The sequence below is a fragment of the Sphingomonas sp. PAMC 26617 genome (assembly GCF_000242835.1).
Taxonomy (GTDB): Bacteria; Pseudomonadota; Alphaproteobacteria; order Sphingomonadales; family Sphingomonadaceae; genus Sphingomonas.
On record NZ_JH594425.1, the window covers coordinates 884,869 to 1,075,389 of the forward strand.

A 190,521-nucleotide genomic window follows, 5' to 3' on the forward strand; every position below is an offset into this window, starting at 1 on the left:
GGGAAGCGGTCGTGCGCTATGCGTCAATGGCATAAAGCTCGCGGAGCATCGCGGCGATGTCCTCATGCGCTTTTAGATTGGGACGAAGCTCCATCCGATCACGGGTAACGCCGGTCAGGTAATCCGCGATGTGCTGGTCGGATGCGCCAGATTCCAACAATTCGAGGACCGCTGGCGCGTAACTGTCATATTCATCGACGGCTTCGGGGATGCCCCGCACACCAATGGGGTCCCAAGCCCAGAGCAGGACAACTTGGACCATTCGCAGTTTCGCCAGTGCGCTCATGGCACTGGTTTAGATGGGTCGGCGGATGTCCGCTACTGGGCGAAAGAGGCCCGGCTCCTTTTCACGATGGAGCCGGGCCAACGTTAGATTTCTGTCGCCTCAGCCAAGGCGAGCGCATCCTCCACATCTACGCCCAGATAGCGGACCGTGTTTTCGATTTTGGTGTGTCCGAGCAGAATTTGCACCGCGCGCAAATTTCCCGTCGCCTTGTAAATAATTGACGCCTTTGTCCGGCGAAGCGAGTGGGTTCCATACTCCTCGCGGCGCAGTCCGGTGCCAACGACCCATTCGTCAACCAACCGGGCATATTGTCGCGTGCTTAGGTGGCTCGCTTGGTCGATGCGGCTGGGGAAAACATAATCGTCCACAGTGCCGCCGCGGCGATCCAGCCAAGCCAGCAAACTAGCTCGAGCGTCACCCATCAGTTCGAATTGCACTGGTTTGCCCGTCTTTCGCTGAACGACAATTGCACGGTGCCGGATCTGGCCACCAATGACCAAATCGCCAATTTTGACTGCGACGACGTCGCAGCCCCGCAATTTGCTATCAACCGCCAGATCAAACAAAGCGCGATCACGCATACGGCGGTGTTGATCGAGAAAGAAGCGGACGGCCCACACCTGCCTTGGCTTTAGGGCGCGCTTTGCACCGACCTTCCGACCAGCGTTCCATGCACGGCGGTCGGCAGCACCTGGGTCAAATTCTGACATTCCCATAATCGTTCTCCTGCGGCCATTATAGCCGATCAGAAAACGCGGGGGGCATGCCATATCGGCAGCCTGGAGCGGCCCTTCCACTTCCGCCCATTTAGAGACGTTGCCTCGAGCTTCCCCCAAAGGCAAAAGCGATTATGCATATCGAATTAGATGACGGGTGGAACGCAGAAGCAGTCAACGTAAATGTGACCGTGGGGCAGACGCCGTTCCCGATGCGCGGATGCTTTAGGGACCGTTTGCCTGACGAACTACGAGAGTTCGCGGATGGGCTCGTGCGGGGCCTACAGTTCGCTCCGGAGCTTGGTTATGAGCCAGCGTTTAATGTTGATTTTATCGGAAATGATTACTTCCTCTGGCGATACCGCCTCAGGTTCCAGCACCGTTGGCTTTGCTGGGCAGGTTATTTGAAGGTACGCTCTGAACCTGAGCCAGTAGCCAACGCAGTTCTCTATCTGAGGGCGTTTGCGGATCGGCTGGACGGCAGCTATCGAGCGCGAAAGCGGACGGACTGAAACCGCCCAATCTCGGCCGTTCCGCAGCTTGCGCACCGACGCTAGAAGCAGCCGTTCGTAGCAGGAGCGAATATATGCCTGAAGACCCTTGGCTGAGCGCATATGGCGAGCCGTATGACCCGCGGCCCGCAATACAAGCTTGGCGAGCCGGGCAGGTCAAAGCTGCCTCGCAGGAATTATGGGAACAGCTCTACCATCAAGGAACCGTCAATTCGGCCTCATATGCGGCGGTCGGAGAGATTGTCCGGATGATGGCGGAACAGGTCGGGCCTGATTGGAACGCCTACTCGTTGGTTGCGTCGATTGAAGAAGGGCGCTTAGCGGTAGCCAGCCCATCGATTCCTCCCGAACTCGAACACGACTACGAACAGGCTTGGGTTGCCATCCTGCCAATGGCGTTACGTGATCTCGGGCAAGCAACGGACGATCTTGTCGTGAGGAGTACCTTAGCCGTCGTCGCGCATTCCAAGGGGCAGCATACGCTGGCGACAATGGCGCTTTGCACAGAGGACGAACGGGCGGAAATGCTGGGCGCATAGTGTCCGCTTCGCCCTACTCTGTCTCGAAAGCTGCCATTCCGCTTCCCACCAAACCCGGACATTCGTGCTTACTGCGCCGCAAGGCACGACGACAAATAACGCGATCAGAACGCCGCCAGAAAGCATGAACGTTTGCAGTGCACCGCCTTATGCCGATATTTCGTCTCCTTGACTGACTGCCGCCGGCCAATAGCTCGCCCACCAGCACAAGCAGGCTCGCAGGCAACGATCTTTCGACTGTTCAACACTACAGCCAACGATCAGTGCCCACGGGTAAGCAATCTGGAAACAAGCTGGTCTAAGTACGGCTCGAAATAGCAAACGATTACCGCCACGAGAACAGCACCGATTGTAACAATCATAGGCCATGGCGCAGCGCGGAGTAGCGCGTCGTGCCCGCAGTCGCGGAGGCCGCCGAACCTATGGCCTAACGCTTTGTTTTCGGGTCGAGGAAATCACCTCGACCGCATGACCACCCTGCCCCGTCCCCTGATTTAAGAAATTGCCCACTTCGCAGCACGCCGGAAGCCGAAAATTCTATTACAGCACGCGCTTCTTGCCTTCGAACCCGTCCTTCACGGTGTCGATCCACGCGACGATCTCGCGTTCGCTCCACCGCGACGCAAACTGTGAAATCTTGTAGGGCGCCGGGAAGCGTTGCTGCTGGATCAAACGATAGATCATCGTCTTGCCCAGGCCCACCCGACGCTTCACCTCGTCGAGCCGGATCAGACGATCGGCCGGTTCATTTGTCATCGACGGAATAGAACATCGGATTGCGCATCCAGTCTTCGACTGCAGATTCCCGCCAGCCGGCCGAGCGTTCGCTGATCTTGATGTTTCTGGGAAACGTCCCCTGCCCCATCTTGCGATACATGCTCGAACGGCTGAGCCCGGTGCGGTCGAGCACCGTCTTGAGACGAAGAATCCGATCCGGGCTTTCGGTCTGCATGGCGTACCCTTGGCTTAGCTGTGGTGGCGTGATGCTGCGTTGGTTAGGATGAGACGGCTGGATGCGCTCGGCAAGGCTGCTGCGGGGTCGGTATGGTGCCTTGCGTACCCCGCCGCAGGAATAGAAGCCTTGGCGTAAGTGCTTGGTCTGGGAACGTGGATTCTTGGATCGTTTCGAGCCTTCAGCGTCACCGCGCTCTAGGCCGCATCGCGGTGCCGAGCCGCGCTGTGGGCTTTTGGTCCAATCCGGATTGCGATCGCTGACGCAAGTGGGCGGCCGGTGGCCGCCAAGCGGAACGCGGTAGGTTTGAGCGCGCTTTGGCGGACATCTGCGAAGCCGCCAGGGGTCGCCATGCCTTTGATTGCCGCGTGGCACACTCGATCCGGCCGGAGGGCGCGGCGGCGGCTGGCGCACACGCCCGCGCGCAGGCCGCCGCGCCGGCCGACCGGATTCGAGAGTGCGTTGTGTTGGCTCCTGCCGGGAGCCGGACAGCGCTGCGCGCTTGGATGCGGCGGACATCGCGCTGGCGCGATGGCGTTTGGCCTCCGGCTGTCGAACTGGCGGAGGTGGGCGTCGCTACCCTGTAGTCCCGCCGCGGCGGGTCGCAAGCTGCGCTGCGCGCAGCTCCTCCTCTTCGTTTCGGCCCTAGGGCCCAATCCCCATCGCCAAGGCGATGGGGGCCCCTTCGGGTGCAGCCCGCCGCTCTTGCGGGACTGCCGGTTCGCTCCTGCCGCCCACCCCCGCCACTCCGGCGCCGGTTGCGGTGGTTTTGGAGTGAGGAAGATGCAGGACAAGACCGATCGGACGAGCCTTTATGCCGAAGTGACGTCGCGCGTAATTGCCGAACTAGAAGCGGGGCGGTTGCCTTGGGTTCAGCCGTGGGATGCCGCTTCGTGCGGTTGCACCATGCCGCACAATGCCGGGACTGGGCGGCGCTATTCGGGAATCAACGTGCTCATCCTGTGGGCAGCGGTGATCGATGGACGCTATACCTCGCAACGCTGGCTAACCTACCGACAGGCGCAGGCGGCGGGTGGCAACGTCCGCAAGGGCGAGCGGGGCACCACCGTTTGCTATGCCGATAGCTTCACGCCGAAAGACGAGCAGGCGCGCGCACGCGATGAGGATCGCGACGCGCGGCAGATTGCGTTTCTCAAGCGCTTTACCGTTTTCAATATCGATCAGTGCGAGGGGTTGCCCGACGCGATGACGTCGGTCGCGCAAGCGCCGGTTACTGCGAATATCCTGCCGAAGGTTCGGGCGTTGATTGACGCGAGTGGTGCGGACTTCCGAATCGGTGGCGGTGAAGCCTATTATTCTCCCGGTGGCGACTTCGTAGCGGTGCCGCCGCAGGCCGCGTTCGGGGAGCCGATCAACTGGTATCGGACAGCGTTGCATGAGCTTGGACATTGGACCGGACATCGCAGCCGGTTGGATCGCGATCAGCGCGGCGGGTTCGGTAGTGCCGATTATGCGCGTGAGGAACTGGTCGCGGAGATGGCGAGCGCGTTCGCCTGTGCGTCGCTGTCGATCCAGCCGACTGTACGCCACGCCGATTATATCGGCAGCTGGCTGGCTGTGCTGCGCGAGGATGACAAGGCGATCTTCCGCGCGGCGAGCGGCGCCAGCAAGGCCGCCGACTATCTCCTCGCGTTTGGCGGAGCCGCCGTTGACGAGATCGATCGGGAGACGGCGGCATGAGCGAGAATCGCAAAGAGCTGGAGGCGCGCAACCGTCGCGCCTCCAAGCGATTGATCGAGAGCGCTTCGCGCGAGCAGGACGGGCCTGTCGATCCCGCACAACTCGCTGCAATAGAGCGGGCGCTGCGGGCATTGCCGAAAATGACGCGGGAGGTGTTTCTAGCGCACCGGCTTGATGGCCTCGACTATATCGAAATCGGGAAGGCCGCAGGATTGAGTCCGCAGCAAGTCGAGCGCCACATGGTGAAAGCCTTGTGTCAGCTGTCACGCTTCATGGACGGCGATGAACGCACGCCGTGGCAACGGCGCTGGAACTCTTTCGTTTCGCGATGGCGTTGACCGGCCGCAGCCTCGCCGGCCGTCCCGGCGAGGCTGTCCGAACCGATAGCAAAGCGTTAGGATGATGCGGGATGCAGACCAGCCTCGATCATTTGCCGCCGGCCAAGCAACGCGAGCTCGAACGGGTCGTGCGGATCCTGTTCGAACAGTTTGCCGACGCCACCGCGATCGCTACGTCCGACTGGAAGAAGCAGGCGCGCATCCTCAAGGTCATCCTCTACGGCAGCTATGCGCGCGGCGGCTGGGTTGACGAGCCGCACACTGCCAAGGGCTATCAGTCCGACTTCGATCTGCTGGTCATCGTCAATCATGAGAAGCTGATCGACCGCGTCGAATTCTGGTCGACCGCCGAGGACACGCTGAACCGCGAGCTCGCGATCACCAAGACGCTGCGCACGCCGGTCAATTTCATCGTGCATACGTGGCGCGACGTGACCGCCGGATTGTCCGACGGACGCTATTTTTTCATCGATATCGCTCGAGACGGGATCGCGCTCTACCAGAGCGACGACACCGATCTTCCCGAGCCTCAGCCCAAGACAACGTCTCAGGCGCTGGCAATGGCGCGGGAGTATTTTGAAGAATGGCTCCCGAGCGCCGGCGAATTTCTCGGTTCGGCCAAACATTCAGTTTCGCAGGGTTGGCTGAAGAAGGCCGCATTTGACTATCATCAAGCCACTGAGCGCTATTACCACTGCGTTCTGTTGGTCTGTACCTTCTACACGCCGCACGTGCACAATCTCGGTTTCCTGCGCACCCAAGCCGAGAGAATCGATCCGCAGTTGATTGAAGTCTGGCCGCGCGAAACCAAGGGCGACCGCGCGCGCTTCGAGAAACTCAAAGAGGCCTATGTGAAGGCTCGCTACTCCAAGCATTACCGGATCAGCGAAAACGAGCTTGCGTGGCTTGGCGAGCGTGTCGAGGCGCTCGGTCATGTCGTACAGGTGATTTGCGAAGAGCACATTGCTGTGCTCGAACACAGCGCCGCAGCCTGATCTGATCAAGACCCGCTGGAACTAGACCCGGTCGATTCGCTGTACATGCCGGCCGGGGTTGAGAACGCCGTTGGGCCGACGCACCGATACCTTTAATCATGCGATCTGGACATACGTATCGGTCACCCGGGGGCGGCCGACAGCATAGCATTTCTCCAAACTAGGCTCCATTATGGGGGGCGGAGATTTTGCTCCAGTTCTTGGTTCGGAGTCCTAGTTTGCCGCTCAAGGCGGAGCTCTAAAATCGTTGCGGGTAGGGCTCAAACGTCTTGTCGGCTTTCCACATGCTCAGCATGGCCATTGCAAGCTTTCGCGCGACCGCCATTCTCGCTTTCGGATAGCCTACTTTCTCTGCCAGCGTTACACCCCAGTCGCTAATCGCGCAGCGCTGTTTTGCTCTGGACATCATCACTCCTGCAGCCATCACAAGATGACTTCTCGTCATGGCGCTCCCTGCCTTTGTCACTCTCGATCGGTAGGTTGTAGAACCGGATTGGCTGATTTTAGGTATCATGCCGAGATAAGCACCCACATCAGCCGTGCGACGAAATCGTGAGGGCTCATCAATTGCGGAGTAAAACGAAACCGCACAGATTGGGCCTACGCCTGGAATTTGTAGAAATCGGCTAGTGACAGGATTTGAGGCCGCGGTGCGCTGCATCTGGCGATCGAGCGCCGAGACGTAGCTCGCCAATGAAACGCATACGGCAAGCAACGGTTCTATCTGCATTACCGCAGACGATCCAACGCTGCGCGAAATCAAATCCAGTTCTGTCTCTATCTGCGGGCGGAGTGCGGTCCCTAGGCTTAGCTGGCGGATCTCGCTTCCATAGTTGCGGAGGGTAGAACGTAACGTGGCCCGGGCCGCAACGCGTGCCGAGACAAGCCTATTCCGAATTATCAGCTGATTGCGAAGTTCCTGAGATGCCGAACTTCGGGTGTGAATCGCCAGCGTGGATAGATTGCCGAGACGGGCGATCTCGGCAAGCCCTCTCGCGTCATTGGCGTCCGTCTTATGGTGACGAATGGACAGAAAACGATGTACGGTTCTGGCGTGAAGCACACTTACGGGGAAACCAATCTTTCGAAGCTTTTCTGGCAACGCAACTGACCCCGTTTCCATGACCATTGCTTGAATTTCTGATTTCTTCAGGCCGCCGAGCCCGGCCGCTATCGCATCGGGAGACGATCCGGTTGAGCATTCCAGAACTGGACTGTCGCTCCGGTCTAGGACGCATATGTTGGTGAACTCCTCTCCCACGTCCAACCCAACCCAGTGCTTTTGCATCTTCATGCTCCAAGCTGACTATGATGGTCGGCGAGCTTCATTTTGGAAGCTAGGTTCGGTGCCTGACGACGACAGACCTAAAACGAGGTTTCGAAGAATCGCCTCCTGTCCCGAAGGACCTTAGATTTATATCGGCATCCAAAATTGCAGACAAGGCTTCTCGGCCGATATAAAAACGACAGATCGCAACACATAGCGAATACTTTTATGTTTTATTCGGTTGATCTGTTTCAGCTAGCTTATCTAAGTCGGCGTTAGGACTGATTCATTTCTCCTACGCATCTCTGCGTGAACGGGGATCCAGCGGCATCGGTCAAACCACGCCATAGTTGCTCTTATAGGCATTGGCTGAGGTCTGTCGATCGTCTGTCGTTCACGTTCATGCGTCGTCTAAATTGGCAGGTGCGAACGCCCGTTTGCCGCGCCTTCGCCAAAGTGTCAGCGCCTCGTCGCGACGTTCGCTTCGCAACGTCGCGGCACCCTCCAGCATGAGGCCGAACAGGACCGTACGATCGTCCTCGGTGAGTTCGACCAGCCCGGCCTTGACGACGAGCCCGCCGAGCTCGATTAGGTGGCGCGTTCGCTCGCGGCGCTTCACGACCCAGCGTCTCGTGTCGTCACGCGCGATTTGCGCTTGTAGCCGGTAGCGCGCCGCCCTCGCTCGCCGGATTGCTGCGCGTGTCGTTGTCAGTGCCGCCGCCAGCTTTGGCCGTTCGGTGAAATAAGGCGCTGCCGCGTTTGCGCCACGACTCTTTTGCGCTCGCGTCCTTGTTCTCGGTTCCCGCCAGCAGCAGTCCGGCCAGCTGCTCGATCGTGAGCGCGTCGGCTCCGGTCGCAATCACCAGTTCGCCGAGCTGGCGAACCTTCTGGTCTTTCAGCTGTTGAGCCTTGTCGCTCAGCGTCTTCAGTTCGGCATCGAAGTCGCGCGGTTTGCGCATGGTCACGTCCCCATTTGAAAGGTGAGGACGAACCAACTATCGCTTCAGTCGATCAGGCACAATCTTCTGAAATGCCTTGGGATTGTGCAGTCCCGAAACAGATGAAATCTTTTGAGGGCGCGCTTATACGTCGTGCCGACATCCGCTTTGAAGTGTAAGTGGATGGCCGTCATGGCGATCTACCATTTCTCGGCAAAGATGATCTCAAGGGCGAGCGGCTCGAGCGTGCTGGCATCTGCGGCGTATCGCTCGGCATCCCGACTGCACGATCGGCGGCTCGACCGGCACCATGATTTCTCGAACAAGACCGGCGTCGTGCACTCGGAAGTAATGCTGCCGGAAGGCGCACCCGAGCATCTGTCCGACCGCGAACGTCTGTGGAATGAAGTCGAGGCGATCGAGAAGCGGATCGATGCGCAACTTGCCCGCGAGATCGAGTTTGCGATCCCGCGCGAGCTGACGAAAGAACAGGGCATCGAGCTGGCGCGCGCGTTCGTGCGCGACGAGTTTGTCAGCCGCGGCATGATCGCCGATCTCAATGTGCACTGGGACATGGGCGCGGACGGTCTGGCAAAGCCGCACGCGCATGTGATGTTGACCACACGGCAAGTCGGCGAGGAAGGGTTTAGTCAGAAGAACCGCGACTGGAACCGCACAGACCTTCTGGAGAAATGGCGCGAGCGCTGGGCCGAACACGTCAACACCCGGCTTGCCGAACTCGACATCGATGCGCGCGTCGATCATCGATCGCTCGAGGCGCAGGGGATCGACCTCGAGCCACAGAACAAGGTTGGGCCTGCCGCGGCGCGCATGGCCGAGCAAGGGCTGGAGTCCGAGCGGCTGGCCGAGCACGCCGAGATCGCGCGCGCCAACGGCAAAAAGCTGCTCGCAAACCCGGCGCTCGCGCTGGATGCCATCACGCACAACCAGGCGACGTTCACGGCGCGCGATCTGGCGATGTTTGTGCATCGACACAGCGACGGCAAGGAGCAGTTCGACCAGGTGATGGCGGCGGTGAAATCCGCGCCAGAGCTTGTGCCGGTGGGCAAAGACGGTCGCGGCGAACCGCGCTTTACCAGTCGGGATATGATCGAGACCGAACACCAGCTCGAACGCGCCACCGACATCATGGCGAACCGCTACCAGCATGCCGTTCCCGATCGTCACCGCGACGCCGCGCTGGCGCGTGCGGAGGACCGTGGTTTGGTGCTGTCCGCCGAACAGCGCAGCGCGCTCGAACACGTTACCGCCGCCAAAGATCTCGGCGTCGTCATCGGCTATGCCGGCACAGGTAAGTCGGCGATGCTCGGTGTCGCGCGTGAGGCGTGGGAGGGTGCTGGCTACCGCGTTCACGGCGTTGCCCTGTCGGGTATCGCTGCCGAGAATCTGGAAAGCGGATCCGGCATCGCATCGCGCACGATCGCGAGCATGGAACACCAATGGGGTCAGGGCCGCGAGTTGCTCGATCAGCGCTCCGTGCTGGTGATTGATGAGGCCGGCATGATCGGAACGCGTCAGATGGAACGTGTCGTGGCAGAAGCCGAGAAGCGCGGTGCCAAGCTCGTGCTGGTCGGCGATCCCGAGCAGCTTCAGGCGATCGAGGCAGGTGCTGCGTTCCGCGCTACCGCGGAACGCCACGGCAGCGTCGAAATCACGCAGATCCGCCGCCAGCGCGAAGACTGGCAGCGCGACGCGACACGCGAACTCGCGACCGGCCGCACGGCTGATGCGGTCGCAGCGTATGACGCGCACGGCAGCGTGCATGTCGCCGATACCCGTGAGCAGGCACGTGAGGCGTTGATCGATCGCTGGGATCGCGACCGCGGCGCCGCGACTGACGCGACGCGGATCATTCTGACCCATACCAATGACGAGGTGCACGCGCTCAACCTCGCCGCGCGTGATCGACTGCGTTCGAGCGAGCAGCTTGGTGACGATATCGTGATCCAGACCGAACGCGGCGGCCGGGAGTTCGCGACCGGCGACCGGATCATGTTCTTAAAGAACGAACGCGAGCTGGGCGTGAAGAACGGTACGCTCGGGAGCCTGCAATCGGTCACGCAAAGCCGGATGGCGGTGATGCTCGACGACGGTCGTTCGATCGCGTTCGACGTGAAGGACTATAATCAGATTGATCATGGCTACGCCGCGACGGTGCACAAGTCGCAGGGCGTGACCGTCGACCGTGTCCATGTCTTGGCGACGCCGGGTCTCGATCGTCATGCCGCCTATGTCGCCCTGTCGCGCCACCGTGACAGCGTGGATCTACATTATGGCCGCGACGACTTCAGCGATCAGGGTAAGCTGGTGCGTGCGCTGTCACGCGAGCGCGGCAAGGATATGGCCTCGGATTATGGTCAGGCGCCCGAGCAAGACCGCGCCGCGCCGCCCGCACCATCGCGTAATCCGTTTGCGGGCTTGCGCCTCAATGTCGATGCCCCGCAGCCAGCGCCAGAACGACAGCGCAGCATGTTTGATGGCCTCGAGCTGGCGGTGCCCAAGGAGCCGGCGGTAATAATTGATCAGTCGCGCGATGTCGGCGCAGCCGTTCGCCGATACGCTGTGGCGTTCGCCGAGGTCGATGCCGCCGACCGCGCCGGTCGCGCGCCGTTGCCGCACCAGCTAGCTGCACTCGCCAAAGCGCAAACGGCACTCGATCAGGTTCAGCCGGATGGCGCGCGCGATCTGCGCGCTGTGCTGGGCCGCAACCCCGAGCTCGCGCAGGACTTACGACAGGGTCGTCCCGGCAGGGCGCTCCAGGCAATGGCGCTTGAACGCGAAATCCGCACGAATCCGAGGCGCCGAGCCGACCGGTTCGTCGATGACTGGAAGAAGCTCGACACGCAGCGCACCGAACTCGAGCGGGCGGGCGATGCTGCCGGTGCGCGCCATGTCGGGCAGCGGATGGGTGCCATGGCAAAGGGTCTCGAGCGCGACGCGCAGGTCGAGTCGCTGCTGCGTCAGCGCGGTCACGAGCTCGGAATAAGCATGCCCCAATATGAATCGATGTCCCACGAGCTCCAGCGCAATCTCGGCATCTCGCGCGGTCTTGGCATTGGGATGTAGCATTCCGGGCATGGACCAGGACGCTAGCATCGATGACCCCGTTCGCGCTTTCGACTCGCTTCGTCGTGAGGTGAGCCTCGCGCTCCGGGCAACCCAAGGGTTGACCGCAGAGCACCGCGAGCAACCCGATTATACCGAAACGCTCAAGGTCATGGATGACCGCCTTGAAACGATTTCGGCAAGCTTGGAGGTGATCAAGGACAGCCCGGCGATGCGGTTGACCCCGGGCAATCTTGGCGTCGCGATCGTAAGGGCAAGCGAACAGGTGCGTGCCCAAGACAGTGAAATGCTGCGGACCGCACACGACACGTCCACGACCTTGATCCAGCAGCTTCGGCTAGCGATCCAGCAGGTCGAAGCAGCAAGGGTGCAAAAGCAGCGCCTGATGCTCGCAGCTGCCGCCGGGTTGTTCCTAGGCATCCTGCTTTGGTCGATCCTGCCAGGGATTGTGACGCGCGCGTTGCCGGAGAGCTGGGCTGCGCCGCAATGGATGGCCATGCGCACGATGCGGATGGATCGTTGGCAGGCAGGTATGCGCTTATTAGCTGTCGACAAACTTGAGCCAACACCGAGCCCGAGTGCGTCATCTAGCCCGGTGGCGGAGACCCAAAAGCCTCATCGTCGCAAGCGGCGTTAGCCGGTGCGGGATGGACCGAGTGCTTTCAGGGTCATTTGGGTGGAGAGCGGAATGGCCGCTTTTGGGGAGCGATCGCAGTAAACTGCCGTTCGTTAAGCTGGCGGGGCAGGAGGGCTATACCGGGACGCGCCAGCTCGGCGCGGATCAGCTGAATTGCAGCGACGTGGTCCGCTTCCTCTTGCGCGGTTGCCGCATCGAAGGCGGCGCGGATGGCGTCGTCAGGCATGGCCAGCGCCATCGCGAGGTTGCGGCCTAGGTGCCGCAGGGAATGAGCCCGCAGGGTCCGCAGGGTTTCCGTGAGGATGCTGCGGATGCCCTGCCGGGCGATGATGCGAAGGGGCAGGGCCATTTTAGTATCCCGCCCAATCGCGGAGACCGAGCGGTGTGCGGGCGAAGGCCGGCGAGGGTGCGCCACCCGTTCACCTCGTCGTGTTCGTATTGTTCGAGCCCCCGCAGGGTGCAGTCGCCGTCGAAATGCGCGTCCTGCCCCCAATCGTGGCTACGGGCCCAATCGAGCCACCCGGCGCGCTTGCCTAGAGTCAGGTCAGTGAAGGGCGTTCCCCTATCCGGACCGGCACGGCGTGCGTGTTCACCCCCAGCGGCAGGGCCGTATTGTGCTGTGCGCTATGCCGCTTGGGTCATTCCAGAGCCGCCAGACGACGTAAGCTGCAGTGAGGAAGGTCTTACAGACGCCTCGAAATTCCTGAATAAAGCGACGCTTGCCACCTCCGACCAGGAGGCGGGCAATGTCGAGCTGTACGCGGGTCGGCTGCGGCAGGAGCAGCAACCTCGTCCACACGTACCAGAGGAACTTGAGGAAGTTCCCCCGGAGAATATCTTGGAAGTTCATTGGCCCTTTCGAAGTGAGCAAGGATTAGCTACCGTGGATGTCCGACTGGCGCGAACTAAGGAATCGCCATGCCACTGACTATGAACGAATCTTTGATCTACTCGGCGGTCAAAATTACGAAGTTTGTTGGCGGAAAGGCAGTCGAGACCGGAACAGGTTTCTTTTGGAATGCCTCTACCGAGCCAGGCCAGATGGCTCTGAGTATAGTCACCAACAAGCATGTAATGGCTAACGCTGAAGCAGTAGTCATACGTTTTCACCTAGCGACGGACGCAACGGCAACCGAGCCAAGCGGCCGGTTTAGCAACTATCAGATTGACGTCCCTCTGAAAGAAGTAGTGGGTCATCCTGACCCAAGCGTTGACTTGTGCGCTTTCGGAATCGCGGGGATAATTCCTGATCTTCAGAGTAAGGGCCAAACCCTTTTCTACAAAAATCTGTCTGCAGAAAATATCCCAAAGCCTGCAGACTGGTTAAACTTTGATGCTATCGAAGATGTTTTAATGATCGGTTGCCCGAACGGCATAGTAGACGAGTTCAATAATCGCCCAATAGTTAGACGGGGGATTACCGCGACTTCTATGGACCGGCGTTATAACGATAAGCCGGAGTTCATGGTAGACATGGCGTGCTTCCCAGGATCTTCCGGTTCTCCTGTTTTTATTAATCAGCTCGGATACCTTGACCGAGCAACAGACACCTACAAATTAGACGCTCGGCGTTTTTTTCTCGTTGGCGTTTTGTATGCCGGGCCTCTTATTAATAACCTAGGAACGATAACATTCGGAAAGGCTCCGACCGTTCAAGTTGCATCGATGATGCATCTTGGGAATGTAATACAAGGCGCGGAACTTCTGATATTGAATCAAGCAATATCAGACCATATTCGTGGTGTGACGTTACGGGCTTGATTCTCATATTCAGGTAATCTCCTACTATGCTTAACCGGAGGTAAGTCCCCTCAATCGCTGAGGCGCACTGCCTGATCGTCAAGATTGAGATCGCCCAACGTTTATGCGAGATCAGCCACGACCCGGTTCCCGTGCGGTGCATCCACCCCGTCATGGAGCTGATGGCCCAACTCGAAGACAAGGCCATTGAAGATCTCTACATGCCGGGCAGCATCGTTCGAGTGACGAAGCAAGAGGGCAAGTATCACGCCGCGATCGACGTTCCGATATACAATTCGGTTCTATCGTCCGCCACGCGCTGACATTGCTGCGCTTGCCGCCCAGGGTTGGTAGCCCTAGCCGACCGCCGATGCAGCGCTGCTTGCGGCCAGCACGCCGGCAGCCATTGGCGCAATCTCGAGCAACGAAACAACGTCGGCACTGCCCTTGTCTCCGGTATCGATCGCCACGCGGCGACCGGGCTGTGCCCCAGTGCTAAGTAAACGTCGACAAATCAGGTCCGCCAGGGCCTCGTCCTCGACGGCGCAAATCACCTGTCGACCACTCTGGCGCAGCGCGGAGAGGACTTCGACGAGATGCAGCGCTCTGAAATCGTCGATGTGCTGGACAGGATCATCAAGGACCAGCGTGGTCCAGCGCGCCCAGGAACGCGCCAAATGCACCGATAGTAGAAAGGCGAGTCCCGCCGCACGTCGTTGGCCACTGCTGAAGACGAATTGGGGGTTAAGGTCGTTGCCTACCTTCAGACTGAGAAAGCGTCGAACATCGCCACGGATGCTATATTCGATGCTGCGCCAGTCCGAATGCGGTCGGAGCCGCTGATAAAGCTCGTTGAGCAGCGGACTAATCAGCGCGAGGCGCTCGTCGACAATCTCGCTTGCGGAGCGTCGCACGCTTTTCTCAAGAGACTTCGCCGCTGCGAGCGCGGCTTGCGCCCGGGCAAGATCATCTGCCGCGTCGTCGACCTGCTTGCGAATTAGCGATACTCTGGAATCTACCGAGGCTAGCCGGCTAACAGCTTGCGAGCCCTCTAGAGCGTTGAGCGAACGTTCAAAGTCGATCAGCCGATTGCGCTCGGTCGATGCCTCGCGATCCAATGCTTCGGGATCGGCGATGAGGTCGAGCCTAAGGCCATGCATCTCGAAACTTTCCACGAGGGCCTTTTCCCGGGCGGTCAACCTGGCCAGCGCCTGGGCATCTGCGGAACAAGCTGCCTCTGCCTGAGAGAATGATGCCTCTGCGGACACGACCGCCGCACGCGCGATCCCCAAAGCGTTACGTGCAACAGTGATACCATGGGCGAGACTATAAATTCGCTTCCGTGCATGGGCCACGCCTTCGGTGAATTCCGCCACTGTCCTTTCAGCCTCACAAAGGGGGCAATGCCCTTCATGCAGCCCGACCTTCTCGCCGTGCTCAACAAGTATCGAAAGTGAGGCGGCGATGTCGCTGGCGCGTGCCTCGACCTCATATGCTCGCTCTGCGGTTTCAAGGCGCGTGCGCGCCGTTCCAAGTTCATGATGGGCAGATTCGCGCGCCAATGCTCTCGCCAAGCGGCTTTGGACGGCATCTGGTCTGTCATAATCCGCCCGCAATGCAACGAGCTCGCGACCGTCAAACACTGCCTGGTTTAGACTTTCAAGCCGCCGACGTCTCTCGGGAAGCAATCGCCGCGCCCGGTCGACGCGTGAGGCAAGGTCTTCATTCTGGCCGGGACTCACCAGCGCGTCCAACACCGCAATCGCGGCCGAGACATCGGCATTTTTCGACGCCGCCTCCGTTGCTTCGGACAACTGAACGAGTCCACTCGATAGCTGGGAGCGCATTTGCTCATACGTCGCATCGATACGTTGGAAGGTCGCCTCCGCCGCCGAGACGACAGCCTTTGCTTTGTTCGCCAGGTCTGCACCTTCGACTGAGCCAAGTGCCGCTCGCACCAGATCGAACCGCTGCGTTTCGGTAAGGTCGAGACTGAGCGCCGCAATCCATTCATCGCGGATGATGCTGGTCTTGCAGAGCTGGTGAAGCGGGTCTTCCGGCACGGCGCCTTGGCACAGCGCTTCTGCAAGCTCTTCATTTGATTTGTCGGCCCCCCCCTCACGGCTCCTAGTCACGATAAACTGTTTGCCCGTGGCGTCGCTAAAGGCGGCCGTCACGTAATGAGCGAGCGGGGTTCCCTCTCCGCGCCACCAGATATAGTCCCGGACCGTTTCCTTGCCGGAACTCTCGACATTGTATTTGCCGATTTCCCCCAAGACAGCGAATTCAATCGCATCGCAAAGCGTGCTCTTGCCGACGCCGTTGCGTCCAGTGATAACGGTAAAGCCAGCGCCGAAATCGACGCGGACTCTATCGCGGAATCCGCGGAATCCGCACACCTCAACATAATCCAGCTTCACGACCGGCTGCCCAGTATTTCAGCGACCTCGGCGGGATTGGCTGCTCCAAGAAACGCCTGAAGCGCCAGAGGCGGCAAATCCTTGGCCCTGGCGCGCAGCCGACCCTCGACACTGGCATTTTCCAATATCGGCTGCGCCTTAATTGGCGCGAGCGGCATCAAGGCGTGCCCCAGGTCTTCGATTATCTGAACTCCAGCGCGCGCGATTTTCCGCGTCAGGCTGAAATCCTCCTCCAGCCGTTCAACATCGCGACGCAGCAGGGGGGCTTGCTCGCTTGTCAAGAATACCGAATAGACGTTCCAGGCCTTGGCACCCGCCGCACGTAACGCAGCAGCGTGACGCGCCAGGACGCGCGCCTGAGCATCCTCCCAGTTCGCCAGAAGGTCTTCGGCCGTGCCGAATACGTGGAGAAATCCGACGATCGTCGAATTCTCGAAACAAGTCACCGCAGGTAACGCACCAGTCCAGACCCACGTCTGGTAGCCCGCTTCGCGCAGAAAAACCTCAGCCTGTGTCGGTATGTCCATCAAATCCCGAGCTCCGCACGCGCGTCGTTGAGGTCGAACCAGACCGCGCTCGATACCGGCCTTATAAAATTTCCAACTTTGCCAACCCGAATAACGTTTGCCGGACCGGGCAGATTGATCGCTCCCGGCGCAACCACGATATCGGCTGAATCGACAACTGGCGCTTCTGCAAAATTGGCCTTTAGCTTGCTGAGCGCGGCGCCGGCTCCGTTCACGACCCGCACCGATCTTCCGCCCATCATGTATCCCTGAGGTGTTTGAACCGCACCTGCTTGCCTCAGCATGAGGTGGAAGACTCCGAGGATTTCGCATTGGGCCGGCTGAGACCGGGTGGCCGGTTTACCCGGCGGAACACCTTCCGCATCGCGCCGCAATCCGTACAGGGTGGACGTGTCGAAATCTTCGATCTCCAGCCAGTCCTGCTGGCATCGTACGCCGGCCGAGTCCTCAAAAGCAGAACGCCCCGCAGCGAGAATCATCTTCAGATAGTTGGTCGAGAAGGCCTTTCGCAGTTCATCAAGAGCCACTGCGCCAGACTCCTGCACATGGGTAAAGGTAACGCCGTCGCCATGCGCGAGAGCCCATAGGTCGGGTGCCTTCTGCTGAAGTGCGTCTGCATCTGCTAGATCGACGACGGTCACCGACAATGGGGAAAGCCCGTCGAGCACAGTGCCGAGAAGGCCATTCAGATAAACCCAGTCACTCCAGAAACCGACCACAAGTAGGTCTTTCTGCCTGAGATTGGCTGCCATCCACACTTTGCTCCGCGCGATCCGCTCGGCAATCGGGGCCGCGTCCAACTGCGATGCTGTCCAGACCGTTGCCGAGCGGTCGCGCATCGCGCAGCCATGAAATTTCAGGAGCGGACCTTGGGTGCGAGCCCGAACCGTTGCCTCGTCTCCGTCGAGCGCGTTCTGGAAATCGAACCCGTTTTCAATTGCGCACCGCTCGATCAAAGTATCGTAATTTGCTGACAGGCTTGCGGCGGCTGCCTTCGTTATCAGGAAATCCGCAACTGCGGCGTGCCCTAGATTTGGTGGCCGCACAAAATCAGTCCAGGGTACCAGGCTCTCGATGAAGACCGATTGCAGCGTCTGCAGATCTGCGAAATGCTGCGCTAGCGCCTCAAGATCGTAACGCATCACTTCGTCAGCGTTAGGTTCGATCGTCAGCCGGTATTGATCGAAGCAAGCTTCGGCCACCTGCCAAGCCGCTGGCAGATTGCTGGGCTCCGCCATCGAAAGACCCGCGCCGCAGACGATCACCAGCCGGCCAGCGTGCATCGATGCGAGGAGCCGGGCTTTCGTCTCTGGATTCAAGCCTGCTTCCTCACATTGGTCCGACCTGATTCGGCGCAAAGCCACAAGCGACCTTTCGTCGGTAGCACGACCGGCAACTGAATGAGTAGTTGTGAAGTCTTGAATATGCGTCGCTGCGCCTCCGCGCTGGACACGATCCCCGTGTCGCTCGAAAAGCCGAAGCTGACAAGATTCGCGCCTGATGCGGCTCTCGGAGCCGTCGTGGGCGCTTTAGGTACCGAAGATGTCGGAGGGGCTGAAGCTTCGGTTGTACAGTTTCGGGAATCACCTCTTTGACATTTTGGCGGCAAGTGCCGACCTTGAGATTATGCCCAACGCGTTCATCCGTCATGAAAACCTCGCTGAACGATTTGTCGATCACGACCTTGTCGGCGGGTGGTACGACGAGCAGGACGCGATCAAGGCGGCCGGGCCGGCAGAGCTAGGTTAGATGTGGCAGGCTAGATTGCGAGAGCCTGGCGTTCCCCGCCCATTGATTTGAAGGACTGATGTTTTCGTGCCGGCAGCAGCACCGACCATAGCTATAAATGTCGATGCGGAGACAGCCGGCAGGCGCGCCCTCGCGGGTTTTTTGATTCAGATCCTGCGCAGCATCAAATTGGGCCTAGACATGAGCCTGACGCTGGTGCCGATCGATCAAGGCTCGCAGATGGTCCTTCATCTTGAACCTGCCGAAGGAAGCGATGTTCAGGTCGGCGGAGGTCCCCGCGCCATCATCGAGCAGGTGAAGATGCGCAACACCGCCGGAAAGTGGGATAGCGGCGAGGTGGCCTCCAAGGTCTTTCCCGACCTGCTAAAGGCAGTTCGGCTGACAGATGAACAGGAGTTTCGCTTCGTCACAAACAACGGGGCCGGCCTTGGCCGTCTTCAGGACTATGTCGCCGCGCTCGCCGAGGGTTCCGAGCGCCGGCACAAATGGGGTAATTCGAACCTCACTCGCACGCAATTCGAGCTTCGGTTGGCACAGGCGGCCGGACTAAGCTCGGTCGGCCTAGAATTTCGCCATCTGCTCGATCACTTCCGGATCGAGGTAATCGATGTCGAAGGTACGGAAGATGATATCGATAAGACGCTGAAGCCGCTTCTAAAGCCCGGTGAATCCCAGAGCGACAAACGCTACCAGCTGCTTGGCCAACTGATGCCGTTGGCAACGCACGGTGCGAAGCTGAGCCCGGAGGACCTGCTCGCGCTCATAAGCCCGCACGCTCACCGCCGCCTTGCGCATATCCAGTCGCTGCCCGAATTGCTCGCGCGTCACATTGACGAGGACACGCAGCTAGTCGGCTACTCGCCAGAGCAGCAAGCGCGCCGCGGCCTGCCCGATGTGCTTTCCAGCTTCTCGATTCTCTCGGAAGAGTCTGGTCAGGGCAAGACCTACACGCTTGCCCAGCTCGCCTTCGATCAGATCGAGCGTGGCGAGCTGGCCATCGTGATGCGGTCCCCGACGAAGATCGAAGATGTCATCGCCTGCATCAGCGAGCGGATATGGGAGCCCGCATACGAAGAGCGCGGAACGGTCGCGATTATGGCGAAGAGCCTCAGGGACGCCTTCGATGGCGGCAATGGAACCTGGCTGACCCTTTACATTGACGACGTCCAGGACCGCGAGTTCGCACAGAGGCTCGCTCGATCGAAGTGGCACGAATATGGCGTGAGAGTCATCGTCTCCGCCCAGCCGCGGATTACCAGCGTTGTTCGGTCGATCCGGCAGGATGTCGGGATTATCGAGATCGGTAACTTCCGCAGCGCCGACCTCTTCCGCTTCCTTACGCACCATGGCCGAGCCGAGGCGCTGGAAACGATGCCTGACGATGTCTTCGAGCTCCTCCTGAAGCCCGTGCACGCAAGCATCTTCGTCAAACTTCCGAAGCGGGCGTCCTGGGCTGGCGTTTCCGAGTACGAACTCTTCAGGGCCTATTGGGAATATGCCAGCCTGGAGGCGCGCGAGCAGGCGGATCATCCCAGCGACAAATATGCGCTGCGAACGCTCGCTGCGCAGCTATTGAATGGCCAGAGCCACTATCCGTGGCGGATCGCCGACCTCCAGGCCGTTGACCTCAACGACCAAGCTATACTGCGGCTCGAACAGGTCGGGCTCCTGCGTCGTCCTGTGCCGGATCGAATCCAGTTTGCGGCCGACCGGATGCTCAACTGGGCGATTGCGGAGTCCATGGCCGAGAAGATTCAGGAAGATGGCCTTACCGCCCCGCAGGCGGATGCGCTCTTTGCATCGATCGAGGGCCTGCAGACCAAGAAGAAGGAGCGGATCGGAACGCGTCTCGTCTATGTGTATTTCGACGCGCTTTCGCTGTTGGCCTCACAATGCGAGCCGCAATTTATCGCCGATCTCATCTGGGAACAAGTTGTGCGGCTTCCCCAGGAGGCGCGCTCGGAGGATCAGTGGCGGAACGGCTTCGGTAGTCTCGGTGTGGATATTGTGCCTGCCCTTGAACTGTTGAGCCGGCGGGCGTTCGATGAGGAACGCGACTGGGACATTCCGCGAAACATTCCGTTCGCGCTCGCTGCCGTCGCCGCATCCGACCCCGATCCGGTTCAGAATTTGATCGCGCGCCAGGTCGCGTCCGACAATGAGCATGAAGTCGTGATCGGCCTACGCGCCGCGCGCCTGATTCAGGCACCGGCGGCGCTCGACGCGATCTGGGAGGTGCATCTTGCGCGCTCGATCGCCTTGGAAGAGGCCAAGGGCAATACCGATATCGATATACGCTCGCGCGCATTCTTCCCATACCAGCTGAGCTCGGAGGCTTTCCACGTTGCGGTTAGCGCCGACAATGGGTGGGTGGACGCGAAACTGGCTTCCGAGACCAATCCCGTTGGGATCGACCAGTTGGTTTGGGTGCTCAAGGACCCGAAGTCAGTCAATAGCGAAACCGCAATCGATATTTGGGCGCGGCACCGGGACAGGATTGTCGCGATCAATCCGATGCCGAGCCCCGCCTTGATCTCGGCGATTGGCCATTTTCGCGAAACATCGCTCCTACCTATTCTCGACGCTGCGGCGGAAGACGAAGACGGGACGCGCGACAGCGTCCTGCGAAGTCTCGCGCGGCTCGCTCCGCAAGACGCGATTCGGCAGATCGCTGAGGGCAGCGATGTATATGGTTGGAGTGCCGCGAACTGGTGGTTCGATGAGCTCAGGGCGGCGGATCCTTCAGGTCTCGCCAACGCGATCCGGACGCGCTCGCATGCCGGGAACGACCCGGTCACGGACATCGCTCTCTACTACCGCTTCAACCCAGAGGCTATGGATCTACAGACGCTCAATGAGATGCTCGACGCATTTGCCGAGGATCTCCGAAACTTTAATACGGGCAACGGCGATGCCGACAGGCACGAGGGCAGGCTTGGCCATCCTTTGCGTTTCTTGCCTCGGCTGAGCGAGCCGTGGCAATATGAGGCGATGCGACGCCGGGCAGGCACCGGTCTCGAGACACAGCTCGTCCGGTTCGCCTCGGCCCGGCGGGGGCGCATGTCGATGACGCGTGACACGACCGGCAACGAGTGTGAGCGAATTCTCGCGATGATTGGCGGCAACGGATTTGACCAACTCATTCAGGCCGAACTCGGCAGGCCGAATGTCTTCGGTCGCCAGGACGGGTACGTCTTGGCCCGATGGTCGAGCTCCAGCGAGGTCACATCTGCGCTCGCACAGACGCCGGAAGAGGCGGATGCCCAACCCTATGGCCAAAGCGTGCGCATGGAGGCGCTCGCGGTCCATGGTTGCGATGAGCAGCTTGAAGCTATGGTCCGCGGCGGGGTGGCAGTCTATGTGAACGCAGCCCAGATGCGCAGCACGGATAGTCGCGACCTGTTGGGGCTGCGCGCGCGGATTACCGAGCTCATCAACCTCAGCGACCCTAAGTCCCTCGAGATCGCTGTGGCGCTGACGGGATTTCTTGGGGACGCAACTGACGCGGTGCCACTGGTCGCAATCTACCTGGCGCCGGAAACGCCGGTGGCGGTTCGGAGAATGATCCTCGGGTCGTTTCGCGCGCTACATTTTTATGCCCCAGAGTTGCTTCCACTTGCCAGCGACTTGCTTAAAGGCCAATTCGACGATGAGGCCCAATTCATTGCAACCTATCTGGCCGAGAGAGGCGACAAGGACGCGACGCAAGTCGTGATCGACTGGCTAGCGGGCCAGGATGTGGGCAACAACTCCACCTCGCGGCGAAGTTATCTCAACGCGCTACTCGATAGTGCCGCGGGTAAGGCGGCGGTGGTCAAATTTCTCCGACGTTCCCGGGAGAAAGGGCACTTGGTCGTGGACGGAAACCAGCTGCAGCTGCTGGCCGAGGCCGGCGACGAATGGGCGCAGCGGGAACTTGTGCGGGCGAGCTACCGGTACTCAGGTTTCGACCGAGGGAACGCGATCATTGCGATCGACTATCTGCGTGGAGACGATCCCGACGAAGCCTATTTCTCCGCTCGGCGCCTCTTGGTTCGCCATGGACTCGCAGTTGCAGCCGATCTCATGCTAGAGATCGACAGCGAACGTGCCGGCCAAGAGCTGATCGATCTGTACCGAACCGCAAAGTCCTCGCTCCGCCTCGAGCTTGAGCGCCGGCTGCGCGTCCAACTCGGGGTTAAAGGACTGGCCACGCTGATCGCACCATTGGCGGCAGTTCCACGGGCAAGGGACCGTACCGTTGCCGCTCGTCTAGCCGCAGTCATTCCCCCGGCGGTATCACTCCCTTGGCTAAAGACGCTCGCCGAAGATGTTTCTCCGGGGGTTCAGGAGGCGGCCCGCGATGCCGTTCGGCGGCGCGGCTTGGAAGCAGCGGCGATGGTGCATCGGGAGCTTCTGATGTCTTCGCCGAAGCCGCTCCAATGGGCGAGGCTGTCGACGATCATCGAGCTGGTGGATCCATTTTTTCTTTGGTCACGCGAGGACCCAACGAATCTCAAAGAGATATTTGACACCTTGCCGTACGAGTTCTTGGACGAAGCGCGCGACATGCGGAAGCGGCAGCTCAAGGCGCGTGAAGATGCGGCGTTGAAGGCGGACAAGGACCATTGATGGGTCGGTTGCCTCGTTCTCTTGCCGCCCCATCGCGGACCGACTCCGCCTCCAAGCCCGTTGCGCCCACACTTCGAGGCATCAGGTGAGTTTCAGGGTTTCGATCGTACGCTGCGGCACGCCAGCGTACGCTGCCAGCTGCGTCCCATGCGTGCCCATTTCCCAAACGACACGGGCGCCGCCAAAAGGCGGTGCTCTAAATCATTGGATTTTTTTGAGGAGGATGGTGCTGCCGGTGAGGATTGGGCTCACGACCTCAGCCTTACCAGTATGCGCTTCGTTTGGTCAGCTTCTCGGAAGAACAGGCAATAAGCTGCCACTCAGGCGAACACTGAATGTTTGGTAAAGACAAAAGCTGACGGTCCGCCCGTCGCTGTCGAACGGCAAGACGGTCCCACTTCTCGCCATTCCACGCGGTGCCGTTGGCACGGATGGCCTACATTAACAAACGACCGAAGTTGGGAATAAAAAAGCTGCTGGTGATTGGCGGAAAATGGGTCGTCGTATCGAAAGGTGCTCCGACCCGGCCTTTAAAAGGCAGGTTGACCGCATGTAAGGGCCGGATGGGCGTCGGCACGGCGCGCCGGTGAGCCAGATGGGCGGCGCATCCCGACCGCGATCCGACACATCACATATCGCCCTCCTCGCGATTCCGATACCACTTTAGCAGTTCGACACGCTCACGCGTAAGCTTCTCAACCTCGGAGCTGTAGAGCAGCGGTGCAATGCTGCCGTGGCCGGGGTGATTTATTCCAGAGCGGTATTCAGCCTGCCTATCACGATAGGCTTCCCACGCCGCCTGACTAGCGCGAAGGTCCAAATCTTCTCCGCTCGGATCGAAATCCCCCAGGATCACGATGAGTTCGTCGTTCACCCTCGCCGCATCCGCCGCTGCTGCGGCGTTCATCTCGACTTGAGTGATGGGGTATTCGCCGTACAGCAGAGTATTAAATGCTTCGTCAGCCGCATTCACGAATTGCGAAGTCGAGAGGATATATTCGTCCAGAATCCCGCCCTCGACGTCCTGTTGCTCTGGCAGCTCATGCACGAAGATGTGCCGTTGCTCGAACAGTCCGGCCAGATCCGTGCGAACTTTGTCGGGATTGGGCATGATCGGTGTCGACTGCCTACCCTCGATTCCCACCGCCCAGCGGTCTACGACACCCTGAAGATGGCTGAAAAGCGGTGTGTCCATCAGCCTAGAAAAAACGCGCTCGATGTCACCGACGCCGTTGATCGGAACCTCGTGCGACACGAGTTCGCCAAGAGATACTTCTTTGCCGACGAGTGCCCGCGCGAGCGCAAAGTCGATCTTGAGCGTGCCCTTGACCAAGTCCGCGCCGCGCGTCGCATAGGGATCACCGGCGTCAATTATGTTGGCGGCCCACTCCCTCGTGAAGACCTCGAGGATCGTCACCAGCCTGATGACGATAAACTGATGCGGAGCTCGGAAAGCGGCGCCGTTCCAGCCGTCCACAAGCGCCGTGATCTCGCTCATGCCTCGCGAGTGGCCAAGCCCTTTTCCGCGCATCCGCACGCCCGCGATTTCGGCCAGCTTGTCCCGTGCCATGCCCTCAGGGTAGGGCCCGTTTGCCAGGGCACCAACAAGTTCTTTTTTTCCGATGCGTCGGCTGACGAAGAGCGCCCAGCTACCGCCGGGACCCATTCTGAATGAGTGTCCGGTTTGTAAGCGACCAACCAAGGCGGTGAACGTCCGGCATTGGGTCACCGCTGTCGTAGTCCTCGAGAGGTCGACCACGACAGAGGTCTCCGCTACCTTTATCCGCATGCTTGCGAGATTTGATCAGACCGTCGAACTCGATTTGTACCGGGACGGGGCCGAACTCTTTGCCCAAGCGCTGGATGAAGCCGTGCTTATCCGCCTTGAGGCGGCCTTGGCCGCCCTTCCAACCAACGTTCCCGGCGTGCGGATCGTAGAGGGACGGCATCTAAAGACGTTTCTCGAATCTGCTGGACCGATCGGTGCGATAGCAGCCGCTGCGCTAGGACCCGAGGCTCTTCCGGTTCGAGCGATCCTGTTCGACAAGACGTCGGAGCGGAACTGGGCGCTCGGCTGGCATCAGGACCGCACAATCGTGGTAAGGGAGCGGACTGACGCTGACGGGTTCGGGCCGTGGACGGTGAAATCGGGCTTGATTCAAGTCGAGCCGCCTTTTGATATCCTCGAGCGCATGGTGACTTTGCGCGTGCACCTAGATCAAGTGGATGCGAACAACGCTCCGTTGCGCATCGTTCCTGGTTCGCACCGGCTCGGTCGCTTGAGTGAAGCCGAAGTGCAGGGCGTGGTGGCTACATCCGGCGAGCGGCTCTGTCTAGCCGAACGCGGCGACGTTTGGCTCTACGCTACCCCGATCGTACACGCCTCTCTGGCTGCCGATCCCCCACGCCGCCGTCGTGTGCTCCAGGTCGATTATTCGGCTGATGCCGCGCCACACCCACTCGCCTGGCACGGCATATAGGTGGGAGATTGAGCGCGCGCGTCCGAACGGTCCTGTTCGTTTGTAGCCAGAACAAGCTGCGAAGCCCTACCGCCGAGCAGGTGTTCTCGCGTCGGGAAGATCTCGAGGTAGACTCCGCCGGGACCAACCATGATGCCGAGAACCCGCTCACGGCTGAACTGGTCAGCTGGGCCGACCTGATCTTCGTTATGGAGAAGGCGCATCGGAGCAAGCTGCAGCGTCATTTTCGGGCAGCTCTGACAGGCAAGCGCGTGATTTTCCTCGATGTGCCGGACAATTTTGCGTTCATGCAGCCGGAGCTGGTCCGGCTGCTCGAGACGAAGGTGAGCAGGCACCTACCCGCCCGCCCGATGGCAACCGAGAAGCGGTCAAAATTGGAACATTAATGAGCGGCGGTTTTCGGGAAGCAAGTAGGCCGGTCTGAGTGTCGCCTATTAGGTCGAGATAGGTTCTATCGGTGTCCGCGCCGCATCGGAAGACGTGCCTCGACCAAACCGGTAATACACACACTGCTCGTAAGTATTTTCTTAAAATAAAATGTATGTTGTTAGACTTACAGCGGCGAGCTTCCGGCCGTGGCCTCACGCGGCCTTGAAGTTGCGAAAGAGCTTCTCGAACGAACCGCGTAGCCGGACCTCGAGCGCGGGTGTCATTGGCGACAGACCAATCTCGTACTCCTTGTTATGCCGAGATAAAAGCCGGTCGACCGATCCCGTGTTCTGGGTTGAAACGAAGAACCGTCCCTTAGTATATATATCATCGATAAGCCCCAAGAACGAGCGACCGAGATTTACACCCAGGCTGCTACTTAGATAATATTTACATTCTATCGCAAGCAGGACCTTACTGGATCTCGGATGTACGCTCTCACGGCGGCAGGTGTCAGCCTCGTCCTTGAACACGATGGCAACGTCACATTCGTGATTTACCCTTGATTTGCCCGATACGTAGATTCCTATGTGAGCCTCGAGCGTTGGGCGCCCTGGGAAATGGAGCTCCGCGTGGCAGTAGTCGTGCGCCACCGAAAAGATCGAGGACGGTGACGTTCGAAACCAAAAGCTTCTTGCTGATCGACCTTGACGATCGAGCAGGCGGATCGTTGCCCCCTCCTGACGGGCTGCTTCGAGCACCAGCGACCAGACATAGCACTCGTAAAGGTCGGCGCCGTCGGATGACGCCGACAGATTCGCGCTAGTCGCAAAACCAAGGGCGTTGGCAATCTCGGTCCATAAACCGGGACGGAGCGGCATTAGGCCTTCTCCTCGACGTCGGTAAGACGATCGCGAATGCCGGTCTCGCGCGAGAGCTCGTCAAGCACCCGTGAAAGCGGGATGACCGCCTCAGTGGCTTGATCGATCGTTGCACGATCCAGTTGCAACGCCGGATTCCCGACCTCCCCCGTTGGCGCCAAGGAGATCGTCGCAGGGTTTTCGTTCGCCTCGTCGACGCGATACCGTTCTACCGTCTCCAAGAAACGAGCCGCCATCATCGGTGGCGCGACGAAGGACAATCCAAGTGCTTCAAGCAAGAGGTCGAGCCGTTCGGTGGGACGATAATCCTTCTTGCCGACGAACTCCCCCGTCGAGCTAGCGCGCGCGCGCGGCACGCCCGCGAGCTCGTCCAGCCCAGGACTTTCAGCGACCTTGAGTTTGCGGTCGATCGGACGGCCGGCCTCGATCTCAGCGTGCCATTGCTGCAGGAAGTCGGCGATCGCGTCGCGGCCAGGTTCCAGAGACTCCTGCGGAAGCGCTTGCTCGATCGCGGCGATCACTTGGTTCGCCTCTTCGTCACTGATTGCCATGAAGCTCCCCCCTTTCTCTCGTTGTGCATCATCCAACATCTTGTAGGTAGCGTAATCAAGAGCCTGGGGAGCTGAATTGTCATGAAGCGTTGCGTTATTCAGGCTAGGTTTGTAAGCTCATTACGGCCGCGATGGCTCCAATCGGCGGCGAACAGCCACCAGCCCGAGGTCACTCTCCACGGCCGCAATCTTGGCGGGCATGAAACTGCGGAGCTGCAAGCCAGCTGTGAATAACCGCAAATGGGTCATGCTGGAACGATGAATGAACGCGGAGGTCGGGGGATATCTGCCCTGCGTGTTAGGCCCTGCACCGGCGATACGATGCCGAAAATCTTTGGTCAGCAGTCTGCCCCTAATCAGGTCTCCCTAATTGGCCCAGACGAATTCGGATGCTTCATGAACTGACTTAAGTCTCTCATGCTTGGATAGTGGCCCGACAGGGGGGCGAGGTCTACTCCGAGGTCGCGTAAAGTGAGGAGTGTCAGCATGGCAGTGGCCGAGGAGGCCTCCTCGTAGAAGGCCTGCACGTCGCCCCCGTCGATCAACGGAGACGAGTGAAACATGCTAGCGCGACGCTTGTTGATCCGCTTCGGAAGGTCAGCGCCGAACTCAAAGCCCGCATCATTCAGAACTTTGATCGCGCGCGTGATCAACGTCGGGAGCCCCGGCGACTTTTTGTTTTTTACCTCAAGGTGCTTGCGGGCGAACTCGCCTACCGCCGGATCCTCGGCAGCGTCCACATAGTCAAAGAACGCCTGCTCCGACGCAAGGTAGCTCGTTTCCTCGCCGGACTTGAACCGGGCTTTCAAGAGCTCCTCAAGAACCGGCATCACGGAGGCGAATCTCTCGTTCAGGGTGCCGCCGAACCAACGTCCAATCTGGACAGCGGCGATCCGGGTTGGAATGTCAAATTGGTTGGCGGCGTAAACCTCCAACACCTCTTTCAGACCGGCGGCATCCCGACCCTTCATGTGCATGCGTTCCAGAAAGTGCGGTAGCTTGTCGGGCCGGAAGCTGACTCCTCCCAGTTCGAGCTCGGCGTCCTGCGGTACGCGTTCATTGCCTTCTGTTCCCGCCCCCCACAGATGGAACATCGGGAACTTCGGTCTGAAGCCGGTCAGGAAGCCGAACAGGAGCTCAACGCCAAGGCAGAGGTCGAGAGCCTCGCTCAGGGACCTGGGCTGATCGAAGGTGATACGTAGGACCGTTCTCGTCCGAACTTCGCTCGACGCATGGCCGCGCTGAACGAAGGGACTCCGGACGGCAGTAACTTTACCCAAGCCCGGAACGACGACTAACTCTTCCTCCGGTTTGCGGATCTCGATCGAGGTCGTGCGATGGTCCTCGCCGACCGTGTCATCGAACGACCGGCCGCCATACCAAGCGGCAAAGGTTTCCGATTCCATACCCATGCCGACGAATATTGGTTCGTTCTCATCCGCGACGGCCCGGCCCGTAAGCAGCGCTTGGAATGAGCCGGTCAGTCTCGTCCGGAGGTAGGGATGCTTCGTTCCCGACTTACCAGGATCGACAAGGAAAGCGATTGGGCGAACGAGCGTGGCAGGGCGCTGATGGTCAACAAGCACTGACACAGGAAGCGCGCCCTGAAACACACCCTGGTCATAGATGGTCCGAGGCTCCGTGAGGCGGATCACCTCGAACTGCCAGCGTACCGTCTGCTCCCCTTCAGACCAGATCCGTCCGGTCCAGTCGGCGCGCTCGCTATCGTCGCTCGCTCCCTTCTCGGGAACGTAGATCCAAGTCTGCTCTCCCATCTCGACCTCCAGCAGCAGCTGCGTTATACTCCTACGCTGTAGGGACAACGTGGACACACGTCTGCATCTATCCACCTTGCAAGCGACATGAACGAATGGCGGGTTCTGGGGAGCGCCCGAGGCGGGTGAATTTCGTTTTTCGGTCATCCATACGTCGTCAGTCGACCAACATGTGACCTTCCGCGACCTTGGCATCAACGACCGCGCGTTCTGAAACCCAACATTCGGCGCTTAGCTGATTTGGCTAGCTCAGTCAGTCTTGGGGCCACCTTGCAGCAGCTGCTGGAACACAGGAACAAGCGCAGCGACAAAGAGGGCTAGCACCAAGTAGCCGTTGAGCGCCTCCGCCGCGGCGAAGAAACGGGCGATGGGTGCCGTAGCAGTGATGTCGCCATACCCCACGGTCGTCCATGTTATGACAGAGAAGAAGACTCCGGTGCCAAGATTTTGCGTCTGGCACGCGCAACTACCACTATCGTGTAGTCCAATCTGTGAGAAAATGTATCCGTAGGCTGCTATCAGAATGCAGAGGAACACTCCGAAATAGAAGAGGCCAATCCACCTCCCTGCCGCCGTCTTCCTCATTCCACTTCGAGCGACCTCACCAACAAAGACTTGATGGGCAACCAGTATGACAAGCAGGCTTGGCATCAGCGTTAGGTAGTCGCCGAACTGGAAAACAGTGTGGAGCAAGGCCGAGATAGCTGCCGCCACGATCGTGATCGTACCCAAGGACACGAGCCTACATGCCATTGGGCTGTTTTTTCGCTTTATCACCCCCGTTACATTCCGTCTCGGTCGAGGTCTTCGAGTCTTTGACTGATAGCGCGCTCGACCGTCTCCAGGGTTTCGGCGGGTCTGGGAGCGTCGTCCTCGTCCCTCTCGGTGATGAGCTTCACCTCGACGATGAACTTCAAGGTCTTCTCTTTAACGCGGACGCGGTCGGCGACGACGTGGCTGCCGAGCTCACTCCCCTCCAACTGATCGGCCAAGGCCTGCGCGAGATCTGGGGCCCAGTCGCGCTTAACGTAGCGCTTTAAGTTCTTTAGCAAGGTCCTTCGGCGAGCCTCGTCATCGACTAAGTCGATGGCCGGCTCGCGCACGAGTGCCGCGAGTATGACCGCACCCACCGTAAACACGGCAGTCAGCGATCCTTTCTCGATTTTCTCAACGTAGAAAGCTGGGGCGTCCCGGCTCGCATTTTTAAGACGATCGGCGATTGATCGTTTGACCGAATAGTCGACATCTTGTGCGAAGATGAAACTGTTAAGCTGTCGCAGTTGGGCGTGCCGGACGGCGGTAGCGACCTTACGCATGAATTGCCGGATCGAACGATCGGAAAGATCTTCAAATTCTTTGTGGTGGAAGTCTAGGACGACCTTCTTCATACAATCCCCGCATTGCGGCGACTGGCCGGGCCACCTTCTGTCCGTCCGGTTCTAAGCGGACCCGTTAAGTGTTGTGGAGCTGCCGCTGCGCGCGAGGCCGGCGGGGACCTCCCGGTCAGTGCCGCAGAGAGCATATCCGCCGGGGACGGTATGTTCAAGTCCGACGCGGTCAGCCTTTCCAGCCGGCCATGGATCCATTTGGCTGGAAACCGCCTCTTCAGTGGTCCTTTGCCACGACAGGCCCAGACACAGACAGTTGCGTCATGGTCGGTGGCCGTCCAGTTTCAGTCTGAAAGCCGACCGGCTGACGCCGGCCTAGGCATGACAGCTTTGTCACAGTTCAAGTCGTTCTTAAGGGTAAAATACTCGTCCCCGGAACAAGGCCAAAACCCACGTGAACGAATGACTGCTTTCGGGAAGCGCTAACTTGCTCCTGAATATCCACAACTGGGTCTTCGCCACCGCGAGCAGCCCGTCGGCTTGCCTCCAGTCATTGTCGTTCTGGGCTAGCGCAACGCAGCCCGAGAGTACCGCTCACGCCAATCATGTTAAACGAACACAAGCAGGTGATTGTATCATGCCGTTGATCCGGTATCCATCGGCTCATAAAAATCGTAGGGGATGAAATTGAGGTTTGAAATCAAAGCTTTGGCTGTCGCATTGAGTCTGCTGATGACCATAGCGACACCAGCTGGATCTCAGTCGATCGACTTTCCGAAGTACGCGGTGCCAGTTTACGTTGGCGTGAGAGCACAGCCGAACTTCGCAGGCGACGGCGCTAGATTCGCTAAGATGCGGACACGAATCCGGGAGGGCTTCGCCGCAAATGCTATTGCCGCGGGTCATTACACCGTAATTCAAATTGGCTGCGGGTCGAGTTGCACATTGAATTTAATTGGTGATGTTCGTAGCGGCCATATCGTCGAATTTCCGGTAGGCCGCGAGGAGTATCCGGGTGTTCAGATCATCACAGATCCCAAAAGTCGGCTCTTCACCGCTAAATGGGGCAACATCGCATTCACTACGTGCAGGACACGGCTGTACTCGTTTGACGGGCTTCGGTTCACACAAATTGGTAAAGACGAATTTCAGAACAAATCGTGTTTTGACTGACATGACAGTGTCGGCTGGACTGCCCTCATCGGCGGAGATTGACCTAAACTCGCACGGCCTTTACTCGCGCGTGATGAAAATCCGACGCACATGATGAGGATTGTATTAGGCCCTTTTCATCCACTGACGACGACCACGTTGCGCCCATTCTGCTGGATGCAGGAGCAGATCCTCTCACGAAAGGCGAAAACGGCACGGTTTGGGCGCAAGCCGTGAAAGGCCATATGCCCGCAACGCTCGCCTGGTTGGACGCACACGGCGTGTCATAAGTGTTAAAGCGGCGTGTTGATGAATGAGCGGCAGGTTTAGGACAGCGCAGGAGCGGCGCGAATGACCGGTTGTGGGGCGTCGTAGCGAACGAGCCGCTTGCCTTTGATGCCAGGTAGCGCTTCTTTCAAAACCGTTTGGTCAAAACCATCGTAACGGAATATTTAAGGCAGGCTGACGGCGCCCGGAGCATCACATGTTTCGTAGGTGAAGTCTGAGGAACTTCCGCAGCATTTGACGCGTCGCGTCTGCCGGCAGATCCGCCGGCGAACTAGTCAAGGTATGGAAGAACACGTCGCGCACCTTCTTTAGGTTATTGAACGCTTCCACATCCTCGTCAGCCATCTCCGGATCGAGCACACTCGCCATGATGGAAAACTTGTCGGCAAGGCGATACTTGTCCTTCATCACGTCCCGCATCCGTTCCGCAACGCCTGCCGCGGCTGGGGACAAAGCCTCATTCAATGCAGTCGAGAACATCGACTCATATCCTGAGAAGCTCGACACAATGAGAATCTCGAGACCGGCCCAAGCGGAAATGAAGGAGTTGAGCGGATTCAGCCGCTGCCCGTCCGATTGGGCCAGTAGCCGAGGCACATGCCGCAGCCCCTTCGCCGCCCCATCAAGTGCTGAACTTAATTGTACCGCCTCCGCCGCCTGCTCCGGCAGGAGCGCCGACTTCGACGTCATAGTGAACCCGCCTTTGACCTCCACCACGTAGAATGGCCGCTGGTCCTCGACGTGATAGATCATGTCGACAGACCCCAGCGACCGTCCGTCGTCGGTTACACCTCGGAATGCTGACAGAGAGAGGGCCGCCAATGCCGTATTCCTAGCTGAAACTACCGCTTCACGTAGCGGAGAGTCGCTCGGCCCCACGGAGATAGCGAATTCGCCTAGGTCGATCACGTTCTGCGGATCGCGATCCGGCTCGTCCGCCTCACAATCTATCACCAGCAGGATGCCGTCGCCCATCGGCGCGAGTCTTGCGCCCGGACTGCTGGCCACCTCGTCAAAACGCTCGCGCGGGCTACGGCCGGGAGTACTGCCCATAAGCGAGGACGCTAGCATGACGCCGCATGCCGCGCGGCGCGCCACATGAATCCTAGCTTCGCCGCCATCCTTCGCCAGGAAGGCGCGCCGCCCAGGCGCGTCGATCAGAACTAACGGTTCGCCGCCGAGTACCTCGGTCAGTGACGGCAAGAGATAGAGTTCGATCGACCTGACGCGCATTCCACCAGGATAGGCGCACCGTGATCGGCAAGCTACCCATTGCCAGCAGAGCGCCCATTAGGTGAACCAATGTCCGGTTCCGGGTAGCGCTGAGACGGCGCTTAGTGACCGCAATTGGGTCTTGCCGAAGGAGGGCATCGCGGCAGTTCGCGACCAACTCAGGTCGTTCCCCGACAAGCGCGGGAATGGCCGCTCCTGCCGAAACCCGACATTTCCGTTCGTCGAGCGGTCCGGCAGCAGTGCGCCCTCTTCTCGTCGTTCTTCGCTGTCGAGAGCAGTCCGAAAAGCGGCGGAGCATATACCGTCGGCGATCTGCTATGAATCAACACCTGCCGCAGATGGGCCAATTGTCGACCCGTCGATACATTGGTGATATGAGCGCTAACTCCGATGCGGATAGTTGAACCGCGCGAACGGGTCTGTCTCCGTGCCGCTGGCAAAGATCACGGTGTCGGTAGGATGGATTTCCTGCTGGGCCCAGCGATCCCAGCCCGGATGAATAAAGTCCGGCATGCCCCAGATGCGCACGGCCGAGAGAAACTCGTCACCTCGAAATCCGACGAAGTGCAGTGCAGGTTTCACCGTCATTTCCCACTCCACAGTGGCATTCTCAAAGCCCGACTACCCGAATGATCCGGTAGCAATCGGCTGCTTCGCACTCATCACAGATCAGCCCAGGAAAGATCGAAGCGCGCCAGATATTTGCGCAATCGATCCGCGTCATTGGAGGATGCCCTGCGCGTGCGGGAGGCCGCGAACAAGGTACGTCCCGCCTCGGAAAGCGACCTGCTCTTCCGACACGTATCGAGAACATGGGCCAGCTGTACGCGATCGAACGGATCGAGCGCGTCACGCTGTTCGGCCGAAAGGACAGCGGCAAGGTCATCGTCGGTCGCCTCACCCTGCGCCCATGCGCGCTTCAGCCGCGCGATCTCCGCCTCGACGCCGTCGAGATCGATCCGGCCTTTCGGGCTGAACGTCGCCATCCGCGTCACGCTCGACGCGAGATCGCGAAAATTGCCACGCCACTCGGCATCCGGCGCGCAGGCGAAGGCGAGAAAGCGGTCACGCGCCTCCTTGTTGAAGGTCACGCGCGTGCCTTCTCGCTCGGCGAAGCGGTCGAGTTCGTAGTCGAGATTGGGTGCGATATCCTCGCGACGGTCGCGCAGGCCGGGAAGGGTGAAGGTCCATAGATTGAGCCGCGCGTAAAGATCATCGCGGAACGTGCCTTGTCGAACGCAATGGCCAAGATCGCGGTTGGTGCCGGCGATCAGTTGGAAATCGCTCACTGCCTCCTTGTCGGCACCGACGGGCAGGAAGCGCTTGTCCTCAATCGCGCGCAGGATCATCGCCTGCTCGTCGAGCCCGAGTTCGCCGATCTCGTCCAGGAAGAGCGTGCCGGTATCGGCGGTGCGCAGCAGGCCCGGCCGGTCGGCCGCCGCGCCGGTGAACGCGCCCTTTTTATGGCCGAACAGAGCGGACATCGCACCGTCGCCCTTGAGAGTAGCGCAATTCACTTCGACGAACGGTCCGCGCACCTGATGCTTGAGGCGCTTGAGTTCGTAGATCCGTCGCGCCAGCTGACTCTTGCCCGCGCCGGTCGGCCCCATCAGCAACACCGGTGCCTTGGAGCGCACCGCAACCTGCTCGATATCGTCGATCATCCGGTTGAAGGCAGGGTTGCGCGTATCGATCCCGGATTTCAGGAAAGAGGTACTCTCGGCGGCAACCGCGGCGAAGCGCGTCGCGATGCTGTCATAGCGCGACAGATCGAGGTCGATGATATCCCAGCTGCCAGGCGCGCTCGACGGGAATCCGCGCTGCGGCTGGGTCTGGATCAACCGGCCCGGCAGGTAATGCGCTTCGGTCAGCAGGAAGAGACAAATCTGCGCGACGTGCGTGCCGGTGGTGATGTGCACGAGATAATCCTCGGCATCGGGATCGAACGGATAGGCGCGCGCGAAGTCGAGCAGCTTGCCGTACACTTCCTCGAAATCCCAGGCATTGGCGAAGTCAATCACGCGCCGATCGACATGTGTCTCCGGTGATATCGAGGTGATGTCGTCCGCGACATATTCCGCCAGCCGCCCGTGGGACGTGCCGTGCAGCAGCACGAAGCGGTCGATCCGCAGATCCTCATGCATGCATAGGCCGACCGACGGCCGCCACTTGTTCCAGCGCGATGGACCAAATTTCCCCGAGTCTAACGTGGATCCGAGAAATCCGATCGCGACGAGTGGCTTCATGATGATCCTATGGGATAAAATGCTATCCCATCCGATACGATCTCAATGCCTCTCCTGCAACCGATCTGTTTGTGCCCGGCTGATGATTGCAAAAATAGATCAGCAAATACAAGTGCTTGTTTGGAATGTAGTTCTGGCCAGACTCAACTGGCACGCAGGTTGCGTAGCATGACACGTCCCGCTGGTGCTCGAACATGGCCAGCGGGACGGCGCGGCAGGGGTGATCGGAATGGGCCGATCACCCCGGAACCGCAAAGGATTTGAGATGGCAAACAAGAGCCTCTTCGCATCGGCGATCGCCAAGCTGCTGCCGGCAACCGACAGCGTGAACCGCGAATTCGCGCCGGCCTATGCGTATGGCCCGCAGGCCCGGCTTGCGCAGCTGGCGGCAACGGGAACGCTGTCGGACAGCGTCTACGCATCGGCCGAGACGCATCTGGCCGAGACGATCGAAGCTGCGAAGGCGGTCGATCCGCTCTTCGTCGCCAAGGCGGCAATCTATGCCCGCGAGGCCGGAACGATGAAGGACATGCCGGCCTTGCTCTGCGCCTATCTGACGCTGGCCGACCCAGACCTCGCGGTCGTGGTGTTCGGGCGCGTAATCGATACCGGGCGGATGCTGCGCACGTTCGTGCAGATCATGCGATCGGGGCAGGTCGGGCGGACGTCGCTCGGCACGCGGCCGAAGCGGCTGGTGCAGACCTGGCTCGAGACGGCCTCGATGCGCGACCTGATGGCGGCTGCAACGGGCAACGACCCATCGCTCGCCGACATCGTGCGGATGGTGCGCCCAAAGCCGGCAACGGACGAGCGGCGCGCTTTCTACGGTTGGCTGATCGGGAAGCCGTACGATGTTGCGGCGCTTCCGGTCGCGATCGCGGCGTTCGAGGCGTGGAAGCGGGACCCTTCGGGCGTCCTGCCGCCGGTGCCGTTCGAATGGCTCACCGCGTTTCCGTTGACGGCGGAACAGTGGGGCGAGCTGGCGCGCAGCATGGGCTGGCAGGCGCTGCGGATGAACCTCAACACGCTGGCTCGCAACGGCGCGTTCGGTGTGTCGGGAGTTACAGATGCGGTGGCCGCGCGGCTGTCGGACTCGGCGGCGATCGGCAAGGCGCGTGTGCTGCCGTACCAGTTGATGGTGGCGCTGGGGTCGGCAGGTGAGGGCGTGCCGCTCAAGGTACAGGCGGCGCTCGAGACTGCGCTCGAGGCCTCGGTCTCGACCGTGCCGAGCGTGGCGGGGCGAGTGGTCGTCTGCCCCGACGTGTCGGGGTCGATGGCCTCGCCGGCGACGGGGTTCCGCAAGGGCGCCACGTCGAAGGTCAGTTGCAACGATGTCGCGGCCCTGGTCGCGGCGGCGATGCTGCGGACCAACCGCGAGGCGCGCGTCCTGCCGTTCGAGGAGAAGGTCGTGGGCATCACGCTCGATCCGCATGCCCGGCTCGCGGTGAACACCGCAAAGCTGGCGGCGGTCGGCGGTGGCGGGACGAATGTCTCGGCGCCGCTGGCCAAGTTGAATGCGGAACGGGCCGCGGTCGACCTGGTCGTGATCGTCTCGGACAACCAGTCTTGGATGGATGCGGTGCAGGGCGGCGCGACGCAGACGATGCGCGAGTGGAACAGGATCGTCCGGCGTAACCCGGCGGCGAAGCTGGTCTGCATCGACATCCAACCGCACGGCACGACGCAAGCGTCGGGCCGGGCAGAGATCCTCAATGTCGGAGGTTTTTCCGACGCGGTGTTCGACACGATCGCGAAGTTCGCCCGCGGCGAAACGCGCGACTGGGTCGGCATCATCGAGCACACGGAGGTATGAAAAATTGGCCGTGGCGAATGCCGGTGGGACTACATCCTCCACCTGAGGTCCGACGAGTAAAGCGCCCGAGTGCCAGTGATGGTGCGAAGGAGATGCGGGTTCGAATCCCGCCGCTGGAACGTAGCTTAAGGACCGCGTCTCGCCACCACTCGTCGCCACGGCCAGAAATCAACACGGCGAATGCCGGCACGGACTACATGGTGTCGCGGGTTCGAATCCCGCCCCGCGCAAGCGGGTAGCTCAGCCTGGTAGAGCGCAACGTCCGCCACCTTTTCGTCGCCGTGACCACATACGAAGCTGGCAAATGCCGACGGGACTACACGGTACAGGAGGTTCGAATCCTCCCCGGAGCGATCCGGAAACGTCTCGTCATTCCTCGTTGCCAGCACCGATCATCGGCGAATGCTGGTGGGACTACAGGGAGAGCGCCTGCTTCATGCAGGAGGTCGATGGTTCAAATCCATCCCCGGGCGACCGGGTAGCTCAGCAAAAAATGTCTCGCCAATCCTCGTCGCCGATACCGATACCGACACCGCCGACCCGTCGCGAATGCCGGTGGGACTACACGGACCTTGGGGGTCGCCGGTTCGAATCCGGCCGGGCTTCGGCCCGTAGCTCAGCGGTTAGAGCATCAGGCAAGTCTCACCAATCTCTCGTCGCCACGACCACGGCGTGCAACAGTTCAACAGGAGGTCAGGATGACCGAAGCCAATTTCGAATTCCAGCCCGTCGAGGGCGGCGTACCGATCAAGATGTGGACTCGCGGCGTCGCCGTGGACGACAAGGCGCGCGCGCAACTGATGCGCGCGGCGCAGATGCCGTTCGTGTTCAAGCACGTCGCGGTGATGCCCGACGTCCATGTCGGCATCGGCGCGACGATCGGCTCGGTCATTCCGACCAAGGGTGCGGTGATTCCGGCGGCGGTTGGCGTCGATATCGGCTGCGGCATGATGGCGGCGCGTACCTCGCTCACTGCTAGCGATCTTCCCGACAACCTGGAAGGCGTCCGCGCTGCGATCGAGCGCGCGGTGCCGGTCGGCCGTTCGGTTGGCCGCGGCAACCCGACACTGGCTCGTGGGGTGATCCGCCGGCGGCGATCGTCGACGTATGGGCGACGCTGGCGACGCGCTTCGGACAGATCGTCGCGAAATATCCCAAGCTCGCCAAGTCGAACAACCTGGTTCACCTCGGCACGCTCGGCACCGGCAACCACTTCATCGAAGTGTGCCTCGATACCGAGCAGCGGGTGTGGGTGATGCTGCATTCGGGCTCGCGCGGGGTGGGCAACGCGATCGGCACCTTCTTCATCGAACTGGCCAAGCAGGACATGCGCAAGTGGTTCGTCAACCTGCCCGACGAGGACCTCGCCTATTTCCCGGAAGGGACCGAGCATTTCGACGATTATGTCGAAGCGGTCGGCTGGGCGCAGGATTATGCAGCGCTCAACCGGCGGATGATGATGACCAACGTCATCGCAGCCATGCGCCGGGTGATCACCAAGCCGTTCGAGGCGGAGTTGGAGGCGATCAACTGCCACCACAACTACGTTACGCGCGAGAACCATTTCGGCCAGAACGTACTCGTCACCCGCAAGGGCGCGGTGCGCGCGGCGAAGGGCGTGATGGGGATCATCCCCGGCTCGATGGGGGCCAAGTCGTATCTCGTGCGCGGCCTCGGCAATGCGGAGTCGTTCGACAGCTGCAGCCATGGTGCCGGGCGTGTGATGTCGCGCACCGAGGCGAAGCGCGAGGTCACGGTGGCAGAACACGTCGCCGCGACTGAGGGCGTCGCCTGCCGCAAGGACGAAGGCGTCATCGACGAGAGTCCGCGCGCCTACAAGCCGATCGAAGCCGTGATGGCGGCACAGGCCGATCTCGTCGAGATCGTGCATACGTTGAAGCAGGTGGTGTGCGTGAAGGGGTAGCCCTTCACGCCACCATTCCCGAGAAAGAAGACCATGATCATCATCGACGGATCCGAAGGCGAAGGCGGCGGACAGGTCGTGCGCAACGCGTGCGCGCTGTCGCTCGTCACCGGCCAGCCGTTCCGCATCACGAATGTCCGCGGCAAGCGCGAGAAGCCGGGGCTGATGCGGCAGCACGTCACCGCGGTCGAAGCCGCGTGCGCGATCGGCGGCGCGACGTGCGAAGGCCTGAGCGTTGGGTCGACCGATCTGACCTTCCGTCCAGGCAAGGTGACGCCGGGCGAGTATCGCTTCGCAGTCGGCACCGCGGGATCGACCGGTCTGGTCTTACAGACCGTGTTGATGCCCCTGATCCTCGCCGGCGCGCCGTCCCGGCTCGTCCTCGAAGGTGGCACGCACAACATGCTCGCGCCGCCCTTCGACTTCATCGCGAAAAGCTTCCTGCCGGTCATCAACCGGATGGGGCCGAAGGTCACTGCGCGTCTGGCGCGGCACGGCTTCTATCCACGCGGCGGCGGCCGGATCGAGATCGATATCGAGCCCGCTCCGCTGACCGCGATCAGTTGTGTCGATCGCGGCGCATTGATCGGCCGCTCGGCCACCGCGCTGTTCGCCAGCCTGCCGCTCGACGTGGCTGAACGCGAGATCAAGACGGCGCGCGGACTCTTGGACTGGCCGGAGGATGCGTTCTCGATCCGTGAGCTGCCCGAAGAGCAAGGCCCTGGCAACATCGTGTTGCTCGAGGCAGTCTACGAGCATGTCACTGAAGTGGTGAGCGGCTTTGGCAAGCTCGGCGTTTCCGCCGAGCATGTCGCAAAGACCGCCGCCGCGCGGATGGCTGGCTATCTCGCTTCGGATGCTTTTGCGGGCCCGTATCTCGCCGACCAGTTGCTGTTGCCGTTCGCGCTCGCGGGCGGTGGCAGCTTCACTACCGTCAAACCAAGCCAGCATAGCCTGACCGCCAGGGTGATCATCGAAATGTTTCTCGGGCGGCGCTGCACCTTCCTGCAGCTGCCAACCGGCACACATCGCATGGAGGTCCGCTGAACCCAGTTGTAGATTATTTGATTCCGTGCGCGTCGAGCCAGGCGAGCGTTGCGGGCATATGGCCCTTTGCGGCCTGCGCTCGGACCGTGCCGTTTTCATCTTTCGCCCGTGGATCTGCCCCGGCGCGCAGTAATATCACAGCAACGCGATCATCGTCGGTCGACAACAGGGGCGTGGTGCCGTCCTTGTCGTGGGCATTAGGATTCGCACCGTGTTTAAGCAAAAGTTGCGCGAGCTGCGGAGACTCGCAACCCATCAGTGCTGTCCAACCAAGGCTATCGCGGGCTTCCAATGGCACACCCAAATCGATGAACGTCTGGCCCATCTCCAGTTCCTTAGCGGGATGCTCGTCACAGGTAGGTGCGCTGCCGCGAAGCGCCGTTAAAGCAGTCCCGTCATCGCCCGCAATAAGAGGGTCAGCACCAGCCTTCACGAGCGCGCGAGCGATCTTCGCGCTGCAACCGACGTTTCTAAAGGCTGCAGTCAGGGCTGGACGTGGGATGGCGGTGAGCGCGCCGCGGTTGGCGAGCGTCTCGAACAGAGCATCGCTTCCGCTCCTCGCGGCTGCGTGGACGAGCATCGTTCCCAGCACCTGGTCACCGATCTTTGCGTCGAGCGGCACGCCGCGCTTGACCAGCTCTAGCAACAGCTTCTCGAGGCCTTCCGCCGGACGATAGCCACTCAGTTTCGCCGCCGCGGCGGCCGCGAGCATCCCGGCCGAACGTGACCGATATTCGAAATGCGCTCCGTCGAGTTCATCGAGAGTCTGGAGGTTGCCGTCTACCCAGCGACCCGTGCCGGCGACCGCGTCGACCGCCTCTTCAAGATCGCGAACAGCCTGAGGCATGCCGGCCATCGTACCGATATAGTCGGTCACGGTCTTGCTTGCTTTGCCAACCCGGACAGTAAGCACTTGCGTGGAAGCATCGGTCGCGCCGTAGGCATATTCCTTCTTGAGTCCATAGAAGTGCGCTGCTCGAAACTCGTCGAGTAGTCGGGCGACCGCCGCGGGATCGACACGTGCAGCATGATGCCCAGACAGCAAAACGTTGTTGCCGTTATATTCGAGATGGACCTGAGCCGCCGTACCCCTGAAATGGTTGTCGCCGGTGTCGAACTCGACAAGTCCGTCACCGTGCACTGTCACGCGATAATCGGGGCAGCTCCCGAAGCAGGCGCTGCGATGGAGTGTGATCTCGAAGTCCGTTGTGTCGGCCGCCGGAAAAACAATAGCCGCGTTCGGCGGATCGGGTTGCTTCTGATAGCTAATGCTGACCCGGCCAACTGCGTTTACCGGCTTGCCGTCGAACATCTGCGGGCGGAACGTCCACGCCCGAAGCGCAGACAGCGCCGGGGCAGGATCGAGCTTCTGATAATTGTCGATAGGCTCCGCCGCGATAACCTTGCCGGCGGTATCAACGGTTACAAGCAAGGTAAGGCCTGCAAACCCGCTATCTTGCGGGATCACGGTCGTTTCGCCCGTAAGACGCTGATCGTCGAGCTTATAGAAGCCGATCGTCGGCACCGGTTCGGAAGCGCGACATGCGCCCCCGGTGACAATCCACGGCAAAAAACAATACCCTAGCGCACGACCGAATCTCATACCCATCTCCCCGTAGAGAGAGCATGACAATCGCGGAGGACAGTGGCAACGCGGCCCGACTTACCGCATCAGCCTCATCGGCAGCATTGCGCACTAATTGCAGCCGTTCAGCAGTAAACCGAGTTCGCCCGAACGCTGGCGCAGGTCCGACTGGCTGCGTCGGATGGAGTTGATGTTGCAAGACCATTCATTGCTCTAGAAGCTCCGCGAATGACCGCTCCCAGGGGAAGGCGTCGTTCGCCGTGGGGCCTGCGATCGACGGCTAAGTCCCAAACCAAGCCGTTTCGACCCGTGCTCAGAGACATGAACCAACGGCCGAAATTAGGAAGGCGGAAAGAGCCCGCGAAGTACGAAGCTGGTCAATTGCGCCATCTCAGGCGCCCTTTTTCGATAGATAGCCCGTCGGCCCGCTTGTTAAATCACCTGCGCGACAATTGTGGTTTCACGCGGCACCGTTGATCCGTTCAACCCGAAACGAAAGCACTCCTGAGCAGTATAACGGACCTTTAATTAGAAGATATTTTGAATTGAAAGTAACTTTGTCTGCGAAAAGTGGTTAAGCCTCTTATCCAGTTAATATCCAAGACCCTGATTCATACTTTCCGTATTTTTTTGGAACCGGTGACGTTGAGGGCGAGTTTACGGAGTTCTGGTTAAATTGCCGTTTTGAAGGAAACCTCATTGTCTCAAGAAACTACAAACACCGTTGAACTTGCTACTGAATTGACGATGGCTTGGCTGTCGAACCCAAATACGCGGACATCGGCAGAGGATGTCCCGGCATTTTTGAAAATGATGCATGACGCAGTGATCGGTCTATCGACTGCACCGACCGAAGCCGCCACCGAGGAAGCCGCTGCTGAATTTACTGGGGCGGTTACAGCGAGGAAGTCGCTATCAAATCCCGACGTGATTATCTCGATGATCGACGGCAAGCCCTACAAGACGCTAACGCGGCATCTCTCCACTAACGGTTTGACGGCTGCCGAATATCGTGCCCGCTATGGTCTGAAGCCCGATTATCCCATGACTGCACCGTCTTATTCAGCAATGCGTCGTGATATGGCGAAGAAGATCGGTCTTGGCCGAAAGCCGGGCCAGAAAGCCGCTGCCAAGGCGGCCGTTCCCGTATCGGCGCCAAAGCGCGGTCGCCCTGCAAAAGTAGTCGAGGCTGCTTGATGTGACAGGCGGCGGGCATGCTGGTCGTGTTCGCCGCCGTTCAGTCCATCGCTCGAAAGAAGATACTGTCCGGTATTGCACGGCAAATCGCCTTGGCAGGAAGGCTCCATCTACGCCCTCGTTGAAAACGGCCTTAAGTCCGCTTCCCTTCATCCTGCTTCTTACCGGCAGTTGAGCTGGTCGGTGAAAATTGCGCCCCCTTTTGTGAACGAACGGGATGGGCGTTCAAACGACGGGCTTTAAGTGGGAACTGACAGGCGTCGCTGCCGCGGCGGCAGACCTGCTATTAAAAGCTTTCAGTCTAAGAAACTTCGGTTCGATGAACGCTTCTTGGGAATACGGGGTGGCAAGTTCTGGGCCGCATGACCTCGCCGTTTCAGATGCATTGTACGCTCAATAATTTGCTGTTGATTGCGCACGATTCCCACATGCTGTCTGCCGCGCATCGCGTTGGCGAACTCATACGCTGCAACGCATCGACGGCATTGGGAACGTCAGAGGCAGCCAAGTGCCCGTTCACGCGTTGCTGCGCCGCACCATCTGGATGTTACCTTATGCCTATCTCTACGCCCGACCGGCCTGCATCGGTCGGGCTGATTCACTTTGCGCTGGCGCTCGGCGGCTTTGCGATCGGTGTAACCGAGTTCGCAACCATGAGCTTGCTGCCGTACATGTCGCATGGGTTGCACATCGACGAGCCGACAGCCGGGAACGTCATTAATGTCTATGCGCTCGGCGTCGTCGTGGGCGCGCCGTTGCTGACCGTGTTCGGCGCTCGCCTCAGCCGCCGCACGTTGCTGATCGTGCTGATGTCGCTTTTTGCCGTCGCCAACGGTCTGAGCGCGCTGGCACCATCCTATCATGCAATGCTCGTGTTCCGCTTCCTCAGCGGATTGCCGCATGGTGCCTATTTCGGCATCGCGTCGCTGGTCGCCGCGTCGCTCGTCCCCCCGGAGCAGCGCACGCAAGCCGTGGGACGCGTGATGCTAGGGCTGACGACCGCCACCATCATCGGCGTGCCGTTCGCCAACTGGCTCGGGCAGGCGGCCGGATGGCGCTGGGGGTTCAGCGTCGTGACCCTCTGCGCGCTCGCGACCGTGGTGCTGGTGCTGGCGATCGTCCCGCGCGACCGGCCCGACGCCGACGCCAGTCCGCTCCGCGAACTGGGCGCGTTGCGCCGTCCGCAAGTGTGGCTGACGCTCGGCATCGGTGCGATCGGCTTTGGCGGATTGTTCGCGGTCTATACCTATCTCGCGTCCACGCTGGTCGAGGTGACGGGCGTGCGATCGACGGTGGTGCCGCTGGTGCTCGCGGTGTTCGGGATCGGCATGACCGCAGGCAATCTGATCATCCCGCGCTTCGCTGACCGCGCGTTGATGCCGACCGCGGGCGCGTTGCTGGTGTGGAGTGCCGCGTCGCTCGCGGTCTACACCGTGGCGGCTCATCATTTGTGGTCGATCATCCTTGCGGTGTTCGCGATCGGGCTCGGCGGTGCGCTCGGCACCGTGTTGCAGACTCGGTTAATGGATGTGGCGGAGGACGCGCAGGGGTTGGCGGCGGCGCTCAATCATTCCGCGTTCAACACCGCCAACGCGCTCGGCCCTTGGCTCGCCGGAATGGTCGTAGCGGCCGGCTATGGCTGGACTACGACCGGGTGGGTGCGATGTGCGTTGGCACTGGGCGGTCTCGCCGTCTGGGCGGTCGCCGTGCTCTGGACGGTCGCGGATCGCCGCCAGCGGCCTGTGAGCGGATCGAGCGAGGCGGTGGCGTGAGCGAGGTTCCCACGCCACCCGAGGTCCGCCGCGGCTTGGTCCTCGCGGCCGTGATGGCGGCGTCGTTCATGATCGCGATCGAAGCGACGATCGTGTCCACCGCGATGCCGCAAATTGCCGGGCAGCTCGGCGACCTGCAATATTATGCGTGGGTATTCTCCTCCTTCCTGCTCGCGCAAACTGCGACGACGGTGGTGTTCGGCAAGCTTGCCGACCTCTACGGTCGGCGATCGGTGCTCCTGGTGGGCATCGGCATCTTTCTGCTCGGCTCGGTGCTGTGCGGCTTCGCTTGGTCGATGCCATCGCTGATAGTTTTTCGTCTTGTCCAAGGGCTGGGTGCCGGCGCGATCCAGCCGGTGTCGATCACCGTCATCGGCGACCTCTACGCGACGCACGAGCGCGGCAAGGTTCAGGGCTGGCTGGCAAGCGTGTGGGGCGTCTCGTCGGTGACCGGACCACTGGCCGGTGGTCTCATCATCCAGCATCTTAGCTGGGCGTGGATATTCTGGATCAACGTACCGATCGGGCTAGCGGCGGCGGCTGGCTTCTACCTGTTCCTGCGCGAGACCGTGGCTACGCACGAGCGCAGCGTCGACGGTATCGGGGCAGGGTTGTTCACGGTTGCGATCGCGGCGCTGATGGTGGCGCTCACCGAAGTCGGGACCGATGGCGGCCGCACCGCCGCGATCGCCACTGTGGTCTGCATCGTCGCCGTAGCGTTGTTCGTTGTGCAGGAGCGCCGCGCGCGCGACCCGATGATCGCGTTTACGCTTTGGGCACGCCGCACGATTGCCGCCACCAATGCGGTGACGCTGTTCAGCGGCATGGCGGTCATCGGGCTCACTACCTTCCTGCCGATGTACGTCCAGGCGGTGATGGGCCGTTCGCCGCTCGAGGCGGGCTTCATGCTCACCGCGATGGTGCTTGGCTGGCCGATCGCGGCGACGCTCGGTGCGCGCAACTTCGGGCGCTTCGGCCTGCGACCGATCCTGATTTTCGGCGCGGCCTTGCTGCCGGCGGGCGCGATACCGTTCGTGCTGCTGTCTCCGCTGAGCTCGCCGCTCGTGGCGGGGTTCGGCTCGTTGGTGATGGGGTTCGGAATGGGGTTCCTGAGCACGGCCGCGATCGTTCTGATCCAGGGCAGCGTGGGATGGGCAGAGCGTGGCGCCGCGACAGCCTCCAACCTGTTTGCCCGCAATTTGGGCAGCACGCTTGGGGCAGCGGTCCTTGGCACCGTGCTCAATGCCAGCCTCGCCCGCGGGCACGCGGGGTCGCTGCAGCAGATCCAGCAGCTGCTCGTGGGCCAGGGTTCAGCGGCAGGCGCGGTGGCGAGCCGAGCAGGACTGGCGAACGGCCTCCACCTGACGTTTTGGGGCGTCCTGCTGATCGCGGCCGTGACATTGGCGCTCTCAGTCTTCGTGCCACAGGCGACAACGGAGAATGGTGCAACGACATGAACCGATATCGGATGGCGGGCAGCGGAAGGAGCGCCAGGAACGTCTGCGGTTGGATCGTGTCTGCCGAGGTCATAGTGGATATCGACTAAGGACCGAGGCCTACAGCTGGAGAGAGGTTATACCAGGCGTGTTTGCGACAACCTTAGCGCCCCAAGCGGGGCAGGAATGACGGGAAAGTTAACAGCCGGCATTTGCACAACATCTGAAGTCTTCTGTTGTCTTTCGGACAGAGGGATATTGTTATGTCCGAAATATGTAGGCAAGTTTTTGGGCATGGCCACGCCCGTTTTCTATCTCACGACCTGAAGTCTCAGCTCCTGCTTCTGCTGAGCAAGGTGCGTAGTCCCCTTGAACGGGCTTCCTTTGCTTGGGAGAGCGACCAGCGTCGCAGGCTCTGCCAGTCCCGGCATCAACATTCCTGCCCATAGGACGGCTAACTCGCGCCTCCGGGGCATGTACGCCGCACGGTTATATGCACCCTCGACCTTGTTTGTCGGAATATGGGCGAGCATCAGATCGATAACCGCTCGATCATCGGAACGGCCATGCGACTTCACCCACTCGTTCATAATGGTCGAGAACGCCGCTCGAAAACCGTGAGGCACGTGACGGCCGTGATATCCCGCGCGATTGAGTAGATATCCAAGTGCGTTTTCGCTCATCGGTTGATGAACGTGGCGATTGCTCGGAAAAACGAGCTTGCCCCGCCCTGTGACCTTCCAGGCCGCTTCCAATACGGCCACGCTTTCCGGCGCAAGGGGAACAAGGTGATCACCGTCCATCTCGTCTTTGCGATCCCGATCCCCTTTCATACGGCTCGCAGGAATTCTCCAAAGAGGTGCCTTCCCGTCCAGGTCTTCGAATTCTTCCCATTGCGCCCCGCGCAACTCGCCTGGCCGAACCGCCGTCAGTGCGATCAGCCTCAGCGCCAGTCGGGTGATCGGCCTTGCAAAATCGGCATCTACGGTCGCCAACATCCTGCGTAATTCGCCTACGTCGGTAATGGCTGGCTGGCGCCCTCTCTTTGGTAGCGGCTTCAACGCAGCTCCGACCTTCTCGGCGGGGTCTGACGTGGCGAGCCCGCTGGCGATAGCATAGGTATAAATCGCAGAGATTCGTTGGCGCAGACGCTTCGCCGTTTCGATCGCTGACCGAGATTCGATCAAACGCAGGCACTCAAGGATCTTGGGTGGAGTGAGCGCTCCGATTGGGAACGCGCCGATCACCGGAAACACGTCGCGCTCGAGGGTGCGGATGACCTCGGCAGCATGTACCTTCGCCCACTGCGGCGCGTTCGCTTGATGCCATTCGCGGGCGATCTTCTCAAAAGTGTTGCGGCTCGCCTCGATATTTGCCTGGATCTTAAGCTTCTTCGCTACGGCGGGGTCTGTGCCCTCGGCCAAAAGCTTCCGCGCCTCATCGCGCTTCTCACGTGCTGCGGCGAGACCGATGAGCGGATAAGGCCCAAAAGACAGGCTCTTGCTCTTCCCGTCATATTGGTAATTCATCCGCCAGAGCTTCCCGCCCGTGGTCGACACGAACAGAAAGAGCTGGTGCGCATCAAACAGCTTGTAAGGCTTTTCCCGTGCCTGAGCCGCGCGCAGTTTTGCATCGTTCAGCATGACAATCCCGATACCTCATTTTCGCTGCCCGATACCCCATTCGCTGCCCACGATGGTTGTGGAGGCATGCGAACGGATAAGACCGAGCCGACGCGACAAACGACGGTTTTCCGGGGGTTTTGTCAAGATATGTGGACTGTTGCGGAGGGCTCTGAACGAGGCCCTGGCGGAGACGGAGAGATTCGAACTCTCGGTACGGTTTCCCGTACGACGCTTTAGCAAAGCGTTGGTTTCAGCCACTCACCCACGTCTCCAGGTCACGGCGAGGTGGCTCTATAGCCGTGCTGTTCGCTGTGATCAACAGCCGGTTTGCGCATCAACCACCGTGAATTCGACTCGGACTGGCGCGGCGTTCATTGGCGCGTCATATGATCCGGCGCTAGAGATGCGGGACGTTGGGGAGAATGACGATGCGCGTGGGTTGGTTTGCGGTCCCGAAGGCAGGGGCCATGCTCGCTGTCATGCTGGCAACAGCCCCGCTCGCGGCGCAGGTGCGAACGATCGATCCGAACCAGTCGATCGATTCGGATCTCGCACCGGCACAGCCCGCGCGGTCGACCTCGCAGAACCCATCACCACGAGCCCAGTCCCGGCCCGCTCCCGTCCAGCGCGCAACGGAGCCGGTCCAAAACGCCTATCCGCCCAGTTCGGATTCACCCCCGCCCTACCCGCAGGATACGGAATCGCCAGCCCCGGCTGCAGCGCCGACAGGCTCGCCCCGCTATCCCGATCCCCCTGCGAACGATCCCGCGACGCCGCCCCAGCAAAGCCCCGCCGACATCGCCGCGCAGGATGGCGCGCGCGCCGGTGCAGATGCCGCCGCGGCACAGGGCGAGACCTTCAAGCAAAGCGAAATCCTCGTCGCCGCCGAGGGCACGTTCGGCAAGGGCGCATCCGGGCTCGCGGGGATCCTCGAGCGCACGCTCAAGGAACAGGGCCAGCCGAACGCCTATATCTCGGGCCGCGAAGCCTCGGGCGCGATCGTCGTCGGGTTGCGCTACGGCAAGGGCACGATGTTCCACAAGGTCGAGGGCCAGCAGCCGGTCTATTGGACCGGCCCGTCGGTCGGCTTCGATCTTGGCGGGGATGCCAACAAGGTCTTCGTGCTGGTCTACAACCTGTATGACTCGGCCGAACTGTTCCACCGTTTCCCGGCAGCCGAAGGCCGCGTCTATTTCGTCGGCGGATTTGCCGCGACCTATCTACGCCGCGGCAACACCGTGCTGATCCCGATCCGGCTGGGCGTCGGCTGGCGGCAGGGGGTCAATCTCGGCTACATGAAGTTCAACAAGACCTCGAAGTGGTTCCCGTTCTGACGGCGGACCAGGGTCCGTCCAGCGCGCCGCTAACCCGGCAGGTCCTGCGCGCGATCCTGGCGGTGGCGTATCTTGCGGCGGGTGTGCTGCACGTTGCGATCCCCGCGCCGTTCCTGGGAATCACCCCCGCGTGGGTCCCCTTCGCGCCACAGGTGATTCAGGCGACCGGCCTGTGCGAAATCGCGGGTGCGATCGCGTTGTTCGTACCGCGGCTGCGCTGGTGGGCGGGGGTTATGCTCGCGCTGTATGCGGTGTGCGTCTACCCCGCGAACATCAAGCACGCTGCCGATTACATCGCGCACGGCACCGGCGGGCTCAGCCTGTGGTACCATATCCCGCGTCTGGCGTTTCAACCGGTGATCGTCTGGTGGGCATTGTTCGCCGGGCGAGTGATCGACTGGCCCTTTACCGCTCGAAAGCCCCGCGCATGACCGAACCGACCGACGAGATCCTGATCGACACCCCAGATGGCCCGATGACTTTCGCGGAGTGGAAGAAGAAGCACCCGGTCCAGGTCCCCTCGCGCCGCACCAAGGGCAAGGACCTGCCGGTCAAGGTCAAGCGTTTCACCGACAAGTAGTACGCGCGATCGTTTTTTTGATGGCACCAGCGCGCGTTTCAACCGTTGCGCTTCCGAACCATGCCCTGACGGTGTGGCCATGGATGAAAGGAACACTGCGATGAACGAGACCTCCCTCAAGGGCGATGCCCAGAATGTCACCGGTTCGCTCAAGGAAGCAGCGGGCAATCTGACCGGCAGCTCGAAGCTGCAGGGCGAAGGCATCGCGGATCAGGTTACCGGCACGGTCAACAAGGCCATCGGCGGCGTCCAGGATGCGATCGCGACCGGCCCGGGCCCGCTCGTCCAGCAGGCGCGCGATTTCGCCCGTGCCAAGCCATGGGCGACTGCAGCCCTCGTCGGCACGATCGGCCTCGCGCTGATCAACACGCTGCGCGGCAAGAAGTAAGTCGATACGGGTGGACCGGTTCGCCGGTCCACCCGCTTCCCTCGATCAACCGAACTCGATCGCCTCGAACCGGATCGGTTCGCCGATCGCAGCCTCGGCCAGCGTATTCTCCCACATCACCCGGTGACCGCGCACGATCGTGCCGACCGGCTTCCCCGTCACGGTCATTCCGGTAAACGGCGACCAGCCGCAGCGCGACGCGAGCCACTCCTGCTCGATCGTCCAGCGCGCCTTCAGATCGACCACGGTGAAATCGGCGTCGTAGCCGACCGCGATCCGCCCCTTACCGACAAGTCCGAACACCCGCTGCGGCCCTGCGCTGGTCAGATCGATCACGCGCTGCAACGTCGTGCGCCCCTCCGCGACATGGTTCAGCATCAGCGGCAGCAGCGTCTGCACCCCCGGCATTCCGCTTGGGCTGTCGGGATAGGGCTTGCCCTTTTCCTCGAGCGTATGCGGCGCATGGTCCGACCCGAGGATGTCGACGACACCTTGCTGCAACCAGTGCCACAAGCCGTCGCGGTGCGCGCCCGAGCGGATCGGCGGGTTCATCTGCGCGAGCGTGCCCAGCCGCGGATACGCCTCTTCCCCAGCCAGCGTGAGATGCTGCGGCGTGACTTCGCAACTCGCGATGTCCTTGTTCTGCCCGAGCAATTCGAGCTCGGCCGGGGTCGTCACGTGCAACACGTGGATCCGCCGCCGCGCGGCGCGCGCGAGCCCCAGAATCCGGCGGGTCGCCAGCAGCGCGCTCTCATCGTCGCGCCACACCGGATGCGACGACGCGTCCCCGGGAATTCGCTCCCCCGCGCGCGCGTTCATTCGTGCCTCGTCCTCGGCGTGGATCGCGACGCGGCGGTGCCCCGATGCCAGCACCTCGGCGAGCCGCGCGTCCTCTGACACGAGGAGGTCGCCGGTCGAGGCACCCATGAAGATCTTAACCCCCGCGGTCCCCGGCAAGCGCTCCAGCTCGGCCAGATCGGCGGCATTATGGTTGGTTGCGCCGACGTAGAACGCATGGTCGCACCACATCCGGTGATGCGCGCGCGCGAGCTTGTCGCCGATCGCTTCCGCCGAATCGGTGTTCGGCTTGGTGTTGGGCATCTCGAACACCGCGGTCACCCCGCCAAGCACCGCCGCGCGCGCCCCGCTCTCGAGGTCTTCCTTGTGGACGAGCCCGGGTTCGCGGAAATGGACCTGCGTGTCGATCACGCCCGGCATCACGTCGAGCCCGGTACAGTCGATCGTCTCGCCCGCCTCGCTTGGCGCAAAGCTGCCGAGTGCGACGATCCGTCCGCCGGTTACCGCCACGTCGGTGCGCGCCGGGCCACTCGGCAAATGCACCGTGCCATTCTTCAGGATCAGATCGTACGCTGCCATCACTGCCTCTTATGCAAAGCCTCACGGCGTCCTATCTCGTCGGGATGACCGAAACCACCCTTCCCGCGTCCACCGGCACGATGCTCGCGGATCGCGCGCTGCTCCGCGTTGCCGGCGACGATCCCCGCGGCTTCCTCCAGGGGCTGATCACGCAGGATGTCGCGACGCTCGACGCCGCCGCACCACGCTGGGCGGGATTGCTCACGCCGCAGGGCAAGGCGCTGTTCGATTTCCTGCTGTGGGCGGACGATACCGCGATCCTGGTCGATTGCGAGGCAAGCGCGGCAGAGGCGCTCGCCAAGCGCCTGTCGATGTACCGGCTGCGACGCGCGATCACGATCGAACCGGTCGCGGGCGTGGTCCATTGGTCGCGCGAGTCGGGCCAGGGTGTCGCGGACCCTCGACTTGCGGATCTCGGACACCGCTGGCTCGGCGAACCCGCCGAACCGACGGACGGCTGGCACGCGCACCGCCTGTCGCTCGGCGTCACCGAGGGCCAGCGAGAGCTCGGCACCGACCAGACCCTGTGGCTCGAGGCGAACGCGCGCGAGCTCAACGGCGTCAGCTTTACCAAGGGCTGCTACACCGGCCAGGAAAACACCGCGCGGATGCACCACCGCGCCAAGGTCAACCGGCGGCTCGTCGTCGCGCCGCTGGCCGAACCCGGCGAGCGCACCCGCGCGACCTATCCGGACCTCGGTCTGATGGTCGAGCTCAGGCGCGTCGAGGCGCTGGGCGATGCGCACGTCCCGGCATGGCTCGCGACCGCGCTCGCCACGCCCGAACCCGTCTGACCCGTCAGCGACCGATCGAGCTGTAGGCGAACCCCGCCTTTTCGACGTCGACAGCGGGATAGACGTTGCGCAGGTCGACCATCACCTTGTCCGCCATGATCGTCCCCAACCGCTTGATGTCGAGCGCGCGGTAGGTATCCCATTCGGTCACGATCACGACGACATCCGCCCCCGTCGCCGCCTCATAGGCATCACGGCAATAAGTGATCGCGGGCATCATCGCCTTTGCGCTGTCCATCCCCTCGGGGTCGTGCGCACGGACCGTCGCGCCCGCGTCGAGCAGGCTCTGCACGATCGCAAGGCTCGGCGCGTCGCGCATGTCGTCGGTGTTGGGCTTGAACGTTAGCCCGAGGATCGCGACGGTCTTGCCCTTGGCGTCGCCGCCGAGCGCCTTGATGACCTTGCGCCCCATCGCGCGCTTCCGGTTGTCGTTCACCTGCACGACCGCCTCAACGATCCGGACGGGCGTCTCGTAATCCTCGGCGGTCTTGAGCAGCGCGAGCGTGTCCTTGGGGAAGCACGAACCACCATAGCCCGGCCCTGCATGCAGAAACTTCGACCCGATCCGGTTGTCGAGCCCGATCCCGCGCGACACGTCCTGGACGTTCGCCCCGACCGCTTCGCACAGATCGGCGATTTCGTTGATGAACGTGATCTTGGTCGCGAGAAACGCATTCGCGGCATATTTGATCAGCTCGGACGTCCGCCGCCCGGTGAACAGGATCGGGCTCTCGTTGAGGTAGAGCGGGCGATACACTTCGCGCATCACGCCCTTGGCGCGCTCGTCCTCGGTGCCGATCACGATCCGGTCGGGGCGCTTGAAGTCGCCGATCGCGGCGCCCTCGCGCAGGAATTCGGGGTTGGAGACGACCGCGATCGGGAAGTCGCCCGCCAGCTCGTGCAGGATCTCCTCGACCTTGTCGCCGGTGCCTACGGGAACGGTCGACTTGGTCACGACGACGACCGGACCGTCGATCGCCTCGGCGATCTCGCGCGTCGCGGCGAAGACATAGGTCAGGTCGGCATGGCCGTCGCCCCGCCGCGATGGGGTGCCGACCGCGATGAAGACCGCGTCCGCGCCGCGAACCGCGGCCTGCAGGTCGGTCGTGAAGCGGAGCCGGCCCGCCGCAACGTTGGTCGCGACCAGCGTATCGAGCCCGGGCTCGAAGATCGGCATCCGCCCCGCCTCGAGCGCGGCGATCTTGGTTTCGTCCTTGTCGACGCAAATCACTTCATGGCCGAAATCCGAGAAGCATGCCCCGGATACCAGGCCGACATAGCCCGACCCGATCATCGTAATCCGCATCACAAATCCCCTGAACCCATCGCGCCGGCATGGCGGCATCCGTGATGCCACCTATCCGCGGGCATCGCGCAAACCATCGTTTAGCCGATGCAAGCATAATTGCCAGCCACCGGGCGATGAAGCGACGTGGTTGGACCGCTCATCTTCAGCAGACAAAGAAAAAGGGAGACCGGCCGTGGCCGATCTCCCCAATTTCCGTGCCCAAAGGCCTCGAGCTTAGTTGCCCGAACCCGGACCGTACGTGACTTCCACGCGACGGTTCTGGACTTCGCGAACGCCATCGGCGGTCTCGACGCGCGGACGGCTCTCGCCGAACGCTTCCGAGGTGATCACGCCAGCCGGGATCGAATGCGCGGTCAGGTAAGCCTGGACCGAGTCATCGCGACGCTGCGACAGACCAACGTTGTACGATGCCGCGCCCGAACGGTCGGTGTGACCTGCGAGCATGACACGTGCGTTACCGCAGTTCTGGTACTGGGCGATCGCGTTGTCGAGAATGCCGGCTGCCTCGGGCGTAACGTCCGACTTGTCCCATTCGAAGAACACGATGAACGGACCAGGCGAGCAAACCGGTGCCGGCGGGGGCGGCGGAGCTGCGGGTTCCGGCGGCGGCGGCGGAGCAGCAGGCTCCGGCGGCGGCGGGGGAGCTGCAGGCTCACCGAAGTTGTACGTCAGACCTGCGAGCAGGCTGTGCGTACGGAACTTGCTCTCGAACTGACGACCCGAGATGTCGACCAGCTTGACCTTGTCGGCGGTGAAGAAGCGATACTTCAGCGACGCGTCGATATGGCTGGTGATCGGCGCACGAACGCCGGCCAGACCCTGGTAAGCGAAGACCGTGTCGCTGTCGTTGAGGAACTGCGAGTTGTTCGCAATCTCGTAGCGACCCTTCACGCGTGCTGCGCCGACACCGCCGCCGACGAAGCCCTGGATGCCGTCATCGTCACCGAAGTCGAGCAGGCCGTTGACCATGAAGCTGAGCGCCGAGGTACGGCCGGTTGCGCCGTTGTAGTTGCCCGGAGCAAAGCTGCCGTTGGCAACGCCCGACGGGGTGCGGACCGACGTACGGTACGCATCGACTGCTGCCGACTTGTAGCCGACTTCTGCTTCGACACGGAACATGCCGAGGTCGTAGCCGATCGTGCCATCGACGTCATAGCCGTAATGGTGATCAACCGTGCCGGCGTTGTTCGCGCCAGCGATATCAAACTTAACGTCTTCCACGATCATGCCGCCACCCTCGACGCCGACGTACCACGAATTATCGCGGGCGAGGGCAGGTGTGGCGAGAGCAGTGGTCGCAAGCGCCATGGCAACGGCTAGCTTCCGCATAAAAAAACCCCTTCTTCTGGTTGTCACTCGGACAGCGCAAACTCCCTACCCAACAGAAGGTTTCCGCGCAAGCGAACAAATCGCCGGATCTGTTGCCGATATGCCACAGAAAGGGCCTCATCGTATCACGTTTCAATCAGGCCATGCTGTTGCAAAGTCGTGATTATATTGGCGATAGCGCGGCGCGCCAGAATGTCGATCACAGTGCCGCCGAACACCGGTGCGATCGCCGGCTGACGCGCCGCGACGACCCGTATCCCGTTGATAAGCACCTGCTGCGCACGGACTGAGCCGACTTCCCAATGCCCCTGAAGATAGCGCGCAACCGTCGTATCGGCGCGGGACCACACAGCCATTCCCTCGATCGCCGCCAGAAACCGCCAGCCGCTGGTTGTCCATGCCGCAAGTGCGTTGTCGCGACCGGTCCACGCGCCCGTCGCGGCAGTCCCGACAACCCAGCACTGCCCGGGCGTGGCAGCAGCGGGGGGTGCCGTCAGCCCTATCGTCTCGACGATTGGTTGCACTGCAACATCAAGCAGCGCCAAGGCCTCGTTGTGCGTCAGCTCTTTCTGCGCCTGGCCCGTTTGCAAAAACGGCAGCGCCAGGCGCGGGGTGGTATCGTCGCTCATCGTGATGCTCCTTCAGGCGGTCCAGGCAGGGACGTGGATCTCGGCGGCGCGCGACTCTCCGTTGGCACCCGTTTGCCGCACCGCAACATTCGATCCCCCCCGCCGGTCATCGGGGGCGAGCACGACGCCGGGTTCGAAAACCACGATGTCGCGTGGGGCATTGCCCCCCGCCCCGAGCGTGACGCGATACGCCTCGCGCTCCTCGGCGAGCGGCGCATCGACAGCGTCGACCCAGTGCCATCCCGTACGGCTGCGGCGCACCCAGGTCAGCGTCACCGACCCATCGCCGGTCTCGCGCGACCGCAGCAAGACCGGAGACGGCGGCACGACCGACGTCCCGCTGACCAGCACGGCCGCGGTCGCCGGTCCGGCGACGTCGCCCGGGCCCGTCGCAAGGATCTGGACGGTGGTGCCAAGCGCCGACGGCGGCAGGTCGATCGTGCTCGCGGTGTCGGGGGTCAGCAGCGCGAAGCGGTCCCCCGGTCGCTGCGTGCTGATCGCCGCTTCGGTTGCCCGCCGCCCCCGCCACAAACGCGAAAGCCGCCAGCGCGTCGCCCCGATCTGGTCCGCGCTGCCAAACTGCAGAAGCTCGTCGCCGACCAGCGCGAGGTTCACCCCGCCCCCCAGCGCGGCTGCATCCGCCCCCGACAGCACCATTTCGGCATGCGCAAGATCGACCTCGAACCCGTCGCCGCGATCGAGGAGCGCGGCGTTCGCCGCTGCGGGAAGCGTCACCACCCGACCGATCACGCCCGGCAGCGCGGTCGTCCCCGCAGCCTGCCAGCGCGCGCCGCCATCGGTGCTGTACAACAGCGCCGCACGCCGCCAGCCCGGCGCGGTCCCCGCCGCGACGACCGTCAGGCGTGGCGCGGCCAGGAGCGTATCGTCGAACGGCAGCGCTTCGAACACGCTCAGCAGCGTGGTCCCCACCGCCATGTCGGGGGCCGGAAGCACGCGTCCGGGGCTCGCGGTCGCCGCGGCGGTGCGCGCGGCAAGCCGCACGCATTCCAGCGTCACCACCTCGCGCTCGAACGCCCAGCGCGTGACTCGCCATACGCCGGCCACGTCCTGGATCGTCACGCGCGTCCCCGGCAGGATGCCCAGCGCGGCGCGCCCGAACGTCACGGTCCGTCGCTCCCGGCCCGCCTCCGCCTGCGCCAACACCTGTTCCGCGACCGTTTTCGCAGGTCCGGCGGCAATCGTCGCGGCGAGTTCGAGCTGGTCGTCGCGCGTGCCCGGCCCGGGCCGGCGTGCACGCTGCATGCCGATCTGGAAATCGCGCGCCGGATCGTAATGCGACACGCTGACCTGCCGCGCGACCGTTTCGAGCGCAGCGATGCTCCGTCCGCTCGTCCCCTGCGTGGCCCCGGGGGCGACGGTGTCGCCCTGCGCGACGACCCGCTCGGGAACGCTCCCGCCGCGCAGGATCAAGCCGTCGTCCGACAGTCCAGGTGCCGGCGCGAACCACCCCCCGCTTGCCTGCGCCAGCGGCTCGATCACGCTGCGGACGCTGTCACCGTACGCCGCAAAACCGGTCAGCAGGAGCGTATCGCCTTCGGGCATGACCACGCCGTCCGAGAGTTCCGTCGCGATTCTCCCGACCGTTACCGGTGCCGCATCCGCGATCACCTCGAAGGTCAGCTGGGGAATGCGGTTGCCGTAATCCGCGAGCTGGAAATGTTCGAACACCACATAGGCAAGGCCACGATGCGCCGGAGTCAGCGCGACGCCCTCAGCCGCCGCGAGCAACGGATCCACCGGCTGGTCCTCGCTTCCGTCATGCAGGCGGAAGCCGGTCGCACTCTTGAACACGCCGTCCGCACCGCGCAGCAGCTTGCCGTCCGCCCAGATCCGCCCCACCCCGCCGATTCGCCGCGCCGACAGCGCCACCGCGAACGATACCGAATAGCTGTAGGTGGTCGTGCTTGGCTGCCCCTTGCCGCCGCCGCTCTTGCCGGTGCTCTCGATCAGCTCGGTCGACCAGATCACGCAGCCGCCGATCCGCATCGTCCCGAACACGCGCTGCAGGGGCGTGCCATAGCTCGACGTCTGCACCTGCAACGCGGACAGCCGCGGTCCGCTGCGCCCCTTCGCCGGGAACAACACGGTGTGGTCGATCGCATTGCCGATCACCGCGCCGATCGCGCCGCCGACCGGGCCGCCGATCGCCGTCCCGACCGCCGAGAGTATGAGCGTCGCCATCGATCATTCCTCCTGAACACCAGGCAGATGCCAGCATCCCAGCATCGGCCACGGCACCGCCCCCGGCCATTCGACCACGCGCCGCAGCATCGCATCGGCATGGACGATCCCGCCCGGCACGATCACCGCGAGATGAACCTGCCCGACCCCGCTATCGAACAGCGCGATTCCACCCGGCTGCGCCCCCGCGCCACGGACGAACCCCGCCGCCGCGAACTGCGCGTCGATCCGCGCGACATCGCCCCCGCGCAGCGCGTAATCGCCGGGAACCGCGCCCGAATAGCCCGCCCCGCGCGCCGCCACCGCCGCCAGCCCGACACAATCCAGCCCATAGGCCGGGTCGCGCCCATGCAACCGGAACCGCGCACCGATCGCCCCGCGCGCCGCCGCGACCACGGCACGGTCCTCGCGCGTCATGCGCCGGGGTAGCGCGTGAGCAGGTCGATCCCCGGCAGATACGGTTCCCCGCGGAAGTTCACGGCATTGCCAAACCGAGCCGCGCAAGTGGCGAGACTCTTGTCGCATCCCTCGATCAGCTCGACCAGATCGCCGAGCTGCACCGGCAAGGCCGGCTCGCGTCGCAACGTCACCCGCGCGCCGTCCGACGCCGCGATCGCCCCCTGCAACCCGCTGTTCGCGCCGCCGATCCAGCGTAGCAGGCCACCGCCATACGCATTGCCGGTCGGCTCGAGCGCATCCACCGTAATATCCTGCCCCTCCGCCGCCGCCACCCGCGCCATCCGCCGCCGCCCCGCCAGCGCGACGCGACACCGCGCGTCGCCGAGGTCCGCGCGACATTCCGCCGACGTCAGCTCGACCACCGGCCGATCGAGCCCGGCGCTCGCCCCGCGCAATTCGGCGGTGAAGCCGTCTTGGCGCGTCTCGACCGCACCGATCGTCCCCGCGCCCAATGGCACCAGGGTCGGATCCGCCCCGCTCCAGTCCGCCGCGAACAGCACGACCCGCGCGCCGTCCCAGCGCCCCGCCTCCAGGTCCGCCGCGGTGATCGCGCTGCTCGTCAGCGCACCCGCGATGTCCATCGTATCGACGTCGAGCCCGTCGCTCCGCCGGATCGCCGACGGCCGCATGCCCGGCGCGGCGCGGTGGACGAGGCCGTCGATCAGCAGATCGCGATCATGGTCGGTCAACCCGATCGCGATCCCGTCGCATCGCTCGATCCTCCAGCAGAGCGCCATCGTCGTCAGCGTGCCCTCGAGGAAACTCACGCCGCGTCCTCGCGCACTTCGATCAGCGGCACGCTCGCCGCCGTGCCCGCGAGGAAGGTCGCGCGCGACACGCTCAACCGGTCCTCGGCGAAGCGCACCGGCACGTCGAACTGGAACCCCGCGCTCACCACCACGCCCGCCGCCGGCGCGGTGTCGAGCGTCACCCATCCCCCCGCCTGGACCGAGAACGCCGCCGTCTCGGCCGTGCCGACCGCGACCCGGACGCTGCCAGCCACCGGCCGCGTGATCCGCCGCAGCGCATCGCCATAGCGCTTGGTCAGCGCGAACCGCACCGTTACTCCGTCCCCTATTCCGATCTGCTGGTCGAGCGGGGTCGGCGTGGCCGCACCCGACGTCGCATCGAACGGATCGCGCATCCGGAACCCGCGCGCCGGGCCCATCCGCGCGCGGAAAAACCCGAGCAGCACCGCGATATCCGCTTCGGAGCGCACGCCGGGCCCGACATCGTAGCGAGTCCGCGCCTCCGCCCAACTCGCGTTGCGCGATTCAAACCCGCCCCCGCTCGTCACGATCGCGGTCGAGAATTCGGGGCTGACCTCCGCCTCCTGCCCGAGCGCGAGCGGGAACAGCACGTCGTCGAACGCGTCCATATCGTCTTCCCCCTGGTCGACCCCCTGGTCGAACTGCACGAACCCGTCGCGCAACACCTGCGGCAGCGCCCAGACGAAGGTCCGCGCAGTCCCCCGCGCGCGTGCCGCCGCCGCTGCCGCGGCGATCTCGCGCCAGTCCGCCGCCTGGTCCGGGCGCAGCACGAAGCCCGCGAAATAGTGCGTTTCGCCCGTCGCATAGCCGAGCCGTGCCTGCATCGCGGCCACCCCGCGTGTGGTCGCCGCGACGTTGCCCGCGACGACGAAATCATAATCCTCGAGCTGGAGCACATCGAACGCGGGCCGCGCCCAGCCGGGCGGCACGTTCGCGCGCTTCGCCTCGGGCATCGCGCTCGCGAGCACGGTCGGCAGATATACCAGCAGATGCGTCTGCACCGCGGGCGCGACGCCCCGCACCGCCGCGACCAGCGCCGCGGTCGACGCCGCCAGCAATACCCCCGCGGCATCGAGCAACGCGCGCTCCGCCGGCAACGTCACATTCGCCAGGGTCGCGATCTGCACCGGGGCACCACCGAGCGCGGCCTTCGCCGCCGCATCGTACAGGCACGGGCGACCATCCGGCATGACCCACCACCACGGCTCGCCGACCTGAAACCTGGGGGCCAGCCCGGCGTCCAGCGCGATCTGGACGAACGCCCCCGCCACCGCGCGGAGATACGCCATCGCGCCGGCATGCGCGGGCGACAACAGGGTCGATGGCGGCGACCATCCGGTCAGCGCGGGCGACCCGTCCCACGCGCGCTGCTTCCAATCGCCCCAGCAATAAGCGTCGAACAGTTCGTAACTGAGCGACCAGATCACGTCATAACCGAGCGCCCTGGCCCTGGCCGCGAAATCCCGGTGCCACGCCGCCGCCGCGACGTTGAGCACCCCGCCCGACAGGCTGGCATAATAGCCGCCGCCATTCGCCTCGAGCCGCATGTAATGGCTCATCCCGACATAATGGACGATGCTCCCGCGATACCCGAGCAGCAGCGCGTTGCGGAGCAGTCGCGCGGGCGTGAGATTATAGCTGTCGTCATACCCGCTCGCGATCCCGAGGCCATGCTCGGGGACGATCGCATCGCCGATCGCGAGCACCGCGCCCGACCCGTCGCAGCGGACGTCGCTCAACGCGACCCACGCCTCGACCGGGGCCGCCAGGGCACCGCCGCCTGCGACATAGCCCGGCGGGACGAGCGAGACGAACATCCGGTCGACATCCCCCGCCCACACCGGGTCCGCCTCCCCCGGCAGCACGAACCCGCCATCGAGCGCCGCGAAGTCGAGCGTGACGGTCGCATCGTCCGGCGACCCTTCCGCATAATTCCACAGCCGCACATACCACGCCCGCGCCACGCCGCTCGCGTCGCGCCCCTCGATCGTCAGTACCGGGCCGTTGATCGCGTCGAGCGCGATGACGCCGGCCGACTGCCACCGAAACGACAGCTGGCACCCGCGAAAATCGCGCGCGGTCGCGTAGCGCAGCAGCGGATGGTCGTGCGTATCCTCCGCCTCCCAGATCAGCCCCGCCAGATCGCCGCGCGTATGGAACACCGCATCGACGCGCAGCGCATCGGGCGCGGTGGTCGTCACCGCCGCCATCATCGGGCGCGGGAAATTGACGGTCCAGAAGCGCGGATCGAACCGCGCGATCACCCCGCTATCCTGCACCGTTCGCTCGGTCGCGAGCCAATAGGCCATTGTGGTCCTCCCTGGGCCTCTCCGTGCGCTTCGAGCGAGGAGGCCGGTCATCCGCAAATTCGCTTGAGCGCCGTCACCCTGAACGCGTTTCAGGGTCCACCGCGCCGCAAATCCGGTCCGAGCCCGCCGCGCGCTGGATGCTGAAACAAGTTCAGCATGACGGGTCCGGGAGGGCGAGCGGCGGCCCTTCCCACAATCAGCGTCACCCTGAACGCGTTTCAGGGTCCACCGCGCCGCAAATCCGGTCCGAGCCCGTTACGCGGTGGATGCTGAAACAAGTTCAGCATGACGGCAGGAGGGGGTGGGCGGTGCTCCTAAACACCCCCCTCACTCCGCGCTCAACGCCGCCTTCACCGCCCGCGCCACCTGTCGGCTCGACGCAGCCAGCGTTTGCGGCGCATCGCTTCCGCCCTGCACGGTGATCGACACGCGAACATCGCGCGCCCCGCCCCCGCCGCCCGCCGCGACGATGCTCCCGCTCGCGGTCGGCACGAACAGTTCCGGCCCACGCTCGCCGACCCAATAGGGCCGCGTCGGCGAGACCGGCCCACCCGTGGCACGCCCGGGCGCCCCGCCGAACAGACTGCCGAGTGCAGACAACAGCCCGACCGGATCGGTGCCACCTCCCCCACTGCAGCCGCAGCCCCCCGAATTGGTTCGCGGCAGCAGCGACGTTCCGGCGCTTCCCCCGCCGAACACCGCGTTCAACCCGCTCCGCAGCGCCGCCGCGGCGATGTCGTCGAGCACCGACAGCGCGACCTTGCGCAGATCCTCGAACCCGAGCGACCCCGACCGCACCGCCTTGACCAGCGCGGTCTCGATCCCGCGACCGGCGCGCTCCGCCCCGCTCACCAGCGACCCGTCGAGCGACGCACGCATCGCCTCCACGTCGCGCGAAAACCCCGCGGTATCCGCGCGCACGCCCACCACCAGCCGTTCGATTTCATCCGCCATCGGGAAACGCCTCCTGCATCCGCGCGATCGTCGCCGCATCGGGCGGCGCAATCACTCCATCCTCGCCCGTCAGCACCGCCACCACCGCCCCCAGTTCGGCGGGAGTCGCGTGCCAGAACACCTCCGGACCCCACCCCAGCACCGCCCCCGCCAGCCCGGCGAGCCGCACGCTCGCCTCGGCAAACCGCTCCATCACCGCCCCGCCAGGATCTGCCCGAGCAGCACCCGCAACACCGGAGTCGCCGCCGAAAGCCCCGCGCGCACGACGCTGTCCCCCAGCCGCTCGCGCGTGATCGCCTCGGGCGGATCGACGCGGCAATGCCAGAACAGCGCGACCATCTCGCTGAGCGCGAGCGACCCCGCCGCGGCGCGTTCCACCAGCGCGAACAGAGGCCCGAGTTCGCGCTCCGCCGCGCACAAAGCGGTGAAGCTCGGGCGCAACACCAGCCGCTCGCCCGCGACGCGGAGTTCCGCCTCGCCGCGCTCCGGGTTGGCGCTCACGCCGCGACCACTGCGCCCGAACTTTCCAGGCTGATCGTGTAGCTCCGCTCCCCGTTGTAATCCCCGGCATAATCGAGCCGCGCGACGAGGAACTTGCCGCTCAGCGTATCCCCGCCCTCGAAGCTCAGCCGATAATCGTCGAGCACCCCCGACAGCGCGCTCGCCTTGATCCGCAGTTCCGCCGCCGACCCGACGAACACCCCCGCCGCCGAAACGGAGACGCTGCGTACGCCTGCCCCCGACAACAGGTCGCGCCACCCGCCCGAATCCTTCGACGTCACCGCGACCAAAGCGCCGTTGACGCTGAGCTGCGTCGTGCGCAGCCCCGCGACCGTCTGATAGACGAGCGGCGACGCCCCATTCCCCACCTTCAGCAAGAAGGCACTGCCCCGTTCCACGCTCATAAAGCCTCCATCATGCGAATCCGGTAATCCATGCTCGCGCTCCACTGACCGGGGCTGGTGCCCCAGATCCGGCTGCGCACGAGCAGCAGGCTTGCGACCCGTCAGCCGGTCAGGTCGCGCGGCAAAGCCTCGATCGCCGCGCCGACGCTTGCCGCGAGCGCCGCCAGTCGTACCGCCGTCTCGCCGGCGTCGCGCAGCGTCACCAGCACGCGCAGCTCGCGCCCGGCACGATCCTTCGCGCCCCAGTCGACCGCGATCAGTTCGCCCAGCTCGGCAAAGGGCGGCGTTGCGCGCACCGGGGGACCGACATAGACGCCGTTCAGCCCGGCTACCGCGCGCAGGTTCGCCAGCACCGCCGCCTGCAGCACGCTCTCCGCGCTCATCGCAGCAAGCTCCCGATCCAGCGCAGCCGTGGGTCATCGGGCGCGATCCGCCCGGTCAGCACGACGTCCTCGCCGGCCACATCCACCGCCACCTCGGGCAGCGTCTCACGCAAGGTGGCGGCGACCCGCCCCCGCGCGCGCGCCGCCGCCGCCTCGCCGATCAGGCGCGCGCGTTCCTCCAGCGCGTCCATCATGGATGCTCTCCCGCCAGCAGCGCGATCCGCCGGAACGGTCGCCACAGCGCCGTCACCGCGAGCGGCGGCGGCGTGTCCTGTGCGCGCGCGTCGAACAGATGCGCGGCGAGCAGCACGACGCCCTGGCGGATCGGCCCCGGCACCGCCGTCCAGTCGCTCGCCATCCCGCTGTCGAACACGACGACGCGGATGCCGCTCCCGCCATCGCTCACGCGGACCCAGCCTTCGCCGTGCGCATCGATGTCGATCGCATAGGCCGTCGTCGCCAGCGCAACCCCCGCGGTCGTCTCGACCCGCGTGATCGCGCGGACCGGTGCCGCACCGATCCGCTGCCACCCGCCCGTCACCGCGACGCTCTCGCGCATCGTCCGGATGAGCGTCACCCGCCCCAGGAACCGCTCGGCCAGCCCCAGTGCCGTCTCGACGAACGCGGCGATCAAATCGTCCTCGTCCGCGCTCGCCACGCGCAGCACCGCCTTGACCGCCGCCACCGCCAGCGCACGATCCGCCGTGCCGAGCGTCACCACGCCCGGTCCATTACCCTCGATCATGTCGATCCCTCCGCCAGACAATCGCGGCGGCCGGTGCGCGATCCATTCCAACCCTGCCCCGGCCGCCGCCCCCGACTGCTGCTGGCGTTCAGGACACCGCGAACTTCATCAGCTTGATCGCCTCGCTGTTCGACACGCAGCCGCCGATCCGCTTGGTTGCGTAGAAATTGACGAACGGCTTGTTGGTGTAGGGATCGCGCAGGATCACGGTCTCGCGCCGTTCCGCGATCAGATAGCCCGCCTTGAAGTTGCCGAACGCGATCGACAGGCTGTTCGCGGCGATATCGGGCATGTCCTCGCTTTCGATCACCGGATAGCCGAGCAGCGTCCCCGGCGTCGCACCGCTCAGGCTCGGGCTCCACAGGAACTGCCCGTCGCTGGTCTTGAACTTGCGGATCCGCGCGAGCGTCGTCGCGTTCATCAGGAACACCGCGCCCTGCCGATACGGCCCGCGCAAGGCCTGCACCAGATCGATCAGCCGGTCCTGCGGCGTCGTCGGGAAATCGCCCGCCACCCCGCTCGCCAGATATTGCAGCGTCCCGAACGCGCGCGTCGCGTCGGTGGTCGCGGCGGTCGTCGCCTGGAGGAACCCCTTGGGGCGGCTGACCCCGGTGCCGTTGATGAACGCGCTCCCCTCGGCCTTGGCGAATTCGAGCGCGATCTCGTTCGCGAGCCACGCCTCGACGTCGAACGCGGCATCGTCGAGCATCGCCTGGCTCGCGCTCGGGTTGGCGTAGAGTTCGCCCATCGGCGGCGCGATCTCGGTGAACACCGGGGTCGCGGTGGTGGGTCGCGTATCGGTCTCCGCCGCCCAGCCCGAGGGCGTGCCCCCGGTCGTCACCAGCTTGCGATAGCCCGCAGTGCCGACCTGCACGACGTTGGCGACCGCGCGCATCGGCGAGATCGCCTTCAGCGTCGCGTCGATCACGCTGTCGATCTCCTTGGGGATCGCATAGCCGCCCGCATCACCGGTCACCCCGGTGAACGCCTTCATCTCCACGCTCGCCCCACTGCGCAGGAACCCCTCGAACCCGCCGCCCGCCGAAGCACCACCCCCGCCCGCAAGCACCGGCCGGACCACCGGCCCGCCGAGCGGCTGCGTCTCGAAACTCGCTTCCAGTGCATCCATCGTCTGATCGCTCATGTCATTCTCCCACGCCAAGACACCCGGACGACACCGCCGCCGGGCAAAGAAACCTGTGATTTTTTTGGAAAGTCCCGTGTTCCTGCGAAGGCAGGAACCCAGGGCACGCGCGATAACGCCTGAAGGCGTGCGCGACTCCCGGCCTCCCGCCTTCGCGCGCGTTCTGCAAAACCGTCCGTCATCCTGAACTTGTTTCAGGATCCAGCCCTCAGCGAGTCCGGACCGTTGTTGTCGCCCGGTGGATGCTGAAACGAGTTCAGCATGACGGCAGCTTGCAGTTCTCGCGCTTCCGGGACCCTCGCCTTCGCGAAAGTTCTGCAAAACCCGCCGTCATCCTGAACTTGTTTCAGGATCCAGCCCTCAGCGAGTCCGGACCGTCCTTGTCGCCCGGTGGATGCTGAAACGAGTTCAGCATGACGGCAGCCTTTGGGGCGAGCGGTGACGGCCCGCTGCTGAAACCTCAGCCCGAAATCGCGTGAACCCGCGCCAACGGCTGCATCGGCTGCGCCACCAGGCTCACCTCGACCAGATCGAGCGACGTCAGCTCCCGCACCGCCGCACTAGTGCGAGACCCGGCCCGCACGCGATACCCGATCGACAGCCCCGAAACGCCCCCGCCGCGCACCATCCCGGCCAGCGCCGCATCGTCGATCCGCCCGATCACCCGCAGCCCGCGCGCATCGGGCACGACTCGCTCGACTACCCCGACCGGTGCCCCCCGGTGATGCCACAACAACGGCACGGAACCGGAAACATCGAACGCCCCCGCCCGGATCACGTCGCCCCCGCGATCCACCCGGTCGAACACCGCGGCATAGCCCGCGAACCGCAGGCTCATTTGACCCAGTCCCAGAACCCCGTCTTCACCGCGATCCCCGTCAGCACCAAGGCCCCCAGGATCCGCACGACCCACCCGAGCGCGGCCTTCCACACGCGCTTCTTCGCGTCGCGCCAGGCACCGAGCAGTTCGCGCAGCTCCGCCATGTCCTTGGGCGCCGCGCCGTCGTCGAGCCCCAGCCGCGCCAAAGCGCGCGTCGCCGCGACCTCGCCCGCTTCCTCCGCGATCGCGCGCAGCGTCGCCAGATCCGCGCCCTCGCTCGATCCTTGCGCCATCAACTGCGCCAGCAAAGCACCACTCATTACGCATCTCCCACACCAACCGGCGCGATGCCGAGCATCGCGCGCTTTTCCGCCGCACTCAGGAAGTCCGCCGCCCCGACCTGCGCCCACACCCGCTCGCGATCCTCCGCCAGCGCGGTGATGCGATCGAGATCGACGCTGAGGGTCGCACCCTCGAACCACCCGCCAAGCGCCTGCGTCAGCGACGCCAGAATCGACCCCGCCAGCGGCAGGATCGCGAGCCGCCACAAGGCGCGGTTCGCTTCGCGGTAATTGGCGTAGGTCGCGTCGCCGGGGAGCCCGAGCAGCATCGGCGGCACCCCGAATGCGGTCGCGATCTCGCGCGCCGCGGTCGCCTTCATCTGCGTGAAATCCATGTCGGCGGGCGTCAGGCTGAGCGGCTGCCACTTCAACCCGCCCTCGAGCAACATCGGTCGCCCGGCATTGCGCGCGCCGGCAAAGCCTGCGTCCATCTCGCCGCGCAACCGCTCGAACTGTTCGCGCGACAGGCTCGACCCGTCGCCCGGATCGTACACCAGCGCCCCCGAGGGCCGCGCGGCATTGTCGAGCAGCGCGGTGTTCCACGCCGACGCCGCATTGTGCAGCGCCATCGCCCCTGCGGCAGTCGCCAGGCTGCCCAGCCCGTAATGATCGTCGAGCGGATGGAACGCCTTGATATGCACGACCTGCGGCCGCCCCGCCGGGTCCTCCGCAACCAGCCGCACCGACCGCTCGCCCACGCCGTAGCGATAGGCGATCGGCCACCCCGCCGCATCGGGCTCGACCGTCACCCGTTCCGGCCGCAGCGCGAACAGCTCGACCACGTCGCCGCGCGCATCGGTCAGCAATTGCACATACGCATTGCCGTGGAGCAGCAGATGCGCCGCGACGCTCGCGCACAACGCCTGTCCGCCCGAGCGCGCCTGCACCAGCGCGACGATCTCGGGCGGCCCCAGCAACGGCGCATCGCCGATCCCGTCCGCGATCAACCGCACCGCCCGCTGCGCGATCGCATTGCCCAGATACAGCGCGCGCACCTGCGCCTCGTATGAGCGCGGAACCTCCCCCACGCCGAACCCGCTCGCAAAGCGCGAACGCGCACGATCGAGCGCCGGCCGCGACTCTTCGCGACCGGCGGCTTTCCAGCCGAACCATTTAATGATGTTCTCCTGTGAGGAGGCGGGCGTTTGCCCGCGCGTATCCGCTCGAAGGGAAGCGTTAGCGTCCCCGCCATCCCGTCATTTCCGCGAAGGCGGGATGACCCCCGCCCCACTCGTCATTCCCGCGAACGCGGGAATCCATTAGCGCAGCGCGAGAGCATCAAACGTCCCGCCGTATGGATCTCCGCCTCCGCTGGGATGACGACGGGAGGGGTACCCCCCTCACCCCCGTGTCGCGAACCAGATCACGTGCCGCGGTCCCTTGCCGTTCTGGCGCGCCTTAACCGCGACCTCGTCGACCAGGAACCCCGCCGCCTTCAGCCGCGTGACGAAGCGCGCGTCGGGCGCCGCCGACCAGATCGCCAGCACGCCCCCCGGCCGCAACGCCATCCGCGCCGCCGAAAGCCCGCGCGGCGCATAGAGGCGGTTGTTCTCCGCGCGCACCAGCCCGTCCGGCCCATTGTCGACATCGAGCAGGATCGCATCATAGCCGCCCTCGGGCGCCAGGATCGCCTCGGCGACATCGCCCTCGAAAACGCGCACGCGGGGATCATCGAGACACCCGTCCGCCACCGCCGCCATCGGTCCGCGCGCCCAGGCGAGGATCTGCGGCACCAGTTCCGCCACCACCACGTCCGCGCGCGACCCGACGACACCCAGCACCGCACGGAGCGTAAACCCCATGCCATAGCCGCCGATCAGCACACGCGGCGCCGCGACGCCCGAAACACGCGCGCACGCGAGCGTGCCCAGCGCCTCTTCGGAGCCGTTCATCCGCGTGCTCATCAATTCATTGCGATCGACCACGATCATGAAATCGGCACCGCGCCGGTACAGCGTCATTGCGTCCCCGCCGGGGATCTGCGCCGTGTCGATCAATTCGCGCGGTACCATCGGACGCTCCAACCCTGCCGTCATCCGCAGACCGGGACGGCGGCGGAGGGTTGCGTCCCTACCGACCGGCGCGACGAAAAGCCACGCCGGTCGGCGGTGAGGATCAGCGTGCGGCGAGCACCGGCGCACCCGCCAGCATGTGCCGCGCGACCTGGTGCGACCAGATCGAATCGCCGGTCCGCGTCTCGAGCATCACGTTGTCGAGCGTCAGCGCACGGCGATACGCCGTCGCGGCATCCCCGGTCCGTCCGGCACGGACATAGGCGTTCGCCAGTTCGATCTGCGCGCCACCGTCGCGCGGATCGACCTGCGCGCTTGCCTCGGTCGCGTGCACCGCATCGGCCGATTGCGGCGCGGCAATCGCTACGCTCGAAAAGCTCGCCACTGCAACCAATCCCAAAGCCAAGGTCCTGATCATCGCTCCGTCTCCATTTTCTTCTGTTGCAGTTTGATGACACATATACGGCACTTTTGTGAAATGGTTTTTGCACGCCAGACCTAGACAATTAGACGTGCTCGAAACGAAGGAGCGAATTGACGAGACCAAGCGTTGTGGCAGTATCGGTTCAGTCGAGGCCAAGACTCGGATATTAAAGGAGAATGTCATGCTTGCTATGCTGCTCGCCGCCGCCGCTGCCGCGACCACGCCGACAGTCCTGCCAAGTCGCGGAATCGACGCGCCCTACCCCAATGTCGCCGAAGGCATCGTCTACGTCCCGACTCCGACGAGCATCTCGGCGGACATCACGCATCACAACCGCATGGTCGCGCTCCGCACCGAAGCGCTCGACCTGCAGGCGCGCGACGGCGGCATGCTGACCGCCGAACACAAGGCGTTGCTCCAGCACAAGCTCGATCGGATCCAGTTCCGCTTCGCCGAGATGCGCCGCCGCGCGGACATCTTCTCGGTCGATGCCACCGGGCAGGCGATGTACACCGCCTATACGCGCCCGAAGGTCGTCTATCCGCCCAACACCGGCCGAACCGGCGTTGCGAATTAGGTCGCATTCTCAGCGAGCGGACTGACCGCTAACGCTCAACTTGAGACATTCACGCCCTTTTGCATGATTGGCCTGTATGGCGGTACGAGGCTTGGACGCAGCGATTTCAGTTAACAAGCAGGGTAAAGAGGATGGCAGGTTTCGACTGGCACGGTGACGTTATCCAAGCGACCACCCCGGTGGATAAAAACTACCGTAACACCCAGAATGCCCGACGGTTTTTCGCAACTGTCTGCGGAGCCTCTTTCACCTTCGACCGCGACTTCATGGCCTATCTCAAGGACGGACAAACGAAGACGATGGGTGACGCGGCAAGGGAACGGATGAGCCGTCGAAACCCATCGCGATAAGCGACCGCTTCCAATCAATTTTCGCCGTTCCGCCTGATGCGTCGGGGCCGACATTTGAGGGGTCACGGCCACCCCCTTTCCGTCACCCCCGCGAAGGCGGGGGTCCATACTGGCTGACGGCGCAGGACTGGACGGACTGCGCTAATGGATTCCCGCGTCCGCGGGAATGACGAACGGTTTGAGGAAAACTCCGCTCTCCCACCGTGATCCCCGCAACGACCGCTCTCCACCAACTTTCGCCGTCAAGCCTGACGTCGCAGCCGATTTTTAAAGCGTCACCGCCGCCCCCTTCCCTCATCCCCGCGACGGCGGGGATCCATACTGACTGACCGCGCGGGACTGGACGAACGGTACTAATGGTTTCCCGCCCACGCGGGAATGACGGACCGGTGGCAGGACATTCCGCTCCCCGCCGTCACCCCCGCGACGGTCCGCTGCCCACCGCTCCCCGCCGCTCAGCCGTCGCGCGCAAAACAATAGGTCATAGGCTCGTGACCCAACTCACGTCGCTCTGACCCGTGCCGTCCGACGTTTCGCAATCATCAGCTCCCCCAGCGCCCACACCAGCGCATCCGCGCGATCGGGCGAGCGCCCCGGCCCCTGATAGCCGCCCCCGACGACCAGCCCGCACAGCTCGGTCTCGAGGTCGGCAAGCACCCCGACATGCGAGACCCGCCCGCGCTCGTACAGGATCGACACCGGCTCGGCGCGCGCAACTTTCCCGTCGGCGGCGTGGACCAGCCGCAGCGGCAACCCCGCATCCGCCGCGAGCAACACGCTCTCGACCATCTTGCCGCCCTGGTTCTTTTCCGCGATCACCCGGTCCGCGCGATGCCGTGCTGCGCACGCCGCCACCGCCTGCGCCCAGCCTTCCGGCGACAGTCCCGATACGCTCGCATCCTCCAGCACATACCCCCGCCCGTCGCGCCCCAGCGCGACCGCGACGATCCCGCACGCATCGCCCTGCCCCGAGTCGGTCCCGGCGGGCGGATCGACCGCGACGATCGTCCGCACCAGCGCAGGCGCCGCCACCACCCGGCACGCGTCGAACTGCGCGCGCCGCCAGAGCGCCCCCTCGGCTTCCGCGATCAGCTCGCCCGCGATCTCCTGCCGCGCGAGCCGAGTCCCGCCATACGCCTCCTCCAGCGCCGCGAGGAACGTGTCGGGCAAATGCGGATTGTCCTGCGTCCGCCCGACCGTCTCGACCAGCCCCTTGAGCGCCATCACCCGCCGCATCAGCGGGATCGGCCTGGGCGTCGTCGTCACCAGCACGCGCGGGGTGTCGCCCAGCCGCATCCCCAGCATCAGATTGTCCCACGCCGCGTCGCCGTAGCGCCACTTGGCGAGCTCGTCGCACCACGCCGCATGATGTTCCGGCCCGCGCAGCGTCTCGGGGCTCGCCGCCGAGAAGATCGCCGCGCGCGCGCCCGAGGCGAACACGATCTCGCCCGCGTCGCGCCGGTAATCGACCGGCTCGTCGAACCGCGCGACCGATACCAGTCCGCTTTCCCCCTCGATCATCACGCGCCGCACGTCCTCGATCGTCGCGCCGACCAGCGCGATCCGCGCCCCCGGCATCGACCGCGCGATCTCGCTGACCCATTCCGCGCCCGCGCGCGTCTTGCCGAACCCGCGCCCCGCCCGGATCAGCCACACGCGCCAGTCGCCGGGCGGCATCCGCTGTCCGGAATGCGCCCATGTCTGCCAGTCGTCGTTGAGCGTCCGGCGCTGCGGTTTGGTGAGGCCCCGCAACAGTTCGGCACGCTCCTCGACCGACAGCGCCAGAATCCGGTCGAGATATCCGACCGGCAGTTCCAGCGAGCCGGGCATCGGCTTTCCCGAACGGCGCTGGCGACGCGGACGTCCACTCACGCGCCACCCCGGCGTTTCTCGATCGCGCTCAGCTTCTTGAGGATCGCGGCGGCGGTGTCCGCCAGCTCGGCGCGTTCCAGGGGACGGCCGATCTTGCTCGACGGCTTTCCGACCGAACCGCGATGCGCGGTCAGCAGCCGCAGGGCGGTTTCGACATCGAGTTTCGGTGCGTCATGGGCGGTTTCGATCGCATCGGTCCGCGATCCGCCGGACAGGACGTGCCCCAGCAACATCGTCTCGAGCAGTTGATAGCCGCTCTCCAGCGCCCCTTGCCATTCGCGGGCGAATTCGGGGTCGCGGCGTCGCAACCCGTACAGCGACAGGGGACCGACCCCGATCGCAGCAGCCGACGCGGTGACATTGCAGCTCGCGGCGAGATGATCGAGAAACTCGGCCTTCATCTGCAAATTCCACCGCACGCGCTTGCCGCGCACGATCGTGGTGGCGCTGGTTGCCGTCAGCGCCGTTGCTGCGCCTGCGGCGCGCGGTCGGTAGTCCATACCAGCCCTCCTGTTCGGTGCGCGCCAACGCAAACGGGCCGGAAAGCGTCTCCGCCCCGGCCCGTCCCCATCGCCGCCGTTTCAACCCGCGGCGGCGGTGCGCAATTCTTCATCGTTCCTGATATGTACCTGATGAGCGTGACGATGTCAAGCGTTTTGTACCAGGTGGGTTCGTCGCCGCGTTTCGCCGATCCCTCGGTGGCGTAAAATCTCCTCCCTCTGGAGGGAGCGTTCCTGCGGTCCGGGCGTTCGGCGGCTGGTATCTCAGGAGACGGATCATGGCGAAGACACTGGCGGGATTCACGGTCAGCCGTTCAGGCGAAGACTATGTCATTACGATCGAGGAAGAAGGCGGCGAGACGCAGGAATATACGGCGACGTACGACCAGCTCGACCTGATCGCCGACACCGTCGGCGAGACGCTCGACTCGGACGAGGAAGACATGCTCGCGGTCGACGACGAGGGTGAAGCCAAGGACTGACGCCCACCCCACTGGGACGGCAGCGTCACGACTCGAAAAGGCCGCGCGGAGCAATCCGCGCGGCCTGTTTGTGTTCTGGAGAACACGCCTCCGCCCCTCCCCACCGCCGTCATGCTGAACTGGTTTCAGCATCCACCGGGCAACAAACCCGGACCGGACTCGCCTCGCAGTGGACCCTGAAACAAGTTCAGGGTGACGCCGGTACTGCGAGTACCGTCCCCCACCCCCCGCACGAAAAAGGCCGCGCAGGTCCCCCCGCGCGGCCTCCCTACTTTAGCCCCAACCGGAGTTCAGCGGCAGCGGACCTGCGCGTTGTTCTGGTCGACCGACTTGCCGACCACGCCGCCCGCGATCGCGCCGAGGATCGTGCCGACCCCGCGCGAATGGCCGCCGTCGATCACGTTGCCGAGCACGCCGCCGCCGACCGCGCCCGCGATCAGCCCGGTCGTCCCGTCGTTGCGCTTGCAATAATAGCGACCGTCATTGCCCGCATAGACCCGGTCGTCCGGCCCAAGGACCCGCTCCTGGTACCGCGAGTCGTTGCGGTAATAGCGTGCCGGGTCGTAATTGCCCTCGTCGCGATTGTCATATCCGGGGTCGGCATAGCGCTGGTCGTCGTAACCGCGCGGCGGCGCGGGGCGATAGCCGCGTGCGCGCGCCTGCTGGTAGCGGTCGTATTCGGCGCGGAAGGTGCGCCACTCGCCGTCGAAGCGCTGCTGCGCCTGCTGGAAGCGCGCCTCGTCCGCCTGGCTTTGCGCCAGCACGGGAGTCGCGATGGCCAGGCTCGAGCCGGCCAGCAGCATCGCGACACGAACAAACCGATTCATAGAAATCTTCTCCGCTCCACCTTTGGAAACCCCCATACGCGCCCACACCGATTAACGGGACATTTCCGCCTCAGCGCAAACCCGATCGCACCGCATCCCACGCCGCGATTTCGTCGTCATAGCGACGGGTGACCGTCACCGGTCCCGCGGTCGCGCTGACCAGGTCGACATCGACCGTCCCCGCCCATTCGAACGTCGCATTGCCCGACAGCCGCACCATCCCCGCTTCGCTCGCCTCGGCGCGCACCAGCCCGCCACGGTTGCGCACGACGATTTCGGTATCATAGCCGCAGCGCCCGGTCAGGCACGCGGCGAAGGTCGACGCCGCCATCGCGCTGCCGCAGCTGTCGGTCAGCCCGATCCCGCGCTCGAACGTGCGGACGAACAGCGTATCTGCGCCCCGCACCTCGACGAAGGAGACGTTGGCGCGGTTGGGCAGCCAGTCGGGCGCCGCCTCGCACGCCGCCCCGAGCGCGACCAGCTCGGCTTCGTCGATCCCCTCGACGAAGCTGACGAGATGCGGATTGGGCATCGCGACCGCGGTGAACCGCCGGTCGCTCGCCAGCGGGGGCACCGGCGCCTCGACGATCCGCGCCACACCCGCGTGGAGCGGCCACTGCGTCACGTCGAGCCCGGCCGGCCCCGCGACCTCGCGCACCGTATACACCCCCGCCGCCAGATCCGGGTCGCGCGACACGTCCGCCGCGGATTGCTTGAGCCCGACCCGCGCCGACTCGATCCCGAGCGCCGCGAACCCCGCGCGCGCGACGCAGCGCAACCCGTTCAGGCACGTCTCCGATTCGCTACCATCCGAATTAAGCATCCGCATTTCAAAGGGATAGCCCTCCTGCCGATTGGTCAGCAGCAGGATTCCGTCGCCCCCGACGGTCCCCGCCCGGTCCGCCAGCGCGATCGCGACACGCGCCCAGTCAGCATCGGAGAGATCGATCGCGCGCGCGTCGATCAGCGGGAAATCATTGCCCGAGCCGTGGCATTTGAGAATATCGAAGTGCATCGCACTGCCATAGCGCCTTCCCCCCGTCCAAGCGAGCGCTCACCCAAGCCCATAATGGTCCGCGAGCCGGTCGAGCGCGAGCGTCAGCACCACGCGCCCGCTCCGCTGCGGCCAGCCGAGCGCGCGTTCGGCGTCGGGCAGCCCCTCGCCCGCGCACACCACCCGCCACAGCACGTCGCGCAACCCCCGCCCGGCGCCGTCGAGCGCGGCATCGAACCGGCGCTTCGCCGCGATCTGCGCGAGCGTCGGGTCGAGCGCGTCGCCACCCCCACCATCGACCCGCGCCACCCAGCGCATCGTTACCGAGGGCGCCAGCGCCGCGCGCTCGTAATCCGCGCGCAGCCGCTCCCCCGCCTCGACCTGCCGCGCGTCAACCAGCCCGCGCGAGCGCAACCACCCCAGCGGCGATTCGCCGAGATTGACCGTCACCCGCCGCCCGCGCCCGCCCGGTGCGTCCGACAGCACCCCGTGCGAATCGATCCCGCGTTCCACCAGTTCGCGCATCCCGTCTCTCCCGTTCGAGTCGCCGGCGGGATTGCCACGAAGGCGCGATTGTAGGACAGTGGCAAACCGATTTGGTTTTATCATCGGCAGGAAAACCACGTGATCACCGCGATTCGCGAAGTCCGCCGCGCCAAGGGCATGACGCTCGAGGATGTCGCGCGCGCGTGCGTCCCGCCCACCACCGCGCAGACGATCGGCCGGCTCGAGACGGGGACGCGGACCGTGTCGGTCGGCTGGCTCAACCGGATCGCCGACGCGCTGGGGGTGCAGGGCGCGGATCTCGTCCGCCTCCCCGACCGGCCCGACATCGCGGTCGCGGCGCTGCTCGATTCGACCGGCGCGCACGCTCCCAAGCGCCCCGCCACGGTCGCGCCGCCGGTCGCCACCCCCGATCATCTTGCGATTCGCGTCGTCGCGAGCATCGGGGACTATCGCGCGGGCGACGAGATCTGGTGCGACCGGCTCGCCCCCGCTGCCTTCGCCCGCGCGCTCAACCGCGACGTGCTCGCCCCCCGCCCCGCCGGGCGGTTCCTGTTCGGGCGGCTGATCGGCCGCGAGGACACCAGGCTTCTCCTGCTTCCGCTCGGCCCCGGCACGCGGCAGCAGGTCGTCACCGATCCGCCATGGATCGCAACCGCCGTTCGATTGGTTCGCACCTTATGATCCTGTCCCTGCTCCTAGCTGCTCTTTCGGCACAAGCCGTGTCCGCTACGCCACCCGCGCCCGCGTCGCTGCCGGTCACCCAGGCCGAAATCGTCGCGACCTATCCGCATGATCCGCGCGCCTTTACCGAAGGGCTGCTGATCGATCGCGGGACCTTGTACGAAAGCACCGGGCGCGAGGGACAGTCCGACATCCGCCGCGTCGACCTCAAGACCGGACGCGTGGTCGCGCGCGTCAAGCTCGCGCCGCAGCTGTTCGGCGAGGGGATCGTCGCGTGGCGCAACCAGCTGCTCAGCGTGACGTGGCACGGCGGGCAGGGGTTCAAGTGGAGCCTGCCCGCGCTGAAGCGCATCGGTGCCTTCAGCTACACCGGCGAAGGCTGGGCGATGACCGACGACGGGCGCAACATCATCCTGTCGGACGGCACGCCGGTGCTCCGCTTCCTCGATCCGGTCACGCAGAAAGTCGTGCGGCGGCTGACGGTTACCGCCAACGGACGCCCGGTCGAGCAGCTCAACGAGCTGGAATATGTCGACGGCCAGATCTACGCCAACATCTGGATGACGCCCTATATCGCGCGGATCGACCCGGCGAACGGGCGTGTCGTCGGGGTGATCGACGTCTCGCCGCTGATCGCCAAGGTGGCTTTGAGCGACCGCGATTCGGTGCCGAACGGGATCGCGTATGACCGCGTGGCGCACCGGCTGTACGTCACGGGGAAGAACTGGCCGAGCCTGTTCGAGATCAAGCGCCCGCGATAAGGACTCGGAGCCGTTCGCCTGGAGCCCGTTCCCCGGCGAAGGCCGGGGCCCAAGAGTAGCGGCCAATGTACCGCCGCGCTGTCCCCAGCACTCTTCTGTTCCGCGATTGGGCCCCGGCCTTCGCCGGGGAGGTGTCAAAATCTGGAAGTGGCGAGCTGCGAAATGCCCCCCCCCCCAGACGCAAAAAACCCCGGTGGTCGCGCGACGCGACCACCGGGGCAATTCGAGACCGCCCGTCGCGCAGGGGCTGTCCAGAGTGGAATGCGCGAGGGGAGGCCCGGTCGGCCCCGCCGCCCTGGATAGGGGGGCGGGCGACGGGACCGGTCGGTTTAGCCGAGCAGCTTCAGCACGCCCTGCTGCGACTGGTTCGCCTGCGCGAGCAGCGCGGTCGACGCCTGGCTGAGGATCTGCGCCTTGGCGAGGCTGGTCGTCTCGGTCGAGAAGTCGACGTCTTCGATACGGCTGCGCGCGTCGGTCAGGTTAGCAACGCTCGAGGTCAGCGTGTTAACGACCGAATTGAGGCGGCTCTGGCCCGCGCCGAGCGAAGCGCGTGCGGTGTTGACGGCCTTGAGCGCGGTATCGAGCGTCGTGAGTGCGGTGGTAGCATCCCCTGCCGTCGCAACCGAAACGCCGCCAGTGACCGAATCGCCAGGCTGGGCGGGAACGAAAATCTTGTCCTTATCCGCCAAGGTCTTCGTCGTACCGATATCGTCCGTCGTTGCTGCCGCTCCGCCGAACGTTGCTTTGTATGCGACGTCCTCGATCGTGACCGTGTGGCTCTTGCCGATACGGGCGTCCGGGGGGGTGGTTGACGCGTCGATGGTCGACAGACCCGCCGTAACGGCACCGCCGCTGGTTCCGCTCACGCCCGACAGGTCAAGCGCGCTGAGGGTCAGCTTCACGGTGTCGCTGGAACCCGAACCGGTCTGGATGTTGATCGACTTGGCCGCCGTATCGAACAACTTCACGTTGTTGAACGTGCTGCCGGCGATGGTCGTCAGCTGCTTCTGCAATTCGGTGACTTCGGTCTGCAGGTTCTGGCGATCGGTGTCCTGATACGTTCCCGATGCGGACTGCACGGCGAGCTCGCGGACACGCTGCAGGATATTTGCGGCTTCGCCGAGCGCGCTGTCGGCGGTCTGGGCGAGCGCGATGCCGTCGTTGGCGTTGCGGATGCCCTGGTTCTGGCCCTTGATCTGCGACGTGAACGACGTAGCGATCGCGAGACCGGCGGCATCATCCTTGGCCGAGTTGATGCGCTTGCCGGTCGACAGGCGCTCGATGCTGGTCTGCAGCGCGGTGTTCGCGGCGTTCGACGAGTTGCTCGCTTTCAGCGCGGCGACGTTGGTTCCGATAACGGTCATTGATGGTCTCCGAAAAGGTCCGGCAATCCCGCCGCCCCCTATCGGAGAGCCGAGCCGCCAAGCATGGTAACGACCGTTTCGACCGGGCATTAAGCGTCCGCCCGCACTTTTTCGCCATTGTGTCGGTGCCGCCAACTTGCGGGCGGCAAAGCGGAAAATAATTGCCGGTTTCACGCCCGGTTTAACGCAGAATTTACTACGCGAGGCGCAATCCCCGAATCGACAAGGGGGTTTCCATGCGATCCATCGTTCCATCAGCGGCCATTCTGCGCCAGCATTACGCGCTGGTTTCGTGCCTGCGCGCGCAGGGCTTCGCGATCGGCTCGTATGAAGACGGCAAGCGCACGCCCGGCGAGTTCTACCTCGTCGCCGCGGGCGAGACCCCGCCGGTTTCGGCACGCACCGTCGTCCTCGGTCACGAGGGCCGTACCATCGTGCCATCGCGTGACGGCAGCCCGGCCTATGTCTCCTATGACGAGACCGACGCCGCGGTCGGCGCGGGCTTCGTCCGCGCGCTGCTCGCAGAGCCCGAGATGCCGACCGCCGCCGACCCCGAGAGCCTCGCGCTCCACACGCTCGCCGAGCGCGTGGCGACCGCCGACATCACGGTGCTGATCAACGGCCCGACCGGCACCGGCAAGGAAGTGCTTGCGCGCTCGATCCACTTGAAATCCAACCGCGCCGCCAAGCCGTTCATCGCAATCAACTGCGCCGCGCTCCCTGAGACGATGCTCGAGGCGCTGCTGTTCGGCCACCAGAAGGGCGCCTTCACCGGCGCGTCGTCGGGCGGCGAAGGCTTCTTCCGCGCGGCCGACGGCGGCACGTTGCTGCTCGACGAGATCGCCGAGATGCCGCTGCTGCTCCAGTCGAAGCTGCTCCGCGCCCTGCAGGAGCGCGAGATCATCCCGATCGGCGCGACCACGCCGCAGCCGATCGACGTCCGCATCATCGCCAGCGCCAACCGCGACCTGCAGGACGAAGTCGCCGCAGGCCGTTTCCGCGCGGATCTCTATTATCGCCTGTCGGTCTTCCCGCTGACGACCAAGCCGCTCGCCGATCGCGTGCAGGACATTCCCGCACTCGTCGCGACGCTGATCCTGCGGCACGCGGGCAACCGCACGACGATTCCGTGGCCGTGCGCCGAGGCGATCGACCTGCTGTCGCAGCACGACTGGCCCGGCAACGTCCGCGAGCTCGAGAACGTCCTCCAGCGCGCGCTGCTGTTCGCCGGCGGCGACACGATCCTGCCCGAGCACATCGTGTTCGACCGCCCGAGCGCGCGCGCCGTGATCGACGTGAACCCCGCGCCCGCCCCGGCGACGCTCGGCAACATCGTCCAGATGCACGAATTCCAGGCGATCCGCGAAACGCTCGCGGCGTGCAACGGCAGCCGGATCGAGACCGCCAGACGGCTCGGCATCTCGGAACGCACCTTGCGCTACCGTCTCGCCAAGGCACGCGAGCAGGGCGACGACATCATCCGCGCGCATGACCGCACGGCGGTGTCGGCATGAGCGGCATCGGCGGCATTGGCGGCGCGGGCGGGATCGACCGCGTCATGGCGCTCCGCGCGCAGATTCTCGAGCGCAACCAGGCGCTCGCTCGCGCAAGCGCGACGCCCGCCGCGGCCCCGGTCGCCGAGACGAAGCCCGCGACCCCCGCAAGCTTCGCCACGACGATGCAAACCGCGCTGGAAAACGTCAACCAGGGCCAGGCGCAGGCGGCAAAGCTCAGCGAAAGCTATGAGCGCGGCGAGACCGTCGACATCGCCAAGGTGATGCTCGCGCGCCAGCAGGCGTCGGTCGGGTTCGAGGCGACGCTGCAGGTCCGCAACAAGTTACTGTCCGCCTACAAGGACATCATGAGCATGCCGGTCTGACATGAGCAACGCCCTCACCCCCTCGCCCCAGCCGCAGCTCCCGAACGGCGTCGCATCGCTCGTTCCCGAGCGCTTCGCCAACCCGATCGCACAGGTCCAGGGCCTGCTCGCGCAACCTGCGGTGCGGCGCAGCCTGCCGATGGTGCTGCTGGTCGGCCTGCTCGCCACCGCGGCGATCGCGTGGATGATGCTCGCCACCCCGACTCAGAAGACGCTGTTCTCCGGGCTGTCCGATGCCGACAAGGGCTCGGTCACCGCCGCGCTGACGACCGCCAACATCAAGTCGCACATCGACGATTCGACCGGCGCGGTGACCGTCAACGAAGAAGACTTCTCGCGCGCGCGCATCCTGCTGGCGGGCCAGGGCCTCCCCAAGGCGGCGCCCGGCGGCTACCAGATCCTCGACAATCTCCCGATGGGCGTCTCGCGCGCGGTCGAGGGCGAACGCCTGCGCCAGGCGCGCGAAACCGAACTCGCGCGCTCGATCCAGGAGATCGACGCGATCGCGGAGGCGCGGGTCCACCTCGCCACGCCCGAAGCCTCGGTGTTCGTCCGCGACAATGCCGCGCCGTCCGCGTCGGTGATCGTCAAGCTCCAGCCCGGGCGCAGCCTTGGCGACGCGCAGGTCGCGTCGATCGTCAACCTCGTCGCCTCGTCGGTCCCGGGGATGAAGCCCGAGAACGTCACGATCGTCGACCAGATGGGCGGCCTGCTCACCAAGGGCGCGAACGAAAGCGCGACGAGTGCGGCGAGCGACGAGCGCATCGCGCTCCAGCGTCGCGTCGAGGAAAAGTATCGCGCGCAGATCGTCCAGTTGCTCACCCCGTTGATCGGCGCGGGCAATTTCACCACCGAAGTCCAGGCCGACGTCGATCTCAACGAGACGCAGGCGACCAAGGAAAGCTACGACAAGGCGGGCGCGCTGCGTGTCGAGCAGGGCCAGTGGACCAGCAACGGCAAGGACGGCGGGCAGGCCCCCGGCGGCATCCCCGGCGCGCTGTCCAACACCCCGCCGCCCGCCTCGACGCTGAGCGCACCCCAACCCGCGCCCACCCCCGGTGCGCCCGGTGCGCCCGGTGCGCCCGGTGCGCCCGGTGCTCCGGCAGCGGCTGCCCCCGGCGCGGCGACCGGTCCCGCCGCCGCAGCGGCTGGCGCGGTCAGCGATGCGCTCAAGGCCAGCGACCAATATTCGCGCGCCTACGATCTCGGCAAGGAAGTGTCGGTCAGCCGCACCGCCCCCGGCGCGATCACGCATCTCTCGGTCGCGGTGCTGTTGCGCGATCCCGAAACCGGCAAGCCGCGCGGCACGGTCGAGATCCAGCAGATCACCCAGCTCGTCCAGAGCGCGGTCGGCTATAACCAGCAGCGGGGCGACGTCGTCACCGTCATCAGCCGCAAGTTCGCGGGGGCCGCCGCGCTCGACGACAAGCAGCCGTGGTATGAGGCGGGCTGGCTCCCGGTCGTCGCGCGCAATCTCACCGCGATCGTCGTCGCGCTGCTGGTGCTGTTCCTCGGCGTCCGCCCGCTGGTCAAGGCGATCTCGAAGAAGAAGGGCGACACCCCCGCAGATGCGACCGGCCTGCCGCGCGACCTGCTCGGCGAAGCGCAGGGCGGCGGTCTCGCCGCGCCCCGAACCGGCGAGCCGGTCACGATCGACGCGCTCGAAGGCGCGCGCAGCTATGACGAGCGGATCGGGATGGTCCGGGGCTTCACCCGCGACAATCCCGCGCGCGCCGCGCTCGCGGTCCGCGACATGATCAAGTCATGAACGCGGTCGTCCGCAGCTATACCGGGGTCGAGCGTGCCGCGGTGCTGATGATGCTCGTCGGCGAGGAAGAGGCCGCGGCGATCCTGCAGAAGCTCGATCCCGAGGAAGTCCGCCAGCTCGGCAAGGCGATGTTCGCGGTCGCGGACGTGAGCGAGGCCGAAGTCGCCGACGTGCTCGACGATTTCGTCGGCCACGCGCGCGAGCGCACCGCGATCGGCTTCGACCCGCGCCCGCGGATCGAGGCGGTGATGACGCGCGCGCTGGGGCAGGAAAAGGCCGACAGCGTCCTCGCGCGGATCGTGCCCGCGGAAGACGCGTGCCAGCTCGACCTGCTCGACTGGCTCGACGCAGGAGAGATCGCATCGATGATCGACAAGGAACACCCCCAGATCGCCGCCGTCCTGATCGCCAATCTCGACCCGACGATCGGTGCGCAAGTCCTTGAGATGATGCCCGATGCGGTCCAGCCCGACATCCTCCACCGGCTCGCGCGACTGGGGCCGATCACGCCCGAGGCGGTCGAGACGCTCAAGACCATGCTCGCCAACCGCACCGGCAGCGGCAAGGCGCAGGCGGGCGTCACGCTCGGCGGGACGAAGGACGCCGCCAAGATCCTGTCCAGCGGGCGCAAGGCGACCGAGCTGCGCGTCATGCCCAAATTGTTCAAGATCGACCGCGACGTCGCCAAGGCGATCGAGGAAGCGATGTTCGTCTTCGACAATCTGCTCGAGCTCGACGACAAGAATCTGGGCACGCTGATCCGGAACATCGACAGCGACGTGCTGACGCGCGCCTTGAAGGGCGTCGACGAAAGCATTCGCGCGCGCTTCCTCGGCTGCATGTCGAGCCGCGCCGCCGACGGCATTCGCGACGAAATGGAATCGCGCGGACCGATGAAGCTCTCCGAAGTCCTCGATGCGCAGAAGATCATCATCCAGATCGCGCGCAACCTCGCCAAGGACGGCACGATCCAGATGGGTGGCGGGGAGGACGATTATGTCTGAGTTCGTCGCCGGTTTCTCGCCGCGCAGCCAGGGGATCGCCGACGCCCTGAAAGCCGCCTTCGCCCCGCGCGTCGGGGGCTTCGCCGCCGCCGACCTGCGTGAACGCGCAGGCGGGCGTGCTGGCCCGGTCGTCTTCGCCCCCAAGCCCGAGGGGCCGCGCCACTTCTCCCCCGCCGACCGTGATGCCAACCCGACCGAGGGCTGGGACCCGTTCGATGCGGAGGCCGCACCGACGGCGCCGTTCGTCGACCCGGTCGTCGCGGCGCACGCCGCCGGTTACGCCGAGGGCATGGACGCCGCACTCGCCGAAGTCGCCGCCAACGTCGAGCGCGACCACCGCCTGCTCACCGAGCTCGCCGCCGCGCTCCAGGCAGGCGAGCGCTTCGACCGCGAGGCGACTGCGCGCCGGTTGCGCCAGACCGTGATGTTCCTCGTCACGCAGATCGTCGGCGACGTCGGCATTTCGCCCGAGCTGCTCGCACGCCGGATCGATTCCGCCGCGGACTTGCTCAGCGACGGCACCGAATCGGCGATGCTGCGCGTCAACCCGGCGGACGTCGCGCTGCTCGAGGGCAAGTTGCCCAAGCAGGTCTTCGCGATCGGCGATGCCGCGGTCACGCGCGGGTCGTTCATCCTCGAAAGCGCGTCGACGATCGTCGAGGATGGCCCGGAACTGTGGATCGAACAGCTCGGCGCGGCGATCGACCGCGTCGCGGTGCCGACGCACTGATGGCGCACGCCTTTTACTCGTCACCCCGGGCTCGTCCCGGGGACCACCGTGCCGGACATCCTGCCGCCGTACGGCAAGCCCCTCGGTGGATCCCGGGACAGGCCCGGGATGACGGAGGGAATAGCGTCCCATGCTGAACCGTTTCACCGGCGATTATCTCGACGCGCTCGTCGTGCCTGATTTCACGCCCCGCCCCAAGGTCTCCGGCCGCCTCGCCTCGTTCGACGGGCTCCTCATGGAAGCGGTCGGGCTCACCGTGCCCGTCGGCACCGTCTGCCAGGTCGGTGACCGCACCGCAGCGGTCGAGGCCGAGGTGATCGGCTTTCGCAACGGGCGCACGCTGTTGATGAACCTCGGCGGCCCTGCCGCGCTCCTCCCGCAGGCCCCGGTCCGCCCGCTCGGCGCGCCGGGCGAGGCGGAGGTCGGCGCGGCGCTGCTCGGGCGCGTGGTCGATGGCACCGGCAAGCCGATCGACGGGCTCGGCCCGATCCGCGGTGCCGGGCGCTGGCCGCTCGCGGGGAAGATGCAGTCGCCGCTCGATCGCGGGCGCGTGCTCGAGCCGCTCGACGTCGGCGTCCGCGCGATCAACGGGTTGCTCACCGTCGGCCAGGGCCAGCGGATCGGGATCATGGCGGGCTCGGGCGTCGGCAAGTCGGTTCTGCTCGGGATGATCGTCCGCGCGGCGCAAGCCGATGTCGTCGTCATCGGGCTGATCGGCGAGCGCAGCCGCGAAGTCGCCGACTTCCTCGAAACCAAGGTGGCGGGCGCTGCCCGCGCGCGTTCGGTCGTCGTCGCCGTGCCCGCCAACCATTCGCCGGTGCTCCGCATCCGCGGTGCCTTGCGTACCCACGCGATTGCCGAGGCGTTCCGCGCGGAGGGCAAGAAGGTGCTGCTGATCATGGATTCGCTCACCCGCGTCGCGCACGCCGGGCGCGAGATCGGACTTGCGCTCGGCGAGCCCGCCTCGGCGCGCGGCTATCCGCCGTCCGCGATCGCGATGCTCCCCAATCTGATCGAACGCGCGGGCGTCGACGTCCACAGCGGCGGGTCGATCACCGCGATCTACACCGTGCTGGCGGATGGCGACGACGGCAACGATCCGGTCGTCGACAGCGCGCGCTCGATCCTCGACGGGCATATCGTGCTGTCGCGGCAACTGGCGGAACGCGGCGTCTATCCCGCGATCGACCTCGGCCCCTCGGTCAGCCGCGTGATGACCGACATCGTCGACAAGCCGCACCAGCGCGCCGCGCGCGTGCTGCGCCGCCACCTCGCGACCTATGAGGAGAATCGCGATCTCGTGCTGATGGGCGCCTATCGCTCGGGCGCGGACCCGGCGATCGACGCCGCCATCGCGTGCCATCCGGCGGTGCTCGAATATATCAAGCAGGATCCGGACGAGACCGTCTCGCTCGGCGATTCCGCGATCGAGCTGATCGGCGTGTTCGGCGATGCCTAAGTCCAAGCTCGACCGGCTGCTGCGCGTCCGCACACTGCAACTCGGGCTCGTCCAGGCCGACGAAGCGCGCGCGCGCGACAAGGCGCACGCCGAGACGACGCTCCACGGCCGCATCGTTCAGCTGTCCGAGAATGTCGCGCCGACGGTCGCGCCCATCGGTGCGTCCGCGATGGGGGCTGCCGCGCATTTCCGCGAACGCCTCCACCGCTCCGCCGAAGCCGCCGAGGGTCGCCTCCGCGCGGCGCAAGCGGTCGCCACCCGCGCCGCCGAAGCCACGCGCGAGGCGCGCCGCGACCAGAGCGCGATCGAGAAACTGATCGCGCGCGCGGATGCCGAGGCGGCGCTCAAGGAATTGCGCGAGATGGAGGCAATGCCGCCCGCGCGCGTGATCCGGCACGATCCTTGCTGAACCGCTGACGGGTGCCGCTTCCGGCCCCGCTGGATGCCTGCATGACCGACCTGACCACCCTGCTGTCCCCGACTGCTACCACTGCATCGTCGCCAGCGCCTGCCGCGCCCGCATCGGTGACGGGCGTGCCCGGTATGGCGGCGCAGTTCGCGCAGACGCTCGGGGACATGCTGGCAGGCACGCCAGCGGTCGCCGCGCCCGCCCCCACGCCGGTCGCCCCCACGCCGGTTTCCGTCGCGCCGCCCGACGCCGCGCAACCGCTCCCCATCCTGGGCCTGGTCGGACCGCTGCCAGACGGCAAGCTGCTGGCAACCGGCATCATCGACCGGCAAGCGCTTGCCGACGACGGCAACGCGGTGCCTGCCGACCCCGCGATCCAGTTCCTCGCCAACCCGGCGTGGCGCGCGAGCGTCGTCGTGCCAGCGCCGCCCCGCACGCCCGTACCCTTGCGCGCCGCGCTCGAGCGTGCCGCCGCGCAACTGGCGACACCTGCGCTGGCCAAGGCCGCTCGCGGAACGAGCGCGACCGCAGACGCCCCCGCCGACGATGCGGACCCGGTATCGGTCCTGTCCGACACGCCGAGCAACGATCCGGCGGCCCCGACCCCCGACCTACCCGCCAGCGCACCCGCGGCACAGCCTGCGCTGGTGCCGATCTCCCCCTTCGAACCCAACCACCCGACCGATGCGGACGCGGCGGAAGGCTCGCCCGGTCCGGTCGTGACGACGTCGGTCGAGCCTGCGCCCGGCAACCCGGTCGCCGTCGCGGGACCCGTGGCGACGCCAGCAGCACCGACGCGCACGAACCTGCCAGCGGTCGCCACCGCGGAGCCGGACTCTGTGGTACCCACGCTCGCGCGCCCGATCCGTGCTCTGGCAACGGTCGGTGCGACGCCGCCTGTGCTGCAGGCGGAGACCACCGCCATCGCTGGTCCCGCCCCGGCCCCCGCGCGCACGGGGCGTGCGCTGCCGTCCGACCGAGCGATCCTCGCCGCACTCGGGGCGCTGCCGATTGCGGGTCGCGACGCCGGCATCGTCCAGAACGCGGCCCCTGCCGCACTGACGACGCCGGTGCAGAGCGCGCCACCAATCCCCACCGCGACCCCGCCAGCGCCGTTCGACGGGTCCCAATCGCGCGCCACCGACGTACCGCCGCCCTCGCGACCTGAGGTGCCCACCGGCGTCCCGGCGGCAACCGCCGCGCTGCCGCTTGCGACCGCGACGACGTCCGCCGCCTTGGCCGGGCGGACCGCCGCCACCGCGCCCGACGCGACCGGCCGCGGCGAAACCATGCCGGTCCGCGCCGACCGAAGCGTCGTCCCGCCGGTCGCGGTTTCCACCACCCCGCAACCCGCCGGGCAGGTTTTCGCCGCCGCGCTCGCCACTGCGGCCAACTGGCGCGACCGCCCGCGCCCTGACCCTCTAGCGTCCGAGCGCCCCGATCCCGCCGCCCCTACCCCTCCGCTCGGCTTCGCCACCGCCGTCGCCCCCGGCAGCACCACGCCGGTCCAGCCGACCGGCGACGCGCAGCGCGCACCGCTCGACCTGACGCAGGACAGCGGCGTGCAGCGGATGATCGACCATATCGAGGTGCTCCGCGACGACGCCGATTCGCGCGACACGCGGATCCGGCTGGTCCCCGATGCGCTCGGCAGCGTCGACGTCGCGGTGCGGCAGGTCGGCGAGCGGATCCACGTCAGCTTCACCGCCGAGCATGAGGCCACCCGCGCACTGATCGCCGACGCGCAACCGCGCCTGACCGAACTCGCTGCCGAGCGCGGCGTGCGGATCGTCGGGACCAGCGTCGCGACCGACGCCAATCCGGGCGCATCGCAGTCTCCTGCACAGGGACAGGCGCAAACCCAAGGCCAGGCCCAGTCCCAGTCGCAAACCCAGTCCCAGTCGCGCCCCAACGCCCCGCAGCAGCCGCCCCGCGCGTCCGCGCGGGCGCAGCGCGACACCGAGACCCCCGAGGACCAGCGCCTCGCCTAACCCCCAAGGAAGCAGAGTATGAGTGAGATCGTCGAAGAGAAGGCCAAGAAGAAAAAGGGCGGGATGATGAAGATCATCCTGATCGTCGTCGGGTTGCTGGCGCTGGTCGGCGGCGGCATCGGCGGCACGCTGTTCGCGGTCAACGCCGGGTTTATCGGCGGTGGCGGCAAGCATGCCGAGCCCGAAGGCCCGCGCCTCGTTCCCAAGAGCGAGCAGAAGCGGATCGGCGAGGGTGGCGAAGGCGGCGAGGGCCATGCGACCGCGGGCAACAAGCCGCCGATCGGCACCGGCGGCGACAAATATGCTTCCAATTACTATGCGATGGACAAGGAATTCACCTCCAACCTGCAGGACAGCGTCCATTTCGTCCAGGTCGGGGTGGCGGTGTCGACGCCGTATGACGATTCGGTGATCCAGAACATCAAGACCAACGAGATCGCGGTTCGCTCGTCGATCCTGATGGCGCTGGGCGACACCACCGAGGAACAGGTCTTCACCAGCGAGGGCAAGCGCCAGCTCGAGCGCCGGGTCGCCAAGGCGATCAACGATACGCTCAAGGAAAAAGAAGGGTTTGGGGGGGTCGGTAACGTTTACTTTACCAGTTTCGTTGTTCAGTGACGCATGGTTAACGAGGCATCAGCAACGGCGGACGAACGCCGCGGACGGGCACGCGGCGCAGCCAAGGACCGGAGCGCGCAGCACGTCGCGATGGGGGCGACGAACCTCAACCCGTTCGGCGACCTGCACACCGTCCAGCATCTCTCCGCGCGGCTCGCGCGCGGGGTGCGTGGCGTGTTCGAGCCGTTGCTGCGCCGCGAATGCCGCACCTGGGCGGAGCCGCTCGTCGTCCAGCGGCTCGCCGATTACCGGATGGAACGCCCCGAAGGGCTGACCGCATGGCTGCCGATGACGATGACGCTCGGCAGCGCCCCCGCAGGCCAGGCGCTGGCCGTCCTCGACGGGCGGTTCGTGCTCGAACTGCTCGACCTGTTCTTCGGCGGGACCGGCCACGCCCCCGCCGAGCTCCCCGCCGAATTCACCCCCGCCGCGGAGGTGATGGTGACCCAGCTCGGCAAGCTGCTCGCCGAACCGATGCGCGCGGCATGGGAGCCGCTCGCGCGCCTGTCGTTCACCCCCGGCCATGTCGAACTCAACCCCGCGATGCTCGCGAACCTCGATGCGGACGATGCGCTCGTCATCACGCGCTTCGGGATCGCGGTCGGCACCGCCAAGCCGGTGTTCCTCGACCTGCTCTACCCGGTCTCCGCGCTCAAGCCGCACGGCCCGTCGCTGACCGGCAAGGTCCACGGCAAGACCGCCGAGCCCGACCCGAGCTGGCGCAACGGCCTCACCCGCGCGGTGATGGACGTACGCTTCCCGATCCGCTCGGTCCTCGCCGAGCCGATGGTCTCGCTCAGCCTGCTGATGGGGCTGAAGGAAGGCGACGTGATCCCGATCAACGTCGGTTCGGACGTGCCCGTCATGGTCGGCGGCGACCGGCTCGCGCTCGGCACCGTCGGCACGTCGAACGGCAAGGCCGCGATCAAGCTCAACACGATTTGTTACGACATCGACAGCGACTTCAGGGGCGATTTGCAATGAGCGACATGAGTTCAACCCCGTCGAGCGGCTTCCCGCTCGATGCCAGCCTGGCCGCGAACTTCCGCCTGTTGCAGGACGTCGACGTCAAGCTGACGGTCGAGATCGGCTCGACTTCGCTGACGCTGCGCGAATTGCTCGCGCTCGGCGAAACCAGCGTGATCGAGCTCGACCGCCAGGCGAACGAACTGCTCGACGTGCTCGTCAACGGTACGCTGATCGGCCGCGGCGAAGTGGTGATGGTCGGCGATCGCTTCGGCGTCCGCATGACCGAGCTGGTCAGCCCTGAGAAGCGGGCCTGATCCGCGATGATGTGGTCCTATGTCCTGAAACTCGTCATCCTGCTCCCGCTGGTCTGCGGGTTGATGATCGGCTGCCTGTATCTCTGGCGTCGGCTCGAGGCGCGGATGCCGGGCCAGCCCGCCAACCGGCTGCTCAAGGTCACCGAGACGATGATGATCTCGCCGACCGTACGGCTCGCGGTGCTCGATTTCGAGGGACGGCGGCTGCTCGTTTCGGTCAGCCGCACCGGCGTCGCGCTGGTCGATCGCGGGGGGCCGTCGGCATGACCTTCGGTCTTCGTTTCGACTGGCGGAAAGTCTTTCTGTTCACGATCGCGATCCTCATCGCGCTCGTGGCGGTCCACCCGGCACTCGCGCAGACGGCTGCAGCGGCGACCCCCGCCGCGCCGGCCCCGGGCGTCGGTGACGCGGCGGACCGCGCTTTGAAGGATCTGGGCGGCGGCAATGCCCCGCTGTCGCTCAGCCTTCAGTTGCTCATCGTCATGGGGCTGCTGACGATCCTGCCCGGCATCCTGCTGATGATGACGAGCTTCACGCGGATCATCATCGTGCTGTCGATCCTGCGCCAGGCGCTCGGGCTTCAGCAGACCCCGCCCAACCAGGTGCTGGTCGGCCTGTCGCTGTTCCTGTCGTTCTTCATCATGTCCCCCGTCATCAGCCAGATCAACACGGTCGCGATCCAGCCCTATTCCGAGAACCGGATCGGCGCGACCGACATGATCAAGGCAGGCGGCGTTCCCCTGCACGCCTTCATGGCGAAGCAGACGCGCAAGAAGGACATCACGATGTTCGCCGGGATCGCCAAGAGCGGGCCGTACCAGAACGCCGCGGACATTCCTTTTTCGGTGCTGCTCCCGGCCTATGTGACGAGCGAGCTCAAGACCGCGTTCCAGATCGGCTTCCTCGTCTTCCTCCCCTTCATCGTGATCGATCTCGTCGTCGCGACCGTGCTGATGTCACTCGGCATGATGATGCTGTCGCCGACGATCATCTCGCTCCCGTTCAAGCTGCTGTTGTTCGTCCTCGTCGACGGCTGGGCGCTGACGATGGGGTCGCTCGCCAATTCGTTCGTGAGCTGAGCGCATGGACGCAGAATATTTCCTGACGGTCGCCAACCAGACGATGTGGGTGCTTGCGCTTGCGTCGGCGCCGATCCTGATCCCCGCGCTGCTCGCGGGGTTGCTGACGGGCATGATCCAGGCGGCGACGTCGATCAACGAGCAGACGCTGTCGTTCGTGCCCAAGCTGATCGTTGTCGGCATCTCGCTGCTGGTGTTCGGCGGGCTAATCATCGGGCTGCTGAGCGACTTCACGATCGGCATCTTCGAGCGGATCCCGGATTTGGTGCGATGATCGCACGCGCCCGCCCTCCGTTCGCCCTGAGCGAAGTCGAAGGGCCTGCGCAGCGCCTGGGGCTTCGACTTTGCTCAGCCCGAACGGCGGTTGGGGCAACCCTCGCCAGCTCGGAGCGTCAATGGGCCCGCTAGGCCTCGGCCTCTCAATCGAGCCGCAGATGTGGGCGCTGATCTTCGTCATGGTCCGGATCAGCGCCGCGTTCATCGCCGCGCCCGTGTTCAGCGCGGTGTCGATCCCGCTGGTGGTGCGCATCTCGCTGTCGGGCGCGATCGGCGTGCTCGTGCTCGGCGCGCATCCGATCACCCCGCCCGACCATATCTTCGCGCTCGCGACGATCCTCGCGGTCGCCGCCGAGGCGCTGGTCGGCCTCGCGATCGGCTTTGTCCTCCAGATCGCGTTCGCCGCGCCTGCGCTCGCGAGCGAATTGATCGGCACGTCGATGGGGATCGGCTTCGCGTCGGCGATCGACCCGCAGAACGGCAAGTCGACCCCTGCGCTCGGCCAGTTCTTCACGATGATGCTCACGCTGCTGTTCCTCAGCGTCAACGGGCACCTCGTGCTCGTCGAGATGATCGTCAAATCCTATGACGTGATGCCCCCGGGTGCTGCATGGCTGAAACCCGCGCAGCTCGAGAACATCGCGCTGTTCGGCGGCTACACCTTCCTTGCAGGACTCCTGCTCGCCTTGCCGGTCGGCTTCCTGTTGCTGTGCCTCAACCTGATAGTCGGCATGATCTCGCGCTCGGCCCCCTCACTCAACCTGTTCGCGGTCGGCTTGCCCGCCAGCCTCGCGGTCGGCGTGATCGCGCTCGCGATGGCGTTCCCGACTATGGGCGACTACATGCTCGTGATCGTCCAGGAAGGCCTTGCCGCCGCACAGAAACTGGTGCTCGGCTGATGTCGGAGGAGTCCGGCGAACGGACCGAAGCCCCAACCGCAAAGCGCAAGCGCGATGCGGTCGAGAAGGGCGACATCCTCAAATCGCGCGAATTCGCGACCGCACTGGTGATGCTCGCGGGGATGGCGTGGCTCGCCCTGATGGGGCCGTCGCTGGTGGGGGCGTGCAAGGAGATCATGGCGACGAGCTTCTCGTTCGATCACCGCGACATCGAGGATTTCGAGCCGTTCCGTCCGCTGGCGCAAAGCGGCTGGAAGATTGCCCCCGCGCTCATCTCGCTGCTCGCGATCAGCTTCGTCGCGGCGATCCTCAGCCAGGCCGGGCTCGGGCATCTCGGGTTCAACGGCAGCCTGCTCGCGCCCAAGGCGTCGCGGATCAACCCGGCGTCGGGAGTGAAGCGGATCTTCGGGCCGCAGGGGTGGATCGAGCTCGGCAAGGCGTTGCTCAAGGTCGGGCTGCTCGGCAGCATCGGCTGGTATCTGCTCGGCCAGGTCGCGCACGTGTCGATGGGGCTGTCGTCGAGCAGCTTCACCACCGCGGTGGCTGCACTGACGGGAACGTTCCTCACCGTGCTGTTCACGATGGCGTTCGGCATGGTCGCGATCGCGGGGATCGACGTCCCGCTCCAGCTCTTCCAGCGCCTCAGCAAGCTGCGCATGTCGAAGCAGGCGATCCGCGACGAGAACAAGGAAACCGAAGGCTCGCCCGAGGCCAAGGGCGCGATGCGGCAGCGCCAGCGCGACATGTCGATGCGCAGCATGCGCAAGAGCGTTGCGGAAGCGCATGTCATCCTCACCAACCCGACGCATTTCGCGGTCGCGCTGCGCTACGATCGCGAGAACGATCAGGTCCCGGTCGTCGTCGCCAAGGGGCGCGGCGTGGTCGCGCTCGCAATTCGCGAACTCGGCGCGGAGACGCAAATCCCGGTGCTCGAATATCCCGCGCTGGCGCGTGCGGTCTATTACACCAGCCGCGAGGGGCAGGAAGTCCGCGACGACCTGTATGTCGCGCTCGCGACGGTGCTGGCGTTCGTGTTCGGGCTCAACGCCGAGGCGGGTGGCCTGCCGCCGCCGGTCTTCGTCCCCGAAACCGCGCGCTATGACGAGAATGGCGTACAGGCGTGACCGGAAAGGCCGGAAAACCCCTAAAGGTTTCCGCGTCCTCGCCGTTCTACGTTGAGAGCAGAGCGACGGGACCGACCGCATGACGACCACCACCAGCGCCACCAGCGCGACGCCAACGCCCACGCCGACACCGACCGCCTCGACCACGATCGGCCAGTCGCTGATCAACTCGCTCAACGCGGGGTCGGGCGTCGATACCGCAAGCCTCGTCGCATCGCTCGTTCAGGCGCAGTTCGCGTCCAAGAATCTCCAGCTGACCAGGCAGGACACCACCCTCACCGCGCAGATTTCCTCGGTCGCCAAGGTCCAGAGCGCGATCACCAGCTTCGCCTCTGGGCTCACCACGCTGGTCAAGAGCGGCAGCCTCCAGACCCAGCCGACCAGCAACGATACCGGCGTCCTCACTGCCAGCGCGCTGCCGGGTGCCAAGCTCTCGGGCCTGTCCGCGTTCGTCGAGGTGACGCAGCTCGCCACCGGCCAGACGACGACCAGCACCACCAAGTTCGACAGCCGCAGCGCGACCGTCGACACCGGCACGCTGACGCTCACGCTCGGCACCGCCAAGGACGCCGCGGTTTCCGGCTTCACCAGCAACGCCACGCCGATCAAGATCAAGATCGATTCGACCAACAACACGCTCGATGGCATCGCCAAGGCAATCAACGCGGCGAACAGCGGCGTTTCCGCGACGATCATCACCGATGTCGACGGCAAAGCCCGCCTCTCGCTGAAAGGCCCCACCGGCACCGACAAGGCGTTCACGCTCAGTGGCGATTCGACCGGGCTCGCCAAACTCAACGTCGGCGGCAGCGCCCCGGCGAGCACGATCGGCGCCGCCGCCGGCAACGCCAAGCTCTCGCTCAACGGCACGACGGTCGAGCGGTCGAGCAACACGATTTCCGACCTGGTCGACGGCGTGAAGCTGACGCTTTCCAGCGTCACCACCGCGGGCAAGCCGGTCGTCCTCGGCAGTTCGACCCCGACCGACGGGCTCACCCAGGCGGTCACCGATTTCGTCGATACCTACAATCAGCTGCTGGCCGAGCTGAAGACCGAAACCGACGTCTCCTCCGGACCGCTGAAGAACGATTACAACGCGACCAACCTGCTCCGCTCGCTGCGCGGCCTCACGCTGACCAGCCTGACCACCGGCGGCGCGGCCGGTGCCCCCGACACGCTCGCCGCGATCGGCGTCAAGACCAACAAGGACGGGACGCTCAGCGTCGACCAGACCCAGCTGACGGCGGCGCTCAACAAGACCCCCGAAGCGGTCGAGGCGCTGTTCGCGGATGGCACCGGCGCGACCGGTGGCGGGATCGCGGCCGCGCTCAACGCGATCTCGACCGCCGCGGTCAGCAACAAGGTCACCGTCAACGGACAGACCGAAACGACCGGCCTCGTCGCGAGCACCGCGCTCTATACCGCCGCCAAGGCCAAGGTGACCGACGCCGAGACGAAGGTGACCAGCGATACCGCCGCGTACCAGGAGCGGTTGACCAAGCAATATGCCGCCTCGGACGCGAAGGTCGCCGCGTACAAGGCGACCCAGACGCAGCTCCAGAACCAGATCGACCAGTGGAACAAGTCGGGCCAATGACCGTCGCCTACGCCTCTCCGTTCGGCCGCAACCCCGAAGCGACCTATCGCCAGATCGAAGTCGCGGGCCAGACCGCCGAGGCCGACGGCCCGGCGTTGGTCCAGTTGCTCTACGACCAGGCGATCCGCGCGTTGCGCGGTGCCGCCTGGGCCGCGGAGAACAACAATTACAAGATGAAGAGCGACAAGGTCACGCGCGCCACCGCGATCCTGTTCGCGCTGGAAGCCGGGCTCGATTTCGACAATGGCGGCACGGTCGCGCCTGCGCTCGCCCGGCTGTATGCGGGCACGCGAATGACGGTCGTCAACGCGGCGGTCCATAACGATCCGACCCCGTTCCGCGACGTGGCGGATACGCTCGACGAGATCGGCCAGGCCTGGCGCACGGTGCGCGCGGCGTAGGGCAAAAGCTGCCGTCATGCTGAACTCGTTTCAGCATCCACCGCGCATCAGGCATCGTCCGGACTCGCGGAGGGCTAGATCCTGAAACGAGTTCAGGATGACGCAGGAAGGCAGCCCGCTACCCGAACCACCGTTTCGCGCTGAAATAGCCGATGATCCCGACCGTGATCGTGATGCACACCCCGCCGATCAGGTCGAACGCCCAAGGCTCCTTGGCGAACGGCAGCCCCTCGACGTTCATCCCGTAAAGCCCGGTCAGGAACGTCAGCGGCAGGAAGATCAGCGCCACGATCGAGATCAGCAGCGAGCGCGAATCGATCTGTTCCGCGCGCAGGTCGGTCAGCGCCTCGTGCATCAGCGCGGAGCGTTCGCGGATCGCCTCGAGCTCCTCCGCCATCCGCGCGGCGCGGTCGGCGGCGGAATTGAGGTGGAGCCGGTCGTCGTCGTGCAGCCAGTCGCACGGCAGCGCGGCCAGCTTCTCGAGCGCGGCGCGCTGCGGCTGGACGAACCGGCGATAGCCGATCGCGGTGCTCCGCACCTTGGTCACCTTGCGGCGCAGCTCGAACACCTTGTCCGCGTCGAGATCCGCCTCGCAATCGTCGAGCTCGTCGCCGAGCTCGCCGACTTCGGGGTCGAGCTCCTCGGTGATCGCGCTCGCGAACGCCGCGATCAGGTCGCCCGGGTCCGCGATCGTGCCCTTTTCGACCGCCTTGGTTACCGCCTCGACCGCGGTCAGCGAGCGGCGCGTGACCGAGATCACCCGGCCCGCCACCGCCCAGATCCGCACCGATGCAAGCGGATCCGACGCGGTCAGTTCCTCGTCCGATCGCCCGCGCAGGTTGAGGAACGCGCCATCGCCGAGCGCATCGCAGCGCGGGCGCGACTCGGTCGTGGTCAGCGCATCGACGACATAGTCGGGAACCTTGGCGACATCCGTCAGCCAGTCCTGCGCGTGCGCGTTGTTGGTCGTCAGATGGACCCACACCAGATCGCCCGGCGTATCCAGCGCGGCCTTAACGTCGATCCGCGTCGCCTTGCCCCCGGCGACGCAATAGGCAAATCCGCTCATTGCAGCTCCATCCAGATCGTCAGACCCGCCTCGCCTTCGACCGGCGGCCGCTCCGAAACGATCCGCACCGCATCCGCGCGCGACCGGTCGAGGATCGCGGGCGGGGTCGCGGCGGGCGCGTAGATCCGGTCGGCGAGCGCCAGCGCGCGCGCCTGCCCCAGCGTCAGGTCGTCGGGGTCGTCCGAGGTCAGCCGGATCGTGACCAGCCGGTCGGGCGAGGCGGTCGCGTTCGCGAGCCATCCCGGCACCGCCTCGGGCGCCGCCGTCAGCGGGTCGAGCGCCCCGCCCTGCGCGAACGCCCGCCCGAGTGCGCGACGTCGATCGTCGAGCGCGGGCAGTACCAGCCGGATCGCGCCGCGCATCGCATTCAGCCGGTCGGCGAGCGGCCCGAGCGTGGCCGGGAGCATCGCCTCGAGCCGTTGCCGGAGCGCCGCCGCCAGCCCCGCAGACGCGCCGCCCGTCCCGATCGCGATCAACACCGGACTGCGGTCGATGATCGCGGGGAGCGTGAAGTCGCAATCGTCGGGGCGGTCGACCGCATTGACCAGCACGCCCCGTGCCGTCAGCCGGTCGATCGCACCGCGCGCCTCGGCATCGTCCTCGATCGCCACGATCGCGAGCGACGCGGTCGCCGCCTCGCCGACGATCACCGCACCCGCACGCTCGAGCAACCGCCGCTTGGCATCCGCGGGTTCGCCCTCGCCGAGCAGCATGACCGGCCGCCCTGCGAGCCGGACGAACAGCGGAAGACTGTGGAGCGTCATGCCTCGGGCTTGAGCCATTCGGGCAGGCGTTCGGCGGCAAGGATCGTCTCGGGGTTGATCCGGTCCGCGACGACCGCGAAGCGATCGCCGTCGACCAGCACCTCGGGCACCAGCGCGCGACTGTTGTACGTGCTCGCCATCGTCGCGCCGTAAGCGCCCGCGGTACGGAACACCGCGAGATCGCCGCTCACCACTTCGTCGATGTCGCGCCCCATCGCGAAGGTGTCGCCGCTTTCGCACACCGGCCCCGCGATATTGGCGGTCATCCGCCGCCCGTTCGGGCGGACCGCCGCGAAGTCATGCCACGCATCGTACAGGGCAGGCCGCGCGAGATCGTTCATCGCAGCGTCGACGATGACATAGGGGTTGGTCACCCCCGGCTTGACCCAGATGACCTTGGTCAGCAGCACGCCCGCATTGCCCGCGATCACGCGCCCGGGCTCGAACATCAGCGTGACGCCCCAGTCGCGCGTCACCCGCGCGACCATCGCGCCGAACTCGGCGGGGCTCGGGAACACCTCGCCCGCGCGGTACGGCACGCCGAGTCCGCCACCGAGATCGATCCGGTCGATCGTGTGCCCCGCACCGCGCAACTCGGCCATCAATGCGCCGACCCGGCGGTAGGCCGCTTCCATCGGCGCGAGATCACCCAGCTGGCTGCCGATATGCACCGCGACCCCGCGCAGGTTGAGCCCCGGCAAGCTCGCCAGCCGCGCGAAGATCGCAGGCGCCTGGTCGATCGGCACGCCGAACTTGTTCTCGCGCTTGCCCGTCGAGATCTTGGCGTGCGTGCCCGCATCGACGTCCGGATTGACGCGAAGCGTCGCGTGCGCGGTCACACCGCGCTCGGTCGCGAGCTGCGCGAGGACGACGCCCTCTTCCTCGAGCTCGAGGTTGAACTGGCCGAGCCCGCAATCGAGCGCGCGGACCAGCTCCTCGCGCGTCTTGCCGACGCCCGAGAACACCACGTCCGCCGCCGGGATCCCCGCCGCCAGCGCACGCGCGAGTTCCCCGCCCGAGACGACATCCGCGCCATAGCCCGCATTGGCGAGCAGGCGGAGCACCGCGAGATTGGGGTTCGCCTTGATCGCATAGGCCAAATGGACGTCGCCCGCCGCCGCCAGCCCCTCGCAAAACACGCGCGCATGCCGCTGGAACGTCGCGGACGAATAGACATAGACGGGCGAGCCCACTGCCTCGGCGATCGCCGGCAACGGCACGCCCTCGCAGTGCATCACGCCGTCGACGAGAGCAAAATGGTCCATGGGAAATCAGCCGATCAATTGGGCGGGGGCAGGTCGAATTCGTCGCCGCGACGTTCCTGCGATTGCTTGAGCAGTTCGTCGCTCCGCTCGGGGCGCGCCTGGTTGCTCGGGGTCAGCAGATCCTCCGGGGTCGGGGTCGCCTTGGCGCCATAAGGCGCGACCGGGAGCGACCGGCCTTCCGCGGGTTTGAGCGCGGACGATGCGCCGCACCCGGCGAGCAGCAACGCCGTACCCAGAGCGAGGGGAACCAGCAGAGGCTTCATCGTTGCGATCCTTCCCGCGCCGCCGCGACGGCCGCGCGCACATTGTCGGGCGCGGTCCCGCCGAAACTGGTCCGGCTCGCGACCGACGCGTCGATGCTCAGAACGCCGTAGACCCGTTCGTCGATCCGCGCATCGATCGCGCGCAGATCGTCGAGCGAGAGCGCATCGAGCATTACGCCCAGCGTCTCGGCGCGCCTGACCGCCTGCCCGGTGATATGATGCGCCTCGCGGAACGGCACGCCCGCCTCGCGCACCAGCCAGTCGGCGAGATCGGTCGCGGTCGCGAACCCCGATTCCGCGACCTGCCGCATCCGCTCGGTCCGGAAAGTGGCGCTCGCGACCATCCCCGTCATCGCCGCGATCGACAGGTCGAGCAGGTCATGCGCCTCGAACACGGGTGGTTTGTCGTCCTGCATGTCCTTGGAATACGCCAGCGGCAGGCCCTTCATCGTCACCATCAGCGCGGTCATGCAGCCGAGGATGCGGCCCGCGTGCCCACGCACGAGTTCGGCGGCGTCCGGGTTGCGCTTCTGCGGCATGATCGAGCTGCCGGTCGACCATTGGTCCGACAGCGAGACGAAGCCGAACGGCTGAGACGCCCATAGCACGAATTCCTCGGCCAGCCGGCTGAGATGCAGCGAACATTGCGTCGCCGCCGTCAGATAATCGAGCGCGAAGTCACGGTCCGACACGCCGTCGAGCGAATTGCGCGTCGGCCCGTCGAACCCGAGCGCCTGCGCGGTCATGGTCCGGTCGATCGGGAAGCCCGTCCCCGCCAGCGCCGCCGACCCGAGCGGGCACAGGTTGCCCCGCGCGCGCGCATCGGCGAAGCGGCTGCGATCGCGCGCGATCATCTCGTGATACGCCATCAGGTGATGGCCGAGCGTCACCGGCTGCGCGCTTTGCAGATGCGTGAAGCCGGGCATCACGCTCGCGGCATGTTCCTCGGCGCGGGTCAGCAGCGCATCCTGGAACTGGCCGAGCGCCGCATCGATCTGATCGATCGCGTCGCGCACCCACAGTTTGAAATCGGTCGCGACCTGGTCGTTGCGCGAGCGCGCGGTGTGGAGCCGCCCCGCGACCGGCCCGATCGCGTCGGCGAGCCGCGCCTCGGTCTGCATGTGGATGTCCTCGAGGACCATGTCCTCGGTCACGCCGTGTTCGGCATAATGCGCGGCGACCGTGTCGAGCCCTGCCGATATCGTCGCGGCGTCGTCCGCGGAGACGATGCCCTGTTGCCCGAGCATCGCGACATGCGCCTTGGATCCCGCGACATCCTGCCGCCACAGCCGCTTGTCGAACGGGATCGAGGCATTTATCGATCGCATGACCGCAGCCGGACCCTCGGCAAAGCGCCCGCCCCACATCGCATTGGATGTTTCGTTCATGTCAGTCTCGACCATTTTGGTGTTCCGCTCGGCGATCGTCCCGGTCCTGCTGCTGGGCCTTGTCGCGGGTTGCGATAAGCAAGTCTCGGGCAACCGGCAAGCCGAGGCGACTCCGGTCGCGTCCGCCCCTGCCAGCGCCGCGCCCAAGGCGGAGAAGATCGACCGCACGCACAAGGGCGACCCCGCGCCGTCGGTGAGCTTCGAGGGGCCGGACGGCAAGCCGATGACGCTCGCGCGGTTCAAGGGCAAGCCGGTGCTCGTCAACCTGTGGGCGACGTGGTGCGGCCCGTGCGTCAAGGAAATGCCGACGCTGGATGCGGCCGCCGAGTCCTTCACCGTCGCCGCGATCAGCCAGGACAAGGACCGCCCGACGATCGAGGCCTATTTCGCGAAGAACGGGTTCAAGCGGCTCAAGCCCTATCTCGACAAGAACGTCGCTTTGAGCGTCACCTATGAAGCCAGCCTGCCGATGAGCATCCTGTTCGATTCGACCGGCCACGAAGTCTGGCGCTCGACCGGGGGGATGGACTGGACGAGTGCCGAAGCGAAGGCACTGCTGGCGGAGGCGAAGTAACCTCTCCCCCCTACTTCCCCGGCGAAGGCCGGGGCCCAGTAGAGATGTCAGTGGTAACGGACGCAGCGCTTCAGCAATCAGCGTTCCGCACCTGGGCCCCGGCCTTAGCCGGGGAAGAAGGTATCAAAGGCAGCGCGAGTCCCGCTCGGGAGCCCCCGCCCCGCGCGTCTTCCACGCGCCGCCCGGCGCGCGATACTTGTCGCCCGGCGACGTCTTCGCGATCAGGTTGCACCCCGAGGTGAACGCGAAATCCTCGACCGTCGCGTTGTTCGCCGCCGCCTCGCGCGTGTAGACCGCCTTGCGCTGGATGTTGACGTGCGCGACCAGCGCCGACAGCGCGGGCGTCGACGCCCCCACCACGCCGAGATAGCCGTCGGGCTGCTCGCCGATCTGCCCGGCGGCGCGCGCCGCCTTCCAGTCGTCCTGCGCCAGCGCGACGCCCGCGGTCCCGAGCAACACTGCCGCGGCGAGCATCGCCGCCATTTTCCACGTACGCATTCAGAAGATTCCCGGGTTGGACTGGATCACCGTCTTGGCCTGATTGTCGAGCCGGTAGACGACTTCCTGCTTCACATTGATGTTGAGATTGATCTCGATCGGCTTGTCGGGCGCATTGATGCTGACGCAGCCCGCCAGCGCCATCGCGGCACCCAAACTCGCGGTCGATACGATATGTTTCATGCGTGCCGTGCTCGGTATTCCCATGGCCGTCGTCAATCCTGTTTCGCTCATGGCACGATTCTGCTTTCCGGGGGCTGAATAACGGGGGGTTTTGACTGCTTGTCCTGCTCCTGCAGCAGGCTCGGCAGATTGCGTTCGATCAGCCGCTTGGGGTCGTAGAAGCTCTGCGCCGAATCGATCAGCTGGCGGAACGGCGCGCGCACGCGGATATTGAACACCAGCGGCAGCTTCTGGAGGCGGTCGAACAGGAAATTGCGCTTGGCCCCCGCGCCCTGGCTGATCCCGGCGAACTTGACCTCGGTGATCATCTCGCCCGCGAGCGGCCCGTTCATCACCAGCGACAGGTTGCGGTAGCGCAGCGATTTCAGCGCCTGGAACGCGTAATTCGCCCAGAAACCGACGTCCTTCTGCGTGATCTCGCCGACATAGGCGATCGTCCCGCCGCCCGGCCGCACGACCAGCGTGCCGTCGGTGATCCGCCCCCCGGTCGAATCGAACACCATCGGCAACACCCCGTCGAACACCCCGGTCGCATCGAGGTTCTTGAAATCGAACTGCTGGAGGAATTGCGCCGCCTCCATGCCCGTCACGCGGAACGTCATCCGCCGTTCCTGCGGCGATCCGAAGTCGAGCAGCGTCGGCTCGAGCCGCAGCGTGCCCCCCGCGAACGGCCAGCGCCCCTCCTCGACCGCGATCCGCGTGCCCGGCAGCAATTGATACCGGATCGTCCCGTCGGTCACCGCGATCCCCGGGTTGATGCTCTTGACCGTCGCCACCTGCCCCGGCGCGGTGGCAAGCCCGAGCAGATCGGTAAAGCGGATCTCGCCCGCGATTCCCGTCACCGGGCCGAACGCGGCGGCGAGATCGGTGTTGGCGGTGCGGAACACGCCGTCGCTCGTCAGCCCTTGCGGGGTCCAGCGGATATGCCCCGCGCCCGAGACCGTGCCGACGACATCGGCGACCACGCCGAGCGTCAGCGGGGTCAGCAGCTCGGGCTGGACCTTCGGCCCGAAGACGATCCCCGGGACGCTCAGATCGGCATGGCCCGTTCCGGCGCTGAGATCATGGACGATCCTGACGTCCGCCACCCGGACGGTCCTGCTGGGTTCGACCAGCGTACCCGCCGCCGTGATCCGCCCCGCCTGCAACGCCAGCGTCACGCCCTGCGCGGCAAGCGGCCGGAAGCGCGAGACCGCCGCCGCATCCGCGACCGTCATCGTCCCGTCGAGCCCCAGCACCCCTTGGGCGAACCGCCACCCGCCGGTCGCGCCCGACAATACCAGCGGCACCGCGCCGATCTGCCCGCCTGCGCCGGCAAAGCGCCCCGCCGCGCCGCCGCCCGCCAGCGCGCCGCCAAGATCAGCGATGTCGAGCCGGGTCACGCGGTCCGGCGCGCCAAGCCGCAGGGCGACTCCTCCTGCGGCAAAGCGCCCGTCCGCCAGCGTCCAGGCGGCACGCTGCAATGCCAGCGTCAGCGGAGACGACCCGAGCGCCCCCGCCAGCCGCGCGCCGCCGATCCGCCCGCCGCCGCCGAGCTTGCCGTTCACCAGCCGCAGCATCGCGCCATCCTGCGGACACACCGTCACCGCCGAGCGCGGCAGGTCGACGCCGTTGGTCCGCAACCGCGCGAACCCCACCGCCGCGCACATGGGATTGACCACCAGCCCGCCACGCCCCCAGGTCGCGTCCAGCGGCACCGCGAGATCATCGACCCGCCCGTCGCCAAACGGTCCGCTGAGGACAACCCGCGTCGTGATCCGGCTGGCACCGCCGCCGCCCGCGCTTAACCGGACCGGTGCCAGCGCCAGCCGCGCGCCCGACGCGTCATACGGTGCGATCACCGCGGTCCCGACGATCGCCGCGCCGGGAGCCGCCTGCGCGAGCGTTGCGCGAATCGAGGGAAGCCCGCCGCCGTGTACTTCGGCATCGCCTTCGACCCGCAGCCCGCCCGGCCAGCGCCAGACGATCCCGCTCCCGCCCGAAACGCTCGCGCGCGCCCCCGACGCGCTGGCGAGATCGAGCCGCGACACCACGACCTGCCCGCGCGCGCCATCGACGATCGCCGACACCGCCGCCCCGCCGCCGATCGACCGCGCGGCGGCCTGCAACGCGGTTGAAAGCCGCGCGGCAAGCGGAGCGATCGGCGTCCCCGCGCCCGCCGTCCGCAACGGCGCCAGCCGCGCGAGCAGCGCGGGCGGGACGACACCGCGTTCCGCGCGCACCTGCCCGTCGAAGGCGAAACCGTCATCGGCATAGCGGTAGCGCCCCGAAACCCCGGTGCCACCCGCCGCCGCGCGCTGGCCCGATGCGGCATTGGTCATCGTCATCGGGCCCGAATTGAGTTCGAGCGTCCCCGAAACGTCGCTCGCCGACCCGACGAACGTCACCGGCCCCGCAACCTGCCGCGCCACCACGCCAGCGCCCGCGACCTCCCCGACCGCCAGCAACGCCTTGCCCTTGAAGTGATCGAGCGTCAGCCCGAGCGCGACCGACAGGTCGGCGCGCGCGCGCGTGACCGAGGTTCCGCCGCACGCACCGCGATCGATCGCGACCGGCCCTGCGAGACTCGGGCGCGCGGCATCGATCCGCACCGCAACGTCGGCATCCAGCGAAGCGATTCGGCACGCGCCGATCTGCAGCAGCGCCGATTTCGCCGCCAGCGTGCCGCGGAACCCGTCGTCGAGCCGCCCCTTCCCCGCCACCACGAGCGCGACCGGCCCGTAAGGCGTGCCGAGCGCAATTCTCGCGTCGCCGATCTCGGCGTGGATCGCGGGCAGCGCGAACGGCTTGCCCGACGGTGCCGGCAGCAACCGATCGATCGCGCCGAACGACACCGTGCCCTTCGCCAGCGTCGCACGCATCGCGACGTGTCCGGCGCGGATCGCGGTCACGCCGACGCCGGAGAACCACAGGCTGGTATCGACCTCGACCCAGTCCGCCACCAGATCGGGCCGCGCCGGATCGCCGATCCGCACGTTGGTCAGCCGCTGCGTGCGCAGCCCGATCCGCGAGATTTCGTACCGCGCGGGCACGTGCGCGGCGCGGAGCGCGTCATCGATGAAATGCTCCGCCACCGGTTTGCGCGCGAGCCACACCGCAGCAAGCACGACGATGACCGCCAGCACGATGCCGGGCACGATCCATCGCCACAGCGCGCGACCCCGCTCGGTTGGCCCGGGCGAAACCGATTCCTCGGAAATATCGTCCGTCACGCCGTCTTCGTCACCCGCATTGCCTTGCGCTACGACCTTAGACGGACAAACGCCCCCCCGTCACCCTCGCGCAAGCCCGCCCTCTGCGAAACCTCCATTCAGCGTCCCCCTGAACGCGTTTCAGGGTCCACCGCGCCACAATGGCTGACTGTCCGGGCGGAGGGCTGGAGGCTGAAACACGTTCAGCATGACGACGATTGGGGGCGGCGCGGACGAGCATCACCGCAACAGAGCCTTCCGCGGAGGTCTCGCCTTCGTCCGAAGACACGAAGCGTGATGTCCATCGGCAACGTCCGCAGACGGCGCGCCGCCACGGTGACGACGCCAATCCCGTCCCCTCTACTTCGACCAGCGCACGAAGATCGCGGTCGGCAGCAGCAACCCGCGCGCTTCCTCGCGCACCGCCATCTCGCCGACCTCGACCGTCCCGCCCAGATCGCCTAGCGCCTGCCGCACCAGCTCGCCGATCGCGAGCGCCGACATCCGCACGGCATAGACCGTCAGCACCAGGAACTTGCTCTCCGCATCGAGCAGCGCGCGGCAATCCGCGATCAGCGCCGGCAGATTTTCCTCCAGCCGCCACACCTCGCCCTCCGGCCCGCGCCCGAACTTGGGCGGATCGAGGAAGATCCCGTCGTAGCGCCGCCCGCGCCGCACCTCGCGCGCGGCGAACTTGGCGGCATCGTCGACCATCCAGCGGATCGGGCGATCCGCCATGTCGGACAGGAACGCGTTGGACTTGCCCGCCTCGACCGACTTTTTCGACGCATCGACATGCGTCATCCGCGCGCCCTTCGCGGCGAGCGCGAGCGTGCCGACCCCGGTATAGCCGAACAGGTTGAGCACCTCGTCGCCCTCGGCCACGCGCCCGCGCATCCACGCCCATTGCGCGGCCATGTCGGGGAAGAAGGCTAGATGCCGGAACGGGGTGTTCTGCGCGAGGAACAGCAGTTCCTCCCAGCGCACGTGCCAGCCCCCGCGTGGCACGTCCTTCGACAGATGCCACTTGCCGCCACCATCCTCGTCGGACGCGCCGATGAAGTCGCCGTCGGCTTCCCAACGGTCGGACGCGGGGGCCCACATCGCCTGCGGTTCGGGCCGGATGAAGCGGAAGCGGCCGTAGCGCTCGAGCTTGCGGCCATGGCCGGAGTCGACCAGCCCGTAATCGGCCCAGGGTTCGGTGATCAGAGTCGTCAGGGTCATCGTTCAGGCCTTCGCCACCGCCCGCTCGGCGATATACGCTGTCACCGCCGCGAACGTGCCCGGCAAACTGTCATAGCGTTCCTCGCGGTCGAACAGGTCGCCGATCCGCGGCGGCAGGCTCGGCCGCTTGCCGGTCGCGCGCTCGACCGCGTCGCGGAACTTGGCAGCGTGCGCGGTCGCCAGCGTCACCACCGGCACGTCGGCGGGAAGCCCGGCACGATGCGCTGCCGCCAGCCCGATCGCGGTATGCGGGTCGATCACCTGCCCGCTGCGCTCGCTCGTCCGCCGCATCGCAAGCGCCATGTCGTCGAGATCGACGCTGTCGCTCGCAAACAGCGCGGACGCGCCGTCGCGCTGCGTATTGGTCAGCTGCATCGCGCGCGTCGCCTCGAACCCCTGCATCTGCGCCGCCAGCGCATGGCCGTCGCGCCCGCCGAGATCGAACAGCAGCCGCTCGAAATTGCTCGACACCTGGATGTCCATCGACGGGCTTGGCGTCGGGATGACGCTCCGGCTCGAATAATCCCCGGTCGACAGCGCGCGCGCGAGGATGTCGTTGACGTTGGTCGCGACAATCAGCTTGGCGACCGGCAACCCCATCTTGGCGGCGACATAGCCCGCGAACACATCGCCGAAATTGCCCGTCGGGACCGAAAAGGCGACCGGCCGCTCGGGCGCCCCCAGCCGGACTGCGGCGTAGAAATAATAGACCACCTGCGCCATCAGCCGCGCCCAGTTGATCGAATTGACCGCCGACAGCGCGAACTTCCCCGAGAAGGCGTCGTCGTTGAACATCGCCTTCACCAGCGCCTGCGCATCGTCGAAGCTCGAATCCTCGAGCGCGATGTTGTGGATGTTCGGCGCGATCACCGTCGTCATCTGCCGCCGCTGGACGTCCGACACGCGCCCCTTGGGGTGGAGCATGAACACGTCGACCCCGGCGCGCCCCGCAAGCGCATCGATTGCCGCCGACCCGGTATCGCCCGATGTCGCGCCGATCACGGTCAGTTGCTGGCTGGTGCCCGTGAGGAAGCGTTCGAACAGCAGACCGAGCAGTTGCAGCGCGACGTCCTTGAACGCGAGCGTCGGCCCGTGGAACAGTTCGAGCAACCAGTGCTGCGCATCGAGCTGCACCAGCGGGACGACCGCGGCATGCGCGAACCGGCCATAGGCCTCGGTGCACAAGCCGCGCAGCTCTTCCTCGGTCAGCGCATCGCCGACGAACGGCAGCATCACCTGCACCGCGGTCTCGACATAGGAGAGGCCGCGCATCCCGGCGATCTGCTCCGGCGTGAACTGCGGCCAGCTTTCGGGGAGGTACAATCCGCCGTCGCTCGCCAGCCCGGCGAGGGTCACGTCACGGAAATCGAGGGTCGGCGCGGAGCCGCGCGTGCTGATATAGCGCATGGAGACTTCGGTTAGCGGGCCGCGGGCGACTCGGCAACCGCGCGCCGCCTGAGCGCAAGCGCATAGATTATTGCGGCGATCGCGGCGAAGATGAACCATTGTACCGCATACGCGAGGTGGTTGTTGGGCACCGCCGACAGATCGGGCTGCGGATTCGGGTCGAGCCCGGCGAGCGGCGGGTCGGCCACCAGCATCAACGTCTTGGGCGCGGCGCTGCCGAACAGACCGGCGATCAGCGGCTGATGGTCCGGCGCGTGGCTGATATAGCCGCGGACCGGCCCGCCTTTCCACGATGGCCTGGCGTGCGGATCCTTGCCGAATCCGAGCTGCACCGTGAAGCCCGGCCCTTCCGCGCCCGTGCGGCACTGAGCGATCTGGCGCCAGCCCGTGCCACCGCGCGCATTGCGCCCGCCCTCGATCGCAAAGCTCACGGGCTCAAGGCATAAGGCACTGGAACGGCGGAACAAAAGCCCGTCATCCATAGGGATTGCCGGGAACGCGACCGGCGGCAAAGTGACGTTCCGCGCGTAATGCGCGAGCAGCGCGGCCTTGTCCGCCCGCCGCCCGAGCTGCCACACGCCAAGTGCAACCATCGCGATGATTGCGAGCGTAACCAGGATCGTCGCGAAGACCGGAACGCGCTTCATGGCGGGGTGATTCGTCCCTCATGCGCGGCGTTGCGATACTCCGCGCCCAGCAACGCCGCCTTGGCGACGCGCAGCGACCCGACCACGCCGAACACCGTGATCGGCAACCAGATGATCAGTTGAAGCCAGATCGGCGGCCCCCACGCGAGCTGGATCGTGATCGCGAGCCCGACGATCAGCGCGCCCAGCACCAACGTCAGGATCGCCGCCGGCCCGTCGCCCACGTTGAACGCGCTATAATCCAGCCCACAGCGCGGGCATTTGGCAGCGAAGTCGAGCCACCCGCGGAACAGCCCCGGCGCGCCGCAGCGCGGACAAAGCCCCTTCACCGCGGCGGCGACCGGGTCCGGCGCGACGAAGGTCTCGGCCCGCTCGGGCGGCATCACCCGCTATGGACCGGCGCGCCCCAGCCGCCCCAGACATAGACGGTGACGAACAGGAACAGCCAGACCACGTCGACGAAGTGCCAGTACCACGCCGCCGCCTCGAAGCCGAAATGCTGCTTGGGCGTGAAGTCGCCGCGATAGGTGCGGATCAGGCAGACGATCAGGAAGACCGTCCCGATCATCACGTGGAAGCCGTGGAACCCGGTCGACATGAAGAACGCCGCGCCATAGTTGAGCCCCTTGAACGGGAACGGCGCTTCCGAATATTCGAACGCCTGGATCGAGCTGAAGATCAGCCCCAGGATGATCGTCGCCCACAGCCCCTTCTTGAGCCCCTCGCGATCGCCATGGATCAGCGCGTGGTGCGCCCAGGTGACGGTGGTGCCGCTGGTCAGTAGGATCAGCGTGTTGAGCAGCGGGAACTTGAACGCATCGATCACTTCGAGGCCCTTGGGCGGCCACTGCCCCGCGCCGCGCGCGACGTCGGCGATCAGGCTGACCTTGCCGTCGAGCACCTGGATCCCCGCCGGAAACAGCGAGAAATCAAAGAACGCCCAGAACCATCCGACGAAGAACATCACTTCCGATGCGATGAACAGGATCATGCCGTAGCGCAGATGCAACTGGACGACCGGGGTATGATCCCCCGCATTGGCCTCGAGCACGATTTGCCGCCACCAGCCGTACATCACCGCGAGAACGCCCGCGAGCCCGGCGTAGAAGATCAGCCCGCCGCCAACCGCGGAGTGCATCCACATGATCCCGCCCGACGCCATCGCCAGCGCCGCCATCGAACCGGCCAGCGGCCAGATGCTGGGCGGCAGGATATGGTAATCGTGGTTCTTGGCACCGGCCATGTTGCATCCCCGTCGTATGATCGTTGGATCGATCGGTTTTTCGTACCCTAGCTTTTGGCTTTCGCCGAATCCACCGGGTAAAACGTGTAGCTTAGCGTAATCGTCTCGACGTCGTTCGCGTCCGGATCTGCGAGGATCTTCGGGTCGACGAAGAAGATGACCGGCATCCGCGCGGTCTCACCCGGTTGCAGCGTCTGCTGGGTGAAGCAGAAACACTGGATCTTGGTGAAATATTTGCCCGCCTGTGCGGGCGTCACGTTGAACGTCGCGGTGCCGGTGATCGGCTTGTTCGACGTGTTGGTCGCGGTGAAGAACGCCATGTCGCGCGCGCCGACGTCGACCGTGTCGTACGGGTTTTCCGGGGAAAACTTCCACGGCATGTGCGGCGCGACGTTGGTGTCGAAATCGATCCGGATCTGGTGGTTCTTGACCGCTCCCGGCGCGACCGTCCCACGTTGCGTCGTGCCGTTGAGGCCGGTCGCCTGGCAGAACATCCGGTACAGCGGGATGCTCGCCCAGCCGAGGCCGGACATGAAGCAGATCCCCAGCACCGCGAGCAACGCGGTGCGCAGCTTGCGATCCATCCGGGCGATCCGGCCGGTCATTGGTGCGGCATCCCCGCCTTGATCTTGGCGATGCTGATCGCGAACACGAGGATCACGAACGCGAACAGGATGATCGCGAGTGCAGTTGCCCGCGCGCGCTGCCGCTTGCGGACCAGCGCCGCCTGGATGGTCGGGTCTGGAAGCTCGTTCATGCGAGGCACCGATCAGTCGCGAGGGTCGCGAAGATCGCGAGGATATAGCCGATCGAATAGACGAACAGCCAGCGTTCGGCCTTCATCGTCGCGGGCGTCTCCGCGCGCTGGATGACGACCCAGATGGTCAGCCCGAGGAAGATCGCCGACAGCACTGAAGCGACGATGCCGTAGAGCGACCCCGCGAGGCCCAGCGGCCAGGGCGAGATCGCCGCCGCGGTCATCAGCACCGCATAGAACAGCATCTGCGCGCGCGTCGTCTTCGCGCTTGCCACGACCGGGAGCATCGGCACGCCGCCCTTGGCGTAATCATCGCGGATCAACAGCGCGAGCGCCCAGCTGTGCGGCGGGGTCCACAGGAAGATGATCGCGAACATAAGCAGCGGCAGCGCGGAGACCGACCCGGTCGCCGCGACCCAGCCGATCAGCGGCGGGAAGGCACCGGCCGCGCCGCCGATCACGATGTTCTGCGGGGTCAGACGCTTGAGGCCCACGGTATAGACGAGCACGTAGAACAGGATCGATACGGCCAACAGCGCGGCCGCCGGGATGTTGATCGCCAGCCCCATCAGCAGCACCGAGAACACCCCGAGCGCGACGCCGAACTGGAGCGCAGTCTCGCGCTCCATCTTGCCGGCCGGGAGCGGGCGCTTGGCGGTGCGCTTCATCAGCGCATCGATGTCCGATTCATACCATTGGTTCAGCGCGCCCGCCGCACCCGCCGCAAGCGCGATCGCGAGGATCGCGGTGAAAGCGAGGACTGGGGGCAGCGATACCGGCGCGGCGAGCATCCCGCACAGCGCGGTGAACACGACCGAGCGCATCACGCGGGGCTTGGTCAGCGCAAAGAAGTCGCGCCAGTCGGCGGGAAGGCTCGGATTGGAAACGGTCACAACGGTCATTTACAAAATCCTCCCCTCCCGCTCGCGGGAGGGGCTGGGGGTGGGCTCGCGCTATCCCCTCGCGGAATCGGTCGGAGCGGAGCGCAGGGCCACCCCTACCCCTCCCGCAGGCAGGAGGGGAGTTAAAACGTCAGTCGATCCGCGGGAGCGTCTCGAACTGGTGATACGGCGGTGGGCTCGACAGCGTCCATTCGAGCGTCGTCGCGCCTTCGCCCCACGGGCTGTCGCCAGCCTTCTTGCCGGACATCAGCGAGATGATGACGTTGACGAAGAACACCACCATCGATGCCGCCATGATCATGTAGCCGATGCTGGCGACCCAGTTCCACTGCGCAAGCGCGTCAGCATAGTCGGGCACGCGGCGCTGCATGTTCTGGAGGCCGAGGAAATGCATCGGGAAGAACATCACGTTCACGCCCAGGAAGAACACCCAATAGTGCACCTGGCCGAGGAACTCGTTGTACATCTTCCCCGACATCTTCGGGAACCAGTAATAGAAGCCGCAGAACAGCGAGAACACCGCCCCCAGCGACAGCACGTAGTGGAAATGCGCCACCACATAATAGCTGTCCTGCATGTAATCGTCGATGCCGCCGTTGGCGAGCACGACGCCGGTCACGCCACCGACGGTGAACATGAAGATGAACCCGATCGCCCACAGCATCGGCGTCTTGAAGGTGAGCGAGCCACCCCACATCGTCGCGATCCAGGAGAAGATCTTGATGCCGGTCGGCACCGCGATCACCATCGTCGCCGCGGTGAAGTACATCTTGGTGTTCACCGAAAGACCGGTCGTGAACATGTGGTGCGCCCACACGACGAAGCCGACCACGCCGATCGCGACCATCGCGTACGCCATGCCGAGATAGCCGAAGACGGGCTTCTTCGAGAAGGTCGAGATCACCTGGCTGACGATGCCGAAGCCCGGCAGAATCATGATGTAGACCTCGGGGTGGCCGAAGAACCAGAACAGATGCTGGTACAGCACCGGATCGCCGCCGCCGGCCGGATCGAAGAAGGTCGTGCCGAAGTTGCGATCGGTCAACAGCATCGTGATCGCCGCAGCGAGCACCGGAAGGGCCAGCAGCAACAGGAAGGCGGTGACCAGCACCGACCACACGAACAGCGGCATCTTGTGCAGCGTCATGCCCGGCGCGCGCATGTTGAAGATCGTGGTGATGAAGTTGATCGCGCCGAGGATCGACGATGCGCCCGCAAGGTGGAGCGCGAGGATCGCCATGTCGGTCGACGGCCCCGGCTCGCCATAGGTCGAGAGCGGCGCGTACAGCGTCCAGCCGTTCCCCGCGCCGCCGAAGAAGGGCGAGGCCAGCAGCAGCGTGAAGGCGGGGATGAGCAGCCAGAACGACACGTTGTTCATCCGCGGGAACGCCATGTCGGGCGCGCCGATCATGATCGGCACGAACCAGTTGCCGAACCCGCCGATCATCGCGGGCATCACCATGAAGAACACCATGATGAGCCCGTGCGCGGTAATCAGCACGTTCCACAGGTGGAGCGAGTGATCGAGCCCCTGTTCGCCACCGGGCAGGAAGCTTGCCCAATAGCCCAGATACTGGATCCCGGGATGCGCCAGCTCTGCGCGCATCAGGCCCGAGATACCGCCACCGATGATCCCCGCGACGATCGCGAAGATCAGGTACAGCGTCCCGATGTCCTTGTGGTTGGTCGACATGAACCAGCGCGCGAAGAACGACATCTGGTGCGTATCATGCGCATGGGCATCGTCATGATGTGCCTCGAAGGCGCTCGGGGTCAAAGCGGTGTCGGTCATGACTCAGTTCCCTGCGGAAGCGTTGGCAGCGACGGGGCTGGCACCGGGGACGGGGGCCTCTGCCGGCAGCGCCGCGGCGGCGGCATTGCCGATCGCGGTCGGCTCGCCGGTGGCGACGGCGGCGGGCGTTGCGGCGACCGGCGCGGCGGCTGCGCCGTTACCCGGCATCGTGCCACCCTTCGCCTTGACCCAGGCAGCGAACACCGCTGGCTTCACCGCCTGTACCGTGATCGGCATATAGCCATGCCGCGCCCCGCACAGTTCGGAACAGACGCCGAAATAGACGCCTTCCTTTTCGATCGTGAAACTGGTCTCGTTGAGACGACCCGGGATCGCATCGAGCTTGATCCAGAACGCCGGAATTTCCCAACTGTGGATCACGTCGTTCGAGGTGGTGATCAGCCGGACCGGCACGCCGACCGGAAGCACGACGCGATTGTCGGTCGCGAGCAGGCGCGGTCCGTCGATCGCCGTGCGGGCGCGCTCGCCCTTGCCGACTTCACTGGCTTCTTTCAGCATGTTCGACGTGATCGAAAAACCGCCGTTGCCGGGATATTCGTAACTCCAATACCATTGGTTGCCGATCGCCTTGAGCACGACCGCATTCTTGGGCGCAGGCTTGTACTGCGCCTGGAGCAGCCCGATCGACGGCAGCGCGAGCCCCAGCAGGATCAGCACCGGGATGCCGGTCCACGCGACTTCGAGGATGGTGTTGTGCGAGGTCTTGGACGCGACCGGGTTGGCGGCACGACGGAACTTCACGATCACGAGGCCGAGCAAAGCAAGCACGAACAGCGAGATGACGGTGATGACGGGCATCAGCAACGCATTGTGGAACCACGCCGCCTGACGGCCGGTCTTGGTCACCTGCGGCTGGAGCGTAATGCGGCCCGGAACGGGCTGGCCGATCGCCGGGTCGATCGCCATCGCGGGCGCGCCGTCGACCGCGAGCATCGGGTCGGTCGGTTGTGCGGCGGCGGGCGCGCCAGGCGCAGCGGTCTCGGGTTTGGTGACAGTCACGACCGGAGCAGCTTGCGGCGCGGCCTGGAGAGCGCCCGTACCGATCATCGCGAGGCCCGCTGCCATCACGATCGATTTCATGCCGATCATACGCATCCTCTGCATCTACCCTTTGCGACTCTGCCGGCTTTTTGGACGACGACCAGGCGGGGATACGCCCTTTTCTTTTAGGGCTATAAGCGGAAGGGACGGATGCCTCAACCCGCGCCAGTCCTTTTTCTAGCACGATCGTTGCGTCGCTGCGCCCTCGCCCGTAATCAGGCCCAGAAATCCCCGGCGCAATCACTGGACGCAAGCAATGACCGAAGACGACGTTCTCGCCGAATTCCGCGCTGCCGAGGCATTGCTCGAAGGGCATTTCATCTTGTCGTCGGGCCTTCGATCGTCGCGCTACCTGCAGTGCGCGCGCGTCCTGATGGACCCGGCGCGCGGCGCGCGGCTGGCGGAGGCGCTGGTCGCGCGGCTCCCGGCGGACGTTCGCGCCAGCATCGCCGCGGTCGTGTCGCCCGCGATGGGCGGGGTGATCGCGGGGCATGAGATAGGCCGCGCGCTCGGCGTGCCCGCGATGTTCCTCGAACGGCCCGACGGCACGTTCGAGCTGCGCCGCGGTTTCCGGCTGGAACCTGGCACCCGGGTGTTCATGATGGAGGACGTCGTCACCACCGGCCTGTCGTCGCGCGAGGCGATCGCCGCGATCGCGCGGGCGGGCGGCGAGACGGTCGCGGCAGGCGCGCTGGTCGACCGGTCGAACGGCACCGCCGATCTCGGCGTGCCCTTCTACCCGCTGATCCGGCTCGACGTACCGACCTACAAAGCCGATGCGCTTCCGCCCGAACTTGCGGCGATCCCCGCGATCAAGCCCGGCAGCCGCGCGGCATGACCGACACGCTCCGCCTCGGCGACGAGAGTCGGCTCCGCCTCGGGGTCAACATCGATCACGTCGCGACCGTCCGCAACGCGCGCGGCAGCGGCTATCCCGATCCGGTCCGCGCCGCGTTGCTCGCGGCCGAATCGGGTGCGGACGGCATTACCGCGCATCTGCGCGAAGACCGCCGGCACATCACCGACGACGATATCGCGCGCCTCTCCTCCGAATTGACGATTCCGCTCAATTTCGAAATGGCCGCGACCGCAGAGATGCTCGCGATCGCGCTGCGGCATCGCCCGCACGCGGCGTGCATCGTCCCCGAGAAGCGCGAGGAACGCACCACCGAGGGCGGGCTAGACGCGGCGGGGCAGTTCGCGATGCTGCAACCGCTGGTCGCGCAACTGGGCGCTGCCGGGATCCGCGTCTCGCTGTTCGTCGAACCAAGCGCAGCGCAGATCGACGCAGCGCTCCGGCTCGGCGCGCCGGTCGTGGAACTCCACACCGGCCGCTATTGCGACCTGGAGGGCGAGGCGCAGGCCGTCGAACTGCGTCGCATCGCCGAAGCCGCGGCGCTCGCGGTCAAGAACGGGATCGAGGTCCATGCCGGCCACGGCCTGACCCTCGCCAACGTCGCGCCGATCGCCGCGATTCCGCAGATCCGCGAACTCAACATCGGGCACAGCCTGATCGCCGACGCGATCTTCGTCGGGCTCGGCAACGCGGTCCGCGCGATGCGGGACGCGATGGACGCGGCGCGATGAAGCGCGCCACATTCTCCCTCTTCCCCCGGGGAGAAGGAGTAAGATGATCATCGGTCTAGGCTCGGACCTGTGCAACATCGAGCGGATCCAGGCGTCGCTCGATCGCTTCGGCGAGCGCTTCGAACAGCGCGTGTTCACCCCGGTCGAGCGTGCCAAGGGCGATCGCCGACCGTTCACCAAGGCGGGCACGCTCGCCAAGCGCTTCGCGGCGAAGGAAGCCTTTTCCAAGGCGGTCGGAACCGGCTTCAAGCGCGGGGTGTTCATGAAGGATATCGGCGTCGTCAACGCTTCCTCCGGCGCGCCGACCTTGCACTTGCAGGGCGGGGCGCAGGCGAGGCTTGACGCGCTGACGCCCGACGGCCACGTCGCGCGCGTACATTTGACGATGACCGACGATCATCCCTGGGCGCAGGCGTTCGTGATTATCGAAGCGGTGCCAAGGGACGAAACATGAGCGAGGAACTGGCCCTGAGCGCCGACGAAACCAAGCCACGCGCAGGCGCCGAGGATCTCCGCGCCACTCCCGGCGGCAAGCAGACCAAGAAGCCCGGCACCGACTGGGCATCGGAAATCCGCGGCATCTTCTGGCTGATCCTCGCGGTGCTGGGCTTCCACAGCTTCATCGCCAAGCCGTTCTACATTCCGTCCGAATCGATGCTCCCAGGGTTGCTCGTCGGCGATCAGCTTGTCGTCAGCAAGTTTCCCTACGGCTGGTCGTTCGTCTCGCCGACCTTCCACCTGTTGCCGTTCATTCCCGGCCGTCTGCTCGGTCAACTGCCCGAGCGCGGCGACGTCGTCATCGTCACGCCGCCGGGGACCAAGACCGATTACATCAAGCGACTGATCGGGCTCCCAGGCGACCGGCTCGAAGTGCGCGACGGCACCGTCATCCTCAACGGCGTGCCGGTGAAGCGCGGCCCGCTGCATTATGTCGATATCCCCAATTACGGCAATGCGCCGCTTCCCTCCCCCGAAGCGGGCGTGACGTGCGACCCGAGCCAGTATGACAACGCGCTCCACACTGCCGCAAACGGCAAGAGCGTCTGCCGCCTGCCGCTGGTGACCGAGACGCTTCCGAACGGCCGGCATTACGATACGGTCGACCTCGGCAGCTATCCGGGCGACAATTATCCTGCGGTCACGATCCCCGCGAACCACGTGTTCCTGATGGGCGACAATCGCGATCGCAGCGCCGACAGCCGTTTCCCGCTGTCCGAACAGGGCCTCGGTGGTCCCGTGCCGTGGGAATATCTCGGCGGGCGCGCGGAGTTCATCACTTTCTCGAAGACCGGGCTTGGTTCCTGGAATCCCCTGACCTGGGGTCAGTCGTTCCGTGGTGGACGCGCTGGCACCTCCTTGCATGCGAGCCGTAGTAAATGAGTGAGTCCCAAAGCGCCGAACTGGTCCGCGAACCCGCCCCCAACGAGCTCCGCGACCCGTTCGTCCGCAAGGAACTGACTCGCGCGACGGTGTGGCTGGGGCTGGCCAGCGCAATCGCGCTGCTGGTGTTGCTGATCCATCCGCTGCTGATCATCTTCGGTGGGCTGGTGTTCGCCTCGATGCTCGACGGTGGCGTCCGGCTGCTCGGCCGCGTGCTGCCGATCGGGCGATCGTGGCGGCTGCTGATCGTGGTTTTGCTGACCGTGCTGTTCCTCGTCGGTCTGGTGTGGTTGACCGGCGTTCAGGTCACCGCGCAGTTCGCGCAACTGCAGCAGACGCTGATCAGCCAGGCGTCGCGCCTTGCGGCCTGGGCCACGAATAAGGGAATCATGCCGCAACAGCCCGACATCAACGGCATGTTGCAGCAGGCCCTCGGGTCGTTCGGCAAGCTGACGGGGTATGTCGGGATCGCGTTCAGCGCGTTCGCCAGCCTCGTCATGGTGCTGGTCATCGGCCTGTTCGTCGCGATGGAGCCGCGCCTTTACGGTCGCGGTCTCGAGTGGATGATCCCGCGCGAGGCGCGTCCGCGGTTCGCCGGGACGATCGACGAGATGGCAAAGACGATGCGCCGCCTGCTCGCCGGTCGCCTGTTCGGTATGGCGCTGGAAGGCGCGATGACCGGCGTCGCACTGGCGTTCGCCGGCGTGCCGATGGCGCTGGTGCTGGGCATCATCACCGGCCTGCTCGCGTTCATCCCCAACATCGGCGCGATCACCAGCGGCGTCCTGATGATCGCGGTCGGGTTCAGCGCCGGGACGCAGACCGGCTTCTGGGCGATCGGCATCTATATCTTCATCCAGGCGGTCGACGGTTATGTCGTGATCCCGATGGTTGCCAAGAAGACGGTCGACTTGCCACCCGCGCTGACCTTGTCGTCGCAGATCCTCGCGGGCACGCTGTTCGGGCTGCTCGGGCTGACCCTCGCCGATCCGCTTACCGCGATGATCAAGGTCGCGCTCGAGCGCAGCTCGGAGGCGGAAGAGCAAGCGGACGCGGCATGACGCCGGTCCTGTACGATTACTGGCGCTCGTCGGCGGCGTATCCCGTCAGGATCGTGCTGAATCTCAAGCGGATCGCCTATCACAGCGTCGCGATCGACCTGACCAGCGGCGCGCAAAGGTCCGCCGAGCATCTCGCCCGCAATCCGCAGGGGCTCGTTCCCGCGCTCGATATCGGCGGGGTCGTGCTGACGCAAAGCCTTGCCATCATCGACTATCTCGACGCCGCCTATCCGACACCCGCGATGCTGCCCGCCGATCCGCTGTCCCGTGCGCAAATATTGGCGACGGCGCTGTCGGTCGTCGCGGACCTCCATCCGATCACCAATCTGCGGGTCCTCAACCGGCTAACCGACCAATTCGGTGCCGATCCCGCCGCGCGAGAAGCATGGTATCGTCATTGGGTCGAAACGGGCCTCACCGCGCTCGAGGCAATGCGCGCTACGGCCGCGGGACCGTTTCTGGGCGGCGAGTCGCCCAATCTGGCCGACGTCTGCCTCGTTCCGCAACTCTACAACGCGCGCCGCTTCGCGGTTCCGCTGGATCGCTTTCCCCGGCTGGTGGCGGCGAATGCCGCAGCGGCAGCGCTTCCGGCCTTCGCGGACGCGCACCCCGACCGGGTCAGGCCGTCGGCCTGAACCCGCGCTTGAAGCGGTGTTCCAGCACCGTTTCGTCGAACAGATCGAGATAGGCGGTCGCGGCATCCTCCCCCGGTTGCGGGATCGGGTTCGGACGGGAACGTCCGGGCGCAAGCCAATGCTCGAGGGCTGCGACCAGTCCGGCCGCATCCCCCGGAGCGACCACGCTGCCGACCGCCGCGCTCGTCACGATCTCGCGCACCGCGACGCTGGAGTCGGTTGCGACCACCGGCGTCCCGACCGCGAGCGACTCGCGCAGCACGCCGGGAACGCCCTCGAAATCGGACACGAGTGCGAGCGCGGTCGCCCGCGCGATCGTCGGAGTCGGGTCATCGACGTGCCCGGGCAACCGCACCCGGTCTCCCAGACCATAAGCCGCGACTTGCGATTCGATCGTCGCGCGTTCGGCGCCCTCGCCCAGGATCATCAGCGAAACATCGCGGGCGTCGATGTCCGCAAAGGCGTCGATCAAGCGATCCCAGCGCTTCTGCGGCGCGAGCCGCCCAACCCCGACCAGGAAACGGCCGTTGGGCACGAGCGGCGAAGCCGTCCCGGGGGCCGGGCGCGGCGGCGGGTTGGGAATGACGCTCACCATCGCCTGGGGCACCCCCATCATCCGGCATGCTTCCTCCGCCATCGCCGGACTCATTGCGACCAACCGGTCGACGAATCGCGGATGCCAGCGCAACCATTCGCGGTACGTCGCGGCCACCGCGGCGTTCTGGTCGCGCCGGACCAGCGCATTCGAGATCTTCGCGACGATCGGCGGGCAGCGGAACCCGAGCCGCAGCCGCGTCCAGGCGGCAAGCGCGGTGTAATGATTCCCCGGGCAGAACAGGACGTCGGGCGCAACCGCTTCGGTTTGGGCGGCGATCGCGCTCATCCCCAACATCGTCTTGGTCCCGACCTGGCGGACCTCGACGCCGTCCGGAAGGTCCCGCGCGAGCGGCCCCGCGACATCGCCGACGATCAGCGTCACCCGCCGTCCCAACTGCGCCCAGCTTCCCGCCAGCCGCAGCAACGTCTTCTCCACGCCCCCGCCGTCCAGCGTCTGCGCATAAGCGAGGATATGGGCGGCGGGTGGACGTGGGCTGAGCATGATCGACGTGTGTAACTAAGCTATGTCGCGAATGTGTCCCAGCCGTTCCATTCGCCGCGTCATTTTACGGTCGCCGTACCATGTGACCTGCGCGACGCACGACATTTGCCGCGCCGACCGGTTCGGGGTAAGGCGCGCCATTCGATCGCCCCCGATCGGCGTATAAGCGGACACTCTCGCCACGTGAACAAACTGACGACCGGGCCGGGAATCGGGACTGCGGCGCAAGCGTCGCCCACGCCTCTCCCCGCGCCATCGCTCCCCGGACTTTCCGGCACGCAGGATCTTGCCGGTCTCGAACCGATGGCCCCGCGCCGCCGCCGTTGGCCAGCCTATCTCGGGGCCGCCGTGACCTTGCTGATGATCGGCTGGCTCGGGCTCAAGCTGCGCGCGATGGGGGTCAACACCCTCTGGTCGGCGCTGCCGACCAATCCGTTGTTCTATCTCTTCTTCGCGCTCCTCTATCTGGCACCAGTAACCGGCGACTTCATCATTTTCCGGCGGCTGTGGGGCATACCGGCGGCGGGCTATGTCGCGCTCGCCAAGAAGCGAATCGCCAACGACATGCTCAACTATTCGGGCGAGACATATTTCTACGCCTGGGCGCGGCAGCGCGCGTCGATGGTGGCAGCACCGTTCGGCGCGGTGAAGGACGTCAGCATCCTGTCCGCCGTCGCCGGGAACATGATGACGCTCGCGATGATCGCGGTGGCCATGCCGCTCGGGATCGGCCTGCTGACCCCGCGGGGGTTGCAGAACGCGATCTGGTCGGTGGTGATCGTGTTCGGCATGTCGTTGCCTTTCCTCATCTTTTCCAAACGGGTTTTCTCGCTGCCGCGGCGTTCGCTGTGGTGGATCTTCGGCGTGCACTGCCTGCGGCTGATCGCCGGGTCGGTGTTGCTCGCGTTCGCATGGCATTATGCGCTGCCGACCGTATCGCTTGGCATGTGGCTGTTGCTCTCGGCAGCGCGGATGATCGTCGGGCGGTTGCCGCTTGTGCCGAACAAGGACCTTCTTTTCGCCACCTTCGCCACCCTATTGATCGGGCAGGACGCGCAGCTGTCCGTGTTGCTCGCGATGACGGCAGCCTTGCCGTTGCTCGTCCACGTCGTGCTGGTCGCGCTGTTCGGACTGGTCGACCTGATTAGGAAAGCGTGACGATGGTGCGGAAGCTGGTGATGACGACGGTACTCGCGGGCATAATGGTCGCGGCGGGCCCGGCGTTCGCGGCACAGGCGGCGATCGGTAGCGACGCGGCCGCGTGCAGCAGCGGCGGCCCCGCAATCCGCGTCACGGTCGACGGGCTCAAGGACCGGACCGGCGAGCTCAAGCTCGAGCTGTATCCCGCCAACGAAGCGGACTTCCTCAAGGACGACCGCGACCTCATCAAGGAAGGCAAGTTCTTCCGCCGCGTCCGCCTGCCGACGCCCCCCTCGGGTCCGGTGGTGCTGTGCATCCGGGTGCCGGCACCCGGCCCCTATGCGCTGTTGTTCACGCACAATCGCGACGGCCGCAACAAGTTCAACTTCTGGGCGGACGGCGCCGGCTTCCCCAGCAACACCAAACTCGGGCGTTCGCGCCCCAAGGTGTCGCAGGGACGGATCGTCGTGCCAGAGGGTGTTGTCTCGGTCGACATTCACGCCCAATATCTCCGTGGCCTGAGCGGTTTTGGTCCTATTCAAGGCGGTTGATCGGCATGCGGATCGTCGACGTCAACGAATTCTACTCGCCGACCGGCGGTGGCGTGCGGACGTATATCGACCGCAAGATGGGGATCATGGCCGATCTCGGGCATGAGCTGATCGTCATCGCGCCGGGGCGCGAACCGGGCATCGAGGAACGCCCCGGTGGCGGGCGCGTGATCACCGTCCAGACCGGGCATCTCCCGCTCGACGCCAATTACGGAATCTTCTGGGATGGCGCGCCGGTGCTCCGGTTGCTCGACCAGCTGCAGCCCGACGTGGTCGAGACGTCATCGCCGTGGCGGCTGCCGTGGGTCGTCGGCAAATGGCAGGGGAATGCGGTCAAGGCGTTCTTCATGCACAATGACAATATGGCGGCCTATGCGCTCCGCTGGCTCGAGGGACTCGCGCCGCAGGAGCGGATCGAGCGCGCGTTCAACTGGTACAGCCGCTACATGGACAGCTTCCTCGTCCATTTCGACGCGGTCGTCACCAATGGTCCGGCACTCGAGAAGCGGTTGAAGAACCGGGGCGTGCGAATCGACGTATCGATGCCGCTGGGGATCGAGCGCGGACATTTCTCCCCCGAACTGCGCGACGAACGGCTGCGCGCGGCATTGCTCGCGCAGTGCGGCCTGCCGGCGACCGGGCATCTGCTGCTCGGGCTCGGGCGACACCATCCCGAGAAACGCTGGCGGCTGGTGATCGACGCGGTCGAGCGCGCCGGGTCGGAGCTTCCGGTCGGGCTGATGCTGCTCGGCAATGGCGTCGAAAGCGCCAAGATCGAGGCGCGGATCGCGGGATCGCCGCACATCCGCATGTTCCGCCCGGTCTATGACCGCGAACGCCTCGCGCGGATCGTCGCGAGTTGCGACGCGCTGATCCACGGGTCGGAAGCCGAGCCGTTCGGGCTGGTCGCGTCCGAGGCGATGGCGGGCGGCTTGCCGCTGATCGTCCCCGATACCGGCGGGTGCATGGAAGTCGCCGATCCGCTGTCGTCCGAATTCTACACCGCGCGCGACGCGCAGAGCGCGGCGAGCGCGATCCACCGGCTGTTCGCGCGCGACCCGCGCGTGCTGCGCCGCGCCGCGCTGGTTGCGGCAACGAAAGTTCGCAGCGACCGCGAGCATACGATCGAGCTGATGGACTATTACCAGGGTCTGGTCGACGCCAAGCGCGCGGGGCGGCTGCTCAGGGCTGCCTGACATAGAGGCGGAAGCGCGGCGACGCGACCGGCTCCAGCCGATAGTGATGCGCGATCGCCCAATGCTCGAGCCGGGCATCGAGCGCGGGGTTTCCGCTGGTCCACTTGGCCTCGCCGCCGATGAGGATGGCGGCAGGCATCACCGTATCGCTCCGTTTCACCGTCCCCGGCGAAGCGCGCGAGGGAAGCCTGCCCAGGGCATCCAACCGATCCCCCGAGACGAGGTGCAACCCCGCCTCCGCCCCCGGCGCGACGAGCGCATGGCTGCGAAAATAGAACGGCCCCGTCGCAAAGCGCCGATCCGGCAACCGCCCGGTCGCAGCCAGAAACTGTGGCGACAGCGTGGCAACCGGTCCCGCCACCCCCGCGCGGTCAAGCGCTGCCCGCACGGCCCGCCCGTCGCGCAACGCGGCCAGCACCGGCAATCGCCCGGTTCCGCCATCCTCACCGACGATCAACCCGGCAACCGTCGGCGCAAGCCCTGCACATCCGAACACCACCGCCACGGACCGCACCCAGCGTGCCGGCGGCCGCTGCTGCCACGCCAGCGCGAGCAATACGAACAGCGGCGGCAGCATCGGCAGCAGATATTGTCGCCAGGTTGGAAACGGCAGCACCGCTGCGACAAGCCCCGCCGCCGCCATCACGGCGATGACCGGCAATCGCCGCCATCCCCCGCGCGCCGCAAGCACCAGCGCGATCAGCGCCGGCCCGAGTGCGAGGAACTTCAACGCATCGACCGCCTTGGCCAACCATGACAATTTCCACGGCGCCGTGCGGTAATATTCGGCCGGCGCGCGCGCGGGAAAGGTGAGCGTGCCGAACACGAAACCGGCGGGTGCCTGCGCCCAGGTCCAGCCGACCAGCGCCACGATCGGCAACGCCCCGGCAAGGACGGCAAGGGGACGATGCCGCCGATCGAACAGCGCATAGATTCCATAACCAACCGCCGGCAGCGCATAGGAAATCTTCGCCGCCGTCGCCCCGGCCAGCAGCGCCCCCGTCAGCACCCCGCCCAACGTGCCACCACGTCCCGCAGCCGCGCGGACGATCAGCACCAGCGCGCCCCCGAGCAGTGCGGCGGGCAAGGCGTCGTTACGTGCGGTCGAGATGCTGAACAGGAAGGCGTCGCACGTCGCGAACAGCGCCGCCGCCCAGAGCGCGATCCGCGGCCCCGCCCCCGCCTCGCGGCTCGCCCGCCAGACGCACCCGACCAGGGCAGCCCCCAGCACCACATTGGTCAGCCGCAACACCGGCCACGCCCATGCCCCCGCGACCCAGGCGAGCGGCGCGAACAGCAACGGCTGGAGCGGGGTCTGCAGATAGGCGTAATCGCGATACGGCAGATACCCGTGCGCGCTCAGCACCGCGGCGGCGACATACTGGCTTTCGTCGTGATCGATCGGTCGCAGCAGCGCAAGCAGCGCGAACACCACGAACACGGCGGCTAGAAGCCGGAGCGGCAGACCGATACGCACGGGAACGGTTGGCTCCATCCCGCAGGCGCTAGCATGCGGTTTCGGTACTGTCACGAACACGCCATATCCGCGCGGCAAGAGAGGCGTTGTATCAGCAGGAGCCTCAAGATGACCGCCCAGATCGACCGCCGCTCGCTCCTTCTGACGGGGTCGCTCGGCCTCGGCGCGTTCGCGGTGCCCGGCTTCGCGCAGAGCCCCAACGTCACGCAGACACGCGGCTTCACCCATTCGGTCGCGAGCGGCGAGCCCGGCAGCGACACGATGCTGCTGTGGACCCGCTATGTCCCCGCGACCGGCGACACCGCCGAACTGCGCGCCGAAATTGCGGAAACGCCCGATTTCGCCCGCATCGTTTCGGGCGGCGCGCAGATCACCGGGGCGTGGCGCGATTTCACCGCCAAGATCACGGTCGACAATCTCAAGCCCGGCACGCGCTATCATTACCGCTTCGTCGCGCCCGATGGCACATTCTCGCCGGTCGGAACGACCAAGACGCTCCCGGTCGGCCCGGTCGAGCGCTTCCGCACCGTCACCTTCTCCTGCTCCAACATGCCGTACGGCTATTTCAACGCCTATGCGCACGCCGCCGCGCGCGACGACATCGATCTCGCGATTCATCTCGGCGACTATTTCTACGAATATGAAACGGGCGATTATCCCGCGGTGAAGGACCAGGTCGCCGGGCGCGTGCCCCTCCCCACGACCGAGCTGCTGCATCTCGCGGATTACCGACTGCGCTATGGCAGCTACCGCAGCGACCCGGACCTGATGGCGCTCCACGCCAGGCATCCGATGATCGTCCAGTGGGACGATCACGAATCGTCGAACGACAGCTGGGAAGGCGGGGCGCAGAACCACCAGCCGAACGAAGGCGACTGGAATGCCCGGCGGGCCGCGTCGATCACGGCGTATCGCGAGTGGATGCCGGTCTCCGACGAGCCGTGGAAGGCGTATGAGATCGGCACGCTCGCCACGCTGTTCCGCACCGAGACGCGGCTGCTTGCGCGGACGAAACAGCCCGACGTCGCACTCTTGTTTGCATCCACCGACCCGACCGCCGCGCTGAAGGCGTTCCGCGACGGCGCGTGGATGGACCCCGGTGTCACGATGATGGGGTCGCAACAGGAGAGCTGGCTCGCGCATGCGATGGCCGGGTCGGTGAAGCAGGGGCAGCAATGGCAGGTGGTCGGCTTCGGAACGATCATGGGGCAGACGGTGATGCCGGCCGAGGCGATGAGCTGGCTCTCCCCCGATTCGCCGGAGCGCGCGCGCGGCTATCTGCTCGCAGGGGTGGCAGCGGCGAAGGTCGGGCTGCCGTTCAATTACGACAATTGGGGCGGCTATCCCGCAGCGCGCGCACGCTTCCTGCGCAAGGCGCAGGGCCTCGGTGCGAACCTCGTCGTGCTGTCGGGCGACAGCCACAATGCCTGGGCCTATGATCTCGGGCAGGACGGTAAGCCCGTCGGCGTCGAGTTTGCCGGGCATGCGGTCACGTCGCCGGGCTATGAAGCGGCGAGCCGGACCGACCCCAAGATCGTCGCAGCGGCGCTGGTCCGGGCCAACCCGGAGCTCAAATGGTGCGACACCAGTCGCCGCGGATACATGGCGATGACGCTGACGCCTGCAACCGTCAGCAACGACTGGATCATGGTCGACACGATCAAGGCGAAGTCTTCCGCCGGTCGCGTCGGACATAGCGCGACGGTCCACCGCGGGCGCAATATCATGGCGTGAAGGTTGCCGTTCCGCGCCCGCTGCGGCACACCGGGCGCAGGCCCGGGGGTGGCCGCGGGGGGCACAGGAATTGCGCGTAACGATCAAGGACGTGTCGCGGGTGTCGGGCGTGTCGATCAAGACCGTCTCGCGCGTGCTCAACAACGAACGGTATGTCGGCGCGGAAACCCGCGCGCGGGTCCAGGCGGCGGTGGCAGACCTCAAGTTCCGCCCGAGCACCGCCGCGCGCTCGCTCGCCGGGCGGCGCAGCTTCCAGATCGCGCTGATCTGCGACAACCCCAGCCCCTATTACGTCTATGAAATGCAGTCGGGAATCCGCGACCGCTGCGTGCAGGACGGGGTGCGGATGATCGCGCAGCCGTATGACCGCAACGCCACCACCCTGCTCGACGAACTCGAAAGCCTGGTCGACGCAACCCATGTCGACGGGCTGATCCTCACGCCCCCGGTGTCGGACAATCCCGACGTGCTAGACCTGCTCGCGCGGCGCGGGGTGCGGTTCGTGCGGGTCTCGCCCGGGAGCGGCCCCGAGCTTGGTCCCGCGACCTTCATCGACAATGAGGCCGCCGCCGCAGTCATGACCGCGCATCTCCTCTTGCTCGGGCATCGCCGGATCGGGTTCATCGCGGGGCATCCGAGCTATGCGACCAGCGCGCAGCGGCTGCGGGGCTATGCGCGCGCGCTGAGCACGCAAGACGTTGCGTTCGACCCCGCGCTGGTCCGGGACGGAAGCTACGACTTCGCCTCGGGCGCAGCGGCGGCGGCGGTGCTGCTCGACCTGCCCGAGCCACCGACCGCGATCTTCGCGTCGAGCGACGACATGGCGGCGGGGGCGTTGACCACCGCGCATCGGCGCGGACTGAAGGTCCCCGAGCAGCTCTCGATCGCTGGGTTCGACGATACCGAGATGGCGGGGTTCGTCTGGCCGCCCCTCACCACGATCCGCCAGCCGACGCGCGACATGGCGTATCAGGCGGCGGACCTGCTGCTTGCGCCGGTTGAAGCGGACGCGCCGGCGGAGCAACGCGAGCTGCCGTTCGAGCTGGTGGTGCGGGAATCGACCGGCCCCGTCGCGGGTTCGCGCTGAACCGCCACCGCGGACCGTTCGGTTGACTGCGGCGGGCGGCGACGGAAGGTCGCGGCCGCGATCGGCATCCGAACCGCCATCATTCCTGCTTTCGCCAATTCCGCCAGACGCCTAAAGCGCGGTTCATGACCAGTATCCGTCGCGTTCGCCCAGCGCTTGTCGCTGCCGCCACCCTGTTCGCCGCGAGCAGCGCAGCGCCTGCCGCTGCCTATTGGGAATATGGCCATCAGACGATCGCGCAGATCGCAGAGGCCAACATCCGCCCGCAGACCCGCATCGCGATCCGCCGCTTGCTCAAGCAACAGGCGCTGCTCGATACGCCGACCTGCAAGGCGGGGACGATGACGGAGGCAAGCACCTGGGCGGATTGCGTCAAGCCGATCAAGGGCGCGGACGGCAAGCCAGGCTTCGGCTATGCCTACACATGGCATTTCCAGGACGTCAGCATCTGCCGCCCCTTCTCGCTCACCGACGCGTGCAAGGACGGCAATTGCGTCTCCGCGCAGATCACGCGCGATGTCGCAACGCTCAAGGACCGTCGTGCCCCGGCGAAGGACCGCGTCGAGGCGCTGGTGTTCCTGATCCACTTCGTCGGCGACCTGCACCAGCCGCTCCATGCGGGGGAAAAGGACGACAAGGGCGGCAACGACGTCAAGGCGTCGTACGACCATTATGCCCCGCCGCGGCTCAACCTCCATTCGGTGTGGGACGGGCTGCTCGCCGAGCGCGCGATCACGTCGGGGCCGGGGCTGGTGCACCGCTACGCGCCCGCGGTGCGCGCGAGGATCACGGCGGGCAACGTCACCGACTGGAGCCGCGAAAGCTGGCAGGTCGCGCATGACTCGACCTACGCCAGCGTAATGGCGGACCCGTGTGCGCCGACCCCCGAACGCGTGACGCTCGACGAGGCGACGATCGAGACGCTGGTTCCGGTCGCGCGGCTCGAGGTCGAGCGCGGCGGACTGCGGCTGGCGAAGCTGCTGGATGCGGCGCTGGGGTAAATCGCACGAGGCTCGCCTCCGAACGGTTGGGATGGTCCCCCTACCCTCGCCCGCCCCAATGCCAGCTCCAGCCGCCACGCGTCTTGCGGATCGCCACCAGCGCGAACAGCAGCAACAGCGCGACCAGCACACCGATCCGCGCGACGCGGTTCGGCATCCGGGTCATGTCGAGCACCGCAAGCGCCACGAATCCGAGCGTCAGCGCCCAGCCCTGCCATGTCACCGGGGTCGCGCCGATCCCGAACGCCTTGGGCGCAAACCAATAGCCATCGTCTGAATCAGCCATCGTCATCCTCCTTGGGTGGCCGCCCGCGACGGGGCGGATTCGGCACGTCCAGCTTTACCCCCCGCCGCGCGAGCGCCTCGCGCAGCAGGCACTCGACCTGCGCATTGACGCTCCGCAATTCGCCCGCCGCCAGCCGTTCGACCGCCGCATGGAGCGCGGGGTCGAGCCGGAGCGCGAACGCCTTCCTGGGCGGAGCCGTCACGGACCCGCGCCTACTGGTACAACGAGCCGGTGTTGACGACCGGCTGCGTATCGCGCTCGCCGCACAACACGACCATCAGGTTGGACACCATCGCCGCGCGGCGCTCGTCATCGAGTTCGACCACGCCCTTTGCGGACAACAGGTCGAGCGCCATCTCGACCATCCCGACCGCGCCCTCGACCAGCGTCTTGCGGGCGGCGACCACTGCCTGCGCCTGCTGCCGCCGCAGCATCGCGCCCGCGATCTCCGGGGCATAGGCCAGATGCGTGAAACCGCATTCGTCGACCGTGATCCCCGCCGTCACCAGCCGCGCGATCAGCTCGGTGCGGAGTTCCTGTGCGACCTGGTCGTGGTTCCCGCGCAGCGTGACTTCCTGATGCTCGTAATCGTCATACGGATAGCGCGCGCCGATCGTGCGCACCGCCGCCTCGATCTGGACGATCACGAACGCCTTGTAATCGTCGATGTCGAACAGCGCCTGCGCGGTGTCGGTGACGCGCCAGACGACCTGCGCGGCGATCTCGATCGGGTTGCCGCGCAGGTCGTTGACCTTGAGCCGCTCCGAAATCATGTTGTTCGCGCGCAGGGAGACGCGTTTGCGCCCGAGCCACGGGAGCACCCAACGCAGCCCGGTCTTCCGATCGGTCCCCTTGTACGCGCCGAACAGCGTGATCGCGGTCGCCTGATTGGGTTGCTGCATGTAGAAACCGCCTGCAACGAACACGCAGACCAGCGCGGCGCCGGTGATCAGGACACCGCCGAAATCGGAGTCCGGGCTGAGTCCGCTCACGCCGAACGCCGCCAGCCCGATTGCGGCAACCATCACCAGCAGCATCGCATATCCGCCCGACGTCGTCGCCGAATGTTCGGCGGACAAGGTAAGCGCGGTGTTGCGTGCGATCGACTCGGACATGCGGACCTCCCGTTTATTATGATATCATATTTATATCATTGTGGGGTGTGACGCAACCGGGCGGCGTCGGCGGCCGTGCCCACCCCCACCCGTCATCCTGAACGTGTTTCAGGACCCACTGTCGCCCGCGCCCAACGCCTGCAGAGGTCGCGGCGCGGTGGATGCCGAAACGCGTTCGGCATGACGGCGGTGTGGAGTCAGAGAGTGCCCCCCACCGCCGTTCGGGCTGGGCGTAGTCGAAGCCCCCTGCGCAGCGCATGCCCTTCGACTGCGCTCAGGGCGAACGGGAGGTGACGCAAAAAGGGCGGCGTCCTCCCGGACACCGCCCTTTCCCAACCGATCCGCAAACGGATCAGTTCAGGACGATCGTCACCGCGCGACGGTTCTGCGCGAGGCTCTGCTCGTCCGAGCCGAGCGCGATCGGGCGCTCCTTGCCGTAGCTGATCGTCGAGATCCGCCCCGCCGCGACACCGCGCGCAGCAAGATAGTTCTTCGCCGAATTGGCGCGACGGTCGCCGAGCGCAAGGTTGTACTCGCGGGTGCCGCGCTCGTCACAATGGCCTTCGAGGCTGACCGTCACGTTCGGATATTTGGCGAGCCACGCCGCCTGACTGTCGAGGATCGCGCGGGCAGGCGAGTCGATGTCATAGCTGTCGAGCGCGAAGTTGACGGTGTTGCTCGTGACCGAGCGTTCGAAATCAGCGCGCGAACCGGGCGTGATCGCGCCGTTGGCACCGGCATTGGGATCGACCGGCGCGGTATCGCTCGGCGCGGGCGGAATGACGGCGGGGCGCTTCTTGCTGCACGCAGCAGTGGCGAGCAGCGCGGTCGCGATCAGGATAGAGGTCGTTACTTTTGCCATCGGGATTCTCCTTGGGGAATGGAAACGAACACATCCGGTTACACGACAGGATTACACATCGTCCGGCGCATGCATGAAAATCGCTATCAGGGGCGTAACGGTCCCCACGCCGGATCGGATCCATCGAGCACTGTCGGCACGCGCCGCACGTTGACCCCGGTGAGATCGACCGACCACAGATCCGCCTTGCCGCTGCCGCCGCCGGTCGAGCGGAAGAACATCAGCACGCGGCCGTTGGGCGACCAGCTCGGGCCCTCGTCCTGCGATCCGTCGGTCAGCAACTTCTCGTTGCCGCCCGCCGGGCTCATCACGCCGATGCGGAACGATCCACCGATCTTGGTATAGGCGATCAGGTCGCCGCGCGGGCTCCACACCGGGGTCGCGTACCGCCCGCTGCCGAAGCTGATCCGCTGCTGCTGCGATCCGTCCGCGTTCATCACATAGAGCTGCTGCGTTCCAGAGCGATCGCTCTCGAACGCGATCCGGCTGCCGTCGGGCGAATAGGTGCCGCCGGTGTCGATCGCGGTGGACTGGGTCAGCCGCTGCGGCGTGCCGCCGCTCAGGGGCACGCGGTAGATGTCGGTATTGCCCGCGCGCGCCATCGAGAACAGCACCCAGCGGCTGTCGGGCGAGACGCGCGGCGCGAACGTCAGGTCGGTATTGCCGACCAGCAGCCGCTGCCGCCCCGACGCCAGATCATAGACATAGATCGCCGGACGATCGTTGAGATAGCTCATGTAGACGATCGAGCGCTGGTCGGGCGACAGCCGCGGGGTCAGCGCAATCGCCTGGCCGTTGGTCAGGAAGCGGTGGTTCTCGCCATCCTGGTCCATGATCGCGAGCCGCTTGATCCGGTGCCCCTTGGGGCCGGTCTCGGAGACATAGACGACGCGGCTGTCGAAATAGGGGCCTTCGCCGGTCAGCTTGGAATAGACCATGTCCGCGCACTTGTGCCCCGCACGCCGCCAGTCGCTCGGTGGGACGACATAGCCGGCGCGTGCAATCTCGTTGCGCGAGGTGACGTCGTACAGATAGCAGCCGACCGTCAGCGTCCCGTCGCCGGTCGCGCGGACATAGCCCTGCACAAGCGCGGACGCCCCCGCCCCGGTCCAGTATTCGAACGTCGGCGCGGTCACTTCGGAGAAGGCGACCGGCTTCACGCCCGCCTCGAGCGGCTTGAACAGGCCGGAATTGCGCAGGTCGGTCGAGATGATCTTCGACAGCTGGACGCCGAGCGCATCGGTGCGCCCCGCGGGCGTATCGACCGGCTCGGTCGTCGGCATCGTCGGCACCGCGATCCCGAGCGGCGCGGCGATCCCGCCGACGACGTCGACGACGAGTTCACCCTGTTGCTGCGGGTTGGCAGCGCCGGACGGAGCGACGGGCGCGGGTTGCGGCGCGGGCGCGTCCTGCGCCGCCGCGGTCCCCGCGATCAGCGCGGCACCGGACACCGCCAGAAGGGTCTTGAGCATCATCTTGGGAAGCATCGGCAATTCCTCAGCCCGGAAGTTTGTAGCGCAGGATAAACGTCTTCCACCCGCGCGGCACGTCATAAAGCTCGGGCGGGAGACCGCGCAGCGGCGCACACCCGGTAAAGGTGGCGATCGCGTTGCGGTCGACCACGTCGACATAGCGGCGATTCTCGTCATCGACCCCGCCATGATCCGCCGCGACCGTGGGCCGGCCCGCGAGCGACCCGTCACGGTTGAGCTGCAATCGGATCGTCACGACGATCCGCGACGCGCCCGGCCCCGGGTTGGGCTGGCGATCCGCGCACGGCTGGACCTGCCGCCGGATCGCGGAGCCGATGTCGGCGGCTGCCTGCGCGTTCATCGTCGCGCCGGGCGCGGCTTCGGACGCCTTGGCCTTGCTCGGGCTTTGCGTCAGGCCCTTGCGGAAATCGTCGTCGAGCAGCGATCCGGTCGCGCGCACCTTGGTCGACTTCGCGTTCGCGCCATTGCCCTTCGCCGCCGCGCTCTTGCTGGCAGCGGCCTTCGCGGCGGCGGCGGCGGCGGCGGCTTTGGCAGCCTTCGCGTCCGCCACTGCCTTTGCATCTGCTGCCGCCTTTGCCTGAGCAGCCTTGGCTTGTGCGGCCTTCTCCTGCGCCGCCTTGGCGAGGTCGGCCTTGCTCGGCTTGGCTTCGGCCTTCGGTTCGGGCCTTGGCTTGGGCTGCGGCTTGGGCACCGGAACGGGTTTCGGGACCGGCTTGGGCTCGGGCTTCGGCTGGGGAACCGGCTTCGGCACCGGCTTCGGCTGGGGTTTCGGCTCCGCCTTGGGCTGCGGCTGCGGCTTTGGCTGGGGTTGCGGCACCGGCACCGGCTCAGGCTCGGGCGCAGCCGCCGCTTCCTCCGCAGGCGGCGCGGCATCCTCGGGCGGGCCCGCATCGGGCGCGGCGGATTGCGCAGGCGGTTCCGCGGCGGGCGGCGCGGTCTGCTCGAGCGCGACAGTGTCGACCAGCGATACGTCGATCGGCTTGGTTGCGGGCGGCGGCAGCTTGGCCGCGCTCCAACTCAGCGACAGGATCGCGAACAGGAAAACGTGCCCCAGCGCGGCAACGCCGAGCGCGATTCCCTCGCTGCGGGTCATCCGCCCGTCCATCTCAGTTGCCGTCCTGGCTGACCGTCACCAGCGCCACGCGGTTGAGCCCGGCGCGATTGAGTTCGCCCATCACGCGCATCACCTTGCCGTAATCGAGCTTGGTGTCCGCGCGCAGAAACACCTGCGGCGGCTTCGACGGATCGGCCTTGGCGGCAAGCTGCGACAGGATGTCGGGGAGCATCGCGTCGCTCGCCAGATCCTTGCCGACGAACACCTTGCCTTCGTTATCGATCGAGATCTCGATCGGCTTCTGGTCCTGGTCGAGCGCCTTGGCGCGGCTGTCGGGCAGATTGACCGGTACGCCCGCGGTCAGCAGCGGCGCGGTCACCATGAAGATGATCAGCAGCACCAGCATCACGTCGACCATCGGGGTCACGTTGATGTCCGCCATCGGCGCGCGTCGACCGCGCCCGCGCTGCGAGGGGAGGTTCATCGCCATCGCTTAGCGCCGACCCTCGCTCTCGAGCTGCCGGCTGAGCGTCGCGTGGAAGCCGTCGGCAAAGCGGTTGAGCCGCGCCTCGATCCGGTTGATGCCGTGGCTGAAGCGGTTGTACGCGATGACCGCAGGAATAGCCGCGAACAGGCCGATCGCGGTCGCGAACAACGCTTCCGCAATCCCCGGCGCGACCACCGCGAGCGACGTGTTGTTAGCGCTGGCGATTCCCGTGAAGCTGCGCATGATCCCCCACACCGTGCCGAACAGCCCGACGAACGGCGCGACCGAGCCGATCGTCGCGAGAATGTTGAGCCGGTCGGCCAGGATGTCGATTTCGTTCGCGACCGAAGCGCCCATTGCGGTTGCAAGCCGTTCGCGCGTCGCGCCGCGATCGACCTGACCGCCGACGGTCGAGCGCCGCCATTCCGCAACGCCCGCGACGAACACCCGCGCGATCGGCAGCTTGCTGTCGACATGCTCCTTGTAGAAGGCGTCGATATCCTCCGCCTTCCAGAACGCCTTTTCGAACGCCCCGATCTTGCGGCGGATTCCGCCGAGCTTGACCACGAACCCGATGATGATCGCCCAGGTCCACACGCTGGCAAGCAACAGCCCGATCATGATCGCCTTCACGACCACATCGGCCTGGAGGAACAAGGCGATCGGCGACATGCTCGCCGCGTCGGTATTCAGCATCATCTCGTTCACGACGTCTTTTCCCCTGATGGCATCTGCTTCGCACCCATCACTTGCTCGCCCATGACCTGCTCGCCCATGACCTGCTCGCCCATGACCTGCTCGAACGCGGCGATCCATGCGCGCGGCTGGCGCACCGGTCGCCCGGCGGGCGAGACCAACGCCGCGGTCACTTCGGCCTCGGTGAGTATCTGGGCACCCAACATGACCTGTTGATGAATATCGACCGAAGCGGCGCGGATCTGGCGCAATCGCGTCACCACCACCAGCGCATCGTCAAGCCGTGCGGGCGCGCGGTAGCGGATCGACAGCGCGGTCACTGCATAGGCCCCGCCGCCCGCTTCCTGATGCGCGCGCTGGTCGATCCCGGCGCGCACCAGCATGTCCGAGCGCGCGCGCTCCATGTAGCGCAGGTAATTGGCGTGATAGACGATACCCGAAAGATCGGTGTCCTCGAAATAGACACGTAGCGGAAAGCGATGTTCGCCCCCGACGATCCGCCCGTTTGCGGGCGCGTCGAGCCCCTGCGTCGCGGGCACGACCGGGTCGCGCGGGGGCTCGGCGCGGGCGGACCCCATCGGAACAGGCGTATCGAGATCGGGCTGCGGCATTCCGTGTCGCTCTAGCGGCAAGCCGTCGGTACGAAAACCCCGCATGGCCCCGGCGATCCGGCTGGACGGGCGCAGGGTACCGCTTAAACAGAACAGATGACCGATTCAGCGCTGCGCATCCGGGGGCTTGCGAAGAGCTTCGACAAGCCCGTAATCCGGGATCTCGACCTCGATATTGCGGCGGGGCAACTTTATGCGCTGCTTGGCCCCAATGGCGCGGGCAAGACGACGACCTTGCGGATGGTCGCGGGTCTGGCCGTACCCGATGCCGGGACGATCGAGATCTTCGGGATCGACACCGCGCGCGATCCGCTGGGGGCGAAGGCGATCACCGCCTGGTTGCCCGACGAGGCGATGCTCTACGACAAGCTCACCCCGCTCGAATATCTCGCGTTCGTCGCCGGGCTGTGGCGAATGGACCCTGCCCGCGCCGCCGCCGAGGCGGACCGGCTGCTGCAATGGCTCGACCTGTGGGACCAGCGCGACACGCGCTGCGAGGGGTTCTCCCGGGGCATGAAGCAGAAGGTCGCGCTCGCGGGCGCGCTGATCCACGATCCGCGGCTGCTGATCCTCGACGAACCGCTGACCGGGCTCGACGCGACGATGGCGCGGCTGGTAAAAGATGCGCTCCGCGCGCAGGTCTCCGCGGGCAAGACCGTGATCATCACCACGCACATTCTCGAGGTCGCCGAGCGGATGGCGGACCGGATCGGGATCATCGCGGGCGGGCGGCTGCTCGCCGAGGGCACGCTGCAGGACCTGCGCGACCGCGCGGGGACCGAGGGGATGACGCTCGAGGACACGTTCATCCGCCTGACCAGCACGCCCGCGGTCGCCGCATGAGCCTGGCGCGTCCGGGAAGCTTTGCCTGGCTTGCGCTGCACGAATTGCGGCTCGCCTTCCGCGCACGGCCGACCAAGGGGAAGACGCGCTGGATCGGCTATCTGCTGGTCGGCGGGTGGCTCGTGATCGGGTGCCTGGCGGGCTGGGCCCTTCGTAACAAAGCGATCCCCGTCCCGCCGGACGCGCTGATCGGCGTGCTCGCGGTCAGCACGCTCGCGCTCAGCTTCATGACCGCACAGGCGATGATCGGCAGCCAGCGGACTTTGTACGAACGCGGCGACCTGCCGCTACTGCTGTCCGCGCCGATTCCGGGGCGGAGCGTGTTGCTCGCGAAGCTGCTCGGGATCGCCGCGACGATCGCGCTGACCTATGCGGTGCTGTTGCTGCCGATCGTGCTGCCGGTCGCGATCCTCGGGCATCCGCGTCTGTTCGGACTGGTCGCGCTGCTGATTGCACTCGCGCTGGTCGCGGCATCGCTCGGGCTCGCGTTGACGCTCGTCATCGCGGCGCTGGTCGGCCCGCGCGCGGCGCGCACCATCGGGCAGGTCGCGGCGGCGGTGCTGGGGGGGGCGCTGTTCCTGTTCACCCAGGTCCTGCCGCACAGCGAAGGGCGCACCAGCACCTTCACCGTGGTGTTCGAACGGCTGCGCGACGCCGGGATCGGCACGTCGGGGGTCAGCGGCCTGCCCGGTCACGCCGCGTTCGGCGATCCGCTTGCGATCGCGGTTCTGCTCGGCGTGGGGCTGGCGGCGTTCGCAGGGGCCGGCATCACGCTCGAACGGTCGTTCCTGTCGGGCTATTTCGACGGCGGCGCCAAACTCTCGCGCAGCCGCCCGACCGGTCGTGCGAGCGCGCGGCTGTTCCACGCCGGGCTGACCCGCACCGTATTCGCCAAGAAATGGCGGTTGCTCGCGCGCGACCCGGCGCTCGCGTTCCAGATCGTGCTCCGGCTGATCTACCTCGCGCCGCTGGTGCTCGGGCTGCTCGGTGGGCGGCATGCCGTCCCCATCCCCGCCGCGCTCGCCTTCGCCAGCGTATTGATCGCCAGCCAGCTCGTCGGCAGCTTCGCGTGGCTGACCGTCTCGGCGGAGGATGCGCCCGACCTGCTCCAGGTCGCCCCCGTCGCGCGCGCCACGATCGACCGTGCCAAGCTGCTCGCCGCGTTTGCGATGGCGGCGCCGTTCGCGCTGATCCTGCCGATCATGATTGCGCTGCAGACACCGCTCGGGGCGGCGATCACGCTGGTGATGACGGTGCTTGGCGGCGCGGCGGCGGGTTATGTCGAACTCAAGCTCGGCAAGCCCGGCAAGCGCGGTGCGTTCAACCGGCGGCGCTCGGGGTCGATCGTCGCGGGGATCCTGTCGCTCCTGATCGCGCTTGTGTTCGGCGGCGGTGCGGCGGCGCTGGTGTTTCTGGTGGGCGGGGGGTTAGCGGGGATCGGGTAAGACGATGCACAACGCGCCCGCCATTTGAAAAGGCCCGAACTTAGAAGTCTTCGAGCAGACGCACTTGAGGGTAGTCGGAACGGACCCGTTGGTGAAACTTGATGTCGCAGGTCGCAAGGTCGGCACCGAGTTCCAGCGCCAGGGCCATATACAGGCAGTCCGCGACCGGATGGCCAAGCGTGATTGCAAGCGTACTCGCAGCTTCAAGCCGATCCGGCGTCAGCCGATACAGGAACACCAGCCTGTCCCGGATCGCCGCAGTCCACTCGCGGATTACGATGAGCCCTTCGTCCTGCCGCATCGACCGGCTGTTCACGGCGCGAACGATCGCGCCGCAAACTTCAGTCAGGAGCAGATCCGGGGCAACGAGTTGATCGGCATTCCGCTCCAGGAAACGGAGCGCCTGATCGGTATCGGGCTCGCGCAGCAGCGCCCTCACGGCGAGGCTTGCATCGACGACGATCACGCCTCGTCGCGCAGCGCCCGAACAATTCCGACGCTATCCGGCGAAAGGCCGTGTTCGGCGACACGTCGTTGAAAGGAAGCACGAAGATCGCGCACGATCTCAGCGCCCGACCGGGACCGTTCGCTCAGCATATGCGCAACCTCGTCCTCGAGCGAACGGTGGTTCTCCGCCGCGCGCAGCTTCAGCCGTTCAAAGACGGCGTCGTCCAGGTCCCGGATCGTCAGAGTCGCCATGCCCGCAACGTAGCAAATCGCACGCCGCTCGCAAACGCCCCGCTTTACGCCGCCCGCTGCGCCAGCGCCGCCGCCGCCTCGTCCATCAGGCTCGCGATGATCTCGGCGGCAGGTTCTTCCTTCGTCACCATCCCGACCGACTGACCCGCCATCACGCTGCCATGCTCGACATCGCCGTCGATCACCGCGCGGCGCAGCGCGCCCGCCCAATAATGCTCGATCTGCAACTGCGCCTCGAGCATCGCGACCTTGCCCTCGTCGAGCGAGAGCGCGACTTCGCGCTGCTTGGCGGTGAACAGCTCCGCCCCCGCATTCTTGAGCGCGCGCACCGGTATCACGGGGAGCCGCGAGTCGAGCTGGACGCTTGCCACCGCATCGCGGGCCGAGGCGCGGAGGAACGCCTTCTTGAAATTGGCGTGCGCGATGCTCTCGGTCGCGCAGACGAAGCGCGTGCCGAGCTGGACGCCCGCCGCGCCCATGTCGAGATACGCCGCGATCGCCTCGCCCCGGCCGATCCCGCCCGCGACGAACACCGGAACCTTGTCCGCGACTTCGGGGAGAATCTCCTGCGCGAGCACGCTGGTCGAGACCGGGCCGATATGCCCGCCCGCTTCCATCCCCTCGACGACGAGCGCGTCGACGCCCGAGCGGATCAGCTTCTTGGCGAGGCTCAGCGCAGGCGCGAAGCAGATCAGTTTCGCGCCGTCCGCCTTGATCTTGTCGATCGACCCGGTCGGCGGCAGCCCGCCCGCGAGCACGACATGCCCGACGGCATGCCGCGTACACACGTCGATCAGGTCGAACAGCGCGGGGTGCATGGTGATGAGGTTCACGCCGAACGGCTTGTCGGTCAACAACTTGGTCGCGGCAATCTCACGGTCGAGCAGCTCGGGCGTCATCGCGCCGCACGCGATCAGCCCGAAGCCGCCCGCGTTCGAGATTGCGGCGACGAGGTTGCTCTCGGACACCCACGACATCGCGCCGCAGACGATCGCGACCTCGCTGCCGAGGAACGCCGCGCCACGCGCCATGCGGCGCTGAAGGCGCTCGGCGCCGATCGAGGATGTCTGGTTCATGGGACCGGCCTAGCCTTGAGCGGGGGTTTCGGGCAAGTGCCGCGGCATGCGACAGGAAATTGGTGAACTCACCTTCGATACGCCCGGCCAGGGCCTGCACGACTGTACCCGCGCGGTGAACCGCTGGGTCGAGGCGACCGGGATCCAGACCGGGTTGTTGACGGTGTTCGTCCGGCACACCTCCGCTTCCCTGCTGATCCAGGAGAATGCCGCCCCGGCCGCGCGCCGCGACGTGGAGCGCTATTTCGCGAAGATCGCGCCGGAAGGCGCAGGCTACGAGCATGACGACGAAGGTGCCGACGACATGCCCGCGCATCTGCGCGCAGCGCTGACCGCGACGAGCCTGTCGATCCCGGTTGCCAGCGGCGAACCGGTACTCGGAACGTGGCAGGGCATTTACCTGTTCGAACACCGCCGCGCCCCGCACCGACGGCTGATCGCGGTCCACCTGATCGGAGAATGATCGGTACCGCCCCCGCTGGCGGGCGCGGAACTTAACCCCGTGCGAGACGCTACGCCCCCGACTTTCGGCATCTGGAGCAGCACCATGGAAATCGGTTTCGTCGGCCTCGGCCTGATGGGCAGCGCGATGGCGGCCAATCTCGCCAAGGCGGGGCACCGCGTCGTCGCGTGGAACCGCTCGCCGGTAAAGCCCGAGGATGCCCCCGGCGTGACGATCGGGACGCTCGACGACGTGCTCCGCAGCGAAGTCGTCTTCACGATGCTGTCGGAAGATGCGGTGATCCGCAGCGTCCTGCTCGATTCGGGCGCGCTCGACAGCGTGAAGCATGACCTGATCCACGTCGTCGCGTCGACGATCTCGGTCGCCTTCTCGAAGGAGCTCGCCGCCGACCATGCGCAGCGCGGGATCGGCTATGTCGCCGCCCCCGTGTTCGGCCGCCCCGATGCCGCCGCCGCTGCGCAGCTCAACGTCGTCGTCGCGGGCGACGAAGCCGCGGTCGCGCGGGTTCATCCGCTGCTCGAGGTGTTGTCGAGCAAGGTCTGGCCGCTCGGCACCGACCCGAGCAGCGCCAACGCCGCCAAGATCGCGGGCAACATGATGATCACCATGGCGATCGAGGCGATGGGCGAAGCCTTCGCGCTGGCCGGCGACAATGGCGTCGACAAGGCCGCGTTCCTCGAGCTGATGACCGGCACGCTGTTCGGCGCGAAGGCGTATCAGAATTACGGGCCCAAGATCGTGTCGGAGGATTTCACCCCCGGCTTCCGCATGAAGCTCGGGCTCAAGGACCTGCGCCTCGCGACCGAGCTTGCGGACGCGGCGAATGTGACGCTCCCCGTGCTCAACGCGATTCGCACGCGGATGCACGACGCGGTCGAGGACGGCATGGCGGACAAGGACTGGTCGGGAATCGCGGCACGGCCGTTTGCTGCGAAGCGATAGACCTGTTGTAGCCCGCCGACGGCAGCGCCTGCGGGCTGAGACGAAAGCTTAGGTTCGCCGTCTTCGATCCGACTTTCCGCCGAGGTGACGGTCGGCGGCGATACGGTGGATGGGGCGGGCTCGACTCGATACCAGGGTGATCGACCCCGACACGATTTGATCGGGGAGAAATGTCGCCGGAACGGCGCAAAGCCGCGCGCTCCGCCGTGCTGATCGCGTCGTTTCGGTCGCGCTTGAGTGCGCTTGCGGGCGCAAAGACGGTAAGATGCCATCACGGATCTCGCGCAGGCTCGAACCGTTTGTCGCGTCCCCCTCATCCCCCCGGGATCACCCCAAGGACGATACCGCACACCCGATCCCGGGGCACGACGATCGCATGCCGTCATCGCGCAATCCGCGCGATGCGAAACGGTCCGCCCAGTCCGGGCGGGCGACGGCCAGTTCCGCGTCTTCCAACATCTCGGAGGATACCATGGCAACGAACTACACGATCTACCTCGTCAATCAGTCGTCGACGACCCAGACTTTCTGGTGCTTCCTGACCCCTCCAGCGGAATTGGCAGGCGACCCGAATGTCTTCGCCAACTCCAGCGCCTCGCTGGCGATCCCGTCGAATTATCCCGGCACGAACTCCTTCACCATTCCCGTCCAATACAGCGTCGGTGCCGGTGCGAGCAATCAAGCGGTCGGACTGGATGTCGAGATCAATTCGACGATCTCGCAACAAAGTAGCCTTACCCAGGTATGGGACGCGACCTACGGCACGGTTCCGCCGAAAATGGGCCCCAACCTGACCCTCTCCAGCAGCAAGGTCGGTGCCAACAGCCTTAAGATCGTAACGAACGCTTTCCCCCAGGATAATAACGAATCGAAAGGCTGGTACGCCAACCAGTCGTTCGGCATCGAAAGCGCATCCGGTTTCATGGGAATGACCTGGTCTCCGTCGCCCAGCCAGAGTCGCACCCTCACGCCAAAGCTCAGTTTCTATGTCAGCATCGGCTCTTTCGGCGATTCGACGCTGGCCGACTGGACGCAAGTCAGCAACGAAGCCGCGCTGCTCACGGTACCCAATTCGTTTAAGGCCGGGGCAGCCACGGTGACCCTGCTCAACGATGGCACCTGGTCCGTGACGCCCGGCAAACCGGCCAGCCTCACGCTGCTCGACAATCTGTCCCTCGTGAGGTCGGCGGCATTCCAGCAACTCACGGCGCTGGCCTATCTGTCGGATGGCACCTTGCAGCAGGACGTCGTCAAATCCGTCTTCTGGCCGACGCAGTTGGACGGCGTTGAATTGGTGGACGACGGATCAGGCGAAACGATCCTGTCCGGAAAGATGACGGTGGCCACGGCCCTGACCGCGGCCTTTGCGTTTTTCGTGATTGCGAGCATCAAATTCACCGTCAACAGCATCGTGGGCGGCACGACCGTCAACTTCACCTATGATGGCCCGCAGACGGCCACGACCATCGAGGAAACGGTGGTTGCGGGCGCGACCGCCGTCTTTGGCAAGGATGCCTGACCCTACCCTAACGATGTCCGACGCGGTCGGCGCGCGATGAACGAGCCGTTTGCGGTCACCCCCGCACAGCGGATTCGGGCCGACCCGCGTTTCCCACCGGTGGCTGCGACGCAACCCGTTGCAGCCACCGTCACTGTCCCCAGGACCAGCGTCCAGATCGTCGCAACCGCCGATTACGCGATCGAACTGGTCGCAACGTTCGCCGCCGCCGACCCGGCCGGCGGGCAGGCTCTGGTTGCCGGGCTGCAAACCGTCGACACGACCGTCACCATCGACTTCACCTCCGCCCTGCCCCTGTGGTGGTTTGCAGCAGTACAGAAAGCGGGTGAGATTGCCGCCAATACGACGGCTTGCGCGTATTCCAGCAATTCCGACATTTTCCAGATGCAGCTGAACAAGAGCATCACGCTGACCCATGACGGTACCGGCTGGCACATTCCCACGTACGATGGGACGCTGTATACCGTTTCGGTCGGCTTCGGGCTCGGCGCCGAGATCGTGTATTTCGCGTACGCCGCCGTCGTTTCCCCGATGACGTCGGTCCTGATCAACGCCGGTGGCTATGAACTGGCGCGGTCGAGCGGCGCGCAGACGATCGGCTCGACCATTACCGCCGATCAGGAGTCGTGGATCATGCCACTCGGCGGCGCGTATCGGCTGACGTTCGATTCGTCCGGGGACGGAACGTTGAGCAACCGGTGACCCGATCGGTACTCAATCAAAACCAGTCCGAACCACGCGGGTCAGGCGGCATCCTCGGCATCCAGCCCATAAGCGGTATGCAGCACGCGCACCGCGAGCTCGGTGTAATCCTCCTCGATCAGCACCGAGACCTTGATCTCGCTGGTCGAGATCGCCTGGATGTTGATCCCACGCTCGCCGAGCGTCGAGAACATCGTCGAGGCGACGCCCGCATGGCTGCGCATCCCCACGCCGACGACCGAGATCTTGGCGACGCGCGTGTCGTGGACCAGCTCGCTGAAGCCGATTTCGCCACGCCCCTGGTTGAGCACCTCGATCGAGCGCGCAAGGTCGGCGGCGGGGACGGTGAAGGTCACGTCGGTCGATCCCGCCGCATGCGCGATGTTCTGGATGATCATGTCGACGTTGATGTTGCCCTTGGCGAGCGGCGCGAAGATCGCCGCCACCGCGCCGGGCTTGTCGGGCACCGCGATCAGCGTGATCTTGGCCTCGTTCTTGTCATGCGCGATGCCGGTGATGAGCTGGCGTTCCATATCGTCGATCTCCTCTTCGCCCACGATCATCGTGCCGGGTAATGTGTCCGCCATCGGCGCGTCCTCGCCCGTGAAGGACGACAGCACCTGGACGCGGACGCCTTCCTTCATCGCAAGGCCGACCGAGCGGGTCTGCAACACCTTCGCGCCGACGCTGGCGAGTTCCAGCATCTCCTCGTAGGTGACCTTCTTGAGCTTGCGCGCGCGGGGAACGATCCGCGGGTCGGTGGTATAGACGCCATCGACGTCGGTGTAGATGTCACAGCGGTCCGCCTGCATCGCCGCCGCCATTGCGACGGCTGACGTATCCGAACCGCCCCGCCCGAGCGTGGTGACGCGGCCGTCGTCGTCGACGCCCTGGAACCCCGGGATCACCGCGACCTCGCCCGCGGCAAGGCTGGTTTCAAGTGCGGCCATGTCGATATGCTCGATCCGCGCAGACGCATGCGCGTCCGACGTCGCGATCGGCAGTTGCCAGCCGAGCCAGCTCCGCGCGGGCACGCCCGCCGCCTGAAGCGCGATCGCGAGCAAACCGCTGGTGATCTGCTCGCCCGCCGAGACGACAACGTCATATTCGCGCGCGTCGTACAGCGACGACGCCTCGCGGCAGAAGCCGACCAGCCGGTCGGTCTCGCCCGCCATCGCCGAAACGACGACCGCGACCTGGTTGCCCGCCGCGACTTCGCGTTTCACCCGCGCGGCGACCGAGCGGATCCGCTCGATCCCGGCCATCGAGGTGCCGCCGAATTTCATCACGATACGTGCCATGGTCCGGGTCACGAAGTCCTTGGGGTGGGGCTTGGGGTATTGGGGTGGTCCTGATAGAAAGCGGGTATGAATAGCGCAACCGTAACGTCTGTAACCACTATCGACCCGGCCGAGGCCAGGCACTTCGGCACGATGGCCGCCGAGTGGTGGGATCCCAAGGGGTCATCCGCGATGCTCCACCGGCTCAACCCGGTGCGGCTGGGGTATCTGCGCGCGCAGATCGACACGCAGTGGCATGGCGACGAAACCGGCTTCACGCCGCTCGCCGGCAAGCGCGCGCTCGATGTCGGGTGCGGTGCCGGGCTGTTGTGCGAACCGCTCGCGCGGCTGGGGGCGGAGGTCACCGGGCTCGATGCGGCGGCGGAGAACATCGCGGCGGCGCAGGCGCATGCCACCCTTTCGGGCCTCGCGATCGACTATCGCACCGGGAGCGTCGAGGATTTGCGGGACGCGACGTTCGATCTCGTCACCAGCCTCGAGGTGATCGAGCATGTCACCGATCCGGCGGGCTTCGTCGCCGGGCTGGCGCGCGCGCTTGCGCCGGGCGGGCTGCTGGTGCTGTCGACACCCAATCGCACCGCCTTGTCCCGCCTCGCGCTCATCACGCTGGCCGAAGGAACCGGGACGATTCCGCGCGGGACGCATGACTGGAACAAGTTCCTCACCCCCGACGCGTTGACCCCGCTGGTCGAGGCCGCCGGGCTGCGCGTCATCGACGTGCGCGGACTCGCGTTTTCGGTGGCCAAGGGGTTCGTGCTGAGCGACGACACCAGCCTCGATTATTTCGTGACGGCGGTGCGGGCCTGACGGGGCAAGCGCCGACCGCCGGCATCGGTCGGGTGCGGGTCAGCCGTCGCCGACGCGCTCGATATCCGCGCCGACCGCGCTTAATTTTTCCTCGAGCCGCTCATAGCCGCGATCGAGGTGGTACACGCGACTGACCTGCGTCTCGCCCTCGGCGACCAGCCCCGCGATGATCAGGCTCATCGATGCGCGCAGGTCGGTTGCCATCACCGGCGCGCCGACAAGCCGGTCGACGCCGCGGACGACCGCAGTGCGCCCCTGGACATGAATGTCCGCACCCATCCGCGCCAGTTCGGGCACGTGCATGTAGCGATTCTCGAAGATCGTCTCGGTCAGCGTGCTTTCGCCCGGCGCCATGCACAGCATCGCCATCAGCTGCGCCTGCATGTCGGTCGCAAAGCCCGGGAACGGCGCGGTCGATAGCGTCACCGGCTGCAGCGGGCCGTTCGCTTCGACGAACAGGTTGTCGCCGCGCTCCTCGACGGTGACGCCCGCTGCACGCAGCGCGTCGATCGTCGCAATCATGTCGTCGGCCTTGACCCCGACCAGCTCGAGCGACCCGCCGGTGATCGCCGCGGCGCAGGCATAGCTGCCCGCCTCGATCCGGTCGGGCATCACGCGGTAGGTCGCGCCGTGGAGCCGGTCGACGCCCTCGATCTCGAGCGTGCTCGTACCGATGCCGGAAATTTTCGCCCCCATCGCGACGAGCAGGTTGCACAGGTCGACGATCTCGGGCTCGCGTGCCGCATTCTCGATCCGGCTGCCGCCCTTCGCCAGCGACGCCGCCATCACGACATTCTCGGTCGCGCCGACCGACACGACCGGGAACGTATAGCTGCCGCCCGACAGCCGCCCGCCCGGCGCGATCGCCTTGACGTAGCCCGCCGCCATTTCGAGCTGCGCGCCGATCGCTTCGAGCGCCTTCAGGTGCAGATCGATCGGGCGATTGCCGATCGCGCAGCCGCCCGGGAGCGACACCGTCGCCTCGCCCGCGCGCCCGAGCAGCGGGCCAAGCACGAGGATCGACGCGCGCATCTTGCGGACGATGTCGTAAGGCGCCTCGGTCGCGGTCAATTTCCCCGCGCGGATCGTCATCACCCGCCCGAAATCCTCGGGCCGCGCGCCTTCGATCCGGGTCGAGCAGCCGAGCTGGTTGAGCAGATGCCCGAAGCTGTCGACATCGGCGAGCCGCGGCAGGTTGCGCAGCGTCACCGGCTCCTCGGTCAGCAGCGCGCACGGCATCAGCGTGAGCGCGGCGTTCTTCGCGCCGGAGATGGGGAGACGGCCAGAAAGGCGGTTACCGCCCCGAATGAGAATACGGTCCATCGACCTCGTTTATCGTCTTGCCCCGCGCGCGCAAGCTGGCGTGCGCGGAATCACCCGATCGGTCGTCTCGTGGACACGCTTGATCGACTTTAATGCAAGGATACTGCCACACTGCTTTGTGGCCGGAGAACAAGGGGTGATCACCGCGTGCCACAAAGTTGTTTCGCCGAGCGTCTCGGCGATATGGTGGAGCTTACGACGCAGGAACGCGCCGCGCTCGACCGTCTGGAGGAGCGCGAGCGCGCCCTCAAGCGCAGCATGACGCTGCAGCGGGAAAACGACCGCGCCAACGAAATCTATATCCTGCGGCGCGGCACGATGATGAGCTCGGTGCTGCTCCACGACGGCAGCCGGCAGATCCTGCGCTTCCACTTCGCGGGCGATCTGCTCGCCGTGTCGAACATCATCTACGGCGACGCTACCGAGACGATCACCGCGCTGACCGATTGCGTCGTCTGCCCGTTCGAGCGGACTGCGCTCAGCACGGTGATGCTCGAACACCCGCGGATCGCCGCGCTGATCCTCGTCTACAACCAGATCGAGCGTGCCGCGCTGACCGATCGCCTCGCGGCGCTCGGGCGGACTTCGGCAAAAGCGCGGGTCGCGGCGATGCTGATCGAGATCCGCAACCGGATGCGGACGCTCGACCGGAGCGTCAGCACCAGTTTCGTGCTCGGGTTGACGCAGGAAGAGATTGGCGACGCGACCGGGCTGACCGCGGTCCATGTAAACCGCATGCTCCGCCAGCTCGAGGACGAGGGGCTGATCGCACGCGAAGCGGGCCGCGTCGAGTTTCTCAACGAGCGCGGACTGACCCGCTCGGCCAATTTCGTCGATCGCTATGCCGGGCTCGATCTCGGGTGGCTACCCGCGCGACTCTGAAGCGCGGTGGCGCTCAGGCCTTCTCCAGCATGCACTGGAGCGGATGCTGGTTCTGCCGCGCGAAATCCAGCACTTGCGCGACTTTGGTTTCCGCGACTTCGTAGCTGAAGATCCCGCACACCCCGACGCCCTTCTGGTGGACGTGGAGCATCACGCGGGTGGCGGCTTCCATGTCCATGCGGAAGAACCGTTGCAACACGAGGACGACGAATTCCATCGGCGTATAATCGTCGTTGAGCAGCAGGACGCGGTACGGCGTCGGCTGCTTGGTCTTGGAGCGCGTGCGGGTGGCGACGCCAGTGCCCCCATCGCCATCGGAGCCATCGGTTCCGTCGTCGCGGCGTTCCGCCATGGAGATGTGAAGGTGGTCGGTCATGCAGCCCTAAAATATGGCATTGTACCCCGTGAGGGCAAGGGGTCCGCGCAAACGAAAAGGGCGGCTCCCGTCGGGAACCGCCCTTCGTGGTCACAAAGCAGGATCGCTCAGGCGGCGACCTTGACCTTTTCGACCGCAACCGCGACCCGGTTCGAGATCGGCTGCGCGATCTCGCCGAGGAGCTTGACGTACCCCTCGGTGAACTTGGCGGTTTCCGCCATCATCGAATCTATCGCCTGCTTGGTCAGCTCGCTCTGGAGCTTGAAGAACTCGGTCGGCGACTTGATCGACGCGAACTGGCTGGCGGTGGCGTTGGCCTTTTCGACCGTGGTGCGGACATAGTCGCTGGTGTAGCGCGCGATATCCTCGGCGCCCTTGGCCGCGATCTTGCTCGACTCGACGACCGCCTCGAGGTTGCCCTTCGAGAATTCGTTGAGGTCGGCGATCATCTTCGAGCCCTTCTCCATCGCGGTCTTCGCCCGGTCGTTGACGTCGGCGAAGACGGTCTTGGCTTCGGCCTGCGCGGTATCGGCAGCGGTGTTGATCGTGGCGGTAGCGTCCATGGTGCTGAAGTCCTTCTGCATGACGGCCGTCGCGGGTGCGATGGCGGGGGTTGGTGTCTGGGCTGGAGAAACGGAGACAACGGGAACCTGCGCCGGCACCGGTGCTGGCACGGATTCGGTACTTTCCACGGGAGCCAGCGGCACGGGTGCCGGCTTCGCCGTCGGTGCACGCGGAGTCGCGGGCTTAGAGACGGATTTCGGCGCAGGCTGCGCGACGAACGGAACGGGCGGGGCCTCGGTCACCGCCGCCGGAAGGGGCGGGGTCGAGTCGATCGGCTTGGCAATCCCCTTGGGGGGGACGGACTTAGGGCCTTTGCTGGCCATGACCGGACTTCTCCTGAGCTACTTTTGCTGCAGCGCAATATAGCAGCAAAAGTAGCTTGGAACAACACCTATGTTGCACCGCAACATCAAAATCCAGTTTAGCGAAATTATTGATAAATCGCCGTTATCTCGCGCGTACGTAGAGTCCCGGAGCATCCTCCAAAGCGGACAGAGCGCCCTCCCCGGGAAGCCGCGCGCCTGTCGCGGCGACCTGTTCTTCCCCCATCGCCCGGAGCCACTCGCGCCAGTCCGGCCACCAGCTCCCCTTGGTCTCGGTCGCGCCCGCGACGAAATCTTCGAACCGCTCGGTCTCGCCCGGGTTGAGCCAATATTGGTATTTCTGCGCGGACGGCGGGTTGACCACCCCCGCGATATGTCCCGAGCCCGCGAGCACGAACCGCTTCGGCCCGATGAAGTGGTGCATCATCGCCCACACGCTCTCCGCGGGCGCGATATGATCCTCGCGCCCCGCCTGGATATAGGCCGGGGTCGCCACGGTCGACAGGTCGATCGGCGTCCCCAGCGCCTGCATCTCGCCCGGCCTGGCGAGGCGATTGTCGCGGTACAGGTCGGTCAGATAGGCGATGTGCCACGCCGCGGGCAGGTTGGTCGTATCGCCGTTCCAGTGGAGCAGGTCGAACGGCGCATAATCCTTGCCGAGCAGATAGTTGTTGGTGACGTAGTTCCAGATCAGGTCACGCCCGCGCAGCTGGTTGAACACCGCCGCCATATACCGCCCGTCGAGGAACCCGTCGGGCGTCAGCGAGCGGATCAGCGCAAGCTGGTCGTCCGCGACGAAATGGAGCAGCTCGCCTGCCTTCTCGAAATCGACCTGCGCGGTGAAGAAGGTCGCGCTCGCCACCTTGTCCGCCTCGCCGCGCGCGGTGAGGATCGCGAGCGTCGCCGCCAGCGTCGTCCCCGCGACGCAATAGCCGATCGTGTGGACCGCCGGCACGTCGAGCACCGCGCGGATCGTGTCGACCGCATCGATCTGCGCGGCAATGTAATCGTCCCACACGACATGTTTCATCGTCTTGTCGGCCGAGCGCCACGAGACCATGAACACCGTGATCCCCTGCTCCACCGCCCAGCGGATGAAGCTCTTTTCGGGGCTGAGATCCAGGATGTAGAAGCGGTTGATCCACGGCGGGAAGATCACCAGCGGGGTGGCCAGCACGGTCTCCGTCGTCGGGCTGTACTGGATCAGCTCGTACAAATCCGTGCGGTGGACGACCTTGCCCGGTGTCATCGCGATGTTGCGGCCGAGCTCGAACGCGCTCTGGTCGGTATGCGTCAACTGCCCCTTGCCGAGATCGGCGAGCATGTTGTGCAGGCCCTTGAGCAGATTCTCGCCACGAGTCTCGATCGTCCGCACGATCACCTCGGGGTTGGTGCCGGGGAAATTGGTCGGGCTCATCGCATCGAGGAACCCGCGCGCGGTAAAGCGCATCTGCTCGCGCTGCTTGTCGTCGATGCCCTCGACCGCCTCGACCTGTGCGAGCATCGTGTCCGCGACGAGGAAATAGCTTTGCCGGATGAAGTCGAACACCGGGTCGTCGTGCCAGCGCGGGTCCTTGAACCGCTTGTCGCGCGCATGGTCGGGCGATTCGGCGCGGGGCGCGGGCTTCGCCGGGTCGAGCATCCGCTGCCACAGCGACAGGCTCTCGCTCCAAAAATCGCGCGTCCGTGCAAGCGTCGCCGGGTCGGTGAAACCGGGGATGGCAGGGAACAATGCGGTGTTCGCGGTCATCGTCGCCATGCCCTGTTCGAGCAGCATCTGCTGCGCGCGCCCGAGCACCCAGGTCCAGTGCTGCATGTCGGCAAGGCTGGGTGCGGGAGGGGGCGGCGCGGTGCCGGCCGGCGTGGTGGTATCCGAATCGGCCATGGCATCCTCGATCCTGTTTGCGCTCTTCTATCGTGCGGGCGCGGCGGCGTCATGCCGGATTGCACGGACGATCAACCGCTTGGGCGCATTGGGAAGTTCCCGCGCCGCTCCCCCGGCGCGCGACAGCCCACACAGGGGGAGGAATTCGGCCACGCAACCAGCCACGACAGCTCTGGGGTGACGAAGCGCGTGCGATTGGCGTAAGGATCGGTCTCCTCAAGCCGGGTTTCGCGCAATGTCCGACGATTTCTATCGCATCAAACGCCTGCCACCGTACGTCATCGCGGAAGTGAACGCGATGCGCGCGGCGGCGCGGGCGAGCGGCGAGGACATCATCGATCTCGGCATGGGCAACCCCGACCTGCCCCCGCCGCCGCACGTCATCGAGAAACTGATCGAGGTCGCGCGCAAGCCCGACGCGCACGGCTACTCTCAGTCCAAGGGCATTCCCGGGCTGCGCAAGGCACAAGCCAATTACTACGGCCGCCGCTTCGGCGTCGATCTCGATCCCGAGACCGAGGTGGTCGTGACGATGGGCTCGAAGGAAGGGCTCGCCAGCCTGGCGACCGCGATCACCGCGCCGGGCGACGTCGTGCTCGCGCCCAACCCGTCCTATCCGATTCATACCTTCGGCTTCATCATCGCAGGGGCCACTATCCGTGCGGTCCCGACCACGCCCGACGAAGCCTATTTCGAATCGCTCGAACGCGCGATGGCGTTCACCGTCCCGCGCCCGTCGGTGCTGGTGGTCAACTATCCGTCGAACCCGACCGCCGAAGCAGTCGACCTCGCCTTCTACGAGCGGCTCGTCGCGTGGGCGAAGGAGAACCAGGTCTGGATCCTTTCCGACCTCGCGTATTCGGAGCTTTATTACGACGGCAACCCGACGCCCTCGATCCTGCAGGTGCCCGGCGCCAAGGATATCGCGGTCGAATTCACCTCGCTCAGCAAGACCTATTCGATGGCGGGCTGGCGGATCGGCTTCGCGGTTGGCAACGCGAAACTGATCGCCGCCATGTCGCGGGTGAAGTCGTATCTCGATTATGGCGCATTCACCCCGATCCAGGCGGCGGCGTGCGCCGCGCTCAATGGGCCGCAGGATATCGTCGAGGCGAACCGCATCCTCTACCACAAGCGCCGCGACGTGCTGGTCGAGAGCTTCGGCCGCGCCGGATGGGAGATCCCCGCCCCGCGCGCGTCGATGTTCGCCTGGGCGCCCCTCCCGCCCGCGCTCGCGCACCTAGGTAGCCTTGAGTTCTCCAAACAATTGCTGACAAGCGCCAACGTCGCGGTTGCGCCAGGGGTGGGCTATGGCGAGAACGGAGAAGGCTTTGTGCGCATCGCGATGGTCGAGAACGAACAGCGATTGCGGCAGGCCGCGCGCAACGTGAAGAAGTATCTCCAGTCGATGGGCGTCAACACGCCAAGCGCCAAGGCCGGTTGACCCAAGCCGGATGATCAATCCCCTGTATTCGATGGCCGGCGTGCTCGTCGGCCTCGTCGTCGGCTTGACCGGGGTCGGCGGCGGCTCGCTAATGACCCCGCTGCTGGTGCTTGCCTTCGGCTTCCACCCGGCGACCGCGGTCGGCACCGACCTGCTCTATGCCTCCGCGACCAAGACGGTCGGGACGACCGTCCATGGCTGGCGCGGAACGGTCGACTGGCGCGTGGTCGGGCGGCTCGCGGCCGGCAGCGTGCCCGCCGCGCTGCTGACGCTCGTCGCGCTGCATTACGAAGGCGAGCGGTCCGCCAATACCGGGCACGTCATTTCGGTCGTGCTCGGCATCACGCTGCTGCTGTCGGGAATCGCGACGCTGTTGCGCAAACGGATCGTCGCGGCGCTGGGGCAGCGGCTCGGCGCGGTGTCGCCCGGTCGCCAGGCGCGGCTGACCGTGCTGCTCGGCGCGGTGCTGGGGGTGCTGGTGTCGTTGACGTCGGTCGGCGCGGGTGCGCTCGGGATGACCGCGCTGCTGATCCTCTACCCGACGCTGCCGATCAACCGGCTGGTCGGATCGGACATCGCGCACGCGGTGCCGCTGACGCTGCTCGGCGGGATCGGGCACTGGATCCTCGGTTCGGTCGACGGGGCGTTGCTCGTCTCGCTGCTGATCGGGTCGATCCCCGGAATCATCGTCGGCAGCCTGATCGCGACACGCGTGTCGGACCGCGTGCTGAGCCCGATCCTCGCGGTCGTGCTGGCGATCGTCGGCATCAAGTTGCTGTTCTGAAGATGCGCGACGGGTTCGCCTTTTCGACGCGGTTCCGCGTGCGCTATGCCGAGATCGACGGGCAGAAGGTCGTCTTCAACTCGCGCTATCTCGAATATGCCGATGTCGCGGTCACCGAATTCTGGGAATGGACCGGGATCGGCGATGCGCTGGGGGCGGCGTGGCACGAGACCGAATTCCACGTGCGGCATACCGCGATCGATTATCTCAAACCGTTCGTGCTCGGCGATACGGTCGAGGCGTTCGTGCGGATCGACCGGATCGGCGGGTCGAGCCTGACCCAGACGTTCGAGCTGTGCCACGCGGAGACGGGCGAATTGCACACCGTGATCGCGATGACAGTGGTCAACGTCCACCTGCCGACGGGCAAGGCGGTGAGGATCGCCGACGACGTGCGCGGGTTCCTGGAGCGGATCCCGGGGTAGGATCGGTTCTCCTGCGAACGCAGGAGCACGAGACCTCAGTTGTCCTTCACCCCGACCGTCAGGTCGAAGCGGATCCTGACCCACGCCCCGATCATCGGTTTCCCCCCGATCCGCGGCGGGCGCACACGGAACTGCCACGCGGCCAGCCGCAACGCGCGCGACAGGCCCGATCCCGGGGGCGATTCGCCCAGCGAGCGGCAATTCTCGACGTGATAATCCTCGATCGTCTTGCACGCGATCAACCCGTAGCCGCTCTGCACCCCGGCGGGCAGATACGTCGCCAGTTCGGCGCGGGTCGGCTCGCGATACCATTCGGCGTTGTAGAGTGCCGCCCCGCCCGGTCCCTGCCCGGGACCATATGCCGCTACGCTGTCCTTGCCGGTTCCCTCGGAATCGCCCGACCCCTTGCTCGACGGGATCTTGCCGATGTCGGACGCGGCGAATTCGTCGTGGCTCAGCTCGATGAACTTCGGGCGCACCGGCGTGACGACGGGCGGCGGCGCGACCGGCGGCGGGGGCGCGGGCGAGGTCGTGCTGGTCGCCTGTTTCTGCTTGGTCGGGGTGCGCGTGCGCTGCGTCGGCTTGGGGCCGATCGCGGGGGCATCGGGCGGGACCTCGAAGGTCTTGAGCTCGCGTTGCGGCTTGGGCGGCGTGAAGACGCCGGTCCCGAGCTGCAACAGCAACAACGCGACCAGACCCTCGACGACCAGCGCAAGGATGATCCCGCGCGCCCGGCCGCGATCATTGGAAGAACGATAAGACGAGGATGCCATCAATACGGTGCCCAGAGCGCGTCTTGGCGCGCTGCACGATAATCGGGGCGATTCAAAGGCCCGTCCGTCCGCATGACGGCGATTTCATCCGGCATGCGCGGCCTGGCCCCGTCAACCCGCATCGGCAGGCTGGGTCGTCCAGCCGAGCGTCGGGATCGTCACCGAACGCTTCCCCGCAAGGTCGATCCGGGTGACGAACAGGTTGCGCCCCTCGATATAGCTGAGCACGCGCCGCGCGCGGCCGAGCGAGCTGGTGCCATAGGTCTGCGCGATCTCGGCATCGCTCGGGCAGGGCAGCCCCTCGCGCGCGGCCTTCGCCACGAGCAGGAACGCGCCGAGCATCTCGTCGGGAAGGTCGTGCGCGGTCGCGATCGCCTCGGCCCAATCGCCGTCGAGCCCGTCGAGGATGCCCGCACGCGCCGCCGCCAGCCGGCGCGCGAAGCCCGAGGGATCGAGCGGCGCGGGCGACACGCCGACCATCCGGCAGCGCACCTGGAAATCCTGGTACAGGATCGCCGCAGGCCGCGCGGTCGAATCCGGATCCTCGACGATCGCGGACAGCACGTCGCGGACGACCGCGGCGAGCTCCTCGTCGGTGTGGCGCGGCACTTCGGGAACGGGATCGGGGATCGAGTCCGCCGCGATCCGGTCGATCACCTTCGCGGCGGGTGCGGGGCGCGGCAAGGGCGCGGGCATCGGCATCGGTTCCTCGAGCCCGAGCAGCAGCAACTGCTTCATCTCGCCGGTCGGGGCCTGCGGGAGCGGCGTCAGCACCGGCCCGCCACCGCGCGACCCGGTCTCGACCGAACCGACCTTGATCGACACCGGACGGCGGCTGACCGCCGGCCCGAGCGCGAGGAAGGTGCCGCGCGGGAGATCACGGATCTGTTCGGCCTGGCGTCGCTCCATGCCGAGCAGGTCCGCCGCGCGCGCCATGTCGATGTCGAGGAAGGTGCGCCCCATCAGGAAGTTGGAGGCTTCCGCCGCGACGTTCTTGGCAAGCTTCGCCAGCCGCTGCGTCGCGATGATCCCGGCAAGCCCGCGCTTGCGCCCGCGACACATCAAATTGGTCATCGCGCCGAGCGACGCGCGCCGGACCTCTTCGCTCACTTCCGCGCCCATCGACGGCGCGAACACCTGCGCCTCGTCGACCACGACGAGCGCGGGAAACCAGTGCTCGCGCGGCGCATCGAACAGCGCGGAGAGGAAGGCGGCGGCGCAGCGCATCTGCCCCTCCATTTCGAGTCCTTCGAGATCGAGCACCACCGACGAGCGATGCTCGCGGATCCGCGTGCCGAACCGCGCGATCTCGCCGACCGAATAATCCGCCGCCGAAATCGCGATATGGCCGTAGGCGTCGGCGAGCGTGACGAAATCGCCCTCGGGGTCGATGATGATCTGCTGGACCTGCCCCGCGCTGCGTTCGAGCAGTCGGCGCAGCAGATGCGATTTTCCCGAGCCGGAATTGCCCTGGACCAGCAGTCGTGTCGCCAGCAATTCCTCGAGATCGATCGGTACCGACCGCCCGCCCGTGTCGAGCCCCATGTCGACTTGAAATGTCATGGCCGTCCAATGGCCGATGCCGGGGGGCATGAGCAAGCGCGGTGACGGGTCCGGGGGTGGAATTCGACGCCGCGCGCCGTGCGGCCGGTCAAAGCCCGAGCACGCCCTGTTCCGGAAGCGCACTGTCGTTCGCGGCCGAGCGCCGGATTCGGGTGCGCTCCCCCGGGGCGTCGGCGACGCCGCCCTCGAGCCGCAATTGCGTCGGCGCGAGCGGTTCGACCCGCGGCAGCGCGAACCGGATCAGATCGCACCCCGTCCGCAGATCGAGCGGATCGGCGAGCGCGGCGATCCGTTCGCGGAACAGCCGGACGAGCAGCGTGGGATCGCGCACCGGGAGCGCGGTCTTGATCGCAAGCGTGCGGACGGTGCCGTCGCTGTGGAACAGCCGGATGCAGAACCGCCGCCCGCCCTGATGCCGCGCTTCCAGCACCGCGGTCGCCTCGGCCGCAAGCGCGGTGATCGCGGCGCGAAGTGGCCGGATCCGCGTGATCGGGGCCGCGAAGCCGCGTTCGAAGGTGAGCGCGGGCAAGCGACGCCGCGGATCGAGGCCAGCGTCGTCGGTCCCGAACAGCCGTTCGAGCGCCTCGGCGGTATCCTCGCCGAAATGCTCGGCGATCGCGGCGGCGGGACACGCGGCGAGGTCGCCGATCGTCTTCACCTTGGCGTCGCGGAGGGTCGCCAACGTATCCGCGGGCAGTCGCAGCGCCGCGACGTCGAGCCGCCGCAACGCCGCCGCCGCGTTCGCGGCGGGCATCGTCCGGAAGCGGGCGAGCGCCTGCGCGGCGGCGGGGCTGCCGGCGAGCGCGTGACGGACGTCATCGCTCCAATTTCCCAGACGCGTTTCGAGGTCCGTCAGCAGCGCGTCCTCGCCGCCGAACGTTTCCGCGCATTCGGTCAGGTCGAGTGTAATCCCGTCCGATTCGTCCAGCGCGACCATCGGCGTGTAGCGCTCGCACAGGTCGGCGATCCGCTCGATCCAGTCCTGGTCCGCCTCGGACGCGACGTCGTGGATCGCAAGGTCGGGCACGAGCGCCTGCGCCGCCGCAACCGGCATCCCGGGCGCGACCCCATGCGCCTGCGCACGCGAATCGACCGCGCTGACGCGGATCGTCCCGCCCTCCCGCGCGACCAGCACCAGCGGCGCGTCCGTAGGCCCGGCGTCGCCCGGGGCACGCCGCGCCCGGTCGCTCGACAGGAAGGGGAACCACAAAGCGAGATACCGCCGCTCGGGTTCCGCCACCGCCACAACGGCCCGGCGCGCCGCCCGCGCGGAAACTTGTTTGCTCACAGTCCCACTCCACCAGCCAAAGCGCGCCAACGGGGTCGCGACGCGACCGACTCTGACTCAGTGTTCGTCCTATGTTCCGTATCGGGGAGAATGCGGGAGGGGTCAAGCCAGGGGTTGGGCACGAATTCTTTCCAGCGTCACCCTGAACTCGTTTCAGGGTCCACCGCGCCACAATGGCAGTCCGCGCTCGTCGCGCGGTGGATGCTGAAACAAGTTCAGCATGACGACATTTTAGAAGCTCGACAGCGTTGTCACAAAACTGGTCAAACCACTTGACAGATTTGCCGACGCTCTGGTCTAACAGATCCAATCGACAGCAATCCGACGGGCAAAAGTCCGCATATGCTTCCGGGGAGGACAGACACATGAACACCACCGCACGCTCGCGCCTTCACCTCGCAACCGCTGCTGCCGCGCTCGCGACGGCGCTGATGGCCGCCGCCGCCGCGCAGGCGCAAACCGCACCCACCGCGACGCCGCCCGTGCAGGCGCCAAGCACCGAACATACCCTCGCGCAGCCGGTGCCAAGCGACGACATCGTCGTCACCGCGCAACGCCGTTCAGAAAACCTCCAGACCGTCCCCGTCGCGATCAGCGTCGTCGGCGCGGAAGCCTTGCGCAGCGGCAACGTCAACAGCGCGGAGACGCTCGACCGGCTCGTCCCGTCGCTGACCTTCAAGCGCGGCACCGCCAACGTCAATTCGACGATCGCGATCCGCGGGATCGGGACGCAGTCCTTTGCCTCTGGCGCGGAGCCGAGCGTGTCGACGATCATCGACGGCGTCGTCTACGGTCGCTCCGGCATGGCGACGCAGGATTTCGCCGACATCGACCGGATCGAAGTGTTGCGCGGGCCGCAGGGCACGCTGTTCGGCAAGAACGCCTCGGCGGGCGCGCTCAACATCGTGACGCGCGCGCCGAGCAGCGTGCTCGCCGCCGACGCCTCGGTCGCCTATTTCGACAAGAGCGAAGTCCGCGCGACCGCCAACCTGTCCGGCCCGCTCAGCCAGAACATCGCCGCGCGGATCGGCGGCTATTACGGCTATTATGACGGCAACGCGCGCAACGTGTACAACGACAAGACCGTCAACGGCTACAAGCGCTGGGGGATCAAGGGCAAGGTTCGCGGCGACTTCGGCGACCTGACCGTCACGCTCGCGGCGGATTATTCGCACGCGAACGACGATTGCTGCGGCGACGTGCTCGGCACCACCATCCCCAACGCGCAGTTCAGCACCATCTTCCTGCCGCAGCAAGGCGCGGTCGTCCCGCGCTTCGGCAATCGCGACATCAACAATAATTTCGGCCCGGGCACGACCGACACCAACACCGGCGGTTCCGCGACGATCGACCTCAAGCTCGGCGATCACACGCTGACCTCGATCACCGCCTATCGCAACTGGAAGAACCGCCAGCTGCGCGACGGCGATTTCGGGTCGCAGAGCGGGCAATATGTCGCCGCCGCCTCCGCCACCACGCCCAATGCCGCGACGCAGAACATCGACCAGCGCGACGACGGTGCGCTCGATTTTAACCAGTATAGCCAGGAAGTCCGGATCGCCTCGCCGACCGGCCAGCTGATCGAATATGTCGCAGGCGGGTTCTTCTGGTGGACCAAGGAGCATGACACGTTCACGCGCTCCGACACCTTCTGCTCGGCCTCCACGCTGCCGATCGACGCGACCGGCTTCCGCCCCTGCAGCACCGCGCCCGGCGTCAGCACCTTTACCACCGCGACCGGCCCCGCCGCGTGGAACACGCGGTTCCGCAGCCAGGCGGGGTTCGCGCAGGCGACCGTCAACGTCAGCGAGGCGTTTAAGCTGATCGGCGGGATCCGCTACACGCATGACACCGTGTCCTACGATTATGCGCGCACCAACACCCCCGCCGGGGTCGCCGCCGCGCTGCGCCCCGGCATCCAGGGCCCCTTCACCTTCGCCGAGCGCACCAGCGCGAACGGCGTTTCGGGCAAGGCGGGCGTGCAGTTCCAGGCGACCCGCGACGTGATGCTCTACGGCACCTACTCGCGTGGATATAAGGGGCCGGCGCTCAACGTCTTCTACTCGATCACCGCCAACAACACCGGCGCGATCTCACCCGAGACGAGCAACGCGTTCGAACTGGGCGCGAAGACCAAGCTGTTCGACCGGCGGCTGACGCTCAACCTGGCGCTCTACAGCCAGGTGCTCGACAATTTCCAGGCGAACAGCTTCGTCACCATCCCGCCGCAGACCTTCGTCACGCTGACCAACGCGGGGCGCGTGCGCTCGCGCGGGGTCGAGATGGATTTCAGCTGGCGCCCGACCGACCGGATCTCGTTCAATGGCGGCTACACCTATAACGAGGGGGCGATCCGCGAATTCCGCTGTAACGCGGCGACGCTTACCCCCGCGCAGCTCGCAACCTGCGTCGCGCACAATGGCAAGCCGCTGCCGTTCGCGCCGAAGCACAAGTTCAACATCGGCGGCGACTGGAAACTGCCGGTCGACGATGTGCTGCCGTTCACCGTCCGGCTCGGCTCGGCGATCGCCTATTCGAGCCGGATCAATTTCGACCTCGACCAGACCCCGCTCGCGCAACAGGCACCCTATGCCCTTGTCGATGCGAACCTCACCTTCGCCACCCGAGACGGCCGGTATGAAGTCGCGCTGATCGGCAAGAACCTGACCGACAAATATTACACCAGCTTCGTCACGCCCGCGGGCAATGGTGTCAGCGCCTTGTCCTATGCGCGATTGCAGGTGCCGCGCGATGCGCAACGCTACTTCGGCGTGCGGCTCGGGGTCAAATACTGACGATCCCGCATGGTTAATTGCCCTGAGAGCGCGGCGGGAGACCTGCCGCGTTCTTTTCATTGGCAATTCCTGAACATCTCCTTAATCGCCGCCACCGCCCACACCCGCTGTTGCTGCAATGCAACAGGTTCCGGCAAAGGTCGATTTTGCGCGGATCGCTTTGTGTCCTGACGGGTTTGGCGGACCTCAACGGAGAACACACATGCGCAAATTTCTGATCGTAGCAGCCGCTGCAGCGGCATTCACGGCTGGCGCCGCATCGGCCCAGGACGTGACGACCACGTCGGCAGAGACCGCGAACACGTCCAACACGTCGTTCCGCGGCTTCCGCCTCGAAGGCAACGCCGGTGGCGATCGCTTCCAGTCGCAGGGCCAGCACAACGACAAGTTCGGCTACGGCGCGACGATCGGCTTCGACGGCATGATCGGCCAGCGGATCGTCGTCGGCCCGGAAGCGACCTACTGGAACGCAGACGGCGGCAATGAGAATTGCTCGGGCGTCAGCAACGGGACGGTCTGCCACAAGTCGTTCGAAGAGTTCGGCGTCGGCGTCCGTGCGGGTTACCTCGTCACGCCGCGCGCGCTCGTCTTCGGCAAGGGCGGCTGGGTCACGAACGAGCAGCGCAAGCGCTTCGACACGACGGCAGCAGGCCAGCGGTCGTTCTACGATCACGTCAACACGACCGGCTACCAGGTCGGCGGCGGCGTCGAGTACACGGTCGTCGAAGGCCGCCTGCCGGTCTATGCGAACGCACAGTATGTGTACTCGCAGTATAACGACCACACCTCGCGTCAGCGGATCATGGGCGGCATCGGCGTTCGCTTCAAGTAAGCGAACCGCCGTTCCGGCAGAGAGGGGCGCGCCCAGCGATGGGCGCGCCCTTTTTCGTGGCTCGAGCGGTTACAGCGTGACCCGGTAGATCGGACGATTGCCCGCCTGGCGTTCGGCCGTGCCGCCTTCGATCACGGTCTCGCGGGTTTCGGTGACGGGCAGGACGATCGAGATCGTGTTTGCCGATGATGCGGGGCCGTGTGATGTCACTTTGAGGGTGATGGTCTCGGCGGTCGCCACGCCTTCGATCCGCCAGACCTGCGGCTCGCTCCCGGCGCTTTCGCCATCGTCGTCATACCCGTCCCAGTCGAACGCCCCCGCCCCGACCGGAGGGAACAGCCAGACCCCAAGCTCCGGCACACCGGCGCGGAACCCGCCCGCCGCAAGATCGACCAGCATCGCCGACCCCGCGCGCGCGAACAGCGGCGGCGGGCCATCGAGCGGTGCGGGCACGTCCTGCGCCCCGCCGCCGTCGAGCACGGCGCCGGTCCACACGTCATACCAGTGCCCCTGCCCCGGCAACCGCACGCGGCGCGTCGTTGCGCCAGGCTCGACCACGATCGCGGCGAGGACGTCGCGCCCGATCATGTGGTCGTCGCCATCGACCCATGCGCCCGCATCCTCGGGATGATCGAGCCACAGCGGGCGCAGCACCGGCGCATAGTCGCGCGCATAGCGGTGCAGCAGGTCGTGGAAGAACGGGATCAGCGTCTGCCGCAGCGCCATCAACCGCCGGATCGCGGGGAGCGCGTCGGCGTGCATCCACGGTTCGTTGACGGTCCGGTCGTCGTTCCAGCTATGGATGCTGAAGCGCGGCATCAGTACGCCTGCCTGGACCCAGCGCACCAGCAGTTCGGCATCGGGCGCGGGGCCGGAGAAGCCGCCGACGTCATGCCCGCTGTTCGACACCCCCGACAGCGCGAGCCCCAGCCCCATCTTGAGATTGTAGCGCAGCGTCTTCCATTCGGTGCGATTGTCGCCCGACCAGGTCTGCCCGTAGCGCTGGAGCCCCGCCATCCCCGACCGTGTGACGATATAGGGCCGGACGCCCGGCGCATGCGCGACCTGCGCCGCGCGCGACGCGCGCATCATCAGCAGCGCCTGGAGCGGAAGCGCATCGGCGGCGGGGCGCGGCGCCCCGAAACCGTGGATCCGCGCGCGCGCGTCCCACACTTCATATTCGTTATTGTCGTTCCACGTCGCAGCGATGCCGTGGTCGAGCAACGCAGTCGTCACCTGTCCGCGCCACCAGGCGGCGGTCGCGGGGTTGGTGAAATCGAGATAGACCCCCGGCGCGCCCCAGAATTGCGCCTCGGTCGGCACGCCGTCCGAGTCCGCGACGAGCAGCCCGGCGTCGCGGACTTCGGCGATGCGCGGATGATCGAGCAGCATCGCGGGCTTGATGTTCGCGACCAGCCGGACGCCTGCCGCCGCATAGCTTGCCGCGAAGCCCGCAGGATCGGGGAATTTGTCGCGGTTCCAGTGGAACACGTAGCGCGTGTCGCCGATCGACGTGTAGCCCGACGACAAATGGAACGAGCCGCAGCCGATATCATGCGTCTCGATGCCGGTGATGAACTCCGCCATCCGCACCTGCGCATCGGGCGCGTCGGTGTAGCTCATCGTCGACCCCGAATAGCCGAGCGACCAGCGCGGCGGCATCGCGGGCTTGCCCGTCAGCCAGGTGAAGCGCCGCGTCACCGCTGCCGGATCGGGGCCGGCGATCATGTACAGGTCGAGATCGCCGCTTTCCGCCACCATGTGCCGATACGGCCCGTGGTAATTGTCCATCTCCTGCCCGAAGTCGAAGGTGACGCGCGCGAGCGTGTCGTAGAACGCGCCGTGGCAGACGCCGTCGCCCTGCGCGGTCAGGATGTACGGGATCGCCTTGTACAGCGGGTCGGACGTCTCGGCGTCATACCCCATCGGATCGACGCTGGTCAGCCGGAAGCGCCGCCCGCTGCGGTCCATCGCGCCCGCGCGCTCGCCGAGGCCATAGTGGCGCTCGCCCGGCTGGCGCGCGACATAATGATAGGTGCGACCGTCCCACCAGCCGAAGTCATACGCCTGCGTCGGGCGATCCGCCGCCATCGTGCGCCAGCCGCCGCCGACGCGTTGTTCCCAGACGCAGCGGAAGCCGTCGAGCGCGACCGTCAGCCGGATCCGCGCGGTCTCGATCACGAGCTGCCCGGGCGTCTCGGTCAACGCGAACTCGGGCAAGGCGAAGCCATCGGTCGCCATCCGGTCGCGCCCGGGTTCGGCGATATCCTCGGCCCCCGGCGCGATTGCCCAGCTCGGCATGCTGGTGACGCTGCCATCGGCGAGCAGCAGCAGCCGGACCACATCCTCCTCGAGCACGAACACATGCGCGACCTGCCCGCTATCCGCACGGAGCGTCACGCGGCCGGGCTCGCGCTCGGCGACCGCGAACAGCGGGGGAGCGGAAAGCGTCGCGCGTCTCATGCCAGCACCTTTTTCTCGGGAATCGCGAGCCGCCCGATCGTCAGGATCAGCACCCCCGCCCCGACCAGATCGAACACCGCGAGGCACGCGAACAACGGGCCGTAACCGATCGTATCCGCAAGTTGCCCGATCGCGAGCGAGAACAGCAGCCCGCCGGTCCACCCCGCCATCCCGACGAAGCCATTGGCGGTGCCGACCTCCTCGGGGGTGAAGACATCGGCCGACAGCGTGTTGATCAGCACCGAGATCATCTGGTGCGCAAACCCGCCGACGCAGAACAGCGCAATCGCGACCATCGGCCCCGACGCCAGCCCGATGCACCCCGGCGCGATCATCAGCACCGCGCCGATCGCGATCCCCGCGACCCGCGACGGAATGAGGTTCATCCCGGCGCGCTTCATCAGGAACAGCGAGAGATACCCGCCGAGGATCCCCCCGAGATCGGCGGCGAGAAACGGCAACCACGCGAACAGCGCGATCTGCTTGAGATCCATCCCACGCTCGGTCACGAGATAGAGCGGGATCCAGAAGCTGAACGTCTGCCACGCGGGTTCGGCAAGGAAGCGCGGCAGTGCGATCGCCCAGAAGCGCCGGGTGCGGAGAATCGCCTTGGCCGAAACCTTCCCCGGAACCGCCGCCGGGCGGTCTGCTGCGATCAGTGCCTGTTCCTTGGGGGTGATCGCGAAATGGTCGGCGGGGGAGCGGTAGAAGGCGTACCACAGCGCCGCCCACACCAGCCCGAGCGCGCCGGTGACGATGAACGCCATCCGCCAGTCGTACAGCGCGCTGATCCCGATCACGACCGGCGGCGCGAGCACCGCGCCGAGCGACGTCCCGGCGTTGAACCACCCGGTCGCGACCGAACGGCTGCGCGCGGGAAACCATTCGGCGATCGTCTTCATGCCCGACGGAATCGCCGCCGCCTCGCTCAACCCGAGCAGCCCGCGGAAGAAGGCGAGCCCCTGCCAGCCCCCGGCAAAGGCGTGGAGCATGTTCGCGACCGACCAGGCGATCGCGAACAGCGCGAAGCCGATCCGCAACCCGACCGAGTCGACGATATAGCCGCACACCGGCTGCATCACCGTATAGGCGAGCTGGAACGCGCCGACGATGTAGCTGTACTGCTCGGTCGAGAAATGCAGCTCGGTCTTGAGCTGCGGCGCGAGCACGCCAAGCGAGTTGCGCGCGAGATAGTTGAGGATCGTCCCGAGCGAGACGAGCCCCACGATCCACCAGCGCAGCCCGCGGAGCTTCACCCGCCGCTCCGCCGACCGGCGATGGCGGAGGGTGCGCTCACCAGTTCCACATCGTGCCGTCGCGCAGCCGCGCGATCGGCAACTGGCGCGGATCGTACGGATATTTCGCGGCCTCGGTCTCGTTGATATCGACGCCGTGGCCCGGCGCGTCGCCCGGATGGAGCATCCCCGCCTCGAACGTATAGGCATGCGGGAAGACCGCGTCGGTCTCGGGGGTGTGCCGCATATATTCCTGGATCCCGAAATTGGGGACCCAGCTCTGGAAATGCAGCGACGCGCCCATCGTCACCGGCGACAGGTCGGTCGCCCCGTGGCAACCGGTGCGGACCTGCCAGATCGCCGCGAAATCGGCAATCCGGCGCAGATGCGTGATCCCGCCCGCCCCCACGATCGTCGCGCGGATGTAATCGATCAACTGGTTCTGGATCAGGTCCTTGCAGTCCCACAAGGTGTTGAACACCTCGCCGACCGCGAGCGGCGTGGTGCTGTGCTGGCGGATCAGCTTGAACGCTTCCTGGTTTTCGGCCGGGGTCGCATCCTCGAGCCAGAACAGGTCATAGGGTTCGAGCGACTTGGCGAGCTTGGCGGCTTCCTGCGGGGTCAGCCGGTGGTGCGCGTCGTGGAGCAGCAGCGGGGTGTCGCCGAACTTGGAACGCAGCGCATCGAACAGTTTCGGGGTGTGGCGCAGATATTCAGGCGTCGACCAGATCGTCTCGCTCGCGAGCGCGGCGTCGGCGGGTTCGTAGAACAGTTTGTCGGTCGACACGCCGTACGGCTTGTCGAGCCCGGGGACGCCGCTCTGCGCGCGGATCGCGTGATAGCCAAGGTCGATATAGCGCGCGACCTCGTCGCTGGTGTGCGCGATGTCCGCGCCATTGGCATGACCATAGACCATCACGCCATCCCGGCTCTTGCCGCCGAGCAGGTCGTAGACCGGCGCGCCGAGCGCCTTGCCCTTGATGTCCCACAAGGCGACGTCGACCGCGGCGATCGCGCGCATCGTCACCGGGCCGCGCCGCCAATAGGCACCGCGGTACAGCAATTGCCAGATATCCTCGATCCGCCGCGCATCGCGACCGATCAGCAACGGGCAGACGTGATCTTCCAGATAGCTGACCACCGCCTTCTCGCGCCCGTTGAGGGTCGCGTCGCCGATTCCGTAGACGCCCTCGTCGGTCACGATCTTCAGGGTCACGAAATTGCGACCCGGGCTGGTTACGATCACGCGGGCTTCGCGAATGCGCATCTCGACTTGTCCTCTCCGTCGTTGGGGTTACGCTAGCGGAGCCGATCCGGCGTGTCTATATTGGCCTGACCAATTTTTGAGGAGTTGTCGCATGGCGGTTCAGCCACGCGAAGAGGGCAATCGCCTGTACGCACAAGTCGCGCGAACGCTCGCCGCGCGTATCGCCGAAGGCGTGTATCCGCTGGGCGGGCGGCTGCCGTCGGAACGCGACATCGCTGCCTCCACCGGCGTGTCGCGCCCGACCGTGCGCGAGGCGATCCTCGCGCTCGAGCTCGACGGACTGGTCGAGGTGCGCACCGGCTCGGGCGTGTATGTCGCTGCGCTCGCGCCCGCGCGTGCACAGGCGGACACCAGCGGGTTCGGCCCGTTCGAGATCCTCGAGGCACGCGCACTGATCGAGGGCGAGACCTGCGCGCTTGCCGCGACGCTGATCGACGATGCCGGGGTCAGCGCGCTCGCCGCGATGATCGACGCGATGGAGCTCGAAAACGAGCGCGACGTCGAGCGGTCGGAGGAGATCGACCGACGCTTCCATCTCGGTATCGCCGAGGCGACGCAGAACAGCGCGCTCGTCGCAGCGGTCGATTCGCTGTGGGCCGCGCGCGACCGTTCGCCGCAATATCGGTTGCTGTCGGACAAGGTCCGCCGTGCCGGGATCAAGCCGCGCGCGGGCGAGCATAACGCAATCCTCGCCGCTTTACGCCAGCGCAACCCGCACGCCGCGCGCAACGCAATGCGCGACCATCTGCGCCGCGTGATCGATTCGCTGTTGCAAGCAACCGAGAGCGAGGCGGTCGAACAGGCGATCGAACAGGCCCGCGCGACGGTCGCCGCGACGCGGCAGCGGTACAGTGGGATCGCGTGATGGAAACGGCGGGCGTTTAACTGCCCGTTCTGCTCCGCCCCATCCCGCCGTCATGCTGAACGTGTTTCAGCATCCGCCGTGCAACGACCATCGATTGGGGTCACGGCACGGTCGACCCTGAAACACGTTCAGGATGACGCCGGTAATCCAAAGACCTAGCTTTGATCACGCCGGCCGAATGTCGCTCGTCTTGAAGGCCGCGACGATCGGCGATGGATCCTCGAACTCGGTCTCGTAGATGAACGCCGCCGACAGCCGCGCCCAGGGGAGTGCCGAGCGCGTGAAGATCTCGGCGATCGGGCGGACCCAGGTGCGATCGTCCAGCGACGACGGGCGGACGATCACGCTGTCGGGGGATCCGGTCGTCGTCGTATGCGTCCAGCCCGCGCAATCGGGGCAGACGTAGCGGGTCGAGGTCGCCCCCGATTCCGCCTGCTTGTCGAGCGCGCGCGGGGGCGTGTCGGACGTAACGGTGAACCCGTCCTTCGCGACCGCAAGCCCGAGCGAGAACGCCGAAGCGGTCATCTGCTGGCAGTCCGTGCAGTGGCACGCCATGGTGAACAAGGGCGGCTGGTCGATCCGGTACCGGATCGTACCGCAGAAGCAGCCGCCATCGAGCGGGAGAGCGAAATCGGTCATGGCACCTCAAACGCACCAATACGGATTCGGTGGCACGAAGCGGAACCGGGCGGTTTGTCCAAGTGACAGCGAGTCCTGCGCAGGCTAGCGCAAACGCGATGGGTCCGCTCCGTATCCTCTTGCGACGCAACGCGCTTGCCACCTGGATGGTGATTGCGGCGGCGGTGCTGATGAAGGCGATCGTGCCCGCGGGTTTCATGCCGGAGCGGACCGCGAGCGGGATCGCGGTGGTGCTGTGCCCGGGAATGGCGACGGCGCCCGAGCGCGCGGGCGTCATGCCTGGAATGGCGGCCCCTGCGCTGTCGCCGCCCCGCAAGGGGCATGACCAGGCTCCGGCAAAACCCGATGTCCCCTGTGCCTTCGCGGGGCTGACCGCGCCGAGCTTCGGCGGGATCGACCTCGTCCTGCCGGCGATCGCGATCGCCGCTACGCTCGCGGCCGCGCGCCTGTTCGCTCCGAACGCGCCGATCGCGCGCCGCGCGTTCCTGCGCCCCCCGTTACGCGGCCCGCCCGCGATCGCTTGAGCCTTGCCGGGGCGGGTCCGCCACCCGCCCCAGAGGATCGATCGCGCGCCGCTTGCGCGCATCGGACAGGAATTTCCCATGACAGAACGTACCCGCTCTCGCGGTGCGGCCGTGACGCTCGCCGCGCCGGCCGGCCCCGTGCCGACTGCCGTCCCCCGATCGCGGGCGTCGGCCCCTGCGAGAAGACCATGAGCGTCCTGGCGCCGGGGACCCGTTGGTACAATACGGTGTGGCGCTGGCATTTTTATGCCGGCCTGCTGTGCATCCCGTTCGTCCTGTGGCTCGCGCTGACCGGGTCGCTGTACCTGTGGCGGCCGCAGGTGGAAGCCTGGCTCGACCAGCGGTTCGACCACCTCGCGACCAGCGCGCCCGCGCGATCACCCGATGCGCAGGTCGCTGCGGCGCTGCGCGCGGTGCCGGGGGCGAGCCTGCGGAGCTACGTGCTGCCCGATGCGCCGGGCCACGCCGTGCGCGTCATCGTCACCAGCGGTGGCGTGGACACGCGCGTCTATGTCGACCCCGCGACACTGGCGGTGTTGCACGTCGCCCCCGAGGCGACCCGGCTGTTCCCGCTGCTCTCCCGACTCCACGGCGAACTGCTCGCGGGGACGATCGGGAGCGGTATCGTCGAGATCGCCGCGTGCTGGGCGGTGACGATGCTGCTGACCGGGCTGTACCTGTGGTGGCCACGCGCGCGGCGGGGGCTCGGCGGGGTGCTGTATCCGCGCCTTCGCGGGGGCAAGCGGCTGTTCTGGCGCGATCTTCATGCGACGGCCGGGATCTGGGTGTCGCTCTTCGCGCTCGGGCTGATCGGGACCGGACTGCCCTGGGCGAACGTTTGGGGCAGCTATCTGGTCGAGATCCGCGCGCTGACGGGGACGAGCAACGGGCCGGTCGACTGGACGATCGGGGGCAAGCCGCCCAAGCCCGATCCCGCCGCCGACCTGCATGCCGACCATGCGGGGATGGCCGGGATGGCCGGCATGATGGCGCAAAGAAGCGCCGCTGCGCCCCCCGGGGGCGACCTTACCCGGGTCGTGCGCGCGGCGCAGCCGCTCGCGCTCGCGCCGCCGGTGCTGGTCGCGCCCCCCAAGACGCCCGGCGCGCCGTGGAAGGTCTCGTCCGACGCCGCCGACCGCCCCCTGCGCGCCGAGGCGACGTTCGACGGGGCGACCGGGCAGATCCTCCACCGCAGCGACTTTACCGAGCGCCACTGGATCGACCGGCTGATCGGTTACGGCATCGCGGCGCACGAGGGCGCGCTGTTCGGGGTCGCCAACCAGATCGCGGGGACGCTGACCGCGCTGCTGCTCGCGCTGCTCGCCGGGTCGGGCGCGGTGCTGTGGTGGCACCGGCGCCCGGTCGGGCTGCTCGGCGCGCCGATCCCGCTCACGCGCCCGCGTTATGGACCGGTGCTGATCGGCGGCATCGTCGCGCTCGGCCTGTCCATGCCGCTGTTCGGCGCGACCCTTCTGCTGGTGCTTGCGGTCGAACGGCTGGTGCTGCGCAACCTCCGCAGACCCAAGCGGTGGCTGGGGCTGTCGCTCGTGTAGCGCGCGCGCCCTTATACCGTCAGCGCCTCGATCGCCTCCGCCATCGCCACGTCCTTGTGCGACAACCCGCCCGCGTCGTGCGTGGTCAGCGCGATGTCGACGCGATTCCACACGTTCGACCATTCGGGATGATGATCCGCCTTTTCCGCAAGGAACGCGACGCGCGTCATGAATGCGAACGCCTCGCTGAAATCGGCGAAGGTGAAGCGCCGCGTGATCGCATCGCGCGATTCGTCATAATCCCATTCGTCGAGCGCATCGAGCGCGGCGGCCCGGTCTTCGTCGTTCAGCGGCTCCACCGTCACCTAATGCTCTCCCGCTGGCGCAAGGCGCGCCATCGCCGTAAGACTTAGCGCATGGCGCTGACCGATCAACTCCCGCCCGATGCCGACACGATCGAATCGATCGCGCGGGCGACGATCGCGGGGCTCCCGCCCGAATTTCGCGCGCATCTCGGCGACGTCGTGCTGATCGTCGAGGAGTTCGCCGACGACGAGACGCTCGATGCGCTCGGGATCGAGGATCCGTTCGACCTGTCGGGGGTCTATCACGGTCGCCCGGTGGGCGAGAAATCGTCGATGGATTCAGGGACGTTGCCCGACCGGATCCACCTCTACCGCCGCGCGATTCTCGACGAATGGGTCGCGACCGGAATCGCGCTGACCGAGCTGGTCGCGCATGTCACGATCCACGAGATCGGGCATCATTTCGGGCTCTCGGATGCCGACATGCACGCGCTGGAAGCGGCGGCGTCGGACCGGTGAGCGACCACCCCGCCGCCTTCGCCTTTTCGGGGGTCAGCTGCGTGCGCGGCGGGCGGCTGCTGTTCGAGGCGCTGTCCTTCGCGCTTGCGCCCGGCGACGCTGGGCTCGTGTCGGGGCCGAACGGGGTCGGCAAGTCGAGCTTGCTCCGGATCGCGGCGGGGTTGCTCCGCCCGGCCGCCGGAACCGTGACGCATCCCGCGACGCGCGCGTTGCTCGCGGAGGCGCATGCGCTCGATCCGGCGCGGCGGCTGGTCGATGCGCTCGCTTTCTGGGCCTCGCTCGATCCCGACACCGCCGCGGCGCGCGACCGGGCGCTGCGCGCGCTGGGGGACGTCGATCTCGCGGCGATCGCCGAAGTCCCGGTCCGGCTGCTCTCAACCGGTCAGCGCCGCCGCGCCGCGCTCGCGCGCGTCGTCGCCAGCGGCGCGACGCTGTGGCTGCTCGACGAACCCGCCAACGGGCTGGACGTCGCCAGCGTCACGATGCTCGAACGGCTGGTCGCGCAGCATCGCGCAGCGGGCGGGATCGCGCTGGTCGCGACTCACCAGCCGCTCGCGCTCCCCGCCGCGCAGCCGATCGTCCTGTCATGCTGACGTTGATCGCGCGCGACCTGCGGATCGGCTGGGCAAGCGGCGGAATCGTCAATGCGGTCGCCTTCTTCCTGCTCGTCACGATCCTGTTCCCCTTCGCGGTCGGGCCAGACACCGCATTGCTCGCACGGATCGGTGGGGGCGTCATCTGGGCCGCCGCGCTGCTCGCCGCGCTGATGCCGGTCGAGCGGCTGGTCGGCCCCGACCTCGACAGCGGTGTGATCGACCAGCTTGCGGTGCGCGGGGTGAGCCTGTCGGCGGTCGCGGCGGCGAAGATCGTCGCGCACTGGCTCGGCTTCGGGCCGCCGCTGATGCTCGCCGCGGTCCTTGCCGCCGGCTTGCTCGGCCTGCCCGCCGCGACGCTCGGCGCGGTCGAGCTCGGGTTGCTGATCGGCACCCCGGGGCTGGCGGCACTCGCGGTCGCGACGTCCGCGCTGGTGACGGGGTTGCGCGGCGCGGGCTCGGTCGCCGGGCTGGTGATGTTGCCGCTTGCGGTCCCGCTGCTGATCTTCGGCGCAGGGTCGATCGAGGGCGGAATGGGCGCGCTCAAGCTGCTCGGCGCGGTCAGCCTGCTGTTGCTCGCGGGCGCGCCGTTCGTCGCGGCGGCGGCGATGCGCGCGGGGATGGAGTAGGCCGCGGCTTTCCGCCAAGACGATCGCGGCGGCCTGATGGTGAAGCTGGATCGGATCGGTCCAGTATTCGAGTTGCAATCTTTCCGGAGCCGTTATAATTTTGGCAAACGCTACTGATACATCCCGTCTGCCCGTTCGTACTGTTCACAAGCAGCTACCAGAGGCGAACTGTCTTGATGACCACTATAGACACTATAGTGACACCGGAAGATCAAGACCTCGTAACCATCGTCATCATCAACTATAATTATGCGGCGTATCTCGCGACCGCGATCGATAGCGCGCTCGCGCAGGATCATCCCGCGATCCAGACCATCGTCGTCGATGACGGATCCAGCGACGGGTCGCGCCATATCATAGAATCCTACGGTTCCGCGGTCGAGGCGCTCTACTGTCCGAACAGGGGGCATTCGGCGGCGCTGAATACCGGCTATTCGCGCACGCGGGGAAACGCTGTCCTGTTCCTCGACGCGGACGACCTGCTCCATCCGACCTGTATCTCGACCGCGCTGCGAAACCTGATGCCGGGCGACGTCAAAATCCAGTTCCAGCTCGAAACGATCGATCCACAAGGGGTCAGCCAGGCGATGGCGTTCCCGTATTTCAGTGCGGCGTTCACGCCCGCCGAAGTGCGCCGCCAATCGCTGCTGTCGGGCTGGTATGCCTGGACCGTATCGACCGGCAATCTGTACCGCCGGCAGTATCTGGACGCGGTGTTGCCGCTGGACGACACCAAGATCTACCGATCGCCCGACGGCTATCTGAACAAATTAGCGCCCTTGTTCGGCAACGTTCGGTCGTTGGCGATCCCGCTCGGGGCCTACCGCGTGCATGGACGCAACCAATGGGCGTCGGCGGCCGGTGCCTGGGATATCGCGGCGGCCGTTCGCTGGCTCAGGTTCGAAAGCGCGCTCGAGGACGCCTTCCTGCGCGTTGCAGCGCACCGGGGCATTGCCGTCCGCCGCCCATTGTTGTCGAGCTTTCACCAGTTGGAGAGCCGGATCCTAGTGTTGCGCTTCGCCACGGATCGCCCGCTGCCGGACGACAGCCGGCGAAAGGCCATCGCGGCGGCGCTGAACTGGTTGCTGTTGCTGCGGACGGACGGATGGGCGGGCGGCATTGGTCGGCTGAGCTGGCTGCTGTTCTTAGCTTTCGCGCCGCGGGACATGGCGCTTGCGCAGATGCGCGTCGCGCGCGCGCAATCGGGTCGCTCGCTGTTCTGGCGACGGGCGGTCAACTGGACGCGGCGGTTGTGAACCGATGGCGCGCTGCGATGGGGGGGATGGCTGGATGCCCCGTGAGGACTAGAAGTAGATGTTCGCCAACCATCGTCGTTGTTCGCCACCGCCTTTACGTTCCCGCATAGTTCCGTGTTGATCGTTCGCCATGTTCCGCTACTGTTCGCCAGCAACCGCGCCAAAGTGTGGTATCGGATGTGGGGCCATTATGGGTAAGCTGACCGTCGCCTTCGTGAGGAATGCCAAGCCTGGCCGTCACGGAGACGGCAAAGGGCTATGTTTGGTCGTGAAGCCGTCCGGCGGTAAGTCCTGGGTCTTGCGGATCCAGCACGGCGGCAAGCGCCAGGACATAGGCCTTGGCTCCGTCGATCTATCGACGCGCTCATCCGAAGACCGGCGCGAGTCCGAGAAGCTGCCCATCTTATTGCGGCGCGATCTGACACTAGCTGAAGCCCGGGAGAAGGCGGACGAGTTGCGGAAGTTCGCCAAGTCGGGTCGCGACCCAATCGCCGAGCGAGATCGCGACCGTGCAGCCACGCCCGACTTCAAGAAAGCTGCGGAACTGGCACACGCTGCGTTGAAGGACGGATGGGAGACGAAGAACGCCGCGGCCTTCCTGTCGCGACTCGAGACCCACGCGTACCCCCTATTGGGAAAGATGCCGGTTAACGAGATCGATAGCGGTGAGATCCAGGACGCACTCAAGGCAATCTGGCTAACCAAGCCCGCCATGGCGCGGAAGGTGCGGCAGCACATCGCGACCGTGCTGAACTACGCCAAATCGAAGAACTGGCGTGACAGCGAGGCACCAAGCAAATCGGTCAGCGTCGGCCTACCCAACCAGCCGGAAGGCAGCAACTTCGACGCTATGCCCTACGCCGAGGTGCCAGCGTTCGTCGCCGATCTGACGTCGAAGCCTGACACTAATGGCAGGCTGGCCCTCTTGCTCGTTATCTTCGCCCCTGCACGTCCCGGCGAAGCCCGTCATGCTCGCTGGAAACATATCAATTTTGACAAGTGGGAGTGGAACCGCCCCGCCGAAATGATGAAAAACAAGAAGGCTCATACTGTAACGCTGAACGCCCCCGCAATAAAGTTGCTCGAGCGCATAAGAGACGAGCGATCGCCGAAAGCGGATGATCTAGTTTTCCCCGGTCGCGGTGGCAGCCCGCTATCGGACATGACCCTTACTGCCGCACTGAAAACTGCAAAGCAGGCTTGTGACGCGCACGGCTTTCGCAGTTCATTTCGGGACTGGGCTGCGGAGAAGATGCCGGAAGTTCCTGATCCTGTCGTGGAAGAGGCAATGTCGCATTTGGTGCCGGATAAAGTGATCCGCGCCTACAAGCGCACTAAGTTTATGGAGATGCGACGCGATCTGCTCAATGCGTGGGGCGTGTTCTGCGCCGGAGCCGCCATCGATCAGGCGTAATAGGCAAGGTGTGACGTATACGTCACCTGTTGTGACACTCGGAAAGTAGGACACAACACGAGCCCGCAATTACCTAGTACCAACGTCGTTGCCCGCTGGAATTTCCCAGCATTCAGGAGGCAACGATGGACCCCGTCACAGTCACCGTGGAAGACGCCAAGAAGGCGCTCGGCATTGGCCACACGACGATTTACCGACTCTTCAACGAAGGCAAACTCGACACCGTAAAGATCGGTCGAAGGACGCTAGTAAAGATCGATAGCATCCGTGCGCTCGTAGGCCAGGCTGCGTGATCGATGATGCTCGAAACGGTTGGGGTATCGGAGCCCCATAAGCGGAAAGGCCGCCCTGTGCCGGGGCGACCTTTCACGAATTTCATCAGCAGTAACGACACTTCAGATAGCACGCACGCACTCAGGATTCAACGACTTCGACTCTTCGGGATCGACGGCCATCGCGCGAATATGGTCGCGTCACTGGCTTGGGGGGAGACGCTCGATGTCTGACCCCGGCAACCTCGCTGAAATGTTCGCCCTGCCGCCCCACCTTGCCGCGCTTCAGCTGCTGGTGAACCGGTGCCCCGATGCGGTTTCTCGGAAGGCACTAATCGTCTGCGCTGGATCGTGTGAAGCGATCGGCCGTGACGAAGGCTTTGTCATGGTCACTGCCAACCAGCTGGAGACGGCATAATGGCGTGGATCTATCCACCAGCGTCTTGGGCGCATGCTCGCGCGGCACGTGCGGTTCGCGGCAAGGCCCCTCGCCTCGCGGTGCGGCGATCAATCTTGATGAGCCAAACACCACACGGATCATGGACCGTCGCTATTTGCGAATGGCGTTACGGGAAATGGAAGAAGCCAGAATGGCTTTGCCAGTCGGTACCGTTCGAGCAGGCCCGTGACGTCACGATGCAAGCTTGGCAGCGATACCGACTGCCAGTGTCCTGGAGCTATTCGACAGACACCCGCCTCCGTCCATTTCTCTTTGGCCAGTACGAACCGGCAGGAGATGCAGCATGAGCGCTCGCATACTATTGCTGCCCCAGCGGCAGCGCGAAAACCGCGGCACCGTCCACGTCATGGGCGACAAGATCGATGGCTTCGAAATCGGTCACGAGAGTTCGTCGGGCAATAGTTGGGGCAGTTTCGCCGGTCCGTTCGCGACCGGAGAGGAGGCGATCACCGCTGCCTATGCACTCAACCGGGACACGTACGGCGGCACATGTGACGTCTGGGTCTGCGACGCAGCCGTTCAGGACGCTAGCCCTGGCGTTGGCCTCCCCTCCGTGCCGGGAGATTTTTGATGCTGAAGGACCCCTATGCCGCTTACGGACGAGCAGGCGAGAGAAACACCGTGACCGATCTGCCGCGAATCTGCGCTGACCTTCGAGACCGCTTTCCCATTTCGGGCGTGGCCGCGAAGGCAGGCGTGAAGCTACAGCGCGCTGGGCGGGAGCTGAAGGGGTGCTGCCCCTTTCATCCCGACAAGTCGCCCAGCTTCACTATCTACGCCGACGATCGCCGCTTCCAGTGCTTCGGCTGTGGTGCCGAAGGCGACGTGCTCGACTTCGTCCAACGAGCCTATGGCGTGAAGCTGCTGCCAGCGATCGATATGTTGGACGGTGGAGTCCTGCGCGAACTCGAACAGCAGCGCGTCATCGCGACACCCAAGGCAGATTGGTCGAAGGCTGCATTGTCGATCTGGGAGGGCGCGACAGCAATCGACGGTACGCCTGCTGAGGCTTATCTTCGGTCTCGCGGGATCACGATGGATCTACCGCACACACTGCGCTTTGCCCGGCTCCGCTACCCTCAAGAACAGGCCACCCGCCCTGCTCTCGTCGCCGCGGTCTGCAATCCAGATGGCGATCTCACTGGGATCCAGCGCACATTCCTGACCGAGGAGGGGCGCAAAGCCGACGTCGCCGAGGTGAAACTGTCGCTCGGGCGCGTCGCTGGCGGCGCGATCCAGCTCGGCGCGCCCGTCGCCAGTCTCGTCGTTACCGAGGGACTGGAGGACGGACTGACGCTTGCGCAGGCTCTTGGCCGCTCGGTCTGGGTATCGGCGGGTACGTCGATGCTCCCCCGAATGGAGATGGCCGACGTCACGCGCGCGATCGTCATTGGTGCTGACGGCGATGCCCCGGGGGAGGCTGCAGCTAACAAGGCGGCACATGCCTTCACGGCTGCGGGACGAAAGGTGCGGATCATGCGCCCCTCCCCCGGCTTCAAGGACTTCAACGCTGAGCTGATGGAGGGGAACCGGTGAACGCAACTTCCCTTAAAGCCCGTTTCGACGCGGCCGAGACGTTCGCTGGCGCGCCGTTGCCAGAGGCAGCGAAGATCAATGCCTCGCCATTCCGCTGGCCGGATCATCGCACCCTTCCCCGCCGCCCTTGGGTGTGGGGCCGCTGGCTCCTGCTGAGCACGGTTTCAGCAATCGTGGCCCCAGGGGGCGTCGGCAAGTCGTCATTCGTCGCCTCGATGCTGCTGTCGCTGGCGAGCGGCCGACAGGACATTCTCGGCAAGACGGTTTGGGCCGGCCCTAAGCGGGTCTGGTACTGGAACCTGGAGGACGGTCTGGCCGAGCTGGAAATGCAGCTTGTCGCCGCCGCGATGTTCCACCGGGTGACGCAGGACGCTTGCGGCGATCGGATTTACCTCGACAGCGGCCCCGAGGGTGCGGAGCTTCGGATAGCGGTCGAGGATCGAGATGGCTATCGCGTTGCCATCCCCGTTGTTGAGGCACTCGTCGCTGAATTGACGGACCGAAAGATCGACGTTTTGGTCATCGATCCCTTTGTTTCGTCCCACGGTGTGGCCGAGAACGACAACAGCGCCATCGACGCGGTGGTAAAAACATGGGCCAGCATTGCGAAGCGCGCCGGCTGCGCGATCGTACTCGTCCATCATTCGAAGAAGCTCGGAAACGAGAAAGTAACGGCGGAATCGTCACGAGGGGCCAGTGCGCTCGTGTCGGCAGCGCGTGTGACGTTGGTGCTCAACCGAATGGACAACACCGAAGCCCAGCGGTTCGGAATTGCTGAGGATAAGGAACGCCGCCGGTTATTTACGGTGCAGGACGACAAGGCGAACCGAGCGCCTGCCGAAGACGCGCAATGGTTTCAACTGGCGTCCCAGAACGTCAACAACGCTACCGGTGAGGATGATCCCTTCGGTGTGGAAGGCGATAGCGTTGGCGTAGTGACCCGCTGGACGCCACCAGACGCCTTCGACGGCGTAACGACAGACCACCTTCGTAAGGTGCAGCAGGCGGTTGCAGCGGGCACCTGGAAGGAAAGCAGCCAGGCAACGAACTGGGTCGGCATCGCCATCGCCGATGTCATGGGCTTGGACCCCGACAAAAACGCAAAAGCAGATCGCGCTCGGATCAATGCACTCCTCCGCCAATGGATCGCCAGCGGGGCGCTTCTCGTGGTTGAGCGCCGCTGCCCCGACAAGCGTGAGAACAAGAAGTATGTCGAGGCGGGCGAGTTGGCCATCGACGGTAGTGCCCCACCTTCAAAAGGTAGGGCGGGGCAAGGTGGAGTAAGTGGGGCATCCAGAGCGCCCCGCCCCACCCCGCCCCCCGTAGGGGGCGGGGGTGGTGGGGCAGGCGCTGGCGAGGAAAGTCAGGTGGGGCGGGGCAACCCCGCGCTGGTGAAGTCGCCCGTCGTTTTCCCCGCCGCCGGCACCCCGCGAACGACGCGGGGTATCATTCTGGCGCCGGGTGAAGGATCTGACGATGTTGATATATGAGAGAGATGCTCTCTTGGTGAATTTTGCTAGCGGCTGCCCGTAAGGGTAGCCAGACTTTCTTCCAGCTCCGCGCTCCTAAATGGCTTAGTGAGTCGTGGCAGGTCAGGAACAATACCTTCTGTCTCAGCATAGCCCGACACGATCAACACTGGCAGGTTTGGTTTTGTCTCTCGCAAGGCATGCGCGAGTTCCACTCCAGTCATGCCCGGCATGAGATGATCGGTGATCAACAGGTCAGGTGCCAGGCCTTCCGCAACTCGCTCCATTGCCTCTTCGCCCGAAACAGCCTGCCGCACCTCATAACCGAGTTCTTCGAGCATATCGGCGGTGCTGGCTCTTACCACCTCCTCGTCATCGACAAGTAATACAACGCCGGACGCTCGACCAAGTGCCGCAGGAGATTGGCCATATGTCCTGCCGTCGGGAACGACGGCACTGATCGGCAACCAAAGCTCAATGTTCGTACCGACTCCCTGACGGCTTTGAATTGTGAGGGAGCCTCCTAACTGCGCTGCCAAACCATGCGCCATCGACAGCCCAAGACCGGTGCCTTTCCCAATGCCCTTGGTCGAAAAGAATGGCTCGACGGCGCGGGCGAGCGTTGCGTCGTCCATCCCTAAACCAGTATCTGCAACCGAAAGCCGGACATAGTGTCCGCGCTTGAGCGTGCTGCGCGGAGCACGAACGCTGTCACGTGTGGCGCTGATCCGCAGCGTGCCGCCATCCGGCATCGCGTCGCGGGCATTCACGCCGAGGTTCAACAGCGCCATCTCCAGCTGGTTCCGATCGGCGTTTGCCGGCGGTAAGTCATCTGCCACGTCTACGACGACGTGCACCCGCGGCCCTGTTGTGCTCGCAAGAAGCTCTGCCATCCCTTTCACAAGACCCGCGATATCTACTGCGACAGGTTGGAGCGGCTGACGCCGCGCAAATGCGAGAAGTCGCTGGACAAGTGTCCTAGCACGATCAGCGGATTGGATGGCACCAGCTATTAATCGTTGCTCCCGCTCCCCTCCCACGCCTTTACGCTGAAGCAGGTCGAGCGCGCCAACGATCGGCGTCAGCAAATTATTGAAGTCATGGGCAACACCACCTGTAAGGCTTCCCATCGCTTCCATCTTTTGGCTTTGGCGTAAAGCATCCTCGGCTTGCTGCAGTTCCGCAGTGCGTTCGGCCACACGCGTTTCTAGCGTCTCATTCAGTTCGCGGAGCTGTTCTTCGATTCGTTTGCGTTCGGTGATATCGATGGCCGTGCCAATTACTCGGGTGCAATCCCCGTCAGCGTTGAACAGGCCGCGCCCTTTTGCGGCAACCCACCGGATGATGCCGTCTTCTTTGCCGACCGTCCGATATTCAACGTCGTAGAATGCCCGCAGATTGGGATTGCTCGCGGCCTCGTATGCCTTGCGGGTTGCTTCCTGGTCATCCGGATGAACGCCGTTGTAGTAATCGTCCAACGTGACCGGGACATCGGCGGAAATCCCGAACATCGCCTTGACGCGTGGTGGCCAGAACATGCTGCCTGTGAGTTGGTCGACATCCCACTCACCGATCTCACCGATATCGATTGCGAGGCGCAACTGTTCTTCTTTGAGGGTCAGCTTGGATTCGTGCTCGCGACGGTCATTGATATCGATAATTGAGCCAACATAACCGAGATATTGGCCAGCCTCGTCAAACCTTGCGGCGGCGGTATCGATTGTCCACCGGTACACTCCATCAGCGGCGCGTAAACGGAACTCGATTCGATAATCACGCTGTTCTGTATTTGCTGAAACAAAGGCCCGCTCCGCGGAAGGCCGGTCCTCCGGATGGACCGCATCGAGCCAACCGTAGCCTTCCCCCGCTCCCGGGGCCTGCCCCGTAAACTCATACCATCTTGCGTTTAAGTGGGTACAAAAACCGTCAGGGTCTGTGACCCACATCATGACGGGTGCGCGATCAGCCATGGTACGAAAGCGCGCTTCGCTTTCACGAAGCGCTACTTCAGCATTTTTCTGGTCGGTAATGTCGACGAATACCCCCGACATAAGGACGGTTCGCCCTTTAGGCGACAACACCGGCTCCGAAAGGCTATCAACTTGGCGGATAACGCCGTCTGGAAGAACGATCCTGTAATGTACGTTGAGCGGCTTGCCAGCCGAAACCGCTGCCATCGATTCAGCGTAGACGGACGGCAGATCCTCCTCATGTATGCGACCGAAGACCGCTTGATCAGTTAAATCCTCGACAGCCGAAAAGCCGAAGATTTCCCGGCTACGCAGGTCGAGGCGGACGACGCCGCTGTCCACCTCCCACTCGAAAGTTCCGAGCTTCGCGATCGTAAGCGCTGAACTGCGCCAAGCGTCGTTGGCGTGTAGATCGTCCGCTGACTGACTGACTGACATACGGAAACCCTAGCGAGCTATAGCATCACGGGAAATGCGAAATATCCTGACTGACGTCGTTGGGCAATGCGGTACCCGACTGCATTAAGGTGCATTCCCAATCGGGATCCAAAGCCGGTAAAAGCAGCCGCGCCCACTCGACCAGCAATGTCCCGCGCCTTCGCAGAATCTTTTCCCGATTGCCATTTCCTGAGATTACCGAACGCCCCTAGGGAAACGGGAAAGATCACAGGGAAAGAATGGCTGATTCCGGCGGTTCGTATCGCTACTCTGATCATCGGCCGTTGGGTGATTCTGGCCATTTGCATACCAAATAGGTTTGTTACGACCGCGGTCTCGTACTACGATCATTACAAATATGGTCGGGGGGCTGAATGAAGATCGTTTTGGGAATGGCAGCGGTTGTGTTTTCAACTTCGTCTGCAGGCGCAACCAACTACGTAATGACAATCCAGCCAGGGCCGCAGCAAACCGAACGCATGGATAACGGTCGTCAGGTTGTTGATGATTTCGGTCAGAATTCCAACGTGAGGATGATGCCCCCGAAAGGCGCTACCGACAAGCGCAGTGGCATGCGACTCTACGTCACGAATCGTAGCGACAAGCCGTTCAATTTTGGCCCGGCAAACGTCACGCTTAAGCTCGTTGATGGGACGATCATCCCGATGATCACAAACGATCAGCTGGTACACGAAGAAAAGCGCAAGGAAGGGTGGCAACGGTTCGGCAGCGCAATGGCCGCGGCGGGCAGATCAATGGAGGCTTCGCAGGCAGGTACTGTAAACAGTTACGGCAGCTATTCCGGCAACACCACCGGGACAATAGGGACAACGCCCTTCAACGCGATGAGCAACGGCAGCGGCACTGTAACTACCTATGACCCGGCCCGAGCCCAGATTGCCCAAGCAGCCGCGAATCAGCAGACGCGGGCCGACAGCGACGCACTCGACCAAGCTCAGGCAGCGAGCCGAGCCTATGTGGATGGGTTCATTCAAACAACGACAATCGACCCTGGTGCTACGTTCGGCGGCCCGACAATCTTCAATCCCCCGAAGGCGATGAAGAACGGCAATGCGCCCCTTCAGCTGACAATCGTTGTCGACACCGGCGGCGAGACACACCAGTTCGCCGCGACGTTAGCGAAAGTCCGATGATCGGTCCGGGAAGCGCCTCGCCGTCGGAATTAGACGGGGAGAATGCACTTGCCGACACCCCATCGGGCCCGGACCAAGCGGAGTAGGAGCAACTTGAGGGCTGGGATCGTACGGTCGCTGAAATGTTCGCGATGTTCTTCACGCCCGAGGTTGAGAAGTGACAGGCCGAAGCGCTATCACGTATGCAACGTCGCTGGCGAACGGCGAAACTCGAAGGACCCCCGCTGCGAACGTTATCGGCCCGCCCGACGATAATTCTGACAGCGGCTTCGGCATAATCCGTCCTCATTAAAGCGGGAGTCGAGCCCGCTTGCCAGCGTTATTCGCTACTGCCGATCCCAGCCCGCTTTAGTCCGCAAGTCCCGGTCCAGCGCGCTCAGAGCGTTATCCAGATGAAGCCCGGCCAACTGGCCCAGTTCCGCTGCAACTGCCAGGTTCTGAGCAACGACAATCGACACCGGATTGAGCATGCCGACAAACTCGCGACAGAAGGCGTCACGCTGCTGACACCAGCGATCAACTACGCGATCAACTTGTACCTCGGCATACTCATCGAACGATACCCCTTCGGGTGGTACCAGCGCGTCCAAGCCTATAGCGAACGACTGAACCGCGTCGGCACGTCGCTCGTCCAGCAGCGCCTGCCATTCAGCCAGTTTGGCTGTGACGTCGGCAATCATGTTTTCGGCAACTGCGTAGCCTGTCGGATCGGGAATGATCATCGAGATGCCGACGCTGCAACAAATCTGACGACGATGGGCATTTCGTCATCACGCAGACACGCAGCTTGCAGGGCCGCTTGCGGGTCATCATGCCCGTCTACGAATATGATCCGTGGCTTGGGGGCGTTGATGCCCGCTGCACTCTCGAGGCTATCCATTCTCAGCTTGATCCCACGAACTGGCATGCTGATCTCCTTCCTTAATTGGCACGAACGGCACTGCGGCCTTCAAACCACGCGCTCATTTCCGCGGTCAGATTACAGACAGCCGCGCCTCCATTTGGCTGAGCGGCTGGTGGCATCATTGATACGCGTTCTTCCTCGGTGATCGGATCGCCCAGCCACAAGCGAACCTCCGGCGGCAGCTCGCCCCTCCCGGCTTCGACGGCAGCCAGGCGGCGCATCATGTCCTTGCTCATGCTCTTTGCTCAAAAGGGCGACCATGCGCGGCCATGATCTGGGCAACGTAGGCTTCCTTAGGAGCAAACCGCATTGCCCAAGCATAATGCGTGGCGGGCGACATCGCGAGCCGGTCATCAAACGATAGCCCGTGGTCCTTGTCGTCCATCTGATCCGCGATCGCGGCGAGCTTCTTGCAGAAGAGCGCGGCATCGTTCTGAGTCTGTCGAGCGGATACGGGCTCCGACATCAGCTTTACCTCAAGCCGACCCATGCGGTCCCTTAGATTGTGCATCGTCATTGCTTCATCTCCAGTGCGGCCAAGCGGCGTTCCAGATCGCCGACTTCGATAATCGAGCGGTGCGCGGTCAGCAGCGCCATGACGCGGCCAGCTTCGTCAGGGGTGATCTCTCCCGCGCTCACTGCCGCCAAAACGGCTGTAGAAGCCGCTACGGTGTCCTCGGCAGACTTTACGGCTGGCAGCTCCATGGAGATGGGAGCGTCCTTCCTCGGTGGCGCTAGGCGGTCCAGGCAAAGGCGCAGCGCAGGACCATCACCTTCCAGCGCCATGTCGATTGCCTTGCGCGTCAGCTTCTCGTGGTCGCCCTCAAGCATGGCTTCGATCGCCAAGGTAACCTTGTGGCGCGACCCCTTGGTCCTGCCACCAAGCGCGTTTCCCGGAGCAAATGTCCCGTCCGTTTTGCGGCCGTTAGATTTCGGATCTGCCATGTCAGTCAAGAATGCAGCTCCCGAGGGCGAAGTTCGACAGTCCAGGGGTCGCATCCCAGGACAATCGCGGCCTGATCAACCGCGAAAATAAACTCCCCACCGGAATCAAGAATGTGCTCGTCCCCATCGGGAACCGCATCGACGATGACACGTCGGCAATCGGACACCGGCATTTGGCTGGCGTTCGCTACCGCTTGGGCAAGCCAGTTCAGCGTCCAGGTGCGGAACCCTCGAGCAAGACGCTTTTCCCGTGACTCGAACCAGAACAGATCGCCGCCATTGATTCCCGTAAGGATGCTGCGCCCGAATGGCAGCGCGACATGCTGACCGGGATCGTCATCGAGCATAACCGTGTCTTCAGCCGTTTCGGTCTGTGGTTTGCCGGTCATTTCTGATACCTTTCGCCTGTGCGTAAATTACTGACCATTGGTGCTGTCCCGCTCGTATGGTGGTTCCTGCCGACTATCGCCTACATTCTGAGCGGCGGCCTTCTCGGGTGATCGCGAGATGGCTGTGCGGAGGAATTCGCGCAGATCGAGCACGTTGTGGGCAATCACCGGCTCGCGAGCTGCGATTGTCGACAGCTTCGACAGGTATCCGAGCTGGCCCGCGCGATCGGCTTCTTTCGGGATGCGTGTGAGCCATCTCAGCAGCCGCGGTGAGGTGAGCATTTCGGCGCTGATACGCTGGTATGCGGCCGGCATGGCAAGCCCAACGGCAACGATCGGATGCCCGAGTACCGCCGCACCTGCAGCGCTCCATAGCGACATGCTGGTCTTGCTGAATTCGTTTATGCCGCCCGTGTTGCTATGTCCTGCGAGCTTTTCCGAACCCTTGATGCGCTCCGCCAGCAGCGCCAGATCGTTCATCGAAGCGCGAAGTTCACCGCGACCGAAAAGGACGGCTTTCGACTCTGGCGTCATGGTGTTCCACCGCGTGAGCCAGCGCGAGATACTGAAGGCGTCCCCCTCTGCGTTCTGTGCACCTGGCAACGCCCGACCACCCTGGTGGATGAAGGTGGATCGGACTGCGTTCGCCTCTTCGGGCGACAGCCGCGCCATAGTGGCCTGAAAGCGATTGGAGTCGCCTCTGTTGCCGGCCATGGCGTCCAGCTTCGCGAAGATCTGTTCACCACTAAGACCTGCGAACGGGCTGCGGCCTTCTAGGGCTGCCTGTCCTGCCGCGTCATCCATCATCACCCGCATACCTAGCTGAGGCAGAAGCGCCGATTTGCCGCGCTCGGAGAGCTGCCCCCAGACCTTGGTGAAGGCCGCAGGATCGAATTCACGTCCGCCCCGGGCATCACGGACGATGGACGCTCGTACCGTGTTTGCATCCTCTGCCGGCATTGAGCGCATGATACGCGAGAAGGCAGCGGCGTTGCCGGTAGAGCCTGGCTTGAGCATGCCTTGTACGGCAGCGAAGGCTTCGTTCGGCGTCGCGTCGCCCTTCTTACCAAGCACCATCGAGAAGGTGTCGTTGATGCGCTTCATTCGGCCGTCGTAATAGTCGTTCGCACGCCGCCAACGAGCGAGCGCTTCTGGGCTCGCGTCGCGAGCCGTGGCTTCCATGTCGCTGGTGAGAGATCCGTAAAGTGCGCGAAGCTGGCGGGGTGCGATCTTCTCGGTCAGGTTCGGATCGGCAAGCATATCGCCGACCCGAGTGCGAAACTCGCTCAGATCCTGCCAGGACAGCGCGCCGCCCTCGGTAACGTCACGCGTCATCGGCGCACCGGATGCGTCGAGCAGTCCTGTCTCGGTGCGCGTTACATTTGGAGTAAGGGCATCGAGAAAGTTCGATAGCCGACCGTTGCGGAAGATTGCCCCAAGCTGGGGGTTGCTACGCCATTCCGCAGTGAAGTCGTTCAACAAGCGCCGCGTGCTACCGAGCTGCGCCTGCTGGTCGGCAGCAACTGGGACCTGATCATAAAGCGCGGACGCACGTTCCGCGGTATCGTCCATAAAACGTGAGACACCGCGCTGGATGAGCTGGCCCGCACCGGTGGTGTCCGACGGCGCGGCAAGGGCCCGCTCGACCGCCCCGCTGGTGTGGTCCGCAGCCGCGACACTGCGGTTGGCGACCTCGGCCGCACGATCGCCCACGATGTTGCCAGCATCACGTGGAGACGGTGCGTCCCCAGCCAGTTCTCCGACACGCCCGCTGAAGCTGGTATAAAGGCGATCTGCCGCGTCCCCCACGACCTTGGCACCGAACGGGGATTGAGCGGCACCCTGCGTCGCCCGCTGAATCCCGCGACCACCAACGTCTTGGGGAAGAATATCTACGCCCTGCCGCTCGGCTGCCCGAGCAACCAACGCAGCCTCCGGAATCTCCGCCATCGGCAGCGCCCGCTTCGCGATCCGCGAAGCATAGATAGCTGGAGCCAGCTTCTGCCCTGCCAGTCCAAGCAGCGCACCGCCGGCAGCGCCTTCCACAGCGCCAGTGACGCCGCCTAGAAGTCGTTCGCCGGGACCACCATTCGCCGATCCCGCGCCATAGGCACCACCGTAAGCGGCACCCTCCGTCGCCATATGTCGCGCGATCGATTTGCTTGCGATCGTACGGGCTTCGTTCGCAGTGAAGCCCTCAAGACGCGCCGCCCGGTAGGAATTCTCAGCAACCGCCGACATGCTGCGGGTAAGCCCAGCCTCCTCGCCAATAACAGGCAGAACAAGGTTACCGGCAAGGTTACCAGCAAGGGTAGCATATGGATGTTCCTGTTGGTCCGCCCCGAGCTGGGCACGGTCCTGATCGACCGTTGTATTGTACGCGTCTGTGAAGTTTTCGCCATGCAAACTCGCGTTAACACCGCTGATCAGGCCGTGAATTTCATCGCCCGTGCCCAAGGTAATGCCTTGCTCGCCACCGTGAACGAAAGCGCTACCGGTGCCGCTGCTGACAGCCTTGGGCATCTTGTAGGTGACGCCGTAATTCACGGGCTTCCCGGCACGTAGTGATACGTCGCGATCGTGGGTAAACGCCGTAAGCGCAGCGTGATCGCTCGCGAAACCGCGACGCTCGAGAAACTGCTGAAGCTCGTCTGGCCCAGCTGAATGCAGCAAGGCATTATATTGCGCTTCATCTTTCGGGCTCAGCTTCGAAAGCGGCTCGTCGGGGAGCTGGTCGCCAAATCCGCCAGCCATCTGGTCGGGGGCTTCTGCGGCCTGCGCGTGTCCTGGATCTCGCTGAAATTTCTCGAATGGGTCCGTCGAGGCTGATTCGGCAGGAGCGGCTGGAGCGACAGACCGGTTCGAGACCTCGGGTGTAGGACTGTTCAACTCAGCGTCGCCGCCTACAAAGCCAGTGTCCGCGCGTTGAAACTGTTCCCATGGATCATTCAACATCAGCGGATCCTCCGGATACCATTGGGATCAATGAAGGGGGTACCTTTAGGAAGGCTCAGCGCCTGCTGAACGTTGGCAACCCGCATAGGTGTGTCGCCCCCGCTCGACTGACCACGACTACGCGGGGCGTACGGGGCCCCATTGTGGTCGACCGGCAAAGCGGTTCGTCCGCCTTTGATGATGTTCTGCAACGCAGCCATTGAGCCGGGCTGCAGATCTACGGGTAGCGGGCGGTCAGGGAACGCTGAATGCCACTGATTGATCATCTGCGGGTATTGAGCGAGCGCGAGCTTTGCCATCGCCTGCAACGCAGCTGCGCGGCCCGCTTCTGACTGTGCGGGCTTGGCATTGCCGATCAGACGCTCAGCTTCGGTCTCGCTCGCTGCGCCATTCTTCGACAGCTTCTGGAATTCCCCCTGAATGGCTTCCAGCTCCTGGCTGTAACCCTTGACGTGCGCGGGGTCGAAGGACTGGGTGATTCCCGCAACGAAGCCGCTTGCAGGACCGAGGTTCATGCCGCCGAGGGCGAGATGATTTTCCCATGCGCTGTTCATATGCGCAGCGAACCGACCTAGTGACGACATGACCTGTGCAGCCTTGCCGTTACCGGTGAAGTCCTTGCGTGCCTGCTGACGCATTGGAAGCGTCGTGGTGTCGATGGACGGATCGACCTGTGCGATGTCCTCCGCCAGTTGCTCGCCGAATTTACTACCTGGCCGCGGTGCCGGCGCCCGACCGTCGAGGATCGCTTTAATGAGCGAGGCTCGGCCAGTTGGAAGGGTGGCAAGATAAGTGGGGCCTGTCAGCCCCGAGTTATCTGCCGTCGCCCGCTTTGTGACGAACGAATATGACCCGCTTGGCGCATCGCTAGACACAGACGCGCTCGATCCTGGAGCGCCGCCTGTTTCACCATGCGCAATCGTGCTGCGTGCCTGCGACCAGTCTCCTTGCACAAGCTGTGACGCAGCCTGAGGATTGAGCGAAACCCAGCGTCCGCGAAGTGCCGCGGCAGGGTCCGCCTGCTGCTTTGCCCAGTTGAAAATAGCCTCGCCAACCTTGTCCTGCGTGTCGGCATTGAAAGGCGCTTGCTTCCAGTTCGAGCCCAAAACCTTCGGCGCGAACTCGGCCATGGTCGAACCATTGATCTGGTACGTGCCAGCTGAACTGGATTTCGCGCCCTTGCTGTTCAGCGCCTTGCCGAAGCCGACAAATTGCCCAATCGTTTTTACGCTGTCCGGAACGTATCCGCCGCCTGCGTCCGTGTTGATGAGGCGGCTAGTGTCGCCTGTGCTGACTGCACTGCCCCCAGGCGTTTGTACGGACCCGCCACCGATCGGAACGAACTGCGTCGTCTCCTGCTTCGTGTTTGGGTCCGTGACCTTGATCTCGCGATACTGCGCGGCCTCAGGGTCACGGTAATCAACGACGTATTTTCCGTCGGCGTCGTAATGACCGATCGAACGCCCGACGACTGTCCCCTTTAGCGCATCAGCCGCCGTGCTCGTGCGCAGCTTGGCCAAACTTTCCGCGAACTTGCCGTCTCCGTCGACCGCGGCAAGGTGCATCATCATGGTGCCTTTCACGGCATTGATTGCATCCTTGTCGCCCGACTGCAGGGCTGTAATTTCTTGGTCGAGATCGTCCGTCGGTTCCCCAGCCGCGGTGGCAGCCTCCCGCATCTGCTTCAGGCTGCTGATCGCTAGATCAGGCTTGTTGTTCTGCAGCGCCGATATGACCGGTGCGATCGCTTGGATATGCGACTGCCGAATTGCCGGATCTTTGATGGACCAGAATTCCTTCACGGCGTTCGTATGGTCGGGGTACTTGACCGCGATGCTCGCCAGCGCGTCCGTCGTGGGATTCTTCAGGTAGGATGACCAATCGGACTGAAACGCCGTATCATTGGCCGCCTGGTGCTGCAGATCCGCTAACTTGGACGCATTCAGAGCAAGGTTCTGGTCGTCGATCTGCTGCTTGCGGGCGTCGTTCTGGCCTTGCTGAAAGAACTGTCCTGCCATGCCCGAATTTTGGCCGAGCATGGTCATGAGCTGAGTGGGGTCAGTCGCCATAAATCACCAAATCCCGGTTGCGGCAGTGGTACCGAGCAGCGCCGATTTCGGTGTGTCGAAATACTTCCCGGCGATCTGCCCGAGACTATTCAAGGTATTCTGGAACGCGTTCGCCTGTCCCAGGACACCGCTCGCGGCAGCGTTGCCCTGCTGTCCAAGCAGCGCCGTGATCGTATTGCCGGAGTTCGTGGCGGCGGCGTTTGTCCCCGCAGCCCCTGCCTGACCGACATTCACCAGCCCACCGAGGGCGGCGAGGCGCTGCTGGATCGTATTGGCCAGGAGCGTCGAACTGTTGTTGTAGAGCGCGCTTTGCATGTTCCCGCCACGCAAGCCACCAGTAGCGGCCCCGTTCTGCAGGATCGCGTCCGTGCCAGTTCTGTCGAGCGAGGTGAAACCTGGAGATGTTTTCAAAGCATCGATTGCAGTTTGCTGGCCCGACGAGCCCCCGGATCCCAAACCAAGCAAATCGAGCATACCCGACAAGCCGGATGTGCCGGCTTGCATGTAAGGTTGTTGGTTCGCTTGGATCGTGTTGAACTCATTTCGCTGTTCGTTGATCCCGGCCTGCTGAGCGGCGGCCTGCTGCTTCGCAGCGGCAGCGGCACCTTTCCCGCCGGTAATGCCGCCGAGAATCGACCCGGCCGCACCAATTCCTGCTGCTGCTAGAGGCATACGAGTTCCTTCCTAAAGCGTTCGACCGAGCCGAACTGGTCGCTGTGAGTGATGCCGAGGGACGTCATGCCGAGCTGGCGGCAGAACCATCGGACGCGCTGATTCTCGATGGGGCAGGTGCCGAGCAGGAAGCGGGCGCCGGTAGCGCGCACCAGCCAATCGAACATCGCAAGCGCAGCGGTGATCGCTTTGCGACCGCGGCACGATCGGCGGAACATGCTGTGAAATTCCCATCCGCTCGCGGTGTGGTCGAAGCAGATCATCGCGCCGTCGCCGTCGGTGACGAACACGATCGCAGGGTTCGCGATCTTACTGCGCATATCGACCTGCGCTGTCCCAGCGGGGAAACCGCAGAAAGGCAGAATGTCGGGATCGTTCGCGAAACTATTGATCAAGAGGGGATCGCGGGTTGCGAACATTACGTTCGCCAAAGAACCTCGGTTTTGCGCAATGCGCACTCGGTCGCCTGCATCAGTACGGACGAGGGTCTCAGAGGCGGATTTATGGACTATCAAAGCGTCACCCGGGAGTGCGATGCCTCACGGAGCAGAGGCTATGATACGTCCGATGTCATGACTGTACCGCTTCAATGAGCGATTGGCTTGTGTCCTATATTTGGAGCGTCACAAGGCGAACATTTTCAGTGACGCCCCAAAAGTAGGACACAAGACGCCTACGCCAAACGTGGTGTAAACCCGCGCTCAGCGCCAACCAGTGCCTCCTACTGTGAATGGAGTGAACGGTGCGACGGACAACAGGTCCGACATAATTCGTCACCGTTCCCATTCTCGGTGCTGCCGTAGCCCCGAGCACTACCGCTGCTTCCGGTGTGACAGGTCCGTCATCGCCATTCCGCATACTTAGGAGTATCGCTTGTGCCTGTTCGTCTAACGCGGCCCTATAACGGGCAGAACGCCAACACGATTTATTCCGGCCCCGATGAAGGCACCCTGCGCGGGTGCGGCATTGCAGACGATTATGTCGAGCTGGCATCCAACTACGTGCCAACCGCCACGCAAGCATTCCGCGCGTTCGCCAGCACGTTCAGCGCCACGGCTCCGGCTGGTTCGACCATCGCGACGTTCTCGAACCCGTTCGCCGGTCAGGGCCGCGGCATGACGACCTACGCGCTGACGGGCACTGTACCGGGTCAGATCGCGCTTGGGGCTAACCTGCGCTCGCTGGTCGTTGGGAGTACTGCGGCTGTCGCTGGCACGATCTACACGGTTAATGTTGTCGCTACCTCGGGCGATGGACTGCTGACGACGCAGGCATCCACGTTCAGCTTTGGGGCGGTTGCTCAGGCGGCTTTGGTTGGTGGCGGTGGTGGGACGGTAACGCCGACCCCGACGCCTACCCCAACGCCTACGCCCCTTACGATCACCGGCACCCCGCCTGCAGCTCAACAGAACAGCGCCTATAGCTTTACCCCCGCAACCTCAGGCGGCAGCGGGACCAAGACGTTCGCGCTCACCGGCACGCTTCCGGCTGGGCTGGCATTCTCGCCTACTACCGGCGCTATCACTGGCACCCCAACGACATCCGGCACGACGAGCGGGCTGAACATTTCCGTGTCCGATAGCAGCGGCAGCGCTAGCCTTGGCGCGTTCTCGCTTGTTGTGGCTGCGGTATCTGCGACGGTATCCGCCCTTGTCGGCATCGGCGATAGCATCCTCGCCGGTCAGACCACAACCGGGGCAGACAAGATCGCGTTCAACACGCTGGGCTACCCGTCACAAAGCGTCACAGTCACGAACCTAGGCGTGCCGAGCCAGACGCTGGCGACGAACTATTCGCGCGTTCAAAATTACGCTATTGACCCTTATTATGTCGATACCGGACCAAGCATCTTATTTGCGGAGGGCGGGACTAACGACATCGGCAACAACAATCTGACTGGCGCACAGACTTACGACATCATGAAAAATCTCATCACGGCTGCAAAGGCCAAGGGGTTCTACGTGATCGTCCAAACGATCCTGCCACGCTTGGTAGGCGGAACATATTCATGGACCACAGCCCAAGAAACCGAGCGGCAGGCCTATAACACGTTGGTAGCGGCGAACAGCGGCGGGGCGGACGCTATTCTCGATCTCCGAAGCCATCCGCAGCTCGGGGATAGTGCGGGCTACCCCACGAGCAGCCTGACAAACGACGGACTCCATGCGAACGATGCCGGGCACGCGGTGCTCCGCGTAGCCTTCAAGGCTGCGTTCGATACGTTCATCAACGCAGCACCGAAGTACAAGCTGCAGGTTGACCTGACGCTCATTGCGAAGACGGTCTTGCAGGGGGTCGCGGGCAGCACGCAAATCGTTGGCGGGCATTCGACTTGGAGCACAACCGCCTCGTCCAACGACGGAACGCCCTTGACCATCTCGGGATCTACTCTGAACTACCCTGCGTTCACGACTACCGGCGATAAAACAATCACGTTCGTTGAAACTCCGCCTGCCGGTTTGGGACTGTCCGCGCGGACTTCCTCGGTCACGCTATCGGTCGGTAGTGAAGCCCTGAACTACGTGCGCTTTGACAAGCTCGATTACCGCGTGACGGAAATCCGCAGCACCACCGGTGGCCTTAATTACTATACCGATACGGCCATCAATAATCACACGCCGCAGTTGAACACGTATTCGACAAAGCGGCTTCCCGCGAGTGCGGACGGGTGGGCGGCTTACACGCCTACCGCGGCTCAGACTTATCCGATCATGGGCTTGAGTGCTGCGGACGACCCCGTGAACTTTAGCCTGTACACGATTGGCATTTTCCAAGAGAGCGCGCCGGGCGGCACGTACTCGATCATCGGAACGAGCAAGACGACCGCAAACTTGGCTTCGGCGGTTGGCGATACCGTCCGACTACGACGGGCCGGTACGGTTGCTTATGCAGAGGTTCAGCGCGCTGGATCGACCACCTGGTTGCTTGCCGGGACGGTGCCAAGCGTCACGACAGCCCGTCTTACGTTCGTGCTTCAGCCCAGCGCTGCGGGTGCTTCGTTCGGCATGAACGGCCCCTTCACGACTACGAACTTCGCATGATGGTCATGGCGCTGATGAGTTGTCCATGTAGCAGTCATGGCAAAGATCATCGCGCTGCATTGCTACGGCTGTCTTGCACTGGAGGCAAATGCCACTGGCCCGCAGCGCCAAGCGTTCAGCCGACCGACGACGAATAAAGGCGATGATCTTTCCCATGTCCGACTCATACCCCAAAAGTACAAGGCCGTAAATGATCTGCCACGAATGCGGCGCACACTCGGCGGACCACGTGACGCGCGGTCCGCTAAGCGTGCAGCTCGATCCGCCGCGAGCAGCATTTCCAAGGCTGTGTTCGTTGGGCCGGTCGCGCTCTGCCATGCGAAAAGTGCCGCACAACGCTTAGCGATCCTGTTACAACATTTGGGACCGATGGGAGCGGGCTGCGGCGCGGAGGTTCGCCGCAGCCCTGGCCGCGCAATCTTCCGGAGTCACTGCGGTTACGGACAGCTCAAACACAAATAAATTACGAGGCAAGAGGAATCGCGTTCTCTGGGGGTGGGCGATGCCAAAAAGGCCTCGGGGCGTCTTTGTGAAAGACCCAGCCATATGCTCAGATGGTCGACCCCTGTCAGTAGGGTTTACAGTCCAACCTATTGAAACACGTGGCAATGTTGGAAAACGGCGCTTGGCACGCTCTTTGCGAGCACCTTGGATTATCTTCGGAGAGTAACCCATGCGTACCAAGCTTCTTTCTGCCGCCGCTGCTCTCCTCGCCATCGCTGCTGTCGCGCCGGCGTCGGCTGCAACCTTTGCGGTTAACGACACGGCTGGCAACGCCGCACAGGGCGGCAACTTCAGCAGCACCCCCGGCCCAGACGGCACGTTCAATGGCATGTTCGGCGTGCAGAACATT

Annotated in this window: 194 protein-coding genes, 1 tRNA gene and 1 pseudogene; 90 read left to right on the plus strand and 106 right to left on the minus strand. The window is 65.2% G+C overall.

Annotated features, from left to right (window positions below; translation table 11 throughout):
* Window positions 1-16: 16 nt before the first annotated feature.
* Window positions 17-286 (minus strand): hypothetical protein, encoded by a 270-nt coding sequence (locus tag RH91_RS03650; protein ID WP_010161186.1) that lies wholly within the window; start codon window positions 284-286, stop codon window positions 17-19.
* An 83-nt stretch (window positions 287-369) separates the two neighbouring features.
* A complete protein-coding gene (locus RH91_RS03655) occupies window positions 370-1,002 on the minus strand; it encodes a tyrosine-type recombinase/integrase (protein WP_029623577.1) in 633 nt (210 codons plus the stop codon).
* 586 nt (window positions 1,003-1,588) lie between these two features.
* Here RH91_RS03655 and RH91_RS22205 point away from each other — a divergent pair.
* Window positions 1,589-2,053 carry a hypothetical protein gene (locus tag RH91_RS22205; RefSeq protein WP_157136842.1) on the plus strand — a complete coding sequence of 155 codons (465 nt, stop codon included), beginning with the start codon at window positions 1,589-1,591 and terminating at the stop codon, window positions 2,051-2,053.
* Between the two features lie 540 nt (window positions 2,054-2,593).
* Here RH91_RS22205 and RH91_RS03665 read toward each other — a convergent pair.
* Window positions 2,594-2,809, minus strand: a complete 216-nt coding sequence (locus RH91_RS03665; protein ID WP_010161191.1) for a helix-turn-helix transcriptional regulator — start codon at window positions 2,807-2,809, stop codon at window positions 2,594-2,596.
* Window positions 2,799-3,005, minus strand: a complete 207-nt coding sequence (locus tag RH91_RS03670) for a helix-turn-helix transcriptional regulator (RefSeq protein ID WP_010161192.1) — start codon at window positions 3,003-3,005, stop codon at window positions 2,799-2,801. The genes RH91_RS03665 and RH91_RS03670 overlap by 11 nt, the downstream gene beginning before the upstream one ends.
* A 783-nt stretch (window positions 3,006-3,788) precedes the next feature.
* On the opposite strand from RH91_RS03670, the gene RH91_RS03675 reads away from it, so the two are divergent.
* The 3 genes from RH91_RS03675 (at window position 3,789) to RH91_RS03685 (ending at window position 6,039) form a co-directional block, all read left to right on the plus strand.
* A complete protein-coding gene (locus RH91_RS03675; RefSeq protein ID WP_010161193.1) occupies window positions 3,789-4,706 on the plus strand; it encodes an ArdC family protein in 918 nt (305 codons plus the stop codon).
* Window positions 4,703-5,044 carry an RNA polymerase sigma factor gene (locus tag RH91_RS03680; protein ID WP_010161194.1) on the plus strand — a complete coding sequence of 114 codons (342 nt, stop codon included), beginning with the start codon at window positions 4,703-4,705 and terminating at the stop codon, window positions 5,042-5,044. The genes RH91_RS03675 and RH91_RS03680 overlap by 4 nt, the downstream gene beginning before the upstream one ends.
* Window positions 5,045-5,115: 71 nt before the next feature.
* A complete protein-coding gene (locus tag RH91_RS03685) occupies window positions 5,116-6,039 on the plus strand; it encodes a nucleotidyltransferase and HEPN domain-containing protein (protein ID WP_010161195.1) in 924 nt (307 codons plus the stop codon).
* Window positions 6,040-6,277: 238 nt separating this feature from the next.
* Here RH91_RS03685 and RH91_RS21415 read toward each other — a convergent pair whose 3' ends face one another.
* The 3 genes from RH91_RS21415 to RH91_RS03695 form a co-directional block, all read right to left on the minus strand.
* Window positions 6,278-7,333, minus strand: a complete 1,056-nt coding sequence (locus tag RH91_RS21415; RefSeq protein ID WP_232283402.1) for an IS110 family transposase — start codon at window positions 7,331-7,333, stop codon at window positions 6,278-6,280.
* Between the two features lie 373 nt (window positions 7,334-7,706).
* The gene (locus tag RH91_RS03690) at window positions 7,707-7,925 is read right to left on the minus strand and encodes a conjugal transfer protein TraD (protein WP_010161197.1); all 219 of its coding nucleotides are present in this window, start codon (window positions 7,923-7,925) and stop codon (window positions 7,707-7,709) included.
* A 19-nt stretch (window positions 7,926-7,944) separates the two neighbouring features.
* Window positions 7,945-8,265, minus strand: a complete 321-nt coding sequence (locus RH91_RS03695) for a conjugal transfer protein TraD (RefSeq protein ID WP_010161199.1) — start codon at window positions 8,263-8,265, stop codon at window positions 7,945-7,947.
* Window positions 8,266-8,436: 171 nt separating this feature from the next.
* Here RH91_RS03695 and traA point away from each other — a divergent pair, with 171 nt between their 5' ends.
* Together traA and RH91_RS03705 are read left to right on the plus strand one after the other, a co-directional pair.
* A complete protein-coding gene (gene traA / locus RH91_RS03700) occupies window positions 8,437-11,331 on the plus strand; it encodes a Ti-type conjugative transfer relaxase TraA (protein ID WP_010161200.1) in 2,895 nt (964 codons plus the stop codon).
* 10 nt (window positions 11,332-11,341) lie between these two features.
* Window positions 11,342-11,968: a DUF6118 family protein gene (locus RH91_RS03705; protein WP_010161201.1), complete on the plus strand. Its 627-nt coding sequence runs from the start codon at window positions 11,342-11,344 to the stop codon at window positions 11,966-11,968.
* 31 nt (window positions 11,969-11,999) lie between these two features.
* Here the strand turns inward: RH91_RS03705 and RH91_RS03710 are convergent, their stop codons facing one another.
* Complete coding sequence (locus tag RH91_RS03710; RefSeq protein WP_010161202.1) at window positions 12,000-12,317, minus strand: hypothetical protein; 318 nt, start codon at window positions 12,315-12,317, stop codon at window positions 12,000-12,002.
* 569 nt (window positions 12,318-12,886) lie between these two features.
* Here RH91_RS03710 and RH91_RS21420 point away from each other — a divergent pair.
* Window positions 12,887-13,729: a S1 family peptidase gene (locus RH91_RS21420; RefSeq protein ID WP_010161204.1), complete on the plus strand. Its 843-nt coding sequence runs from the start codon at window positions 12,887-12,889 to the stop codon at window positions 13,727-13,729.
* Window positions 13,730-13,890: 161 nt separating this feature from the next.
* A complete protein-coding gene (locus tag RH91_RS22210; RefSeq protein ID WP_198283225.1) occupies window positions 13,891-14,031 on the plus strand; it encodes a hypothetical protein in 141 nt (46 codons plus the stop codon).
* 33 nt (window positions 14,032-14,064) lie between these two features.
* Here the strand turns inward: RH91_RS22210 and RH91_RS03720 are convergent, their stop codons facing one another.
* From RH91_RS03720 to RH91_RS03730, 3 genes are read right to left on the minus strand one after another with little or no spacing between them, the layout of a single operon-like run.
* Window positions 14,065-16,128, minus strand: a complete 2,064-nt coding sequence (locus RH91_RS03720) for an AAA family ATPase (RefSeq protein WP_010161205.1) — start codon at window positions 16,126-16,128, stop codon at window positions 14,065-14,067.
* Window positions 16,125-16,655: a hypothetical protein gene (locus tag RH91_RS03725; RefSeq protein ID WP_029623579.1), complete on the minus strand. Its 531-nt coding sequence runs from the start codon at window positions 16,653-16,655 to the stop codon at window positions 16,125-16,127. The genes RH91_RS03720 and RH91_RS03725 overlap by 4 nt, the downstream gene beginning before the upstream one ends.
* Window positions 16,655-17,974, minus strand: coding sequence for an SIR2 family protein (locus RH91_RS03730; protein ID WP_157136844.1), 1,320 nt, complete (start codon window positions 17,972-17,974; stop codon window positions 16,655-16,657). The genes RH91_RS03725 and RH91_RS03730 overlap by 1 nt, the downstream gene beginning before the upstream one ends.
* Window positions 17,975-18,197: 223 nt before the next feature.
* On the opposite strand from RH91_RS03730, the gene RH91_RS03735 reads away from it, so the two are divergent.
* Together RH91_RS03735 and RH91_RS03740 are read left to right on the plus strand one after the other, a co-directional pair.
* Window positions 18,198-18,404: a hypothetical protein gene (locus tag RH91_RS03735; RefSeq protein ID WP_010161209.1), complete on the plus strand. Its 207-nt coding sequence runs from the start codon at window positions 18,198-18,200 to the stop codon at window positions 18,402-18,404.
* A gap of 180 nt (window positions 18,405-18,584) precedes the next feature.
* Window positions 18,585-23,015, plus strand: coding sequence for a hypothetical protein (locus tag RH91_RS03740; RefSeq protein WP_157136845.1), 4,431 nt, complete (start codon window positions 18,585-18,587; stop codon window positions 23,013-23,015).
* Window positions 23,016-23,643: 628 nt separating this feature from the next.
* On the opposite strand, the gene RH91_RS03745 is transcribed toward RH91_RS03740, so the two are convergent.
* Window positions 23,644-24,585, minus strand: a complete 942-nt coding sequence (locus RH91_RS03745) for a lysozyme inhibitor LprI family protein (RefSeq protein WP_010161211.1) — start codon at window positions 24,583-24,585, stop codon at window positions 23,644-23,646.
* A gap of 136 nt (window positions 24,586-24,721) precedes the next feature.
* Here RH91_RS03745 and RH91_RS03750 point away from each other — a divergent pair, with 136 nt between their 5' ends.
* A complete protein-coding gene (locus RH91_RS03750) occupies window positions 24,722-25,495 on the plus strand; it encodes a phytanoyl-CoA dioxygenase family protein (protein WP_010161212.1) in 774 nt (257 codons plus the stop codon).
* An 8-nt stretch (window positions 25,496-25,503) separates the two neighbouring features.
* Window positions 25,504-25,881, plus strand: a complete 378-nt coding sequence (locus RH91_RS03755; RefSeq protein ID WP_010161213.1) for a low molecular weight protein tyrosine phosphatase family protein — start codon at window positions 25,504-25,506, stop codon at window positions 25,879-25,881.
* Between the two features lie 195 nt (window positions 25,882-26,076).
* Here the strand turns inward: RH91_RS03755 and RH91_RS03760 are convergent, their stop codons facing one another.
* The 5 genes from RH91_RS03760 to RH91_RS03780 all read right to left on the minus strand — a co-directional run bounded on the left by RH91_RS03760 (window position 26,077) and on the right by RH91_RS03780 (window position 30,459).
* Entirely contained in the window at window positions 26,077-26,745 is a 669-nt protein-coding gene (locus RH91_RS03760; RefSeq protein WP_029623583.1) for a hypothetical protein, read from the minus strand.
* Complete coding sequence (locus RH91_RS03765) at window positions 26,745-27,296, minus strand: hypothetical protein (RefSeq protein ID WP_010161214.1); 552 nt, start codon at window positions 27,294-27,296, stop codon at window positions 26,745-26,747. The genes RH91_RS03760 and RH91_RS03765 overlap by 1 nt, the downstream gene beginning before the upstream one ends.
* A 356-nt stretch (window positions 27,297-27,652) precedes the next feature.
* Complete coding sequence (locus RH91_RS03770) at window positions 27,653-29,071, minus strand: hypothetical protein (protein ID WP_157136846.1); 1,419 nt, start codon at window positions 29,069-29,071, stop codon at window positions 27,653-27,655.
* A gap of 249 nt (window positions 29,072-29,320) precedes the next feature.
* Window positions 29,321-29,803 carry an ion channel gene (locus RH91_RS21210; RefSeq protein ID WP_157136847.1) on the minus strand — a complete coding sequence of 161 codons (483 nt, stop codon included), beginning with the start codon at window positions 29,801-29,803 and terminating at the stop codon, window positions 29,321-29,323.
* Between the two features lie 50 nt (window positions 29,804-29,853).
* The gene (locus RH91_RS03780) at window positions 29,854-30,459 is read right to left on the minus strand and encodes a hypothetical protein (protein ID WP_010161217.1); all 606 of its coding nucleotides are present in this window, start codon (window positions 30,457-30,459) and stop codon (window positions 29,854-29,856) included.
* A gap of 621 nt (window positions 30,460-31,080) precedes the next feature.
* Here RH91_RS03780 and RH91_RS22215 point away from each other — a divergent pair.
* Complete coding sequence (locus RH91_RS22215; protein ID WP_232283403.1) at window positions 31,081-31,572, plus strand: hypothetical protein; 492 nt, start codon at window positions 31,081-31,083, stop codon at window positions 31,570-31,572.
* Window positions 31,573-32,031: 459 nt separating this feature from the next.
* On the opposite strand, the gene RH91_RS03785 is transcribed toward RH91_RS22215, so the two are convergent.
* The 3 genes from RH91_RS03785 to rtcR all read right to left on the minus strand — a co-directional run bounded on the left by RH91_RS03785 (window position 32,032) and on the right by rtcR (window position 35,318).
* A complete protein-coding gene (locus RH91_RS03785; RefSeq protein WP_010161218.1) occupies window positions 32,032-33,072 on the minus strand; it encodes a hypothetical protein in 1,041 nt (346 codons plus the stop codon).
* A 381-nt stretch (window positions 33,073-33,453) separates the two neighbouring features.
* Window positions 33,454-33,660: a hypothetical protein gene (locus tag RH91_RS03790; protein ID WP_010161219.1), complete on the minus strand. Its 207-nt coding sequence runs from the start codon at window positions 33,658-33,660 to the stop codon at window positions 33,454-33,456.
* Window positions 33,661-33,734: 74 nt separating this feature from the next.
* Window positions 33,735-35,318 (minus strand): RNA repair transcriptional activator RtcR, encoded by a 1,584-nt coding sequence (rtcR, locus tag RH91_RS03795; RefSeq protein ID WP_029623584.1) that lies wholly within the window; start codon window positions 35,316-35,318, stop codon window positions 33,735-33,737.
* Window positions 35,319-35,583: 265 nt separating this feature from the next.
* Here rtcR and RH91_RS03800 point away from each other — a divergent pair, with 265 nt between their 5' ends.
* The 4 genes from RH91_RS03800 (at window position 35,584) to rtcA (ending at window position 40,102) form a co-directional block, all read left to right on the plus strand.
* A complete protein-coding gene (locus RH91_RS03800; RefSeq protein ID WP_010161222.1) occupies window positions 35,584-37,131 on the plus strand; it encodes a vWA domain-containing protein in 1,548 nt (515 codons plus the stop codon).
* A 698-nt stretch (window positions 37,132-37,829) separates the two neighbouring features.
* Window positions 37,830-38,387, plus strand: a complete 558-nt coding sequence (locus RH91_RS23445) for an RtcB family protein (RefSeq protein ID WP_010161223.1) — start codon at window positions 37,830-37,832, stop codon at window positions 38,385-38,387.
* Window positions 38,309-39,055, plus strand: coding sequence for an RtcB family protein (locus RH91_RS23450; RefSeq protein WP_332306625.1), 747 nt, complete (start codon window positions 38,309-38,311; stop codon window positions 39,053-39,055). Before RH91_RS23445 ends, RH91_RS23450 begins: the two co-directional genes overlap by 79 nt.
* A gap of 33 nt (window positions 39,056-39,088) precedes the next feature.
* The gene (gene rtcA / locus RH91_RS03815) at window positions 39,089-40,102 is read left to right on the plus strand and encodes an RNA 3'-terminal phosphate cyclase (RefSeq protein ID WP_010161225.1); all 1,014 of its coding nucleotides are present in this window, start codon (window positions 39,089-39,091) and stop codon (window positions 40,100-40,102) included.
* Between the two features lie 13 nt (window positions 40,103-40,115).
* Here the strand turns inward: rtcA and RH91_RS03820 are convergent, their stop codons facing one another.
* Entirely contained in the window at window positions 40,116-41,627 is a 1,512-nt protein-coding gene (locus tag RH91_RS03820) for a DUF6438 domain-containing protein (RefSeq protein WP_029623585.1), read from the minus strand.
* Window positions 41,628-42,386: 759 nt separating this feature from the next.
* Between RH91_RS03820 and RH91_RS21425 the strand changes: the two genes are divergently transcribed.
* The 3 genes from RH91_RS21425 (at window position 42,387) to RH91_RS03830 (ending at window position 46,113) form a co-directional block, all read left to right on the plus strand.
* Entirely contained in the window at window positions 42,387-42,884 is a 498-nt protein-coding gene (locus RH91_RS21425; protein ID WP_010161227.1) for a MucR family transcriptional regulator, read from the plus strand.
* Window positions 42,885-43,438: 554 nt separating this feature from the next.
* Window positions 43,439-44,656 carry an MFS transporter gene (locus RH91_RS03825; protein ID WP_010161228.1) on the plus strand — a complete coding sequence of 406 codons (1,218 nt, stop codon included), beginning with the start codon at window positions 43,439-43,441 and terminating at the stop codon, window positions 44,654-44,656.
* Complete coding sequence (locus RH91_RS03830; protein ID WP_010161229.1) at window positions 44,653-46,113, plus strand: MDR family MFS transporter; 1,461 nt, start codon at window positions 44,653-44,655, stop codon at window positions 46,111-46,113. The genes RH91_RS03825 and RH91_RS03830 overlap by 4 nt, the downstream gene beginning before the upstream one ends.
* Before the next feature lie 290 nt (window positions 46,114-46,403).
* On the opposite strand, the gene RH91_RS03835 is transcribed toward RH91_RS03830, so the two are convergent.
* Together RH91_RS03835 and RH91_RS03840 are read right to left on the minus strand one after the other, a co-directional pair.
* A complete protein-coding gene (locus RH91_RS03835) occupies window positions 46,404-47,735 on the minus strand; it encodes a tyrosine-type recombinase/integrase (RefSeq protein WP_010161230.1) in 1,332 nt (443 codons plus the stop codon).
* A gap of 164 nt (window positions 47,736-47,899) precedes the next feature.
* Window positions 47,900-47,989, minus strand: a tRNA-Ser gene (locus RH91_RS03840).
* Window positions 47,990-48,139: 150 nt separating this feature from the next.
* Between RH91_RS03840 and RH91_RS03845 the strand changes: the two genes are divergently transcribed.
* The 4 genes from RH91_RS03845 (at window position 48,140) to RH91_RS03855 (ending at window position 50,019) form a co-directional block, all read left to right on the plus strand.
* On the plus strand, window positions 48,140-49,051 hold the full coding sequence (locus RH91_RS03845; protein WP_010161231.1) for a DUF1134 domain-containing protein: 912 nt from the start codon (window positions 48,140-48,142) through the stop codon (window positions 49,049-49,051).
* Complete coding sequence (locus RH91_RS03850; protein WP_010161233.1) at window positions 49,036-49,482, plus strand: DoxX family protein; 447 nt, start codon at window positions 49,036-49,038, stop codon at window positions 49,480-49,482. The genes RH91_RS03845 and RH91_RS03850 overlap by 16 nt, the downstream gene beginning before the upstream one ends.
* Window positions 49,479-49,631, plus strand: coding sequence for a hypothetical protein (locus RH91_RS22795; protein ID WP_170318329.1), 153 nt, complete (start codon window positions 49,479-49,481; stop codon window positions 49,629-49,631). The genes RH91_RS03850 and RH91_RS22795 overlap by 4 nt, the downstream gene beginning before the upstream one ends.
* A 100-nt stretch (window positions 49,632-49,731) precedes the next feature.
* Window positions 49,732-50,019: a CsbD family protein gene (locus tag RH91_RS03855; protein ID WP_010161234.1), complete on the plus strand. Its 288-nt coding sequence runs from the start codon at window positions 49,732-49,734 to the stop codon at window positions 50,017-50,019.
* A 45-nt stretch (window positions 50,020-50,064) separates the two neighbouring features.
* On the opposite strand, the gene RH91_RS03860 is transcribed toward RH91_RS03855, so the two are convergent.
* A complete protein-coding gene (locus RH91_RS03860) occupies window positions 50,065-51,396 on the minus strand; it encodes a dihydroorotase (protein ID WP_010161235.1) in 1,332 nt (443 codons plus the stop codon).
* A gap of 11 nt (window positions 51,397-51,407) precedes the next feature.
* Here RH91_RS03860 and ygfZ point away from each other — a divergent pair, with 11 nt between their 5' ends.
* Window positions 51,408-52,190 (plus strand): CAF17-like 4Fe-4S cluster assembly/insertion protein YgfZ, encoded by a 783-nt coding sequence (gene ygfZ, locus RH91_RS03865; RefSeq protein WP_010161236.1) that lies wholly within the window; start codon window positions 51,408-51,410, stop codon window positions 52,188-52,190.
* Between the two features lie 4 nt (window positions 52,191-52,194).
* On the opposite strand, the gene RH91_RS03870 is transcribed toward ygfZ, so the two are convergent.
* The 20 genes from RH91_RS03870 to RH91_RS03965 all read right to left on the minus strand — a co-directional run bounded on the left by RH91_RS03870 (window position 52,195) and on the right by RH91_RS03965 (window position 68,919).
* Window positions 52,195-53,496 (minus strand): UDP-glucose dehydrogenase family protein, encoded by a 1,302-nt coding sequence (locus RH91_RS03870; protein WP_010161237.1) that lies wholly within the window; start codon window positions 53,494-53,496, stop codon window positions 52,195-52,197.
* A gap of 216 nt (window positions 53,497-53,712) precedes the next feature.
* The gene (locus RH91_RS03875; protein ID WP_029623587.1) at window positions 53,713-54,828 is read right to left on the minus strand and encodes an OmpA family protein; all 1,116 of its coding nucleotides are present in this window, start codon (window positions 54,826-54,828) and stop codon (window positions 53,713-53,715) included.
* A 125-nt stretch (window positions 54,829-54,953) separates the two neighbouring features.
* Window positions 54,954-55,457, minus strand: a complete 504-nt coding sequence (locus RH91_RS03880; RefSeq protein WP_010161239.1) for a DUF2793 domain-containing protein — start codon at window positions 55,455-55,457, stop codon at window positions 54,954-54,956.
* Between the two features lie 12 nt (window positions 55,458-55,469).
* A complete protein-coding gene (locus tag RH91_RS03885; RefSeq protein ID WP_010161240.1) occupies window positions 55,470-57,659 on the minus strand; it encodes a phage tail protein in 2,190 nt (729 codons plus the stop codon).
* Between the two features lie 3 nt (window positions 57,660-57,662).
* On the minus strand, window positions 57,663-58,076 hold the full coding sequence (locus RH91_RS03890; RefSeq protein WP_010161241.1) for a hypothetical protein: 414 nt from the start codon (window positions 58,074-58,076) through the stop codon (window positions 57,663-57,665).
* Window positions 58,073-58,885, minus strand: coding sequence for a DUF2163 domain-containing protein (locus RH91_RS03895; protein ID WP_010161242.1), 813 nt, complete (start codon window positions 58,883-58,885; stop codon window positions 58,073-58,075). The genes RH91_RS03890 and RH91_RS03895 overlap by 4 nt, the downstream gene beginning before the upstream one ends.
* Window positions 58,882-61,197, minus strand: coding sequence for a DUF2460 domain-containing protein (locus tag RH91_RS03900; protein WP_010161243.1), 2,316 nt, complete (start codon window positions 61,195-61,197; stop codon window positions 58,882-58,884). The genes RH91_RS03895 and RH91_RS03900 overlap by 4 nt, the downstream gene beginning before the upstream one ends.
* Window positions 61,198-61,524: 327 nt before the next feature.
* Window positions 61,525-62,151, minus strand: a complete 627-nt coding sequence (locus tag RH91_RS03905) for a hypothetical protein (protein ID WP_010161244.1) — start codon at window positions 62,149-62,151, stop codon at window positions 61,525-61,527.
* Window positions 62,141-62,344, minus strand: a complete 204-nt coding sequence (locus RH91_RS03910; protein ID WP_010161245.1) for a phage tail assembly chaperone — start codon at window positions 62,342-62,344, stop codon at window positions 62,141-62,143. The genes RH91_RS03905 and RH91_RS03910 overlap by 11 nt, the downstream gene beginning before the upstream one ends.
* Window positions 62,344-62,652 carry a gene transfer agent family protein gene (locus RH91_RS03915; RefSeq protein WP_010161246.1) on the minus strand — a complete coding sequence of 103 codons (309 nt, stop codon included), beginning with the start codon at window positions 62,650-62,652 and terminating at the stop codon, window positions 62,344-62,346. Before RH91_RS03915 ends, RH91_RS03910 begins: the two co-directional genes overlap by 1 nt.
* Window positions 62,649-63,056, minus strand: a complete 408-nt coding sequence (locus tag RH91_RS03920; protein WP_010161247.1) for a phage tail tube protein — start codon at window positions 63,054-63,056, stop codon at window positions 62,649-62,651. Before RH91_RS03920 ends, RH91_RS03915 begins: the two co-directional genes overlap by 4 nt.
* A gap of 101 nt (window positions 63,057-63,157) precedes the next feature.
* The gene (locus tag RH91_RS03925) at window positions 63,158-63,439 is read right to left on the minus strand and encodes a DUF3168 domain-containing protein (protein ID WP_010161248.1); all 282 of its coding nucleotides are present in this window, start codon (window positions 63,437-63,439) and stop codon (window positions 63,158-63,160) included.
* On the minus strand, window positions 63,436-63,633 hold the full coding sequence (locus tag RH91_RS03930; RefSeq protein WP_029623588.1) for a hypothetical protein: 198 nt from the start codon (window positions 63,631-63,633) through the stop codon (window positions 63,436-63,438). The genes RH91_RS03925 and RH91_RS03930 overlap by 4 nt, the downstream gene beginning before the upstream one ends.
* Window positions 63,630-64,184, minus strand: a complete 555-nt coding sequence (locus RH91_RS03935; protein ID WP_051116668.1) for a head-tail connector protein — start codon at window positions 64,182-64,184, stop codon at window positions 63,630-63,632. Before RH91_RS03935 ends, RH91_RS03930 begins: the two co-directional genes overlap by 4 nt.
* 88 nt (window positions 64,185-64,272) lie before the next feature.
* A complete protein-coding gene (locus tag RH91_RS03940; protein WP_010161252.1) occupies window positions 64,273-65,328 on the minus strand; it encodes a phage major capsid protein in 1,056 nt (351 codons plus the stop codon).
* 460 nt (window positions 65,329-65,788) lie between these two features.
* Entirely contained in the window at window positions 65,789-66,166 is a 378-nt protein-coding gene (locus tag RH91_RS03945; protein WP_010161253.1) for an HK97 family phage prohead protease, read from the minus strand.
* Window positions 66,163-66,468: a DUF6127 family protein gene (locus tag RH91_RS03950; RefSeq protein ID WP_029623590.1), complete on the minus strand. Its 306-nt coding sequence runs from the start codon at window positions 66,466-66,468 to the stop codon at window positions 66,163-66,165. The genes RH91_RS03945 and RH91_RS03950 overlap by 4 nt, the downstream gene beginning before the upstream one ends.
* Window positions 66,468-67,607, minus strand: coding sequence for a phage portal protein (locus RH91_RS03955; RefSeq protein ID WP_029623591.1), 1,140 nt, complete (start codon window positions 67,605-67,607; stop codon window positions 66,468-66,470). Before RH91_RS03955 ends, RH91_RS03950 begins: the two co-directional genes overlap by 1 nt.
* 222 nt (window positions 67,608-67,829) lie before the next feature.
* A complete protein-coding gene (locus RH91_RS03960) occupies window positions 67,830-68,501 on the minus strand; it encodes a spermidine synthase (RefSeq protein WP_010161256.1) in 672 nt (223 codons plus the stop codon).
* A gap of 103 nt (window positions 68,502-68,604) precedes the next feature.
* Window positions 68,605-68,919, minus strand: a complete 315-nt coding sequence (locus RH91_RS03965) for a hypothetical protein (RefSeq protein ID WP_232283404.1) — start codon at window positions 68,917-68,919, stop codon at window positions 68,605-68,607.
* A gap of 187 nt (window positions 68,920-69,106) precedes the next feature.
* On the opposite strand from RH91_RS03965, the gene RH91_RS03970 reads away from it, so the two are divergent.
* The gene (locus RH91_RS03970) at window positions 69,107-69,502 is read left to right on the plus strand and encodes a hypothetical protein (RefSeq protein WP_037478512.1); all 396 of its coding nucleotides are present in this window, start codon (window positions 69,107-69,109) and stop codon (window positions 69,500-69,502) included.
* 131 nt (window positions 69,503-69,633) lie between these two features.
* Window positions 69,634-69,852 carry a DUF6434 domain-containing protein gene (locus tag RH91_RS21430; protein ID WP_081469501.1) on the plus strand — a complete coding sequence of 73 codons (219 nt, stop codon included), beginning with the start codon at window positions 69,634-69,636 and terminating at the stop codon, window positions 69,850-69,852.
* 501 nt (window positions 69,853-70,353) lie between these two features.
* Here the strand turns inward: RH91_RS21430 and RH91_RS03975 are convergent.
* Both RH91_RS03975 and RH91_RS03980 read right to left on the minus strand, forming a co-directional pair.
* Window positions 70,354-71,682: a DNA-packaging protein gene (locus RH91_RS03975; RefSeq protein ID WP_010161259.1), complete on the minus strand. Its 1,329-nt coding sequence runs from the start codon at window positions 71,680-71,682 to the stop codon at window positions 70,354-70,356.
* A 38-nt stretch (window positions 71,683-71,720) separates the two neighbouring features.
* Window positions 71,721-72,224 carry a hypothetical protein gene (locus RH91_RS03980; protein WP_010161260.1) on the minus strand — a complete coding sequence of 168 codons (504 nt, stop codon included), beginning with the start codon at window positions 72,222-72,224 and terminating at the stop codon, window positions 71,721-71,723.
* 278 nt (window positions 72,225-72,502) lie between these two features.
* Here RH91_RS03980 and RH91_RS03985 point away from each other — a divergent pair, with 278 nt between their 5' ends.
* On the plus strand, window positions 72,503-72,706 hold the full coding sequence (locus tag RH91_RS03985) for a hypothetical protein (RefSeq protein WP_010161261.1): 204 nt from the start codon (window positions 72,503-72,505) through the stop codon (window positions 72,704-72,706).
* A 290-nt stretch (window positions 72,707-72,996) separates the two neighbouring features.
* On the opposite strand, the gene RH91_RS03990 is transcribed toward RH91_RS03985, so the two are convergent.
* The 3 genes from RH91_RS03990 to RH91_RS04000 all read right to left on the minus strand — a co-directional run bounded on the left by RH91_RS03990 (window position 72,997) and on the right by RH91_RS04000 (window position 75,052).
* Window positions 72,997-73,509 (minus strand): glycine zipper 2TM domain-containing protein, encoded by a 513-nt coding sequence (locus RH91_RS03990; protein WP_010161262.1) that lies wholly within the window; start codon window positions 73,507-73,509, stop codon window positions 72,997-72,999.
* A 94-nt stretch (window positions 73,510-73,603) separates the two neighbouring features.
* A complete protein-coding gene (gene dapF, locus RH91_RS03995) occupies window positions 73,604-74,548 on the minus strand; it encodes a diaminopimelate epimerase (RefSeq protein WP_010161263.1) in 945 nt (314 codons plus the stop codon).
* A gap of 39 nt (window positions 74,549-74,587) precedes the next feature.
* Window positions 74,588-75,052, minus strand: coding sequence for a DUF6456 domain-containing protein (locus RH91_RS04000; RefSeq protein ID WP_010161264.1), 465 nt, complete (start codon window positions 75,050-75,052; stop codon window positions 74,588-74,590).
* Window positions 75,053-75,151: 99 nt separating this feature from the next.
* Between RH91_RS04000 and RH91_RS04005 the strand changes: the two genes are divergently transcribed.
* The gene (locus RH91_RS04005; RefSeq protein ID WP_010161266.1) at window positions 75,152-75,715 is read left to right on the plus strand and encodes a helix-turn-helix domain-containing protein; all 564 of its coding nucleotides are present in this window, start codon (window positions 75,152-75,154) and stop codon (window positions 75,713-75,715) included.
* Window positions 75,712-76,476: a glutaminyl-peptide cyclotransferase gene (locus RH91_RS04010; protein ID WP_010161267.1), complete on the plus strand. Its 765-nt coding sequence runs from the start codon at window positions 75,712-75,714 to the stop codon at window positions 76,474-76,476. Before RH91_RS04005 ends, RH91_RS04010 begins: the two co-directional genes overlap by 4 nt.
* 329 nt (window positions 76,477-76,805) lie before the next feature.
* On the opposite strand, the gene RH91_RS04015 is transcribed toward RH91_RS04010, so the two are convergent.
* Complete coding sequence (locus RH91_RS04015; protein WP_010161268.1) at window positions 76,806-77,840, minus strand: flagellin N-terminal helical domain-containing protein; 1,035 nt, start codon at window positions 77,838-77,840, stop codon at window positions 76,806-76,808.
* A gap of 236 nt (window positions 77,841-78,076) precedes the next feature.
* On the opposite strand from RH91_RS04015, the gene RH91_RS04020 reads away from it, so the two are divergent.
* The 18 genes from RH91_RS04020 (at window position 78,077) to fliS (ending at window position 94,357) form a co-directional block, all read left to right on the plus strand.
* A complete protein-coding gene (locus tag RH91_RS04020) occupies window positions 78,077-79,354 on the plus strand; it encodes a sigma-54 interaction domain-containing protein (protein ID WP_010161269.1) in 1,278 nt (425 codons plus the stop codon).
* A complete protein-coding gene (gene fliE / locus RH91_RS04025) occupies window positions 79,351-79,719 on the plus strand; it encodes a flagellar hook-basal body complex protein FliE (protein ID WP_010161270.1) in 369 nt (122 codons plus the stop codon). The genes RH91_RS04020 and fliE overlap by 4 nt, the downstream gene beginning before the upstream one ends.
* A gap of 1 nt (window position 79,720) precedes the next feature.
* Window positions 79,721-81,487 carry a flagellar basal-body MS-ring/collar protein FliF gene (fliF, locus tag RH91_RS04030; protein WP_010161271.1) on the plus strand — a complete coding sequence of 589 codons (1,767 nt, stop codon included), beginning with the start codon at window positions 79,721-79,723 and terminating at the stop codon, window positions 81,485-81,487.
* Window positions 81,484-82,491: a flagellar motor switch protein FliG gene (fliG, locus tag RH91_RS04035; protein WP_010161272.1), complete on the plus strand. Its 1,008-nt coding sequence runs from the start codon at window positions 81,484-81,486 to the stop codon at window positions 82,489-82,491. The genes fliF and fliG overlap by 4 nt, the downstream gene beginning before the upstream one ends.
* A complete protein-coding gene (locus RH91_RS04040) occupies window positions 82,484-83,221 on the plus strand; it encodes a FliH/SctL family protein (protein ID WP_010161273.1) in 738 nt (245 codons plus the stop codon). Before fliG ends, RH91_RS04040 begins: the two co-directional genes overlap by 8 nt.
* Window positions 83,222-83,351: 130 nt before the next feature.
* Entirely contained in the window at window positions 83,352-84,680 is a 1,329-nt protein-coding gene (locus tag RH91_RS04045; RefSeq protein ID WP_010161275.1) for a FliI/YscN family ATPase, read from the plus strand.
* Window positions 84,673-85,089, plus strand: a complete 417-nt coding sequence (locus tag RH91_RS04050; RefSeq protein WP_010161276.1) for a hypothetical protein — start codon at window positions 84,673-84,675, stop codon at window positions 85,087-85,089. The genes RH91_RS04045 and RH91_RS04050 overlap by 8 nt, the downstream gene beginning before the upstream one ends.
* A gap of 41 nt (window positions 85,090-85,130) precedes the next feature.
* Window positions 85,131-87,080 (plus strand): flagellar hook-length control protein FliK, encoded by a 1,950-nt coding sequence (locus tag RH91_RS04055; protein WP_037478517.1) that lies wholly within the window; start codon window positions 85,131-85,133, stop codon window positions 87,078-87,080.
* Window positions 87,081-87,098: 18 nt separating this feature from the next.
* A complete protein-coding gene (locus tag RH91_RS04060) occupies window positions 87,099-87,698 on the plus strand; it encodes a flagellar basal body-associated FliL family protein (RefSeq protein WP_010161278.1) in 600 nt (199 codons plus the stop codon).
* A 3-nt stretch (window positions 87,699-87,701) separates the two neighbouring features.
* Window positions 87,702-88,682, plus strand: coding sequence for a flagellar motor switch protein FliM (locus tag RH91_RS04065; RefSeq protein ID WP_010161279.1), 981 nt, complete (start codon window positions 87,702-87,704; stop codon window positions 88,680-88,682).
* Entirely contained in the window at window positions 88,679-88,981 is a 303-nt protein-coding gene (gene fliN / locus RH91_RS04070) for a flagellar motor switch protein FliN (RefSeq protein WP_010161280.1), read from the plus strand. Before RH91_RS04065 ends, fliN begins: the two co-directional genes overlap by 4 nt.
* A 6-nt stretch (window positions 88,982-88,987) precedes the next feature.
* Entirely contained in the window at window positions 88,988-89,248 is a 261-nt protein-coding gene (locus tag RH91_RS04075; protein ID WP_010161281.1) for a flagellar biosynthetic protein FliO, read from the plus strand.
* Complete coding sequence (gene fliP / locus RH91_RS04080; RefSeq protein ID WP_010161282.1) at window positions 89,245-90,060, plus strand: flagellar type III secretion system pore protein FliP; 816 nt, start codon at window positions 89,245-89,247, stop codon at window positions 90,058-90,060. Before RH91_RS04075 ends, fliP begins: the two co-directional genes overlap by 4 nt.
* A 4-nt stretch (window positions 90,061-90,064) precedes the next feature.
* Window positions 90,065-90,334 carry a flagellar biosynthesis protein FliQ gene (fliQ, locus tag RH91_RS04085; protein WP_010161284.1) on the plus strand — a complete coding sequence of 90 codons (270 nt, stop codon included), beginning with the start codon at window positions 90,065-90,067 and terminating at the stop codon, window positions 90,332-90,334.
* A 121-nt stretch (window positions 90,335-90,455) separates the two neighbouring features.
* Window positions 90,456-91,235, plus strand: a complete 780-nt coding sequence (fliR, locus tag RH91_RS04090; RefSeq protein ID WP_026046366.1) for a flagellar biosynthetic protein FliR — start codon at window positions 90,456-90,458, stop codon at window positions 91,233-91,235.
* The gene (locus RH91_RS04095; RefSeq protein ID WP_010161286.1) at window positions 91,235-92,359 is read left to right on the plus strand and encodes an EscU/YscU/HrcU family type III secretion system export apparatus switch protein; all 1,125 of its coding nucleotides are present in this window, start codon (window positions 91,235-91,237) and stop codon (window positions 92,357-92,359) included. Before fliR ends, RH91_RS04095 begins: the two co-directional genes overlap by 1 nt.
* 79 nt (window positions 92,360-92,438) lie before the next feature.
* The gene (fliD, locus tag RH91_RS04100; protein WP_010161287.1) at window positions 92,439-93,956 is read left to right on the plus strand and encodes a flagellar filament capping protein FliD; all 1,518 of its coding nucleotides are present in this window, start codon (window positions 92,439-92,441) and stop codon (window positions 93,954-93,956) included.
* Window positions 93,953-94,357 carry a flagellar export chaperone FliS gene (gene fliS / locus RH91_RS04105; protein ID WP_010161288.1) on the plus strand — a complete coding sequence of 135 codons (405 nt, stop codon included), beginning with the start codon at window positions 93,953-93,955 and terminating at the stop codon, window positions 94,355-94,357. Before fliD ends, fliS begins: the two co-directional genes overlap by 4 nt.
* Window positions 94,358-94,475: 118 nt before the next feature.
* Here fliS and RH91_RS04110 read toward each other — a convergent pair whose 3' ends face one another.
* Genes RH91_RS04110 through argH form a run of 5 tightly spaced genes read right to left on the minus strand, consistent with a single transcriptional unit; the run spans window position 94,476 to window position 99,085 of the window.
* Entirely contained in the window at window positions 94,476-95,426 is a 951-nt protein-coding gene (locus RH91_RS04110) for a zinc transporter ZntB (protein ID WP_010161289.1), read from the minus strand.
* Window positions 95,423-96,190: a precorrin-2 dehydrogenase/sirohydrochlorin ferrochelatase family protein gene (locus tag RH91_RS04115; protein WP_010161290.1), complete on the minus strand. Its 768-nt coding sequence runs from the start codon at window positions 96,188-96,190 to the stop codon at window positions 95,423-95,425. The genes RH91_RS04110 and RH91_RS04115 overlap by 4 nt, the downstream gene beginning before the upstream one ends.
* Complete coding sequence (lysA, locus tag RH91_RS04120; protein ID WP_010161292.1) at window positions 96,187-97,455, minus strand: diaminopimelate decarboxylase; 1,269 nt, start codon at window positions 97,453-97,455, stop codon at window positions 96,187-96,189. The genes RH91_RS04115 and lysA overlap by 4 nt, the downstream gene beginning before the upstream one ends.
* Window positions 97,456-97,469: 14 nt before the next feature.
* A complete protein-coding gene (locus RH91_RS04125) occupies window positions 97,470-97,718 on the minus strand; it encodes a hypothetical protein (protein ID WP_010161293.1) in 249 nt (82 codons plus the stop codon).
* On the minus strand, window positions 97,715-99,085 hold the full coding sequence (gene argH, locus RH91_RS04130) for an argininosuccinate lyase (RefSeq protein ID WP_029623593.1): 1,371 nt from the start codon (window positions 99,083-99,085) through the stop codon (window positions 97,715-97,717). Before argH ends, RH91_RS04125 begins: the two co-directional genes overlap by 4 nt.
* Window positions 99,086-99,104: 19 nt before the next feature.
* Between argH and RH91_RS04135 the strand changes: the two genes are divergently transcribed.
* Window positions 99,105-99,680 carry a TlpA family protein disulfide reductase gene (locus RH91_RS04135; RefSeq protein WP_037478520.1) on the plus strand — a complete coding sequence of 192 codons (576 nt, stop codon included), beginning with the start codon at window positions 99,105-99,107 and terminating at the stop codon, window positions 99,678-99,680.
* Window positions 99,681-99,803: 123 nt separating this feature from the next.
* Here the strand turns inward: RH91_RS04135 and RH91_RS04140 are convergent, their stop codons facing one another.
* The 13 genes from RH91_RS04140 to coxB all read right to left on the minus strand — a co-directional run bounded on the left by RH91_RS04140 (window position 99,804) and on the right by coxB (window position 112,634).
* Window positions 99,804-100,178 (minus strand): YdbL family protein, encoded by a 375-nt coding sequence (locus RH91_RS04140; RefSeq protein WP_029623594.1) that lies wholly within the window; start codon window positions 100,176-100,178, stop codon window positions 99,804-99,806.
* Window positions 100,179-100,361 (minus strand): YnbE family lipoprotein, encoded by a 183-nt coding sequence (locus RH91_RS04145; RefSeq protein ID WP_010214739.1) that lies wholly within the window; start codon window positions 100,359-100,361, stop codon window positions 100,179-100,181.
* Between the two features lie 47 nt (window positions 100,362-100,408).
* Window positions 100,409-103,573, minus strand: a complete 3,165-nt coding sequence (locus RH91_RS04150) for a YdbH domain-containing protein (protein WP_010161298.1) — start codon at window positions 103,571-103,573, stop codon at window positions 100,409-100,411.
* A 339-nt stretch (window positions 103,574-103,912) separates the two neighbouring features.
* Window positions 103,913-104,776 (minus strand): class I SAM-dependent methyltransferase, encoded by an 864-nt coding sequence (locus tag RH91_RS04155; RefSeq protein WP_010161299.1) that lies wholly within the window; start codon window positions 104,774-104,776, stop codon window positions 103,913-103,915.
* A gap of 3 nt (window positions 104,777-104,779) precedes the next feature.
* Window positions 104,780-106,183, minus strand: coding sequence for a threonine synthase (gene thrC, locus RH91_RS04160; RefSeq protein ID WP_010161300.1), 1,404 nt, complete (start codon window positions 106,181-106,183; stop codon window positions 104,780-104,782).
* Between the two features lie 11 nt (window positions 106,184-106,194).
* Entirely contained in the window at window positions 106,195-106,830 is a 636-nt protein-coding gene (locus RH91_RS04165; RefSeq protein ID WP_010161301.1) for an SURF1 family cytochrome oxidase biogenesis protein, read from the minus strand.
* Window positions 106,827-107,213 (minus strand): DUF983 domain-containing protein, encoded by a 387-nt coding sequence (locus RH91_RS04170; protein WP_010161302.1) that lies wholly within the window; start codon window positions 107,211-107,213, stop codon window positions 106,827-106,829. Before RH91_RS04170 ends, RH91_RS04165 begins: the two co-directional genes overlap by 4 nt.
* Entirely contained in the window at window positions 107,213-108,073 is an 861-nt protein-coding gene (locus RH91_RS04175) for a cytochrome c oxidase subunit 3 (RefSeq protein WP_010161303.1), read from the minus strand. Before RH91_RS04175 ends, RH91_RS04170 begins: the two co-directional genes overlap by 1 nt.
* A 47-nt stretch (window positions 108,074-108,120) precedes the next feature.
* Window positions 108,121-108,678 carry a cytochrome c oxidase assembly protein gene (locus tag RH91_RS04180; RefSeq protein ID WP_010161304.1) on the minus strand — a complete coding sequence of 186 codons (558 nt, stop codon included), beginning with the start codon at window positions 108,676-108,678 and terminating at the stop codon, window positions 108,121-108,123.
* Window positions 108,675-108,830: a hypothetical protein gene (locus RH91_RS22800; RefSeq protein WP_170318328.1), complete on the minus strand. Its 156-nt coding sequence runs from the start codon at window positions 108,828-108,830 to the stop codon at window positions 108,675-108,677. The genes RH91_RS04180 and RH91_RS22800 overlap by 4 nt, the downstream gene beginning before the upstream one ends.
* A complete protein-coding gene (locus tag RH91_RS04185) occupies window positions 108,827-109,732 on the minus strand; it encodes a heme o synthase (RefSeq protein ID WP_010161305.1) in 906 nt (301 codons plus the stop codon). The genes RH91_RS22800 and RH91_RS04185 overlap by 4 nt, the downstream gene beginning before the upstream one ends.
* Window positions 109,733-109,862: 130 nt before the next feature.
* The gene (gene ctaD, locus RH91_RS04190) at window positions 109,863-111,524 is read right to left on the minus strand and encodes a cytochrome c oxidase subunit I (RefSeq protein ID WP_010161306.1); all 1,662 of its coding nucleotides are present in this window, start codon (window positions 111,522-111,524) and stop codon (window positions 109,863-109,865) included.
* Window positions 111,525-111,527: 3 nt separating this feature from the next.
* Window positions 111,528-112,634 carry a cytochrome c oxidase subunit II gene (gene coxB, locus RH91_RS04195; RefSeq protein WP_010161307.1) on the minus strand — a complete coding sequence of 369 codons (1,107 nt, stop codon included), beginning with the start codon at window positions 112,632-112,634 and terminating at the stop codon, window positions 111,528-111,530.
* A 208-nt stretch (window positions 112,635-112,842) separates the two neighbouring features.
* Between coxB and pyrE the strand changes: the two genes are divergently transcribed.
* The 6 genes from pyrE to maiA are packed head-to-tail and all read left to right on the plus strand — an operon-like array spanning window position 112,843 to window position 117,249.
* Window positions 112,843-113,424, plus strand: a complete 582-nt coding sequence (gene pyrE / locus RH91_RS04200; RefSeq protein ID WP_010161309.1) for an orotate phosphoribosyltransferase — start codon at window positions 112,843-112,845, stop codon at window positions 113,422-113,424.
* Window positions 113,421-114,173 carry a pyridoxine 5'-phosphate synthase gene (locus RH91_RS04205; protein WP_010161310.1) on the plus strand — a complete coding sequence of 251 codons (753 nt, stop codon included), beginning with the start codon at window positions 113,421-113,423 and terminating at the stop codon, window positions 114,171-114,173. Before pyrE ends, RH91_RS04205 begins: the two co-directional genes overlap by 4 nt.
* A 43-nt stretch (window positions 114,174-114,216) precedes the next feature.
* Entirely contained in the window at window positions 114,217-114,627 is a 411-nt protein-coding gene (gene acpS, locus RH91_RS04210) for a holo-ACP synthase (protein ID WP_010161311.1), read from the plus strand.
* Window positions 114,624-115,553 (plus strand): signal peptidase I, encoded by a 930-nt coding sequence (gene lepB / locus RH91_RS04215; protein ID WP_010161312.1) that lies wholly within the window; start codon window positions 114,624-114,626, stop codon window positions 115,551-115,553. Before acpS ends, lepB begins: the two co-directional genes overlap by 4 nt.
* Window positions 115,550-116,614: an AI-2E family transporter gene (locus RH91_RS04220; protein WP_010161313.1), complete on the plus strand. Its 1,065-nt coding sequence runs from the start codon at window positions 115,550-115,552 to the stop codon at window positions 116,612-116,614. Before lepB ends, RH91_RS04220 begins: the two co-directional genes overlap by 4 nt.
* Window positions 116,611-117,249, plus strand: a complete 639-nt coding sequence (gene maiA, locus RH91_RS04225) for a maleylacetoacetate isomerase (protein ID WP_010161314.1) — start codon at window positions 116,611-116,613, stop codon at window positions 117,247-117,249. The genes RH91_RS04220 and maiA overlap by 4 nt, the downstream gene beginning before the upstream one ends.
* Here the strand turns inward: maiA and RH91_RS04230 are convergent.
* A complete protein-coding gene (locus RH91_RS04230) occupies window positions 117,233-118,348 on the minus strand; it encodes a glycosyltransferase (RefSeq protein WP_010161315.1) in 1,116 nt (371 codons plus the stop codon). The genes maiA and RH91_RS04230 overlap by 17 nt on opposite strands.
* Before the next feature lie 183 nt (window positions 118,349-118,531).
* Between RH91_RS04230 and RH91_RS04235 the strand changes: the two genes are divergently transcribed.
* From RH91_RS04235 to RH91_RS04245, 3 genes are read left to right on the plus strand one after another with little or no spacing between them, the layout of a single operon-like run.
* A complete protein-coding gene (locus tag RH91_RS04235) occupies window positions 118,532-119,506 on the plus strand; it encodes a hypothetical protein (protein ID WP_010161316.1) in 975 nt (324 codons plus the stop codon).
* A gap of 2 nt (window positions 119,507-119,508) precedes the next feature.
* Entirely contained in the window at window positions 119,509-120,039 is a 531-nt protein-coding gene (locus RH91_RS04240) for a DUF2141 domain-containing protein (RefSeq protein WP_442852538.1), read from the plus strand.
* A gap of 5 nt (window positions 120,040-120,044) precedes the next feature.
* Window positions 120,045-121,235, plus strand: a complete 1,191-nt coding sequence (locus tag RH91_RS04245; RefSeq protein ID WP_010161319.1) for a glycosyltransferase — start codon at window positions 120,045-120,047, stop codon at window positions 121,233-121,235.
* Here RH91_RS04245 and RH91_RS04250 read toward each other — a convergent pair.
* Window positions 121,222-122,712 (minus strand): ArnT family glycosyltransferase, encoded by a 1,491-nt coding sequence (locus RH91_RS04250; RefSeq protein ID WP_157136849.1) that lies wholly within the window; start codon window positions 122,710-122,712, stop codon window positions 121,222-121,224. The two genes, RH91_RS04245 and RH91_RS04250, sit on opposite strands and share 14 nt — an antisense overlap.
* A 108-nt stretch (window positions 122,713-122,820) precedes the next feature.
* Between RH91_RS04250 and RH91_RS04255 the strand changes: the two genes are divergently transcribed.
* The 3 genes from RH91_RS04255 to RH91_RS04265 all read left to right on the plus strand — a co-directional run bounded on the left by RH91_RS04255 (window position 122,821) and on the right by RH91_RS04265 (window position 126,534).
* A complete protein-coding gene (locus tag RH91_RS04255) occupies window positions 122,821-124,446 on the plus strand; it encodes an alkaline phosphatase D family protein (RefSeq protein ID WP_010161321.1) in 1,626 nt (541 codons plus the stop codon).
* 70 nt (window positions 124,447-124,516) lie between these two features.
* A complete protein-coding gene (locus RH91_RS04260) occupies window positions 124,517-125,533 on the plus strand; it encodes a LacI family DNA-binding transcriptional regulator (protein ID WP_029623595.1) in 1,017 nt (338 codons plus the stop codon).
* Window positions 125,534-125,658: 125 nt separating this feature from the next.
* Window positions 125,659-126,534 (plus strand): S1/P1 nuclease, encoded by an 876-nt coding sequence (locus RH91_RS04265; protein ID WP_010161323.1) that lies wholly within the window; start codon window positions 125,659-125,661, stop codon window positions 126,532-126,534.
* A 40-nt stretch (window positions 126,535-126,574) separates the two neighbouring features.
* Here the strand turns inward: RH91_RS04265 and RH91_RS04270 are convergent, their stop codons facing one another.
* The 9 genes from RH91_RS04270 to RH91_RS04310 form a co-directional block, all read right to left on the minus strand.
* The gene (locus RH91_RS04270; RefSeq protein WP_037478527.1) at window positions 126,575-126,820 is read right to left on the minus strand and encodes a hypothetical protein; all 246 of its coding nucleotides are present in this window, start codon (window positions 126,818-126,820) and stop codon (window positions 126,575-126,577) included.
* Window positions 126,813-127,022 carry a toxin-antitoxin system HicB family antitoxin gene (locus RH91_RS04275; RefSeq protein WP_010161325.1) on the minus strand — a complete coding sequence of 70 codons (210 nt, stop codon included), beginning with the start codon at window positions 127,020-127,022 and terminating at the stop codon, window positions 126,813-126,815. The genes RH91_RS04270 and RH91_RS04275 overlap by 8 nt, the downstream gene beginning before the upstream one ends.
* Before the next feature lie 10 nt (window positions 127,023-127,032).
* Window positions 127,033-127,935, minus strand: coding sequence for an SPFH domain-containing protein (locus RH91_RS04280; protein ID WP_010161326.1), 903 nt, complete (start codon window positions 127,933-127,935; stop codon window positions 127,033-127,035).
* A gap of 352 nt (window positions 127,936-128,287) precedes the next feature.
* On the minus strand, window positions 128,288-128,797 hold the full coding sequence (pal, locus tag RH91_RS04285) for a peptidoglycan-associated lipoprotein Pal (RefSeq protein WP_010161327.1): 510 nt from the start codon (window positions 128,795-128,797) through the stop codon (window positions 128,288-128,290).
* Between the two features lie 86 nt (window positions 128,798-128,883).
* Window positions 128,884-130,284, minus strand: a complete 1,401-nt coding sequence (tolB, locus tag RH91_RS04290) for a Tol-Pal system beta propeller repeat protein TolB (RefSeq protein ID WP_010161328.1) — start codon at window positions 130,282-130,284, stop codon at window positions 128,884-128,886.
* Window positions 130,285-130,294: 10 nt separating this feature from the next.
* Window positions 130,295-131,383: a hypothetical protein gene (locus tag RH91_RS04295; RefSeq protein WP_037479146.1), complete on the minus strand. Its 1,089-nt coding sequence runs from the start codon at window positions 131,381-131,383 to the stop codon at window positions 130,295-130,297.
* Between the two features lie 13 nt (window positions 131,384-131,396).
* Window positions 131,397-131,834: a protein TolR gene (tolR, locus tag RH91_RS04300; protein ID WP_010161331.1), complete on the minus strand. Its 438-nt coding sequence runs from the start codon at window positions 131,832-131,834 to the stop codon at window positions 131,397-131,399.
* A gap of 3 nt (window positions 131,835-131,837) precedes the next feature.
* On the minus strand, window positions 131,838-132,530 hold the full coding sequence (gene tolQ, locus RH91_RS04305; protein ID WP_029623597.1) for a protein TolQ: 693 nt from the start codon (window positions 132,528-132,530) through the stop codon (window positions 131,838-131,840).
* A 5-nt stretch (window positions 132,531-132,535) separates the two neighbouring features.
* Window positions 132,536-133,138, minus strand: coding sequence for a YbgC/FadM family acyl-CoA thioesterase (locus tag RH91_RS04310; protein WP_010161334.1), 603 nt, complete (start codon window positions 133,136-133,138; stop codon window positions 132,536-132,538).
* A 96-nt stretch (window positions 133,139-133,234) separates the two neighbouring features.
* Between RH91_RS04310 and RH91_RS04315 the strand changes: the two genes are divergently transcribed.
* Window positions 133,235-133,981, plus strand: a complete 747-nt coding sequence (locus RH91_RS04315) for an ABC transporter ATP-binding protein (RefSeq protein WP_010161335.1) — start codon at window positions 133,235-133,237, stop codon at window positions 133,979-133,981.
* Window positions 133,978-135,426 carry a hypothetical protein gene (locus RH91_RS04320; RefSeq protein WP_010161336.1) on the plus strand — a complete coding sequence of 483 codons (1,449 nt, stop codon included), beginning with the start codon at window positions 133,978-133,980 and terminating at the stop codon, window positions 135,424-135,426. The genes RH91_RS04315 and RH91_RS04320 overlap by 4 nt, the downstream gene beginning before the upstream one ends.
* A gap of 40 nt (window positions 135,427-135,466) precedes the next feature.
* Here the strand turns inward: RH91_RS04320 and RH91_RS04325 are convergent, their stop codons facing one another.
* From RH91_RS04325 to RH91_RS04335, 3 genes are read right to left on the minus strand one after another with little or no spacing between them, the layout of a single operon-like run.
* A complete protein-coding gene (locus RH91_RS04325) occupies window positions 135,467-135,892 on the minus strand; it encodes a type II toxin-antitoxin system VapC family toxin (RefSeq protein ID WP_010161337.1) in 426 nt (141 codons plus the stop codon).
* Window positions 135,889-136,125, minus strand: a complete 237-nt coding sequence (locus tag RH91_RS04330) for a FitA-like ribbon-helix-helix domain-containing protein (protein ID WP_010161338.1) — start codon at window positions 136,123-136,125, stop codon at window positions 135,889-135,891. The genes RH91_RS04325 and RH91_RS04330 overlap by 4 nt, the downstream gene beginning before the upstream one ends.
* Window positions 136,126-136,169: 44 nt before the next feature.
* Window positions 136,170-137,201: an NAD(P)H-dependent flavin oxidoreductase gene (locus tag RH91_RS04335; RefSeq protein WP_010161339.1), complete on the minus strand. Its 1,032-nt coding sequence runs from the start codon at window positions 137,199-137,201 to the stop codon at window positions 136,170-136,172.
* Window positions 137,202-137,247: 46 nt separating this feature from the next.
* Here RH91_RS04335 and RH91_RS04340 point away from each other — a divergent pair, with 46 nt between their 5' ends.
* From RH91_RS04340 to RH91_RS04355, 4 genes are all read left to right on the plus strand, one after another.
* Window positions 137,248-137,664 (plus strand): secondary thiamine-phosphate synthase enzyme YjbQ, encoded by a 417-nt coding sequence (locus RH91_RS04340; RefSeq protein ID WP_010161341.1) that lies wholly within the window; start codon window positions 137,248-137,250, stop codon window positions 137,662-137,664.
* A gap of 84 nt (window positions 137,665-137,748) precedes the next feature.
* On the plus strand, window positions 137,749-138,606 hold the full coding sequence (locus RH91_RS04345) for an NAD(P)-dependent oxidoreductase (protein WP_010161342.1): 858 nt from the start codon (window positions 137,749-137,751) through the stop codon (window positions 138,604-138,606).
* 265 nt (window positions 138,607-138,871) lie between these two features.
* Complete coding sequence (locus tag RH91_RS04350; RefSeq protein WP_232283405.1) at window positions 138,872-140,125, plus strand: hypothetical protein; 1,254 nt, start codon at window positions 138,872-138,874, stop codon at window positions 140,123-140,125.
* A gap of 36 nt (window positions 140,126-140,161) precedes the next feature.
* Complete coding sequence (locus RH91_RS04355) at window positions 140,162-140,827, plus strand: hypothetical protein (RefSeq protein WP_010161344.1); 666 nt, start codon at window positions 140,162-140,164, stop codon at window positions 140,825-140,827.
* A 41-nt stretch (window positions 140,828-140,868) separates the two neighbouring features.
* Here RH91_RS04355 and RH91_RS04360 read toward each other — a convergent pair whose 3' ends face one another.
* On the minus strand, window positions 140,869-142,128 hold the full coding sequence (locus RH91_RS04360) for an aspartate kinase (protein ID WP_010161345.1): 1,260 nt from the start codon (window positions 142,126-142,128) through the stop codon (window positions 140,869-140,871).
* 66 nt (window positions 142,129-142,194) lie between these two features.
* Here RH91_RS04360 and ubiG point away from each other — a divergent pair, with 66 nt between their 5' ends.
* Complete coding sequence (gene ubiG / locus RH91_RS04365) at window positions 142,195-142,935, plus strand: bifunctional 2-polyprenyl-6-hydroxyphenol methylase/3-demethylubiquinol 3-O-methyltransferase UbiG (protein WP_029623598.1); 741 nt, start codon at window positions 142,195-142,197, stop codon at window positions 142,933-142,935.
* A gap of 39 nt (window positions 142,936-142,974) precedes the next feature.
* Here ubiG and murA read toward each other — a convergent pair whose 3' ends face one another.
* A complete protein-coding gene (murA, locus tag RH91_RS04370; protein WP_010161347.1) occupies window positions 142,975-144,258 on the minus strand; it encodes a UDP-N-acetylglucosamine 1-carboxyvinyltransferase in 1,284 nt (427 codons plus the stop codon).
* Window positions 144,259-144,441: 183 nt separating this feature from the next.
* Here murA and RH91_RS04375 point away from each other — a divergent pair, with 183 nt between their 5' ends.
* A complete protein-coding gene (locus RH91_RS04375) occupies window positions 144,442-145,140 on the plus strand; it encodes a Crp/Fnr family transcriptional regulator (protein ID WP_010161349.1) in 699 nt (232 codons plus the stop codon).
* 13 nt (window positions 145,141-145,153) lie between these two features.
* Here the strand turns inward: RH91_RS04375 and clpS are convergent, their stop codons facing one another.
* From clpS to RH91_RS04390, 3 genes are all read right to left on the minus strand, one after another.
* Window positions 145,154-145,492 (minus strand): ATP-dependent Clp protease adapter ClpS, encoded by a 339-nt coding sequence (gene clpS / locus RH91_RS04380; RefSeq protein ID WP_010161350.1) that lies wholly within the window; start codon window positions 145,490-145,492, stop codon window positions 145,154-145,156.
* Between the two features lie 131 nt (window positions 145,493-145,623).
* Complete coding sequence (locus RH91_RS04385) at window positions 145,624-146,079, minus strand: phasin family protein (RefSeq protein ID WP_157136850.1); 456 nt, start codon at window positions 146,077-146,079, stop codon at window positions 145,624-145,626.
* Window positions 146,080-146,527: 448 nt separating this feature from the next.
* Complete coding sequence (locus RH91_RS04390; protein ID WP_010161353.1) at window positions 146,528-148,288, minus strand: PHA/PHB synthase family protein; 1,761 nt, start codon at window positions 148,286-148,288, stop codon at window positions 146,528-146,530.
* A gap of 235 nt (window positions 148,289-148,523) precedes the next feature.
* Between RH91_RS04390 and RH91_RS04395 the strand changes: the two genes are divergently transcribed.
* Genes RH91_RS04395 through RH91_RS04405 form a run of 3 tightly spaced genes read left to right on the plus strand, consistent with a single transcriptional unit; the run spans window position 148,524 to window position 150,941 of the window.
* Complete coding sequence (locus RH91_RS04395; protein WP_010161354.1) at window positions 148,524-149,732, plus strand: LL-diaminopimelate aminotransferase; 1,209 nt, start codon at window positions 148,524-148,526, stop codon at window positions 149,730-149,732.
* A 10-nt stretch (window positions 149,733-149,742) separates the two neighbouring features.
* Window positions 149,743-150,516, plus strand: coding sequence for a sulfite exporter TauE/SafE family protein (locus tag RH91_RS04400; protein WP_010161355.1), 774 nt, complete (start codon window positions 149,743-149,745; stop codon window positions 150,514-150,516).
* 2 nt (window positions 150,517-150,518) lie between these two features.
* Window positions 150,519-150,941, plus strand: coding sequence for an acyl-CoA thioesterase (locus tag RH91_RS04405; RefSeq protein WP_010161356.1), 423 nt, complete (start codon window positions 150,519-150,521; stop codon window positions 150,939-150,941).
* Window positions 150,942-150,976: 35 nt separating this feature from the next.
* On the opposite strand, the gene RH91_RS04410 is transcribed toward RH91_RS04405, so the two are convergent.
* The 3 genes from RH91_RS04410 to RH91_RS04420 all read right to left on the minus strand — a co-directional run bounded on the left by RH91_RS04410 (window position 150,977) and on the right by RH91_RS04420 (window position 154,565).
* Window positions 150,977-151,714 carry a hypothetical protein gene (locus tag RH91_RS04410; protein ID WP_010161357.1) on the minus strand — a complete coding sequence of 246 codons (738 nt, stop codon included), beginning with the start codon at window positions 151,712-151,714 and terminating at the stop codon, window positions 150,977-150,979.
* Window positions 151,715-151,825: 111 nt separating this feature from the next.
* Window positions 151,826-153,277 carry an ATP-binding protein gene (locus RH91_RS04415; protein ID WP_029623599.1) on the minus strand — a complete coding sequence of 484 codons (1,452 nt, stop codon included), beginning with the start codon at window positions 153,275-153,277 and terminating at the stop codon, window positions 151,826-151,828.
* 88 nt (window positions 153,278-153,365) lie between these two features.
* Window positions 153,366-154,565: a Y-family DNA polymerase gene (locus RH91_RS04420; RefSeq protein ID WP_232283406.1), complete on the minus strand. Its 1,200-nt coding sequence runs from the start codon at window positions 154,563-154,565 to the stop codon at window positions 153,366-153,368.
* Between the two features lie 365 nt (window positions 154,566-154,930).
* On the opposite strand from RH91_RS04420, the gene RH91_RS04425 reads away from it, so the two are divergent.
* Both RH91_RS04425 and RH91_RS04430 read left to right on the plus strand, forming a co-directional pair.
* Entirely contained in the window at window positions 154,931-157,360 is a 2,430-nt protein-coding gene (locus RH91_RS04425; RefSeq protein WP_010161360.1) for a TonB-dependent receptor, read from the plus strand.
* A 202-nt stretch (window positions 157,361-157,562) separates the two neighbouring features.
* On the plus strand, window positions 157,563-158,192 hold the full coding sequence (locus RH91_RS04430) for an outer membrane protein (protein WP_010161361.1): 630 nt from the start codon (window positions 157,563-157,565) through the stop codon (window positions 158,190-158,192).
* Between the two features lie 69 nt (window positions 158,193-158,261).
* Here RH91_RS04430 and RH91_RS04435 read toward each other — a convergent pair whose 3' ends face one another.
* The 3 genes from RH91_RS04435 to manD are packed head-to-tail and all read right to left on the minus strand — an operon-like array spanning window position 158,262 to window position 163,157.
* Window positions 158,262-160,655 (minus strand): glycoside hydrolase family 31 protein, encoded by a 2,394-nt coding sequence (locus RH91_RS04435; protein WP_010161362.1) that lies wholly within the window; start codon window positions 160,653-160,655, stop codon window positions 158,262-158,264.
* Window positions 160,652-161,911 (minus strand): MFS transporter, encoded by a 1,260-nt coding sequence (locus RH91_RS04440; protein WP_010161363.1) that lies wholly within the window; start codon window positions 161,909-161,911, stop codon window positions 160,652-160,654. Before RH91_RS04440 ends, RH91_RS04435 begins: the two co-directional genes overlap by 4 nt.
* A 37-nt stretch (window positions 161,912-161,948) precedes the next feature.
* Entirely contained in the window at window positions 161,949-163,157 is a 1,209-nt protein-coding gene (gene manD, locus RH91_RS04445) for a D-mannonate dehydratase ManD (RefSeq protein ID WP_010161364.1), read from the minus strand.
* Window positions 163,158-163,248: 91 nt separating this feature from the next.
* On the opposite strand from manD, the gene RH91_RS04450 reads away from it, so the two are divergent.
* Complete coding sequence (locus tag RH91_RS04450; protein WP_010161365.1) at window positions 163,249-164,022, plus strand: FadR/GntR family transcriptional regulator; 774 nt, start codon at window positions 163,249-163,251, stop codon at window positions 164,020-164,022.
* Between the two features lie 165 nt (window positions 164,023-164,187).
* Here RH91_RS04450 and RH91_RS04455 read toward each other — a convergent pair whose 3' ends face one another.
* The gene (locus RH91_RS04455; RefSeq protein ID WP_010161367.1) at window positions 164,188-164,661 is read right to left on the minus strand and encodes a GFA family protein; all 474 of its coding nucleotides are present in this window, start codon (window positions 164,659-164,661) and stop codon (window positions 164,188-164,190) included.
* A gap of 98 nt (window positions 164,662-164,759) precedes the next feature.
* Between RH91_RS04455 and RH91_RS04460 the strand changes: the two genes are divergently transcribed.
* On the plus strand, window positions 164,760-165,185 hold the full coding sequence (locus RH91_RS04460; protein WP_010161368.1) for a DUF2946 family protein: 426 nt from the start codon (window positions 164,760-164,762) through the stop codon (window positions 165,183-165,185).
* A gap of 188 nt (window positions 165,186-165,373) precedes the next feature.
* A complete protein-coding gene (locus RH91_RS04465) occupies window positions 165,374-166,738 on the plus strand; it encodes a PepSY-associated TM helix domain-containing protein (protein WP_010161369.1) in 1,365 nt (454 codons plus the stop codon).
* Between the two features lie 11 nt (window positions 166,739-166,749).
* On the opposite strand, the gene RH91_RS04470 is transcribed toward RH91_RS04465, so the two are convergent.
* The gene (locus RH91_RS04470; protein WP_010161370.1) at window positions 166,750-167,043 is read right to left on the minus strand and encodes a 4a-hydroxytetrahydrobiopterin dehydratase; all 294 of its coding nucleotides are present in this window, start codon (window positions 167,041-167,043) and stop codon (window positions 166,750-166,752) included.
* Window positions 167,044-167,094: 51 nt separating this feature from the next.
* Here RH91_RS04470 and RH91_RS04475 point away from each other — a divergent pair, with 51 nt between their 5' ends.
* The 10 genes from RH91_RS04475 to RH91_RS04520 all read left to right on the plus strand — a co-directional run bounded on the left by RH91_RS04475 (window position 167,095) and on the right by RH91_RS04520 (window position 175,152).
* Window positions 167,095-167,502: a metallopeptidase family protein gene (locus RH91_RS04475; protein WP_010161371.1), complete on the plus strand. Its 408-nt coding sequence runs from the start codon at window positions 167,095-167,097 to the stop codon at window positions 167,500-167,502.
* Window positions 167,499-168,095 carry a heme ABC exporter ATP-binding protein CcmA gene (gene ccmA, locus RH91_RS04480; protein WP_010161372.1) on the plus strand — a complete coding sequence of 199 codons (597 nt, stop codon included), beginning with the start codon at window positions 167,499-167,501 and terminating at the stop codon, window positions 168,093-168,095. The genes RH91_RS04475 and ccmA overlap by 4 nt, the downstream gene beginning before the upstream one ends.
* Entirely contained in the window at window positions 168,089-168,724 is a 636-nt protein-coding gene (locus RH91_RS04485) for a heme exporter protein CcmB (RefSeq protein WP_010161373.1), read from the plus strand. The genes ccmA and RH91_RS04485 overlap by 7 nt, the downstream gene beginning before the upstream one ends.
* 197 nt (window positions 168,725-168,921) lie before the next feature.
* Window positions 168,922-169,980 (plus strand): glycosyltransferase family 2 protein, encoded by a 1,059-nt coding sequence (locus tag RH91_RS04490; protein ID WP_010161374.1) that lies wholly within the window; start codon window positions 168,922-168,924, stop codon window positions 169,978-169,980.
* Between the two features lie 190 nt (window positions 169,981-170,170).
* Window positions 170,171-171,394: a tyrosine-type recombinase/integrase gene (locus RH91_RS04495; RefSeq protein ID WP_010161375.1), complete on the plus strand. Its 1,224-nt coding sequence runs from the start codon at window positions 170,171-170,173 to the stop codon at window positions 171,392-171,394.
* 125 nt (window positions 171,395-171,519) lie between these two features.
* Window positions 171,520-171,687, plus strand: a complete 168-nt coding sequence (locus RH91_RS04500; protein WP_029623600.1) for a helix-turn-helix domain-containing protein — start codon at window positions 171,520-171,522, stop codon at window positions 171,685-171,687.
* 205 nt (window positions 171,688-171,892) lie between these two features.
* On the plus strand, window positions 171,893-172,084 hold the full coding sequence (locus RH91_RS04505; RefSeq protein ID WP_029623601.1) for a hypothetical protein: 192 nt from the start codon (window positions 171,893-171,895) through the stop codon (window positions 172,082-172,084).
* Between the two features lie 325 nt (window positions 172,085-172,409).
* Entirely contained in the window at window positions 172,410-172,697 is a 288-nt protein-coding gene (locus RH91_RS04510) for a hypothetical protein (protein WP_010161378.1), read from the plus strand.
* The gene (locus RH91_RS04515) at window positions 172,697-173,662 is read left to right on the plus strand and encodes a DUF7146 domain-containing protein (RefSeq protein WP_081469504.1); all 966 of its coding nucleotides are present in this window, start codon (window positions 172,697-172,699) and stop codon (window positions 173,660-173,662) included. Before RH91_RS04510 ends, RH91_RS04515 begins: the two co-directional genes overlap by 1 nt.
* Complete coding sequence (locus RH91_RS04520) at window positions 173,659-175,152, plus strand: AAA family ATPase (RefSeq protein ID WP_081469505.1); 1,494 nt, start codon at window positions 173,659-173,661, stop codon at window positions 175,150-175,152. The genes RH91_RS04515 and RH91_RS04520 overlap by 4 nt, the downstream gene beginning before the upstream one ends.
* Before the next feature lie 26 nt (window positions 175,153-175,178).
* Here RH91_RS04520 and RH91_RS04525 read toward each other — a convergent pair whose 3' ends face one another.
* The gene (locus RH91_RS04525; protein ID WP_232283407.1) at window positions 175,179-177,443 is read right to left on the minus strand and encodes a PAS domain-containing hybrid sensor histidine kinase/response regulator; all 2,265 of its coding nucleotides are present in this window, start codon (window positions 177,441-177,443) and stop codon (window positions 175,179-175,181) included.
* 470 nt (window positions 177,444-177,913) lie between these two features.
* Here RH91_RS04525 and RH91_RS04530 point away from each other — a divergent pair, with 470 nt between their 5' ends.
* Entirely contained in the window at window positions 177,914-178,693 is a 780-nt protein-coding gene (locus tag RH91_RS04530; RefSeq protein ID WP_157136851.1) for a hypothetical protein, read from the plus strand.
* 326 nt (window positions 178,694-179,019) lie between these two features.
* Here the strand turns inward: RH91_RS04530 and RH91_RS04535 are convergent, their stop codons facing one another.
* The 9 genes from RH91_RS04535 to RH91_RS04575 all read right to left on the minus strand — a co-directional run bounded on the left by RH91_RS04535 (window position 179,020) and on the right by RH91_RS04575 (window position 187,046).
* Window positions 179,020-179,415, minus strand: a complete 396-nt coding sequence (locus RH91_RS04535; RefSeq protein WP_010161384.1) for a hypothetical protein — start codon at window positions 179,413-179,415, stop codon at window positions 179,020-179,022.
* A gap of 199 nt (window positions 179,416-179,614) precedes the next feature.
* On the minus strand, window positions 179,615-179,833 hold the full coding sequence (locus tag RH91_RS04540; protein ID WP_010161385.1) for a hypothetical protein: 219 nt from the start codon (window positions 179,831-179,833) through the stop codon (window positions 179,615-179,617).
* On the minus strand, window positions 179,830-180,114 hold the full coding sequence (locus tag RH91_RS04545; protein WP_010161386.1) for a hypothetical protein: 285 nt from the start codon (window positions 180,112-180,114) through the stop codon (window positions 179,830-179,832). The genes RH91_RS04540 and RH91_RS04545 overlap by 4 nt, the downstream gene beginning before the upstream one ends.
* The gene (locus RH91_RS04550) at window positions 180,111-180,542 is read right to left on the minus strand and encodes a hypothetical protein (RefSeq protein ID WP_029623603.1); all 432 of its coding nucleotides are present in this window, start codon (window positions 180,540-180,542) and stop codon (window positions 180,111-180,113) included. Before RH91_RS04550 ends, RH91_RS04545 begins: the two co-directional genes overlap by 4 nt.
* Before the next feature lie 5 nt (window positions 180,543-180,547).
* Entirely contained in the window at window positions 180,548-180,931 is a 384-nt protein-coding gene (locus RH91_RS04555) for a hypothetical protein (RefSeq protein ID WP_010161388.1), read from the minus strand.
* 27 nt (window positions 180,932-180,958) lie between these two features.
* Window positions 180,959-183,886: a hypothetical protein gene (locus tag RH91_RS04560; protein WP_010161389.1), complete on the minus strand. Its 2,928-nt coding sequence runs from the start codon at window positions 183,884-183,886 to the stop codon at window positions 180,959-180,961.
* Complete coding sequence (locus RH91_RS04565; protein WP_157136852.1) at window positions 183,886-185,931, minus strand: hypothetical protein; 2,046 nt, start codon at window positions 185,929-185,931, stop codon at window positions 183,886-183,888. The genes RH91_RS04560 and RH91_RS04565 overlap by 1 nt, the downstream gene beginning before the upstream one ends.
* A 27-nt stretch (window positions 185,932-185,958) precedes the next feature.
* On the minus strand, window positions 185,959-186,627 hold the full coding sequence (locus RH91_RS22220; protein WP_157136853.1) for a hypothetical protein: 669 nt from the start codon (window positions 186,625-186,627) through the stop codon (window positions 185,959-185,961).
* On the minus strand, window positions 186,618-187,046 hold the full coding sequence (locus RH91_RS04575) for a hypothetical protein (RefSeq protein ID WP_010161393.1): 429 nt from the start codon (window positions 187,044-187,046) through the stop codon (window positions 186,618-186,620). Before RH91_RS04575 ends, RH91_RS22220 begins: the two co-directional genes overlap by 10 nt.
* A gap of 456 nt (window positions 187,047-187,502) precedes the next feature.
* Between RH91_RS04575 and RH91_RS04580 the strand changes: the two genes are divergently transcribed.
* The gene (locus tag RH91_RS04580; RefSeq protein ID WP_010161394.1) at window positions 187,503-189,668 is read left to right on the plus strand and encodes an SGNH/GDSL hydrolase family protein; all 2,166 of its coding nucleotides are present in this window, start codon (window positions 187,503-187,505) and stop codon (window positions 189,666-189,668) included.
* A 3-nt stretch (window positions 189,669-189,671) separates the two neighbouring features.
* Here RH91_RS04580 and RH91_RS22805 read toward each other — a convergent pair whose 3' ends face one another.
* Window positions 189,672-189,986 (minus strand): hypothetical protein, encoded by a 315-nt coding sequence (locus RH91_RS22805; protein WP_198283226.1) that lies wholly within the window; start codon window positions 189,984-189,986, stop codon window positions 189,672-189,674.
* Between the two features lie 355 nt (window positions 189,987-190,341).
* Here RH91_RS22805 and RH91_RS22230 point away from each other — a divergent pair.
* A pseudogene (locus tag RH91_RS22230) lies at window positions 190,342-190,521 on the plus strand (FxDxF family PEP-CTERM protein); the annotation flags it as partial.

What these genes read in the sequence shown, in the direction of transcription:
- RH91_RS03650 (WP_010161186.1), bottom strand. Translation starts at nt 286, where the DNA reads ATGAGCGCACTGGCGAAACTGCGAATGGTCCAAGTTGTCCTGCTCTGG.
- RH91_RS03655 (WP_029623577.1), bottom strand. Translation starts at nt 1,002, where the DNA reads ATGGGAATGTCAGAATTTGACCCAGGTGCTGCCGACCGCCGTGCATGG.
- RH91_RS22205 (WP_157136842.1), top strand. Translation starts at nt 1,589, where the DNA reads ATGCCTGAAGACCCTTGGCTGAGCGCATATGGCGAGCCGTATGACCCG.
- RH91_RS03665 (WP_010161191.1), bottom strand. Translation starts at nt 2,809, where the DNA reads ATGACAAATGAACCGGCCGATCGTCTGATCCGGCTCGACGAGGTGAAG.
- RH91_RS03670 (WP_010161192.1), bottom strand. Translation starts at nt 3,005, where the DNA reads ATGCAGACCGAAAGCCCGGATCGGATTCTTCGTCTCAAGACGGTGCTC.
- RH91_RS03675 (WP_010161193.1), top strand. Translation starts at nt 3,789, where the DNA reads ATGCAGGACAAGACCGATCGGACGAGCCTTTATGCCGAAGTGACGTCG.
- RH91_RS03680 (WP_010161194.1), top strand. Translation starts at nt 4,703, where the DNA reads ATGAGCGAGAATCGCAAAGAGCTGGAGGCGCGCAACCGTCGCGCCTCC.
- RH91_RS03685 (WP_010161195.1), top strand. Translation starts at nt 5,116, where the DNA reads ATGCAGACCAGCCTCGATCATTTGCCGCCGGCCAAGCAACGCGAGCTC.
- RH91_RS21415 (WP_232283402.1), bottom strand. Translation starts at nt 7,333, where the DNA reads ATGAAGATGCAAAAGCACTGGGTTGGGTTGGACGTGGGAGAGGAGTTC.
- RH91_RS03695 (WP_010161199.1), bottom strand. Translation starts at nt 8,265, where the DNA reads ATGCGCAAACCGCGCGACTTCGATGCCGAACTGAAGACGCTGAGCGAC.
- traA (WP_010161200.1), top strand. Translation starts at nt 8,437, where the DNA reads ATGGCGATCTACCATTTCTCGGCAAAGATGATCTCAAGGGCGAGCGGC.
- RH91_RS03705 (WP_010161201.1), top strand. Translation starts at nt 11,342, where the DNA reads ATGGACCAGGACGCTAGCATCGATGACCCCGTTCGCGCTTTCGACTCG.
- RH91_RS03710 (WP_010161202.1), bottom strand. Translation starts at nt 12,317, where the DNA reads ATGGCCCTGCCCCTTCGCATCATCGCCCGGCAGGGCATCCGCAGCATC.
- RH91_RS21420 (WP_010161204.1), top strand. Translation starts at nt 12,887, where the DNA reads ATGCCACTGACTATGAACGAATCTTTGATCTACTCGGCGGTCAAAATT.
- RH91_RS22210 (WP_198283225.1), top strand. Translation starts at nt 13,891, where the DNA reads ATGGCCCAACTCGAAGACAAGGCCATTGAAGATCTCTACATGCCGGGC.
- RH91_RS03725 (WP_029623579.1), bottom strand. Translation starts at nt 16,655, where the DNA reads ATGGACATACCGACACAGGCTGAGGTTTTTCTGCGCGAAGCGGGCTAC.
- RH91_RS03735 (WP_010161209.1), top strand. Translation starts at nt 18,198, where the DNA reads ATGTCGGAGGGGCTGAAGCTTCGGTTGTACAGTTTCGGGAATCACCTC.
- RH91_RS03740 (WP_157136845.1), top strand. Translation starts at nt 18,585, where the DNA reads ATGAGCCTGACGCTGGTGCCGATCGATCAAGGCTCGCAGATGGTCCTT.
- RH91_RS03745 (WP_010161211.1), bottom strand. Translation starts at nt 24,585, where the DNA reads ATGGCACGGGACAAGCTGGCCGAAATCGCGGGCGTGCGGATGCGCGGA.
- RH91_RS03760 (WP_029623583.1), bottom strand. Translation starts at nt 26,745, where the DNA reads ATGCCGCTCCGTCCCGGTTTATGGACCGAGATTGCCAACGCCCTTGGT.
- RH91_RS03765 (WP_010161214.1), bottom strand. Translation starts at nt 27,296, where the DNA reads ATGGCAATCAGTGACGAAGAGGCGAACCAAGTGATCGCCGCGATCGAG.
- RH91_RS03770 (WP_157136846.1), bottom strand. Translation starts at nt 29,071, where the DNA reads ATGGGAGAGCAGACTTGGATCTACGTTCCCGAGAAGGGAGCGAGCGAC.
- RH91_RS03780 (WP_010161217.1), bottom strand. Translation starts at nt 30,459, where the DNA reads ATGAAGAAGGTCGTCCTAGACTTCCACCACAAAGAATTTGAAGATCTT.
- RH91_RS22215 (WP_232283403.1), top strand. Translation starts at nt 31,081, where the DNA reads ATGAAATTGAGGTTTGAAATCAAAGCTTTGGCTGTCGCATTGAGTCTG.
- RH91_RS03785 (WP_010161218.1), bottom strand. Translation starts at nt 33,072, where the DNA reads ATGCGCGTCAGGTCGATCGAACTCTATCTCTTGCCGTCACTGACCGAG.
- RH91_RS03790 (WP_010161219.1), bottom strand. Translation starts at nt 33,660, where the DNA reads ATGACGGTGAAACCTGCACTGCACTTCGTCGGATTTCGAGGTGACGAG.
- rtcR (WP_029623584.1), bottom strand. Translation starts at nt 35,318, where the DNA reads ATGAAGCCACTCGTCGCGATCGGATTTCTCGGATCCACGTTAGACTCG.
- RH91_RS03800 (WP_010161222.1), top strand. Translation starts at nt 35,584, where the DNA reads ATGGCAAACAAGAGCCTCTTCGCATCGGCGATCGCCAAGCTGCTGCCG.
- RH91_RS23445 (WP_010161223.1), top strand. Translation starts at nt 37,830, where the DNA reads ATGACCGAAGCCAATTTCGAATTCCAGCCCGTCGAGGGCGGCGTACCG.
- rtcA (WP_010161225.1), top strand. Translation starts at nt 39,089, where the DNA reads ATGATCATCATCGACGGATCCGAAGGCGAAGGCGGCGGACAGGTCGTG.
- RH91_RS03825 (WP_010161228.1), top strand. Translation starts at nt 43,439, where the DNA reads ATGCCTATCTCTACGCCCGACCGGCCTGCATCGGTCGGGCTGATTCAC.
- RH91_RS03835 (WP_010161230.1), bottom strand. Translation starts at nt 47,735, where the DNA reads ATGCTGAACGATGCAAAACTGCGCGCGGCTCAGGCACGGGAAAAGCCT.
- RH91_RS03845 (WP_010161231.1), top strand. Translation starts at nt 48,140, where the DNA reads ATGACGATGCGCGTGGGTTGGTTTGCGGTCCCGAAGGCAGGGGCCATG.
- RH91_RS22795 (WP_170318329.1), top strand. Translation starts at nt 49,479, where the DNA reads ATGACCGAACCGACCGACGAGATCCTGATCGACACCCCAGATGGCCCG.
- RH91_RS03855 (WP_010161234.1), top strand. Translation starts at nt 49,732, where the DNA reads ATGAACGAGACCTCCCTCAAGGGCGATGCCCAGAATGTCACCGGTTCG.
- RH91_RS03860 (WP_010161235.1), bottom strand. Translation starts at nt 51,396, where the DNA reads ATGGCAGCGTACGATCTGATCCTGAAGAATGGCACGGTGCATTTGCCG.
- ygfZ (WP_010161236.1), top strand. Translation starts at nt 51,408, where the DNA reads ATGCAAAGCCTCACGGCGTCCTATCTCGTCGGGATGACCGAAACCACC.
- RH91_RS03870 (WP_010161237.1), bottom strand. Translation starts at nt 53,496, where the DNA reads ATGCGGATTACGATGATCGGGTCGGGCTATGTCGGCCTGGTATCCGGG.
- RH91_RS03875 (WP_029623587.1), bottom strand. Translation starts at nt 54,828, where the DNA reads ATGCGGAAGCTAGCCGTTGCCATGGCGCTTGCGACCACTGCTCTCGCC.
- RH91_RS03880 (WP_010161239.1), bottom strand. Translation starts at nt 55,457, where the DNA reads ATGAGCGACGATACCACCCCGCGCCTGGCGCTGCCGTTTTTGCAAACG.
- RH91_RS03885 (WP_010161240.1), bottom strand. Translation starts at nt 57,659, where the DNA reads ATGGCGACGCTCATACTCTCGGCGGTCGGGACGGCGATCGGCGGCCCG.
- RH91_RS03890 (WP_010161241.1), bottom strand. Translation starts at nt 58,076, where the DNA reads ATGACGCGCGAGGACCGTGCCGTGGTCGCGGCGGCGCGCGGGGCGATC.
- RH91_RS03900 (WP_010161243.1), bottom strand. Translation starts at nt 61,197, where the DNA reads ATGGCCTATTGGCTCGCGACCGAGCGAACGGTGCAGGATAGCGGGGTG.
- RH91_RS03905 (WP_010161244.1), bottom strand. Translation starts at nt 62,151, where the DNA reads ATGGCGGATGAAATCGAACGGCTGGTGGTGGGCGTGCGCGCGGATACC.
- RH91_RS03910 (WP_010161245.1), bottom strand. Translation starts at nt 62,344, where the DNA reads ATGGAGCGGTTTGCCGAGGCGAGCGTGCGGCTCGCCGGGCTGGCGGGG.
- RH91_RS03920 (WP_010161247.1), bottom strand. Translation starts at nt 63,056, where the DNA reads ATGAGCGTGGAACGGGGCAGTGCCTTCTTGCTGAAGGTGGGGAATGGG.
- RH91_RS03925 (WP_010161248.1), bottom strand. Translation starts at nt 63,439, where the DNA reads ATGAGCGCGGAGAGCGTGCTGCAGGCGGCGGTGCTGGCGAACCTGCGC.
- RH91_RS03930 (WP_029623588.1), bottom strand. Translation starts at nt 63,633, where the DNA reads ATGATGGACGCGCTGGAGGAACGCGCGCGCCTGATCGGCGAGGCGGCG.
- RH91_RS03935 (WP_051116668.1), bottom strand. Translation starts at nt 64,184, where the DNA reads ATGATCGAGGGTAATGGACCGGGCGTGGTGACGCTCGGCACGGCGGAT.
- RH91_RS03940 (WP_010161252.1), bottom strand. Translation starts at nt 65,328, where the DNA reads ATGAGCGATCAGACGATGGATGCACTGGAAGCGAGTTTCGAGACGCAG.
- RH91_RS03945 (WP_010161253.1), bottom strand. Translation starts at nt 66,166, where the DNA reads ATGAGCCTGCGGTTCGCGGGCTATGCCGCGGTGTTCGACCGGGTGGAT.
- RH91_RS03950 (WP_029623590.1), bottom strand. Translation starts at nt 66,468, where the DNA reads ATGAGTGGTGCTTTGCTGGCGCAGTTGATGGCGCAAGGATCGAGCGAG.
- RH91_RS03960 (WP_010161256.1), bottom strand. Translation starts at nt 68,501, where the DNA reads ATGGTACCGCGCGAATTGATCGACACGGCGCAGATCCCCGGCGGGGAC.
- RH91_RS03965 (WP_232283404.1), bottom strand. Translation starts at nt 68,919, where the DNA reads ATGATCAGGACCTTGGCTTTGGGATTGGTTGCAGTGGCGAGCTTTTCG.
- RH91_RS03970 (WP_037478512.1), top strand. Translation starts at nt 69,107, where the DNA reads ATGCTTGCTATGCTGCTCGCCGCCGCCGCTGCCGCGACCACGCCGACA.
- RH91_RS21430 (WP_081469501.1), top strand. Translation starts at nt 69,634, where the DNA reads ATGGCAGGTTTCGACTGGCACGGTGACGTTATCCAAGCGACCACCCCG.
- RH91_RS03975 (WP_010161259.1), bottom strand. Translation starts at nt 71,682, where the DNA reads ATGCCCGGCTCGCTGGAACTGCCGGTCGGATATCTCGACCGGATTCTG.
- RH91_RS03980 (WP_010161260.1), bottom strand. Translation starts at nt 72,224, where the DNA reads ATGGACTACCGACCGCGCGCCGCAGGCGCAGCAACGGCGCTGACGGCA.
- RH91_RS03985 (WP_010161261.1), top strand. Translation starts at nt 72,503, where the DNA reads ATGGCGAAGACACTGGCGGGATTCACGGTCAGCCGTTCAGGCGAAGAC.
- RH91_RS03990 (WP_010161262.1), bottom strand. Translation starts at nt 73,509, where the DNA reads ATGCTGCTGGCCGGCTCGAGCCTGGCCATCGCGACTCCCGTGCTGGCG.
- dapF (WP_010161263.1), bottom strand. Translation starts at nt 74,548, where the DNA reads ATGCACTTCGATATTCTCAAATGCCACGGCTCGGGCAATGATTTCCCG.
- RH91_RS04000 (WP_010161264.1), bottom strand. Translation starts at nt 75,052, where the DNA reads ATGCGCGAACTGGTGGAACGCGGGATCGATTCGCACGGGGTGCTGTCG.
- RH91_RS04010 (WP_010161267.1), top strand. Translation starts at nt 75,712, where the DNA reads ATGATCCTGTCCCTGCTCCTAGCTGCTCTTTCGGCACAAGCCGTGTCC.
- RH91_RS04015 (WP_010161268.1), bottom strand. Translation starts at nt 77,840, where the DNA reads ATGACCGTTATCGGAACCAACGTCGCCGCGCTGAAAGCGAGCAACTCG.
- RH91_RS04020 (WP_010161269.1), top strand. Translation starts at nt 78,077, where the DNA reads ATGCGATCCATCGTTCCATCAGCGGCCATTCTGCGCCAGCATTACGCG.
- fliE (WP_010161270.1), top strand. Translation starts at nt 79,351, where the DNA reads ATGAGCGGCATCGGCGGCATTGGCGGCGCGGGCGGGATCGACCGCGTC.
- fliF (WP_010161271.1), top strand. Translation starts at nt 79,721, where the DNA reads ATGAGCAACGCCCTCACCCCCTCGCCCCAGCCGCAGCTCCCGAACGGC.
- fliG (WP_010161272.1), top strand. Translation starts at nt 81,484, where the DNA reads ATGAACGCGGTCGTCCGCAGCTATACCGGGGTCGAGCGTGCCGCGGTG.
- RH91_RS04040 (WP_010161273.1), top strand. Translation starts at nt 82,484, where the DNA reads ATGTCTGAGTTCGTCGCCGGTTTCTCGCCGCGCAGCCAGGGGATCGCC.
- RH91_RS04045 (WP_010161275.1), top strand. Translation starts at nt 83,352, where the DNA reads ATGCTGAACCGTTTCACCGGCGATTATCTCGACGCGCTCGTCGTGCCT.
- RH91_RS04050 (WP_010161276.1), top strand. Translation starts at nt 84,673, where the DNA reads ATGCCTAAGTCCAAGCTCGACCGGCTGCTGCGCGTCCGCACACTGCAA.
- RH91_RS04055 (WP_037478517.1), top strand. Translation starts at nt 85,131, where the DNA reads ATGACCGACCTGACCACCCTGCTGTCCCCGACTGCTACCACTGCATCG.
- RH91_RS04060 (WP_010161278.1), top strand. Translation starts at nt 87,099, where the DNA reads ATGAGTGAGATCGTCGAAGAGAAGGCCAAGAAGAAAAAGGGCGGGATG.
- RH91_RS04065 (WP_010161279.1), top strand. Translation starts at nt 87,702, where the DNA reads ATGGTTAACGAGGCATCAGCAACGGCGGACGAACGCCGCGGACGGGCA.
- fliN (WP_010161280.1), top strand. Translation starts at nt 88,679, where the DNA reads ATGAGCGACATGAGTTCAACCCCGTCGAGCGGCTTCCCGCTCGATGCC.
- RH91_RS04075 (WP_010161281.1), top strand. Translation starts at nt 88,988, where the DNA reads ATGATGTGGTCCTATGTCCTGAAACTCGTCATCCTGCTCCCGCTGGTC.
- fliP (WP_010161282.1), top strand. Translation starts at nt 89,245, where the DNA reads ATGACCTTCGGTCTTCGTTTCGACTGGCGGAAAGTCTTTCTGTTCACG.
- fliQ (WP_010161284.1), top strand. Translation starts at nt 90,065, where the DNA reads ATGGACGCAGAATATTTCCTGACGGTCGCCAACCAGACGATGTGGGTG.
- fliR (WP_026046366.1), top strand. Translation starts at nt 90,456, where the DNA reads ATGGGCCCGCTAGGCCTCGGCCTCTCAATCGAGCCGCAGATGTGGGCG.
- RH91_RS04095 (WP_010161286.1), top strand. Translation starts at nt 91,235, where the DNA reads ATGTCGGAGGAGTCCGGCGAACGGACCGAAGCCCCAACCGCAAAGCGC.
- fliD (WP_010161287.1), top strand. Translation starts at nt 92,439, where the DNA reads ATGACGACCACCACCAGCGCCACCAGCGCGACGCCAACGCCCACGCCG.
- fliS (WP_010161288.1), top strand. Translation starts at nt 93,953, where the DNA reads ATGACCGTCGCCTACGCCTCTCCGTTCGGCCGCAACCCCGAAGCGACC.
- RH91_RS04110 (WP_010161289.1), bottom strand. Translation starts at nt 95,426, where the DNA reads ATGAGCGGATTTGCCTATTGCGTCGCCGGGGGCAAGGCGACGCGGATC.
- RH91_RS04115 (WP_010161290.1), bottom strand. Translation starts at nt 96,190, where the DNA reads ATGACGCTCCACAGTCTTCCGCTGTTCGTCCGGCTCGCAGGGCGGCCG.
- lysA (WP_010161292.1), bottom strand. Translation starts at nt 97,455, where the DNA reads ATGGACCATTTTGCTCTCGTCGACGGCGTGATGCACTGCGAGGGCGTG.
- RH91_RS04125 (WP_010161293.1), bottom strand. Translation starts at nt 97,718, where the DNA reads ATGAAGCCTCTGCTGGTTCCCCTCGCTCTGGGTACGGCGTTGCTGCTC.
- argH (WP_029623593.1), bottom strand. Translation starts at nt 99,085, where the DNA reads ATGTGGGGCGGGCGCTTTGCCGAGGGTCCGGCTGCGGTCATGCGATCG.
- RH91_RS04135 (WP_037478520.1), top strand. Translation starts at nt 99,105, where the DNA reads ATGTCAGTCTCGACCATTTTGGTGTTCCGCTCGGCGATCGTCCCGGTC.
- RH91_RS04140 (WP_029623594.1), bottom strand. Translation starts at nt 100,178, where the DNA reads ATGCGTACGTGGAAAATGGCGGCGATGCTCGCCGCGGCAGTGTTGCTC.
- RH91_RS04145 (WP_010214739.1), bottom strand. Translation starts at nt 100,361, where the DNA reads ATGAAACATATCGTATCGACCGCGAGTTTGGGTGCCGCGATGGCGCTG.
- RH91_RS04155 (WP_010161299.1), bottom strand. Translation starts at nt 104,776, where the DNA reads ATGACCCTGACGACTCTGATCACCGAACCCTGGGCCGATTACGGGCTG.
- thrC (WP_010161300.1), bottom strand. Translation starts at nt 106,183, where the DNA reads ATGCGCTATATCAGCACGCGCGGCTCCGCGCCGACCCTCGATTTCCGT.
- RH91_RS04165 (WP_010161301.1), bottom strand. Translation starts at nt 106,830, where the DNA reads ATGAAGCGCGTTCCGGTCTTCGCGACGATCCTGGTTACGCTCGCAATC.
- RH91_RS04170 (WP_010161302.1), bottom strand. Translation starts at nt 107,213, where the DNA reads ATGCCGCCCGAGCGGGCCGAGACCTTCGTCGCGCCGGACCCGGTCGCC.
- RH91_RS04175 (WP_010161303.1), bottom strand. Translation starts at nt 108,073, where the DNA reads ATGGCCGGTGCCAAGAACCACGATTACCATATCCTGCCGCCCAGCATC.
- RH91_RS04180 (WP_010161304.1), bottom strand. Translation starts at nt 108,678, where the DNA reads ATGACCGGCCGGATCGCCCGGATGGATCGCAAGCTGCGCACCGCGTTG.
- RH91_RS22800 (WP_170318328.1), bottom strand. Translation starts at nt 108,830, where the DNA reads ATGAACGAGCTTCCAGACCCGACCATCCAGGCGGCGCTGGTCCGCAAG.
- RH91_RS04185 (WP_010161305.1), bottom strand. Translation starts at nt 109,732, where the DNA reads ATGACCGTTGTGACCGTTTCCAATCCGAGCCTTCCCGCCGACTGGCGC.
- ctaD (WP_010161306.1), bottom strand. Translation starts at nt 111,524, where the DNA reads ATGACCGACACCGCTTTGACCCCGAGCGCCTTCGAGGCACATCATGAC.
- coxB (WP_010161307.1), bottom strand. Translation starts at nt 112,634, where the DNA reads ATGATCGGCATGAAATCGATCGTGATGGCAGCGGGCCTCGCGATGATC.
- pyrE (WP_010161309.1), top strand. Translation starts at nt 112,843, where the DNA reads ATGACCGAAGACGACGTTCTCGCCGAATTCCGCGCTGCCGAGGCATTG.
- RH91_RS04205 (WP_010161310.1), top strand. Translation starts at nt 113,421, where the DNA reads ATGACCGACACGCTCCGCCTCGGCGACGAGAGTCGGCTCCGCCTCGGG.
- acpS (WP_010161311.1), top strand. Translation starts at nt 114,217, where the DNA reads ATGATCATCGGTCTAGGCTCGGACCTGTGCAACATCGAGCGGATCCAG.
- lepB (WP_010161312.1), top strand. Translation starts at nt 114,624, where the DNA reads ATGAGCGAGGAACTGGCCCTGAGCGCCGACGAAACCAAGCCACGCGCA.
- RH91_RS04220 (WP_010161313.1), top strand. Translation starts at nt 115,550, where the DNA reads ATGAGTGAGTCCCAAAGCGCCGAACTGGTCCGCGAACCCGCCCCCAAC.
- maiA (WP_010161314.1), top strand. Translation starts at nt 116,611, where the DNA reads ATGACGCCGGTCCTGTACGATTACTGGCGCTCGTCGGCGGCGTATCCC.
- RH91_RS04230 (WP_010161315.1), bottom strand. Translation starts at nt 118,348, where the DNA reads ATGCTCAGCCCACGTCCACCCGCCGCCCATATCCTCGCTTATGCGCAG.
- RH91_RS04240 (WP_442852538.1), top strand. Translation starts at nt 119,509, where the DNA reads ATGGTGCGGAAGCTGGTGATGACGACGGTACTCGCGGGCATAATGGTC.
- RH91_RS04245 (WP_010161319.1), top strand. Translation starts at nt 120,045, where the DNA reads ATGCGGATCGTCGACGTCAACGAATTCTACTCGCCGACCGGCGGTGGC.
- RH91_RS04255 (WP_010161321.1), top strand. Translation starts at nt 122,821, where the DNA reads ATGACCGCCCAGATCGACCGCCGCTCGCTCCTTCTGACGGGGTCGCTC.
- RH91_RS04265 (WP_010161323.1), top strand. Translation starts at nt 125,659, where the DNA reads ATGACCAGTATCCGTCGCGTTCGCCCAGCGCTTGTCGCTGCCGCCACC.
- RH91_RS04270 (WP_037478527.1), bottom strand. Translation starts at nt 126,820, where the DNA reads ATGGCTGATTCAGACGATGGCTATTGGTTTGCGCCCAAGGCGTTCGGG.
- RH91_RS04280 (WP_010161326.1), bottom strand. Translation starts at nt 127,935, where the DNA reads ATGTCCGAGTCGATCGCACGCAACACCGCGCTTACCTTGTCCGCCGAA.
- pal (WP_010161327.1), bottom strand. Translation starts at nt 128,797, where the DNA reads ATGGCAAAAGTAACGACCTCTATCCTGATCGCGACCGCGCTGCTCGCC.
- tolB (WP_010161328.1), bottom strand. Translation starts at nt 130,284, where the DNA reads ATGCTTCCCAAGATGATGCTCAAGACCCTTCTGGCGGTGTCCGGTGCC.
- RH91_RS04295 (WP_037479146.1), bottom strand. Translation starts at nt 131,383, where the DNA reads ATGACCCGCAGCGAGGGAATCGCGCTCGGCGTTGCCGCGCTGGGGCAC.
- tolR (WP_010161331.1), bottom strand. Translation starts at nt 131,834, where the DNA reads ATGGCGATGAACCTCCCCTCGCAGCGCGGGCGCGGTCGACGCGCGCCG.
- tolQ (WP_029623597.1), bottom strand. Translation starts at nt 132,530, where the DNA reads ATGATGCTGAATACCGACGCGGCGAGCATGTCGCCGATCGCCTTGTTC.
- RH91_RS04310 (WP_010161334.1), bottom strand. Translation starts at nt 133,138, where the DNA reads ATGCCGCAGCCCGATCTCGATACGCCTGTTCCGATGGGGTCCGCCCGC.
- RH91_RS04315 (WP_010161335.1), top strand. Translation starts at nt 133,235, where the DNA reads ATGACCGATTCAGCGCTGCGCATCCGGGGGCTTGCGAAGAGCTTCGAC.
- RH91_RS04320 (WP_010161336.1), top strand. Translation starts at nt 133,978, where the DNA reads ATGAGCCTGGCGCGTCCGGGAAGCTTTGCCTGGCTTGCGCTGCACGAA.
- RH91_RS04330 (WP_010161338.1), bottom strand. Translation starts at nt 136,125, where the DNA reads ATGGCGACTCTGACGATCCGGGACCTGGACGACGCCGTCTTTGAACGG.
- RH91_RS04335 (WP_010161339.1), bottom strand. Translation starts at nt 137,201, where the DNA reads ATGAACCAGACATCCTCGATCGGCGCCGAGCGCCTTCAGCGCCGCATG.
- RH91_RS04340 (WP_010161341.1), top strand. Translation starts at nt 137,248, where the DNA reads ATGCGACAGGAAATTGGTGAACTCACCTTCGATACGCCCGGCCAGGGC.
- RH91_RS04345 (WP_010161342.1), top strand. Translation starts at nt 137,749, where the DNA reads ATGGAAATCGGTTTCGTCGGCCTCGGCCTGATGGGCAGCGCGATGGCG.
- RH91_RS04350 (WP_232283405.1), top strand. Translation starts at nt 138,872, where the DNA reads ATGCCATCACGGATCTCGCGCAGGCTCGAACCGTTTGTCGCGTCCCCC.
- RH91_RS04355 (WP_010161344.1), top strand. Translation starts at nt 140,162, where the DNA reads ATGAACGAGCCGTTTGCGGTCACCCCCGCACAGCGGATTCGGGCCGAC.
- RH91_RS04360 (WP_010161345.1), bottom strand. Translation starts at nt 142,128, where the DNA reads ATGGCACGTATCGTGATGAAATTCGGCGGCACCTCGATGGCCGGGATC.
- ubiG (WP_029623598.1), top strand. Translation starts at nt 142,195, where the DNA reads ATGAATAGCGCAACCGTAACGTCTGTAACCACTATCGACCCGGCCGAG.
- murA (WP_010161347.1), bottom strand. Translation starts at nt 144,258, where the DNA reads ATGGACCGTATTCTCATTCGGGGCGGTAACCGCCTTTCTGGCCGTCTC.
- RH91_RS04375 (WP_010161349.1), top strand. Translation starts at nt 144,442, where the DNA reads ATGGTGGAGCTTACGACGCAGGAACGCGCCGCGCTCGACCGTCTGGAG.
- clpS (WP_010161350.1), bottom strand. Translation starts at nt 145,492, where the DNA reads ATGGCGGAACGCCGCGACGACGGAACCGATGGCTCCGATGGCGATGGG.
- RH91_RS04385 (WP_157136850.1), bottom strand. Translation starts at nt 146,079, where the DNA reads ATGGACGCTACCGCCACGATCAACACCGCTGCCGATACCGCGCAGGCC.
- RH91_RS04390 (WP_010161353.1), bottom strand. Translation starts at nt 148,288, where the DNA reads ATGGCCGATTCGGATACCACCACGCCGGCCGGCACCGCGCCGCCCCCT.
- RH91_RS04395 (WP_010161354.1), top strand. Translation starts at nt 148,524, where the DNA reads ATGTCCGACGATTTCTATCGCATCAAACGCCTGCCACCGTACGTCATC.
- RH91_RS04400 (WP_010161355.1), top strand. Translation starts at nt 149,743, where the DNA reads ATGATCAATCCCCTGTATTCGATGGCCGGCGTGCTCGTCGGCCTCGTC.
- RH91_RS04405 (WP_010161356.1), top strand. Translation starts at nt 150,519, where the DNA reads ATGCGCGACGGGTTCGCCTTTTCGACGCGGTTCCGCGTGCGCTATGCC.
- RH91_RS04410 (WP_010161357.1), bottom strand. Translation starts at nt 151,714, where the DNA reads ATGGCATCCTCGTCTTATCGTTCTTCCAATGATCGCGGCCGGGCGCGC.
- RH91_RS04415 (WP_029623599.1), bottom strand. Translation starts at nt 153,277, where the DNA reads ATGACATTTCAAGTCGACATGGGGCTCGACACGGGCGGGCGGTCGGTA.
- RH91_RS04425 (WP_010161360.1), top strand. Translation starts at nt 154,931, where the DNA reads ATGAACACCACCGCACGCTCGCGCCTTCACCTCGCAACCGCTGCTGCC.
- RH91_RS04430 (WP_010161361.1), top strand. Translation starts at nt 157,563, where the DNA reads ATGCGCAAATTTCTGATCGTAGCAGCCGCTGCAGCGGCATTCACGGCT.
- RH91_RS04435 (WP_010161362.1), bottom strand. Translation starts at nt 160,655, where the DNA reads ATGAGACGCGCGACGCTTTCCGCTCCCCCGCTGTTCGCGGTCGCCGAG.
- manD (WP_010161364.1), bottom strand. Translation starts at nt 163,157, where the DNA reads ATGCGCATTCGCGAAGCCCGCGTGATCGTAACCAGCCCGGGTCGCAAT.
- RH91_RS04450 (WP_010161365.1), top strand. Translation starts at nt 163,249, where the DNA reads ATGGCGGTTCAGCCACGCGAAGAGGGCAATCGCCTGTACGCACAAGTC.
- RH91_RS04455 (WP_010161367.1), bottom strand. Translation starts at nt 164,661, where the DNA reads ATGACCGATTTCGCTCTCCCGCTCGATGGCGGCTGCTTCTGCGGTACG.
- RH91_RS04460 (WP_010161368.1), top strand. Translation starts at nt 164,760, where the DNA reads ATGGGTCCGCTCCGTATCCTCTTGCGACGCAACGCGCTTGCCACCTGG.
- RH91_RS04465 (WP_010161369.1), top strand. Translation starts at nt 165,374, where the DNA reads ATGAGCGTCCTGGCGCCGGGGACCCGTTGGTACAATACGGTGTGGCGC.
- RH91_RS04475 (WP_010161371.1), top strand. Translation starts at nt 167,095, where the DNA reads ATGGCGCTGACCGATCAACTCCCGCCCGATGCCGACACGATCGAATCG.
- RH91_RS04485 (WP_010161373.1), top strand. Translation starts at nt 168,089, where the DNA reads ATGCTGACGTTGATCGCGCGCGACCTGCGGATCGGCTGGGCAAGCGGC.
- RH91_RS04495 (WP_010161375.1), top strand. Translation starts at nt 170,171, where the DNA reads ATGGGTAAGCTGACCGTCGCCTTCGTGAGGAATGCCAAGCCTGGCCGT.
- RH91_RS04500 (WP_029623600.1), top strand. Translation starts at nt 171,520, where the DNA reads ATGGACCCCGTCACAGTCACCGTGGAAGACGCCAAGAAGGCGCTCGGC.
- RH91_RS04505 (WP_029623601.1), top strand. Translation starts at nt 171,893, where the DNA reads ATGTCTGACCCCGGCAACCTCGCTGAAATGTTCGCCCTGCCGCCCCAC.
- RH91_RS04510 (WP_010161378.1), top strand. Translation starts at nt 172,410, where the DNA reads ATGAGCGCTCGCATACTATTGCTGCCCCAGCGGCAGCGCGAAAACCGC.
- RH91_RS04515 (WP_081469504.1), top strand. Translation starts at nt 172,697, where the DNA reads ATGCTGAAGGACCCCTATGCCGCTTACGGACGAGCAGGCGAGAGAAAC.
- RH91_RS04530 (WP_157136851.1), top strand. Translation starts at nt 177,914, where the DNA reads ATGAAGATCGTTTTGGGAATGGCAGCGGTTGTGTTTTCAACTTCGTCT.
- RH91_RS04535 (WP_010161384.1), bottom strand. Translation starts at nt 179,415, where the DNA reads ATGATCATTCCCGATCCGACAGGCTACGCAGTTGCCGAAAACATGATT.
- RH91_RS04540 (WP_010161385.1), bottom strand. Translation starts at nt 179,833, where the DNA reads ATGAGCAAGGACATGATGCGCCGCCTGGCTGCCGTCGAAGCCGGGAGG.
- RH91_RS04545 (WP_010161386.1), bottom strand. Translation starts at nt 180,114, where the DNA reads ATGACGATGCACAATCTAAGGGACCGCATGGGTCGGCTTGAGGTAAAG.
- RH91_RS04550 (WP_029623603.1), bottom strand. Translation starts at nt 180,542, where the DNA reads ATGGCAGATCCGAAATCTAACGGCCGCAAAACGGACGGGACATTTGCT.
- RH91_RS04555 (WP_010161388.1), bottom strand. Translation starts at nt 180,931, where the DNA reads ATGACCGGCAAACCACAGACCGAAACGGCTGAAGACACGGTTATGCTC.
- RH91_RS04560 (WP_010161389.1), bottom strand. Translation starts at nt 183,886, where the DNA reads ATGTTGAATGATCCATGGGAACAGTTTCAACGCGCGGACACTGGCTTT.
- RH91_RS04565 (WP_157136852.1), bottom strand. Translation starts at nt 185,931, where the DNA reads ATGACCATGCTCGGCCAAAATTCGGGCATGGCAGGACAGTTCTTTCAG.
- RH91_RS22220 (WP_157136853.1), bottom strand. Translation starts at nt 186,627, where the DNA reads ATGCCTCTAGCAGCAGCAGGAATTGGTGCGGCCGGGTCGATTCTCGGC.
- RH91_RS04575 (WP_010161393.1), bottom strand. Translation starts at nt 187,046, where the DNA reads ATGTTCGCAACCCGCGATCCCCTCTTGATCAATAGTTTCGCGAACGAT.
- RH91_RS22805 (WP_198283226.1), bottom strand. Translation starts at nt 189,986, where the DNA reads ATGGCAGAGCGCGACCGGCCCAACGAACACAGCCTTGGAAATGCTGCT.